The following is a 225,866-nucleotide window of genomic DNA, read 5'->3' on the forward strand; positions in this document are numbered from 1 at the left end:
CCACCGCGGCGGCCAACACGTCGAGGATCTTCAGCGAACCCTTGATCGCGGCCACCTCGGGCGCGTCCTCGGCGGTGACGTGCAGGCCGGGAACCAGGTCGCCGGGTGTCATGAACACCGCATCGGACTCGCCCAGCGAGGGCAGCACCCGGCCGATGTGGTGCAGGAACGCCTCGTTGGGCCCGACGACCAGAACGCCGTGACGTTCAATGCGCTCGCGGTGGGTGTAGAGCAGATAGGCAACGCGATGCAGCGCCACCACGGTCTTGCCGGTGCCCGGGCCGCCCTCGACCACGAGCACCCCGGTGTGCTCGTTGCGGATGACCTCGTCCTGTTCGGCCTGGATCGTCGCGACGATGTCGCGCATGCCCTCATCGCGCGGGGCGTTCACCGCCGCGAGCAGTGCGGCGTCGCCTTCGTCACCCTCGGTGGGCCGGCCCAGCACCTCGTCGGTGAAATCGAGCACGCGGCGCGCCAGCGTGCGGAACTGGCGGCGCCGGCGCATGTTCTCCGGGTTGGCCCCGGTCGCGGTGTAGAACGGCCGGGCCAACGGTGCCCGCCAGTCCAGCAGCAACGGTTCGTAGTCGTCGTCGCGGTCGAAGAGACCCAGGCGCCCGACGTAGAGACGCTCTCCGTCGACGGTGTCCAGCCGTCCGAAGCACAGGCCGTTGTCCGCTACGTCGAGCCGGTTTCCTTCCTTGGCCAGCGCCAGCACCTCGGCGTCGCGTTCCACCGCGGACCCGCCGTGCTCGCGCAGCGCGGTGCGGTACCGGTCACGCACGAGGTTGCGTTCGGCATCCAAGCGGGAGTAGAGCCCGTCGACATAGGTCTGTTCGGACTGCACTTCGACATCGTGATCGTCAGCTGGCACGTGCTCCTCGTTCATCCGTGGTCAGGTTCGGCCAGCGATTGTGCGCCATCACCGGGGCCTTGCGGCAAGGCCCCGGGGTCGCGATAACCTGGAAGAGGCACGGGGTCAGTCGATCGTGCCTATCCCATCCGGCCCGCATCCACGATACGCAACACCGCGGCACCGTCCTCGTCGCTCGCGGCCAGGTCGACTTCCACGTCGAAGCCCCAATCGTGATCTCCGGCAGGATCTTCGAGGATCTGTCGCACACGCCACACCTGCGGCTGCCGATCGAAGATCAGCAACGCCGGGCCACGTGCGTCGGCTCCGGTACCCACCTCGGCGTGCTCGTCGAAATACGCCTCACCCGCATCGGCCCAGCGCTCGGCCGCCCAGCCGGCTGCGGCATCGAGCGCCCCGAGCTCGTCCCAGCGGGACCGGGCGAACAGCTCCACCCGGCGGAACAACGCATTGCGCACCATCGCGGTGAACGCCCGCTCGTTGCCCGTCAGCGGGCGAGGCCGGGCGGGCACGGCCACCGGCGCGTCGTGAGGTTGGTCCGGGCTGGTCAGCTGCTCCCACTCGTCGAGCAGGCTGGAATCGACCTGGCGCACCAATTCGCCGAGCCACTCGACGATGTCGGCCAGCGCTTCGGTCCGCGCGGCCGTCGGCACTCCTGAGCGCAGCGCCTTGAACGCATCGGACAGGTAGCGCAGCACCGCCCCTTCGGAGCGGGTCAACCCATAGACGCTGATGTACTCGCGGAAGGTCAGGGCGCGCTCCCACATCTCACGCACCACAGACTTGGGGGACAGGTGCCCGTCGGCGGCCCACGGATTGGTCTGCCGGTACAGCTCGTAGGTGTGCTCCAGCAGTTCGGCCAGCGGCTTGGGATAGGTGACCTCGTCGAGCAGTTCGATGCGTTCGTCGTACTCGATCCCGTCGGCCTTCATCTGCGCCACGGCTTCGCCCCTGGCCTTGTTCAGTTGGGCGGCCAGGATCTGGCGGGGATCTTCCAGCGTGGCCTCGATCACCGAAACGACGTCCAGCGCATAACTTTCGGATTCGGGGTCCAGTACATCGACCGCGGCCAGCGCGAACGTCGACAGCGGTTGGTTGAGCGCGAAGTCCGGCGGGAGGTCGACCGTCAGCCGGTAGCGGCGGCCGTCTGCCTCGGGTTCGGCAAGCCGCTCGACCACACCGGCCTGCAGCAGCGAGCGGGCGATGCCGACCGCCTCCCGGATGTGCTTCAGTTGACGTTTGCGCGGTTCGTGATTGTCGGTGAGGAGGCGACGCATCGCCGCGAACGGGTCACCGGGGCGGTCGACGACATCGAGGATCATCGCTGTCGACACCCGCATATTGCTGGTCAACGCTTCGGGGGCCGCGTCGATCAGCCGGTTCATGGTGTTCTCACCCCACGGCACCATTCCCTCAGGGACCTTGCGCCGCACCAGCTTTCGACGCTTCTTCGGATCGTCGGCCACTTTGGCGAACTGTTTGAGGTTCTCCACCTCGTGGTCGGGCGCCTGCACCACCACGGTGCCCGCGGTGTCGTACCCGGCGCGCCCGGCCCGTCCGGCGATCTGGTGGAACTCGCGGGCGTTGAGTAACCGCATCCGGGTGCCGTCGTACTTGGACAGGGCGGAGAAGACGACGGTGCGGATCGGTACGTTGATGCCGACGCCGAGGGTGTCGGTACCGCAGATCACCTTGAGCAGTCCGGCCTGGGCCAGCTGTTCCACCAGCCGGCGGTACTTGGGCAGCATGCCGGCGTGGTGGACGCCGATGCCGTGCCGCACGAGCCGCGACAGCGTGGTGCCGAACGTCGTCGAGAACCGGAAGGCGCCGATCATCTCGGCGATCGCGGCCTTCTCCTCCTTGGTGCTGACGTTGACGCTCATCAGCGCCTGAGCCCGCTCCAGTGCCGAGGCCTGGGTGAAATGCACGACGTAGATCGGTGCCTGTTTTGTGTCGAGCAGGTCGGCGATGGTCTCGTGCATCGGCGTGGTGGCGTACGAGTAGAACAGCGGCACCGGCCGTTCGGCCCCGGCCACCAGCGCCGTCTCCCGCCCGGTGCGCCGGGTCAGGTCCTTGCGCAGGAACTCGACGTCACCCAGCGTCGCCGACATCAGCAGGAACTGCGCCTTGGGAAGCTCGAGCAGCGGCACCTGCCACGCCCAGCCGCGATCCGGGTCGCCATAGAAGTGGAACTCGTCCATGACCACCAAGCCGATATCGGCGTCGGCACCTTCACGCAGCGCGAGGTTGGCCAAGATCTCGGCGGTGCAGGCGATGATCGGCGCATCGGCGTTCACCGACGCATCCCCGGTGAGCATGCCGACGTTGTCGGCCCCGAACACATCGCACAGTGCGAAGAACTTTTCGCTCACGAGCGCCTTGATCGGGGCGGTGTAGAAGCTGACGCGGTCCGCGGCGAGCGCCGCATAGATCGCCCCGGTGGCCACCAGAGATTTGCCCGAGCCGGTCGGCGTCGCAAGGATCACGTTCGCCCCGCTGACCAGTTCGATCAGCGCCTCTTCCTGTGCCGGGTACAGCGTGGTGCCGTTGGCCTCGGCCCACACGGCGAAGTCGGTGAACAGCGTGTCGGCGTCGCCGCCCTTGGCTTGCAGTGCCGAGAGGTCGCTCGGATCGTCGAGCAGGGGAGTGGTCATGTTGGTAACCAGCGTGCCAGCTCGCCCGCATCCCCGATCGCCCAGGCACGGTCCACGTTCGTAACGCAGTGGCGAAAAACAGGCTGCTCGGCCGCCACTGCGTTACGAGCGCGAGAGCGCCGCTATCCGAACTGGCCCGGCTGGTAGTCGCCGGCGGGCATCTGAACGATCACGTTCAAGCGGTTGACGGTGTTCATGAAGGCGATCAGGCACACCAGCGCGCCCAGTTGGTTCTCGTCGTAATGCTTGACCGCATTGGCCCACACGTCGTCACTGACCCCGCCCGCCGCATCGGCGATCCGGGTGCCCTGCTCGGTCAATTCCAGGGCCGCGCGTTCGGCCTCGGTGAATACCGTTGCCTCCCGCCATGCCGCGACCAGGTGGAGGCGCTGCTGGGTCTCCCCGGCGAGCACCGCGTCCTTGGTGTGCATGTCGGTGCAGAAGGCGCAGCCATTGATCTGGCTGGCGCGCAGCGCCACCAATTGCTGCGTCGCCTCGGGGAGCGCCGAGTCCGTGATCACCTTGCCCGCCGAGGTGACGTACTTGAGCATCTTGACGGCGGTCGGGTTCTCGAACAGGTTCAAACGAGCATCCATGGTGCACTCCTGGTTGATGGGGATTACCCCCTCGAGACACCTCGACTCGACGAAATGTGACATGTGCGCCGGAGAACCGGTGTGCGGCGATAATCAGCGGGTGCCGATGCCGACCACGCTTGAGTCCGTCCTGTTGGTCGTTGTCGTCGTGCTGTTCGCGGCGTTCGTCACGTTCCTGGTGCTGTTCATCGTGAGCCGGCGGCAGCTGACGAACGCGCGGCGTGAGATCGAGCGCATGAAGCTCGAGGATGAGGACCGCAGGCGGAAGCGTCGTCGGGGTGTGGCGCCGTTGGCCATCAAGACGGTCTTTCAGACCGCGGACATGCTGATCAACAAGGGGCTGGGCGCAACGGTCCGCAACTCGATCGAGGATCTCGCCGGATGGGCGCAGGTGGAACGCCCGGATCTGGCGCGGCTGACCGCTGACGGACGCGTCGTCATCGTCTTCTCGGACATCGAGGGCTCGACCGAGTACAACGCCGCGATGGGTGACCGGGCCTGGGTGAAGCTGCTGGAGAAGCACAACAAGCTCGTCCAGGCGCGGGTCGACAATCACGGTGGACATGTCGTCAAGACGCAGGGCGACGGTTTCATGATCGCGTTCGCCGACCCTGAGAACGCGGTGCGGTTCGCCACCGATGTGCAGAGCGCGCTCGCGGAGAACGCCCAGCGGTGGCAGGCCATCCGGGTGCGGATCGGCGTGCACATGGGCACCTCGGTGCGCCGCGGTGACGACCTGTTCGGTCTCGACGTCGCGATGGCGGCCCGCGTGGCCGGTCAGGCTGAAGGCGGCGAGATCCTCGTCAGCGAGCCGGTCGGTGACGCGGTCAGGCATCTCGATGACATCGTCCTCGGTGTGGCCCGCGAAGTGGAACTGAAGGGCCTCCCGGGGAAGCACCGGCTCTATCCGGTCCTCAGCCTCGAGCAGCGGGCTTTGGAGGCGGCGGCTGGACGTGACTCGTGACCCATTGCGCGGCGAGCTTGATCAGGCCTGATTTCGGATAGGTGATGTGCGCGTTCCAGTCCCGGCCGGGCGAGCAGATGGGGTCGTTGGTGTTGCACAGGTCCGCGGTCCTGGCGCCGAAGTCGGGGCTCATGCGGGTCAGGGGCTGGCCGAGACGCGCCGACGGGTTACCGAAGACCACGACAGAGGCGACGCGCGGAACGACCGCGGCAGGCAGCGGGGCGGAGTAGCCGAGACCGGCGACCGGTGAGGTGGCCACGACGTCGACCACCGCCGCGCCCTGCGAGTAGCCGCCCATCACGATCTTGGTCTTGGGGCAGCGTGCCGCCGTGGCCTGGATCCGCTTGCTCATGTCGGTGGCTCCGGCCGCGGCCTTCATGAAGTCCCACGACGCGGGGTACTCCACTGCGTAGGTGTCGACCGTCGAGCCTTTGACCATGGGGCGCAGCGTGTCGACGAACGCCTTGCCGACATTGCCGATGCCGGCGGGTTCGTCGGTGCCGCGGGCGAACACGACCTCGATGTCGGGACACTTCGGCGCCGCCGACGACACGGGTGTCGCGATCGTGCACACGGCGGCGGCCGCAGTCACTGCTGCGATGCCCGCGAGGGCCGACACATCACCCACGAATCACTTCTACCACTCTTTCAACAGTGGTGCCCAGGCATGCCAGGTCTGCGTAACGGGTACTCGATGACGGTGACCAGTCCAGTTCTCGACGAACTCCTGCACATCGAACGGGCCGGGTGGGACTCGCTGTGCGAGTCTTCCGGCGCCGATTTCTACGGCGAACTGATGCTGCCCGACGCCGTCATGGTCCTCGCCAACGGCATGGTGATGGACCGGAACACCGTCGTCAGCGCGTTGGCGCAATCCCCGCCGTGGCGTGCGTATGAGATCAGCGGCGTCCGGTTGATCGCCCTCGACGACGACAACGCGGCTCTGGTCTACACGGGTACGGCCTACCGCGACGGCGACGAGCCCGCGTTCGTCGGCGCCATGTCCAGCGTCTACCACCGGGTCGACGGAGTGTGGAAGCTCACGCTGTATCAGCAGACCCGCAAGCCGGACCAGTAGGCGGCGTGGCCTCGCCGGTCGCGTCGAGGGCGTCCCGCATATGGTCGAGCGGTGACGATCGCCTATGACGAAGCCCTGCGGGAACGCATCGGTGCGCATCTGGCGGGGCACGAGCGCCGCGCCGTGACCGACCCGACGAAGCGGCACGCGGCCGTCGCGGTGGTCCTGGTCGACTCCGAACTCGGTGAGGACCGGGTGGATCCGGCTCCGGTCGACGAGTGGATCGGGGGTCGGCCGATGCCGGAGCCCGGACTCGACGGACGCATGGTCGACGTATCCGGCGGGGCCGCTTTCCTGTTGTGTCGCAGGACTTCTCGGCTGTCGTCGCATGCCGCGCAGTGGGCGCTACCCGGCGGGCGGCTGGATCCCGGGGAGTCGGCGATCGAGGCCGCGCTGCGGGAACTGGACGAGGAGGTCGGGGTGAGCCTGCCCGACTCGGCGGTGTTGGGCCTGCTCGACGACTACCCGACCCGCTCGGGATACGTCATCACCCCGGTGGTGGTCTGGGGCGGCGGACGGCTGGATCTGCGGCTGTCGCCCGACGAGGTGGTGGCGGCGTACCGGGTGGGGCTGCATCAGCTGCAGCGCGAGGATTCGCCGCGGTTCATCGCGATTCCGGAGAGCCCGCGCCCGGTGGTGCAGATTCCGTTGGGCAATGACCTGATCCACGCGCCGACCGGCGCGGTGCTGCTGCAGTTGCGCTGGCTGGCCCTGGAGGGGCGCACCGATCCGGTCGACGAACTCGAACAACCGGTCTTCGCCTGGAAGTAGGGCTCAGGACCGGGCCGGGTGTGCCCGCCACCCGGGATAGTGTCCAGTCGTAGCCGATTGAGTGGGTTCATTGAGTCGGGTCAATACGACGGAACGGAATGGCTGTGGCAGACGGGTTGTCTGCGCGTGAGGCGAAGCGCCTGCAGACGCGTGAGCGGTTGATGGGTGCGGCGATCGCAGAGTTCAAACGCGCGGGGATGGCCGAAGCGGACGTGGGCGCGATCGTGACCGCAGCGGGCGTGGCGCACGGCACGTTCTTCTTCCATTTCCCCACCAAGGAGCACGTGCTGCTGGAGCTGGAGCAGCGCGAAGAGGAGCGGATCGCCAAGCAGTACACCCAGTTCCTCAAGAAACCGCACAGCCTGGAGGACGGGCTGCGGGAAGCCATGCGCCTGGTCATCGGGCTGGAACGTAGGCTCGGCGGCGTCCTGTTCAAAGACTTTCTGGCCCTGCACTTCTCGCAGACCCGGCCACCCGCACCGGACAGCCAGGAGCATCCGGTGATCTCCGGGGTGGCCAGGGAGATTGAACTGGCCCAGCAGCAGGGCGCGGTCGCCGCCGACGTCAACCCGTGGAACAGCGCGGTGTTCTTCCTGCTCGGCTTCTACGCGCTGTTGATCACGACCAACGATTGGCCGACCCGCGACGCCCTGCTGGATGACTACGTCGTCAGGACCATACGGAGCCTCGCGCCCTAGACCTGGCGCTGCCCCTGCGGGCCCCTGTCCAGCCGCCGATTCGTTGACTATAGTCAGTCAACAGTTCGGGACCGGCTCGCAGGAGGACGCTTGAATCTGCCGACCATCAGGCCGCGCCGCACGGCCGCGGCAGGTGCGCCCGCGCGCCCGGTGGCCGACCACGACGAGCAGTCCAGAACCGCGCAGCGTCAGGCCGACAAGTGGCTGATCGCCGGTTCGCTACTGATCGGCAGTGCCGTCCTCGGCATCATCGGGCTGCCGATCTTCCTACGCGGTGTGTGGTTGCTGCGACGTGCCCAGCGGGACGGATTGTCGGTGCGTCCGATGATGGTCACGCTGATCGGCTACCTCGTCGTCATCGATGCGGCGATCAACGCGATGGGCTGGTCGCTGGACCTGATCGGCAACCACTCCTTGCTGGCCAGGGTCCTTCTGACGGGCTGGGGCAACATGTTTGACGCCGGTTACTTCTGGCATTTCAACGAGTTGTGGGTGGGCGGTGCAGGCGGCCCGGGGGAGAAGGCCTGGGAGGTCGCCCTCATCCTCACGGTGTTCACCATGCGCATCGCCGCGGGCATCGGGTTCCTGCAGATGAAACGCTGGGGACACCAGTGGATGATCGTCACCTGCTGGATGGGCGTGCTGATCTGGTGCGTCTACGTCTTCAACATGACGATGTTCGCCGACGTCCGCTACGCCGGGGTGATCTTCCCGGTGATCGGCTGGTGGCTCTACGACATCTTCTACATCACCCCGTTCCTGGCGATCCCGTACCTGCACACGGTCAACCGGGAGATCTTCACCGACTGACGCACTCAGATATTGACTGAAGTCAGAAATTCGATCGCGGAGGAGGGTGCAGTGTTCTGGGAAATCTGCCGCTACATCGGCGCGTGGGGCGGCACCGCCCTGATCATCTGGTTCTGGTACTGGATGTTCTCCAACATCGGCACGTTCTGAACTGATGGCCGACCACGACGCGCTCGCGGTCGAACGCAGCTGTGCCCTGACCGCCGTTGCGCTGAGCGGGGGCCGCCGTGACGGGGTGCGGCTGGTCACCGGAGAGCAGCGCGGTTTCGGGCTGAGCGCGCCGCTCGACATCGTGCTGGTTCCCCACCCGGCAGCCGTGCCCACCTGGACCCGACGCTCGTTGACCTGCGGGGTGGCGCTGCAGTGCGCCCCGTCGAAGGACCGGCTGGTGCACTACCGACTCAACGAGCTGTCCGGCCGTGAGCTGCAGGCCCTGACGCTGATCGAAGCCGGGGTGGCGCTGGGCTGGATCGCGACCCGTTGGCCCGGCCTGATCAGCGAAACCCGAAGACTTCTACCGGAACTGGGGCACGCCGACGGCGATCTGCCGGCCGCCGACATGCTGCAGCGGGCAGTGGAGCTGGCGCGCGGCCGCGGACAGCTCGATGTCGACCCGCTGCTGGGCCGGCTGCCCGTCGCCTGGACCGCGCCGGCCGGTCTGACCGACGGGTTGCGCCGCAGGTTCGGCCGGATGCCGTGGACCAGTACCCAAAAGCGGCTACCCAGGCCGTATTCCGTGCCGGTCGGCGGTGACGGCGGAGTGCGCAACCCTAATCTGCCGCCCCCGAGCCGGCCGCAGGACAACGACCTCGACGTCACCCCGCAGCACCGGCCGGGCATTCCCTACCCGGAGTGGAACGCGTGGACCGACAGTTTCCTGCGCGATCACGTCGCCGTCGTCGAGCACGCCAAACCGCCGCGCAGCCGCCAGTCTGCACCGGTATCAGCCGATCTGCGGGCTTGGTTCTCAGAACACACCCACCGTGCGATGACCGACGGCCTGGAGGACGGATCCGACCTGGATGTGGATTCCTATGTGCGCCACCACATCGACCTGGCTACCGGAGAGGCGGGCGAACCCAGGGTATTCCGGGAGTTGTTGCCCAGCAGCCGGGACGTGTCCACGGCGCTGTTGCTCGACGGCAGTTCGTCATTGGGGGTGCACGGCGGCCGGATCTTCCGGCTCGAGCTGGCCTGCGCCGACGCGTTGTCGCGGGCGATGACCCAGGCCCGCGAACGCCACGGCATCTTCGTGTTCTCCGGGAACACCCGGCACCGGGTGGAAGTGCAGTGCCTCAAGGACTTCGAGGACCGGCGGTTCGTCCCGCCGAGCGCGGCCGGCCTGGTCACCGGGGGATACACCCGCCTGGGCGCGCCCTTGCGACATCTGACCAGTCGCCTGCTCGCCCAACCGTCGGAGCGGCGGCTGCTCATCGTCATCGGCGACGGACTGATCTCCGACGAGGGCTATGAGGGGCGCTATGCCTGGGCGGACACCGCGCATGCGGTCGAGGAGGCCAACGACGCCGGAGTCGCCGTGTACTACGTCGGCGTCGGGCCGACCCGTGTCGATCCCCTGCCCGAGGTGTTCGGACCGCGGCGCTCCCAACGGATCCGCCGCGTCGAGGAGCTTCCGCGCGTGCTGGCACACGTACACCGCGAACTGGTCGCGGCCTGACTGGAGGGACGGAATTGAGTACTGACGTATATTTCGCCAACGGCAACGAGATTCAGCTGTTCGAGCAGGCCTACGCCCGCCGGATCCCGGTGATGCTGACCGGTCCGACCGGCTGCGGCAAGACCCGCCTGGTCGAGCACATGGGTTCGTTGTTGCAGCGCCCGGTGGTGACGATCAGCTGCCACGACGACCTGACCAGCTCGGATCTGGTGGGCCGGTTCATGGTCACCGGCGGCGACGTGGTGTGGACCGACGGGCCACTGACCCGCGCGGTCAAGGCCGGGGCCATCTGTTACCTCGACGAGGTGGTCGAGGCCCGGCACGACTCGCTGGCCATCCTGCATTCGCTCACCGACCATCGCCGCGCGCTGTACCTCGACCGGGCCGGGGAGGTGGTGCGGGCACCGGACGCCTTCATGCTGGTGTGCTCCTACAACCCGGCCTATCGCAGTTCGCTCAAGGAGCTCAAACCGTCCTTCCGGCAACGGTTTGCGACGCTGCCGATGACGTACCTGCCGCCCGAGCGCGAGGCCGGGGTGATCGTCGCGGAGACCGGAGTCGGTCACGACACCGCAGCGCGTCTGGTGGCCTGTGCCGTGGCGATCCGCAGCGCAGACGCCGCGTTCCATTTCGAGCCGCCCTCGACCCGCGTGCTGGTCACCGCGGCACAGCTCGTCGCGGAGGGCGCCACCGAATTCGACGCCGCCGAGGCCTGCGTGCTCGCGCCGCTGAGCACCGACGGGGCGATCAACGACGGGCTCCGTGAGGTCGCGGCAGCCGGCCTGCTCGACGGTGCGGCCCGAAACCGAGGAAAGGACGTCCGATGAACGAACAGGAGCGAAAGCGCAAGCGCGCGTTGATTGTTCTACAGGTTGTCGTCTACGGCTACCTGTTGACGATGTTCTGCATCCAGCTGTACATGTCCTTCGCCAGGGGCTGGTGGGACCTGTGAACCTGCCGCTGGCCCGGTCTGATTCGGTGACACTCGAGGATCACCACGAGCAGTCCCGGCTGGCTCAACGCCGGGCCGACAAGTGGATGATCGCCGGCGCCCTGCTGATGGGCATGTGGATTCCGGGTCTGATCGGGTTCCCGATCTTCATGCGTGGGGTGTGGTTACAGCGCCAGGCCCAGCGCGACGGCTTGTCGGTGCGGCCGATGATCGTCACGCTGATCGGCTACCTCGTGCTGATCGACGGTGCGCTCAACAGCCTGGGATGGGCGCTGGATCTGGTGGCCAACCACACCCTGATCAACCGGGTGCTGATGGTCGGCTGGGGCTACATGTTCGACGCCGGCTACTTCTGGCACTACAACGAACTCTGGATCGGCGGTTCGGCCGGGCCGGGTGAGAAGTCGATGGTCTTCGGCATGATCGTCACGGTTTTCGCGATGCGTTGCGCCGCGGCCATCGGGTTCCTGCAGATGAAACGCTGGGGACACCAGTGGATGATCGTCACCTGCTGGATGGGCGTGCTGATCTGGTGCGTCTACGTCTTCAACATGACGATGTTCGCCGACGTCCGCTACGCCGGGGTGATCTTCCCGGTGATCGGCTGGTGGCTCTACGACATCTTCTACATCACCCCGTTCCTGGCGATCCCGTACCTGCACACGGTCAACCGCGAAATCTTCACCGACTGAACATCTTTCAAGGAGCGCATGGTGTCGATAACTGACGAAACCGAAACAGACCCGGCACAGGATCTGCCGCCGGGTACCACGCCGTACTACGCGAACATGCACAAATGGATCAAACGGGCCGTGATGGTGTGCCTGGTCGCGCTGGTCGTGGAGGGCGCGTTCACGTTGCCCTTCATGGCCGTCTACTACGGGTATCCGACGCTCAGCCTGACTCAGATCTGCAGTGAGCTGCTCAAGGTCCGCTACTCCGATGACACGTTGGAGTGCAAGCATCCCTACCCGATGTTCGGCCCGCCGGAGGGCGCCGAAGGCAAGGACACCGCCCGCGACGAGTGGGGGATCCAGCCGACCCCGAAGTACGACCGGTTGGGCTTCCGCGAGTTGGTGCGCCGGTACGAGGAACGTCAGGCCCGCCAGGCCGCGGAACAGGGCAAGTAGATGCCCGATCTCGCCTCGGATCCCGAAGGCGCCGCGGTGTTCCACGGCAACTCCGTGACGCGTGGCTACCGACGGATCCCGGTCGTGTTCACCACGGGCGAGCGGTCGACTGTATTGCGGGGACCTAACGATTCGGTGGTCTCTCGGGGTTGACGCTCGTGCAAGTAGCAAAGCCGTGGTTCAGTGGTAATCGATGTCTGGTACCTGGTCCCCGCGTCGCTGTATCACCGCTGCGGTGACGGCGGGTATTGCGTTGCTCGCGGTGGGGATTCCTTCGGCCACGGCCGCCCCGGCCAGTGATGCCAGGGGATATGTCGATTCCACGGCGCGGTGCGACAGTGCGGACGCGACCGTGCTGTTCGGCAGCACCGACGCCTCGCGGGTGGCGATCTGTTCGGTGTCGGGCGGTAAGTACGAGTACCGCGGTGTGCGGTTGCGCGACGGCGCCAAGTTGGTCGTGCCGGCCTCGCGCAACGACGACGGCGCGTTCCGCGTGGAGAACGCCGGGATCGAATACCTGGTGACCTCGAAGTCGCTGGTGCTCAGCGTGGGGGAGAAGGTGATCCGCGAGGAGTCGATGATCGACTTCCATCGCCCGGGAGCGCCCGCGGCTCAGGACGTACCGAAGTCCCCGGGTACGGCCCCGGCTCCCGCGACAGCGGCGCCCACGCCGACGACTCCGCTGCCGCCGCCGCTTGCCGCCGAAGTCGGTGGAAGCGGCGCCCGTCGTTGAGTCGCTAACCCGCTGACCTGCGCCATCGCCGGTGCCGTTGAACGCAGGCAATGAAAATGATAATCATTAACGGTATGCGTGAGTGCTCGTCGCCCCTGCCGGCATCTGATCTGGACCGCCTGAGACCGGGAACGATCTGTCTGACGGTTCCGCTCGTCGACGAGGTCGTCCAGGTGGGTATCGGCGGCGAGTTTCCGACCACCGTCGTCGCGGTCTCGGTGACGCCGTCATCCGTGCGGGTGCGCCGGCTCGACGGCCGGCGGCTCCAGGCGCACATCGTCGAGGGCTGGGAGGGTGCAACCGAGCCCGGCGTGGCGACTCCGGTATTCGGCGAGCCGGTCGAGGCTTTGGTGCTCGAACGCCGCGGCGGGCGCTGGGTTCCGGGCCCGGGTCTGTGCCGTCGGATCGTCCACCTCGATCCGTTTGTCGGCACGCTCGCACGATTCGCCCTGGCCAAGCAGGCACGCACCGGCGATCAGGCAGTAGGTGCGGCGTAGGTCTGCAGGTACCGGGTCAACGCCCGTTCGCCCTCGGTGAGGATCGCGCGGTCTGTTTCCGGGCCGGCGTGGAAGGCCATCTCCAGCAGACGATCACCCATCTCCACCGCCACCATCGTCACCAGGGGATCGGTGCCTTCGCGCAGCAGGCCCCAATGCAGCAGCCCGGCGTGCAGGGCGTTGGCGAACTCGGCCCGGCGCGCCCGCGGGTCGGCGAGCAGGCCGCTGGCCAGGCTGGTGTAGTGCAGGTTGACCAGGTGCGGGTGGTTGCGCAAGTGCTCGTAGTGGAATTCGAAGATCCCGTGGGCGACCTCGGCCAGGCTGGTCGGGGCGAGCGCGGCCAGTATCGCCGCGCCTTCGGCGTCACGCCGGTCGAGGTGGTCGGAGACGATCTCCTGAAGGATCGCGTCGCGGTTGGGGAAGAACTGATAGACCGTCGCGACCGGGACCTCGGCCCGGTGAGCGATTGCCCGGGTCGTGACGGCGTCGACGCCCTGCGTTTCGAGTAGTTCCAGTGCTGCGGTCCGGATTCGTTCGACGCGTCGTCGGCTGCGCTCCTGCACAGGTTGTCGTCGCCGTAACGGCTTGTGGGTGACCACCTAGAAATCGTCGCACACGAAAAATGTGAACCCGATTCATGTTAACTATTGTCCCGGGCGTTTCGAGGGGGCCAAGGGCTGAGTGCTATGCCGCGGCGCACGGTTGCGACCTCGCGTGGTTGAACTCACAGGGTTGGGGCGGTGCGCCGGTACCGTGGGCAATCGTGTCGATACTGTCTACGCCCCTGGTGGCCGATTCCTTGGCCAGGTTGTTCTCCGCGACGGCGCGCCCGACGCCCATGCGCGGCGTCCGGTTCCCCGAAATCGCCGGCAGCACAACGCTGATCAAAATCCCGACCCGTCACGGTGAGGTGGCCGCGACGGCGTACCACCCGCCGTCGGGCGACGCGAAGCCCGCGGTGTACGTGAACGTGCACGGTGGGGGCTTCGTCGTCGGGCGCCGCGAACAGGACGACCCGTGGTGCCGTTTTCTCGCCGCCCACGCGGATGTCGTTGTGGTCAATGTCGATTACCTGTTGGCTCCGGGGCACCGGTTCCCCACACCGGTCGAACAGATCTATGACGTGCTCAGCTGGGCAGCGGCGCCCGAGCGGGACTGGGACGGCACTCGGCTGTGCGTCGGAGGCCAGAGCGCGGGTGGCAGCCTGTCCGCGGGGGCCGCCCGGCTGGCCTTCGAGAAGGGCGGGCCGCAGATCGCACTCCAGTTTCTGCACTACCCGCCGCTGGATCTCGTCACCGCCACAAGGGACAAGCACTCCCCGCGGGATGCCAAGGCGGTGTTGAAGCCGTGGATGGGCGACGTGTTCGACACCGCGTACGTCCCCGATCGCGCGCAGCGCACGGACCGTCTGGTGTCCCCGGTCTGGGGAGCCAACGCCGACGGACTCGAGGGGATCGCCCCGGCGCTGATCGTCACCGCCGAATACGACCGGCTGCGCGACGAGGCGTGGCAGTACGCGCAGAAGCTCGAGGCGGTGGGCGCCCTGGCCGAGTATCACGAAGTGCCCGACGTCGACCACGGCTACAACATCATGAGCAACGCAACCGAGGTCACCCGCAAGGTCTACGAGCTGATCGCCGGGCACGTCCGTCGCGCCACCGGCAGTTAGCCCAGCGAGCTGTGCAGGGCCAGGGTCGCTGCCACGGCGTTCGCCGCCTCAGCACCCTTCTTGACGAAATGCTTGGTGAAGTAGTCGATGTGCTCGTCGTGCTCGTGGAAATGGTGCGGAGTGAGCACGACCGAGAACACCGGAACGTCGGTGTCGAGTTGCACGCGCATCAGCCCGTCGATCACCGCGGTGGCCACGAAGTCGTGACGGTAGATGCCGCCGTCGACGACGAGGCCGGCCGCGACGATCGCCCGGTAACGCCCGGTGAGTGCCAGACGCTTTGCGGTGAGCGGAATTTCGAAGGCACCGGGCACCTCGAAGAATTCGAGGGCCGCGCCGTCGACGCCGTGGGTGCCGATCTGCTCGGTGAATCCCTCGCGCGCCTTGTCGACGATGTTGCGATGCCAGGTGGCTTGCACGAACGCGATCTGAGTGGCTGCGTCAGACATGTGGTGACGCTATCGCACGTCGAGGTAGGCATCGGCCCAGGCGCCGATGATCCGTCCGGCGCGTTTGGCCTGCCCGGGTCCGGTCAGCAGGTGTTCGGAGCCTTCCAGCGAGACGAAGCTGCGTGGATGGCGGGCGGCCCAGAAGATGTCGCTCGCATTCTTGATGCCGACGGTGTTGTCGGTCGGGGAGTGCAGGATGAGCAGCGGCAGTCTGAGGCCTTTGATCTTGTCGAGCAGCTCGGTGGCCCGGACATCCTCGATGAAGGCCCGCTTGAGTGTCAGCGTCTTCCCGCCGACCATCCACTCGCCGCTGCCCTCGGCGCAGACCTGGTCGATCACCGCGTCGTACTGCCGCTCGACGTGGGTGGGGTCGAACGGCGCGCCCACGGTCACCACGGCCCGCACGCCGGGGGATTGCCGGGCCGCGGCGATCACCGCCGCGCCGCCCCACGAATGCCCGATCAGGAGGTCGGCCGGGGTACCGCGCTCGGCCATGAACGTGCAGGCGGCGATCACGTCATTGGCCTTGGCGGTGAAGGAGCCGTCGCCCCAGTCTCCTTCCGAGTCGCCCAGGCCCAGCGCATCGAAGCGCAACATCCCGATGCCGTCGGCGGCCAGCTGCTTGCAGATGCGGGAGGCGGCCGGTGAGTCCTTGCCGAGGGTGAAACCGTGCGAGAAGACCCCCCAGCCCCGCACCGGCCCGTCGGGCCGATCGATCACACCGGCCAGCATCGGGCCCGTCGAGCTGGGGAAGGTGACGCGCTCAGCCATGAGGGTGGTTTACCACGTAGAGAGCGGTGCCGCGAGGAACGGAAGCGCAGCTCGGGCAGGAAGCGGCCCGGCACTCTAGTTAGCCTGGCGCCGTACTTTGCCTGAAATGCGGCGTTGGTGGGGAGGTACCTGCTTGGTTGCCAGCCTGGCTCCGTAGTCTGGAGGTCAACGTCTGCTGCTGGTCAGTGCCGCCCGGCATGCTGCGACTGAACGCAATGAGATGTGGAGCAAGTTCGTGCCCCTGAACACCATCGCGCTGGAACTGGTCCCGCCGAACCTCGAACGCGGCGTGCAGTACCCCATTGAAGAGGCACGGAAAGTGCTCGCGTTGGCGGCCGAGGCCGGCATCGAAGGGCGGATCCGGCACGTCATGATCCCCGGGATGATCGACGAGGACGACGACCGTCCGATCGAGATGAAGCCGCGGATGGATGTCCTGGAGTACTGGAACATCCTGCGGCCCGAACTTCCCGACATGCGCGGCTTGTGCACCCAGGTCACGTCGTTCCTGGACGAGGCCGCCCTGGGCGGGCGGCTGACCGAGCTGAGCGGGGCCGGTTTCGATGGCATCGCGTTCGTCGGCGTGCCCCGGACCATGAAGGACGGCGAGGGCGAGGGCGTCGCACCCACGGACGCCCTCTCGATCTATGAGCAGCTGGTTCCCAACCGGGGCGCCATCCTCATCCCAACCCGCGAGGGTGAGCAGGGCCGGTTCAAATTCAAGTGCGAGCGGGGCGCGACGTACGGCATGACACAGTTGCTGTACTCCGACGCCATCGTCGGTTTCCTCAAAGAGTTCGCCGAGACCACCGATCACCGGCCCGAGATCCTGCTGTCATTCGGCTTCGTGCCGAAGATGGAGTCCAGGGTCGGGCTGATCAACTGGCTGATCCAGGATCCGGGCAATGAGGCCGTGGCCGCCGAGCAGGAGTTCGTCAGCCAGCTGGCCGAACGCGACTCGGATGAGAAGCGCAAGCTGATGCTGGACCTGTACAAGCGGGTGATCGACGGGGTGGCCGATCTCGGCTTCCCGCTGAGCATCCACTTCGAGGCGGCCTACGGGGTGTCGAAGCCCGCATTCGAGACCTTCGCCGAGATGCTCGCCTACTGGGCGCCGGACCGGGTTTCCTAGCTCGTCTCCAGGTCCCCCTTGATACCGGCCTGCTCCAGGAATGCCTGTGCAGTTGCCGGGATCCGTTGTCGATGCCAGATCAAGACCAGGGGCCGCTCGGGGCGCGGCCGGCGCAATTCGATGGTCGCGATGTGGGGCCGGGCCCACTCGGCGGTCGACCGCGGCATGAGCGCGATCCCGAGCCCGGCCCCGACAAGTTCAGCGAGATCGGTGAGGTGGTCGGTCTCGGCCCTGACGTCCGGCGTGAACCCTACTTCTGCACAAGCTGTTTCGAGAACGGTGCGTAACCCTGTCCCATTGGTGAGGCATGCGAAGCGCTCGTCGCGCAGTGCGGATATCGCGACCGACGACTGTTCCGCGAGCGGGTGATCACGTGCCACCGCCACCACCAGGGGTTCGGTGACCAGGGCGGCCGCAGCGAGCGCGGCAGGTAGACGCTGCCTGGTCGGGCCGCCGAGAAGCCGCTCGCCGATCAGCCCGATGAGCGCGGTGTCGATGCGGCCGGCCAGGACGTCGGCGACGAGCGAGTCGGAATCGTTGACGCGCAACGTGATCCGCACCTCGTGGTGGCGATGCTGAAATATCCGCAGCGGGGTCAGAAGCTCCGCTGGTGGTGACGCCACGGTACCGATCGTCAAGCGACCGGCAAGAACGCCGTGTAGTGCAGCGACGGCGTGTCGCCCGGCCGCCACCGTGTCCAGAACGGCTCGGGCGTGCGGCAGGAACGCCTCGCCCTCGGCGGTGAGCCGGACCCGGCGCTCGGACCTGTCGAACAACCTGACACCCAGTTCCCGTTCAAGCTGGGCGATTTGCTGACTGATCGCTGGTTGCGCAACGTGTGCCCGCAACGCGGCGCGGGTGAATCCGCCCTCCTCCACCACCGCGAGCAGATACTCGAGCTGGCGCATTTCCATAAGTGAAGCTTATTCAGATCGATCGGAAACATGTATTCGACTTCTGGCAAAGGGGCGGGCAATGTTGAATTTGTGAACCCCGCAGACAACCGACTGATCGATCCGTACAACGCGGTCGGCCTGATCCCCAACTTCCAGCCCATCAGCGGTCGAGCTGACATCGCTGTCAACATCGACCATCTCGAACACCTGGCAGCGGGCGCGTTCTGGCTGTCGAATCTCGATATCCCGGTGCGGTTGCTGGCCATTCCAGAGGGGGCACTGCAGGGTTTCACCGACGAGATCCGTGATGCCGACCATGCCGAGTATGCGGCGACGTGTGCCATCGACATCCCGGGACCGGAAACCGACCGACTGGGGGAGATGGCGCGGCGCTGGAATGTGTTCGTCATGGGTCAGGCGAAGGCGCGGCATCCCGAGTGGAAGGACCTGTTCTTCAACGTCGGGTTTGTGATCGCCCCGTCCGGTGAGATAGTGCTACAGCACTACAAGCTGAACGCGCTTCTGCCGGTGGAGCGTTCGGTTTCGCCGCACGATCTGTTCGACTGGTGGGTAGAGCGGTACGGCAGGACCCTCGACGCGTTCTGGCCCGTGGCAGATACCGAGATCGGCCGGCTCGGCGTGATGATGGCCATGGAGGGCAACTTCCCGGAAAACGGTCGGGGCCTGGCGATGAACGGCGCCGAGGTGGTTTACCGGGCCTCGCTGCCGGCGGCATTCACCGAGAACGATGTCTTCGAAATCAGCAATCGTGCCCGGGCACTGGAGAACAACTTCTACGTCGTGGCACCGAACATCGGTGGCAGCATCGAGAACGGAGCACCACCGATCGATGCCGGCGGCGGACGGTCGATGATCGTCGACTACAAAGGCGGAATCGTCGGTAAACAGTTCGACACCAACGGCTCGACCTTTGTCGCGGGCACCGTCAACATCCAGGCGCTGCGGCACCACCGGGCCTCTGCGCAGGTGACGAACTGGCTCAAAGATGTCCGTACCGAGCTCGCGGAGATCATCTACGAACGCCCCATATACCCGAAAAACCGCTACCTACACCGAATCCCGGGAAACCACGCGGAGTTTCGGCGAGAAGTTATCGAGCGCCAGATCGAGCTACTTACCGAGCGCGACATCTGGCGACCGCCGTACCAGAATCCGACGGAATGATCAGCCCATCGCAGCGGTGACCGCTTGCGCGATGAACCGCACGGCGTCGTTGCGACTGACCGCGGCCATCAGTTGTGCGGCGGCTTGGGTCTCGGGACCCACCAGACACGTCGGTCCCTCGGTGAGGTTGGCGAACGCGGCCGTCACCACATCGTCGACGGCTGCGGCGCCCGGCGGTGTCTGTGCCGGAGAGTCGATCTGGCCCCGTTCGTGCTCGAGCTTGCGCAGTGCGGGAGTGTCCGTCTTGCCCAGGATCAACCCGAGCACATCGACACCCTTCCCGTGCAGCTCGGTCCACAACGCCTCGGCGAACACCATGTCGAAGGCTTTGCTCGCACCGTAGGCCACCATGTTCGGACCGCCGGCGAATCCGGCCCCGGACCCGAAGATGATGATGCCGCCGCGGCCCCGATCGACCATCGGTTGTGCGTAGTGGTGGCACAGCTGCATCGGCACCATGCAGTTGCGCTGCACCAGTGATTCCGCGTCCGCGAGCGGCCCGGACAGGAACGGTGCGAAGTTGGGATCGGCGCCCGCGCAGTACACCAGGAAGCCGATGTCCAGATCCGAGGTGGCTGAGATCACCTCAGCGGCAGCTGCAGGTGCGGCCAGATCAATTGCCAGCGTGCGGGTTTGCACTCCGGTCCGGGCTGCGATAACTGAGGCGACATCGTCGAGAACAGTTTGGCGCCGGGCCAGCAGTACCACGTTGAGGCCGCGGCGGGCCAGCTCTTCGGCCATCGCCGAACCGACTCCGTCGGAGGCCCCGGCCACGAGTGCCCACGGCCCGTACCTGTCTGCGAATTCCATCGATGACTCCTTAGACCGCAACGACTCGGACCGGGGTGAAGTGCCTGCGTGCGATGCGCCAACCGCCGGTGGAGCGCACCAGCTCGTCGTCGTAGAAGCCGACGGCGTTGACGCCGGAGTTGTTGTCTTGAGCCATGATCAGCGCGTCGACGTAGGTGCGGGCCGTTGCGGCGTCACCGTCGACGGCGATTGCGTGGTTACTCAACCGGTGCATGGTGTGTCCGGCCATCGCGTGGGTTTGATCCATGAACTCGGTGACCGCGTCCACTCCGTTCCAGGCACCGATCTCGCCGTAGTCGAGCACGCAGTCGTCGGTGAACACGGTCCGGAACAAGGGCCAGTCCCGCCGGTCGATGCCGGTCGCATAGCGGACCAGCACGTCGGCGATATCCAGGCGGTCTTCGTGGTAGGTCATGCGTGATCTCCGTTCGGATGCACAATGATTCGGGCGGGCCCTGCCGAACGGCGGGCCAGTTCGAGCGCGTCGGGAACCTCGTCGAGCGGCACCACCATGCCGATGCTGGGCGTCGGGTCCAGGTCTCCGGTGACGATGGCGTCCAGCGTCCCGTACCAGTCCTGCGGCCACGGTCCACCGCCGAACTGCAGGGTCACTCCCTGGCGGGTGGCAGTGGTGATGTCGAGGGTGTCGCCGGTGTACCACCCGCCGGCGCAGTAGATGCGGGTGCCCATGTCGGATTCCTCGACGATCTTCTGGATCAGTCCTGACGCACCGACGCATTCGAACACCACGGCCGCGCCCCACAGGTTGCGTTCGGTACGCACCTCGCGCCAGACCTCGATCGGTGAGCGTTCGGCCGGGTCGACGGCGATGTGGGCGCCGAACTCCTTGCAGGCCAGGGCACGTCGATCCGCCTGGTAGTCCGAGACGATGATCGGTTCGACGCTGCGGCGGCCCAGCGCCGCCACTGCGGACAGCCCGATCGCGCCCGCACCGATCACGATGGGGATCTCGCCGGGTTCGAGTCGAGCACTGCGGACGTAGAACTCGCCGACCGCGAAGGCGTCCGTGAGCGCGACGGCATCGTCAGAGGCGTCGCCCGTGACGGCACGGGCGATCGCTTCGGTGACCACCACCAGCTCGGCGAAACTTCCCGGCGAATCAGGGTGCTGACCGATGATGTGTGCGCCGTCGGCGCCGCCGTTGATCAGTTTGATGGGGATCGAGGTGACCCGGGTGCCGACGGGGAACTGGTCGCTGCAGCCGGGACCGTGCCCGATGACCTCGCCGACGAACTCGTGGCCCAGCACCACATCCTGTCCGGTGTCGTAGAGCGATCGGCCGGTCGGATCGTTGAGCCCGAGTTCCGGGTGGTCCATGAAATGGACATCGGACGCGCAGATCGCGGTACTCAGTACTCGCAACAGGAGCTCGCCCCGACCCGGTGCGGGATCGGCGATCTCACGCACCGTCAGTGTGCCCTCGCGTAAGACGACTGCGCGCATCGCACCTATCGATTCTCGAATAATCGAGATATTCTCTCGAATTGACAAGACCGACTGTAGGAACCGCCCAGAGGGGAGTCAAGGGTGCGCGGTGCAAGTTCGGCGCCGACGAGCCGGGTGCTGGATGTGATCGAGTTGCTGGCGAGTGCCGGCGACGTGCGGTTGCGGTTCTCCGACGTGGTCAGCGCACTGGACCTGACGCAGGCCACCGCACACGCGATCCTCAAGACCTTGTGCGACCGGGGCTGGCTGATCCGTGATCCCGTGGACAAGACGTTCGCGCTGGGACCCGGCCTGGCCGTGGTGGCTGCCCGAACCGAGGCGGCGCGACCGCTGGCACATGCGGCTCACATTGCCGCACAAGAACTTTCAGAGCAGTTCGGGCATGCCGCCTCTGTGGTCGAACGGGTCGCCGATGAACTGGTGATCACCGCGTTCGAGGGCGCCGGGCCGCGGCCGGCGGGCACGCCGGGGGATCGCATCCGGTACGCGCCGCCGTTCGGCGTCGCCTTCGCCGCCTGGGATTCGCCCGTTGAGCAGCGGGCCTGGATCGAGCGTGCACCCGCGGCAATCGCGGGGCGTCTGGAGCAGGTGCTGGCCCAGACCAGGGAGCAGGGTTTCGACGTTGACTGGACGACGCCGGATCTGACCCGGGCAGCGCAGATGGTCGGCTCACTGCCGAGTGACGGACTGCCCGACCACGTCCGCGGCATCACCGATCAATTGCTCGCCGAGTTCACCACCATCGGCTTGGCGCCGGCCGGCGACGCGGCCGGCAAGGCACAGCCGGTGGCCACGATCGCCGCACCGGTGTTCGACGCTCACGGCCGGGTCGCACTCATCCTGTCGGTACACCCGCTGCGGCCCATGACCGCCCGCCAGGTGGACACCGCAGGGCAGCGGGTCAGGCGGGCCGCCGATCGGCTGAGCCGACCGTGAAGCTGAACTCCGCAACTCCGTCGACACCACCGGAGACCACGTCGCCGGGTTGCATCGGACCGACCCCGGCCGGGGTTCCGCTGTAGATCAGGTCGCCCGGTGCCAGGTCGACGGCAGCCGAGATCGCGCTGATGACCTCCGGCACCGTCCAGATCAGGTCCTTGAGGTCACCGTGCTGCTTGAGCTCGCCGTTGACCCGCAGCCAGATCTCGCCGCTGTCGGGGTGACCGACTTCGGCGACCGGATGGATCGGCGTGCACGGGGCGGATGCGTCGAACCCCTTGGCCCAATCCCAGGGCCGGCTGAGCTTCTTGGCCTCGTCCTGCAGATCGCGCCGGGTCAGGTCGACGCCGACCCCGTAGCCCCAGACCAGGCTCAGCGCGTCGTCCGGTGCCACGTCGCGGCCCCCGGCACCCAGCGCCACCACGAGCTCGATCTCGTGGTGAAACGACGAGGTCAGCGACGGGTAGGGGACCGTGCCCGCCGCGTCGATCACGGCGTCGGCCGGCTTCATGAAGAAGAACGGCGGTTCCCGGTCGGGGTCCTTGCCCATCTCGCGCGCGTGGGCCGCGTAATTGCGTCCGACGCAGAACACCCGTCGCACCGGGAAGCGCTCAGGCCCGGTGCTCACCGGGAGCGACGCCTGCGGTGGGGCTGGGATCACGAAGTCGGCCATGGGAACCATCATCCGGGCATCGCCGTGGCGTGGCACGTCACGAACGTGGATCCTCTGCGAGTTTTCAGCTGTTTTTTCGCAGAGGATCCACGCTCGAGGTGTAGCGCGCAATCCGGCGTCAGAACGCGGCGTTGTCCAGGTGCATGACCTCGCCGTCGACCGACTCGACAACTTCGCGAACCGCCGTCAGCAGCGGCAACATGTTGTGCGCGAAGAACTTCGCCACCGCGACCTTGCCTTCGTAGAACGGCCGGTCGCGATCGGTCGCGGTTGCCAGCGCGGTCTGGGCGACCTGCGCGCCGACCAGCAGGCGCCAGCCGATGAGCAGATCGCCCACCGCCAGCAGGAACCGCACCGAACCGAGGCCGACCTTGTACAGCTGCTCGGGCTGTTCCTGAGCGGACATCAGGTAGCCGGTCAGCGTGGCCGCCATCGACTGCACATCGGCCAACGCAGTGGCCAGCCGCGCGATCTCGGGTTCCAGCCCGGCGCCCTCGGATTCGATCGTGGCCGAGATCTGCGCCGCCACATGCGCCAGCGCTCCACCCTGATCGCGGATGATCTTGCGGAAGAAGAAGTCCAGCGCCTGGATCGCGGTGGTGCCCTCGTAGAGCGAATCGATCTTGGCGTCGCGGATGTACTGCTCGATCGGGTAGTCCTGCAGGTAGCCGGATCCGCCGAGGGTCTGCAGCGATTCCGTCAGGATCTCGTAGGCCTTCTCGGAGCCGACGCCCTTCACGATCGGCAGCAGCAGGTCGTTGACGCGGTGCGCCAGGCCGGCGTCGGCGCCCGAGACATGTTGCGCCACCACAGAATCCTGGTGCGCCGCGGTGTACAGGTACACCGACCGCAGGCCCTCGGCGTAGGCCTTCTGCGTGAGCAGGCTGCGCCGCACGTCGGGGTGCTCGATGATCGCGACCCGCGGTGCGGTCTTGTCGGTCATCTTGAGCATGTCCGAGCCCTGGATGCGTTCCTTGGCGTAGGCCAGTGCATTGAGGTAGCCGGTGGACAGGGTGCCGGCCGACTTCACCCCGACGGTCATGCGCGCGTTCTCGATCACGCGGAACATCTGCGCGATGCCGTTGTGCACGTCGCCGACGAGATAGCCGACGGCCGGGGTGCCGTGCGCACCGAAGGTGAGCTCGCAGGTCGGTGACGACTTGATGCCCATCTTGTGCTCGAGACCGGTGACGAACACGCCGTTGCGCTCCCCGAGTTCGAGGGTCTCGGGGTCGAAGTGGAACTTCGGGACGTAGAACAGGCTCAGGCCCTTGGTGCCGGGCCCGGCGCCCTCGGGGCGGGCCAGCACGAGGTGGAAGACGTTCTCGGCGGTGTCGCCGACGTCACCACCGGAGATGAAACGCTTCACCCCGTCGATGTGCCAGGTGCCGTCGGGCTGCGCGATGGCCTTTGTGCGGCCCGCGCCCACGTCGGATCCGGCATCCGGCTCCGTCAGCACCATGGTGCCGGCCCAGCCCTTGTCCATGCTCATGCGCGCCCAGCGCTGCTGCTCCTCGGTGCCGACCTCGGCCAGGGTGTGCGCCATCGCCGGGCCGAGTCCGTAGAGGAACATTGCCGACGGGTTGGCGCCCATGATCATTTCCTGGATGGCCCACACCAACGATGCGGGCGCCGGTGTGCCGCCGGCGTTCTCGGCGAGGCCGATGCGCCACCACTCGGCGTCCTTGACTGCCTGCACCGTCTTGGCGAGGGGCCCGGGCATCGTGATCTCGTGGGTTGCCGGATCGAACTCGGGCGGGTTGCGGTCGCTGTCGACGAACGACTCTGCGACGACGCCTTCGGCAAAGCGGGCGACCTCGTCGAGCATGGTCTGTGCGGTCTCTGCGTCGAGGTCGCCGAATGCGCCCGAGTCGAGGACCGGACCCAAGGCGAGAACCTGGAAGAGATTGAATTCGATATCGCGGACATTGGCGATGTAGTGAGCCACGATCTGCAAGCGTTGCCGACGCCGGACGGGGTACGCAAGCGTAGGTGCAGCAACCTACGGCTACGGAACCGGAGGTTGCCAGCTCCGAGCGGGATGTGAGCTGCATCACATTTGATCATGCACCTATCCTTGACCGAGTGTCCGAACCGTCAGTCGCCGAGCTTCGCTCCCGCCTCGACGACTTGACCATCCGCGATGCGGATCGGTTGCGCCGCCGCCTGCGGAATCTGCGTGACGCGGAGCCGGCCAAGATCGAGAAGATCGCCGAACAGATCGCGGCCGCGGAAGGCCTCGTCCTCACCCGCCGGGCCGCCGTCCCGGCCATCACCTATCCCGATCTGCCGGTCAGTCAGCACCGCGATGAGCTGGCCAAAGCCATCAGCGAGAACCAGGTGGTGGTGGTCGCCGGCGCGACGGGCTCGGGCAAGACCACGCAGCTGCCCAAGATCTGCCTCGACCTCGGTCGCGGCATCCGCGGCACCATCGGTCACACCCAGCCCCGCCGGCTCGCCGCGCGCACGGTGGCCCAGCGCATCGCCGACGAACTCGGCACCCCGCTGGGCGACGCCGTCGGCTACACGGTGCGCTTCACCGACCAGGCCAGCGATTCGACCCTGATCAAGCTGATGACCGACGGCATTCTGCTCGCCGAGATTCAAAGAGACCGTCGGCTGCTGCGCTACGACACGCTGATCCTCGACGAGGCGCACGAGCGCAGCCTCAACATCGACTTCCTGCTCGGCTACCTGCGTGAGCTGTTGCCGCGACGGCCCGACCTCAAGGTCATCGTCACCTCGGCCACCATCGAGCCGGAGCGGTTCGCGGCGCACTTCAACGGTGCCCCGATCGTCGAGGTGTCCGGGCGGACCTATCCCGTCGAGATCCGGTACCGGCCTCTGGAAGTCACCGTCGGCGGCGCAGACGACGCCGATGATCCCGATGATCCCGACCACGAGATCGTGCGGACCGAACTCCGCGATCCGACCGAGGCCATCGTCGACGCGGTCCGCGAGCTGGAGTCCGAACCTCCGGGCGACGTGCTGGTGTTCCTGTCCGGTGAGCGTGAAATCCGAGACACTGCAGAAGCATTGAAGGACCTGCGCAACACCGAGGTGCTGCCGCTGTATGCCCGATTGCCCACCGCCGACCAGCAGAAGGTGTTCCAGCCCAGCCGCACCGGTCGGCGAATCGTGCTGGCCACCAACGTGGCCGAGACGTCGCTTACCGTGCCGGGCATCCGGTACGTCGTCGACCCCGGCACCGCGCGGATCTCCCGCTACAGCCGGCGCACCAAGGTGCAGCGGCTGCCGATCGAGCCGATCTCCCAGGCCTCGGCCGCCCAACGGGCCGGTCGCTCCGGACGTACCGCGCCCGGCGTCTGCATCCGGCTGTACTCGGAGGCGGACTTCGAATCACGGCCCCGGTACACCGATCCGGAGATCCTGCGGACCAACCTGGCCGCGGTGATCCTGCAGATGGCTGCCCTTCAGCTCGGCGACATCGCGGAGTTTCCCTTCTTGGATCCACCGGATGCCCGCAGCATCCGCGACGGCGTGCAATTGCTGCAGGAACTCGGCGCGTTCGATGCGGCGGGCGCGCTGACCGATGTCGGACGACGCCTGGCGAGGTTGCCGCTCGATCCGCGCGTCGGGCGGATGATCCTGCAGGCCGACACCGAGGGCTGCGTGCGTGAGGTGCTGGTGCTGGCGGCCGCGTTGTCGATCCCCGATCCGCGCGAGCGCCCGACTGACCGGGAGGAAGCGGCGCGCCAGAAGCACGCGCGGTTTGCCGACGAGCATTCGGACTTCATCTCGTATCTCAACCTGTGGAACTACCTGCGGGAGCAGCGAAACCAGCTTTCTGGCAATGCCTTCCGGCGGATGTGCCGCGAGGAGTTCCTGCACTATCTGCGGATCCGGGAGTGGCAGGACCTGACCGGGCAGCTGCGCAGCATCGCCCGCGACATCGGGATCCGCGAGAGTGACGAGCCTGCCGAGCCGGCCAGCATCCACGCCGCGCTGACCGCGGGCCTGCTGTCCCATGTCGGGCTGCGGGAGGGGGAGTCCCGCGACTATGCCGGCGCGCGCAACTCCAAGTTCGTGCTGGCGCCGGGTTCGGTGTTGACGAAGAAACCGCCGCGCTGGATCGTGGTGGCCGACCTGGTCGAGACGAGTCGGCTGTTCGGGCGGATCGCGGCCAAGGCCGAACCCGAGGCGATCGAGCGGGTCGCCGGACATCTGGTGCAACGCAACTACAGCGAACCGCACTGGGAGGCCAAACGCGGTGCGGTGGTGGCGTTCGAGCGGGTCACGCTCTACGGGCTGCCGCTGGTTCCGCGCCGGAAAATCGGATACACGCAGATCGACCCGGAGCTGTGCCGCGAGTTGTTCATCCGGCATGCACTGGTCGAGGGCGACTGGCAGACCCGGCACCACTTCTTCCGCGACAACGCGCGGCTGCGCACCGAACTCGAGGAGATCGAGGAGCGGGCTCGGCGGCGCGACCTTCTGGTCGGCGACGACGACATCTACGCGCTCTACGACGCCCGCATCCCGGCCGACGTCGTCTCCGCGCGCCACTTCGACGCCTGGTGGAAGAAGCAGCGGCACAAGACACCTGACCTCCTCACCTTCACGCGCGACGACCTGCTGCGTTCCGAGGACGGTGCGGACAATCCCGACACCTGGCAGACCGGCGATCTCGAACTGCCGCTGACCTACCGGTTCGAGCCCGGGGCCGCCGACGACGGAGTCACCGTGCACGTGCCGGTCGGTGTGCTGGCCCGGCTCGGCGGTGACGGCTTCGCCTGGCAGGTACCGGCTTTGCGGGAGGAACTCGTCACCGCGCTGATCAAGTCACTGCCCAAGGACCTGCGGCGCAACTTCGTCCCGGCTCCCGACACCGCGCGCGCCATCCTGGGTGACATCGATCCCTCCGCGGGGTCATTGCTGGACGAGATCCAGCGCGAACTGCGCAGGCGCAGCGGCATTCTGGTACCGATCGACGCGTTCGACCTGAGCAAGATCCCGGACCATCTGCGGATGACCTTCGCCGTGGAATCGGCCGACGGCAAAGAGGTGGCCCGCGGCAAGAACATCGACGCGCTGCGCGAGCAGTTGGCCGTCCCCGTCGCCCAGGCCGTGGCCGACGCGCTGGGCGGTGACCTGGAACGCACCGGGTTGCGGGCCTGGCCCGAGGATCTCGACGAGCTGCCGCGCACGGTGGAAAACGTGAGCGGCGGGCACACCGTCCGCGGATACCCGGCCTTCGTGGATACCGGAAAGGCCGTCGACATCAAGGTGTTCGCCAACCCGGCGGATCAGGCCGCAGCCATGCGGCCGGGACTGCGCAGGCTGTTGCGCCTGACCGTACCGTCACCGGTCAAGGCGATCGAGCGGGGCCTGAGCACCCGGACCCGACTGGCACTCAACGCCAATCCCGACGGCACTCTGGCCGCGCTGCTCGATGATTGCGCCGACGCGGCCGCGGATGTGTTGGTTCCCAAGCCGGTGTGGACGAAGGCCGAGTTCGCCGGCGTCCTGGCCCGGGCCGGCAAGGAACTCGGCCCCACCACGCAAGCCGGGGTGAGCCGGGTCGAGAAGGTGCTGGCCGCCGCGCACGAGGTGCAGGTCGCGCTGCCAGACAAGCCGTCAGCCGCCCAGGCCGATGCCGTCGCCGATATCCGGTCTCAACTGGATCGACTGTTGCCCAAGCGATTTGTCACCGTGACCGGCATCGCGCGGCTGAACGATCTGGCGCGATATGTCACCGCGATGGCCCGCCGGTTGGAGCGGTTGCCGCAGGCAGTAGGCGCCGATCGGGATCGGATGTCACAGGTGCATGCCGTCGAGGACGCCTATGACGAACTGGTTCAGGCGCTTTCGCCGGGCCGCGCCGCGGCCGCCGACATCCGAGACATCGCGTGGCAGATCGAGGAACTGCGGGTCAGCCTGTGGGCCCAGCAGCTCGGCACTCCGCGGCCGGTCAGCGAGCAGCGCATCTACAAGGCGATCGACGCCGTCACCCGATAGCCGCCGAAACGGTATTCCAGCAGGTGCCTTCTCGCACTATCTCTGCTGGAATACCGTTTCGGCGGGAGTCAGGCGATGGTGTGCTCGATGCGGCCGATGCCGTCCAGGGTCAGCGTGAGGGTGTCGCCGGGAAGTAGCCAGTGCCCGGTCTCCATGCCGCTTCCGCCGGGAAGTGTCCCGGTGCCGAAAAGCTCGCCGGGATAGAGCGGTTCGCTGCGTGACGCGTGTGCCAGCACCTCGCCCAGGCTGTGCTGCATCCCCGCGCTGCTGACAGTGCTGACCACCGCCCCGTTGAGCGCGACGGAACCGGTGAGGGAATTGATCCGCGGCAGGATCTCATCGGCGGTGACCGCGGTGTCCGACATCGAGCTGGCGAAGTGCTTGGACTTCTGCGGTCCGAAGCCGCTGAGCATCTCGGGGCGTTGCACATCGCGCGCGCTGAAGTCGTTGAGCACGACGAACGCGCCGATTGCCTCGGCCGCTTTCTCGGGTGTCGCGTTGAACAATGGTGCGGCGAGGACGAATCCGATCTCCAGTTCGAAGTCGAGCGCCTGCGAATAGTCCGGTATCGCAACCGGGGTGTCGGTCGGGACGAAGGTCTGCGCGTTGGACATGTAGTAGATCGGCTGCTGGTAGAACAGCGGCTTGGGTTTGAACTGCGGTACCGGACTGCCGGTCACGCGTTCGTACAGCGACGTCAGCCGGTACAGGCCGGGATGGAAGCGCCGGATCAGCCCACGCGCGGCGTCGATGTTGTGTTGTTCGTACAGCATGAAGTCGCGGAAGGACACCGGCTGGAACGGCAGCAGATGGTCGCTGTGCTGCAGCTGGCGATCGGCCGATGCGGCAAGCCAGGCATCGTCGAAAACGCGGCCGCCGATCGGGGTGAGATCGGGGTACGCAGCCCAATTGCCTTCGGAATCAAGCGCTTCCACGCTGAGTCCGGTGGCCGTGCGGATGCGACGCAGCTTCATCGGGCACATCCGAGTTGCCTGCGCAGGAACGCGGTGACGTGCCCGGCCACCACGTCGGGTTGTTCGAGCCAGGGCCAGTGGCCGGTCCCGGGCACCGGCTGAACCTCACAGTTCCGGAAGATCCGGCGGTACTCGTCGGTTTGTGCGAACGGCACGTAGCGGTCATCTGCACCCCACACCACCAGGACGTCGCCTCCGTATTCGGCGAGCCGATCGACATACGGGGCAAGGGCATTCGGACCGGTGGACCGGTACAGCTTCAACACCGCATCGGGTGTGCCACGGGCGAACATGTGCTCGGCGATCGATTCCAGCGCATCGGGCGGCAGCCCCGGGTCCCGCATCGCGAGCACGCGACGTAGAACAGCCGGGTTGCCGATCCGCGACAGTGCCTCGGCCAGCATGGGTGTCCGCCACAACTTGGCGGCGAAGTGGTTGATCACCACCGGGGCGTTGATCAACGTGATGCTGCCGACGGAATCGAGATGGTCGGCGGCCCACGCGAGTGCCCAGGGCCCGCCGAAGTCATGGGCGACCAGATGCGCGCGTTGGACGCCGAGTTGGTCCAGGATCGCGTCGAGGTGGGCCGCATAGGCGGCCACCGTGTACGGCCACTGGGCCGGCTTGTCGGCCGCGCCGAAACCCGGCATCTCCGGCGCGATCACCCGCGCGAAACCGGCGACCGGCGCCAGCAATCGATCCCACTTGGCCCCGGCGTTGTTGCCGTGCACGAACACCACTGCTTCTGGTGCTTGTTGCCGGTCCGCGCCTGATGGCCCGGCAACAAGCACCGGCGACCGCACCCCGTCGACAGCCAGCGTGCGGTGTTCGGCAGCGCTGTCCATCAGCGGGATTTTACGGTCGAGTAACGCTTGCCGCGCGTTTTCAACCGATCATTGCGTACCCGTCGCCACCCATGGCACGCGTTCGGCCTCTGCGTCGTCGAGCACCAGTTCGGCCACCCGCGACCGATGGGCCTCCGCACTGCCCAACAGCGCGGCGTCGGTGGTGGCCCGCTTGAAGTACAGGTGCGCCTGGTGTTCCCAGGTGAATCCGATCCCGCCGTGCACCTGGATGGTGTCGGCGGCAATCTTGGCGAACGCGGCCGACGCGGTGGCCTGCGCGATGCTGGTCGCCAGTGCCGGGTCGTCGGTGCCGTCGGTCAGTGCCCACGCCGCGTGATAGGTCGCCGAGCGGGCGTGCTCGAGATCCACCAGGCAATCCGCCAGCCGGTGCTTGACGGCCTGGAAGGAGCCGATCTGCCTGCCGAACTGCAGCCTGGATTTCGCGTATTCCACCGATAGGTCCAGCAGATGCTGTGCGGCGCCGATCTGTTCGGCGGCCAGCAGTGCCGAGGCCACCTGGAATGCGTGGGTGATGACGCGATCGGCCTCGCCGGTGCCGGCCACCAATTGCGCGGGGGCAGCGGTCAAGACGATCGTGGCCTGCGGCCGGGTGGGATCGAGCGTGACCAGTGCGGTGCGTTGCACTTCTGAGGCCGATGCGTCGACCGCGTACAGAGCCACGCCGTCGGGCCCCGTGGCGGCCACCAGCAGCACGTCGGCCGCGTCGCCATCGACGACGCGCTCGACGGTGCCGGTGAGCGTTCCGTCTTCGGCGGCAGTGACATTCACCGCGGTGGGATCGAATGCGCCCGCCTGATCCGGGACCGCGAACGCCGCGGTGCGCGTGCCTTCGGCGAGTGCGCCGAGCAGTTCGCCGCGTACCGGGCCGGCCGAGGAGGCGACGAGCGCCGGGATCGACAGCAACACGGTGCCGAACACCGGACCGCACGCCAATGCCGCGCCGAGTTCCTCGACCGCGATGGCCTGGTCGACGAGCGTGCCGCCGGCTCCGCCGTCGGCCTCGGGAACCGCCAGACCGAGCACACCGAGCTCGGTGCCCAACCGCGTCCACACCGACGGATCGAACCGGGGCTCGGACTCCATCAGGGTCCGCACGGTCTGTTCGTCGAAGTTCTCGGCACAGAACTTGCGGACCGCCGTCCGCAGCTGGGCCTGCTCGTCGGTGAACGTGAACTCAGCACTGTTCTCAACGTTCTCAGCCACGCGGGATCTCCTTCCACGGCATACCGGCATCGGCCCGCAGATCGCCGGGCAGCCCGAGGATCCGTTCGCCGAGAATGTTGCGCATCACCTCTGACGTGCCGCCTTCGATGGTGTTGGCCTTGCTGCGCAGGAAGCGCTGCTGGATCGGGCCGCGCCAGTCCTTGCCGCTCTCGTCGTCGTCGCGGTCGCCCGTCCCGTACCCGTGGTACAGGATCCCTTCGGGCCCAAGCAGATCCATGCACCACTGGTAGATGTGCTGATTGAGCTCGGCGCCGACGAGCTTTCCGATCGACCCTTCGGGACCCGGCCCGCCGACGGTGGCGGCAGCGCGGGAACGTTCTGCGGTCAGCCGCTGGGCCTCGGAGCGCAGCCAGAGCTGGGTCAGCCGATCCCGCAGCACCGGAGTGCGCAGATCCGGGCGTGATGCCCACAGCGCCACGGCATCCGAGATGGTCCCGGCTCCGCGACGGTTGCCGCTGCCGCCGAGCGCGCTGCGCTCGTTCATCAGCGTCGTCATCGCGACGTTCCAGCCGTTGCCGACCTCCCCGAGCCGATGCGCATCGGGGATACGGGCGTCGGTGATGTACACCTCGTTGAACTCGGCCTGGCCGGTCATCTGCCGCAGCGGCCTGGTCTCGACGCCCGGTCCGTGCATGTCCAGCACGAAGTACGTGAGCCCTTTGTGTTTGGGCACATCGGGATTCGAGCGGGCCAGCAGCAGGCCCCAACGGGCCCGGTGCGCCAGACTGGTCCACACCTTCTGACCGTTCAGCACCCACTCGTCGCCGTCGCGCACCGCGGAGGTGGCGAGCCCGGCCAGATCCGATCCCGCGCCGGGCTCGGAGAACAGCTGGCACCAGATGTGCTCGGTGCTGGCGAGCGGCCGCAGCCAGGAACGCTTGAGCTCGTCGGACTGAGCGTGTTCACACACCGTCGGTGCGGCCATGCCGTAACCCATGGGGTTGAGGCTCAGCGGTATGGGCCCGCCGGCGCCCTGCAGGATGCGGTCGGCCACGGCCTGCAGACCGCGGGATACCCCGAGACCGCCGAGGCCCTCCGGGAAGTGCACCCAGGACAGTCCCGCGTCGTAACAGGCGGCCAGGTACTCGGGGATCGGGACTTTCTTGGGGTCGTGGTCGGCCACGACCCGGCGGGCGAGGTCGGCGACCCGGTCCGCATCAGCGACGCTGCTCATCCAGCCACGATAGGGAAAGGCATTCAGTGGCTCGCGGGCGGGCGGTAGCGTCACGGTTCGTGGACCGTAAGCGCGTGGTGATCGCCGGGCTCGGTGACTCCGGGGTGCTCACCGCGATCCGGTTGGCGCGTCGGTTCGACGTCGTCGGCATCTCGGTGAAACCCGGCCTGGTCAGTGGCCAGGAGCTCGGCACGCGGCTGGCGCGGCCCGACGATTGGGCGCGCGATTACTGGATCGGCTTCGACCGGTTCCGCGAACTCGACCGGGTCCGCACCGTGCACGGCACGCTCACCGGGGCCGACCTGTCCGCACGCACGGTCAGCGTGCGTGAGGCCGACGGGAACGAGCGGGTGGAACCCTATGACGCGCTGGTCATCTCCACCGGTGTCACCAACGGCTTCTGGCGACAAGCCGTTCTGCAGTCGGCGGGGGAGGTCGATGCCGGGCTGCGGACCGCCCACGAGCGGGTGGGTTCGGCACGTTCGGTTGCCGTCATCGGGGGTGGCGCGGCGGCGGCCAGCAGTGCGGCCAATATCGCTCTCCGGTGGCCGGACATCCGGGTGGGGCTGTACTACCCGGGTGAACACCCTCTGCCGCAGCATCATTGGCGGTCCCGGCAACGGGTCGAAAGCCGGCTGACCGCGGCTGGGGTGACCTTGCATCCCGGACATCGAGCAGTGGTGCCCGAGGGTTTCGACTGCGCGGCCATCACCTCCGAACCCGTTCACTTCAGCGGCGGCCAGGCGCCGGTGCAGGCAGATGCCGTGTTGTGGGCCATCGGCCGGGTGCGGCCGAACACGGCCTGGCTGCCCGCGGACATCCTCGATGAGCGCGGGTTCGTGCGGGTGACGCCGGAACTGCGGGTGCCGGGGCACGACGGCGTGTTCGCCGTCGGCGATGTCGCGGCCACCGACCCGCTGCGCTCCTCGGCCCGCAACCGGGCCGACGGACTGCTGGCCCGAAACGTGGCCGCCTATTTCACCGGCGGCCGCATGCGCGGCTACCGTCCGCCGGCCAGCCGCTGGGGGTCGGTACTGGGTGTGCTGCCGGACGGGCTGGAAGTGTTCGCACCCAACGGGTTTGCCTTCCGATTCCCGTCCTGGTCGATCGAACGGGTGCTGCAGCCGTGGATCGTCCGCCGCGGCATCTACCGTGGTGTGCGGTCCGACGATCAGTACACGGTCACCAACGGTTGATCGACGGGCACCACGTAGGTGGACAGCATCAGCGTCCTCACCGTGCCGACGTTGTGCGCGTTGTGGACGACGCCGGCCGGGATGAGGAACGGGTCGCCCGAATGCAGGTGCTGGGTGGGCCGATCATCGAAGACCATGTCCACGTCTCCCTGGACGATGTAGCCCACTTCCGGCCCCGGATGACTGTGACGGCCGGACTCCTTGCCGACCGGGATCTCGAACCTGGTCTGGATGATCTCGAATCCCGGCGTGGGAGCGGCGGAACGCTGAAGCTCGGTGCGCGATACTCCCGCGGTCGGGTCGTCGGCGAGCGCGGCCAGAGCGAGACGTGTGCGTGTCATGGCTCCATGACACCCGGCTCAGCTCATCGAGTCCAACGATGCTTTTCGATGACAGTCATCTGCATTGGTGATAACCCGTTCACGTTTGTAGCGCCATGGCGGGAATTCGGCCGATTTTCCGCCATGGCGCTACGTACGCGGCTCGTTAGCGCGGCAGCGCCACGGGCACTGTCTGCAGGCCAGGTGCCACGGGTGCGACCGGCGCCGCGGCGACGCCTGGCACCCCGGCCACCCGCGGCACTGCGGCCACTCCCGGAACGCCGGCCGTACCCGGTAGTCCGGTCATCCCGGGCACCGCTGGAGCTGCGGGAGCTGCTGCGACGCCGGGGACCTGGCCGGGCACGGCCGGCATTGCGGGCGCTGCCGCGACACCGGGCACCTGGCCGGGCACAACCGGAGCCGCTGGTGGCGGCGGAGCAGCGGCTGCTGCCGCGTTCTGACTGAGCACCCGCAGCATGTCGGGCTTCATCTGCTGCAATTGCGATCCCCAGTAGTTCCAGTTGTGGGTGCCGTTCGGCGGGAAGTCGAACTTCGCATTCCGCCCGCCGGCAGCCACATACTTCTGCTGGAACTCCTTGTTGGAGTTGATCGTGATGTTTTCCAGGAACTGCGCGCTGTACAGCGTGCCGAAATTGCCGCCGGGGTCGTCGAGTTCGGAGGGAACGCCGTTGCCGCAGTACACCCAGATCGCGGTGTTGTTGGCCACCAGCCGGTTGATGTTGACCGTTGGGTCGTTGCGGCGCCAGGCCGGATCGTTGGAGATACCCCACATGTCGGTGGGGTTGTAGCCGCCGGCGTCCTTCATCGCGAAGCCGATCATGGTGGGCCACAGGCCTTGTGACGGATTCAGGAAGCCGGACAAGGCGCCCGCGAAGATGAACTGGGCGGGATGCCAGATCGCCAGGTTGAGGGCGGCCCCACCGGACATCGACAGCCCGACAACGGCATTGCCGGTTGGCGCGACGTCGCGTTTGGCGGCCAGGTAGGCCGGGAGTTCCTGGGTGAGGAAGGTTTCCCACTTGTAGGTGGTGGTGCCGGCACTGCCGGCCGCGGGGCGGTACCAGTCGGCGTAGAAGCTGGACTGTCCGCCGACGGGCATGACGACCGAGATGCCCGACTTGTAGAACCACTCGAACGCGGCGGTGTTGATATCCCAACCGTTGTTGTCGTCCTGGGCGCGCAACCCGTCGAGCAGGTACAACGCCTGCGGACCACCGCCCTGGAACTGCACGGTGATATCGCGGCCCATGGCTGCTGACGGGACCTGAAGGCGTTCCACCGGCAGGCCGTCGCGCGAATATGCCGCAGCGGTCGGTGCCGGCCCGGCCATCACCAGCGCCGGCAACATCAACCCTGCAATCGTCGTAGCCGCCACGCGGCGCGACATCCGACCGAACATTCTCAGTCTCACACCGGCACGCTAACAACGCCTGAGCTGGGCCTACCGGGGCCGCGCCTGGCGTAACCCCTCCGTTATCAAGGTGATTCGGTTCCGATGCCGGACCGGCGCCACTCGCGCGGTGACAGGCCGTGTGTCCGCCGGAACTGACGGCTGAAATAGCCAGGGTCGGCCATCCCCACCCGGGCGGCGACCTCGGCCACGGGCAGGTCCGTATCGCCGAGTAGTTGACGGGCTCGACTCATCCTGCGCTCGTTGATCCACTCGCCGACCGTGCGTCCGGTCCGCCGCCGGACCAACGTGGTGAGGTGACCCGCCGTCATTCCGACCTCGCTGGCGACGTCGCGCAACGACAGCGGCTCGGACAACCTGCGGTCGATCGACGAGAACACCTCGGCCAGCAACGGCTCGCCACTGCGTCGCAAGTCGCTGACCACATCGTCGGCGAGACGGGCCAGATCGATGAGCACCAGGGTCAGATGGGCCAGCGCGGCTTGACGATAACCCTCGCGCCGACCGGTCAGCTCCGCCTCGATCGATCGGATCGCGCTGTCCCAGAAAGGCTGTCGATCGGCGGGCACGTGCAACTGCAGTAATCCACGGGAGTTCCCGTGGATGAACGGGAACAGCAGGGGGTGGGCCTGCCAGGTGGGCCATGGCGAGCCGGCGTCGTACCCCAGCGCGGTGGGGTCGAAGTACACGCCGATCCCGTCGGAGTCGGCGGTCAGCGGTCGTGGGTCGATCACCTCGCCTGCTGCCACCACGTAGACGACCCCATCGGCCGGCACGTACCAGAGCACCGGGAAGTCGTGAATGTGCGGACGGTGTTCGGGGAGATCTGCGCGCCGGCCCCGGGTCACCGACACCGGCGGCGCATCGCCGTCCGCCCAGTACCGGTACACCGGGACGCCGTCGCGGTGGCGGACCAATCGAGACACATCGGCCATGACGCCAAAGATAATCCTGATACAGCCAATTTTCGCCCAACTCCCCAGGTGCTGCCAAATGGATCATGGAATGCATGACCGAACATCGTCCACATCTTCTGAAGAATCGGCATGACTACCTGCCTGCGGCCGGCCATGATGCGTTCCTGCCCGGTTACGACCTCCTGACGCGGGTCTTGGGGATGAACCCCGCATACCGTGACCTGGTTGCTCAGGCCGGACTCTCCGGCGGCCAGCGGGTCATCGAAATAGGTTGTGGAACCGGCAACCTCACCGTCCGCGCCAAGAAGGCATGTCCCGGCGCCGATATCGTCGGGACCGACCCTGACCCGCGGGCGCTGCGGCGGGCAGAGCGAAAGGCCAAGGGAATGACCGGTATCGGATTCACGCGGGCCTACGCCCAGGAACTGCCGTTCGACGACGGCGAGTTCGACCGGGCGCTGTCGTCGATGATGCTGCACCATCTCGACGAGGCGACCAAGATGGCCGCCGCCCGCGAGCTGTTCCGGGTCTTGCGCCCTGGCGGCAGGTTGGACGTCGTCGATGTGCACGGCGACGCCCTCCCGCGGCTGTTCGAGGACGCCGGATTCGATTGCTCGGTAGTGGGATCCGGGCACATCCGGCTGGCCGGAACCCTTACGTATCTCCGCGCGACTCGTCCGGCGTGAATGCTGCGGGGTCGGCCAACGGGATGAGCAGGCTCGACGGCGCGTCGCCGCCCTGACGGATCCGGTAGGTGCCGCCGGCCAGCGCCTGCCGGGCCGGGTGAGTGGGCACCAGGTGGGGGAAGTCGTAGGTGGTCAGGGTCAGCCGTAGGCGATGGCCCGGTTCGACCAGTGCCGCGGTGGGGAAGATCTCCAGGTCGTACCGGGTCAGCTCACCGGGCACGACCGGCGTGACGGCGGTGCGGGTACTGATGTGGTGCGGTCGCAGCACGGTCCCGTCCGGCAGGTGCCACGTCTTCTCCGGATCCAGCGCCCGGTGCGATCCGAGCAACGCGCCCTGGGTCAGCGGTCGGCTGGCGCCGTCCGGGGCGACGTCGTCGAGATGGGCCACCCACAGCGTCTCGGTGCTGTCGGCCGTCGCCTGCACGGTCAAAACGACTGGGCCGGCGATCAGTTGGGCCTCGGTGAACTCGGCCGTGGTGTAGGTCAGGGCCTCTCGCTGAAGCCGGCGGTTGTCCAGGTCGTAGCGGATGCGCCGACCCGCCTGGGCGGCCATGAAGCTGCCCATCCCCAGGGTCCACTGCTCCAGGCTGCGACCGGATATCGGACCACGCACCGCGTAGCGCAGGATGGCCTCGGTCTGCTCGGCGGCGGGTTCGGCGGCGAGGTGCCCGCCCTCGGCCAGATACAGCCGCGTCGGCGTGGCCTCGGGGAACGGATAGTCCTGGGCCTGGAACCATGCTTTGCTGCCGATGGCCTGGAAGCGGATCGGCGAACCTGTGACCGCGGCATCGGCGTCGTCCTTGAGCCAGCGGTCGAACCAGCGCAGCTGCAGCGCATGCAGATGCAGACCGTCCAGATCAGAGACGTGATACCAGGGCCCCATGATCAACTGCACCCGGTCCGTGAGCGGCTGCCCGGGCTCCATCGGAGCGTTGGTCGGCCGGCCCGTGTAGGCGTTCTGCAGCGCGGCGTAGTTGAGCGGGGCGCCGCGCTGGAAGGCGTCGTGCCAGCCTCCGACCAGGAAGACCGCGACCTTGTTCTCGGCGATGTCGGGCAGTACGTCCGAGGCCCGCATGGTGTCCCAGAACGGACCGTCGAAGGCGGTGTCCCCGCCGGCTGTGGCGTCGCCGATCATGGTGCGGAAGTACTGGCGCTGGTCGCGCCCGCGCTGGCGGACCGCGGCCAGGCCACCGACCCGGGGCCGCTCGTGAGCGCCGCGCTTGGCGAACTCCAGCGCCGGGTTGACCACGTTGAGCAGTGAGTAGACAGCGCCGTAGGCCCGCACCGTGCGCATGTGCGGTACCCCGCCCATGGTGACCACGTCGCGGTAGAAATCGTTGGCGGCCATCACCGGGAAGATCGCCTTCAGCGGTGAGTCGGGGCCGACCGCGGCGGCGGTGAGAAGCTGGTTGATGGCCAGGTAGGAGATTCCGAACATTCCGACCCGACCGTTGGAATTCGGCAGCCGCGCAGCCCAATTGACCAGATCGACACCGTCCTGGACCTGGACGGCGCCCAGCATCTCGAACGATCCGCCCGAGGCTCCGGTGCCCCGCACGTCGGCCATCACCTCGATGTAGCCGCGCCGGATCAGGTACGGGGTGGCCCCGCCGCCGATCTGGGCGGCCGGCGGCGGGGCCTTCTTGCCGTAGGGCGTGATGGACAGCAGCACCGGGAACGGTCCCACTGCCGGCGCGCCGGTCTCGGGGACCGTCGGATAGTGGATGTCGGCACGCAGCACCGTGCCGTCGGAGGCGCGGATCGCCACGTTGTGGTGGACTCCGACGCCGTAGCGGGCCGGCGGGGCCGTCCAGGCCGGTTCCAGCGGTGACGGGTTGCGTTTGCGAGCGCGTGCCGCCGATTGTCCGGCCACCTTGGTGCCGCGGTTACCTCGGACCGTCTGCCACTGGTTCGCCATCCGTCCTCCTTGACGTGTCGGCCTGGCTCCACCGTAATGACAGGCTGCGAGCCGACACCGACGGACTACCCGGCCATGAAGTCCGAGTAGGCCGAGGCCAGCTCGGGTGACAGTGCTGTCACGTTGCACGCGCGCTGCGTGTCACCGATGGGTGCCAGGATGCCGCGCAGGTCGTAGTACTCCTGCGGGTTGGCGGTGAAGTAACCGCGCAGGGTGGCCGCGGCCTGCGGACGCGGCTGGGTGAACGCGGTGGTCACGGCCTGGTTGGCGCCCGGGTGGCTGTCCAGATAGGCGCGCGCGGCGCCGGTGGTGCTGCTGACGGTTCCGGCCACGCCACTGGCGCTGCAGTCGGGTGCGGCGGACGCCGTCGGTGCGCCGATCATCGCTGCGGCCATCCCGCCGAGCAGGCCGGCGGCACATGCGCCGGCAATTCCACGGCGAGCGGTGATATCAGTGAATTTCATGATCATTTTCCTTCGGGATTCTGCTGTCCCCGACCCGAATTCGAAGGTAACCGCGACGCGGCCGAGCAAAACATCTGCGATGTGAAACAGCTGTGGCGGGTGTGGTGGTGTTACTACTGCCACCGTGAATTGCGCCTCAATGCCGACGAATTGCGGCCAATGATCTTGAAATGTCTCAGAGACCGGTAGCCATTCTTAATTGATCGTGATCTCCGGCGCCGGGCGTAGTGACCGAATTGTTATCCGGAGGCGGTTCAGCTAACGGATCTGGTCACCGCTTCAGGGTTAGCCCGGACAACGAGTTGGGTAGCCCGCCATCCCGGTAGATCTGCACGCCAGCCACGGCCAGCATGAGCGCGGCGGTTGCCATGTGCACGACGGCGTCGGTGATGTTGTTGGGGAAGGCGAATATGTAGGCCACCTGGTTGGAGAAAAACGCCCAGATTCCCGGCAGCGCTCCGGCCACCGCTGCCAGCAGGAGATACAGCACGGCCCAGGATTTTCGCCAGCACAACAGCAGGCCGGGGCCGAACAATGCCAGGCCGGCCACTGCATGCCAGCCGTTGTAGTCCATCCCGAGAATCGGTGTGGTCGGTGCATCCGGGCCGATGGCGAAACTCGGCTCGGCAATGAAACCGATGATTGCCTGCACCACATGGAACAGCGAGATGACCAGCAGTCCCCATTGAGCGAAACTCCACCGCCGCATGCCCGGACGTTACGTCTACTACAGCGTGTAGTCAACGGGTGGTCGTATGGTCGGGGCGTGGAAATCCGCACCGCCACGGTTGATGACATCGCCGAGATAGCACCGTTTTTCCGCGCGATCGTCGCCGACGGCGAAAGCTACACGTACCCCGATGACTTGACCGACCGGCAGATCCACGAGCTCTGGCTGGCTCCTGAACCCGGTCAGACTATCGTCGCGGTGGTCGACGGAGCCATCGTCGGCACCGCGCGGATGGGGCCGAACAAACCCGGCCGCGGTGACCATGTCGGCACCGCGAGTTTCATGGTCGATCCGGCCTCGTCCGCGCGCGGTATCGGGCGGGCCATGGGCCGGTGGGTGATCGACTGGCACCGCGAAAACGGTTACCGGGCAATCCAGTTCAACGCGGTGGTGGAGACGAACGCGCGGGCGGTGGCGCTCTGGCAGGACCTGGGCTTCCGGATCATCGGTACCGTCCCGAAGGCCTACCGGTCGCGGACCCAGGGCCTCGTCGGGCTGCACATCATGTACCTGGAGCTGTGAACGTCACCAGGTGTCGATGAACCGCGCACGGGGCGCGGGTCGTTCGTGCTCAGCGGCCGCGGCCAGCGTGGCGGCGATCAGCCCACGCGTTTCGGCCGGGTCGATGACGTCGTCGATCTCGAACAGTGAGGCGGAGTTGAGCGCCCGCGCGTTCTCCTCGGCCGCCGCGGTGGCGGCCCGCACGGCCTGCTCGCGCTCGTCGTCGTCGGCGATGGCCTCGAGCTCCTTGCGCAGGCCCAGGCGGACGGCTCCCTCCAGGCCCATCGGACCCAGATGTGCACCCGGCCAGGCCACCGTGAGCAGCGGCTCATGAAGGCTGCCTCCGCACATCGCCTGTGCCCCAAGGCCGTAACCGCGGCGCAAGATCACTGCGACCAGGGGCACCGTCAGCGCGGCACCGGCGACCAGCAGCCGCGAGCCGCGCCGCACCAGGGCTTCGGCCTCGGCAGCCGGGCCGACCATGTAGCCGGGGCAGTCCACCAGCGAGACGACCGGCAGGCCGAATGCGTTGCACAGCTGCAGGAACCGGGCGGCCTTGTCGGAGGCTGCGGCCGTGATGGCGCCGGCCATCACCATGGTGTTGTTGGCGATGACGCCCACCGGCCTACCGTCGATGCGCGCCAGGGCCGTCACCATTTCCGGGGCGAACTTCTCCCGCAGCACGGTGACCGAGCCGGCGTCGGCCAGTGACTCGATGATCGGTGCGACCGGGTAGGCGCGCCGGGCGCGTTCGGGAACCATTGTGCGCAGGTCGGTTTGGTCGGCAACCGGACCAGGTTCGGTCGTCCCGGTGAAGTACCCCATCAAGGTCCTGGTGGTCGCGACCGCCTCCGCCTCGTCCGCCACCACGACGTCGACGACGCCGTTGGCCGCCTGCACCGAGATCGGGCCGACGTCGTCAGGCGCGACATCCCCGAGGCCGCCGCCGGCGATCATCGCGGGCCCACCCATCCCGATGGAGCTGTCCTGCGTGGCGACGATCAGGTCGGCCGCACCGGCGATCACCGCATTGCCGGCGAAACACCTGCCCTTGACCACGGCGATGCGCGGTACCACGCCAGAAAGCCCCGCCCACAACGCGAATGCCCGGATCTCCAGGGACGAGACCGTCGGAATGTCGGTGTCACCGGGTCGTCCGCCGCCCCCTTCGGCGAAGAACACCGTCGGCAGCTTCAGCCGCTCGATGATCTCGAACAGCCGGTCCTTCTTGCGGTGGCCCAGAGCGCCCTGGGTGCCGGCCAGCACGGTGTAGTCGTAGGACAGCACCGCACATGCCGCGCCGCCGATGCGAGCGGTTCCGGCCAGCAGACCGTCTGCGGGCGTGCGTTCGATGAGGTCGTCGAGGGTGCGACGCTGCCGCTGGGCTGCGATCGTGAACCTTCCGTATTCGACGAAGGACCCGTCATCGACCAGGTCGGCGATGTTCTCCCGGGCGGTCCGGCCCCCGGTCGCGTGCCGGCGGGAGACGGCGTCGGGCCGGCCTGCGTCCTGCGTCAACGCCCTTCGGCGCAGCAGTTCGGCGAGATCGTCGCGGAGCGGTTCGTCAGGCATCGGCAGGCTCCTGGAATAGCGGGCGTGCGGTCGGAGGTTGCGCACACATGTGACCGCCACCTCATCTAACCCGTTCGATCCGCACGATCTACTGGCCGAGGCCCGGTTGGGCGTGTTGGCCACCATCAAGGCCTCCGGTGTCCCGCAACTGTCACCGGTGACACCGTTCTACGACCGGGCCGCCGGCGTCATCTACGTGTCGATGACCGAGGGGCGTGCCAAGACGGTCAACCTTCGTCGCGACCCACGTGCCGCGCTGGAGGTGACCAGTGCAGACGGCTGGGCCTGGGCCACCGCGGAAGGGCCGGTGACATTGACCGGCCCGGGCACCGATCCGCACGGCCCGGAGGTCGAGGCGCTGGTCGACTACTACCGCAGCGCCGCCGGGGAGCACCCCGACTGGGATGAATACCGGTCGGTGATGGTCTCCGATCGACGGGTGCTGATGAGGCTGACCGTCGATCGGGTGTACGGGGAGAAGCTGCGCTGATTCAGCGCACGAGTCTCAGCCGACCGGGATCTCGGCCGAGATCCGATCCAGCACAGCGGGATAGCGGTTCGCCTCCCAGTGCGCCCCGGGTTTGCCGCTACTGACGATCGCCGCCGACAGGCTGCGTTGCGGGTCGGCCCACACCGCGATGTCGACCAATCCGGTGTGCCCGAACGCCGACGGGGTGTGGCGGCCGAACGGCCCGAAGCGTTTCCCGCCGAGCATGTAGCCCGTGCCCCAGCGCATCGGCTTGAGGCCGGTCGCCACATCCGGGCGCATGCGCCGGCACGGCGTCGTCGCGGCCTGCAAAGTCTCCGGCTTCATGATCCGCACCCCGTCGAGTTCGCCTCCACGGCGCAGGATTTCGGCGAACCGCGACAGTTCGTCGGCGTTGGAGACGGTGGTCGACGACGGGATGACACTGGTGAGGAACAACGGGGTGTTGCTGAGCGGGATGATGCGGTCCAGTGTCCCGCCCACGGCGGCCCGGAACGCCGCGGCGATCGGCGCGGGCAACGGCTTGCCGGTGACGTGGCTTGGCGCCACCATCGGAACCTCTTCTGCGGCAACGCCGTAATTGGTCCACCGGAATCCCAGCGGGTTGAGAATCTCGTCGGCCAGGATGTCGCGGATGTTGCGGCCGGTCGCCGCCGAGACGATCTCGCGGACCAGCGGACCCCAGGTCAGCCCGTGATAGATGTGCACGAGCCCGGGCCGGTACACCGGTTTGAGCAGGGCCAGCTGCTCACGGGTGTACTCGCTGTCGTCCACGCGGGTGACGTCGGGACGCGGTCCGGTATGGATCGGCACGCCGGCGCTGTGGGTGATCACGTGCCGGATCGTGGTGCGGTCCTTGCCGTGGCTGGTGTAGTTGGGCAGGTAGTCGCAGACCCGGTCGTCGAGGGAGAAGTGCCCCTGCTCGACGAGCATGTGCACCACGGTCGTGCTGATCGCCTTGGCCGCCGAGTAGACGCAGAACGGAGTCCGGGTGGTGACCGGAATCTTCTCGGCGTCCGGGGCGTCTGTGGGGCCGTTGCCCCAGCCGTGGCCGATTGCGCGGTTCAACACGGTTTTTCCGTTGCGCCGCAAGCACACCTGGATCGCCGGGTGCAGGCCCGATCCGTACCAGTACCGGACTGATTCCCAGATCCGTTCCACGGCCTTCGGGTCGATCTCCGAATGGTCCTCTGCGCCGATGTCGGTGACGGCGTCCAGGTCGGAGGGGAGGGCGATCTTGCCGGTCGGTGCTTGTTGGCTCATTCGCTCTTCCTGGTCAGGGTCGCGGAAAGGTGGTGTTGCAGCGGCTGTCCGACAGCGCCCATCTGCAGGCTGTACGTCAGTTGGTCGCCGATGACCTGGACGGAACGCGACAGTGCCGCAACGTTTTTGGCCGATGCGGTCAGCCCGATGGTGGTCGCGGCCAGCTCCATCTCGATGCGCCCGTCGACGACACGCACCGTGCCCTCCTGGATCTCGGTGATGCCGGTCGGATGCGCCAGCACCCATTCCACCCGGCCGGGTGCCGGGACCCGGAGGTAGCCGGTCTCGGCGTGCAACGGCCGGCCGTCATCTTGGGCCTTGGTGCGCTGGCTGTAGGTGAGGAACGGTTTGCCGACGTGGCCGAAGGTGATCTCTTCGAGGTACTCGAACGACTCGATCGTCGGATACTCCCCGGCGCCGGGACCGGCCCAGGTGCCGAGCAGTGGAGCCAGCACGGTCAGGTTCGGGTGGAGGTCAGGCACAACGACAGGGTACGGCGATGGTGGGGCCGCACCCCATCGCGTGGCGTCGGCCCAGGTCAGCCTGCTGCGGTGTAGGCCTCAGCGGTGCGGTCCGCCGCGGCGCGGGCCTGTGCCGGATCCTCGCCGGCCGCCAGGTCCGCCTGGTACCAGAGTTCACTGGCCGAGGTCATGAAGCCGCGGCCCTCCTCGCCGGCCGCCCAGGCCGCACCCTCCTCCGGCGTGATGCGGCCGCCTGCACTGAGGTATCCGGCCAGGCCGAGAAGTGCGGAATCCCAACCGACTCCGACCGCTCCCGGCCCGAACTGCAGCCAGAACTCATCGTCGTCGCCGGAGTGCATGATGTGGTCCAGCGTGAAGGTGGCCCGATCCTCGCCCGCGGGAGTGATGGTGACCTCGACCCAGCTCGTCGCCCCCATGGCCTCCCACGTGGTCGTGAACGTGCGCGGCGGATCGCAGCTCAGCACCTCGCCGGACGCGTTACCTTCCAGCTGGAATCGGCCACCCAGCTGCAGGTCGCCGGTGACGGGCAGGAACCAGCGGGGGATCCGCTCGATGCTGGTGCAGGCGTCCCACAGGTCAGCGGCATCGGTGTCGTAGGTCTGGCTGACGCTCACGACGCGCGCCTCGCGGGCTTCGAACGTCTTGCGCCCCACACTGCGGCGGACGGCGTTGAGCTGGTATTGGACGTCGATCACTGGGAAGCCTCCTTGTTCGTGGTTCTTCTTCGTTCACGTTTGCCGCGCGCGATCTCGGTCGCCAGGGCATCCAGGTGCGGTGTCCAGTTGTGCCGGAACCGCTCGAGCCACTGGTCGACCTCGCGCAGTGGTGCGGTGTCGACGCTGTACAGACGACGGGTGCCTTCTGCCCGCACACTGGCGAAACCGTTGTCCCGCAACACCTTGAGGTGTTGTGAAACCGCAGGCTGGGTGATCGCGAACTCGGCTCGGATCACCTCGGTGATGGCGCCGGATGACATCTCACCCGCCTGGATGAGCTCGAGGATCCGCCTGCGCACCGGATCTCCGAGGATGTCGAAGGCGTGCACGTGCTCCAGAGTAAAAGTCTGTACTTATATAAGTCAAGACTGATTATTCGGAACCGCGAGCCTGCGTGTGTGCGCGATGACCATCGCCTGCGCGGTGGGTTCATCGAGCTGGACCTGACGCGCCCGTTTGGTTGTCGCGTACACGGTGAATCCGGACGCCTCCAGGGCGTCGCACACCACGGGGATGTCGTGTCGCAGGAACGTCAGCGCCACATCCCGGCCGAAGGCATGGTCGTAGACCGCGGTCTCACCGTCGGTCTGGAAACCCAGTAGCAGCCACCCCGGATCGGTCAGGACCCGGCGGAATCGGGTGAACAGCTCGGACAGTGCCTCGGCGGGCGTGTGGATGATCGAGTACCAGGCGCACACCGCGTCGAACGCTCCCGCCTCATACGGGAGGTCGAACATGTCCGCGGTCTGAAACCGCACCTGCGGCCACTGCTGAGTGGCGAGGGAAACCATCGCCGGGGAGCCGTCGATGCCCTCGGCGCGCAGTCCGCAGGAAGCAAGTTCGGCGGCGGCCTCACCGGGCCCACACCCCACGTCCAGCACCGTGCTGCCACCGGACCGCACCACATGGTCGGCGAAGGACCGTAATACCGCGCGATCGAACGGACGGTCATCGAACTCGCCGGCGAAGGCCCGGGTGTACTCGTTCGCGATCAGGTCGTACTGCTCATATGCCCGGCCATCCACGGCGCCAACTCTAGGTCCGGACGCCGGAAGCCCAGCTCAGGCCGCACGGTAAGGTTCCGCAGGTGAGCACGTCAGCCAAGCACGCCGCGCGCCTGCGCGGGGGTTTGGTCGGCGCGTGCTCGGCACTCACCGCAACGGTCGCGCACACCGCGGCCGGCGGCATGGCTCCGACGAGTAGCCCGCTGATCGTTCTGTTGCTGCTGTGCGCGGCGCTCGGAGCCGCCGTGGGCGGGCTGAACCCGCAGACGCGCTCGGCCCGGACGGGTGTGTTGGTCGCCGGGCTGGGCGCTGGTCAGCTCGTCGGTCACTTCGCACTGGCGATGTCCGGCGGGCATCATCACGCGGCATCACTTCTGACCGCACCCATGCTGGGTATGCATGTCGCCGCGGCGGTGGGTCTCGGCGTGGTGATCGGTATGGCCGAGTACCTGTTCGTGGTGTGCGTCTCGGTGCTTTGCTGGTTGCGGATCTTCGCCGCCGCCCGGCTCCGCCCGTTGGACCGTGCGCTCTGGTGGCCTTCGAATGTGGTTGTGGCGCGGCCTGTTCTGCTCCGCGCCGGTCTGGGAATGCGGGCGCCGCCGGCGGTGTCCGGTATGGGCTTCTGACGCCCACTACTTTCTTCTGAGCCCGTCGGACCGACGGGCTGTTACCCGTTTGTGCGCCCGCGCGCACCTTTCTGGTTCTCTCAAGTTCTTTTCCGCGAAGGCGTTTTCATGACCACCACCCCCGACGATCAACTACGCGAGGAATCCCCTCCTCCCGTCAAAACCCGCTCCATCCGTCCCCTTCTGGTGCGGCTGCACTTCTACGCCGGCGTGTTCGTCGGTCCGTTCATCCTGATCGCAGCCGTCACCGGCCTGCTCTACGCGCTGATCCCGCAGATCGACACGTTCGTCTACCGGCACGAGCTGACGGTCGCGCAGGTTGGGACCGAGCGGCTGCCGCTGGCCGACCAATTGGCCGCGGCGCGGCTCGCCCATCCCGAAGGCACGGTGGAGAGCATCCGCCCGCCGGCGGCCCCTGACGAGACCACCCAGATCAGCCTGCTGGTGGGTCCGGAATTCAAGGACGTTCCGCCGGACTACTCGCGCACGGTGTTCGTCGACCCTTACACGGGTGAGGTGCGCGGGGCGCTCACCACCTACGGGCAGTGGATGCCGATGCGGGCCTGGTTCGACGAGCTGCACCGCAACCTGCACCTCGGCGCATTCGGCCGCAACTACAGCGAGCTGGCTGCCAGCTGGATGTGGGTGATCGCCCTGGCCGGGCTCGCCCTGTGGATCATGCGCCGCCGGGAGAACCGCGCGATGCGCGACCTGATCCTGCCCGACCGGACCGCCTCGGGCCGTCGACGCACGCTGTCCTGGCACGGTGCGGTCGGCGTGTGGACGGTGGCGGTCCTGCTCGCGCTGTCGGTGACGGGCATTACCTGGTCCCGTTATGCGGGCGAGACGGTCAACAGCATCCAGGCCCGGCTGAACACCACGGCGCCTGCCGTGGACACCTCGTTGTCCGGGGCCCCGGCCGCTGCCGCGGCACACCACGGACAGCAGGGTGGCCAGTCCGAGCTGCGCGGTGCCGACACCGTGCTGCGGAGCGCAGAGCAGGCCGGGCTGCGCGGCCCGATGTGGATGCACCCGCCGGCCGAGGCCGGTCAGGCCTGGAAAGTTGCTGAGCGTAAACGTGATTGGCCAACCCGTGCTGACGCGGTCGCGGTCGATCCCGATACCGGGGCTGTGACCGATCGAGTGAACTTCGCGCAGTGGCCCTTGCTGGCCAAGCTCACGGACTGGACGATCGATGCCCATATGGGCCTGTTGTTCGGAATCGCCAACCAGATCGTGTTGGCGCTCACCATGGTTGGCCTGATCACCGTCATCGTGCGCGGCTACCGAATGTGGTGGCAGCGCAGACCCACGCGCGGTTCGGACTGGGCCGTGGGCCGGGCCCCGCTGCGCGGGGCGCTGCGTGATCTGCCGCCCTGGGGCAGCGTGGCGGTCGTCGCCGTCGCCGCCGTCATCGGGTGGTCCCTCCCGCTGTTCGGGTTGAGTCTGGTGGCTTTTCTGCTGGTCGATGTGGCTGTGGCGTGGTGGAAGGAAAGATCAAATGTCTAAGGTTGCAGCTGTTCTGACGGGGGCCGCATTGGCCTTGGCGGTAGGACTGGGCGCCTGCACACAGAGTCGTCACGACGAGACGATGGCCGAGACGGTCCAGGTGAGCGAGCAGTGGGCCAGTGCGGCCGACGCGGGGATGACCGCCGTCTTCGGCACCCTCACCAATGCCGGGCACCACGATGTGCGCATCGTCTCGGCGATCTCGCCCGCCGCCGGAATGGTGGAACTGCACGAGGTCGTCGGCGCAGGCGGGTCGAAAACCATGCGGCCCAAGGAAGGTGGGTTCGCCATTGCGGCCGGCGGTACCCATGAGCTGACCCCCGGTGGGGACCACCTGATGTTGATGGACCTCAAGGCGCCACTGCAGCCCGGTGCCGATGTTCCGGTGTCCTTGGTGTTCGAGGACGGTTCCTCACTCCCGGTCACAGCCCAGGTGCGGGACTTTGCCGGCGCCAACGAGAACTATCAGCCGCCGTCGCCGCACGGGCATGGCTGATCCGTCCCGCCTGTCGGTCAACCGGCGGCGCCTCCTCACCGGCGGCGCCGCCGCGCTGGCCGCCGGTGCGGTGCTGAACCAATCCGGCGCGGCCCATTCCGCCACCGTGCAAAAGGGTTTCGGTGTCGACGTGGAACCCTTCTACGGACCGCACCAGGGTGGGATCGCGACCGCGCCGCAGTCACACGGGCTGTTCGTGGCCTTCGATCTGAACCATCGCGGAAAGGCCGAGACCGGGCGCACCGAGCGGGAGACTGTCGCCGCAATCCTGCGGCTGTGGACGGCCGACGCGGCGCGGTTGACCCGCGGTGCGCCTGCGCTGGCCGATACGGAACCCGAACTCGCCACCCGACCAGCCAGATTGACCATCACGGTCGGCCTGGGAATCGGGCTGTTCGACCGGATCGGTCCGGCGGGACCCCGGCCCGCCTCGGCCCGTGAGCTGCCGGTCTTCGACGTGGACCGGCTCGAAGACAGGTGGTCCGGCGGTGATCTGTTGCTGCAGATCTGTGCCGACGATCCGGTGACGGTGGCCCACGCAAACCGGGTGCTGACCAAGAACATCCGGTCGATGGCGACCCCGCGCTGGCGGCAGGCCGGGTTCCGCAACGCCCGCGGCGCCGACGCGACCGGCACCACCATGCGCAACCTGATGGGACAGGTGGACGGCACCGCGAACCTCACGGCGGCCGACTTCGACGACCTGGTCTGGATGTCCGGTCCGGTCCACCCGGGGCTGGTCGGTGGCACGTTGATGGTCATCCGGCGCATCGCCATGCACCTGGACACCTGGGATGAACTGGACCGCGAGAGCAAGGAGTTCACCGTCGGCCGCACGTTGGATTCCGGGGCTCCACTGACCGGCACCCGTGAGACGGACGAACCGGATTTTGCGTTGATGCACAATGGAATTCCGGTGATTCCGCAGAACTCCCACGTTGCGCTGGCGCACCATCGCGGCACCACCGAACGATTCCTGCGCAGGCCCTACAACTACGACGATCCGCCAGAGCCCGGCCAGACGTCGAACACCGGGTTGATCTTTGCGACGTTCCAGCGCGACATCGACGAACAGTTCCTCCCGGTTCAGCGGCGCCTTGCCCGGTTCGATGCGCTCAACCAGTGGACCACCGCGATCGGCTCGTCGGTGTTCGTGGTGCCCGGCGGGGTGCGGGCACCCGACGACTACCTGGCGCAGGAGCTGGTGGGCTGAGCTCAGGTCACCGGATCCAGGGTGAGCAGCAGCCGCACCAGTTCCACCTGGCGGTGCGTGCCGGTCTTGTCGAACACCCGGTGCAGGTGGGTGCGCACGGTGGTGATCGAGACAGACAGATCCTCGGCGACGTGTTTGGGATCGGTTCCGTGGGCGACCCGCAGTGCGATGTCGGCCTCGGTGCGGGTCAGGTGGTACAGGCGTTGCAGGAGTGCCGCACTGGGTTCGGGCTCGTGGGCCGGATCGACCAGCACCACCAGCGCCCGTCGCCGGTCGGGCTGGTCGAGACGGTGCAGCGGCAGGATGTGGATGATGAACGGTCTTGTATCCGACGGTCTTTGGACTGTGAACGAGTAACCGCCGCGAATGTTGTCGGAGGTGCCGGTCAGCGCCGAGTGCAGGGCGCGGTTGAGGGTTCGGTTTGTCGAGGTGTTGGTCGCGGTGATGCGGCCGGAGACCACCTGGAGGCCGTCGCCGCCGCGCAGGATCGCTTCGGCGGCTGCGTTGAGGTTGAGCACCTGGCCGTTGGGCCCGGCGACGACGATGCCGTGGACCACCGAATCCAGCGCCGCGTGCAGGTCGGCGTCCTCGTGGGCGAAGTCGTCGAGTGCGCGCTGCGCCCGTAGTGCCTGCTGCAGGTGCGGGACCAGGCCGCTGAACTGCCGGACGCGGTCCCTCGTGCCGAACGGCTCGGACGTCACCGCGGAATGCAGGAGAAAGCACACGGGGCGGTGCCCCTGCGACAGGCGGACGAACAGTCCGTCCTCCAGTTCGTTGGGGTGCAGCCAGTCGGTGTAGAACTCGGAATTTCGGTACGGGATGACCAGTTCCGATCCGGTGCGGACGGTACCCACCGCGCCCTTCTCGACTGCGGCCATGGGGGAGTCGAGTCGGTGGTAGTACGCCGCGTAGCTGGCGGCGGCGCCGACCGGCAGGATCGAGTTCTGAATCGACCAGATCGACTTTTCGGCGGTGAGCAACGCTCCGCCGTTACCGCCGATTTCGCGATGGATGTCGCGGATCGTGGACTCCCAGTGCTGGGGAGCGATCGCGGCGGCGTAGATGCCGGCTACAAGGCGTGAGAATCCTTCGACCGTGACCATGTCACAGATCCCGATTCGTTCGTCGGCGTATGCATCTGACGTCAGACTAACCCCAGATCAATATCAATCGGATGGATGATGTGTCGCCGCGATCGGGATGGTTTTCTTCGGAGATGAACGGCGTGCCCGCCGCCGACATCGGGTCCGCCGACAACGGAGCCGGCGAAGGGGGCTTGCCATGTTCTCGATGACCCCGCTGCGACCCATGGTGGTTGCCCACAGCCCGTGGCATCAGCCGATCGACGGCCACGACCACGGCCGCCATCCGTTCGAGTGCGCATCGCGGTTGATCTATTTCGAGTGGTCGGAGATGGCGCGGGAAATGGACCGACTCTGAGCTGACGGTTGCTCTGCACACAGCGCGCACTGCTGATCTACGCTCGCGGTATGACCGATCACGACAAAGCCGCGGCCCGGCGCGAAATTGCCGACGCTCTGCTCAACGCACTCAATCGGCGCCACGAAGTGCTCGATGTGATCGTGGACGCCGATGATCGCCCGGCGGCCATCGACGCGGTTGCCGGCCTGCTCGGCACCTCGCACGCCGCGGCCGAAGCCGTGGTCGGGTTGTCGTTCGCGCAGATCACCAAGGATTCGCGTCGCGCCATCGCTGCCGAGCTCGATGATCTGAATTCCCAGCTCAGCTTCACGGTGTCGGAACGTCCGGCGGCCTCTGGTGAATCTCTGGATCTGCGGCCGTTCGCCGCCGAAACCGACCGCGACATCTTCATCGCCCGGACCACCGACGTCGGCGCCTCCGGTGACGGGTCGGGTGCGCCCGCGGCCGATGTCGACGACGAGATCCGCGCGGCCCTGGGCCGGGTGGACGCCGAAGAAGCCGCCTGGTTCGTGGCCTTGGAGGGTGACCAGAAGGTCGGCATGGTGTTCGGCGAACTGACCCACGGTGAGGTCAACGTCCGGATCTGGATCCACCCCGACTTCCGTAAGCGCGGCTACGGCACCGCCGCCCTGCGTAAGTGCCGCTCGGAGATGGCCACGTACTTTCCCGCCGTGCCGATGGTGGTGCGGGCGCCGGGGGCTGTTCCCGGGGCGTAGCGCGTCAGCTCTCAGCCGGCCTGGCCGCGCAGGCTCGCGACGATGATGCGGGCCAGGCCTTCGGCTCGCTGCCGGGAGTAGTCCCGTCCCTTGGACAGGATCGGATAGACCACGCCGCCGAGCAGGGCGTCGGCGGCGGCGGACGCCAGGTCGGCATCGACCTGTTCGGCCATCAGCCGGTTGCGCACGGAATCGACCAGCGGTCGGCTGAACCCTGCCCGCAGCCGTGCGGCGGTGTCCTCGTGTTCGAGTGAGGCTGCCGTCAGGATGCGCAGCATCGCGTTGCCGCGCTTCGTGGTCAGCGCCGAGGCCAGGGTTCCGGCCCAGGAGGCCAGGTCCGCGGTGACATCGTCGGTGTGCGGCATGGTGGCCAGGATCTTGTCGGCGTCCTCCAGCAGGACATCGGCGACCAGTGCGGGCCGGCTCGGCCACCAGCGGTAGATGGTCTGCTTGCCGACCCCGGCCCGTGCGGCGACGGCCTCGATGCTCAGCCCGTCGAAGCCCCGCTCCAGTAACAGTGCGCGGGTGGCCTCGATGATGGCCACCCGCGACTTCTCGCTGCGTCGCCGCGGCGGCGTCACCTCATCGGTAGTGGGGATCATCGGTACGTCCTCGTCGGTTCTCGGCACGGATCTTTACACGGCAAGCTACCCGCCGTAGTCTCCCACAAGACGAGACGTAGCGTCTCGTAAATATCGGAGAACGACGAACGCAAGGGCGCATGGCAACAAAGAAACTGGTCATCGGGGCCAGCGGATTCCTCGGTTCGCATGTCGCCAGGCGGCTGGTCGAGCGCGGCGAGGACGTACGGGTGCTCATCCGCAGCACCAGTTCCACCCGCGGCATCGACGACCTCGACGTGGAGCGGGTCTACGGCGACATCTTCGACCCCGACTCGGTGCGCGATGCGATGGACGACTGCGACGTCGTGTACTACTGCGTCGTCGACGCCCGGGCCTGGCTGAGTGACCCGGCGCCGCTGTGGCGGACCAATATCGAAGGGCTGCAAGAGGTCCTGGATGTGGCGGTCGAGGCGGGGCTGAGCAAGTTCGTCTTCACCAGCTCCATCGCCACTATCGGCATCGCCGAATCCGGCCCGGCCACTGAGGATCTGCCGCACAACTGGCTCGACGTGGGTGGCGACTATGTGCATACCAGGGTGCTCGCCGAACAGATGGTGCTGCGGTACGCCCGTGAGCACGGACTGCCCGCGGTGGCGATGTGTGTGTCCAACACCTATGGCCCTGGCGACTGGCTGCCGACCCCGCACGGGGGTCTGGTCGCCGCTGCGGTGCGGGGCAAGATGCCGTTCTACGTCAACGGAGCGGCCGCCGAGACCGTGGGCATCGCCGATGCCGCCGAGGCGCTGGTCCTGGCCGGTGAGCGGGGGCGGATCGGTGAGCGCTACATCGTGTCCGAATGTTTCATGTCTGCCGGGGAGATCTATCAAACCGCCTGTGCTGCTGTTGATGTCGAGCCGCCGCGGCGCGGGGTCCCGATCCGCCTGCTGGCAGCGGCGGGCGCGGTGGTCGATCCCTTGGCCCGGCTGCGCAAGAAGGACAACCAGCTCAGCCCGCTGACCGTGCGGTTGATGCACGTGATGTCGCCGATGGACCACAGCAAGGCGGTCCGCGAACTCGGCTGGCAACCGAGACCGACGACCGAGGCCATCGCCGAGGGCGCACGATTCTTCACTTCCGGTCTCTTCCGATCGAGGCGGCGCGCATGACCACCCACGTCTCCATCGCGCTGACACCCGAACAACAGCAGCTGAGCGAAGCCGTCGGGCAGTTCGCGGCCCGGCACGCACCCATCGACGCGACCCGGGCCGCGCTGGACGACCTGGCCGCGGGACGGTTGCCGTCATGGTGGGGCGCAATGGTGGAGAACGGCTTTCATGCCGTACACCTGCCCGAGGCGGTGGGCGGGCAGGGTGGCCGCCTGGAAGACATGGCCTGCGTGCTGGAGGCCGCGGGTGCGGCACTGCTGCCGGGCCCGCTGCTCACCACCGCGATCGCCGGGGCCGCACTGGCTTCGCAGCAGGGCCCCGGTGCCGAGACGCTGCTCAAGGAGATCGCCGAAGGTGCGACCGCCGTGGTGGTGTCCAGCGAGCAGTCCGACATCGCGGGCTGCCGCGACGGGGACGGCTGGCGGCTGACCGGTTCGACAGGCCTGACCTTGGGCCTGTGCTCGGCGCAGCGCGTCGTGGTGCCCTTTGCCGACGAGACCGGCGCCCTGCGCTGGGCAGCGCTGAATCCGGCTGAGGGTCAGGTCGAATCGCGCCGCGGCACCGACCTGACCACGGATCTGGGCCTCCTGCGGCTGAGCGATCACGCGGTGCCCGCCGCCGCGGTCCTGACCGGGGTGGACGCCGAGCTGGTCACCGACCTGACCGTGGCGTTCACCGCCTCGATGGCGGCCGGCATCACCCAGTGGTGTGTGGAAACCGTCACCGAACATCTACGGACCCGGGAACAGTTCGGCAAGCCGATCGGGACGTTCCAGGCGTTGCAGCACAAGGCGGCGATGCTGCTGGTGAACAGCGCGCTGGCGACGGCAGCGGCCTGGGATGCGGTGCGGGCGCTCGATGGATCCGTGGATACCGACCAGCACCGGCTGACCGCCTGCTCGGCCGCGGTGATGGCGGTCATGCCGGTTCCCGGTCTGGTGCTCGAGGCGCTCACCATGCTCGGAGCAATCGGATTCACCTGGGAACACGATCTGCACCTGTACTGGCGCCGGGCCACCAGCCTGGCCGCATCGATCGGTCCGGTGTCACGATGGACCCGCACCCTCGGCCGGCTGTCGGCCACCGCCACGCGGGACGTGACGGTCAACCTCGGCGAGTCCGACGCCGAATTCCGGGCCAGGGTCGGTGAAACCCTGGACCGTGCACTCACCCTGTCCGACAACGGTTTCGGACGACAAGGCGAGTACCCGGAGTTCACGATCGGGGCACGGCGTGACTTGCTGGCCGACGCGGGGTTGATCGCCCCGCACTGGCCCGCGCCGTGGGGATGCGACGCGACCGTACGTCAACAGCTCATCGTCGACGAGGAATTCGGTAAGCGCGCAGCCCTGGTGCGACCGTCGGTGGGCATCGCCGAGTGGATCCTGCCGAGCCTCATCGCGGCCGGAACCCCGGAACTGCAAGAGCGTTTCGTGCCCGGCTCGCTACGCGGGGACCTGTCCTGGTGTCAGCTGTTCAGTGAGCCGGGAGCAGGATCGGACCTGGCCTCGCTGAGTACCCGGGCCGTGCGGGTCGAGGGCGGGTGGCGGATCAACGGACACAAGATCTGGACCTCGTTGGCGCATCGAGCCGATTTCGGTGCGTTGCTGGCCCGTACCGATCCCGAGGCTCCCAAGCACCGCGGTATCGGCTACTTCATTCTCGACATGCGTTCACCCGGAGTGGAATTCCGCCAGATCACCCAATCCAGCGGGCGGGCCGAGTTCAACGAAGTGTTCCTCACCGACGTCTTCGTACCCGATGACATGCTGCTGGGCGATCCGGCGTCGGGCTGGCAGTTGGCCATCAGCACCATGGCCCACGAACGGGTGGCGATCAGCGGCTACGTCAACATCGACCGGATGGGGGCGCTACGCGAGCTCGTCGGGGTGAGCCCCGATCCGGATCCGGTGTTGCATGCCATCGGCGAGATCGACTCCTACACAAACGCTCTCAAGGCGCTCGGGGTGCGTGAGACGCTGCGTCTGCTCGACGGACAGCCCCCGGGGCCGGCGTCGAGCATCGCCAAGGTGGCCACCAACGTGATGCTGCGCCGCGCATCCGAACTCACCCTCGGACTCACCGGACCGCTTGCCCTGGAACAGGACAGCCAACCCGCGGTGGTGGCGCCCTACCTGGACCTTCCCGCCGAGCTGATCGGCGGCGGCACCACTGAGATCCAGCTCAACATCATTGCCCAGCTGATTCTGGGATTACCCCGCAAGTGAGGAGCGAGTATGGGAGCGCGTAGGGGACTACAGGGCGAAGCCGCGATCGTCGGCTACGTCGAGTTGCCGCCGGAGCGGATGAGCAAAGCCGCGCCGGCTCCGTTTACCTTGGAGCAGTGGGCCCTGCTGGCAGCGGCAGCCTTGGAGGATGCCGGCCTGTCGGCCGAGCAGGTCGACGGCATCGTCACCTCTCACCTGGGCGAGTCGGAGATCTTCGTGCCGTCGACCGTGGCCGAATATCTGGGCGTGCGAGCGAACTTCGCAGAGTTGCTCGACCTCGGCGGGGCCAGCGCCGCGGGCATGGTGTGGCGGGCGGCCGCCGCGATCGAGCTCGGCCTGTGTGACGTGGTGCTGTGCGCCCTACCGGCGCGTTACATCACCCCGAGCTCGGAGCTGAAACCGAAGACGTTGACCGACGCGGTGTTCTTCGGCTCGTCCAGCAACCAATTCGGCTCGCCGCAGGCCGAATTCGAGATTCCCTATGGCAACCTCGGCCAGAACGGGCCGTACGGTCAGGTGGCGCAGCGCTATGCCTATGAGTACGGCTACGACGAGCGGGCGATGGCCAAGATCGTGGTGGACCAGCGGGTCAACGCCAATCACACCGACGGCGCCATCTGGAAAGACACCCCGCTGAGCGTCGAGGACGTGCTGAACAGCCCGGTGATCGCCGACCCGTTGCACATGCTGGAGATCGTGATGCCGTGCGTCGGTGGCGCCGCTGTGGTCGTGGCGAGTGCCGAGGTCGCCGCCCGAGCCCGCAACCGGCCGGTGTGGGTCAAGGGTTTTGGCGAGCACGTGCCGTTCAAGACGCCCACGTACGCCGAGGATTTGCTCGACACACCGATCCGCAAGGCGGCCGACACGGCGTTCGGGATGACCGGGCTGACCCGCGACCAGATGGACATGGTGTCGATCTACGACTGCTACACCATCACGGTGCTGCTCAGCCTGGAGGACGCCGGGTTCTGCGAGAAGGGCAAGGGTATGTCCTTCGTGTCCGACCACGACCTGACCTTCCGCGGCGATTTCCCGCTGAACACCGCGGGCGGCCAACTCGGTTTCGGCCAGGCCGGATTAGCCGGCGGCATGCACCACGTTTGCGATGCCACCCGTCAGATCATGGGCCGAGCGGGGGCCGCCCAGGTCGCCGATTGCAATCGCGCATTCGTCTCCGGCAACGGCGGCATCCTGTCCGAGCAAACCACCCTGATCCTGGAAGGCGAGTGAAGACCGATGACCGGATTCGCCCGGCCCATGCCGGTGAAAACCCCTACCAGCACGCCGTTCTGGGACGCACTCGCGGAGCATCGCATCGTCATCCAGTACTCGCCGTCGACGCAGGCCTATGTGTTCTACCCCCGCGTGTTGGCGCCCCGCACGCTGGCCGATGATCTCGAGTGGCGGGAGATCTCGGGGATGGGCACGCTGTATTCGTTCACCGTGGCCCGGCGCCCGGTCGGCCCGCACTTCGCCGACGCCGTTCCGCAAATTTTGGGTATCGTGGAATGGGATGAGGGTCCGCGGTTCTCGACGGAAATCGTTGACGTCGCACCCGAGGAACTCAGTGTCGGAATGCGGCTCAAGCCTGTTTTCTGCGACTACCCGGACGCCCTTGCCGGAGCTGGTGTGACGCTGCTGCGCTACACGCGGGCTTGATCACACCACTTGGCAGGAGGCTCACAGGAGAGGAGTATGGAGTCATGCTAACCATACGAAAACTCATGGGATCAGTGTTCGTAGCGGGAGCCGCATTGGCGATTGCAGCAGGACCGACCGCCGCGCTTATGACTGACGCGCCCGCGACGACGATCAGTGCTCAACCCAGCGGCGGCGGTGACGCCGGCGGTGGCGGTGGCTGTGACAGCGGGCCCGGCTGGAACGGCTGTGGCGGTTGGAACCCGGTCCAGGGTGGCTTCGGCCATGGCTGCATCAACGGAATCTGCGGTGGCTGGGACGGCCAGCGCGGCTGGGGTAGCTGACCCCTACCGCTGACCCCGTCACCGACGGGGTCAGACGGCGGTCAGCTTGACCGGCAGCGATGAGTGCCGGCGGATGATGTTGTTGAGCGCCCAGACCGGGGTTGCCGTCAGTTCGATGCGGTCCACCCGCTCGACGAGTGCGCGCAGCATCGCCTGGGTCTCCAGACGCGCGAGCCCCTGCCCGGCGCAGGCGTGGGCGCCATTGCCGAAGCCGAGCTGACGGCCCGCGTCGTTGCGGATGTCGAACACGTCCGGGTCATCCCACTCGAGTTCGTCGCGGTTCGCGGACGCGTAGATCACCAGTACCCGGGCCCCGCCCGGCACGGTGGCGCCACCGACTTCGATGTCGTGGCGTGCCTTTCGGGTGAACGCGCGCAGCGGCGACGAGTACCGGATGATCTCGTTGACGGCATTCGGGATCAACTCGGGCTGACGCTTGAGCAACTCGAACTGTTCGGGGTGGGTGGCCAGCAGGTGTACCGCGTTGGCGATGGCGCTGATCGTGGTGTCCAGCGACGGGACGATGTAGTCGACCATCAGGGATGCGCAGTCGGCGTCGGAGAGCTCACCGTTGTCGGCAGCGAGCAGGAGGTCGTGCCCGAGGCTGCCGTCCAGGACAGCGCGTTTCTTGACGACGCCGCGAGCGAAGCGCAGCATCCGCGCGGAGTCAGGGATGGCTCGCGCAGCCCGCCGATTGAGCGGGCCGAGCAGGTCGAAAGTGGCTCCGCCCCAGGCCATCAGGTCGGCGCGCTGGTCCCGCGGCCAGCCGACCAGGTCGGGGACGATCGCCAGCGGTAGCGCCGACGCGATGTCGTCGATGCCGTCTACCGAACCCTTCGCGACGGCCCGGTCGACGATGTCGGCGGCCATTCGGTCGACGTCGTCGGCCATCGCGCGCAGCGCCCGCGGGAGTAGGCGGTGGGCGACGAGCTTGCGACGCGCGTCGTGTATCGCACCGTCGCTGGTGAGAGTGGTGCCCTTGGAGAGGGTATTCGGGATCGGGTTCAGCCCGACCCCCTCGCCGGAGATGAAGGTCTTGTCGTCGCGCAGGATCGACTTGCACTCGGCATAGCGCGGGATTGCGTAGGCCCGATGGCGGGAGAGTCGCACCACGGGGCCGAGTGCCCGCAACCGGGCGTAGTGCGGGTAGGGGTCGATGATCGCCGCGGTGGAGTAGATGTCCGAGCGGTAGGTGGGAATGGCGTTGCGTGTCAGCGTCATTGCGGTGGCGTCACTTTCCGGATGGTCCCGCTGCAGGACTTGGGCAGCGAGTCGAACAAGGCGTCCAGATCCCGTCCCGCGCGCATCACGGTGCGGTCGGGCCGGATGATGGCTGCGTCGGCGCGACCACGGCGCAGCCAGTTCGCGAGCTCGGAACCCGGCGCGGCGACGTGAATGACGGCGCCGCGCTCATCGGCGAGGGCGCGCCCGGCGGCACTCGGCGCGGTGCGGGTGATCACGGCGAAGCCGTCTGAAAGGTCGGAGTCGAGCCGTATGCCTTCCGCCACCAGCGGATTCGGACAGAGTCTGCCGGCCAGTTGCCGTGGCGCCCGGGACTTCTGGACCAGCGCCGAGCGATGCAACGCCGGCGTCTCGCTGTCGACGAGATTGGTGCTCAGTCCCGGCAACCAGTGCAGGCGTGGCACGAGTATCCGACGGATCAGGTTCCCGAACTCACCACCCGCGGTCATCGCCCGCCCGACCGCGAGGGCCAGCCGGATCATGTGCCGGGTATGTGGCTTCCGTTCCTGCTCATAGGTTTCCAGGACGTCGCCGGGCAAGGACCCGGCCAGCACGCCGGCGAGCTTCCAGGCCAGGTTCATCGCGTCGCGCAGTCCCGCGCCCATGCCTTGCCCGATGAACGGTGGGGTGAGATGGGCGGCGTCGCCGAGCAGGAAGATCCGGCCCCGCCGCCATTGATCGGCAAGCTGCGCGCGGAAGGTGTACTCGGTCACGCGCACCAGGTGCAACTCGGCGCTCGAAACCTGCTGGACCCAGGGGCGAATCAGCGGCTCGAGGGCGTCGAGGGTGGCGAAGTCAGCGGCGGTCTCGCAGTCGCGCAGCTGGAACTCCCACCGATAGCGCGTCTCGCCGATCCGCATGTACGTGCCGGCCCGGTCCGGGTCGCAGACCTGATCGACGCCCTCCCAGTTGGCGAGTTCGGCGGTGGTGCCGACATCGACGACGAGCCAGCGTTGCTCGAATCCGAGATCCTCCATGCGGGAGCCGATCCGGGACCGCACGATGCTGTTGGCTCCGTCGCAGCCCAGCACGTAGTCCGCCTCGACGACATGCTCGCCGCCGTCGGCGCGGTCGGCGTAGGTGACGCGAACCCGGCCACGTGCATCCTCGGCGACGTCGGTGACCTCGACGCCGCCGCGTAGTTCCGCATGCGACCGGCGGGCCAGGTTGGTCCGCAACACGGCCTCGAACTCGGGCTGGTCGAACATGTTGGCCTGGGGAAAACCGTTGCGGCCCAGCGCGGCATCACGTCTGAACTCGGCGAGCACATGCCTAGAGCTGTCGAGCAACCGAAGCCCCAGGGTGGGGCGCGAGATCGCGGCGAACTCGTCGGCGATGCCGAGGCGGGCCACGATGCGGAAGATCTCGTCGTCCAGGTGCACCGCCCGGGGTTGCGGATACACCTGCGCCCAGCGGTCCAGGACCAGGCAGTCGATGCCGTACTGCGCGAGCAGGGTGGCCGCCGTTACCCCGGTGGGCCCCGCCCCGATGACGACGACGGGGACGTGCGGCACCGCCGTCATGCGTAGCGGACCACCGCGCGCTGGGTGCCCAGGTCGATCGCCTTGTCGTCGGTCGCCACGCTGGTCTCGACGACGTCACCGTCGCGCAGGTACCTGGTGTTCTTGGCCTGGGCCTTGAAGAACGCCTTCCACTTCAGTGCCGGTGGCAGCAGCGCACCGATCATCTCGATCGGCTTGGGCGGTGCACTCAACGCGGTCCCGACTGGGGTGCCGGTCAGGAGCAGATCGCCGACGTCCATCCGCTGGAATCGCGTCAGTTCCTGAAGGGCGCGCAGCGGGAGGTAGATCATGTCGCCGGCCACCTTGGCGTCCTGACGAAGTTCGCCGTTGACCCGCAACTGGAGGCGCAGCTCGCCGAAGCGCTTGAGCTCATCGGCATCGAGCAGCACCAGCGCCGGTCCTACCGGCGTGAACGTCGGATACGACTTGGCTTCGTAGAACTGGGTTTTCGGCAACTGGACGTCGCGGGCCGACACGTCATTGGTGACCACCAGCCCGGCGATGTAGGTGGGCAGATCCGTTTCGGTCAGGTGGGTGCCGACCGGGAGCTCACGTCCGAAGACCAGGCCGATCTCCACCTCGTAGTCCAGGAGCCTGACGTGTTCGGGCTTGACGATGTCGTCGGTCGGACCGTTGATCGACCCGGAGGCCTTGCGGAAGAACGCCAGTGGGAGTGTCTCGGGATTCAGGCCCGCGTCCTTGGCGTGCGATGCGAAGTTGGCCATCTGGGCGACGACCCGGCACGGTGCGGTCACCGGTGAGACGAGGTCGAGGGTGTCGACCGGTACCGGGTCGGTGCCGGTGGTGGCTGTGTCGATGGCGGTCCGGTCGCCGAGCAGTTCGGCCGTGGTGGTGGCCGAGGTGTCGATCTTCACTGCGCCACGGTCGGTTTGGACGTACCAGGCGTCGGCGGTGCGGAGGACGGTGGTGGTCATGAACTGGCTACTTTCAGCAGGCCGCGCAGGCGGGTGAGGGTGAATTCGTTGTCGTGGTCTCGGATGGCGGCGAGCATCGAGCGCAGTTCGTCGATCGACTCTTGATTGGGGGCGATCCCGAGGAAGTCCTTGGTGACGGGCGGCCCCCACTGGGCCAGCCCGGACGCGGTGAACGGCGCCCACCCGGGTTCGAGGGTGTTGTCGAACATGTCGCCGTCGGCGAAGTGTTCGACGAGGAAGCCGTCTGGGTCGCGCCAGTAGTCGAACAGTTGGCTGCCCTGGACGTGGCGACCGATGCCCCACGATCGGTGGTAGCCGTGTTCGCGCAGGTATTCGCCGCCGGCGGCCAACGCATCGAGATCGGCCACCTGGTAGGCGGAGTGCACGTAGCGGTTGCGCGGGCCGAGTGTCATCGCCAGCGTGTGGTGATCGGTGGGTACCTCGCCGCGGTCGCAGCGGATGAAGCTCATCGTCGGACCGCGGTCGCGCTGGCCGGGGTAGTACTGGAAGTCGCTGACGATCATCCCGAGGTTGTCCAGATACCAGTTCAGCGTCTCGGTGTACTTGGTGCTTTGCAGCACGACGTGGCCCAGGCGTTGCACGGCGGCGGGAACCCGTGGCGGACGCTGGGTTGCGTTGGTGCGTCGCAGATCATGCCCGACGTTCAGGACCAGCGGGCTCTGCGACGGCAGGGGAGCCAAGTCGTGGGTGCCGGCGATGACGTGGACCGGGACACCGCTGGGGTCGATCAGGTCGACGGCGAGTCCGCCGATGCTCTCGGGCAGTGCGCGCGTCGGTGCACCCGTTGTCTCGGCCAGTCGACGCACGTCGCCTTCGTCGCGGGCGGCGAAGGCCACGCCGGCGAATCTCGACCGGGGACCCCGCCGCACGATCAGACACGGTGCGCCGGCATCAGTGCCACGCAGGTGCAGTTGGTCGGATGTCCTTGCCGCCGTGGCGAAGCCGAACGCCTGCGTGAAGGCCTCGGCGCGGACGAGGTCCGGCTTCTCGAACTCCAGCCAAGCGATGTCGCGCACCTTGATCACCGGATTGCGGGACCGGCCCGGGTGCTCGCCTCGGCGCGCGCCCTGGTCGCTGTGCAGGTCGTGATGGGTGCCTGCGGTATCCGCCATGGCCGCCTCCCGTTGATTCTGACGAAATCGTCACATGCGCCGCGATCGTCAGTCAAGGTGTTCTGACGAAATCCTCAGAATTGATGAGGCGGTTAGAATCAACGGAATCCCGGAAGGATCTGCGCGGGGAAGGGGGCCATCACGATGACGACGCAGCCGGCTGATGGGCCTGGCGATCAGCCGAACCGGTTGGCTCGGCGCAAACAGCGCACCCGCGCGGCCCTGCTCGCCGCGGCGCAATCCTTCATCGCGGCGGGCAAGCTCAACGTGCCGGTTCTGGAGATCACCCAGGCTGCCGACGTCGGCATGGGGTCGTTCTACAACCACTTCGACAGCAAGGAAGAGTTGTTCGAAGCCGCCCTCACCGAGGCGCTCGACGTGCACGCCGACCTGTTGGACGCGTACGCCAAGTCGCTCGGTGACCCGGCCGAGGCGTTCGCCTGCAGCTTTCGCCTGACCGGGCGGATGTTTCGTCGGCGACCTCAGGAAAGCCGGGTACTGCTGTCCAGTGGACTGTCCCTACTGTCCTCGGACAAGGGCCTGGCCCCGCGGGCCCGGCGCGATATCAGCGCCGCCGTCGAGGCCGGCCGATTCCACGTCACAGATCTCAACCTGGCTCTGGCCGTGGTCGGAGGGGCGCTGCTCGGGCTGGGGCAGCTACTTCACGACGAACCGGATCGCGATGACGCACAGGCCGCGGACACAGTGACGCAGAACCTGCTCATGCTGCTCGGCATGTCCGCCGAGGAAGCCGGCCGTCTCTGCAAGCAGCCGCTGCCCGATCTCAGCGCGATCGATCAATCGGGCCCGGCCTGATGGGCTAGACGGATTGCAGCGCTTGGACCGCCGGTCCGAACATGCCCTGCTTGATCGCACCCAGGGTGCCGGAATCCTTGCCGCCCAACGGACGCAGCAGATCAATGGCCGCCGTCGTCACCGAGCCCTCGGGTGCCGTGGCGTCGACGATCCCGTAGGCCTGGGCATCGACGCCGCCGAACCGGCGGCCGGTGGTCATGGACGCGACGGCCGCCTGCGGGGTCAGTTTGGCCTGGATCAGCGCGGCCATTCCCGGGGTGAATGGAATACGGATGTCCACCTCGGGGAAGCAGAAGAACCCGCGGTCGTCACGCATCACCCGGAAGTCGTGGGAGACGGCCAGCATCGCGCCGGCACCGAAGGCGTGCCCAACCACCGCGGCGGCCGTCGGGATCGGCAGCGTCAACACCCGCGCAAACAGGCCCTGTACCCGGCCGACGTACCAATCGCCCTGATCGCTGTGGGCGCCAAGCCAATCCAGATCCAGACCGTTGGAATAGAACTTGCTGTCGGCCGTCGTCACCAGGCCGTGTGCGCCCTTGGCCAGGACCGCGTCGAGGTGTGCGTCGACCGTATCGAGGAACTCGGGGGTGAACCGGTTCTCGTCGTCGCCCAGGTCGAGGATGGCGATCTCGCCGTCGTAATCCAGGGTGGGGGTCATGAGATTCCTTTCTTGAGGGGGAGTTTCGGCGTCTGCCTGGGGCCAGGTCCCACCGTCAGTACGGCGGCCACCGCCGCATTGAGATGATCGCGGGCAGTCGGATCGTCGAGGCGGTTGCGGTGTAGCAGGACAGCCGTGGGCAGGTCCACGATGCACGTCGTCACGGCGTCCACCGCGGCCCGGTCACGGCGGTCCCATGCGGCCGCAGCGAGTTCGATCATCAAGTCCACCAACTGCTTTTCCAACTCGCGCGCCTGCTCGGCCAGATCCGCCGGCAGATCGTGGCCGAGCACCTGCTCACGCCGGACCTGCAGGAGTAGCCGCGCCGACGCCGGGTGGCGCTCGGCGAAGACCGCCGGTGCGTAGGCGGCCGCGGCGATAGCGTCGACACCCGGTTGCGCAGCCTCGACCAGTTCCCGCTGCAGAGCCAGAAACCGTCGCCCGGCACGGAGCCAGACCTGGCCGAGCAGACCCGCCCGTGAGCCGAACGAGTGATACAGCGCGCCGTTGGACAGCCCGATCGCATCGCTGATCGCCCGGATCGTCACCGCTGCCGGTCCTGAGCGCACAGCCAGGGATTCCGTCGCATCGAGGACCGCATCCGGGTCGTAGACGCGAGGACGTGGCACCGCGACACCATAACAGAGCGAATGCTCCGTAACTCAGGGGGCGGTTGACGAGCACTAAGGCGACCCTTAGTTTGTGGGGGTAACTTTCCTGTGGAGGTGATCGTGGCCGGATCCGGGGTCCCGGCGCGGGTAGCGCGCATGGGTGGGCGCCCGCCGCTGATCGCGGTATCCGACATCGTCTCCGCGGGACGCGAGCTCGGCATGCGAAATCTGAGCATCAACGCCGTCGCCGCCCGGCTCGGCGTGTCAGCGACCGCGCTGTACCGCCACATCAGCGGCCGCTGGGAACTGGAACGGCTGGTCGGGGAGAGCCTGCTCGCCGAGCTCGAGTTCACCGATGATCCGGCCCGGTCCGTCGAAGACCACCTGCTGGCGTTCGGGGCGAACCTGCACCGCTACGCCCTGGCCAATCCCGGACTGGCCACCTACATGCAGGTGCTGTTCCCGCGCGGGGAGGCCGGCGCCAGGCTGCTGGCCGACGAGATCGCCGCATTGGGCCGCCGCGGCTACACCGCGGAGGCCGCGGCACTGTTGAGCAGTTCGGTGGCCGTACTGGCCATCGGGCTGGCCGCCCAACACGAACTCAAGGCCGAGGCCAGCGGCGGTGACGACGGATTCGTCCTGGAACGCGATGCCGCCGCCGAGCGGTTGGCCGGCGACGTCGCGCTGGGACCGGTCCACACCGCGGGCATGCAACTGCGTAGTCCGCAGTACCTGGAACTTCTGCTGAACGCGCTGATCCGGGGACTGTTGACGTCCGTCGTGCCCGGCAGGGCGATCACCGACATCGTGGCGGATCTGACCGCCAAGGGAGAGGACCGCTGATGGCACGCGGATTTCAGGGAGTGATGATGCGCGGCTTCGGCGCGCGTGATCACCAGGCGACCGTGGTCGAGACCACCTACCTGACGCCCAACATGGTGCGCCTGCGCATGGTGTCGCCGACGGTCTTTGAGGACGCCGTGGCCGAGCCGACGTCCTACCTGAGATTCTGGGTTCCGGACCCCGACGGCTCGAAAACCGAGTTCCAGCGCGGCTACACCATGTCCGAAATGGAGCCGGCCACCGGTCATTTCGCGGTCGACGTGGTGCTGCACGAACCGTCGGGCCCGGCGTCGAAGTGGGCTCGGGCCGCCAAGCCGGGCGACACCATCCCGGTGATGGCCCTGGGCTCGACGGGATTCACTGTGCCCGAGGATCTGCCCGCCGGATACCTGCTGATCGGTGATGCGGCAGCCACGCCGGCCATCAACGGCATCATCGGCGTTCTGCCGCATGACATTCCGATCGAGGTCTATCTCGAGCAGCATGACGAGAACGACCTGCTGATCCCGATCGCCGAGCACCCGCGGCTGCGGGTGCACTGGGTCAAGCGCCATGACGCGACGTCACTGGCCGCCGCGATCGAGACCCGGGACTGGTCGGACTGGTACTGCTGGGTGACGCCGGAGGCCGGCTCGCTCAAGCTCCTGCGCACGCGGTTGAAAGACGAGTTCGGCTTTCCCAAGTCCGAACTGCACGCCCAGGCCTATTGGACCGAGGGCCGGGCGATGGGCACCGATCGCACCGAAGCCGAGGCCGAAACCCGGGACGAGTCCGAAGCCGCTGTGGCCGAACCTGTTCCCGCACCGGCTGCCGCCACCCCCGCCCGCGGGACCTGGCGGGCGCAGGGCGCGGGACGGCTGCTGTCCCCGCTGAAAACCCCGCTGATCGTGTCGGGTGTGCTGCAGGCGATCATCACCCTGATCCAGCTGGCGCCGTTCGTGCTGCTGGTCGAGCTGGCACGGCTGTTGCTGGCCGGGGCCGAGGAATCCCGCTTGTGGACACTGGGTTTGACCGCGGTCTGGCTGTTGGGCCTGGGCGCGTTGTTGGGTGCCGGGCTCACCCTGTGGCTGCACCGCCTCGACGCACAGTTCGCCCGTCAGCTGCGGACTCGGCTGCTGACCAAGATGGCCCGATTGCCGCTGGGCTGGTTCACCGCGCGTGGGTCGGGCTCGATCAAGCAGCTGGTGCAGGACGACACCCTGTCGCTGCACTACCTGGTGACCCACGCGATACCGGATGCCGTGGCGGCGGTGGTCGCGCCGGTGGCCGTGCTGGTCTACCTGTTCACCGTCGATTGGCGGTTGGCCCTGGTGCTGTTCATCCCGGTGCTCACCTACCTGGTGCTGATGTCGGTGATGACCATCCAGTCCGGTGCCAAGATCGGTCAGGCGCAACGCTGGGCCGACCGGATGAGCGGGGAGGCCGGCGCCTATCTCGAGGGCCAGCCCGTCGTCCGGGTGTTCGGCGGTGCCGCGTCGTCGAGTTTCCGTCGTCGTCTCGATGAGTACATCGGCTTCCTGGTCGGCTGGCAGCGTCCCTTCACCGGCAAGAAGTCGTTGATGGACCTGGTGACCCGGCCCAGCACCTTCCTGTGGCTGATCGCCGCCGTCGGCACCCCGATGATCATCGGCGGCTCGATGGATCCGGTCGACTTGCTGCCGTTCCTGTTGCTGGGCACCACATTCGGCGTTCGGCTGCTGGGCGTGGGCTACGGGCTGGGCGGGATCCGCGGCGGCATGCTGGCCGCGCGTCGCATCCAGAACGCCCTCGACGAGGCGGACCTGGCGCTGCTCGAGCACCAGGGCGGGCCGGGTGACCCGGGTGCCGTGGTGTTCGACGGGGTGACCTTCGGCTACCGGCCGAGCGTGCCGGTGATCCAGGACGTGTCGTTGACGTTGCGCCCGGGCACCGTGACCGCACTGGTCGGCCCGTCGGGCTCGGGCAAGTCCACGCTCGCCGCGCTGCTCGCGCGCTTCCATGACGTCGACTCGGGATCGATCCGATTGGACGGCAGGGATATTCGATCATTGTCGGCCGACGAGCTGTACCGCCGAGTCGGCTTCGTGCTGCAGGAGACCCAGCTCGTGGCCGGTACGGTCGCCGAGAACATCGCGCTGGCCGACCCGGAGGCCGATCAGGCACGGATCGAGCAGGCCGCGCGCGACGCCCAGATCCACGAACGCATTCTGCGGCTATCCGACGGGTATCAGACCGTGCTTTCGGCGTCGTCGGCATTGTCCGGCGGGGAACGGCAGCGGCTCACCATCGCCAGGGCCATCCTGGCCGACACCCCGGTGCTGATCCTGGACGAGGCCACAGCCTTCGCCGATCCGGAATCGGAATACCTTGTGCAGCAGGCACTCAACCGGTTGACCAGGGACCGAACCGTTCTGGTGATCGCACACCGGCTGCACACCATCACCCACGCCGACCAGATCGTCGTCCTCGAAACCGGCCGCATCGCCGAAACCGGCACGCATGAGGAACTGCTGGCCGCAGGCGGGCGCTACCACCAACTCTGGCAGACCGGACAATCGCTGCGCCCCGGCGATGCCGTCACCGCAGGAGAGGCACGATGATCCGCACCCTGATCGCCCTCATCCCGGCCGACCGTCGCGGCAAGGTCGGCATCTATGCCGCGCTCACGTTGGTCTCAGTGGTGATCCGGGCGGCAGGCACGGTGCTGCTGATTCCCCTCGTGGCTGCGTTGTTCAGCGATGTGCCGCGCGACGCGCTGCCGTGGCTCGGCTGGCTCACCGCCGCGACGGTCATCGGCTGGATCGTCGACACCGCGACCTCGCGGCTCGGATTCGACCTCGGCTTCGCACTTCTCGACCACACCCAGCACGACGTGGCCGACCGACTGCCCGGCATCCGGATGGACTGGTTGGGCGGCGCCGGCGGCGCGAACACCGCCAATGCCCGCCAGGCGATCGCCGCCACCGGACCCGAACTGGTCGGCATGGTGGTCAACCTGCTGACGCCGTTGATCGGGGCGATCCTGCTGCCCGCGGCCATTGCGCTTGCGCTGCTGTTCATCTCGGTCCCGCTGGGGTTGGCTGCCCTGGCCGGCGTGGTGATTCTGCTGGGGGCGTTCTGGGCCTCGGGCCGGCTGAGCCGCAAGGCCGACGCGGTCGCCGACGAGACGAACCGGGCGTTCACCGAACGCATCATCGAGTTCGCCCGCACCCAGCAGGCGCTGCGCGCGGCCCGGCGGGTCGAGCCCGCCCGCAGCATGGTCGGCGACGCCCTGGCCGCGCAGCACGGCGCCAGCATGCGACTGCTGCTGATGCAGGTGCCGGGACAGCTGTTGTTCAGCCTGGCCAGCCAACTGGCCCTGCTGATCCTGGCCGGGATGGCCACCTTCCTGACCGTGCGCGGCACTCTCGGTGTGCCCGAGGCGATTGCGATGATCGTGGTCGCGGCGCGCTATCTCGAGCCGTTCACGTCATTGTCAGAGTTGGCCCCGGCGATCGAATCCACCCGGGCCACGCTGGGCCGGATCCGCGCCGTGCTCGACGCCCCGGTGATGGCCACCGGTACCGTCACGTTGACCACGGACGCCGCGCCCCGGATCGAATTCGAGGGCGTGACGTTCGGTTACGGAACCACCCCGGTGCTGCAGGATGTCAGCTTCGTCCTGGAGCCCGGCGGCACTACCGCGATCGTCGGGCCGTCCGGGTCGGGCAAGAGCACCATCCTGTCGCTCATCGCCGGGCTGCACCAACCCAGCGCCGGGCGGGTGTTGATCGACGGCGTCGACACCGCCCAGATGGACACCGAAACCCGCAGGGCAGCAACGAGTGTGGTGTTCCAGCATCCCTATCTGTTCGACGGGACGATCCGGGACAACATCCTGGTCGGCGACCCGGATGCCGATGCCGATCAACTGGCCGCCGCGGCGCGGCTGGCTCGCGTGGACGAGTTGACCGGGCGGTTGCCCGACGGTGACGGCACCAAGGTCGGTGAAGCCGGGACGGCCTTGTCGGGCGGTGAGCGGCAGCGGGTCAGTATCGCTCGCGCGCTGGTCAAGCCGGCGCCCGTGCTGCTGGTGGACGAGGCGACCAGCGCACTGGACACCGAGAACGAGGCCGCGGTGGTCGACGCCCTGACGGCCGATGAGCGTTCGCGGACCCGGGTGATCGTCGCGCACCGGCTGGCCAGCATCCGGCACGCGGACCGGGTGCTGTTCCTCGACGGCGGCCGGATCGTCGAGGACGGCAGCATCGATGAACTGCTGGCCGCGCGTGGTCGTTTCGACGAGTTCTGGAACCAGCAACGCGAGGCGGCCGACTGGCAGATCACGCACTAGCCGCCAAAATTCGTGACCGGCGTGCGGACGGCGCATTGCTAGGGTCGGTGGGTGGATGATTCCCAGCCTGGATTTCGCGAATGGCTGCACCAAATGCGCTGGTGGCACTGGCTTATCCTGGTTTTCGTCGCGGCCTGGTCCGCCGGGTTGGTGTGGCTCTTCACCAGTTTGGCCAGTGAGGACCCGACGCGGGAGCTGGCGCCGGTCAGCTATGCCGGCGACGTCGGGGTGCCCGGCCAGGTGTTGTTGCCGTCGCTGCGTCAGCAGCCGGTGCCGGGCTGGCGCATGAACCTCAAGACCGTGCTCGCTGATGTCACCCGGCCACGCGTTGAACACGTCGGTGATGTCGGCACGCGTGCCTATTTCACCGTGGCCGGTACGGAGCGGACCACCGGTGTGCGCCGCGCGTGGCTACTGGGTGTTGATGTGGCGCAAGGAGTCCCGTCATTCGCCCCGGTGCGGATCGACAACCCGGTAATGGTCACCTGCCTTCTCAACGGCGTCACCAGGGTGCTGTGTCTCAACAAGGACTACGGCGAGGCGCCGGGTGAGGCCTGGGTGCTGGACGCGCAGACCGGTGCTGTCCTCTCACGTACGGCGAGCACGCTGCAGTTCGACACCAGCAGTCTCGGTGACAAGGCCAGAGTCGTGCAGATCGGCTCCTACGCAGTGGCCTACGAACCGGAGACCGGCTGGCACGGTATCGACGATCAAGGTCGGTTCACCTGGACGGTCAAGGCAGTTGCAGGCGACATGACCATGTTGAAACGGCAGCCAGGTATGCCGCCGAGCGACATCGGAGTGGCCAAGATCGACAAGGACCGCAGTGCGGTGTTCTCGGCCGTCGACGGCAAGGTGCTCAGGAAGTCCGGCGGCAAGTTGCTGCCGGTGGTCGGTGGGTTCGCGGAGCAGGAACGTCAAAACAAGGCTGCCCGTCGTAGCCCGACGACGTTCGCGTTCTTCGATGACAGCGGGAATCGGGTGGGCCGCTATGACAACCAGACCGGCAGCCCCGAGCTGTTGAGTTCCGGCCTGCACGGTGCCGAGCTTCCGGTGTTGTCACTGTCACTGAGCGATCAGATGCTGGTGCTGGACAGTCGCGGTACACCGATGACGGCGGTACACGTCGACCAGGAAGTCACGCCGAATTCGATCGGGTTCCTCGGCGGCAGCATGTACCTCACCGACAACAACTGGAGCACCGGCGACAGATCGACAACATGGCAGAAGTTCGATCTGCGCAGCGGCAATCGGGTGTCGTCTTGTACCGGTCTTCCGGTGGAGGAGGACGGGTACGTCGGTTCCGATGGAACGGTCGTGGTCGCGCCGCAAGCGGGCGTCGACAAAGACGACGCGCCGACGGTCGCGGTCGATCTCGATACCTGCGCAGTGCTGTGGAAGATCCCCGAACCGGGACCGATGTGGGCAGTCGGGTCCACGTTGGTGCAGGCACTGCCCGCGTCCGGTGAACTGATCTCACTGGTGCCACCCGCACGCTAGCTGGGTACTAGCCGATCGGATAGTTGAAACGAACCTACTGTAACCATTACAGTTGGGCGTCCCGGAGTGATGAGCGGGGCAAGTTTGCCTATCCGGCGGGAGGCCATGTTGACGACGTCGCAGGTGGTTTTCGACTTATTCTCGGCGCGGGCAGCGCGATGAAGAGTGAAAAGGGCAGTGGCGCCGTGACATACCGCATGCACGTGATAGCCAGTGATGCCGCGGAACTGGCGGCGAACGCCGGGGGACTGATCGTCGACCGGATGATGAGCGGCTGGCGGGTCAGCGTGCAGCTCCTGCGGGAAGCCACGTCCGGGGCTGACCGGTCGGTGCAGATCCTGGGTGCCGAGTTGGTCGATGAGATGGAACCATCGGCCGGCGCCGACGGTGAGCAGTTCGTCCTGGTCATGGGTGCCGATTCGTACGACCGCGTGATCTCGGCTGACAGCCGGCAGTTCCCGGCCGGATTGGTCGAGGTTCTGGTCTGGGGTGAATCACCGGACGCCACTCAGATGTTCGGGCACACCCTGAGCGCGGCAGCACTGGCGTTCAAGACCCAGGCTGTTGCCGCGGTCCACCTCCCGGTCGGGGAGGTGGACATCGTTGAGGCATTCACGTCGGTGAACGCGAAGGCGCGGGCGGTCACCCGGCGCGCGTAAGCCCTCAACGACACATTGTCAGGCCTTCGTGAGCTGCTTCTGCTCGTACAGCCGCGCCCATTCGGCCCGTGGCCGGATCGAGGTGTCGACGTCGGTGGCCTTGGCGCGCAGTGCGCCGACGGAGGCCTGATCACGCGCGGTGTGCTGGAACGGATCCCAGCTGAAGAACCGCGCCGAGTTCTCCCAGGTGATCTTGTTGATGTCGGAATCGCTTGCGCCGGCGGCATTCAACTCCGCCAGCACCTGCTCGGGTGCGTCGGGCCAGAAGCAGTCCGAGTGCGGGTAATCGCACTCCCAGGCGATGTTGTCGATGCCGATCTCGTGGCGCAGCTTCAGCGAGGTCTTGTCGGTGACGTAGCAGGCCAGCGAGTGCTCGCGGAACACGTCGGAGGGCAGCTTGTCGCCGAAGTCGCGGCGCAGCCACTTCTGGTTGGTGTAGTGCCGGTCGCTGCGGTCCAGATAGAAAGGAATCCAACCGATTCCGCCTTCGGAGAAGGCGAACTTGAGGTCGGGGTAGTTGCGCATCGCCGGTCCCCACAGCAGGTCCTGGGCACACATCGCCGAGACCTGGGTGGCCAGGATGATCAGGTTGTCGATGGGGGCGTTGGGGGCCATGCTGATCGCGCCGAAACCCGTGCCGATGTGCAGGCACATCACCACGTTCTCCTCCGAGAGCGTCCGGAAGACCGGGCCCCAGTAGTCCTCGTCGTGGTAACTCGGCAGACCCTCGAGGTGTGGCAGTTCGGGCATCGTCACCGCGCGGCAGCCCTTGGCGGCCACGCGGCGGATCTCGGCGCACATCCCCTCGGGAGTCCACGTCGGCAGGATCGCGATCGGGATGAACCGATCCGGGTAACTGCCCGCCCACTCGTCGATGTGCCAGTCGTTGTAGGCCGACACCATCACCAGCGTGACGTCTTCACGGGTCATGTTGAGGTGCCGGGCGGAGAACCCGGTGAAGGTCGGGAAGCACATCGACGCCAGGATGCCGTTGCGGTTCATGTCGCGGACGCGCTCGTGCACGTCGTACACGCCGGGGCGCATCTCGGCGAACCCGGCCGGATCACGTCCCCACTCTTCGGCCGGCCAGGACACCACGGCATTCAGACCGGACACGCCCTGCGGCCGTCCCTGATACATCCACTGGTCGACGCCCTTGTCGTCGGTCACCACGATGGGTGCCTCCGGCTTGTACTTGGCCGGCACGTGGTTGAGGAACATGTCGGGCGGCTCGACGACGTGGTCGTCGATGCTGATCAGGATCAGGTCGTCGGTCTGCATATCTAACTAGTACCCTCGGGAGGCGTGACCGTCTCTGCACTTTCGGACAGAGGTTTGACTCAATCGGCCAACATGTCCAGGCCGGTCATCGAGTTGCGCCGGGGCGGTCATGCGCTGGCCGGCAGCTACCTCTACGAGGGCGATGGCCTGATCACCGGCTGGCACTCCCACGAGGTGCACCAGATCGAATACGCACTGCACGGCGTCGTCGAGGTGGAGACCGACGCCGCGCACTATCTGCTGCCGCCGCAGCAGGCCGCCTGGATTCCGGCCGGCCTGCAGCATCAGGCGGTGATGAACCCCGACGTCAAGACCGTCGCGGTGATGTTCGATACGCAGTTGATCGCCGATCCGGGGGACCGGGCCAGGATCATCGCGGTCTCGCCGCTGATCCGCGAGATGATGATCTACGGATTGCGCTGGCCGGTCGACCGTGCCCACGGCGACGACACGTCCGACACCTTCTTCCGGACCCTGGCCAACCTCGTCGCCGACGCGCTCGATCACGAGGCCCCGCTGAGCCTGCCGACCACCGAGCACCCGATCGTGGCGGCCGCACTGGCCTACACGAAGGACCACCTCGCCTCGGTGACGGCCGAGGACGTCAGCCGGGCCGTTGCGGTGTCGGAGCGGACGCTGCGGCGCCTGTTCACCGAGACCATCGGAATCTCTTGGCGGACATACCTTCTGCATGCCCGGATGCTGCGGGCCATGGCCTTGCTGGCCGGGCCGGATCAATCGGTGCAGGCCACCGCGACGGCGGTGGGATTCGAGAACCTCAGCTCGTTCACCCGGTGCTTCAGTCAGTTCTGCGGTGAGACTCCGTCGGCGTACCGGAATCGCGCCCGTGAGGAACACCTGGAGCAGCCAACCCGGCCCGCTCGACACTGAGCAGGCTCTCGGTGTGATGCTCGGCGCGGTACGCCGCACCGCCGCCGTTGATCCCGAAAAGCCGCTTGCTCCAGAGCAACCAGATCACCGCGGCGAGGTTGATCACCAGCGCACCGAGGCGCAGGACGGTCACCTTCTCGGTCAACTCGTAGATCTCCAGCGGTAGGAAGACGCCGGTGGCGATCACCGCGAAGTACTCGCCCCACCGTTTCATCAGCCACAGCCCGACGGCCTCGGTGAACTCGATGAGGGCATAGGCGGCCACCCCGACGGCGATCCACAGCAAGGTGGTGGACGACAACGTGAAGGCCTCACCGATGTGCCGCACGATCTTGGAATCATCGATGTTCCAACCGATTTGGTCGGCCAGCGGACGCATCAGCGGGATGTCCTTCTCGAATGCGTCCTGCAGCTGGCTGCGGGACGCACGGACCTTGAGGATGCCCACCGCCAGCAGCGTGAACACGATCCCGCGCACCGCCCGCTCGGTGGCCAGCAGTCGCATGATGGTGCGGTCGCGCAGCAGCCGCCCGCGCGGGATCTCCGGTGCGGTGTCAGCGGGCCCGTGACCGCGCGGCGAGCCGACGACGAACGTCTCGCAGCGCAGGCAGCGCCAGGCCTCCCCGACCGGGGTTTCTACCCGCAACCGCTCTCGTAGCTCCGGTTCATCGGGGGCGAATGTCGCATGCCCACGCAGCCCGCACGACCGCAGGGCGAAATCCACCATGTCAGCACCGTAGCCGTGCGATGTCCGCTAGGCGCGGCAGCTCAGCTCCATGCTGTCGCTGTCGCGCGCCAGGAAGTTGACGCTGACGTACCCGTTCGACGGATCGCGGACACGATCCAGATACGGCTGGGTGTCCGCCATCGACGTGTTGTCCGCGACCACCAGCGCACCCGTGGTCAGCTGGGGCTCCAGGAGTTGGAGCACCGGGAGATAAAGCTCCTTCCAACCGTCGAGAAGGACGAAACCGATGTCGCCGGTCACCGACTTCAGCGTCTCCAACGCATCACCTTCGAGCACGGTGATGACGTCGTCGAGGCCCGTCTCGGCGAACGTCCGCTTGGCCGCCGCGATCTTGGCGGCGCTGAGCTCGGTGGTGAAAACCCGCCCAGAACCGTTGTCGCGCACGGCGGATGCCAGGTGAAGGGCCGAGAGCCCGAAGGACATCCCGAACTCGACCACGATCGCCGGCTTGGTCGCCCGAACCAGGGAGTACAACAACCGGCCGGCCTCCCGCGTCACCGGCATGTAGATGTCACTGAGCGCATCCGCGCGTTCCTGCGCGGTGGCATCGGACAGATCAGCGAATCGACGAGAGCCGTCTTCGCGCAATTTCGCAAACTGTTGATCGGCCGCGGCGTACATCCGATCCAGCGCGCCGGCGACCCTGTCTTCGTTGAGGGTAGTCACGCTGACGAACCTACGCCCGAGGGTGGAATATGGCCGGTGTGCGAAAACTACGAGCGCTCCCGTTTCTGGCCGCAATCGTCCTTGTCCTCACCACGCTGTTGGCCCCGAGCGCGGCCGCGGGCGGGTACCGCTCCATCACGCTGACCTTCGTCCGGCACGCCCAGTCGGCGGGCAATGCCTCGGGGCTCGTCGACAGCTCAACGCCCGGTCCGTCGCTCACGGACCTGGGCCGGACACAGGCCGTCGCCAGCGCGCAACGCCTGGCGCCCAACCATTACGACGGCATCTTCGCCTCGACCATGATCCGGACCCAGCAGACCGCCCAACCCATGGCCGACACCCTCCACGAGCCGATCACCGTGCTGCCCGGGCTCCACGAGGTCGAGGCAGGCATCTACGAGGGCCAGCCCGAGGCGAGCGCGATGGACACCTACTTCTCCGCGCCCGAGCAGTGGCTGCGTGGCGACCGGAATGCCCGGATACCCGGATCGATCGACGGCAACGAGTTCGACACCCGGTTCGACGAGGCGGTGCAGCAGATCTACGACAGCGGCGACGACAACCCCGTCGCGTACTCGCACGGCGCCGCGATCATGTTGTGGGTCCAGATGAACGTCGCCAATCCCAACTCCCAACTGCTCATGCAACACCCGCTCGACAACACCGGATATGTCGTCATCAAGGGCAATCCGACCGACGGCTGGACCCTGACGGACTGGGACGGGGCGGGAAGCTAGCTGCCGATGTGATCCGCCGGCCATAAACTGCCGGAATGCGGCGCCGGTCACGTCTGGCTCGAACCACGGCCGGGCGCGGATACTGTGTGCCAAGCAATCGGAGATGGGAGCGGGGCTATGAGATTTCGGTTGTTGCCATACGTGACCGTCGAGGTCGACGACCGCGTACGGCTGCGGGCCCGCAGGGCCGGTGAGCGGCTGCGGGTCAACCTCAGGGCCTATCTGCGCAGTGCCGCCGATGAGGTCGAGACCGCCAGCGGCCGGGTCCGCGACCTGTGCGACAACGCGGTGAACCGCGTCGACCTGGCGGTGGCCAGCGTCAACGACAAGATCGCTCCCGCCCCGCCGGCCGATCCCGCGGACTCCTCCGACGAGCCACCGAAGCGGCATCTGCAGGTCGTCTGACCCCGGGCACAGCGCGACAACCGTCAGCGCTCTACGGTTGGAGGGCACTGGCCTTCTCCCCTCTCAGAGAGGGCCGACACACTGGCCCGAAAGGGGTTGACGAGGCTTGCTCGGCAACGGTCTTGCGGTGCTGTTCGCCCTGTGCGCAGCCGTTTTCGCAGCTGTCGGCATTGTGGTGCGGCAGCGCGCCACCATGGACGTCCCGCCCGAGAAGGGCGTCAGCACAGTCATGCTGCGCACGCTGCTGCGCCGCAGGCTGTGGTGGGCGGGCACCGCGTCCGCGGTCGCCGGGTACGCGTTCCAGGCGCTGGCGCTGGGTTTCGGCTCACTGCTGCTCGTCCAACCGGTGCTGGTGTCGGCGCTGCTGTTCGCGCTCCCGCTGAGCGCGCGGCTGGCCCACCGGAAAGTCAGCCGCGCGGAATGGGCCTGGGCCCTGCTGCTGACGGGGGCGTTGACCGTGTTCGTGGCGCTGGCCAGGGCCAGCACCGGAACGTATGGGGTATCCGTGGCCACCACGGTCACCGTCGTCGTGGTGTGCGCAGCGGCGGTCGGCCTGTGTGTCCTGGCCGCCACGCGGAGCACCAACTGGCGCCGCGCGGTCCTGCTGGCACTCGCCGTGGGCGTGATGTTCGGTGTGGTCGCCGTGCTGACGAAGATCGTGATGCACACGATCGCCGTGGACGGTGTGCTCGCTGTGCTGACCACGCCGGCCCTGTACCTGGTCGTGATCCTCGGGGTGGTCGCGACGCTGCTGCAGCAGTCGGCGTTCCACGCCGGATCGCTGCAGACCTCGGTGCCGACCATGCTGGTGCTCGAGCCGGTGGTGGCGGTGGTGCTCGGCTCGGTCGTCCTGGGCGAGCACCTGTCGATCACCGGTTGGGAACCGGTGGCCCTCTCGGTGGCGGTCGGCGCGATGGCCGCGGCCACGATTGCGCTGGGTCGTGACGAGGGCGCCTACGAAGAGACGCTCGAAGCCGAACTGGAAGTCAAGACGGCCGGACAGCCCATCCAGATAGCCGGCGAGGACCGCTAGGGGCAACCGCTACGGGTTGATCGTGTTCTCGCCGATCTGGCGGCCCCACACGTACTCGGTCATGAGAGGTTGGCCGAGTTCCAAGTGGTTGTACGGCGCGACCGACGCCCCGACGTCCAACACCAGATACGGAGCCGGCCACAGGTCCTTTGTGATCGGTTGCCAGCAGCCGGGCCGGCCCTCGGGCCCGCCGGTGGCGTTCACCCGGGGCAGGTTGTCCGGGTACACCCACGGGTTGCCCACGCCGACCACGAAGTTCTGCAGCTCGAACGCATAGCCGTTGCGAGTCTGCTGGGCGAACTTCGGTGAGGCCTCGGCGTAGTTGTGGATCATGCAGTACAGCGCGGGGCTGTTGCGGTCCAGCATCGCGCTGACCGGCACCAGATCCTGGGCGCCGCGGACCAGATACGGGCCGCCGCGCTCGAAGATGTCGCCGCCGGTGTTGCCGAAACCGACCGCGGCCACCAAGGCCTGGTCCAGATTTCCGCGCTGCTCGTTCAGGGTGCGGGCGGTGGTGACGGCGTTGGCCAGGCCGTCGAACAAATCCGGGGCCGCGTTGGCGTAGACCTCGCCCAGGTCGGCCAGTCCCGAGATGTCGCGGCGGATCTGGGGCATGCGCGGGTTCAGATCGGCCAGGATGTCGTTGCCGTTGACGATCGACTTGCCGAACTTGTCGCCCAGCCCGTCGAGGGCCTGGGCGGTGGCAGTCAGGGTTTCGTTGAGCTTGATCGGGTCGATCTGTTCGGAGATCGCGGTGATCGTCTCGAACAGGGTGTTGAACTCCGTCGTCACGCCCTTGGCGCGGATCGGCGTGCCCGGGGAGACCCGCTGCGGTGACGGATTGTCCGGTGCGACGAACGAGATGTACTTGTTGCCGAACACCGTGGTGGCCTTCAGCTCGGCGGTCACGTTCTCCGGGATCAGCTTCACGTATTGGGGCTTGACGTCCAGGGTCAGCTTGGCCTGCGGCTCGCCGTCGACCTCCGCCACGTCCACGGCGGTCAGCCGGCCGATGGGCACCCCGTTGAAGGTGACCTTCGAGCCCGGGTCCATCGACAGGCCCGAACGATTGGACAGCACGGTGAGCTGCGTCTTTTGCTCGAATGCACCCCGGAACTGCATCCACGTCAACGTCAGCACCGCGACCAGCAGAATGACCATCCCCGCGCACGCGGTCTTGTACGGCGGGTCGTACCGCCAGTGCTTGAACCGGTCCTGCCATGCCGCCGTGGATGAGGCCACGCGCAAACCTCCGAATTTATTGACGCAGCCAAAAACTCAAGTGAGCAAACCTTCCCAAACAACCAGAGACAAGTGCAACTAACAGGGCCCCGGTGCGGCGAATATCAAACCGCCGGTACCGGGTGAGCCCCGTCACAAGGGTAGGCCCTGATCAGGTATTTCGACCGCCGTTCACGCCCACGATCTGGCCGGTGATGTAGCCGGCTTCTTCTGAGATCAAGAATGAACACGTGGCAGCAATGTCCTCGGGCCTGCCCATTCGGCGCACCGGCGTGGCCTTGATGGTGTCGCGAATGTCGCCGAGCTCGCCCCGGGATTCGGCGGCACGGAGCATCGGGGTGTCGATGAAACCCGGCGGCACGGCGTTGACGGTGATCCCGGCCGGACCGAACTCCAGCGCCAAGGACTTGGTCAGGCCGTTGACGCCGGACTTGGCGGCCACGTAGTCGCACATGTACGGCACACCGGAGTGCGTGCTCGATGAGGAGATGTTGACGATGCGTCCCCAGCCGGCCTCGATCATGTCGGGCAGGGCGGCCTGCACGACGTGGAAGACGCCGTGGAGGTTGACGTCGATGACCTTCTGCCAACGTTCGAAGGTGAGCTCGGTGAACGGGGTGAAATCGCTGAGACCGGCTGAGTTGACCAGGATCGTGACGGGGCCCAGCTGCTCGCGGACCGCCTTGAAGACGGCGTCGACCTGGGACCGGTCGGTGACGTCGGCCGTGTAGGAGTGCTCGTTGTCAGTTGAGTTGAGGTCGAGGGTCGCCACCCGATACCCGTCGGCGGCGAGGCGGTCGGCGATCGCCTTGCCGATTCCGGATGCGCCTCCGGTCACCAATGCGGTTTTGACTGTCATGTCGATCCTTTCGGTAAAACACTTCGATTGCAACGCTTTTCGTCAGCGTCGGGGAGCGCGCAGGCCGAGTGTGCGGCGTGCCGCGTCGACCAGGTAGTGGGAGAGGTCCTCATCGGAGATGTCCGCGACGGCGACGCCCGCGCCCCCGGCGATGCCGGAGAACACCATGGCCGCCTTGACCGTCCCGGCCGGACCCGGATCGACATCGGCCAGCAGAGCCATCTGCCGGTTGATCACGCCGTCCCATTCCGGCCGGTTCCGCAGCGCCTCGTTCACGCTCGGATCGCTGGCCAGAACCGACACCAGGGCGCGGTTGTGGACCGCCAGGTCGGCGTAGCCGCGCACCATCTGATCCGCACGGGCGGACGCGCTGCGCTGGCGCTCGGCGTCTTCGATCACGGTCTGCAACCGGGCCAGGAACGGCTCGACGACCGCGCTCAACAACTGTTCGCGGGTGCGGAAGTGGTAGTAGATCGCGGCCTTGGTGAAACCCAGCTCGTCGGCGATCATCTGCAGCGATGTGCCGGCGAAGCCGTGCCGGGTGATCAGCCGGACGGCGGCTTCGACGAGCCGCTCGCGGGTGGCGCCAGTGCCTGCCGCGTCGTCGGCGTGGTCCATTCGGCCCTCACCTCCCGTGTGCATTCTTAGTGGATCTACTTTACGATCGTAAAGTACATTACTAGTCGATCGTAAAGCAGATCGACATGTTGGAAGGACTGTGCGGATGCTTACGCCGTTGCCGGCAGAGGATTGGGACGATCAGGCGCGCGGGGCGCTGGCCTCCACGGTGCCGCCGGAGCGGCGCAACCCCGACAACGCGGGCAATGCGCTCTCGACCCTGGTCCGCCATCCGGTCCTGGCCGGCGCGTTCCTGCCGTTCAACACCTACCTGCAGAAGGACTCCACGCTGCCCGAGCGGCTGCGTGAACTCGTGATCCTGCGTACCGCGTTCCACCACGGGTGCGTGTACGAGTGGGGACATCACAGCGCGATGGCCCTGCAGGCCGGACTGACCGAAGCTGATGTCGAGTCGACCCGAAGTGGTTCAGCAGCAGACGAATTCGACCAGGCCGTGCTCGATGCGGTGGACGAGTTGCACGCCACGTCGCGGATCTCCGCGCAGACCTGGGAGCGCCTTGGCCGGCGCCTCGACGACCGGCAGCGGATGGACCTGATGTTCACCTTCGGCGGTTACAGCACGCTGGCATTCGCCCTGAACACCTTCGACGTCCAACTCGAGGACGGCGCGGGCACCGACGAGTTCTACGCCTCATTGGGGAGCTGAGATGACTGATACCCGGGACTTTTTTCGCGACGAGAGCCTCGTACCGGACCCGTATCCATTCCTGGCCGGGCTGCGGGAGCGTTGTCCGGTGCAGCGGGAACCGCATCAGAACGTGGTGATGGTGACCGGTTACGACGAGGCCGTCGCGGTATGCGGCGACCCCGAGACCTTCTCCTCGGCCACCTCGGTGACCGGACCGTTTCCCGGATTCCCGGTCGCGTTGGAGGGACATTCCGATCAAGAGGTCAGCGACCTCATCGACCGGCACCGTGACGAACTGCCGATGAGCGACCAGATCACCACGTTCGACCCGCCCACCCACACCCAGCACCGCGCGCTGTTGATGGGGCTGATCACGCCGAAGCGCCTCAAGCAGAACGAGGACTTCATGTGGCGGCTGGCCGATCAGACGCTGGAGCCCTACCTGGCCCGCGGTGGCGGCGAGTTCATCTCCGAATTCGCCGGTCCGTTCACGCTTCTGGTGATCGCCGACCTGCTCGGTGTCCCAGAGGACGACCGCGACGAGTTCGCGGCCCGGATGGGTGGGCACGATCAGGCCGGCATCGGCAGCACCGCCGAGCAGTCCGTCCAACAGAATCCACTGGAGTACCTGTACGAGAAGTTCTCGGCCTACATCGCCGAGCGCCGGGCGAACCCGCGTGAGGACACCCTCACCGAGATGGCCGCCGCGAAGTTCCCGGACGGGTCGACCCCGGAGGTAATCGACGTGGTGCGGTTGGCCGCCAACCTCTATCTGGCCGGCCAGGAAACCACAGTGCGGCTGCTGAGTTCCGCGCTCAAACTGCTTGCCGAACGCCAGGAACTGCAGGATCTGCTGCGCGCCGAACCCGCCAGGATCCCGAACTTCATCGAGGAGGCGTTGCGGTGGGAGAGCCCTATCAAGGGCGACTTCCGGCTGGCACGCAGCGCCGCCACGATCGGCGGGGTCGACGTGCCGGCCGGGGCCACGCTGATGGTGTGCAACGGTGCGGCCAACCGGGACCCGCGCCAGTTCGAGAACCCGGACACCTTCGACGTCGACCGTCCGAATGCCCGCAGGCACATCGCCTTCGGCCGCGGCGTGCACTCCTGCCCGGGGGCGCCACTGGCCCGAGCCGAGGCCCGGGTGTGCCTGGAGCGAATCCTGGCCCGCACCACCCAGATCCGGCTGTCAGAAGCCGAACACGGCCCCGAGGGAGACCGCCGGTTCGACTACGTTCCGACATACATCCTGCGTGGCCTGACCGTGCTGCACCTCGAGGTCACCCCGCGATGAAGGTTCACGTCGACGACGACCGCTGCCGTGGGCACGGCGTCTGCGTGGCGGTGTGCCCGGACGTGTTCACCCTGACCGACGACGGTTATGCCGAGGCGCTGACGCCCGAGGTGGGTGACGAGTTGCGAGCTCCGGTCACCGAGGCGGTCGAAGGTTGCCCGGAGCACGCGATCACGCTTGATTAGACCGCCTTGCGCACCCGGGCGGCGGCTGCGTCGGGCATGGGCTCGTAACGGGCGAACGCGCGGGTGAACGCCCCTGCGCCGTGGGACAGCGACCTCAGGTCGATCGCATACCGGGTCAGCTCGACCTCGGGGATCTCCGCCTTCACCAGGGTTCGGTTCTCGTCGGCCTGGTCGGTACCCAGCACCCGACCACGCCGGCTGGCCAGATCGCTCATCACCGCGCCGACCAGATCGTCGGGTACCACCACGGTGACATCGTCGATCGGCTCGAGCAGGTTCACGCCGGCGGCCGCGGCGGCCTCCCGCAGCGCCAGGCCGCCGGCCATCTGGAACGCGAAATCCGACGAGTCGACGCTGTGCGCCTTGCCGTCGACCAGCGTCACGCGGATGTCGACGACGGGGTAGCCGGCCTCCCCGTGGTCACTGATCCCCTTCTCCATCTGGGCCCGCACGCCCTTCTCGACGCTCGGGATGAACTGGCGTGGCACAGCCCCGCCGACGACCTTGTCGACGAACTCGAATCCGCTGCCCTCGGGTAGCGGCTCAACCTCGATATCGCAGACCGCGTACTGACCGTGCCCACCGGACTGCTTGACGTGCCTGCCGTGTCCTTTTGCCTTGCTGCCGAGCGTCTCTCGGAGCGGGACTCGCAACTCGACGGTGTCCACCGACACCCCATAACGTCGCGACAGCGCATCGAGCACCACCCCGGCATGCGCCTCACCCATGCACCACAGCACGATCTGGTGGGTTTCCGGGTTCTGTTCGATCCGCAGGGTCGGATCCTCGGCGGCCAAGCGCTGCAACCCGACCGAGAGTTTGTCCTCGTCGGTCTTGGCGCGGGGCTGCACCGCGATGGGCAGCAGTGGATCGGGCATCGTCCACGGGCGCAGCACCAACGGATCGGCCTTGTCGCTGAGGGTGTCCCCGGTCTCGGCCCGGCTGAGCCGGCCGATCGCACAGATGTCCCCGGCCACCACCGCCGGGGCCGGGCGTTGCTGCTTGCCCAGCGGGAAGGACAGGGTGCCGATGCGCTCGTCCTCATCGTGGTCGGCGTGGCCGTGCGAGCCCTCGGCTGCCACCGAGTCGTCGAAGGCAGAAAAATGGCCCGACACATGCACGGTGGCGTCGGGCCTGATGGTGCCGGAGAACACCCGGACCAGGCTGACCCTGCCGACGTAGGGATCCGACGTCGTCTTCACCACCTCGGCCAGCAGCGGCCCGGACGGATCGCAGGCCATCGGCTTGCGGGCGGCGCCACTGGCGGCGAACACCTCGGGTAGGCGATGCTCGGGCGGTGACGGGAAGCCGCGCGTGGCGATCTCGAGTAGCTCCAGCGTGCCGACCCCGGATCCGCTGCACACCGGGATCACCGGGAAGAACGAGCCGCGGGCCACCGCCTTCTCCAGGTCGGCGATCAACACCGACTCATCGATCTCCTCGCCGCCGAGGTAACGCTCCATGAGCGACTCGTCCTCGGATTCCTCGATGATTCCCTCGATCAGGGAGCCGCGCAGTTCGGCGATCTGATCGTCGTAGGCGCCGTCGGGTGGCCGGGTGGTGCGGGTGCCGTCGTTGTAGCAGTAGTACGTCCGGGTGAGCAGCCCGATCACCCCATCGCCGGCCGGGAAGTACAGGGGCGCCACCTTGTCGCCGAAGGCCCGCTGGGCGCCGGCGAGTGCATTGGCGTAGTTGGCCCGGGCGTGGTCGAGCTTGGTGATGACGACGGCACGTGGCATGCCCACGGCCGCGCATTCCTGCCACAACGACTTCGTCGGCTCGTCGATGTTCTCGTTGGCCGCGATGACGAACAGTGCGCAGTCGGCGGCACGGAGCCCGGCGCGCAGCTCCCCGACGAAATCGGCGTATCCGGGGGTGTCGATCAGATTGACCTTGATCCCGTTGTGCTGCAACGGTGCCAGCGCCAGGCCGACAGAACGCTGCTGACTGATCTCGGCCTCGTCGAAATCGCACACCGTCGACCCGTCGACCACCGAACCCGCCCGGGTCAGCACGCCTGCGGCGACCAGGAGCGCCTCCACCAGGGTGGTCTTGCCCACACCCGACGGGCCGACGAGCGCCACGTTGCGAATGGCAGTGGGACTGTCCGCGGTGGGAACAGCCCCGTTGCCGGCTGAGTGTGTCTTGTCCGCCATGGCATTCCTCCTGGTGTCCCCGGGGCGCCCCGCTACGGCCCGCCGGACCTGCACTCCACCATTCCCTGATGTGACCTACGACACAAGATGTGCCCGATCGGGCTGCAGGTGAACATTCCGAGGAAGCGCACAGCACGCTGTCAGAATGAGGTCCATGACGCATACGCCGAGTCTCGAGACGACAGTGCCCTTGGAACTGGTCGGCACAGCTGCGGTGGTCGACCTTGAGGCGGCGTGTGAGCTGTACGGCCGTGACATGTTGCCGTATCCGCTGGGCCGTAGCCGGCCGGTTGGGTCGGTGTGGCTTCTCACCAGAGAAGTGGGAGCGATCGAAAATCGCCTCAACGGTGGCGATCTTGTTGGTGTCCGAGCGTGGGTGGAAGCCTTTGTGCGGGCTGATGATTGCGTGGGATGCCGGGTGAGCTTCTCCGCTGAGGGCGCCCCGGATCTTCGTGTGAGCGGGTTGCGGGCCGCCGAGTCGGGCTTTGTTGCGGTGCAGCACAGTGACTCTGATGGCATCGACGTTGTTGATCTCTACGCGGTATCACCAGCGGATTTGGCTGCAGCCACAGCTGATTCGGTCGGCTTGGTCGGCGCCGGCTCTCATGCGCGTATTGCGGTCGTAGGCTTGGAGGATCGGCTTCCGGCCCCGACCGAGTTGGCCGACGAGTACGACGACCTGGGTTTCCCGATTCCACGTGCTGAGCCGGATGGTCCGGCCGTGCACGTTGTGGATGGGAGTGATGTCGCAGCGATCGGGACAGTGCAGTCGCTCTCCGGCTCGACTCGGTACTGGGTGCAGGTCGACGGTGATGGCGACTATCTATATGCGCCCGATGATGCCGGCTATGCCGAACCGCTTGATGCCGAGACGCTAACCCGAGTGTGGCTGCGCCGATCCTCCAACCCGGCATCGCCAGCAGGGCCTGTTCAGACAAACTCAGCTCCGTAGCGGTGGGCAATTCGTTGCGCACCGGCTCGCCGTCAACAACACATCCGGGCGCCGTCAGCAGCACGAGCGCGGCAAGCGCCACCGCTGCCGGTCGAGACCGGGTACGCATCGCGGATTCATCAGACGGTGAACTTCTCGCCCTCAAGCCGCTGTAGGGCACGACCATCGGTCAGTTCGTCGCGGCAGTCGGGATGCAGCCAATAGAACCTCACCCACTCGCGGAGCGCGTCGCTGTTGGCGGTGATGGTGCCGGAGCCCAGCTTTGCGGTGCGTTTTTTGGGGAGGACGAAGACAATCAGTTCGGTGAATGATGTCTTGCCCTTGAGAGGGTGATCCAGGATCTGTTGAACATCTTCCCACGTTCCACGTGCGAATGAATTCCACTGACCGTCCCACACCTCGACCCCGTGCGGATACAGGTGTAGATGTTTCGCGCCCCGGTATTTGAAAATTCGATAGAGGACCGGCGCGCCGTAGATGACGTAGAAAATGAAACCGGCCGGCACTATCAGTCGGTTGGTGCTGGATGGAATGAAATCGACCATGTCGAATTGCGCGAAGATGAGAAATGCACCCGCAGACAAGACGCCGATCAGGAGGCCGATGCTGAATATCCGATCGGCATATCTCTGCGGACGGATTTTAGTGCCTTCAGGGCCGTACTCGCCCCTCGGATGGGCTCTCCCTGACAGTGGGTAGGAGAGGTGAAACAACAAGCTGAAGAGCAACCGCGATGCACCGAGGCAGAGGGCTGCCGTCAAATAGCTGCCGCGGATGAACCAGATGACAGCCCAGGCAGTGACGAAACCGCCGCCGCCTATCAATATTGCGAAGATGAACGCCAGCCGGAGGTAACCGGAGGTCGTCATCGAGGACAGAAGGTGTTGCCGATCCAGTTGCCGAGGGCTTCGCCGCCGAGTGCTGCGGCCAGGCCGATCGGGATGGCGGCCGGACCTGTCTCTGAGGCCGCGATGCCCGCGAGCGTACCGGCGGTAACCGAGGTGACACCCTCAGCTGTGGCGACGCATTTCTGGAAACTCGTCTCTGCCACAGCGATGTCCCACAAGGAGGTGGCAATACTCACGCCCGGCCCGAAGTATTTCCCGGTAGCGCCGAGCGGGCTCAAAATGGGATGGTCGATGAGATTGATGGGGACGTCTGCCTGACGACCATCCGGCGTACGGACGTAGGCGGTTTCCTTGCCGTCTGGCCACTTCGTCACTTCGGCAATAGTGCCGTTCGCGTATTGGGTAGTGCTGATGGTCTTTCCGGCCATACCGTACTGAGCCCAGTCCTCGAAAGTGACCGTCGTTGTCCGGGAAACCTCGTTGCCGTTCTTGTCGATATGCACGTCGGTGGTGAGCGGCCCTCGATCTGAGAAATTTGGTTTGGCATCGACAGTGTGGACGTGCTTGCTGCCGTCCATCATGTATCTGGTCGTGGTTGTCCCGACCGGCTCTCCGGTGGCGGGGTTGTACTGGGTCTCGACCTTCGTTTCCCGGACCGTTTGCGACATGTCGGTGTCGCGGAGGACGCCCTGCTGCAGCATTCCGACCGTTGACAGCGGGTTCGGCACCTCGTCCCCGGGCTTCTGAATTCCGGGAAACAGACTGCCCAGGCCGCCCGGGTTGGGGACCTCGAATCCATGCTGTTGCGCCGCGCTCGTCACTTTCCCGGCGACACTCTCGTCGGCCGCACCCACCTTCGCCAGCAGTAGGTTGACATTGACCTGCTCGGACTGAGCACGCTTCTCCAGCTCGGCAGCCTGTTCGACCGTCATCTGACCGCCGTGGATCAACACCACCCATTGATCGCTGACATGCAATTTGCCGGTTGCGTCGATCTCGTCGGCCTTGTTCAGCAGTGGGGTGCGGGCACCTCCGATGGTGCCAGCACCCTCTTTGAACGCATCGCCCACGGCGGTGGTGTATTTCGAGAAGTCGTCGGTCTGTTTCTTCGCCCGGTCGAACATCGACGTGGCCGCGTTGTGCGCATCACCTGACCATGCCTTGGTCTCCGGCATGGTCTTGAGGTTGGAGCTGATCCGGGATACGGCGTCACCGACGGCTGTACCGGAAGTCTTGATGGCTTCACCGGCGGGAGTCAGAGAGTCGGGATTCCAGCGTTCGAGACGGGGACGCGAGGGCAACACGGGTCAGAAGATCTTTCCGAAGCTGCCCGCCAGACCGCCGTCGGTGACCTCATAGCTGTTGCCCGCGCCGCGCACCGCGGTACCCATGTCGTTGACACTGGTGGCGATTTTCTCGGCCACCTGTTTGACGTGTGAGCCGACGAGCTGCGCTGCCCACTGCGTGGTCGATCCGTCCAAGCCGTCGGCCGCGGTGGAGACCTTGCTGCCGACGTCAGCCTCGCGGATCAGGCCCGACGCGATATCCACCTGACCGGCAAAGGCGCGCAGGACCTCGGGGTCAACTTCCATGACGGCCTCCGTTCAGCTGTTGCCTCGTTGCATCATCAATGATGTTAAGGCAGGTCGGGGACCCCGCTGAGCAGCAATTCGGCTGCTTGGCGCGCTGTCACACCTGCCAGGACGACCAGTGGGTGACCTCGACGGTGATCACCGGGCCGTTGAGCGCGATGCGCTCGTACTGTGGGTATTTCGCGCGTAAGAGCCCGTAACCGGTGGCCATCGCATCACCGCTGTGATGGACCGCGGCCCGCCCGTCGGCCCGTACCCACCACAGGTGCGCCCACTCGTCGGTGTAGTGGTCCACGAGCAGGCTGACCCTGGAATCCCGCTCGATGTTGGCCAGCCGGCGCAGGCGTTGAGTGGATTTCGGTTTGGCGTCGACGGCGCTGTAGATGGTGGCCGCGGCGTGCGCGTCGGCAGGCATGTGGACCGCGAACACCACCGGCACCAGGTGCGGCGCGCCGTCGGAACCCAGCGTCGCGAGCACCGCGCAGGGTGCCGTGGCGAATCGCGTTGCGGCATCGAGATCGGCCATCACTCCAGACTATGTGGATGACGTCGGCAACGCCTCAGGGCGGCGGTACGTCTCCGGGCAGCCCGCCGTCATCTGGGAGTGGTGGCAGCTTCATCAGCTCGTCGTAGGTCAGGTCGTCACCCTCACCCGGTGGTGAGGGCTGGCTTGGCATGACGATCGTCGGCCGGTAGTCCTCTGGCGGATTCTCTATGGGCGCGACGCAGCCCACGCCGTAGGTGGTGTTGGCAGGCACGCCGGCGTTATCGACGCAGCAGGTCGTGGCGACGGTGTCCAAGTTCTGGTCGGGACCGGGTGCCGTCATCGAGGTACACGCCTCGTATCCCTGCACGTCGAAGGCCGCCGAGGCGGGTGCGATCGCCGCCTGACCTGCGGCGCAGACGGCCACGAAGATGGCAGCTGTGGTGAGCGGACGCCGCCGACGTGTGAGGCTGGTGCGGATGGGCGTCATGAGCGCCAACCCTAATCAGCCGGTATCGCCACCGTCCACTGCCGGGCGGCCCGCGGTGCGATTCGGGTCCAACGGATTTCGATGAGTCTCGCGTTCGCTGAGGTCGCGATAGGGTGCCGGTGCGCGCGCTTGGTGGCCAATGGAGGGTTTCGTAATGATCACGTCCCGGATCGTGACAGCATCTGCGGCTCTGGCCGCATCGACACTCGTCGCGGTGGGTCTGGCGGCGTGCGCACCGCCGCAGAAGGGCGCAGCCGGTGGTGACACCGATACCGGGGTGAAGGTCGCCGAAGCCAGGTCGGCCGGCGACTTCGGCGGAATGGACAAGCTCATCGAGGCGGCCAAGGCCGAAGGTGAGCTCAATGTGATTGCGTTGCCCCCGGATTGGGCAAATTACGGCGCCATCATCAAGGCCTTCTCGGACAAGTACGGCATCGAGGTGCACTCGGCGCTGCCCGACGGCTCCAGTCAGGAAGAGATCAACGCCGCCAACCAGCAGAAGGGCAAGAGCACCGCGCCCGACGTGTTCGACCTGGGGCAGTCGGTAGCGCTGGCGAATACGTCGATGTTCGCTCCCTACAAGGTGGCCACGTTCGACGACATCCCGGAGAAGCTCAAGGATCCTGACGGCACCTGGGTCAACGACTACGGCGGCTTCATGTCGATCGGGTTCGATTCGACCAAGGTTCCGCCGATCACGGCCATCGACGACCTGCTCAAACCCGAGTACCACGGCATGGTCGCGCTCAACGGCGACCCGACCCAGGCCGGAGCCGCGTTCGCCGGGGTGCTGATGGCGGCGGTGTCCCAGGGCGGATCGGCCGATGACATAGCCCCCGGGGTCGAATTCTTCGCAAAGCTCAACGAGGTGGGCAACTTCCTGCCGCTGGACCCGACGCCGGCCACGATCGCATCGGGACAGACTCCCGTGGTGATCGACTGGAACTACCTCAACGGCACCGAAAGCCAGAAGGTCCCCGGCTGGCAGGTGATAGTTCCCCACGAGGCCCTGGTCGCCGGGTACTACTTCCAAGCGATCAACAAGGACGCGCCGCATCCGGCGGCGGCCCGGCTGTGGCAGGAATTCCTGTTCAGCGACGAGGGGCAGAACCTGTACGCCAAGGGCGGGGTGCGCCCGGTGCGTGCCGACAAGATGATCCTGGCCGGCACCGCCGACCGCGCGGCGTTCGGTCAGTTGCCCCCCATCGACGGCCCGGTGACCGTCGCGACCCAGGCCCAAACCGATACAGCCAACAAGTATCTGGCCGACAACTGGGCCAAGGCGATTGGCTGAGGTCGCCCATGCCGGTTAGGACTTCTCGCCGGGAACTGCGTGCGGACATCCGTGACGCCCTGCCATTGCTGCCGTTCGTGGCCGTGGTGACGGTGTTCCTGATCGTGCCCACGGTGACGGTGATCGTCATGGCGTTCTTCGCCGACGGATCGTTCTCGCTGGAGCGGATCGCCGCGCTGTTCTCCGGCACCGCGCTGGCGGCGCTGGCCAAGAGTATTGCGCTGTCCGCGAGTACGGCACTGATCGGCGCGGTACTCGGTGCGCTTCTGGCCTGGTTGATCTTCAGCAGCCCGCCGGAGTCGATGATTCGGCGTGGGGTCCTGGCGCTGTGCAGTGTGCTGGCTCAGTTCGGCGGCGTGGCACTGGCTTTCGCGTTCCTGGCCACCATCGGGCTCAACGGTGTGCTGACGTTGTGGGTCAAGGAACACCTCGGCTGGAACCTGGCCGGTTCCGGCTGGCTGTACGGACTGGCCGGGCTCATCCTGGTCTACACCTACTTCCAGATCCCGCTGATGGTGATCGTCTTCCTTCCCGCCCTCGAGGGATTGCGTGAACAGTGGCGCGAGGCCGCGGTGAGCCTCGGTGCGTCACAGTGGCAGTACCTGCGGGAGGTCGCCGTGCCGCTGCTGGCCCCGGCGTTCCTGGGATCGATGCTGTTGTTGTTCGCCAATGCTTTTGCCGCCTACGCCACCGCGGCCGCGCTGGTCAGCCAAGGTAGTCCGATCGTGCCGCTGCTGATCCGGGCCGCACTCACCAGCGAGGTCGTGCTGGGTCAGTCCGGCTTCGCCTATGCCCTGGCGTTGGAGATGATCGTGGTGGTGGCCCTGGTGATGTTCGCCTACAACGCGCTGGTGCGCCGGACGGCGAGGTGGCTCAAATGAACCGGGTGTATCGGCCGGTTCTGTGGGTGCTGTTCGGCCTGTTCTTCCTGTTCCCGCTGTATGCCATGGCCGATTTCTCCACCCGTAACCTGATCGCCGGCGGGCGCACCGCCGCGGCCTGGCGCAATCTGGTGGCCGACGAGGAGTTGTATCACGCCATCCTGATCTCGCTGCTGCTCGCGGTGTTCACCGTCATCGCGATGCTGGCGCTGCTGGTGCCGACGATGATCTGGGTGCGGCTGCGGGCCCGCTGGGCCGGGCGGTTCGTCGAGTTTCTCTGCCTACTGCCGCTGATCATCCCGGCCCTGGTGATCGTGGTGGGGCTGCGCAACGTGTACTTGTGGGTGACTTACCTTCTCGGCGAATCGGCGCTCACTCTGACATTCGTGTACGTGGTGCTGGTGCTGCCGTTCGCCTACCGGTCGATCGATTCCGCGCTGGCCGCCATCGACCTGCAGACGTTGTCGGAGGCCTCCAGATCATTGGGCGCGGGCTGGTGGTCGACGATCAGCCGGGTGATCGTGCCCAACATCTGGTCCGGGATCCTGTCCGCCGCGTTCATCTCCATCGCGGTGGTGCTCGGCGAGTACACCGTCGCCTCGCTCAGCGGCTTCCAGACGCTGCCGGTTCAGATCGTCGCGATCGGCAAGAGCGACGGCCCGACCTCGGTGGCGGCCTCGCTGGCCACCCTGCTGCTCGGATTCGCGTTGTTGGTGGTGTTGGCGGCCCTCACCCGTGGGCGCCGCAGAAGGTTAGGAGTCCAAGAGTGAGTGCGAGTGCCGGTGTGCGGGTTCAACTTCGTGAGCTCACGCGCACTTATGGCAACGTCAACGCGCTCGATGGGCTGAGCCTGACGATCGAGCCGGGCGAGTTGGTCGCGCTGCTCGGGCCATCGGGGTGCGGCAAGACCACGGCGATGCGGATCCTGGCCGGGTTGGAAGAGGCCACCTCCGGTGCCGTGCTGGTCGGCGGGCGGGACATCAGCTCGGTGCCGGCCAACAAGCGGGACATGGGCATGGTGTTCCAGGCCTACAGCCTGTTCCCGCACCTCACCGTGCTGGACAATGTCGCGTTCGGATTGAAGATGCGCGGAAAATCCAAGCGGGACAGGCTGTTCCGAGCAGCAGACATGCTCGATCTGGTAGGCCTGGCCGCGCACAAAGGCAAGTTCGCCAGCGAGTTGTCCGGCGGTGAACAGCAGCGGGTGGCGCTGGCCCGGGCCCTGGCGATCGAGCCGAGGGTGCTGCTGCTCGATGAGCCGCTGTCGGCACTCGATGCCAAGGTGCGTTCTCAACTGCGCGACGAGATCCGCCGGGTGCAGCTGGAAGTGGGGACCACGACACTGTTCGTCACCCACGACCAGGAGGAGGCCCTGGCCGTTGCGGATCGGGTCGGGGTGATGAGTCACGGCAAACTTGAGCAGCTCGCAACTCCGGCCGTGCTCTACGCCCGTCCGTCGACCCCGTTCGTCGCCGAGTTCGTCGGTCTGCACAACAAGGTCCGCGCGCGGGTGGCGGGTGGACGGGCCCGACTGCTGGGCGCAGAGTTGCCGACCCTGCCCGGGTCGATCAGTGCGGGTGCCGGTACCGCGATGCTGCGTCCGGAATCGATCAGGGTGCGCGCCGATCCGGACGGGCCGGCCGTGGTGGAATCCGTCGCGTTCCTGGGGCCGACGTCCCATGTGTACCTGAGCCTGCCGGACGGTTCACTGATCCACGCGCAGCTGCCCAGCTCGCGGGCGCGTGTCTTCAGGCCCGGCGTTGCGGTGAGCCTCGCGCTGGAGCGGGCCCCGGTGCTGGTGATCTAGCTCGTAACGTCACGGCGAAAAATCTCGCCTGAGACCGCCACAGCGTTACGAGCGTGACGCCACCGAAGTGTGACAGGGGTTCGTTTCCCGGCTCAGGCGTCGGCCCTAGACATCTTTGACCGGTTCGATGCCCAGATCGCGATAGGTGACCAGCGCCGCGAACGGCACGCCGCGCTTGGCGAACCGGCCCGTCGCGACGTCGCCGCGGTCGACCATCGGGATGACGCCGGTGACAACGGCCCCGACGGCGGTGACGCGTTCGTAGGCGATCTCGGTGGAGCCGCCGGTGCTGATCACGTCGTCGACCAGCAGTACGCGGGTGCCGGGCTCGAGCCGGGTGCCTTCGATCCACTGCTCGCGGCCGCGTGACTTCTGTTCCTTGCGCACCGAGAACCAGGCCTTGCCGGTCACCATCGCCACACCGTGGGCCAGTGGGTCGGCCCCCATGGTGAGCCCGCCCACGGCGTCGAACTCGATGCCGCTGGCCGCGGCCAGATCGGCGACCGCCCGGCTGACGATGGCCATCCGCTCGCCGGTGTCGATGGCGAACTTGCCGTCGATGTAGTCGTGGCTCATCTGCCCGCTGGCCAGACGGAACGGTTCCTCGCGGTGTTCGTACCCGCGGGTGCGGATCAGGTCGAAGGCGGCTTGCCAGGTCTCCGGGCGCTCAGGCATACCCGCGATCGTATTGCACGGGTCGGCGGGGTCTCAGCCCTGCCTGGCGCGCTGGGCCAACTCGACTGTGGCCGCCCGCAACTCGTTGTACGAGCTGATCGGTGCGGCGTAGCCGACCCGGATGTAGGCCATCCCGCGCTCGGTGGTGACCCGCAGATCCAGGCCGTAGCGGTCGGCGCCGGTGCACACTGCCGTGCTTGTGTCGGGATAGCCGCCGAGGGTGCGGGCCATATCGGCCAGCGAATCGGCGTGGTCGGCGTTGAGATGTTCGATCGCCGCTGCGGCGTGTGGCGAGACCGGATCGGGTTCGGCATGGGAGTAGGCCTCGCCGGTGGTCGAGTCCATCCGGCCGTATCCGCCGACCCAGCGCACCCGCTGCACGCGCAGTACCCAGAGGGAGAAGTCGCTGTAATCGATGTAATAGCGGGCGGCAGCCACCGCGTCCAGGTGGGCCTGGCGGGCCGCGGCGAGCTCGTCGCCGGTGGGCCGCTCGGCGACCCCGGCCAGTGTGATGCGGCTGCTGGCCAACGGATCCGACCCGGCGTCGGGGGCGACGATGGAGATGCTGGCCCGAGGATCGCCTGCGAGGTTGCGGCCGTGCTCGGCCATGTTCGACACACACAGCACCGGTGCACCGGCCAGGAGCCCGTAGGTGATGAAGGACGCCCAGGGGTCGCCGCTAGGGGTGAGCGAGGCCAGTGTGCCTGCGTTCGTCGACGCCGCGACCGTGCGGGCTTCCTCGGCCGCAGACGGACGTGCCCCCTCGATCACCTCCGTCAATGGGGGAGGAACCGAAGGGGCATCACCGGGGTCGCCATGATCGCGTGTCACGCAGCGACCCTATCGTTCGGGTGTCGGCCGGGTCAGCCGCCGAGGGCGGCGATCAGATCCTTGATCTGAGCGGTCTCGGCCTCGGTCGCGGGCTCCTCGGCCTCGACGGCCTCGATGAGGTCCTTGCGCAGGCCGACGCCATTGGCAGCTTCCTGAGTGGACAGCTTCGCGCGGCCACGCGCGACATAGAGACGCTGACCGAGCGTGGCGGCAGGGCCCTCGGACGCCGTCGTCATCAGCTCGTCGTAGCGGTGCCGCACACCGCTGAGCGCGACGATGACGGACGGGGTGACGCGGCTGCGTCCCGCCGCCTCCGACAGCGACGTCTGCAGCTTGCGCAGACCGCTGAGGACGACCGCGGCGCGGTCGGCGTACTCAGGGTCGCTGATCGGCGGTAGCGCGTCGATCGCTGCGATGTACATGTGCATCGCCGCATCAGACAGACCAACGATTACTGGTGCTTCACCGTCATTTGGTGCGGACTCACCCACAGGCCATCCCTCGTCGAATGTTCGTGATCGCCGGCCCATAGCCGACGAGGAGATCAAATGCGGGGAAAACGTAACCCGTCGCCGTCTCTTATTCAACCGTTAGTTTTTCCGCAAACATGCCCGCGCCGGCGAAAAACGTTGCTGCAGGATCGTTTCGGGGCGCCGTGGCCCGGCAGAGGTTCCGAGCGGGTGTCGAGGGCCGATGAAGTGGGTACCTTGGGAGGCTGATGGACAACGTTCAGGACGGCCACCAGGTGGTCGAGCATCCGACCGCCGAGGACTTCGGTCATGCCAGAACGCTGCCGACCGACCGGGACTGGTTCAAGAGGGCGGTGTTCTACGAGGTTCTGGTCCGTGCGTTCTATGACTCCAACGCCGACGGCGTGGGCGATCTGCAGGGCCTGACCCAACAGCTCGACTACCTGAAGTGGCTGGGCGTGGACTGCCTCTGGCTGCCGCCGTTCTACGATTCGCCGCTGCGCGACGGCGGCTATGACATCCGGGACTTCTACAAGGTCCTGCCCGAGTTCGGCACCGTGGACGACTTCGTCACGCTGCTCGACGGCGCCCACCGCAGGGGCATTCGCGTCATCACCGACCTGGTGATGAACCACACCTCCGATTCCCACGCGTGGTTCCAGGAGTCGCGGCACAACCCCGACGGTCCGTACGGCGACTTCTATGTCTGGAGCGACAGCAGCGACAAGTACGCCGACGCACGCATCATCTTCGTCGACACCGAGGAGTCGAACTGGACGTTCGATCCGGTGCGCCGGCAGTTCTACTGGCACCGGTTCTTCTCGCACCAGCCCGATCTGAACTACGACAACCCGGCCGTGCAGGAAGCGATGATCGACGTCCTGCGGTTCTGGCTGGATCTGGGCATCGACGGCTTCCGGCTCGACGCGGTGCCCTACCTGTTCGAGCGGGAGGGCACCAATTGCGAGAACCTGCCCGAGACCCACGCCTTCCTCAAACGCTGCCGCAAGGTGGTCGACGACGAGTTCCCCGGCCGGGTGCTGCTGGCCGAGGCCAACCAGTGGCCGGCCGACGTGGTGGAGTACTTCGGCGATCCGGACACCGGCGGCGACGAGTGCCACATGGCCTTCCACTTCCCGCTGATGCCGCGGATCTTCATGGCGGTGCGCCGGGAGTCGCGGTTCCCGATCTCGGAGATCCTGGCGCAGACGCCGGCGATCCCGGACATGGCGCACTGGGCGATCTTCCTGCGCAACCACGACGAGCTGACCCTGGAGATGGTCACCGACGACGAGCGTGACTACATGTACGCCGAGTACGCCAAGGATCCACGGATGAAGGCCAACGTCGGCATCCGGCGCCGGCTGGCCCCGCTCCTGGAGAACGACCGCAACCAGATCGAACTGTTCACCGCGCTGCTGCTGTCCCTGCCCGGGTCCCCGATGTTGTACTACGGAGACGAGATCGGGATGGGCGACATCATCTGGCTCGGCGATCGCGACAGTGTGCGCACGCCGATGCAATGGACGCCGGACCGCAACACCGGATTCTCCACGGCCAACCCGGGGCGGCTGTACCTGCCGCCGAACCAGGACGCGGTCTACGGGTACCAGTCGGTCAATGTCGAGGCCCAGCGGGACAGCTCGACGTCACTGCTGAACTGGACCCGAAGCATGCTGGCCATGCGGGGCCGCCACGAGGCATTCGCGGTCGGGGAGTTCCGCGAGCTCGGCGGTTCCAATCCGTCGGTGCTGGCGTATGTGCGGCAGATCGACGGGTCCGGGGATGCGGTGCTGTGCGTCAACAACCTGTCCAGGTTCCCGCAGCCCATCGAACTGAATCTGCAGGAGTGGAACGGGTATACACCTATCGAGATGTCCGGCTACGTGGAATTCCCCAGCATCGGCCAGCTGCCGTACCTGCTGACCCTGCCGGGGCACGGGTTCTACTGGTTCCAGCTCCGCGAGCCCGAGCATGACCCTGGAGCACAGCAATGAGTGTCGAATTCGGAGACTGGCTCGGCCAGCAACGGTGGTATGCCGGCCGCGGCCGCGAGTTGGTCTCCGCCGCACCGGGTTTGGTGGTCGAGCTCGGGCCCGACCTCGAACTCACGTTGCTGAAGGTGTCCTATGCCGACGGCGGCACCGAGCGGTACCAGGTGCTGGTGAAGTGGGATGCCGAACCGATGGAGGAATACAGCTCGGTGGCCACGATCGGTGGTGCCGGCGGGCGGACCGCCTATGACGCCCTCTATGACCAGGACGCGGCGCAGCATCTGCTGCAGCTGATCGACCGTTCGGCCACGGTGGACGGGCTCAGGTGCGGCAAGGAGTCGGGGGCGATCCTGCCGCTGGATGCCCCGCCCCGGGTGTCGGCGGCCGAACAGAGCAACACCAGCGTGGTGTTCGGGCAGGATGCCGTGCTGAAGGTGTTCCGCCGGATCACCCCGGGCGTCAACCCCGACATCGAACTCAACCGGGTACTGGCGAGGGCGGGCAACCCGCACGTGGCGACACTGCTCGGATCGATGGATATCGACTGGAACGGTGAGACTTTCGCGCTGGGGATGGTGACCGAATTCGCCGACAACTCCGCTGAGGGTTGGGATATGGCCACCGCGAGCACCCGGGATCTGTTCGCCGAGGGGGACCTGTATGCCGACGAGGTGGGTGGTGACTTCGCGGCCGAGTCCTACCGCCTGGGCGAGGCGGTCGCCTCCGTGCACGCCTGCCTGGCGGAGCAACTCGGCACCGAGTCGGTGCCGTTCCCGGCAGACCTCATGTCTGCCCGCCTGGCGTCCGCCGCGGAGGCGGTACCCGCACTGCGCCAGCATGTTTCATTGATCGAAGACCGCTACCGCAAGCTGGCCGACGAGCACGTGAGCGTGCAGCGGATCCACGGCGATCTGCATCTGGGCCAGGTGTTGCGGACCCCGGAGCGCTGGCTGCTGATCGACTTCGAAGGGGAGCCCGGCCAGCCGCTGCAGCTGCGCCGCAGCCCGGATTCCCCGATGCGCGACGTCGCGGGCATGGTGCGGTCGTTCGAATACGCGGCGTATGCGCGGCTGGTGGAGTTGGCCGCCGACGATGACCGGGCCCGGCAGGTGGCTGCCAGGGCGCGGGAATGGGCCGACCGCAACAGTGCGGCGTTCTGTGACGGGTATGCCGCGGTGGCCGGCGCCGATCCGCGCGAGCATGCCGCCCTGCTGGCGGCCTATGAACTGGACAAGGCGGTGTACGAGGCGGCCTATGAGGCCCGGTACCGGCCGAGTTGGTTGCCCATCCCGCTGGGGTCGGTGGCGCGCCTGCTCAGCTAGTCACCTATCTTCATTAGTATGCCTAATCAGCCCACGCGCCGATCGGCGTCCGGTGGGCTGCTGATCGCGGTGCTCGCGGCCGCGGGCATCAGCGTCTCGCTCATGCAGACCCTGATGATCCCGCTCATCCCGCAATTGCCCGCGCTGCTCGACACCAGCCCGGCCAACGCGTCGTGGGCGATCACCGCGACCCTGCTGACCGGTGCCGTCGCCACGCCCGTGCTGGGCCGGCTCGGAGACATGTACGGCCCCAAACGGATCCTGGTGCTGTGCGCCGCAATGCTGTTCGCCGGATCGGTCATCGCAGCCACCACCACGTCGCTCATCCCGTTGGTCATCGGGCGCGGCCTGCAGGGATTCGGCGCCCCGGTGATCCCGCTGGGCATCAGCGTGCTGCGCTCCGCCCTGCCCGCCGAGCGGGTGGCCTCGGCGATGGGTCTGATGAGCGCGTCGCTGGGCGTGGGCGGTGCGATGGGTCTGCCGCTGTCGGCGGTGATCGCCGAACACTTCAATTGGCATGCCCTGTTCTGGTGTTCGGCCTTTCTCGGCCTGGCCTCCGGAGTCCTGTTCGTCCTGCTGGTGCCCGACCTGGAGCCGGTGTCGTCGGATCACCGCTTCGATCCGATCGGTGCGCTGGCGCTGGGGGCCGGTCTGGTGATGCTGTTGCTGCCGATCTCCAAGGGCGGGATGTGGGGCTGGGGCAGTGTCACGACGCTGGGCCTGTTCGCGGCCGCGGCGGTGACGTTCGGGGTGTTCACCTGGTGGCAGTACCGCGCGCCGTCGCCGATCGTGGACATGCGGACCACGCTGAAACGCCCGGTGCTGCTGACGAATCTGTCGTCCATCGCGGTGGGCTTCGGCATGTTCGCGTTGTCGCTCGTCGGGCCTCAGCTGCTGGAGATGCCCCGGGAAACAGGATTCGGGTTGGGGCAGAGCATGATCGCCACCGGTCTGTGGATGGCGCCCGGCGGCCTGGCGATGATGGCGGCCGCACCCGTGGCCGCCCGGGTCGTGGCCGCGCGCGGACCGAAGATCGTGTTGGTGATCGGCAGCGCGATCATCGCCGCGGGCTACCTGGCCGGCACCGTCCTGCTCGGCACCCCGGTCGGGGTGATGGTGCTCGGCCTGATCGTCAGCTTCGGTGTCGGGTTCGCCTTCGCGGCCCTGCCCGCCCTGATCAATGCCGCGGTGCCCGTGTCGGAAACCGCGTCGGCCAACAGCATCAACTCACTGGCCCGCTCGCTGGGCACGTCGACGTCGAGTGCGGTGATGACCGCCGTGCTGGCCCAGATGACCGTCACGGTCGCCGGGCACGCGCTGCCGTCGTTGGGTGGATTCCGCGTCGCCCTGTTGATCGCCGCGGTCGCCGCGGCCGGTGCCGCCCTCATCGCCATGGCGATACCGAAGGGGCCCCGACCGGGTGAACCGGCAGGGGCCCCATCAGAACTGGCTTCAGAGGGTGGCGATCTCGTAGCTGTCGAGTTGACCCACCAGCGTCCGTAGCTGATCGGCCGACGAGCCCAGGGTGTGCTCGATCGCGGTCAGGCGGGCGGCGTAGTGGCCCACGGGGTACTCGGCGGTGACACCGATACCGCCGTGCAGCTGGATCGACTCCTGCGCGATGTGCCGGCCCGACCGCCCGATCTGCAGTTTGGCGCGTGCCGCGATCACCGGGTCGAGCTCACCATCGGCGATGGACATCGCCGCGTAGGTGCCCATGCTGCGGGCCAGCTCCAGCGACATGTACATGTCGGCAGCGCGCTGGGTCAGGGTCTGGAACTTGCTCAGCGTGACCCCGAACTGCTTGCGCTGCTTGAGGTAATCGGTGGTCAGGCGCAGCGACTCGTCCATCACGCCGACTGCCTCGGCGCACAGGCCCGCCGAGATCCGAACCAGTGCGTTGGTGATCGCGACGCCGGCATCGGCGGCCTCGCCGAGGGGCTCGGCGGGTGTGGAGTCCAGGGTGACCTGGGCGCCGCGCTGACCGTCGAAGGTGCGGTAGCCCTGACGCGTCACATTGGCGCCCTCGACCAGGAACAGTCCGGTGCCGCCGTCGGGCAGGGCCGCACTGACGATCAGCGTGTCGGCGACGTCGCCGGCCAGCACCGGGTTCTTGGTGCCGGACAGGGTCCACCCGTCGCCGCTGCGCGTCGCGGTGGTCGTCACACCGGCCGATCCGCGCACACCCGGTTCGGAGTGAGCGAAGGCCAGAATCCGCTGGCCGGAAGCGACTTCGTCGAGAAGGGCGCGCTGGGCGTCGGTGCCGGCCTCGGCGATGATCGCGCCGGGGCCGATCGCGCCGTGCAGTACCGGCTCGGGTGCCAGCCGGCGCCCGAGCTCGTTGAGCACCACCATGATCTCGATCTGGCCGCCGGAGTCCTCATCGAAACCCAGGCCCAGAACGCCGACCTCGGCGAGCTGTCCCCAGATCTGGCGGTCGTACCCGGGCTCGGACTCCACCACCTTGTTCCGCTTCTCGGTGTCGTAGCCCGACAACAGGTCGCGGGTGGTATCGGCCAGCAGGGTCTGTTCGTCAGTCAGCTGAAAGTCCATGGCTCAACTCACAATCCGAGAATGGTGGACGAGATGATGGTGCGCTGCACCTCGTTGCTACCGCCGTAGATCGAGGTCTTGCGGTAGTTGAGGTAGTGCGGGGCGGCGTTCTGGGCCCATTCGGGTGAGGCGATATCGCCGGCCTCATACGGCAGCGCGTCGGCGCCTGCGACCTCGACCAGCAGTTCGGTGGCGGTCTGCTGCAGCTGGCTGCCGCGCAGCTTCAGCACCGACGAGGCCGGGCTCGGCTTGCCGTCGGCAGAATCGGAGGTCACCCGCATCTGGGTGAGTTCCAGTGCCAGCACGTCGTTTTCGGCCTCGGCCAGCCGTGCGGCGAACAGCGGATCGGCCAGCAGGCCGTTGGCCGCGGCGCGTTCCTTGACCTCGGCGAGACGCACCTTGGTCCGGGCCACCTGGGCGATGCCGGTGCGCTCGTTGCCGAGCAGGAACTTGGCGTAGGTCCAGCCCTGGTTCTCCTCGCCGACGAGCTGGTCGGCGGGCACCCGGACGTCCTCGAAGAACACCTCGTTGACCTCGTAGCTGCCGTCGATCAGCTTGATCGGGCGCAGCGTGACACCGGGGGTGTCCATCTCGAACAGCAGGAATGAGATGCCGGCCTGCTTCTTGGGGGCCTGCGGATCGGTTCGGACCAGGCAGAAGATCCAGTCGGCGTGCTGCCCCAGCGTGGTCCAGGTCTTCTGGCCGTTGACCACGTAGCTGTCGCCGTCACGCACCGCGGTGGTGCGCAGCGAAGCCAGATCGGAACCGGCCTCGGGCTCGGAGAAGCCCTGGCACCACCAGATGTCCAGCGCCGCGGTCGGCGGCAGGAAGCGCTCCTTGACCGCCTGCGACCCGAACTCGGCGATCACCGGTCCGACCATCCGGGCGTTGAAGGTCAGCGGCTCGGGGACGCTGGCCAGCTGCATCTCGTCGAGCCAGATCTGGTGCTGGTTGGGGGTCCAGTCCTTGCCGCCCCACTCGACGGGCCAGTTGGGCACCGCAAGTCCGTGTTCATGGAGGATTTTGTGCGCCGTGACGATGCCCTCTTTGCCGATGGGCAACCCGAGCCGATTTCGTTCGCGAATCTCGGCGGGAATCTTCGTCGTGTAGAAGGTGCGCAGCTCATCGCGGAAAGCTGCTTCCTCCGGTGTGAGCGCCAGTTGCATGACCGTCTCCCTGTCGGTGGATCTGTCTGCACACTAAACCACCCGGTTGGTCGGGCGTATCGGGGCTGCTCCTAGCGAACCAGCCGGCGCAACAACGACGAGGCGACGGCCACGCCGACCACGGCGGCCGCGACCAACACACCGACGTCCAGCGCCCAATTGCTCGGAGTCCCGATCAACAACCCGCGCAACGCATTGACCTCATAACTGAGCGGGTTGACTGCGGACAGCCAGCGCAGCCAGGTCGGCATGATCTCGACGGGATAGAGCGCATTGGACGCGAAGAACAACGGCATGGTGATGGCCTGGCCGATTCCCATCAGCCGGTCCCGTTTGCGCACCAGCCCGGCCAGCGTCATCGACAGGCAGGCAAAAAACGCCGCACCCAGCGCCACCACGGCCATCGCGGCCAGGATGCGCAGCGGATTGACCGTCATCGCGATCCCCATCAGGTATGCCAGGAGCACGACGCCGAGGACCTGCACCACCGAGCGCACCCCGGCCGCGAACGCCTTGCCCGCCACCAGCGCCGACGCCGGAGCCGGGGTCACCATCAGCTTGGCCAGGATGCCGGCGTCGCGGTCCCAGATGATCTGGATGCCGTAGAAGATTGAGATGAACAGGGCCGACTGGGCGATGATGCCGGGCGCCAGAAAGGCCAGGTAAGGCACACCGCCGGTGTCGACCAGGTGCAACCGGCTGAACGTCTGGCCGAAGATCAACAGCCACAGCGCGGGCTGCACCATGCGGGTGAACAGCTCGGTCCGGTCGTGGCGCAGTTTCTGCAGTTCGACCAGGGCGAAGGCCGACATCCGCCGGGCCATGGCGCGGACCCGGGCCATTCCGCGCGGGGCCATGACCAGAACATCAGCTGACACGACGGGCCGTCCTGCGGGTCGCGCGCACCTCGCGCATGCCAGCGGGCCGTTGCCCGGCGTCGGTCAGGTCGGAACCGGCGTAATGGCGGAAGACGTCCTCCAGCGTGGCGTCCGCAGATGCGGTCGCCTTCAATACCCTGGCCTTCAGGTCGGCGGGCGTCCCGAGCGCCTGCAACCGGCCGTGGTGCATCAGGGCCACCCGGTCGCACAGCGCGTCGGCCTCACCCATGTAGTGCGTGGTGAGCAGCACGGTCATCCCGAACTCGGCCTGCATCCGGCCGACCTGGGTCCAGACGCTGTCGCGGGCGATGGGGTCCAGCCCGACCGTGGGCTCGTCGAGGATCAGCAGCAGTGGACGATTGACCAGTGCCTGGGCCAGCTCGAGGCGGCGCACCATGCCCCCGGAGTAGGTGCCGGCCACGGCGTCGGCGACGTCGAGCAGTTGCATCGATTCCAGCGCCTGGTTCACCCGATCTCTGCGTTCGGCGCGCGGCACGTCGTACAGGCGCGCGAACAACTCGACGTTCTGTCGGCCGGTCAGGGCGGCCTCGATCGAGAGTTGTTGTGGGACATAGCCGATGTTGTGCCGGATGTCCATGGTGTGCCGGCCGGTGTCGAGGCCGAAGATCCGCACCTCGCCCTGCTGCACCGGCGTCAGGGTGGTCAGCACCCGTACCGCGGTGGTCTTGCCGGCGCCGTTCGGGCCGAGCAGGCCCAGGGTCTCACCGCGATGGACTTGCAGGGTCAGATCGTCGACCGCGGTGAACGTGCCGTAGTGGTGGGTCAGGTGTCTGCAGTCGATGGCCGGGGTCTGCTCGGTCATGCTTCCCCCATTTCGTCCTCGTGGAGCAGCCGGGTCAGTTCGGTCATCACATCCAATCCGTTTGCCAGATCCGTGATCTGGCGGTCGTCGAGCTGTGTCAGCGCGGCCGCCAGCGCGGCCCGGCGGGCGGCCCGCGAGTCGTCGGCGATCGCCTGCGCGGGCGGGGTGAGCCGCAGGCGGACCACCCGGCGATCCGCGTCGTCGGTGGTCCGGGTCAGCAGTCCGTCGGCGACCAGACGTGACACAAGCGTGGACGCGGTGTTGGGCACCAGGCTTAGCTCGACGGCCGATTCCCGCACCGAGATGTCCGGCCTGCGCCCGACCAGGCGTAACAGTTCGCCCTGCGACTGGGTCAATCCGGTGGCGTCGAACCCGCCGCCGGTGGACCGGCGCAGCTGTCTGCGGAACCGGCCGACGACCGTGAAGAGCTCGCTGACGAGATCACGCTGGTCCTGCATGCTTCCGACAATACCTCTGTGACAGAGGTATTGCAGGAGAGTGACGGCCCCACGCGCGCTGAATGAATCAACGTGGTTGAGGTTGGAGGTACGGCGGCAAAGCCGTTCAGATGCCGCAGCCGTGGCCGCAGGGTAGTTGCCGCCGCTCTTCGGCTCGTACCCCCCAGCCCGCCCGGCCGGGGACATCGAAAAAAGCGCTCAATGTCTACTTAGGCGGCCACGGCTGCTACATGCTCAAGGTACCAGACTTCCTGGTTAGGGCAGGGACATCCGACCGATGAGCAACTCTTTGAATTGACGCTCAATCTGATTCTGATTGCAGCACCAGGACGGCGCGGGCGTCCACATTCACCGCGTCACCGGCAGCTGCCGCACCGCGTGTGGAGTTTGCCGAAGTGCTGATTGCCGGAACCCATCGGGCGCCGAATTGTGCCGGTGGTAAAACAAACTCGATCGGTTCGTAGTGCGCGTTGAAGCACAGCAGGAACGAGTCGTCCACCACGCGCTGGCCTCGGACATCGGGATCGGCGATGCCCTGTCCGTTCAAATACACGGCCACCGACTTGGCGTACCCGGTCTCCCAGTCCTCGGCCGTCATGTCGGAGCCGTCGGGTGCGAACCAGGCGATGTCGGGCGATCCGTCTGTGCCCGCCTCACGTACCGGCCGGCCGTCGAAGAACCTGCGACGCCGGAACACCGGGTGTGCCGCGCGCAGCGCCGATACCGAGCGGGTGAACTCGAGCAGATCGGAATCTGCGGTGGCCCAGTCGATCCAGGAGATGTCATTGTCCTGGCAGTACACGTTGTTGTTGCCGCGCTGCGTGCGTCCCAGCTCATCGCCGTGCGAGAGCATCGGAACGCCTTGGGAGAGCAGCAGAGTGGCCAGGAAGTTGCGCTGCTGGCGGGCGCGCAGCGTGTTGATCGCCGGATCGTCCGATGGACCTTCGGCGCCGCAGTTCCACGACTTGTTGTTGCTCTCCCCGTCGTGGTTGTCCTCGCCGTTGGCCTGATTGTGTTTTTCGTTGTAGGACACCAGGTCACGGAGCGTGAAGCCGTCATGGGCGGTGACGAAGTTGATCGAGGCGAACGGGCGACGGCCGGTCTGCTCATACAGATCGGCCGAGCCGGTCAGCCGATAGGCGAACTCGTCGAGGGTGGCCGGCTCGCCGCGCCAGTAGTCGCGCACGGTGTCGCGGAACTTGCCGTTCCACTCGGTCCACTGCGGCGGGAAGTTGCCCACCTGGTAGCCACCGGGCCCGACGTCCCACGGCTCGGCGATCAGCTTGACCTGGCTCACGATCGGATCCTGTTGCACCAGTTCGAAAAACGCGCTCAGCCGGTCGACGTCGTAGAACTCGCGGGCCAGCGTGGCGGCCAGGTCGAAGCGGAACCCGTCGACATGCATCTCGGTGACCCAGTACCGCAACGAGTCCATGATCAGTTGTAGTGAATGGGGATGGCCGACGTTGAGACTGTTGCCGGTGCCGGTGTAGTCCATGTAGTACTGCAAGTCGTCGTCGACCAGCCGGTAGTAGGCCGCGTTGTCGATACCGCGCATCGACAGCGTCGGCCCCAGGTGGTTGCCCTCGGCTGTGTGGTTGTAGACGACGTCGAGGATCACCTCGATGTCGTTGGCGTGCAGTTCGCGCACCATGGCCTTGAATTCCTGGACGTGACCGCCAGGGGTGCCGGCCGAACTGTAGCGGGGATCGGGTGCCAGGAACCCGATCGTGTTGTAGCCCCAGTAGTTCGACAAGCCCTTCTCGACGAGCGTGGAGTCATCCACGAAATGGTGCACCGGCATCAGCTCGATGGCGTTGACCCGCAGCGCTTTCAGATGGTCGATGATCACCGGGTGGGCGACGCCGGCGTAGGTTCCGCGCAACTGCTCGGGGATGTCCGGGTGGGTCTGGGTCAGTCCCTTGACGTGGGCCTCGTAGATCACGGTGTCGGCGTACTCGTGACTGGGCGGGTGGTCGACGCCCCAGTCGAAGTACGGGTTGATCACCACGGCCTTCGGCATGCCGGCCGCCGAATCGTCGTCGTTGCGGCTGTCCGGATCGGCGAAGTCGTAGGAGAACAGCGGCTGACCCCAGTCGAAGGTACCTTCGATGGCCTTGGCGTACGGGTCCAGCACGAGCTTGTTCGGGTTGCAGCGCTGACCGGACGCCGGGTCGTAGGGGCCGTGCACCCGGTAGCCGTAGCGCTGGCCGGGCTCGATTCCGGGAATGAAACCGTGCCAGACGAATCCGTCGACCTCGGGCAGCGTCACCCGGGTCTCCTGCAGTGCCCCGGATTCGTCCGGATCGAACAGGCACAGCTCGACCCGGTCGGCGACCTCACTGAACAACGCGAAGTTGGTGCCCGAGCCGTCGTAGGTGGCACCGAGCGGGTAGGCCTTGCCCCGCCACGTTTCCAAGGTCACAAATCGACCATACGGCGCTCAGGGGGCTGCGGCCGGGCGAACGGGCGGCGGTACGTTACCAGCTGTGACCACACGCTCTGAGCTGCCGGAGTACCGGACCCTGCGCGTCACAGTCGACAAGTCCGTTGCCATCATCACGTTGGACCGCCCGCAGCAACGCAATGCCTTCGGTGGTGGGATGCGCGAGGAACTGGCCGATGCCTACCTGCGGTGCGACGCCGACGACGCGATCCGGGTGATCGTGCTGACCGGTGCCCCGCCCGCGTTCTGCGCGGGCGCAGACCTGGGCGCGGGGGAGCAGACCTTCACCGAGCCCGGCAAGGAATTCAGCGCCGCGGGCCTGTCCGTGCCGGCGTGGACTCTCGGCAAGCCGGTGATCGCCGCGGTCAACGGACACGCCATCGGCATCGGCCTGACTCTCGCATTGCAGTGCGACATCCGGCTTTTCGCCGCGGGTGCGCGTTACGGCGTGGTGCAGGCCCGGCGCGGCATGGTCGGCGACGCGTACTCGCACTGGATCCTGCCCCGGCTGGTGGGTCTCGCCAACGCCGCGGAGATCCTGTTGACCGGAGCCACATTCGACGGGCACCGCGCCGTCGAACTCGGCCTGGGCAGCCGGGTGCTGCCGGCCGACCAGGTGCTGCCCGCCGCACTGGAACTCGCGCACGACATCGCGGTCAACACCGCGCCGATGTCGGTCGCGGCCAGCAAGCGGCTGCTGTGGGATTCGTATGACCTCGACCGGGCCGGTGTCGGCGCCCGGGAGACCGAGATCCACCTGCGCTTGATGGCGCACGACGATGCACGCGAAGGGGTGCGTGCCTACGTCGAGCGTCGGGAGCCGCGCTGGACAGGCCGGCCCGTCGACCCGACTAGCTGATTTCCACTCCGGCGCTGCGAAGTTCATCGATTGCCGCAGTGGAGCTCTCAGGTGCGACGCCGGCGGTCAGGCCGGTCAGCACGCGCGTGCGCAGCCCGGCCTTGACCGCGTCAGCAGCGGTGGCCGCGACACAGTAGTCGGTGGCGATGCCCACCACGTCCACAGCCTCGACGCCCCGCCGGCGCAGCCAGTCCGCAAGCGTCGTCCCGGAGTCGTCGACGCCCTCGAATCCGCTGTAGGCCGCCGAGTGGTGGCCCTTCTTGAACACCGCCTCGATCGCAGCCGGATCGAATTCGGGATGGAATGCCGCCCCCGGCGTATCGGCCACGCAGTGCCGCGGCCACGACGTCTTGTAGTCGGGGGTGTCGGAGAAATGCCCACCCGGGTCGATGTGGAAGTCCTTGGTGGCCACCACGTGGTCGTACCCGTGATCGGTGGCCAACAGAGCGGTGACGTCGCGCGCCACCGCAGCCCCACCGGCGACCGCCAGCGAGCCGCCTTCACAGAAGTCGCTCTGTACATCGACGACGATGAGTGCCCGAGTCTGCTTGGACATCTGCATGATCCCGACGCTACCCGCCGAACAGCAGGTACAACCCGGTGAAGGTGTAGCCGACCATCACCAGCATCGTCGCGAGCTGGCCGGTGAGCTGGTGTTGTTTCGGCAGCAGGAGCAGTGCCCGGTCGTGTGCCGCGATCACGCCGGCCACGTGACCGGCCAGCACGAATCCGACCTTCAGACTGGCCAAAAGCGTTGGGTGCACGGACAAGAAGTAGCTGACCCGCACATCCTGCAGTCCGAACAGCAGGATCACCGTCTGCTGGCCGCGCTCCACCAGATAGGACAGGTAGTGCGCGAACACGTAGCCGATGACGATGGGGATCAGCGAATGCGCCATCAGCCCGGGCAATTCGCGGCGCAGCCGGCGATCGACCCCGCCGGTGGTGCGGGTGGCGGCCCAGAATGTGACGGCCACCGTGGTGGCGAACACCAGTAGACCCGCGGTGCGGATCAGGCTAGAGCCCAGCGGGGATCCGGCGTGCGCGTCGACGAAGTTGCGCCACTGAGGCATGGCCGAGAAGCTGTCGAACGCCGTGGATCCCAACAGGACCGCCAGCACGGCGACGAGCCCAGGTCGCACCGGCATCGAGGGCAGGTGATCGAACGGATTGCCGAGCACGATCCGACCGTCATGGCGGCGCAACGGCGACAGTCTCGAAGCAACCGTGCTGTACACCTCGAACGGGTCGGCACTTTCCAGCCAGCGCTGCCCGCAGCACAATGCGCCGGCCAGAGTCACCGCCAGGTAGACCAACAGCCAGTTACGAATGGCCGCAACCGATCCCGAGTCCGGGCTGGCCAGTTCCAACCACACGAAGGCGAACAGCCCCGCGGCGGCCGGCCAGTAACCCAGCCGCTCGGGATAGCGCCACGGGGCCGCCTCGGGCAGGAACCGGTACAGCGCGCGGACAGGAGAGATCAGCCGCCACACCGGGCCCAACAACAGCGAGGCAGCGACGAGTCCCACCCACAGCAGGACATAGAAGACACCCGGCAGCGGATTGGCGCCCACCGGCCGGGTGACTGCGGTGTAGGCCACCCACCCGGTGAGGGCGAGTGAGAGCAGGCCCACCACCCAGCGCGTCACGGTGGAGTCGACGGCCGTCGTCACCCAGGACGGCAGTGGCAGGCCCGGCTTGTCCGGATCGAATCTGGGCCGTCGCCAGGCCAGTGCCACCACCGCGAAGGTGAACGTCAGCGTCCACGCCGCGCCGATCAGCGCGTAGGTGTAGGGGATCGGAAGATCGGTCGAACCGCCCAGACCATGAGCCAGTACCGCGGTCGACCGGGGCGTCACTGCTGCACTTGCACGCTGGCGATCGTGCGGTTCAGCTGATGCAACTCGATGTCGACGGTGCCGGGTACATCGACGGTGAACTGGAACTGCTGGCCGTTACGCGGCTCGATCTTGAAGCTGTGCTCGGGATTGGAGTGCACATGCAGCTCATCGGCGGCATCGCTGTTCACCCGCACCACGATGGGCTGGCCGACCTTGCCCTGCAGCGGCTGGTTGGTCGGGGTGACCTCGCCGCCCTTGATGGTGACGTCGATCAGCAGCCGGGTGGGCGCTTGCTGCTGGTTGGTCATGTCCGACGGATTGACCGTGGTGGCCGTGGGAGTGGCCGAACCGGCTGAGCCGTCGGTCTTCTGAGTCTCGTCGGAGCCGCCGCAACCGGCCGTCACCAGGGCGAGGGCGGACGCCAGGACGATGACACTGCTTTTGAGGTTGATCACGGTGAACCATCTTCGCCTGAGGAGTCCACCGATTCATCTCGAGGAGATTCGCTGCCCGCATTCTGCCGGCGGTCCCGCATGGCGACGTACACCACGACGCCCACCACGACGAGTGCCGGAGCGAAGGCCGGCAATGCCAGCAGCAACGTGTGGTCGGCCTGGTACTGGATCAGATACGTCATGGGAGCCCGGCGGGTTCACGTCCCGCGGCCAGCTCCCTGGCATTGATCCGCCCGGCACCCCAGGTCAACCCCGCGATCAGGATCAGCGTGCACACCAGGACCACCAGCGAAGCCACGTTGTACAGCCAGGACGGGTGGTTGAGGTTGCGTTCGCGCTGCAGGATCGTGATCTCCTGCACGAACTCACGGGTGCTCGTCGTCAGTGCCGGCGTCTCGCTGGCACCGATACCCGGATCGGCGGGCAGGAAGATCGGCACGCCGGCCATGGTGGTCCCGTCCTGCACGCGCAGCAGGGTCTTCCATTTTCCGGACACCGGGATGGGCTGCGTCGACCGGTAGTGACCCGGACCGACCTTCTCCAACGGGTTGACCACCAGACCGCGATCGTTGGCCAGACCGCCCTGCCACGCCAGGACCGACACCCACTCCGGGTTGTCGCTGACCAGGCCGGCCGGGGTGATCTGCACGTCCGCCGAGGTCATGCGCTGTCCGTCGTGAGCCGGGAGATCCGTCAAAGTGATGGTGGCGCTGGCATTTTGCGGAACCTCGGTGCGCAGCCCGTTGGCCACCGCACCGCCGATCACCAGCACGGTTGCCACCACGATGGAGATGCCCACCGCGGGCCGGGGGAGCGGCTGACCGGTGAGCACCAGCGCCAGCAGCGCGCCGCACAGGCCCATCGCGACGGCCACCGGGATCGCCATGGCCAGCGCCTCACCCCACATGCTCGTCGGCCACGGGTAGTGATAGACCGCACCGATCCACAACGATTCCAGCCACAGTCCGACGGTCGCCACGCCGAGACCGGCCACCGCGCCAAAAAGGATGGGCCGCTTGACAAGCGGGGTCAGTGCGATGAGTTCGACCACCAGTGCCGGGCCGAGGTAGAGCGCGAACCAGCTCGTCGGTGCACCGAGTACCGGGCCGACGATGAAGGCCACGGCCCCGCGCAGGGCTATCGCGAACCCGGCGGCGATCAAGGCCGCGCCCGGGCCGAGTACCAGCCGCGCCGCGACCGCGGCCAGCGCCGCCGCACCCGCGATCATCATCGGCTGCAGCACCAGCCGGAACTGCTCCACACCGAAGTCGTATTCGATCTGGAACACCGAGAGCCCGATGAACAGGCCGCCGAACGACAGGAAGTAGAGGAACTTGTTGAACTTGCTGTCCTCACCTACGCTGTCCGGGCCCATCGCGACCCGGCCCTCGTGCTCCAGCAGCAGCACGGCGATCAGTGACAACCCCGCACCGCCGATCAGCATCAAATGGGTTGGGCCCCAGAGGGTGACGTCCTGGCCGAAGATGCGGTGCCAGATGTCGTCGAGGGGGAACCCGATGAGGGCGTACAGCCCGCACAGCGCCATCAGGACTCCGCCGACAGGGGCGTACCAGGTGCGCGTGATCCGGATGGCGGCCGGGCCGGGCTTGTCGTAGGGCAGCACGATGGCCATCGAGCCGGCGATGAAAAGCAGGAACAGCCCGATCAGGATGAAGTAGTGCGCGGGGTTGGCCAGCGGTCCGGCGTCACGTCCCTTGCCGATGTGCAGGCTGACGTCCCAGATGAAACCGAACAGAGCGCAGATGATGGTCGCGGTGAACAGGAACACCTGCAACGCGACCCACGGTGGCCGGTGGAACTTGCGGCCCAGCCATTCGGCGAAGTTGTTCAGCCAGGTGATGCGCCGGTTGCGGTGCAGGTACCCGATCCACAGGAGTGCGACGGTGACGATCAGGGCGACCACCGACATGCCGATCACCTGATCGAGCGCGGCGCCACCGCCTTCAGTCCCGGCGGCCGCGGTGATCGTGACATCCGATGAGCCCATCATGACCTCCGGTCAACTGACAGTGCTGTCGGAGACAGATGTTGCCAGAACCGGGCGGCCCCAAACAGGGCTTCCGTCAGGACCAGGGGGTGACGGGACGATCCATGCGCTCACCGTCGACGAACACGTCGACCCGCTCGTCGAAGAAGCAGATGTGGTCGCGGACCTGCACCGCGTCGATCAACGGCTCGTGATAGGACCAGGCCAGATCGGCAGGACCACCGGGCAGTGAATAGTAGGTGGCCCGTCCCTTGTACGCGCAGTACGTGACGGTGTTGCTCACGTCGAGAACAGCGGTCAGATCTGCGCGCGGAAGATAGTGGCGGGTGGGCAGGCCGGTCTCGAATAACAGCATGGGACTGGAGGATTCGGCCAGCACCTGCCCGTCGAGCTCGATGCGGATGTGCCGTCGGCTGCGCCGGATGTCGATCCGGTGGAACGGATCGTGCGGGTGCGCGACGATCGGCTCGTCTTCCTCGCGCCATTCGAAGGTCGCGAAGTCCAGGATCAGGTAGTCGGCCAACTCCGGATCGTCTGGCCGGAACGCCGCGGCGGCGCCGGTTTCGTCACCGGCGATGACGTCGAAAGCCGTCCCCGGACACGTGTGCGCGGTGAACGGCACCGATGGGTCCAGGAACCCGGGGATCTCGTCGTCACCCACATCCCCGCCGGCCGGAACCAGTTGTGCCGTCAGTGCCGAACGCGGCACCGCATACGTCGGGACCACCCGCCGCGGCTCCCAGATCAGGACCGCCTCACCGGTGTCGGCGACCGGCTCGCCGCCCAGACAGATCCGAATTCGTTTGGCAGTGGGCTGGTATCGCAGGGCATCCAGCTTGCTGCCCAGCAGATCCTCCATTTTCACTGCCATCCGGTCATTATCGACTCCGATGGCAGTGCCTGTCTGCTACTTGACGTCGACGTACACCGTGCGTGTGGTGACGGCGCTCAGCGTGTCGGTGCGGCTGAAGTTCGGCCCGGGCCGTACGGCGACGACGGAAGCCTGATCCAGCGGTGACGATCCCAGGCGGTTGACGATCACGGTGTAGCCCTGGGACTGAAGTTGTCTGATCGTCTTCTCGGCATTGCTGGGGCCACTGGGTGCGGCCGCGGCGATGCCGGCCGATCCGATGACCACGGCCGCCAGACCACCGACGGCGGCGGCGATGATTCGTGACTTTCCGATCGTGTTTCGCACTGGAGCGTCCGTCCTGTTCTGGTTCGCGGCATTTCGACATGCTGCGGTATGTCCGGTAGAACCGGCAGCTCAGAAGCTTTAGTTCCGCTGGCAGAAATTGATCGACTCAATGACCGGATCTGGGTGAAGACAGCGAAATTGGCGGCCCTGCGGCTACTAATGTCGAGGCATGGCCCGGAAATACGCGACCGCCGAGACCGTGGGTATCGACGAACTCCTGGACTTCGTGCGCCCGAGACATCACATGGTGCTCACCACGTTCCGCGCCGACGGCTCGCTGCAGACCTCACCGGTGACGGGCGGGGTGGACGAGCGGGGTCGCATCGTGATCGCCAGCTATCCGCAGCGGGCGAAGGCCGTCAACCTCCGGCGCACGCCCCGGGCCAGCGTGACGGTGCTGTCCGAGGAGTTCAACGGCGCGTATGTGCAAGTCGACGGCGACGCCGAGGTGATCGGACTGCCCGACGCGGTGGAGCCGCTGGTCGATTACTTCCGCGCGGTCGCCGGTGAACACCCCGATTGGGATGAGTACCGGCAGGCGATGGTGGATCAGGGCAAGTGCCTGATCCGGATCACGCCGGTGCGTTGGGGTCCCGTTGCCACCGGGGGCTTCCCTCCGGCTTAGCCGCCGGCCGACGCGTTGCGTTGGCTAGCAGGTCAAACTATAGTCTGGACACATGTCCAGAGGGTTCGGAGTCGACGCGTGAGCGTGTATTCCCAGCTCAGCACGATTCCGGCCGTCGGGTGATCTGATTATGCGTATCGCGTTGCTGTCCTATCGGAGCAAGACTCATTGCGGTGGCCAGGGTGTCTACGTGCGCTATCTGAGCCGCGGGCTCGCTGAACTGGGCCACGACGTCGAGGTGTTCTCCGGCCAGCCGTATCCCGAAGGCCTGGACCCGCGGGTCAAGCTGACCAAGGTTCCGAGCCTGGACCTCTACCGTGAGCCGGACCCGTTCCGCGTGCCCAAGCCCAGCGAGATCCGCGACGGCATCGACGCCCTGGAACTGGCCACGATGTGGAGCGCCGGGTTCCCGGAGCCCCGGACGTTCACGATGCGCGTGGCCCGGATCCTGGCCGACCGCCGCGACGAGTTCGACGTGGTCCACGACAACCAGAGCCTGGGCTCGGCGCTGTTGAAGATCGCCCGCCTCGGCCTGCCGGTCGTGGCCACCGTGCACCACCCGATCACCCGCGACCGGGTGGTCGAGATCGCCGCTGCCACGTGGTGGCGCAAGCCGCTGGTGCGGCGCTGGTACGGGTTCGCCGAGATGCAGAAGAAGGTGGCTCGCAAGATCCCCGAGCTGCTCACCGTGTCGTCGTCCTCGGCCGCCGACATCGCCGAGGACTTCGGGGTGACACCGGATCAGCTGCACATCGTGCCGCTGGGCGTGGACACCGAACTGTTCAAGCCCGCCGAGCACCGGGTGAGCGGACGCATCATCGCGATCGCCAGTGCCGACGTTCCGCTCAAGGGCGTCAGCCATCTGCTCCATGCAGTGGCCCGGCTGCGGGTGGCACGTGACCTCGACGTGCAGTTGGTGTCCAAGCTCGAGCCGAACGGGCCGACCGAGAAACTCATTGCCGAGCTTGGCATTTCCGATATCGTGCACAGCTCCAGCGGGCTGAGCGACGAGGAACTCGCCGCGCTGCTGGCCTCCGCCGAGGTGGCGTGCATCCCGTCGCTGTACGAGGGGTTCTCACTGCCGGCCGTGGAAGCCATGGCCAGTGGCACCCCGATCGTGGCGAGTCGCGCGGGAGCACTGCCCGAGGTGGTCGGTGACGACGGCGCCTGCGCCCGGTTGGTGCGCCCGGCCGACGTCGACGAGTTGACCGCGGTGCTCGGCGAACTGCTCGACTCCCCGTCGGAGCGCCGCAAGCTCGGCGCCGCCGGGCGGCAGCGGGCGCTCGACGTGTTCAGTTGGGAATCGGTTGCCGCGCAGACGGTATCGGTGTACGAGATGGCCCGTGAGCGGGTAGGGAAGAAGGGGGCGTCATGCTGACCGTCGATTTCGACCGTCTCGGTGTCGGACCGGGCACCACGGTGATCGACGTCGGCTGCGGCGCGGGCCGGCACACGTTCGAGGCCTACCGGCGCGGAGCGAACGTCGTCGGCTTCGACCAGAGTGCGTCCGATCTCAACGATGTCGACACGATGCTGCAGGCCATGCGGGAAGCGGGCGAGGTTCCGCTGTCGGCCAAGGGCGAGGCCGTCAAGGGTGACGCGCTCGACCTTCCGTATCCCGACGCCAGCTTCGACTGCGTGATCGCCTCGGAGATCCTGGAGCACGTGCCGGAGGACGACCGGGCCATCGCCGAGTTGGTGCGTGTCCTCAAACCCGGTGGCGCGCTGGCCATCACGGTGCCTCGCTGGCTTCCGGAGAAGGTGTGCTGGCTGCTGTCGGACGAGTACCACGCCAACGAGGGCGGACACATCCGCATCTACAAAGCCGACGAGCTGCGCGACAAGGTCCTGGCGCACGGGCTCAGGCTCACGCATACGCACCACGAGCATGCGCTGCACTCGCCGTACTGGTGGCTCAAATGTCTTGTCGGCACCGAGAAGAACGACCACTTCGCGGTCAAGGCCTATCACCAGCTGCTGGTGTGGGACATGATGGGACGGCCCTGGCTCACCCGCACCACCGAGTCGCTGCTGAACCCGGTGATCGGCAAGAGCGTCGCGCTCTACTTCCGCAAGCCGGAATTCCGCGCGCCGGAAACGAACGGGTAGGCCCGGGCGGTGCTAGTGCCTGAGATCCCCGGTGTGCCCGGAGTTTTGACGCCGGACGACTGCCTGCAGACAGCGCGATCGATTGCCGCGACCCAGGAATCCTCGGGGGCGTTGCCGTGGTTCGACGGCGGCCACACCGACCCGTGGGATCACGTGGAAAACGCCATGGCGTTGACCGTGGCCGGGCTGATCGAACCGGCCCGCGCGGCATTCGACTGGTGCCGCACCGTGCAGCGCGCCGACGGGTCCTGGCCGATCCAGCTGCGCAACGGTGTCATCGAGGATGCCAACAGTGACAGCAACTTCTGCGCCTACGTGGCCACCGGCGTCTGGCACCACGTGCTGATCACCGGGGACCGGGCCTTCGCCGAGTTGATGTGGCCGGTGGTGACCCAGGCTCTCGACTTCGTACTGGGCCTGCAGGCCGCCGGCGGTGAGATCTACTGGGCAGCAAGCCCGTCCGGCCCGGTTGAAGAGGCGCTGCTGACCGGCTGCGCCAGCGTGTACCACAGCATCCGGTGCGGACTTGCGCTCGCCGACTACCTCGACGACCCCCAGCCGGAATGGGAGGTCGCTGTCGGGCGTCTCGGCCACGCGATCGCCGCTCACCCGGAGGCATTCTCCGCCAAGGACACCCACGCGATGGAGTGGTACTACCCGGTGCTCGGCGGCGCCCTGCGCGGGGCGGCCGCGCAAGCCCGGATCGACGACCGTTGGGACGACTTCGTGGTGCCCGGGCTGGGCATCCGGTGCGTGGACCACCGGCCCTGGGTTACCGGCGCGGAGACCTGCGAGCTGGTGATGGCCCTGGACACGATCGGTGACACCCGACGGGCCCGCGAGCAGTTCGCGGCCATGCAGCACCTGCGCGAGGACGACGGATCCTATTGGACCGGACTGGTTTTCGCCGACGGCAAACGCTGGCCCGAGGAACGCACCACCTGGACCGGCGCCGCCATGATCCTGGCCGCCGACGCGTTGTCCTCGACTACCGCGGCCAGCGGCATCTTCCGAGGCGTTGGACTGCCGCGCGGCCTGGAGGGCGAGTACGACTGCGAGTGTGTGGCGGGCCGCAACGCCGGCGACCGCTAGTCCAGCTGCCCTGGCTCGCCGGAGGTCCGCTGGAGCACCCGCATCGAACCCATCGCGGCGACCTCGTCGAAGGCGCCGGTCGCCAGAGCGCGCTGGTAGATGTGGAACGGCGCCTGGCCGCCGTCATCGGGATCGGGGAACACGTCGTGGATGATCAGCGCACCGCCCACCTCGACCCAGCGGGCCCAGCCGTCGAAGTCCCGCTGCGCGGCCTCCTCGGTATGGCCGCCGTCGATGAACAACAGCCGCAACGGCATTCGCCATCCACGGGCCACTACGGGTGACTTTCCGACCACGGCCACCACATGCTCGTCCAGGCCGGCGGCGTCCAGCGTGTGGCGCATCGTGGGCAGGGTGTCGAACAGTCCGGTCACCGGATCGACCATGGTGGTGTCGTGGTACTCCCAGCCGACCTGATGCTCCTCCGAGCCGTGGTGATGGTCGACGGTGTACAGCACTGAGTCCGTCTCCTGTGCGGCCGCGCCCAACATCACCGTCGACTTGCCGCAGTAGGTGCCGATCTCGACCCCGACCCCGCCGTTGAGGTAACGCACGCCCGCGTCATAGAGGGCGCGGCCCTCATCGGCCGGCATGAAGCCGGTGACCTGCTCGGCGAGGGCGAACAGGCGCTCGGCGCGGGGCGGCAGGGCGGTGTCAGCGGTGCTCATGAATGCACAACCTACCGTTGCTGGCGAATGGTTGTTGTAGTAGCGTCCGGACACGTGTCTGATGCCGCTCTGGAGTCGACGCGTCGCCGCCTGAGTGCCCGGCAGGCCGACACTGTGGAACGCCTGGGGCAGGCCGCGTTGCAGTTGATCATCCGGGACGGATTCGCCGGGCTGACCGTGCGCCGTGTGGCTGCCGAGGCCGGGGTCGGGGCGGCGACGGCCTACACCTACTTCTCCTCCAAGGAACACCTCGTGGCCGAGGTGTTCTGGCGCCGGCTCTCGGCTGCGCCGCCGGCCGCTCACGAGTCGGCCGACCCGGCTACCCGGGTGGTCGAGGTGTTGCAGCACATCGCATCTCTGGTGGCCGATGAACCCGAATTCGCCGGTGCGGTGACCAACGCGCTGCTCGGCAAGGATCCGGATGTCGAGGCGCTGCGACAGCGCATCGGCAGCGACATCCGCGGCCGGCTGGCCGCCGCGCTCGGGCCCGATGTGGACGCCGATGTCATCGAATCGCTGGAGATGTTGTACTCCGGTGCGCTGGTGCGCGCCGGTATGGGCTATCAGAAATATCCGGATATCGCTCGGCGACTGGAGAAGTCGGCCCGGCTCATCCTGCGCTGACGGTTGTCCCGCCCAGGATGGCCATCGACGCGGCCACGGCGGGACCGTAGATGTCGTGGATATCGCCGCCGTCCTCGACGATCAGCGCGGTCAATTCGCGAAGGCCGCCCAGCAGGATGATGGCCATCGGCTCGGTGAGCCGGGGCAGTCCGGCGCGCCGGAAGCCGGCGCTGCCGCTCAGTTCGATCAGCAGATCGGTCAGATCCCGCAGGGCTTCGCGCTGCAGCGGGCGGGCCCTGCTGCCCAGCGCGGGCAGTTCGCGGATCCAGCTCAGCGTGATCGCCGGGGCGGATGCGATGTGGTCGACATAGGCGCCGACGGCCTGTCCGATCTGATCGGGCCAGGTTGCCTCGGGGTCGACGGCGGCCTGGATGCCGTGGACAAGGACGGCATTGTTGGCGCGCAACAGCTCGAGAAAGCCGTCCTCCTTGGTCCCGAACTGGTCGTAGAACGTGCGCTTGGAGGTACGGGCGTGGCGGACGATGTCGGCCACCGTGGTCTCGCGATAGCCCTTGTCGTTGATCGCCGCAGCGAGCCCGTCGAGCAGTCGGAGCCGGTAGGTGTCGGCAGGGGATTCGGCATGGCTGAGTGCGGTCATCGTGGCTGACCCCCTTGCGTTGCCTGGTACCTGGGGGTACCGTACCCCATAACCGATGGTACCGCGCGGTACCAGTACTTGCTGGAGATGGTATGACCGAGCTCGTAGCTGCTGAGAAGGCCACCGACGACCCCACCGGGAGCGCCGCGCCGGGCCGGGTACCGCCACCCGCGCGCGTTCCGAAGCCCTTGCAGGCCATCGGCTTCGCACTGGCCAGACGCTGGGTGGTCAAGCAGGTCGCCCGCCGGCAGGGCGACGTGTTCAGCCTCAAGCTCCCGATCTTCGGTCCCACCGTGATGATCGCCGATGCCCAGCTGGCCAAGCAGCTCTTCGCCGCCAACACCGACGACGTCGGCAACATCCAGCCCAACCTGAGCCGAATCCTCGGCTCCGGATCGGTGTTCGCCCTCGACGGCACCGATCACCGTCGCCGTCGCAAGCTGCTCACCCCGCCGTTCCACGGCAAGAGCATCAGGAACTATGAGCAGATCTTCGAAGAGGAGACGCTGCGGGAAACGGCGAACTGGCCCGAGGGGCAGCAGTTCGAGACGCTCGAACCGATGATGCGGATCACGCTCAACGCGATCCTGCGCGCGGTGTTCGGCGCCGATGGCGAACAACTCGACGAGTTGCGCCGCATCATCCCGCCCTGGGTCACCCTGGGCTCGCGGCTGGTGGTAGTGCCGACCCCGAAGCGGACCTACGGCCGGTTCAGCCCGTGGGGCCGGCTCGCCTCGTACCGTCGACGCTACGACGCCGTCATCGACCGGCTGATCGACCGGGTCGAAGCCGACCCCGACTTCGACCAGCGCGACGACATCCTGGCGCTGCTGTTGCGCAGCACGTACGAGGACGGATCGGCCATGTCCCGCAAGGACATCGGTGACGAGCTGCTGACCCTGCTGGCCGCCGGCCACGAGACCACGGCCTCGACCCTGGGCTGGGCCTTCGAGCGGATCAGCCGTCATCCACAGGTGCTGTCCGACCTGGTGGCCGAGGCTGCCACCGACAACAACGAATACCGTCAAGCCACCATCCTGGAGGTGCAGCGCAACCGGACCGTCATCGACTTTGCCGGCCGTCGCGTCTACGCACCGTCAATCAGGCTGGGGGAGTGGGAGATTCCGCGTGGGCACTCGATCATTGTGGCCATCTCGCAGATCCAGGAGGCCGAAAAGGAGTTCACCGATCCGGACCGGTTCGACCCGCAGCGATTCGTGGGCAAACGGCCGGGCCTGGGCTGGCTGCCGTACGGCGGCGGCACCCGGCGCTGCGTCGGGGCGGTGTTCGCCAACGTAGAGATGGATGTGGTGCTGCGAACGGTGCTGCGCCACTTCGTCATCGAGACCACCACCGCGCCGGGCGAGAAGGTGCACTCCCGCGGGGTGGCCTACACCCCCGCGGCGGGCGGGCGCATCGTGGTGCGCCGCCGTGCCACGCCGCTGGGGGCCTGACCGTCCCTAGCCGGCGGTCTGCCGCTTGGGCAGCTTCCAGCCCGCGCGCGGGAAGTGGCAGGTGTACCCGTTCGGGTAATGCACCAGGTAGTCCTGGTGCTCGGGCTCGGCCTCCCAAAAATCGCTCGCCGCGGTCACCTCGGTGACCACCTTTCCCGGCCACAGTCCCGACGCGTCCACATCGGCGATGGTGTCCAGCGCGACGCGCTTCTGCTCGTCATCGAGGTAGAAGATCGCCGACCGGTAGCTGGTGCCGGCGTCATTGCCCTGCCGGTCCTTGGTGGACGGATCGTGGATCTGGAAGAAGAACTCCAGCAGCGCACGGAAGTCGGTCTGCGTCGGGTCGTAGACGATCTCGACGGCCTCCGCGTGGCCCGGATGATTGCGGTACGTCGGGTGGTCGTTGCGGCCACCGGTGTAACCCACCCGGGTGGAGATCACGCCGGGCTGCTTGCGGATGAGGTCCTGCATGCCCCAGAAGCAGCCGCCCGCCAGGATCGCTGTCGAATAGTTACCCATGTGCCCCATTGTGCTCCGTGATTACCGTGGTGGTCATGCGTGTAGTTGCAACCGCCGCGCTCGCCGGTTTACTCCTGCTGGCCGGATGCCCCACCGCGGCGGCCGAACCGGCTCAGGTCGCGGTGCCTGAGGTGCCACCCGATCCCGCGCGCACCCTGTTCACCGACAACCCCGCGATCGTTGATCCCCACCTGACTTCGATCGAATCCTTCAGCCGCGACCAGGACCGCCTGTCGGTCAACTTCACCGCCGGTACCCCGGATTGCTTCGGAGTCCACCTGGTCACGCAGGAGACCGCCGACACGGTCACGATCGAGCTTCGCGGCGGAACGCCACCGGAGTCCGTCGGCCGCATGTGTATCGCCCTAGCGGTGCGTGGCACCGCGGAGGTCGCCCTGCAGGCCCCGCTGGGTTCCCGGCGGGTGCTGGCAGTGCAGTGACAGGTCTCGACAAAGACCGGTAGAACGTGTTCTAGTTTTGGGGTGACGAGCAGCCCTTTCAGCCGCGAGGAACTCGCCGCTGCCTTCGAAACGTTCGAGCAGACCGTCGACCGGGCCGCGCAGACCAAGAACTGGGATGTGTGGGCCGACCATTACACCGTCGACGTCGACTACATCGAGCACGCCGTGGGCACAATGAAGGGCCGCGAGCAGGTGCGGCCGTGGATCTGGAAGACCATGACCACCTTCCCCGGCAGCTACATGACGTCGTTCCCGTCGCTGTGGTCGGTGATCGACGAGCCCACCGGACGCATCATCTGCGAACTGGACAACCCCATGCGTGACCCGGGTGACGGCACCATCATCACCGCCACCAACATCTCGATCCTGACCTACGCCGGCGACGGCCTGTGGTCCCGTCAGGAAGACGTCTACAACCCCCTGCGGTTCGCCTCCGCGGCCCGCAAGTGGTGCCGCAAGGCCGCCGAACTCGGCACCCTTACCGACGAGGCCGAGGCGTGGCTCAAGAAGTTCGGGGGCGGGTCGCAGTGAGCGCCAAACTGGTCATCGGGGCCAACGGATTCCTGGGCTCGCATGTGCTGCGGCAACTGGTCGCTGCTGATGACGGGTCCGAGATCCGGGCGATGGTGCGGCCGAACGCCAGCACCATCGGGATCGATGACCTGCCGGTCAAGCGAGTGCTCGGCGATGTCTTCGACACCGAGGCCCTGCGCGAGGCGATGGCCGGTTGCGACGTCGTCTACCACTGCGTCGTCGACGCCCGTGGTTGGTTGCGCGACCCGGCACCGCTGTTCCGTACCAACGTCGAGGGCACCCGCAATGTGCTCGACGTGGCTGCCGAGTTCCCTGAGCTGCGCAAGTTCGTCTACACCAGCAGCTACGTCACCGTCGGACGCAAGCGCGGCAAGCGCTCCACCGAAGCCGACATCGTCGACGTGTCGAAGGTGACGCCCTACGTGCGCTCGCGGGTGCAGGCCGAAGATCTGGTGCTGCAATACGCGCGTGAGCGTGGTGTGCCTGCCGTCGCGATGTGCGTGTCGACCACCTACGGCAGCGGCGACTGGGGCCGGACCCCGCACGGCGCGATCATCGCCGGCGCCGCGTTCGGCAAGCTGCCGTTCGTGATGAGCGGAATCGACCTGGAAGCCGTCGGTATCGACGATGCGGCCAAGGCCATGCTCCTGGCCGCCGACCGGGGCACCCCGGGAGAGCGTTACCTGATCTCGGAGAAGATGATCAGCAACGCCGACGTGGCGCGCCTGGCCGCCGAGGCCGCCGGTGTCGCGCCGCCGCAGCGGTCGATTCCGCTGCCGGTGTCCTATGCGCTGGCCGCGGCGGGCACTATCAAGGGCAAGCTGCGTGGCACCGATGAGCGTTTGTCACTGGAATCCCTGCGACTCATGCGGGCCGAAGCCGAGCTCGATCACTCCAAGGCGGTACGTGAACTCGGTTGGCAGCCAAGGCCTGTCGAGGAATCGATCGCCGAGGCTGCGAAGTTCTGGGTGGGCCTGCGCGCCGCCAAACGCGCGCGCAACGGCAGCTGAACACCACGCCGAAGGGTGTTAAGCCACTGGGCGGCAAGCGTATTGCGGCCTAACCTGGCGAATATGACCGACAAGCTGAAAGTCGACCTGTCCGGGGCACCCCAGACCATGTTGGCGACGTTCTACGCCAAGGCGCTCGACGCCGGCATGCCCAACCCGATCCTGGGCGATCGGATGGCGAAAGAGATCGCCGACCGCATCGACTACGACTGGAGCCGCACCTCGATCACCGAGGCGACGTCACCGTCGGTGACGACTCGCAGCGCGCACTTCGACCGCTGGACCCGCCAGTTCCTGGCCGTGCACCCCGAGGCCGTCGTGCTGCATCTGGGCTGCGGCCTGGACGGCCGGTTCTTCCGGCTGCAGCCGGGACCCGGTGTCGAGTGGTACGACATCGACTACCCCGAAGTCGCGCACCTGCGCGAGCAGCTCTACCCGTCGGCCGAGCACTATCACGTGGTGGCCGCCTCGGTGACCGACCCGGCCTGGCTGCGCGACATCCCGGCCGACCGGCCGACCCTGATGATCGGTGAGGGGCTGACGATGTACCTCACCGAACACGACGGGGTGGCGCTGCTGCGGCGCATCGTCGACGGGTTCCCTTCCGGGGAACTGCAATTCGATGCGTTCAACACCTTCGGCATCAAATCGCAGTGGAGCAACACCGTGGTGCGCCGATCCGGAGCCAAGCTGCATTGGGCCGTCGACAAGCCGGAGGACATCTTGCGCGCGGTACCGGGCACCCGGCTGTTGGCCTGGACCTCGCCCTTCGAAGACAAGGTGTTCAACACACTGCCCTGGTACTACCGGATGATGCTGGCCATCATGAGGCCGGTGCCGGTGCTGCGGTACATGGCGCAGTATCACCGCTACGCATTCTGAGCGTCAGGGAACCAGAACCGACGATCCGATGCTGCGGCCCGATTCGAGTTCGCGGTGTGCGTGCGCGGCCTCGCTGAGGGGATATCGCTGGTTGATCTTGACCGCGATCCGGCCACTGGCGACATGCCCGAAGAACTCTCCGGCAAGCTCTTCACGTTCGGCGGGGTCGGCGATGTAGTCGGCCAGGGCGGGGCGGGTGACGAACAGTGATCCCTTGGCGGCCAACTGCATTGCGTCGATCGGCGGAATCGGACCCGACGCGGTGCCGAAGCAGACGAGGAGGCCCCGCCGCGCGAGACAGTCGATGGAACTGTCGAAAGTGGCGGCGCCGACGCTGTCATAGACGACGGGTACGCCGCGCCCGTCGGTCAGCTCGCGTACCCGATCGACAAGGTTCTCCCGGGTGTGCACGATCACCTCGTCGCAGCCGTGCGCCCGGGCCACGGATGCCTTCTCGTCCGAAGACACACTGCCAATCACCTTGATACCCAACAGATGTGCCCACTGGCAGAACAACAGCCCGACACCGCCGGCCGCGGCATGGAGCAGAACGGTGTCGCCGGACCGAAGCGGATAGATGCGTCTCAGGAGGTACGCGGCGGTCAATCCGCGCATCGTCGATGCCGCGGCGGTGTCGAAATCGACGTCATCGGGTAGGGCGATCAGATGCTCAGCGGGCATCACGCGTTCGGTGCTGTAGGCGCCCAACGGGCTTCCGGTGTAGGTGACTCGGTCGCCGGGGACGACATCTTGGACGCCTGCGCCTACGGCTTCGACAACACCAGCGGCCTCGACTCCGATGCCTGATGGGAGTGCTGCCGGGTACAGGCCGGTCCGGAAATAGGTATCCGCGAAGTTCAGACCGACCGTCACGTGACGAATCTGTACCTGTCCGGGACCGGGGTCGCCGACAGCGACATTTTCCCAGCGCAGCACCTCTGGGCCACCCGTCTCAGTGAATCGCACACCGTACGCCACCAGCTAGAACCCTTCCGCCGCCGCGTCCTTCCCGCGCTCATCGCCGGCTGCCAGGTGCCGATCCAGCTTTGACGATAGACCGGGGGTGGGTGGTAATACTTATCCCCAAGAGACATCTTTCTGATCATTTGGAGTCGTCGGCATGGAGAATCGTGAGCCCCTCGCGCGGTACGCCGCGTTCAATGGGTTCCTGGACCTCGCCGGCGAGATCGGGGTGGATGTCGAAGAGCTGTTCGCGCGATCCGGGCTCGATCCGATGGGCATGAGTCAGCCGGACCGGTGGGTCTCGGCCAGGGCGGTCGCCGATGTGCTCGAAGATGTAGCGGCATCTTCGGAGAGCGACGACGTCGGATTGCGTCTGGCTGAGAACCGGCACCTGGCCAATCTCGGACCACTGAGCCTGGTGATCAGGGACGAACCGCTTCTGCGCGACGCGATGCAGACCCTCATCCGGTACAACCACATGTACAACGAAGCCCTCCAGATTCGAGTGATCGAGGCCGACGAGGTCACCACGATCCGCCTTGAGCTGAACGTCGGGACCGGAAGGCCGCCAAGGCAATCCATCGAATTGGTTGCCGGATCTTTGGTCGGGATACTGACGGATCTCGCGGGAGATCACTGGCGCCCGGTGGCCACCTGCTTCAGCCATCCCCGGCCGTCGGACACGGGGCGGCATCGCCGAATGCTCGGCGACAATGTGAGCTTCGACTGCGATTTCAACGGCATCGTCCTGCGTTCGGCCGACCTCGACACCAGGAACGTCCTGGCGGATCCGAAGTTTCTGCCCTACGCCCAGCAACTCCTCAATCCGAGGAGTGACCCGACGGACGCGGTCATCGTCTCTCGCACACGTGAAGTCATCGAGTTGCTGTTGCCTGCAGGACGGTGCTCGATCGACCACGTCGCACGAAGCCTCGGTACCAACCGCCGAACCCTGCATCGTCAACTCCAAAGCGCCGGAACGACATTCACCGAGCTGCTCGATACCACCCGCGTTGACCTCGTCAAACACCTCCTGACCAATCCCAACAACTCGCTCACCGACATCTCGGTCATGCTCATGTTCTCCACGCCGGGGAACTTCACCCGCTGGTTCCGGCAGCGCTTCGGCGTCGCGCCGCGTACCTGGCGGCAACAGCGGGCCGCCCTGAAGTGACGTTGGTGGGGTTCATCGAGTTTGCTGGGAACTGAGGTTGGAGCGAGCGATCGGCCCATAGGTCGGCGCCGGCCGCCGAGCGGCATCCGCCCAGATCTGGCGAGTCTTTCCGAAATCAATTTTCGCTGACATTTTCAGCCGCCTGACCTGCCAAGATGCGCAATGGCGTAGATCGCCTTTCTGGATCCAAGTGTTACCGACCGGTAACTAGGGAGTATGTTGTCCCGGTCACATCCCCCCTCGGTCGGCAAGGAGCCGCTCAATGTACGTAGCTGTTCGACCCAACAGTTCAGGTCAACGCAACTCCAAGGGCATCGCCCTGGTCGGCGCAACTGCTATCGCCGCAGCATCCATCGGGTTGATGCCGCAGGCGGCTCAGCTCCCTGATCCCGTCAAGATGAGCACCGCAGCCACACAGCTTGTGGCGCAGGTGAATCCGTTCGAGACCCTGGTCGAGGCGCTGCAGGTGACCGCTGCCAACGTGCAGACCGTCGCCAACAACTGGCAGGCCCGGCCGGCCCCGCTCGTGCAACAGGTTGCCGCCAACTGGCTGAACTACGCCCAGATCATCACCAAGTCGATGACCTCCGAGATCACCACCATTGACCGGATCGGTGGTCAGCTGACCGACCCCGCCTTCATTGACGCCCTCCTCAGCAACCTTCAGCAGGGCAATATCAAGGCGGCGTGGACCTCGATCTTCAGCAAGCTGGTCTCCGCCGGATTCCTGTTGGTCGCACCGCTGACGAACATCGCCAACATCCCGGCGTACATGCTCACGAACATGGCCGCGACGGTGAAAGTACTGGCCAGTAGCGGTTTGAGCGCGGTCGGCACTGCGGCGCTTTCCGCATTCCTCGGCGCTGGGACGGCGATTGCTGACGGACTGCAGGGTGCGGTCGACTCCGCCAAGGAGGGTGATGCACTGGGTGTTCTGGAAAATGTGGCAAACATTCCCGGCCTGATGGTGGGCGATGTGCTGAACAACCCGACCGGGGGGCTCATGAGCCCGACCGGACTTCTCGGCCAGCTCACCACCCGCATTCCTCAGCTGATCGCGGCAGGCATCGTGGCGCCCGGAGCGCAGAACATTTTCAAGGGTGGAACCTTGGACGCGGGGTTCGCCTCCCTGACGGATAGCGTCAACAAGCTTGTCGCCGCGATCGGTGCCGGACTGGGCGTTCCGGCCGGCGCAACGGCCACGCTGGACACCGTGTCGGCTCCCAAGGCCCTCACCGCCAAGGCTCCCGCTGCCAACGCACCGTCGGATCCGGCATCGGTGCCCTCACTGACAACGTCAGCGACCAATGCGGTGACGCTCAACGTCAAGGCCGATACCGCCACCGACGCCGCGCCGGGCGTTGTCGCCAAGCTCGCAGCGGACCCGACGGACGATGCTGTCACCGTCAAATCGCCTGTCGCGAAGGTTGATTCGCCGGTCTCCGGTGCGGTTCGGTCGGCGCTCAAGCCGAACGTCAGTGCGATGCCGTCCAGCAAGTTGGCGGCCAAGTTGAAGGACACGGTGACGGCCAAGCTGAAGGGCAAGGCTGGTGACCGTACCGACTCCCCGGCTTCGGGCGCGTCGAGCAAGAAGCCGGCCGGCGCGGGTCAGGCCTCCGGGTCGCACGACAGCAAGTAGTCCTTACTGCGTAAGGGCGCCAAATCTGGGGGGATGAAAAGCGAAGAGGGGCAGCCCGTTCCGGGCTGCCCCTCTTTGTCTGCCGGTGTCAGCGGACGCCGCTGTGGCGAACAGTGTTGTCCACCTTGGGAACCATCGGCTTGGGGTGGATCTGGTCGAGCCAATCCAGGTGGTCGACACCCGCTGAGACGGTGACGGTGCTGGGGGCCGCGACGTGGGCGGGCTCGGCGGCCAGTGCCGGTGCGGCCAAGCCCAGAACCCCTGCGCTCAATCCACTGGCGGCGATGACGGCGAATCCGAACTTCTTCATTTCCTGCTTCTTCCTGCCTCGTCCGGCTGTCGATTTCTGGTGCGCTCTGTGCCGGTATGACTGTCCAAACCGAGAGGTCAGCCGGACAATTTCCGATGGCAGAAATTGACCGCCTCATGGCAGAAAGAAGCATGTTCAGCAGAATCCATCGGTGCCCGCGCCCCCGAGGGAGCGCAAATGCACTGCTGCGATCTGACCGATGTTGTCGGTGGGTGGTGGCATAATCGAACGTATGTTCGATATCGATTCCGATGCGGAGCTGATCGACAGGATCAGTGGTGCGGCGCGGGCGGAGTCGGTGGCGATCGCGGCACGGTTGGCCGCGATCGGGGCGTTGGACAGCCTGCGGGAACAGGAGTTGGTCGAGAGCATTTTGTGGCGGACCGATCCGTTCGAAGAAGTCGCCGCGGAGGTCTCGGCGGCGTTGCGGATCAGTCGGGGGCGGGCGGCGACTCAGGTTCATCATGCTCGGGTGTTGCGAGACAAGCTGCCGTTGGTGGCGGCGCGGTTCGCTGTCGGGGATATCGATTATCGGGTGGTGTGCACGATCATTGCCCGCACCGGCATCGTGGATCCTGCAGTCTGGGCCGGGCTGGATGCCGAACTGGCGGCGCGGGCACACCGATGGATGCGGTTTTCGCAGCGGCAGTTGCGGGACCGGGTGGATCAGTGGATCGCCAAACTGGATCCGAATGGGGTGCGGGTACCCCCGGATGTGGCTGAGGAGCGGTTCGTGCAGGTCGAGGCGGGCAGCCCGGGCAAGGCGACGGTGTGGGCCAACCTGGATGCCGCCGACGGGACCGCCTTGGATCAACGCCTGAACGCGCTGGCGGCGACGGTGTGTGAGCATGATCCACGCACTCGTGAGCAGCGTCGCGCGGATGCGGTGGGCCCGTTGGCCCGGTTGGAATCCCAACTGGCCTGCCGGTGTGGTCGTGACGAGTGCCCCGCGGCGCGGAAGCGGGCCGCGGCCGATGCGGCGGTGGTTCATGTGCTGGCCGATCGGGCCACCGTCGACGGCAGCTCGGATGATCCGGGATACCTGCCGGGGCACGGGATCCTGCCCGCCGAGTCGGTGCGCGACCTGGCCGCCACCGCGAAGATCAAGCCGCTGCACGTGCCCAACCAACCTGCAGAACCCAGCGAGTCGCCTGACGCGGCTGAGCCCACCGAAGCCACCGAGCCACCCCAACCCGCCGACTCCGATGCCGGTGAGCCCGGGTATCGCCCATCGGTGGCGCTCTCGGAGTTCATCCGCTGGCGGGACCTCACCTGTCGGTTCCCGGGCTGTGACGCCCCCGTCGAGCGCTGCGACATCGACCACACGATGCCCTACCCGCTGGGTCCGACGCATCCCTCGAACAACAAGCTCTACTGCCGCGCCCACCACTTGGTCAAGACCTTCTGCGCGGGCTGGTCGGACCGCCAATTCCCCGATGGCACTGTCGAATTCACCGCACCGACGGGGCACACCTACACCACTGAACCGCACGGGGCCGGCATGTTCCCGATGCTGGCTGAGCCGACCGGGGAGCTGAACCTCCCCGAACCGCCGGCCCACCACCCGAACCGGGGCGCGAGGATGCCGACCCGCCGCCAAACCCGCGAACAAGACCGCCGAGACCGGATCAACGCCGAACGACGGCTACGCGCCGAACTCAACAACGACCTCGAATTCGAACGCGACTACCAAGCCTGGCTCGCCGAAGAATACGGACCACCGCCACCCTTCTGAGGTAGGCGGGGTGGACATCAAGCCTCGGCGCGCTCCTTGAGCCGCTGCAGGGTGAGCTGGATGTGCTCGGCATTGGCACCATCGCGGTCGGGGACCCCGGTGGCCAGACCCGCGACCTTCTTGAACCAGCCCGCGCGGCGATCCCAGGTGGACTCGGTCACCGTGCACCCGCCTTCGGCAGCGACGATGTCGTAGCGCCAGTGCGCGACCGGGAACACCAGGGACTTCACGTCGAAGGCGAATGTCTTGCCCGGTTCGGCATCGGTAACGGTGCAGGTGGTGCTCCAGGCTTTGGAGCCATTGCGGTTGTGCCCCTTGAAAACCGAACCAGGAGTGGCGGAAGTGCCCTTCTGCCACTCCATCGCATGCGCCTCCTCGGCGAGCGCGGCCAGGGTGGACAGGTCGGTGATCAGTGCATACACCGCTGCGGGGTCGGCAGCGATCGACACGGTGGCTTTCACAGGCGCGGTCATGGGCCGATCGTAGTCCCGGGCTACCGGTCGATCATCCGCATCTGAGCCTCGCTGTGATGGGCACCGGCAGCCGGGGCGAGGTTGTCCAGCCTGGACAACTGCTCGGCGCTGAGCGTCACGGAATCGGCGGCGACGTTCTCCTCCAACCGCTCGATACGTTTGGTTCCGGGGATCGGCACGATATCGGGGCCGCGGGACAGCAGCCAGGCGAGCGCGACCTGACCCGGCGTCGCACCCGAGGCTTCGGCGATTGCCCGCACCTCGTCGGCGAGGCGCAGATTCGCCGCGAAGTTCTCACCGGTGAATCGGGGATTGTCCCGGCGGGTGTCGTCAGCGGCCAGATCGTCGATGGACCGGATCTGCCCGGTGAGGAAACCACGTCCCAGCGGTGAGTACGCGACAAAGCCGATACCGTTCTCGCGCAGCACATCCAGGATCCCGTCCTCGGGATCGCGGGTGAACAACGAGTACTCCGACTGCAGTGCGGCGATCGGATGGACCGCATGGGCCCGCCGGATGGTCTCGACGCCCACCTCGGACAACCCGATATGGCCCACCTTCCCCTCGGCGACGAGTTCGGCGAGCGCACCGACGGTCTCCTCGATCGGGGTGTCTCGGTCCAGTCGGTGCTGGTAATAGAGATCGATGTGATCGGTGCCGAGCCGGCGCAACGACCCCTCCACCGCGGTGCGGATATTGGCCGGGCTGCTGTCCGCCCCGTCGCGGCCGGTGTGGGAGATCACCCCGAACTTGGTGGCGAGCACCACCTTGTCGCGTCGGCCCTGCAGTGCCTGGCCAACCAACTCTTCGTTGACGTACGGGCCGTAGACCTCGGCGGTATCGATGAGGGTGACGCCGAGGTCGATCGCCCGATGAATGGTGCGGATGGACTCGGCGTCGTCGCGGCCCGCGCTGCCGTACGCGAACGACATGCCCATCGTGCCCAGACCGATCCGGGCCACCTCGAGCTCACCCAACTGCGCGTTCTGCAATGTTCCCATCACCCCAGTGAACCCGGCTCCTGCTGGGCTCGCCAGGAAGCCTGGTGGGAATCGGTGGCGGCACCTCGACGTTGTCACGCATATGACCGAGCGCCAGGTGCTGCAGCCCAGCGCAGCCCACCCCATCGCCATCACCCCGACCGGACGTCGGGTCACCGTCACCATCGGCGGCGCGATCGTCGCGCAGACCGATGACGCCCTGACCCTGCAGGAGTCGACCTACCCGGCGGTGTATTACATCCCCCGCGCCGACGCGGTGTCCGAGACACTGACCCGCAGTGCCACCACCACCTACTGTCCATTCAAGGGCGAGGCGAACTATTACCACGTCGGCGGGGTCGAGGACGCGGTCTGGACATATGAGCAGCCGTATCCGGCCGTCGCTGAAATCGCCGGTCACCTGGCGTTCTACCCGGACAAAGCGGACATCGCCCTGGCCTAATCTGGTGCGGTGCCCTCAACCAGCGTCGTATTCGAGGGTCCGGCCAGCCCGGGCCTGACGCTGGCCCCGTGGCGGCGCGGCGGCGGTGACCCGTGCAACCGGGTCGGTGCCGACGGTGCGATCTGGCACACCAGTGCGATGAATACCGGTCCGGTCACGGTGCGGATCACCAAATCGGCCCCCGATACCGTCGACGGCGAGGCGTGGGGTGCCGGCAGCGCAGAGTTTCTGGATGGATTCGCGGCGCTGGTGGGTGCAGACGATGACGCCACCGGTTTTGCCCCCGTCGAGCCGACGATCGCCGAGGCCCACCGGCGGGTGCCGCATCTGCGTCTCGGCCGCAGCGGCCGGGTACTTGAAGCCTTGGTGCCCGCGATCATCGAGCAGCGGGTCTCGGGCATGGACGCCTGGCGGGCCTGGCGGTGGTTGGTGACAAAGTACGGCGCCCCGGCCCCGGGACCGGCGCCGGTCGGGATGCGGGTGCCGCCCACCCCGGAGGCATGGCGGCGCATCCCGTCGTGGGAATTTCACCGGGCCAACGTGGATCCGGGCCGGGCCCGCACGATCGTCGGGTGCGCGCAGCGCGCCGACGCCCTCGAGCGGCTCACCGCCGAACGGGCTGTCACGGCGCTGCGGTCACTGCCCGGCGTCGGCGAATGGACGGCAGCCGAAACCGTGCAACGTGCCTTCGGTGACGCCGATGCACTGTCGGTGGGGGACTATCACTTGGCGACGATGGTGGGGCGCACTCTCCTCGGCCACCCGATCGATGACGAAGCGATGGTGGAGCTGCTCGAACCACTGCGCCCGCATCGGCAGCGGGCGGTTCGACTGCTGGAAGCCAGCGGACTGGCGCACAATCCGCGTTTCGGTGCGCGTCAGGCGATTCCGAACCTGCGCACGCTGTAGCTTGACCTGAACCATGGTTGAGGTGCCAGTCTGGGGTCATGCCTACCTGGATTTGCACGGGATGTGGTGTGGAACATCAGGATTCCGACACCGAACCCGCGAGCAGCTGCATACTGACCTCCGAGACGGTTTCGATCGAAGAACGTGGCGACCTGCCGCCGCACGGCACCTGGACCACGCTGGATGAACTGGCGGCCCAGCCACACCACACCGAACACGTCGACCACGGCCGCGGAGTGCACAGCCTGCGCAGGGCGCCCAAGTTCGCCATCGGACACCGGTCGTTCCTGGTGCAGACCGCCCACGGAAACCTCCTGTGGGATTCGCCGAGCTATCTGGATGACGAGATCATCGGCCTCGTTCACGGCCTCGGCGGTGTTGACGCCGTCGCTGCCAGTCATCCCCACATGTTCGGCGCGCAACTCAGTTGGAGCAGCGCGTTCGGGGGAGTCCCGGTGTACGTGAATGCCCTTGACGCAGAGTGGCTTCCCACTCAGGATCCGCTGATTCAACTGTGGAACAAACAGTGCGAACCACTACCTGGACTGCGGCTGATACACGTCGGCGGCCACATGCGGGGGAGTTCGGTGGCGCTCGCGGCCGACGGCACCCTGCTGGTCGGGGACACCATCTCCGGTGGACTGGCGCGGAACTGGGTGTCGTTCCAACGGAACTTCCCCAAGCACGTCCCGCTGTCGGCCGCGGTGGTGCGGCGGATCGTGAACCGGCTCGACGAATACGACTATGACCGGCTCTACACCCTTGGCGGCGATGAGATAGACAGCGCCGCCAAGGATGTAGTGCACCGGTCAGCGGAGACTCATATTCGTTGGGTCAGTGGTGAATTCGACCACTTGACCTGATTTAGCGGTCGCGCGGGTGGTCCAAGGCGTCCTCGCGCACCGGCCGGTCGGCCAGTTCGTCGGCGACACCGAACAGGAACGAGTAGGCCAGCCCGGCGATGGCCGCACCGACCAGTGGGGCCAGCCAGAACGCCCACAGCTGCGCAGGCGCGCCGTTGCCGTTGAAGAAGGCGACCGCTGTGGAACGGGCCGGGTTGACCGAGGTGTTGGAGATCGGGATCGAGATCAGGTGGATCAGCGTCAGGGTGAGCCCGATCGCCAGTCCGGCAAAGCCCTTCGGCGCGCGGTCATCGGTAGAACCCAAGATGACCAGCAGGAAAATCGCGGTGAGGATCACCTCGGCGAGAAGGACCGCGGCCAGTGAATATCCGCCGGGGGAGTGCTCGCCGTAACCGTTGGCGGCCATGTTCCCGGTGGCGGACCAACCGTCCTTGCCGCTGGCGATCACGTAGATCACCAGGCCGGCCACCAGACCGCCGACAACCTGTGAAATCCAGTACGGCACAACGGCTGCCCACTCGACCCGGCGGGCCAGCGCGGCGCCCAGCGTGACCGCCGGATTGAAGTGCCCGCCCGAGATGGTGCCGAAGGCGTACACCCCGGTCAACACGGTCAGGCCGAACGCGAGGGCGACCCCGAGGAAACCGATCCCCACGGAGAAGCTGTCGGAGAGAAACTTCGCGGCGAACACCGCGCTACCGCAACCGCCCAGGACCAGCCAGAACGTCCCGATGAATTCGGCTGCCAATCGATGTGACATTGTTGGCGTACTCATGGCGAACTCCTCCGTAGATGTGGTTCATCCGGAGGGTTTCACGCCAGTGCGCAATGGCAGCATCGTTGTTGTGAAATTGATTGCAGAGTGAAATTTACGTTGCCGTGCCGAAATCAGCGATAAGCGGTCAGCCGGGCCACCAGGGCGACCGCGCCGTCGTCGCCGATGGCCTGCGCGTCGGCGACCCCGGAACTTCGACCGGTACGCAATGCCCGTGCCTCATAACGGGATTCGTTGCCGCCGCGGAACTGGCGCAGATAGTTGACCCGCAATGACGCGGTATGCCAGGGCGCACCGGTCCCGTCGCTGAGAGCGGCGGAGCCCACGAGTTCGAGTGCCGCCGCGGACACCCCGCCGTGCACGATGCCGATGCTGTTGTTGACAACGGGATCTGGCAGCTGCCGTAACGCCGCGGTCCGGCCGCCGGTCTCGGCGACCTCGACCGACATGCGGTCTTCCAGTGCGGCGGGCGGCGTTCCCTCCGTCGACTCGGAGGGCCACGCGACGACGTGCCCCGGGGCGTGGATGTGGAAGGACCGCACCGTTGCCGTCCCGATCAACTGGCCGCCATGCGTCAGCTCGGAGAGGCTCAACGAACCCGTGCCCTTCGGGCCGAACGGCCGCGCGGTCGCCACCACCGGCTCCTCGGGCGCTGCCGTGACGAGCTCAAGCGCGTGCGGGGTGAGCTCGATGGCCAGCTCGCTGGACACCGTCCACTCGTCGTCATCACGGCGGAGGTGGTTGACCAGGCCGCCGATGTGGTCGACGAGCATCGCCAGTGGGGCCAGCGTCGGTACGTGCGTCAGCGGATTGAGTAGACCGCCCACGGGTATGGAGGCCACGCAGCGGTTCGGGCTCTCCTCAAGGGTTTGTACGCCCATGCGGCCCAGCGGGGTGTTCAGCGGATAGTGCATCGCCGTCAACAGTTACGCCCATCACGGTAGCCAGATACCCCCTAGGGGTATACAGTGGCGACATGACCACGACCGAACACGCGATGCACGAGCACGAACACACCGGTCACACGGGGCATGCGGGCCACGGCGACCATGTCGCCCAGTTCCGGAGCCTGTTCTGGGTCATGACGGCCCTCGCCGTGCCGACGGTGGCGCTTTCGCCGATGTTCGCGATGCTCCTCGGCTACGACCTCCCGGACTTCCCCGGAGCGCGTTGGATCTCCCCGTTGCTCGGCACGGTCATGTACGTGTGGGGCGGCCGACCGTTCCTGACCGGCGCCGTCAGTGAAATACGTTCGCGCGCACCGGGAATGATGCTGTTGATCGGATTGGCGATCACGGTCGCCTTCGTCGCGTCGTGGGGTGCGAGCCTCGGCGTGCTGCACCACCAACTGGACTTCTGGTGGGAGCTCGCGCTGCTGATCGTGATCATGCTGCTGGGCCACTGGATCGAGATGCGGTCGCTGGCCCAGACCACCTCGGCACTCGACTCGCTGGCCGCGCTGCTGCCCGACGAGGCCGAGCGCGTCGAGAACGATGGCGATGCCGAGCAGGTGGTGACCGTGGCCCCGGCGGATCTACAGGTCGGCGACCTGGTGATCGTCCGGCCGGGCGGCAGTGTGCCCGTCGACGGCCGCATCGTCGACGGTGCCGCCGATATGGACGAGTCGATGGTCACCGGAGAGTCGCGGACCGTGCGCCGAGGCATGGGTGACGACGTCGTCGCGGGCACCGTCGCCACCGACTCCGGACTCCGGATCCGGGTGACGGCCGTCGGCGACGACACCGCGCTGGCCGGCATCCAACGGCTGGTCGGCGAGGCGATCAACTCCTCGTCGCGGGCGCAGCGCCTGGCCGACCGGGCCGCGGGCTGGCTGTTCTGGTTCGCGCTGGGATCAGCGTTGCTGACCGCGCTGGCGTGGACCTTGCTGGGCGAACCCGACCAGGCGGTGGTCCGCACGATCACGGTGCTGGTCATCGCGTGCCCCCATGCGCTCGGCTTGGCCATCCCGCTGGTGGTGTCCATCGCGACCGAGCGGGCCGCCCGGGGCGGCGTGCTGATCAAGGACCGTCTGGCGCTGGAAACCATGCGCACTGTCGGCGCGGTGCTGTTCGACAAGACCGGGACCCTCACCAAGGGTGAGCCGGCCGTCACCGCGGTGGCGGTCACGGACCGCCCGGAGAACGACGTGCTGGCGTTGGCCGCGGCCGCCGAGGCGGATTCCGAACACCCGCTGGCCCGCGCCATCGTCGCTGCGGCGCAGGACCGCGGCCTCGACGTCCCTACGGCAAGCGACTTCAGCTCCTCGCCGGCGGTCGGGGTCAGCGCACTGGTCGGTGGACAGCGGGTGCGGGTCGGCGGGCCGGCACTGCTCGAACAAGCCGGGCAAGCCGCCCTTGCGGGCACCGCACACTGGGCCGGCGCCACCGTGCTGCACGTACTGGTCGACGGGGAGCCGGTCGGTGCCCTGGCGCTGGCCGACGAGATCCGGCCGGAATCCCGGCAGGCCGTCGACGCCCTGCACGATCTGGGCATCGAAGTGGTGATGATCACTGGTGACGCCGCTCCAGTGGCCTCCGCGGTGGCCTCTGAGCTGGGTATCGACCGCGTATTCGCAGGTGTACGGCCTGAAGACAAGGCCGCCAAGGTCGCCGAACTCCAGCACGAAGGCTTGAAGGTGGCCATGGTCGGCGATGGCGTCAACGATGCACCCGCGTTGGCCGCGGCGGACGTCGGCATCGCCATCGGCGCGGGGACCGATGTCGCCATCGCCTCGGCGGGTGTCATTCTGGCGAGCTCGGATCCGCGATCGGTGCTCTCGGTGATCGAGCTGTCCCGGCAGTCCTACCGGAAGATGAAGCAAAACCTTTGGTGGGCAGCGGGTTACAACCTGATCTCGGTCCCGCTGGCGGCCGGCGTGGCCGCTCCGCTCGGTTTTGTAATGCCGATGTCCATCGGGGCGATATTGATGTCAGCGTCGACGGTTGTCGTGGCACTCAATGCGCAGTCGCTACGTCGCCTCGACCTGCGGCCCGAGGCCGGCGTGCGCAGCGTTGCGCGGGTCTCGGGACGTTGACGATGCAAATCTAAGAATCTGACTAAGCTTTCTCGCAAATTTCAATCGCACGTATAACAGCACTATAACGGCACATATATGAATATGTAGCAAACAAAATCGACGACTGAGGTAGTGGATGGCCCCAATGGGGGGTGGGGGTCCCTCTGGTGGGAATGCATGAAATATCAAGGGCTGCAGGATGATTCGCATTTTCTGCGGCGCATCTATCGTCAGGGGTAAAAGCCGCCGGCGGAGTATCGTTAGGCTTAGCTAAGTTGGCATCTGCCCCGGTAGTTGCCTTATCGTTTTCTCCACTTATGGCGTGTGGGACATAGCCGTCGTCCAGTGCTGCACGGAGGCCACCCACGCCGAGCCGGCTTCTTCGTAGAAGCGTGTTGAAGGGCAAGGTGGGAATGGCGCCCAACAAGGTCGGGCTGTACAACCCCGCATATGAACACGATGCGTGTGGTGTGGCAATGGTGGCAGACATCCATGGTCGCCGCAGCCGGGACATCGTGGACAAGGCGATCACAGCACTGGTGAATCTGGAGCACCGCGGTGCCCAGGGTGCAGAACCGAACACCGGCGACGGCGCAGGCATCCTGCTGCAGGTCCCGGATTCGTTCCTGCGCGAGGTGGTCGACTTCGAGCTCCCCGAGGCCGGCAGCTACGCCACCGGCATCGCCTTCCTGCCGCAGTCATCGCGCGATGCATCCGCGGCAGCCGAAGCCGTCGAGAAGATCGTCGAAGCCGAGGGCCTGCAGGTGCTGGGCTGGCGTGAGGTGCCCACCGACGACTCCTCGCTCGGCGCACTGGCGCGCGACGCCATGCCGACCTTCCGGCAGCTGTTCATCGGCGGAGCCTCCGACATGGACCTGGAGCGCAAGGCGTACGTCATCCGGAAGCGGGCCGAACACGAGCTTGGCACCAAGGGGCCGGGCCAGGACGGCCCCGGTCGCGAGACCGTGTACTTCCCGAGCCTTTCCGGTCAGACCTTCGTCTACAAGGGCATGCTGACCACCCCGCAGCTCAAGGCTTTCTACCTGGACCTGCAGGACGAGCGGATGACCAGCGCACTGGGCATCGTGCACTCCCGCTTTTCCACCAACACGTTCCCGTCCTGGCCGCTGGCCCACCCGTTCCGGCGGATCGCCCACAACGGCGAGATCAACACCGTCACCGGCAACGAGAACTGGATGCGCGCACGCGAGGCGCTCATCCGCACCGACGTGTTCGGCACCGACGGACTCGACAAGATCGTCCCGGTCTGTACCCCCGGCGCGTCGGACACCGCGCGCTTCGACGAGGTGCTCGAACTGCTGCACCTCGGTGGCCGCAGCCTGCCGCACGCCGTGCTGATGATGATCCCCGAGGCGTGGGAACGCCACGAGTCGATGGATCCCGCGCGCCGCGCCTTCTACGAATTCCACGACTCGCTGATGGAGCCCTGGGACGGACCGGCATCGGTCTGCTTCACCGACGGCACCGTCATCGGCGCCGTGCTGGACCGCAACGGCCTGCGCCCCTCCCGCATCTGGGTGACCGACGACGGTCTCGTCGTGATGGCGTCCGAAGCCGGCGTCCTGCCGCTCGACCCCTCCACGGTGGTCCAGAAGCTGCGCCTGCAGCCCGGCCGGATGTTCCTGGTGGACACCGCCCAGGGCCGCATCGTCTCCGACGAGGAGATCAAGGCTCAGTTGGCCAGTGAGCAGCCCTACCAGGAATGGATCGAGGCGGGCCTGTTCCCCCTCGACGAGCTGCCGCCGGGTGACTACGTCCGGATGCCGCACCACCGCGTGGTCCTGCGCCAGCAGATCTTCGGCTACACCTACGAGGAGCTGAACCTGCTGGTGGCGCCCATGGCGCGCACCGGTGCCGAGGCCCTGGGCTCCATGGGCACCGACACCCCGGTCGCCATCCTCTCGGCGCGGCCGCGGATGCTGTTCGACTACTTCCAGCAGCTGTTCGCCCAGGTCACCAACCCGCCGCTGGACGCCATCCGGGAAGAGGTGGTCACCAGCCTGCAGGGCGTGATCGGACCCGAAGGCGACCTGCTCAACCCCGGTCCGGAATCGTGCCGGCAGATCGTGCTGTCGCAGCCGATCCTGCGCAACGCCGACCTGTCCAAGCTGATCTGCGTCGATCCCGACCACGAGGTCCGGGGCCACAAGCACGGCATGCGGGCCGCGGTGATCCGCTGCCTGTACCCGGTCAACCGGGGCGGACAGGGACTCAAAGAAGCGCTGGACAACGTCCGCGCCAAGGTCTCGGAGGCGATCCGCGAGGGCGCCCGCATCATCGTGCTGTCGGACCGCGAATCCAACGAGACCATGGCGCCGATCCCGTCGCTGCTGTCCGTGGCCGCGGTGCACCACCACCTGGTCCGCGAGCGCACGCGCACCAAGGTCGGCCTGGTGGTCGAGGCCGGTGACGCCCGCGAGGTGCACCACATGGCGATGCTGTGCGGCTTCGGTGCCGCCGCGGTCAACCCGTACATGGCGTTCGAGTCGATCGAGGACATGGTCGACCGGGGCGTGATCGCCGGAATCAGCAGCGATAAAGCCAAGGCCAACTACGTCAAGGCCGCAGGCAAGGGCGTGCTCAAGGTGATGTCCAAGATGGGCATCTCCACCCTGGCCTCCTACACCGGTGCGCAGCTGTTCCAGGCCATCGGCATCTCCCAGGGCGTGCTCGACCAGTACTTCACCGGGCTGAGTTGCCCCGTGGGCGGTATCGACCTCGAGGACATCGCCGCCGACGTCGCCGCGCGTCACTCGCTGGCCTTCCTGGACCGTCCCGACGAGCGCGCCCACCGCGAGCTCGAGGTCGGCGGCGAGTACCAGTGGCGCCGTGAGGGCGAGTATCACCTGTTCAACCCGGACACGGTGTTCAAGCTCCAGCACTCCACCCGCACCGGTCAGTACTCGATCTTCAAGGAGTACACCGCGCTGGTCGACGACCAGAGTGAGCGGATGGCCTCGCTGCGCGGCCTGCTGAAGTTCCGTACCGGTGACGACGCCGTGCGCCAGCCGATCTCCATTGACGAGGTCGAGTCCGCCGCCGAGATCGTCAAGCGTTTCTCCACCGGTGCCATGAGCTACGGCTCGATCTCGGCCGAGGCACACGAGACCCTGGCCATCGCGATGAACCGCCTTGGCGCCCGGTCGAACTCGGGTGAGGGCGGCGAAAGCGTCAACCGCTTCGAGCCGGACGAGAACGGTGACTGGCGCCGCAGCGCCATCAAGCAGGTGGCCTCCGGCCGGTTCGGCGTGACCAGTCACTACCTGACCAACTGCTCCGATATTCAGATCAAGATGGCCCAGGGTGCGAAACCTGGTGAGGGCGGCCAGCTTCCGGGGCACAAGGTGTACCCGTGGGTGGCCGAGGTGCGGCACTCGACCCCGGGTGTCGGCCTGATCTCGCCGCCGCCGCACCACGACATCTACTCGATCGAGGATCTGGCGCAGCTGATCCACGACCTGAAGAACGCCAACCCGGCTGCGCGTGTGCATGTGAAGCTGGTTTCGGAGAACGGCGTCGGAACGGTCGCCGCGGGCGTCTCCAAGGCGCACGCCGACGTGGTGCTGATCTCCGGCCACGACGGCGGTACCGGTGCCACCCCGCTGACGTCGCAGAAGCACGCCGGTGCGCCGTGGGAGCTGGGCCTGGCCGAGACGCAGCAGACCCTGCTGCTCAACGGCCTGCGTGACCGCATCGTGGTCCAGGTCGACGGTCAGCTCAAGACCGGCCGCGACGTGGTGGTCGCCGCGCTGCTGGGCGCCGAGGAGTTCGGCTTCGCCACCGCTCCACTGGTGGTGGCGGGCTGCATCATGATGCGCGTCTGCCACCTCGACACCTGCCCGGTGGGTGTGGCCACCCAGAACCCGGTGCTGCGGCAGCGGTTCAACGCCAAGCCCGAGTTCGTCGAGAACTTCTTCATGTTCATCGCCGAAGAAGTCCGGGAACTCATGGCGCAGTTGGGCTTCCGCACCGTCAACGAGATGGTCGGCCAGGCCGGCGCGCTGGACACCACCAAGGCCGCCGAGCACTGGAAGGCTCACAAGCTGGACCTGACGCCGGTGCTGTACGAGCCCGAGTCGGCGTTCATGAACCAGGACCTGTACTGCAGCTCGCGTCAGGACCACGGCCTGGACAAGGCGCTGGATCAGCAGCTGATCACCCAGAGCCGCGAGGCCCTGGATTCCGCTTCGCCCGTCCGATTTTCAACAAAAATCACCAACGTCAACCGCACGGTGGGCACCATGCTCGGCCACGAGGTCACCAAGGCTTATGGCGGACAGGGGCTTCCGGACGGCACCATCGACATCACGTTCGACGGGTCGGCAGGCAACAGCTTCGGTGCGTTCGTGCCCAAGGGCATCACGCTGCGGGTCTACGGCGACGCCAACGACTACGTCGGCAAGGGCCTGTCGGGTGGTCGCATCGTGGTCCGCCCGGACGACGCAGCACCGGCCGATTTCGCCGCCGAGGACAACATCATCGCCGGCAACGTGGTCCTCTTCGGTGCCACCAGCGGCGAGGCGTTCCTGCGCGGCCAGGTCGGCGAGCGGTTCGCGGTCCGTAACTCCGGCGCCCACGCGGTCGTCGAGGGCGTCGGCGACCACGGCTGCGAGTACATGACCGGCGGCAAGGTCGTCATCCTCGGACCCACCGGCCGCAACTTCGCGGCGGGCATGTCCGGCGGTGTCGCCTACGTCTACGACCCGGCCGGCGTGCTGGGCGAGAACCTGAACACCGAGATGGTGGAGCTGGAAGCTTTGGAGGCCGCTGATGTCGAGTGGCTGCAGGGCATTCTCACCGCCCACGTCGATGCGACCGATTCGGCTGTGGGACAACGGGTCCTATCTGATTGGGATAACGAGTTGAAGCACTTTGTGAAGGTCATGCCGCGCGACTACAAGCGCGTGCTGGCCGCTATCGCCGAGGCCGAACAAGCCGGCGTGAATGTGGACGAGGCGATCATGGCGGCCGCCAATGGCTGATCCGCGCGGTTTCCTCAAGCACACCTCCAAAGAGCTTCCGTCCCGCCGGCCGGTTCCGCTGCGCCTGAAGGACTGGAAAGAGGTCTACGAGGACTTCTCCCACGAGACCCTGCAGGACCAGGCATCGCGATGCATGGACTGCGGTATCCCGTTCTGCCACAACGGTTGCCCGCTGGGGAACCTGATCCCCGAGTGGAACGACCTGGTGTACCGGGACCGGTGGCGCGACGCGATCGAGCGACTGCACGCCACCAACAACTTCCCGGAGTTCACCGGACGGCTGTGCCCCGCCCCGTGTGAGGCCTCCTGCGTCCTGGGCATCAATCAGGATCCGGTGACCATCAAGCAGGTCGAGGTCGAGATCATCGACAACGCCTTCGACCAGGGCTGGGTCGTTCCGAAGATGCCCGACGTGCAGACCGGCAAGAAGGTCGCCGTCGTCGGGTCCGGACCGGCCGGACTGGCCGCTGCCCAGCAGCTCACCCGGGCCGGCCACACCGTCACGGTGTTCGAGCGCGCCGACCGCATCGGTGGCCTGCTGCGCTACGGCATCCCCGAGTTCAAGATGGAAAAGCGCCACATCGACCGGCGTCTGGAGCAGATGGCGGCCGAAGGCACCCAGTTCCGTCCCGGCGTCAACGTCGGCGTCGACATCACGGTGGCCCAGCTGCGGCTGAACTACGACGCGGTCGTGCTGGCCGGCGGTGCCACCGCATGGCGCGATCTGCCGATCCCGGGCCGCGAGCTCGACGGCATCCACCAGGCCATGGAGTTCCTGCCCTGGGCCAACCGCGTTCAGTTCGGCGATGACGTCCTCGACGAGAACGGCCAGCCGCCGATCACCGCCAAGGACAAGCACGTCATCATCATCGGCGGCGGCGACACCGGCGCGGACTGCCTGGGGACCTCGCACCGTCAGGGCGCGGCCAACATCCACCAGTTCGAGATCATGCCGCGTCCCCCGGAGACCCGCGCGGATTCGACCCCGTGGCCGACCTACCCGCTGATGTTCCGGGTGTCCTCGGCTCACGAAGAGGGCGGCGACCGCGTGTTCTCGGTCAACACCGAGGAATTCACCGGTGCCGACGGTCACGTGACCGGCCTGCGCGCGCACGAGGTCAAGATGAACGCCGGCAAGTTCGAGAAGGTCGAAGGGACCGACTTCGAGCTCAAGGCCGACCTGGTGCTGCTCGCCATGGGCTTTATTGGTCCAGAAAAGGACGGACTCCTTACGGGGCTCGGTGTCGAGCTGACCGACCGCGGAAACGTCTCGCGCGACAACAACTTCCAGACCTCGGTACCCGGCGTGTTCGTGGCCGGTGACATGGGGCGCGGGCAGTCGCTGATCGTGTGGGCGATCGCCGAAGGCCGGGCCGCTGCCGCGGGCGTGGATCGCTACCTGATGGGCAAGACCGCCCTGCCGGTGCCGATCAAGCCCACTGCCGCGCCGCAGCGCTGAATTGGTGAATCGGCCTCCTGCGGAGGCCGATTACGATCTCCAGGTGTCGCTCGCTCGGATACCCCACGTGACCGGGGGTGAGTTGGTGCTGCGACGGCGTGTCGTCTCGATCGCACTGATCGGGGCAGTCCTGGCATTGCTGGTGCACAACCACCTCGTTCCATTCCAGACGCAGTTCTTCGGACTGACCGGGAACAACTTCGACCTGGATACGTATCGCGCCGCGGTGCACGCTTCCTGGGACGGCAGGAGCCTGTACGAGGAACCGGCGCTGCGCGGGGCCTGGTTCGTATATCCGCCGTTCGCGGCTTTCGTCCTTGCGCCGTTCGCCTGGCTCGGTTTCGACGTCGCCAAGTACCTTCTGCTGGCGCTGTCGATCTGCCTGCTGGCGCTCATCGCGTGGCGCATCCTGCGCCTGGCAGGTCTTCGCGCGGATCTTCGGCTGGGCGTGCTGAGCGCCGCGCTGGCGGTGATCGTCATCGATGTCGAGCCGGTACAGGCCACCTTGTGGTGGGGGCAGATCAACGTCCTGCTCATGGCGCTGGTGATGCTGGATCTGTTGCGGCCCACCGCGTCCCGGTGGCGGGGGATCGGGCTGGGGATCGCCGCCGGCATCAAGCTCACGCCGCTCGTGTTCCTCCCGTATCTGCTCTTAACCAGGCAGTGGCGCGCCTCGGCCGTGGCGGCACTGACTTTCGTCGCCACGGTGGTGCTCACCTGGCCGCTGCTACCGCGAGACAGCGCCTGGTTCTGGAGTCACCTCGGGGACACCTCGCACATCAGCTCCATCGATCATCTGGCCAACCAGTCGATCAACGGATTCCTCGCCCGGTACTTCGCCCCGAACCCGCGCCCGGAGTGGCTGTGGATTATGTTGAGCCTCTTGGTGCTTGCCGCCGGTCTCGCGGCGGCGACCTGGGCGTACCGGCGAGGAGAACGCGCGCTGGCGGTGGTCCTGGTGGGCTTGACCGGTTGCGCGGTATCGCCGTTCAGTTGGGCGGCGCACTGGGTGTGGTTCGCACCTGCGATCTTCTGGCTCGTCGCGAAAGCGTGCACGGCACAAGGCATGTGGGCTCGTGGCTGGATGTACCGGGCGGCGGGCCTGCTCGCGATGGTGTTCATGTGGACTCTGCACCGGCCAGGCCGTAATCACACCACCATGTACTTCACCGGCGTGTACTGGAACTTCCTGGATGTGCGGCGGTTCTGGGTCGGCCAGCTCGCGAGTGGTTGGTATCCGCTGGTGTTCGTGTGTTTCGGGATCGGTGCGGTGGGTTGGTTGCGTCTGAGCGCGACGCCGCGGGCCGACGAACCGGAGGTGTTCTCGCTGCCGGGCACGGGCATCGACGACTACCCGCCGGAGCTTCTCGATGAAGAGCTGGCGCGCGTCTGAACGGCCTGGCACGAAAGCGGTTACGGGCTGACGAGGGAAAAGAGCTGAGTGCCGTCGTCGGACAGGCGCACCAGGGTATCGCCCAGTCGGGTGACCCGGCCGAGTGGTCCGTTCCTCGGGATCGACCACACTCGTTCACACGTGGAGAGATCCCACGCATCGGCCAGCAGATCGGACTTCGGATTGACCGGAGCGCGCACCGCCACTGTGCCGTCTGATCCGAGATAGCCTGTGTCCAAGTTGAATTCGCACGCCTCGCCCTTGTCGCCCGTCCGCATGTCATATGGCCGATAGAGGGTAGATTGGGTGACCCTGTCGGTCTCACTGACCCACAGTGTGGTGCCGATCAGTTGGAGGTGGCCGCCATCGAGGTCGAGCAGTTTCATGCCTTGCAGGGTGTACACGCCGTAGTCGCCGGAGTCTCCGATGCCGATCAAGTTTCCGGTTATGGTGCCGACATTGCCGTCGAAGCGTTTGTCGACTGCGAGTTTTCCACTGTTGTCGAATAACTGGACGAAATCGTGGCCCGGCCTCTCGGTGAACTGCTGTGCAAAGCCGCCGTTGAAGAATGCGGTATTGAGCAACTCGGTGTTGTCTGGGAATTGCGGGTCTAGCACCTCACCGTCCTTGAGGGAGAACAGTATTGCGCCATCTTCTCGACCAGTGCCCTGGAAGGCGACGTCATTGTTGTGCTCGGCGACGAGGCCCGCTCCCGGTACGAACCATGTCGTCTGGGCTTGTGGTCCGAAGCCGTAGAGCCCCTGTTTCTCGGTTGCCGCGACCAGATAATTGCCAACCTGGGCGGCCTTGAGCTTCCCCGTCATCAAGCGCACTCCGGTCGGGCCCGTGAACGTCAGTTCCCCGGTGTGCTGGTCGATCACCCACGCAGTGGCTCGGTAATAGTCGTCTGCGATGCACACGACCGAAGGTCCGTTGATGAAGCAGCTCGGCGCTTTGTCGGTCATGTTCAGCGCGACTGGCGGAAACAACCTGTGCCCGTCGCTGGCATCGACACCGGTCAGCCACCACTGCGGAGTGGGTCCGGGGCTGTTAGCCAGGAGATACGCGCGAGACGTTCCCGTTCCGACGATGGGGCCGGAGGGGTCGTCACCGGCGGTGATCGTCGAGCCGGGCGGTAATCCCAGGGTAGCGATATCGGTTTTCCACCCTGCTTCCGGCGCTGTGCGCATCGACGCGAGGTAGTCCGATTCTGGAGGATTCCAGTGATGCCGCGCCCAGGCCTCGGAGCCGGCCGAGAACCACCACACGATGGTGCCGATAACGAGCACGACAATCGTCACAAGCGCGGCAAGAATGAACGGCCAGCGTGCGCGTCGTTTGGTCGGGAGTGATTGAGCCATCAGTCGTCTCCCTCATCTTGGTACCGGGTGGCGAAGATCTGGGCCTTCTCCGCGAGCACGGCTTCGACGGACGGTAGCCCGGCGTCGTGCTCCAAATGGTTGCGGATAGACGTTCGATCGACGCCCAGTCGCTCCAGGGCACTCGAAAGGATGAGGTTCTGGCCAGCCAGGGCCTGCTGCGCAGCGAGTCTCGCAATCACCAGGATCTCGTCGGTGAGTTGGCCTTCAGTCATATCGACGACGCGCGGCGAGAGGTCGATATATGCGGGTTGACCGCTCGCCAATGCACTGACCGACACTGTCCCTGGGGGATTCGTCACGGTGAAGAGTACGGCCAGCATGGCCTCATCGTCGGCATCAGGAGTCGGCACCGCTAATTCCGAGTTATCCCCGGACTGTTCGATCGGGTTGGTGAAGTCGAGCGCATCAAGCGACGACTGGTCTTCGGGATAGTCGGGTTCGTCGTCGTCCCAGGAGGAATCGTCCCAGCTACCGCTCACTCACACCCCACATGTGTTGATGTTGCCACCTTCAGCGGAGTCGGTGTTTTCGTAGTTGGCGGCCGCGGTGGTTAACTTCTCGGCGAGCTCTGTGGACACCTTCTCCATTTTTCCGCCGGCCGTCCGCCGCGCGGCCTCGACCGCAGCAACGGCGAGATTCGTTGCACCACAGACTAGTCCGTGGGTATCTAGGACATTCCGTGCCGGGTCGACAATCGACCGATTCGCTCCCGTGATCTGGTCGACCGCCGTGTGTTGCTTCTCGGAAAGGTGTTGGATGTGCTCGGTAAGGACCGTGAGGTTCTTCTCGTAATCGGTTGGCATTGAGGTTCTTTCGCAATAGTTCAGGATCGGGCGGTGGGCACGGGGGTTGCGCCATCGCCGCGAACACCTGGACCGACGGGCGCGCGTTGGCCGGCATGAGTGGCGGGTGCAGCCGCTGCCGGGACCTTGGGTGGCGGGGCGGCAGGTGGCGGCACCGCAGCCGCGGGGGCTTTGGGTGTCATGGGCGGGGGAGCGCTCGGTGCAGCCGGACTTGCGGGTGCTGGATTCCTGTAAGGCGTAGCCGGTGGGCCATAGACGATGGGTTCCTCGGGGCTCGGGACCGTGTACGGCTCTTTGGGGTCCAATCGCGATGGTGCCTTGGTCGGCGCATGCAGGTCCGGTAGCGCCGTCTCCTTCTTGGGGCGAGGAAGGGTTTCGTCGGGCTTATCCGGATCACCCTGCTCCGGCACTGCGAAGACTTCGCACCCTCCCATGGGCTTACCTGACGTGTCTTTTGCAGCGCCTTCGTACCCGTCGAGATGGTCACGGATGCGCAAGGCGTTCTGCACGCTGTTCGCGAGCAGCTTGCCGATCGCGTCACCCGCGATTCCCGTTGCTGTGGCGGCGGCGGCGGTGTCCAGGAGGACCTTGAGTGCAGCACTGACTGGATGGGCATTCATCGCCATCGTCGCGTAGTCGTAGGCCTTGAGCCAGTCGATCTGGTCGTCGAGAGTTTCTCGGGTATGGCCCACCTGTTCGGCCTCGATGTCGAGGATGTTTGCAACTTCGAGGTCTGCATTCTGTACCTCGAAAGTGACGCGTCGATGCGATGCGTTCACCGCGTTGTAGACCTGCGAGGCCGTTCCGTCCCACCGATCAGTGTGTGGCTCCGCGGCAATGAGAGTTGCCACCGCTGTGCCGAGGCGTTCGCTCGAGCCGCGGAACTCGTCGCCGTTGGTGGGGTTTCCCGATCCGGTCGTCAACTTCATGCCGTCGATCGCCATTTGCGCGAGCCATAGGATCTTGGACTCGGCCGGCACGAGGCTCTTCATCGATTTGAACGCCGTCGGTAGTGGCCCTACCCCAAATCCGAGGCTTGCGAGGCCCTCGGTGATGTCTCCGATGTCGTCCGCAATCTTCAGGCCATCCTGAAGGGCGCCCCCCCATGTCCCTGTCGAGTATGTTGTCGACGAAACTTGCGCCGTCTTTGGCACCGTTTACGACGCCACTGACGAGTTTGAGCGGGCCCTCGGCGAAATCGGTCAGGCCATCGACGAAACCCACGAGCCCCCCTTTATTCGGCTAGAAGTCTATCGGCGCGATGAGCGGCTCCGGCGCGGCAATTTCCGTGTTCGCGCATCTGAGCTTCACCGTGCACCTTCGGCAACGAAGGCAAGGTTGAGAGTTTTCTTAATTAACTGATGTGGCCTGCATCACAACTCTTGATGATGTGAAAAAGTGATCCAGATCCTCTTTGGGGCCCCTCGATGTCACATCCACCTCATTGGTAACACGGGAAACATCAGATTTTTGTGCGGCGTGGCTCACACTGTTTGCCGGATGTCAGGTATCTAATGACGTGGTGAGAGTGCTGCGGTAACGTGGAACTACGGGTACAGCTACCAGTAAGTCGCAGGAGTGATCACCGTGTACATCAGTCCGATAAGTCGGTCACGGATGGGTCGTATTGCCTGGTCATTGTTCCGTCATCCGATGAAGAGCCGTGAGTTTCCGGCCAAGAACGAACGCCTGGCCACTGCCGACGAGCTACTTCGCTTCGGCTGGTGACGAGTATCCGTCACGCCCCGGACCGACGCCTTAACGCCGACCCGAGGGCGTAGCCGTATCGGTCAGCGGGTCAGCTGGCCGGAATCTCTGATCGCCTCGGCCAACGGTTCCAACACAGCCGGATCGTAGGGCGGCGGCAGGTAGATGATCGCCAGATCCAATCCCTCGGCACCGAGTGCGGCGGCCTCGTCGACCACCTTCTCGTAGTCGAGGTCCGCACCCAGTCGCACGTGCGCCGACAGGGTGATCTCCTTGGGGTCACGGCCGAGATCGGCGCAGTGCGCGGCCAGCACATCGCGCTTGCGGGCGAACTCCTCGGGCGGGCCGCCGACGAAGTTCCAGTGATCGGCGTACTTCGCGGTGATCCGCAGGGTGCGCTTCTCGCCGCTGCCGCCGATACAGAACGGTGGATGCGGCTGCTGTGGGCCCTTGGGCTCGTTGCGCGCGTCCTTCAGTTGGTAGAACTTGCCGTCGAACGTCGTCGTGTCCTGCGTCAGTAGCCCTTTGAGAACCTCGCAGGCCTCCTCGAACCGGTCGAAGCGTTCCTTGATCGAACCGAGTTCGATGCCGTAGGCACCGGACTCCTCCTCGTTCCAGCCGGCGCCGATGCCGAGCTCCAGGCGCCCGTTGGAGACGATGTCCAGTGCGGAGGCCATGTTCGCCAGCACGGCGGGATGGCGGTAGTGGATACCGGTGACGAGCACCCCGACGCGCAACCGCTCAGTGGCCTGCGCCAGGGCGGTCAGCGTCGTCCAGCCCTCGAGGCAGGGGCCGGACGAGTCGGAGAAGATCGGATAGAAGTGGTCGAACGTCCAGCCGGATTCGAAGACGTCGATCGTGTCGGCAGCTTTCCAGATGGCGAGCATGTCGGCCCAGGTCGTGTTCTGCGGGGAGGTTTTGAAGGCGAAGCGCACGTCATCACAAACTAGTCGCGCGCCGGCATTCATTCCTGGACTCGCGCAACTGCCAGGAGCTTTTCAGGCGCGCTACGGATCCATGGTGCTGATTCCGTATCTTCGGTGCCATTTTGGCGTCGCAATCGGTAGTCTCGGGCAGGGAAATATACGAAATCCCCCGATCTGACCCGTCTTGGAGTGAACATGAGCGTGTACGCAGTCACCGATCCGGCGACCGCCGAGGTGGTCGCCACTTACCCGACCTCGACCGACGCCGAGGTCCAGGCTGCGATCGACGCCGCAGCCAAGGCCGGCCGGAGCTGGGCCCGCACCACCACGGTGGCCGAGCGGGCCGCGCTCATCACCAAGGTCGCCGCCCTGTACGAGCAGCGCCGCGAACAGCTGGCCGACGTCATCGTCCGAGAGATGGGCAAGCCGCGCGATCAGGCGCTGGGCGAGGTCGACTTCACCGCCGCCATCTACCAGTACTACGCCGACAACGCCGAACAGTTCCTGGCCGACGAGCCGATCTCGCTTCTCGATGGTGATGGCACCGCGGTGGTCAAGCGAGGCCCGGTCGGGGTTCTGCTCGGCATCATGCCGTGGAACTACCCCTACTACCAGGTGGCCCGGTTCGCCGGACCAAACCTGATCGTGGGCAACACGATTCTGCTCAAGCACGCCCCGCAGTGCCCCGAATCCGCCGAGCTGATGCAGCTGATCTTCCTGGAGGCCGGCTTCCCGCAGGGCGCCTACGTGGACATCCGCGCCACCAACGAGCAGATTGCCGACGTCATCGCCGACCCACGGGTGGCCGCCGTATCGCTGACAGGTTCTGAACGGGCGGGTGCCGCAGTCGCCGAGATCGCCGGCCGCAATCTCAAGAAGTGCGTACTGGAACTCGGTGGCTCCGATCCGTTCATCCTGCTGTCCACCGATGACCTCGACGCCACCGTGCAGGCAGCTGTCGACGCCCGCATGGAGAACACCGGACAGTGCTGTAACGGCGCCAAGCGCTTCATCGTCACCGAGAACCTCTACGACGACTTCCTGGCCAAGTTCACCGAGAAGCTGCTCGCCGCGGCCGACGGAATCGCCCCGCTGTCCTCGGAGCTGGCCGCCGACCGGCTTGAGCAGCAGGTGTCACAGGCTGTCGAGCAGGGCGCCACACTGGCCACGACAGGCGAGCGTCGTGGCGCCTTCTTCCCGCCGGCCGTGCTGACGGGTGTGACCGAGGACAACGACGCCTACCACCAGGAGCTGTTCGGCCCGGTGGCGATCGTGTACAAGGTCGGTTCCGAAGACGAGGCCGTTGCCCTCGCCAACGACACCCCGTTCGGACTTGGGTCCTACGTGTTCACCACCGACGCGGACCAGGCCGCCCGGGTCGCCGACAAGATCGACGCGGGAATGGTTTTCGTCAATCTCGTCGGCGCTGACAGTGCGGAACTGCCGTTCGGCGGGATCAAGCGGTCCGGTTTCGGACGCGAGCTCGGCAGGTACGGCATGGACGAGTTCGTGAACAAGAAGCTCATCCGCATCGGCGGCTGACGCTGACGGCGCAGGTCAATGCGGGCCACGCGCGACATGCAGTCGCGCGTGGCCGATCGCATCGTCGAGCGAATCGAGCAGATGGTTCTCGTGCCGGAGTGAGTCGAAGACGCCGACGTTGGCGAGCAACTCGGAGTGCTCCGGGCGTACGCCCTTGATGATCACCGTGATACCCCGTGACTCCAGTTCGGTGGCGATCTCCGCGAGCGTGTGTGCGCCGGTGGCGTCGAGCATCCCGAGTTGCGACATCCGGATGATGACGACGGAAGTCTGCGGGTGCTCGGCGTCCGTGATCGCACTCGAAATGCGTTCGGCTGCACCGAAGAACATCGCACCATCGAGGCGCAGCAGCGCGATCTGATCATCCCCGGGATGCGATGGACCCGGGAGCTCTTCACGAACGACGCTGCTGCGCCGTGCTACGGAACGCAACGCGAAGAACGCGGCGGCGACGACGCCGATCTCGACGGCCTCGATCAGGTCGAAGCACACGGTGACCGCGGCGGTCAGCGCAAACGTCAACGCATCGGATCGGGTGGAGCGCAGGATCTTCCGGATCGTGGCCGCCGAGATCATCCGGAACGACGTCACCATCAGCACGCCGGCCAGTGCGGCGAGCGGAATGGTGGACACCGGACCGGTGGCCAGATACACCACGCCCAGCAGGACGAGCGAGTGCACGATCGCCGCCACCCGCGTCCGGGCGCCGGACCGGACGTTGACGGCGGTGCGGGCGATCGCGCCGGTGGCGGGCATGCCACCGAAAACTCCGGAGGCGACAGAGGCCAGACCCTGCCCCACCAGCTCACGATCAGGGTCGTACGGTCCGGTCGGCGACATGGTCGCGGCGACCCGCGCCGACAGCAGCGATTCGATGGCCGCGAGCGCGGCGATGGCCAGCGCGGCACCCAGCAGAGTGCGCAAGGCGCCGAGGTCGGCGTGCGGCAGCACCGGGGTGGGCAGGTGGGACGGCAGTTCGCCGATCGCGGCGACCGGAACGTGGAGCGCGGAAACCAAGACGGTAACCACGATCACCGCCGTCAGCGATTCCGGGATGGACCGGTGCAGTCGGGGCAGGGCGACCATGAGGAGCGCGACGACAGCCACCACCCCAAGGGTTTTCGCTGCGGCGGTCCAATCGGCCTGGACGATTGCCGTGATCGCGGCGGGCAGTGTGCGCTCACCGGCCGGGGCCTGCTGGGCGAAGGCGGCGGGAACCTGTTGCAGGAAGATGATCGCCGCGATGCCCAGGGTGAACCCCTCGATCACCGGCCACGGAATGAATGTCACGGCCCGGCCGAGACCGGTTGCCCCGGCGGCCAGCACCAGCAGGCCTGCCGCAACGGTCACCAATGCGATGCTGCCGAGCCCGTGTTGCGCGACGATCGGCGCCAGGACCACCGCCATCGCCCCCGTCGGGCCGGACACCTGCACATGAGAACCGCCGAACACTGCCGCGACCAGGCCGGCCACCACGGCCGTGACCAGCCCTGCGGCGGCTCCCACGCCTGAACTGATCCCGAATGCCAACGCCAACGGCAATGCCACCACCCCGACGGTCACACCCGCGAGAACGTCGCGGCGCCACGAGTGTGGAAATTCGGTGTAGTCGTCGCGATGGGGCAGCAGCCGTCGGAAGGTGCCGGCCGCGGTTCTGATCAAAGTACTGCCTGACGAATTGATGGATTGAGCGATTTCGCAATCCACTGTACGGCATCGCAAATGCTGGGCACACTGAAGGTATGAGCGGCGTCCTGTACTTCGACGGCAACTGCGGCATGTGCACCCGCAGCGCCAACTCCTTGATGCGGCGACAACGCACCGGAGAGGTGCACATCGAGCCGTTCCAACGGCCCGGCACGCCGGAGCTCCTCGGCGTCTCGAACGGTGAGATGCTCGAAGCTGCGTGGTGGAAGGACTCGTCGGGGGACGTGTACCGCGGCGCCGAAGCGATCAACGCGGCGCTGTCGGCCGGGATGGGCAGCCGGATTCCGTTGGGGCTGTACCGCATTCCCGGTGTGCGTCAGGTGCAGAATGCGGCCTACCGCTGGGTGGCGAGCCATCGATACCGGTTCCCGGGCACCACGCCGCACTGCGCGGCGCGCCCAGGGGACTGCTGAGCAGTGCCGATGGATCCGGTGACCGCACTGCGCCAGATCGCGTACTACAAGGACCGCGCGCGCGAAGATTCGCGACGGGTGATGGCCTACCGCAACGCGGCCGACGTCGTCGAAGCATTGAGCGACGAACAGCGTGAGCGCCTGGGTGCGTCGAACAGCTGGCAATCGTTGCCGGGGGTGGGGCCCAAGACCGCGAAGGTGATCGCCCAGGCCTGGGCCGGCCGTGAGCCCGACACGCTCATCGAATTACGTTCGGCGGCTGAGGACTTCGGGGGTGGCGCGGTGCGCGCCGCGCTTCGGGGCGACCTGCATGTGCACTCCAACTGGTCGGACGGATCCGCCCCGATCGAGGAGATGATGCTGGCCGCGCGCGACCTCGGCCACGAGTACTGTGCGCTGACCGACCACTCACCGCGCCTGCGGGTGGCCAACGGGCTGTCACCGGAACGGTTGCGCGACCAGCTCGACGTCATCGAGGGGCTCCGCGAACTCGTGGCCCCGATGCGCATCCTCACCGGGATCGAGGTCGACATCCTCGAAGACGGGTCGCTCGACCAGGAGCCCGAACTGCTGGAACGCCTCGACGTGGTGGTGGCCAGCGTCCACTCCAAACTCGCCATGGACTCGGCGGCCATGACCCGGCGCATGGTCAAAGCGGTATCGAATCCGCACACCGATGTTCTCGGGCACTGCACCGGACGCCTGGTCACCGGTGGACGCGGAGTGCGGCCCGAGTCCAAGTTCGACGCCGGGAAGGTGTTCACGGCCTGCTTCGACCACGGCACCGCCGTCGAGATCAACTCGCGGCCCGAGCGGCGCGACCCACCGACCCGGCTGCTGAACCTGGCATTGGAGATCGGTTGTCTTTTCACCATCGACACCGATTCCCACGCTCCCGGCCAGCTCGAGTTCCTCGGCTACGGAGCCCAGCGGGCCCTGGACGCCGAGGTGCCGATCGAGCGCATCGTCAACACCTGGCCGGCCGAGCAGCTGTTCGCGTGGACCGCCGGCTGAGGTTCACGCTCCCGAAGTGAACGGATCATGCTCGGCGAGCAGCCTTTCCATGCGGGCCTCGTCCAGCCGGACCCGGACGGTGGCCGCCTCCTGCTGATCACGGATCACCTTGGCCAGGGTGAAGGCGCTGGTGACGAGGAACAGGACCGACATACCGAGGAACATCCGCTGCCAGATGTCGATCGGGAGGAAGAAGACCCCGCCGAGCACGCCGAGGAAGCTCACCCCGAACGCGATGGTCGCCTGAAGGGAGAACGCGGCGGTGACTTTCGAGCTGTCGTTGAGTGCGATCATGCTCCGAGCCTGGCGTAGAACACGATTCGCCGGATGCGTGAGACTACTCAAAACACCTCGGTCTAAGCTCACGCGATGCACGCCGAACTCGGTATCGACACCGTCATCACCCTGCTGGCCGCCGGGCTGATCTTCCTGCTGGCACTGGTGCTCGGAGTGTGGAAATACCGACAGATGGCCACCAGTGAGAATCACCTGGCCCACCCGTACGTCGACATCGCCCACCGGGCCGCCCTGCTGTATTCCTTCGCCACGCTGCTGGTCGCGGTGTTCGTCGAACTCAGTGCCTGGCCCACCTGGGTGAACCTCACCGCGGCGATGGTGCTCGTGCTGTTCTTCGTCGTCGCCATCATCAGCTACATCGAGCACGGCGCCAGGCGGGACACCACCAACCAGTTCGAGCGGCCCAGCGTCGGTCTGCATGCCGGGATGGTCGCGCTCATCGTCGGCGAGATCGGCGGATTTGCCGTGCTGCTCGCGGGATTCATTGCCGCGCAACTGTTCTAGGGGTAGCCCGTCAGTCGGGCAGCGTCGGCATCTCCAGGCCGGGATCGCGCCCGACCAGCACCCCGCGGGTCAACATCGCGTTGCCGAACCGTTGACGCACCTCGTCGATGGCGCCGTCGATCGCCACCGGATCGGGCTGCGAGTCGAACGGCAACTCCAGCTGCTGACTGCCTTCGTGATCGATGTTGGACACCGCGAACCCGATCAGGGTCAGCCCGCGCTCGGCGATCACCGGCGCGGCGGCCGTCACCAAGGCACGGGCGGCGGCCAGGACCGCCTCGGTCGAGGCGGTGGCCCGGGGCAGGGTGTGCGACCGCGTCGCCCGGCCGAAATCGTCGAAGCGCAAACGTAATACGACGGTGCGACCGGTGCGTCCGGCACCCCGCATGCGGCGGGTGATGCGGTCGACGAGGTTGACCACGACAACGTCCACCTCCGCGGCCGACATCGTGTTGCCGCGCCGCCCGAGTGCGCGTTGGGCACCGACCGAACTGCGCCGCACACCCGTCGTCACCCGGCGTCGATCGATGTTGCGCGACAACGCATACAGCTGCCGCGCCATCGCGCCGCCGACCATGGTGCCCAACGCCGACTCGGACAACTCGGCCACATCAGCGACTGTCTCGATGCCGTGGACGTGCAGCTTCTCGGCGGTCTTGGCGCCGACACCCCACAACCGGCGCACCGGCAACGGATGCAGGAACGCCAACTCGCGGTCGGGCGGGACCAGCAGCAGGCCGTCCGGTTTGGCCACCTGGCTGGCCACCTTGGCCAGGAACTTCGTGCGTGCGATGCCGACGGTGATGGGCAGGCCCACCTGCTCGCTGACCTGCTCGCGCAGTCGGCGGGCGATCTCTACCGGGGTGCCGGACACCCGGCCCAAACCCGACACATCGAGAAACGCCTCGTCCACCGACAGCGGCTCGACCACCGGCGTGGTGTCGTGGAAGACCTCGAACACGTGCCGGCTGGCTTCCGAATAGGCCGACATGCGCGGCGGCACCACCACCGCCCGCGGGCACAGCGCACGCGCCTGGCCACCGCTCATCGCCGTGCGTACCCCGAATGCCTTGGCCTCGTAACTGGCCGCCAGCACCACACCGCCGCCGACGATCACCGGGCGGCCGCGCAGCGCCGGATCGTCACGCTGCTCGACCGATGCGTAGAACGAGTCGAGATCAGCGTGCAGGATGGCCGCCTGCGGAGCTGCGGTTGGTGTGCCCGACACGAACATATGTTCGCATAGATGGCGGACGGGTCAGCGGGCCTCGCCGTAGATGCTGGTCATCCAGATGTGGGCGAGGGTATCGACCACGTTGTCGAAGGCGACCGCGGGTTGTTCGGCGCTCAGGGCCGCCATCATGGTCCGCTCGTTCATCAGGTTGAGCGAGGTTGCGAGGTCCATGGCGGGGATGGTCTCCGGGGCGGCGCCGCGTTGGCGCTCGGCGGTGATCAGCGCGGCGGTCAGGGCGATCCATTTCTGCATCAGCCCGGACCAGAGCGTGCGGAACTCCGGGCTGCTGTTGAGTGCCTCGGTGCCGGCGCGTGCCGTGGCCGGATCCGACCCGAACGAGCTGAAGAAGATCTCGATGCCGCGGCGGATCGCCCGCTTGGGATCCGCGGGCATGGCCTCCAGTGCGCTGTCGAAACCGGTGTCCGCGCGCTTGATCAGCGGATCGAGCAACGACAGCACAACCGCTTCCTTCGACGGGAAGTAGAAGTAGAACGTCGGCCGGGAGATCCCGGCGCCTTTGGCCAGGTCATCCACCGATATGTCGGCGAATTTCTTGGTCTCGAGCAGCTGCCTGGCCGTCGCGAGGATCGCCGCTTCGCGGTCGTCGCCCGAAGGGCGGGCGGCACGGCGGCCGCGCGGGGCGCGCGTCGTGCTGGAGCTGGTCACAATGAAGCAGCCTAACATCGCGTTGAGTTTCTCAACACACCGTTGACCGACTCAACACCCTGTTGATACCGTCGGTCCCATGACCGAACATTTCGATGTTGTGATCGTCGGTGCCGGCATTTCCGGCATCAGCACGGCCTGGCACCTGCAGGACCGTTGCCCGACCAAGAGCTACGTGATCCTCGAACGCCGGGAGAACATCGGCGGCACCTGGGACCTGTTCAAATACCCGGGCATCCGCTCCGACTCCGACATGTTCACCCTCGGATTCCGGTTCAAGCCGTGGGAGTCGGCCAAGTCGATCGCCGATGGCGAGTCGATCTGGAACTACATCAACGAGGCCGCCGACGAGAACGGCATCCGCAACCACATCCGCACCGGTCACCGCGTGCTCTCGGTGGACTGGTCGGACGCTGACAACCGCTGGACCGTCGACGTCGAGCTCAACGGCGAAGCCAAGCAGATCACCGCGTCGTTCCTGTCGGTGTGCAGCGGCTACTACAACTACGACGAGGGCTACTCGCCCGAGTTCCCAGGGGCCGAGAACTTCAAGGGCCAGATCATCCACCCGCAGCACTGGCCCGAGAACCTGGACTACACGGGCAAGAACGTCGTCGTGATCGGCTCCGGTGCCACCGCCATCACGCTCATCCCGTCGCTGGTCGACGGCGGCGTCGGGCACGTCACGATGCTGCAGCGTTCACCCACCTACGTCGGATCCCTGCCACTGGTCGATCCGTTCGCGGTGAAGACCAACAAATACCTGCCGAAGAACCTCGCGCATTTCGCGAACCGGTGGAAGCAGATCGGTTACAGCACCGGCCAGTACCAGGTCGCACGCCGCTTCCCGTCGATCTTCAAGCAGTTCTTGCGCAAGATGGGGACCCGCCGCCTGCCCCAGGACTTCGACTACGACAAGCACTTCAGCCCGCGCTACGCCCCGTGGGACGAGCGAGTCTGCCTGGCCCCCAACGGGGATCTGTTCAAGGCCATCCGCTCGGGCAAGGCCGGCGTCGTCACCGACACCATCGAGACCTTCACCGAAACCGGGATCAAGTTGGCCTCCGGTGAGGAATTGCAGGCCGACATCATCGTCACCGCAACGGGTCTGAACATGCAGTTGTTCGGTGGTGCAGTCGCCCACCGCAACGGCGAGCCGATCGACCTGACTGAGTCCATGACCTACAAGGGCCTGATGCTTTCGGGCGTGCCGAACATGGCGATCACCTTCGGGTACACCAACGCATCGTGGACGCTGAAGGCCGACCTGGTGTCCGAGTTCATCTGCCGCGTGCTGAATTACATGGACGCGAACGGTTTCGACCGGGTCGAGCCTCAGCACCCCGGCGGCAGTGTCGACGAGCTGCCGTTCATGGACTTCACCCCGGGCTACTTCCGGCGGGCCATGGACACCCTGCCCAAGTCGGGTTCGGAAGCGCCGTGGAAGCTCAAGCAGAACTACTTCTTCGACATGCGGACCATCCGGTACGGCAAGGTCGACGAAGAGTCGCTGATGTTCACCAAACACCGTGCCGCAGTGACGGTTTAACTGGGCAAAGCGTGAAAAAGCCCCCCACGTCAACGTGGGGGGCTTTTTTCGTCCGGTGCTACCGAGCCACCACCACGATGCCGTCCTCGTCGCAGTAGGCGATCTCGCCCGGGACGAAGGTCACGCCGCCGAACTCCACGGGCACGTCACGTTCGCCCTCGCCGGTCTTGGTGCCCTTGCGCGGGTTGGTGCCCAGCGCCTTGATCCCGACGTCGATGGTGCGCAGCGTCGCGGCGTCCCGCACCGGTCCGTTGACGACCACGCCAGACCAGCCGTTGTCGGCGGCCAGCCCGGCGATGATGTCGCCAACCAGCGCGGTGTGCAACGACCCACCGCCGTCGACCACCAGCACCCCGCCGTTGCCCGGGGTGGACAGGATCGACTTGAGCAGTGCGTTGTCCTGAAAGCAGCGCACTGTGGTGATCGGCCCGGCGAACATCGTCTTGCCGCCGTAGTTCTGCAACTGCAGATCGCAGCTACGGACGTCGGGGTAGATCTCGTCGACCAGATCAGCGGTGGCGCGCGGTTCGATACTCACCCAGCGATTATCGCAGCCGGCTAGCCGGCGACGCTTTGCACGATGATGTCGTGCACGAACTGGGCCAGGCCCGGTTCGACGTCGTCGTAGTAGCGGGTGAACCGCTCATCCGCCAGATACATCTCTGCCAAGCAGACGTGCATGTCGTCGCTGCAGCCGTAGAACCGCTCGATACCGGCCCGATGGCGGGCCGCCAGCTGGCCGGCCGCAGCTGAACCCGGGCTGACCCCGCCCCGTTTGGCGGCAGCCAGATCAGCCAACAGCGCGTCGCCCTCGGCCTTGATCTCGAGCCAGTCTCCTTTGGTGAGCTTGGCTGCGCGCTCCTGTGACTGCCGCCATTCGTCGGTGTCGCCCCAGCGGTCGCGGACCTCGTCGGCGTGCTCGTCGTACACGGCACTGCCGAAGATCTCCGCCTGCTCCTCGGCGGTCAGCTGGATTCCCCGGTTGTGGGCGCTCATCAATTCCTCCACTGCCTTGATGGTCTGCTGCAGCTGCTCGGCCTGATCGCACAACAGGCTGTGCTGACGTCGCAGGTGGGCGAGCACGTCGGAATCGTCGTCGATCAGGGACCGGATCTCGTCCAGAGCCAGGCCGACCGAGCGGTACACCAGGACCAGGTGCAGCCGCTCGATGTCGGCATCGGTGTAGCCGCGGTAACCGGCCGCGGTACGCACGCCGGGCACCACCAGACCGATGTGGTCGTAGTGATGCAGCGTGCGCACCGAGACCCCCGTCAGCGCGGCGACCGCACCGACGGATCTCGCCTCTGAATTCGCGTGCATGAGGCCACTATCGACCCTGACGTCGCGTCAGGGTCAAGCCCGGATCAGTCCTCGTCGGAATGACGGCGGCTGAGCAACACCAAGAGCACCGCCAAAAGACCGACGGCAACCGCCGCGGCCAGCGGCAGCTTGGACGACGGACTCTCGCTCATCGGGACCAGCGCTGGACCGGACACCGGGTTGGCGGCCGAGGTGACAGTTGACTTGGCTTGTGCCGCAGCCTCTTTAGCGGCCTTGGCGACATCCGGCAAGGGAGTGACGGGAGCCGGGGCCGCCTTGGCCGGGGGCGGGGTGGCCGGCGGGGCAGGTTGAGCCTTCTTGGCCGGGGCCTTCTTCGCCGGAGCCTTCTTGGCGGCCTTGGCGGGAGCCTTCTTCGCCGCTGCTTTCTTGGCCGGGGTCTTCTTCGCGGGGGCCTTCTTGCCCGGCGGAGGACCGGGTTTGGGAGCCGGGGTCGGAGGGGCCGGAATGGGCGGAGCAGGATCCGCGCCGGCCGCTGATGCGTCGACCGCAGCCGGCTCGGCTGCGGTGGCGGGTTTCTCGGCGGGTTGATCCTGCTGCTCTGCCATCTGGCTGCTCCTTTGCAGTTTCTGGTGCTCCGCGCCATCGCGGAGGGTGGGGCCGGCAGTGTTTCCCATCATGCCAGGCGCCGCAGCGGTCAACCCGTGACGGCCAGAGCCGCGGCAAGCGTGACCGCAACAGCCATCATGCCCAATTCCATCAACGAGCGGTTCTGCGACAACGCCGCACTACTGCGGTGAGCCCGCGCCGCCGGCAGCCAATGAGACCGGTTTCGCCAGGCCAGAGCCAGCAGAGCCACCGTCACGACCAGTTTGGCGGTCAAAATCCGGCCATAACCGGTGGCCCACAACTCGGCGGGCGAGTTCAACTTGATCGCCGCCCCGACCACACCGGCGACCAGCAGCACACCCACGCACGACAGCGACAACTGCGAGAACCGGGGCAGCACCCTGGCCCACTGGCCGCGGTGCGTCACGGTCAGCACCAGCGCCGCCAGCACCCCGCACCACACCGCGGCGGCCAGGGCATGCAGCGCCACGGCCATCCCACCGATCGGACTCTCCGAGAGATGTCCGGCCAGAGTCCTGGCGGCCATGCCGACCGCCGCGACCCCGACCGTCATGGCCGTGGTGGTGGCACCGCGCGGGACGAGGATCGCCACCACGCCGACGATCAGCGCCGCCGCGACGCCGACCAGCCCCGAACGGCCGACTGTGGTGTGCAGACCGAAGTCGGTCAAGGTGTGCACGCGGATCTGCCAGAACCCGACACCCGCGGTCTGCGCGGCCTCCACGGTCAGCCGCACGATCTCGGCCAGTAGCCAGAGTGCCGCAGCCAACGCGAGTGGCGTGGCCGCCCTCCGGCTCAACTCGGCGCGGTAGCGGTCGGACTCGAGCAGCGGCACCGCCGCCAGGCCGAGAGCGACGATGGCGGCGCCGTCAGCCAGCGCCCGGATCAACGCACCGATCACCGCTGACGTCGGACCGCCCACCAGGCTCCGCCGCCGATGAGCACGACGGCGACCAAAACGAACGGCCACACCACGATGCCGCCGTCGGACTGCGCGGGCGACGAGGCGGCGGGCCCCGGAGTGCCCGCACCGGCGACGGTCAGGTCGAACGACCAGGAACCCGAGACCACGTGCCCGTCGGCCGAGGTCACCCGGTAGTTCACCGTGTACGTACCGGCCGGGCCGAGTGGGCGGACCCCGACGCTGAGCACCGCACCGGCGACCTTCGGGTCACCCTCGGACCACAGGTTGTTGTCCGGACCGACGACCGTCATGTTGGCGAAGGCCGGCTGCAGCGCCTCGTTGAACGTGGCGCTCACCCGTGGCGGTGCGGCGCTGAGCGCCGAATGCTCTGCCGGGTCCGCCGCGACCCGGGCCGCGTGCGCCGACGCGGCCGGCGCCCCGACCAATGCAGAGGCGGCCAGGATGAGCCCGGTCAGGGCCGTGGCCAGCAGCCGGCTCATGACCGGCGCCGGTTCAGCAGACTTGCGACCACCGCGGCGGCCGCGACGATCAGCGCTCCGCCTGCCAGCCAGCGGGCCGAATTGTCGACGGTGCCTGCGGGTTGTGCGGCAGCAGGCGCGGGCTGACCGGCCGCCGGGGCCGTCTCGGTGCCGTGTTCGGCAGTTCCTGCTGCAGGCGGGGTTCCGGTCAGCGTCAGTTGCGGAGCCGGGTGCTCGGGCTCGCTGCCGTCGGGCAGCGGGGCCTGATCCCACCGGACCACCGAGCCGTCCGAATAGGTCTGGGTGACGGGGAAGCTCGCCGTCGGCGCATCGGGCAGTTTGACCGACACCCGGAACAGCGCGAACTGCTCGGGTGAGATGCCCACTCCGGGTGCCGCGGTCCAGGTGACCGTCCGGACCGTTCCCGCGGAGGTGTCACGGTCGAGCTTTGTGGTCCAACCCGGCATCACCTCGGTGCGCGCCGAGGCCACGTTGGGCAGGTCAACCTTCAATTGTGTTGTCAGCGCGCCGGAATCGGACTCGCCGGGAACTCGGAAGGTGAGTACCGAGGTGGATCCCGGTGTCGGATCGTCGGCGTCGACGTGGACATGCGCCCACGCCGGTGCGGCGGTGAGCAGACCGGCGACGGCTACCGCCGCGGTCGTGAGCAGGGCGCGCGAGGACGCCCCGGTGAGGGGTTGCATTCGTGGTGTCTTTCTGGAGTTGGTCGGGTCGGACGGTCAGGCGCAGGCGCCGACCGGCGGGCCCCGATGCGACACCGAAGCGGCCAGGAAGAGAGCCGAGTGCAACGGCTGATCCGTGCCACGCGCCAAGACACCGACCGTCGTAACCGGCACCGGCCGCCCTTGGGGCGCCATCGTGCGCACCGCCCGCGATACCGCTGCCGACAGCCGGGCACCGCAGGCGATCAGGCCTGCGCCGAGCGATACCGCGGCCAGGTGCGCGCCGAACATCACCAAGCCGGGCCGGGTGCCGTGCGAGTGACCCGCCGTCGCCAACAACGCGTGGGCCAGCAGCTGGCCGGTACCGAGCAGGCCCCACAACACCGCGGTGCGGTTCGCGCCGCGCACGGTCGCGGCCACCGTGCCGAGGGTGGCCGCCAGCACGACGAGCTGGGCGGCCACCGCGCCTCCGGGCAGACCACCGCCGCCGACGCCGTGCGCCGCGACGGCCAGTGCGGCCGTGAGGGAGCCGACGGCCGTACCGCGCAGCGGGGCTGCGTAGTCGATACGGGCGCCGGTCATGGAATTGGGCTCAGACCAGTCCCAGCCGAGCCATCAGATCGGCATCGATGCCGTCGAGTTGGGCGGCGATCGCCGCGTGGGCGCCGCGGCGCCGTGCGGTCGGCATGTTCTCGGCGGCGGTCACCGCCGCGGCCAGGTCGGTGAGCCGTTCGTTGATCGCCGTTGCGAACTGTTTGGTCTCGGCATCCTTGGGCTTCTTCTCGGCCACCTGCCGCAGCGTCTGCTCGGCCCCGGAGATCCGTGCGGACAACTCGGCGCCGTGTCCCGAGAACTGACCGAGCTGGGCCAGCGGGACACCGAGGCGATCGGCACGACGTTCGTCCAGAGCGCCCCGGGCGGCCGTGGCGGCACGGTAGATCAAGGGCACGAGGACCGGCGCCAGCAAACGTGTGACGGTGAGCAGACGACGAATCCTGGCAGGGGCGAGCAGACGTCCTTCACGGGCCGCCTTCAACTCGGTCTCGGCCACTTTGAGGGCGTTGCGGTCGCTGTCCCGCTGCGTCTTGACCTGAGCTTTGAGGGCCCGCTGTGCAGATTTCTGATCGGACTTGATGCGACGAGTCTCGTTCTTTGCGGTGAGCCGGGCTTCCAGCTTGGCCTTGGCCTTGATGGCGCGGGCTTCGGCGCGGCGGGTGGCGCGGCTTTTTCGTCGCGTGAACAGGCCCATTCCGGTTGCCTCCCGGTCAATTCGTCGTGTGTTTGTGGTCACCGCAGAAGTGCTGCAGACCCACAGTATCGTCCGGTGGATTTGCTCCGCCGCGGCTCCCCGCGATCAAGGCGGTAAATCGCCTCAGCTAGCAAATTCGGACTGCTTGTTTGTGCGAGAATTGAATTCGTCAACGAAAGCTTGCAGGCGGTGCGCGAAAGGGTGGTGACAACGTGCGTTCGCGGTTGCGCGTCGCCGCCTCGACCGGTCTGGTGCTTATAGGCCTGATCATTGCCGGTGTCGGGGGCGCATTGGCGTTTGCCGATCCGGATCGAGGCCGGCCCGACAGCGGTCAGGGCTCGTCGAATACTGCCGGCAACGGGCAGGACGGGCACGGGGGCAAGGACCACGAGCCGGGCCAGAATCAGGGCGGCGATTCCCAGGGCGAAGACGGGGATGGCAGCGGCTCGCCGGGCACCCGTACGACCCACAAGCCCACCAAGACGAGCGGCAAGCCGACCAAGACGACGGGCAAACCGACCCAGACCGACGAACCCAGCGGGCCGTCGCAACCGTCCGGTACCCGGACGCCTCCGCAAACTGGAACCGACACCAACACCCCGACCAAGACCGACACGGCGACCCCGACGAAGAGCGACACGGCGACCCCGACGAAGAGCGACACGGCGACCCCGACCAAGACCGACACTGCGACTCCCAGCACGAAGCCGTCGGAGTCGGAGACACCCACGACATCTGCCAGCGAGACAGTGTCGACCACGCCCTCGACGACGGCTGTCACGACGACCGCGACCACCACGCGCACGACCGAGACGACCGCGACCACCACGAAGACGACCGAGTCGTCGACGACCGAGACCACCAAGTCGACCTCCGAGACCACCGAGACGACCAAGTCGACGTCGGAGACCACCTCCGCGACATCGGAGACCACCCAGACCACCACAACTCTGATCGGCGGCGCTGCCGGCGGTGGAGGCGGTGGCGGCGTCCCCGCGCCGTTCAACTTCCCGCGCCCGCCGGTGATGCAATTGCCGGCACCGCCGGCACCGGCGGCCGATGTGGCTGTGCCACCCCCGCCCGGCCTGGCCGCGGCGGCCGGGGTGCCGCCGATCGCCGTTCCGGTCGTCGTGCTGCCCGTCATCGTGCCGCCGCTCGCGGCGCCGTTGGGTGGTCCGGGCTCGGACCACGGACCGAGGTCGGGACCTGAGATGCAACCCTCGACCAAGATGCGGACCGAGACGAGGCCTCCCGCCGCCGTCGGATTGAACGCGGGCCTCCCGCCGGCGTCCTACCGGGCCGGCTACGCGGACTACCTGCGTACGGCGAACACGATGGAGATCGCGGCGATGGCGCTGCCCGGGGTAACCGGGATGATGGCTCTGACCGGCCTGGGCGGGCTCGTGGGCTACCGGCAGGCCAAAGCCGGCCGTACCGTCAGAATCGACGCCAGTCGGTTCATGCGTTAGGAACGACCTGGGAGAATCCAGGTAAGGGGACTTGTCCGGGCGTGCTACGAAAGGGTGGAAAGGGGGATCATGTCCGCCAGTCGAAGCGTTACGCGCGCTGTCAACGAGGTTCTCGATCTGGCCCCGCGACAGGGCGAAGTCACATTGACCCGCCTGGTCGACGCGGTGAGCGCAGACCGCGGTAGGCCGATCGAGCTGACCATGGCAGAACTTCCGCCCGGGGTCTGCGGGCAGTGGCGGCAATACACCGACCGCGATGTGTTCCTCATCCAGCAGGGCCTGCCGGCCTGGGACCGCACCCTGGCTCACGAGCTCGGCCACCTGGTGCTGGGCCACGAGGGCATCTCGATCGTCGATGCGGCCGCTGCCACCGCTGAGGTGGCCACCTCGGATCTGATCAGCTACATGCTCAACCAACGGACCGGCTGCATGGGGCCCAACGGCGAGGACATCGAGCAGGAGGCCGAGGACTTCGCCGCGCTGCTGCTGTACCGGCTCGGCCGGCTGCCCTCCGACCGGTCATCGATTGTGCAGGTTCGCCTCGGAGAGGCGTTTGGTTGATCGTCTGGGTGATTGCCGGCCTACTCGGCCTGGCGACCGGCCTGCGCATCGGTTGGGCACTGGTCAACAAACAATCCCTGGTGAGCTCGGCGATGATCCTGTCGTTGGGCAGCCTTGGCGTCGTCGCAGCACTGAACTGGCAGCCGCTCGCCCTGCTGATCGACACGGTGGTGCACTGGCCCAACATCGCGGTCGGACTGAGCCAGGTTGCGCTGATCGCCTGCGCAGCCGGTAGTTGCGTGATGATCACGACGGCGTCATCGAGCCATTCGGCGACTCTCACCCGACGCATCGCACTGGTCCAGTACGGCATTGCCGGACTCGTGACAGTCATCAGCCTGGTGATCTTCTTCCGCGCCGGTCGACAGCCGGAGATGTCGCCGTCGGAGTACCTCAAGCGGGATCTCGTCTCGAACGGCACCTCATGGCTGCTGCCGTTGCTCTACGTGTTCCTCGCCCTCACCCTGGTGGCGTGGGCGGGCCTGCGCTACTCGAACCGCAGCCGGCGTGGGCGGGCGCTGTTCCTGTTCACGGTCGGGATGGTGCTGATCGTGGCTACCAGCGGCTTCGTCCTGCTCCGCGCCGCGGGGCGCACCGAGCCTGTCGGTGTCGGCGCCGCGGCGACCATGCTCGGGTGCGCGATGGTGATCGTCGCCGCCGGATCGCTGTTGCCCAGCGTCGAAGACTGGTTCGGTGCACAACACGAACTGCGGACCATCAAACCGCTGCTGAATGAGTTGGCCCGGCGTCAGCCCGACGTGGGTATCGGCGTGCGTCCGCGCGGACCGCTGGTGTTCCGCGTCGCCGAACGGATGTCGCTGATCTCCGACGCGCTGTACCTGGAAGCGACCGCGGCCGACGCGCGTCAGCACGAGACCGCCGGGCCCCGCGGATCAGCCGGATCAAGTGACGCAACACAATTCGGCGATACCGAGCGACCTCAAGTGTCACCCCGGGATCAGGCGCGGGCCATCGCCCAGTGGATCTACGACACTCGCGAGGGGGATGAAGATTCAGCGTTTCCGGGGCTGGCCTGGCTCAGCCAGCCGGAATCGTTTTCGGACCGGGAATGGATTCTGGCGATTGCCGAGCAGTACCGGAAATTGGACCGCGGGGCTGCGCGCAGCTGAAACCCGCGCGAGTGGAAACCACCTAAATGGTCCCACTGACGTGGGTTTCAGCGCGCGAGGATGCCGGCAGAACTCGACGAATCAGTCGTCGAGGTGTTCCCGGCGGCGCAGCTCATCGACCTTCTGGACCAGATCCTGTTGGGCTTCGGTGGACAGCCCGACGGTGCGGGCAGCGATCCGGCGGATCCCTTCGTCACGCATGCTGGCCAGCCAGGTCAGCTCCTTGTCGAGCTTCTCGTAGTACTCGTCGTCGGTGAAGTAAGCCGGCTTGATACGGAAGAAGTTGGCAAGTGCGGCCATAGTTGCCGCCGACGGGTTCGTCCGGTTGCCCGAACGGAGCTGCGACAGATACGGAGCCGACATGGTGACGCCCTCGGACTTCAGTGCGGCGATCACCTCGGCAGACGTGTGGGGTCCGCGCCCGGGTGGATAAACCGTATCGAACAGGCGGTTTAGGCGGGCGGCGAACGTCTTGCTCATCGATTTGACCTCCACATGCTTCACGAGCGGTACGAATAGGCGGCGTATTTGCTGACTATGGTAGCGAGTGTTGTGACGACAACCAAGTGCAAACGCCACAAAAGTTAACCTGGCTTTGCGTTTTGACTGTCCGCGCCACGGATAACGAGTCCTTCGCCATGGAGGCGGGGCGGGATTGCGCCGTCTGGCAATGCAAAAGGTGACGGTTGCGTTGTATTGGGCGCGGTGAGCTGCGCTCACAGGCGCGCTCGATCATGATCAACTTCTGGGCCGGCAACCGTCGCAGCGCCGTGACTAGGGGAAACAGATATTTGCTGTAGCGTGGGCCCCAGGTCGCGTCAGATTGCGCGCAACGCCGTTGTCGAACGACGTGGAACACGTTACAGGTTGGGCGATGGAATGCGCATCAGCCCCCTTGCGTGCGATAGCCAGACGGCCCCGGGGGGATTCCGGCGTCGATTCCAGGCAGGGTTGCGATGTGGAAACAGGCGGCGGTTTGCGTCGTCAAGGGACAATCGATGGCACAAATGCGGCCGCCGGCACGGTTGCGGCGGCTCGCCTCGGCTATCTGGGGGTCGCGATGGGTAGCCGAGTACGGCGACCCTGCTGCTGACGCCGGCGCTGACGCCTGCGGCTGCGGACATGGCGACCTTTCGACACACCGCCGGTCTGTGCCGCTTGCGCGGCGCACTTACATACGGTCGAAGGTCTCACTCACCGCATCACCATTTGTCGGCCGGGCCTGACGCCTGCGTGTCGACGCGACGATTGCGGGCTGCTGCCCTTCGCTGATCTTGAGGACCCTAGCTGTTGTCGGCCGAACCCGCTACGTTTCCTGTCGTTTTCGGGTAGCCAGATTCTCCTGATTAGAGAGGATGTCCCCCCACTGGTGGCGTCACGCGGCCAGGAGCATCGCCAGGATTGCGGTGTCGGGGTGGCTGATCGGATCGACTCCGACCCGGCTGACCACCGATGTCACCGTGCCATCTGACTCGGCTTCCACCCAGGCGGCTCTGTGTTCCAGCCCGAGATACGGAAGTCCTGGTAGGAGTACGCATCCCGACGCCGCACCGGTGCATTCCGGAAGCGACGGCGTTGTCTCCGAAGGAGGATGCAGCATCAGCAGTGCCGGCGGCTGATGCTCGGCGAAATACCCGGGCGGAACCGCGGATTCGCCGACCACCGGGCCTTCGGCGATGACCAGGCCGACGGTGCCCGGGCGGGGCTGCTCGGGCAACTCTTCGCGGACTCCGAAAATCGTTGTGGTGGAGAGCAATCCGGGCAGTGATGCGATCCGGACCGTGACCATGAGAAGCTGCGCCCACTCTTTGGTGGAGTCAGGCCATCGGCCCGAGACCACGAAACCTTTGAGAGCACCGCCGGAATGAAAGGGGGCGATCTCGATCGCCCTGCCGGACCCCGTCGTATCCATATCGCCTCCGGGACATCGGTGTTGGGCCACCGGTTCACCGGTGCTCCGACACGTCTGTGGGTCGATGAGACCAGAATGCGGCAGCAGTCGCAGCTGTGCAAGACGACACGGGGCCCGGACCGGTAACGAGTCGGCCAAGAACGAGCCGGCCCGGAAACGAGGGCGGGGCGTCACGCTGTCGCGCGACGCCCCTTGGTGAGAGATCAGAAAACTGATCCAGCCCTCGATCGGACCGAATCGGAACTAGCCGAAGATCAGGCCGTTGGTCTTGGAGGTGGCTGCCGCGTAGCGGTTCTGCACGTCCTCCCAGTTCACGACATTCCAGAACGCCTTCACGTAGTCGGCCTTGACGTTCTTGTACTGCAGGTAGAAGGCGTGCTCCCACATGTCGACCTGCAGCAGCGGGATGATGCCGAGCGGCACGTTGGCCTGCTGGTCGTAGAGCTGGAAGGTCAGCAGCCGGTCGCCGAGGCTGTCATAGCCGAGCACGGCCCAGCCCGAACCCTGCAGCCCGTTGGCGGCCGCGGTGAACTGCGCCTGGAACTTGTCGAACGAGCCGAACTGGTCGTCGATCGCCGCGGCGAGATCGCCGGTCGGCTTGTCGCCACCGTTGGGGGACAGGTTCTTCCACCAGATCGAGTGGTTCACGTGGCCGCCGAGGTGGAAGGCCAGGTTCTTCTCGTTGAGGAAGATCGCCGCGTGGTCACCGTTGGCCCGCGCCTCGTCGAGCTTGCCGACGGCGTCGTTGACGCCCTTCACATAGGCCGCGTGGTGCTTGCTGTGGTGGAGCTCGTTGATCTGCCCGGAGATGTGGGGCTCCAGCGCTCCGTAGTCGTAATCCAGGTCCGGCAAAGTGTATTCAGCCACGAGATTCCTTCCTCATTTTCGATCGATGGAGCCAGGCGTCCTCAACGATCCTGACGTTCGACACTCAAGATCGTTGCCAACATTGCTCCATCGCAGGGCGCACCGCAAGGACGCGCATGCCGTCCTCACGTATACCCGATGGGGCGACGGTCAGAGCAAGACCATCACGGCGAGCACGCCGAGCAACAGCAGCGCGATCACGCTGGCCCGGAGGAAGATCATCAGCTGGTTACGGGTGTGCAGATGACCGGATGAATGCCATTCGGGCTGCGGAAAGGCTGATCCCGATCCCATCGGATGTGACGCCATCAAACACTCCTGACCTGCACGATCAATGTTTGCCCCCCAGTGAGTTCTGTCACAACAGCTGGTGTGACGCTGATCATAGACCCTGTAATGGCCAGGGGAAAATCGGCTACCGCGTAAGTCGATACGGCCCGCTCGGCCACTGGAATCAGGCTGATCCCAACCGATCCGGGCCCCTGTTCGTGACCGCGTTTAGCCGAGTGCTTAATTTCGCTCCGCGCCCGCGGGGGTTGTTGATCGCCGCCGCGGATACCCCAGGTTTATCCACAGTCCTGGACAGCTACCGCACAGTAATCCCCATATCGCAGGCTTTTCCGCTGGTGCCGGGCTGTGGATGAACCTGTGGAAACTGTGGATAGCCTCCCGTTGCTAACGCCGCAGCGAGGCATAAGGGTCGGGTGCGCTCTGGCTCGCAGGCATGCGAGCATTGAGGGCATGGACGATGTGGAAGTCGGGAAGGCAGATATCGCTGCGGTACCCACCACGTTCGAAGGGTCTGTCGTGCTGCTCGACGTCCGTGAGGACGACGAATGGCAACGCGGACACGTCGCGGGCGCGCAGCACATCCCGATGGGCGACGTCCCGACGCGGATCGCCGAGATCGACCCCGATGCCGAGCTGTACGTGGTCTGCCATGCCGGCGGACGCTCCCTGCGCGTGGCGAACTACCTGGCCCGTAACGGCTACACCCCGATCAATGTCGAGGGCGGAATGCTGGCCTGGGCCGGGGCCGGACGTCCGGTCATCACGGATGCCGGCGGCCCCGGCAGCGTCTGACCGCAAGGAACTCCGGGAGATCGTGGCTAGGCTGGTCGGATGATCCAGGTGTGTTCGCAGTGCGGGACGCGCTGGAACGTGCGTGACCGGCAGCGGTCGTGGTGTCCCCGGTGCGGTGGCTCGTTGTTGGCGCCCTCTGCGCCGTCGTCACCTCAGTCCCAGTGGAGGCCCCCTGCCCAGCCTTCCGCATCGTCCGCGCAGGCACCGTCACCGACGGCAAAACGCACGCCACAACTCTCGCCCGGCTATCGCTGGATCGCGCTGCGCCCGGGCGCCCCGCCACGCCAGCGGCGCGGGCGTCGCGCGCTCGGGCCGACACCGCGCTACCGCACGATTCCGAGCTGGGGACTGCACCAGTACTTCGACGTCGACGAGCAGCCGGAGAAACCCGCTGACGAGTCCGGCGTCGGCACGGTCCGCCTCATGCTCGTGGCGGCCATGGTGGTGTTGGGTGTCGCGGCCTTCGCCCACGTGGTTCGGTATGCGCTGCTGCTGATCAACCGCAGTGTGTTGCTGCATCCGCTAATCGCCATCGGCGGGGTGCTGATCGGTCTGCTCGCCAGCGTGGCAGCGATGCTCGTCGTGGTCATCACGGTGGTGGCACTGGTGCGCTGGCTGATCGCGCGTCGGGCCGCCGGGTACGCCGAGCACGGCGAGGAGGATCCGCGCAGCACCACGACACTGTGGGTCTGTTGTCTGCTGCCGGGGGTGAACCTGGTGATGGCGCCGGTGTTCGTGTGGGAACTGGCGGCCCTCGAAGGTCGTCTCTCGCATCTGCGGCGACCGATCGTGGTGTGGTGGATCGTGTGGATCCTCAGCGCGCTGGTCGCGACGTGGTCGATGGCAAGCACCGTGTACGTGACCTTCTTCAACAACACCCCGCAGAACATCGCCGACAACACGGTGGCCACGATCGTCGGGTACCTGCTGGCGCTTGCGGCCTTCCTGCTGACGGCCAAGGTGTTCGCCGGTTTCGAGGGCACCGGTACCGCGGCGGCCGAGCGCAGCGTCCGACGCTGGGTGGTGGTCGAGCCCGAGGGTTCCGAGCCTTCGCAGAATCGTGAGGATTCAGCTGAATCCGCCGTTCCGGTTGAGTCCCAAGGGCAGAACCCGGCAGCATAGTCCGTATGGAAACGGGCGACGGCGGAGCCGCTGGGCAGGCGGCCCCGGGGCCTGGCCATCCGTTCGTGGTGGCACATCGGGGAGCATCCGCCGCCAAGCCCGAGCACACGCTTGCCGCGTACGACCTGGCATTGCGTGAGGGTGCCGACGGCGTGGAATGCGATGTGCGGCTGACCCGCGACGGGCACCTGGTGTGTGTGCACGACCGACGGGTGGACCGGACCTCCACCGGTACGGGCCTGGTCAGTGAGATGACACTCGCCGAGTTACGCAGGCTGGACTACGGGTCCTGGCATGCCGGCGGACGTTCCGGCGATGACACCGACGGAGACGGTGTCATCGAAGGCGCCGTCGGGGAGACCGGGCTCCTGACCCTCGACGATCTCGTATCGCTGGTGCTGGACTGGAACCGGCCGGTCAAGCTGTTCATCGAGACCAAACATCCCGTGCGCTACGGCGCGCTGGTGGAGAACAAGGTGCTGGCCCTGTTGCACCGGTACGGCATCGCCGCGCCCGCCTCGGCCGATCTGTCCCGCGCGGTGGTGATGTCGTTCTCGGCGTCGGCGGTGTGGCGGATCCGCCGGGCCGCCCCGATGCTGCCGACGGTGCTGCTCGGTGAGACGTCGCGATACCTGGGCGGCAGCGCGGCCACGACGGTCGGGGCCACCGCCGTCGGCCCGTCCATCGCGACCCTGCGCGAGCATCCGGAACTGGTCGACCGGGCCGCCGCCCAGGGGCGCGCGCTGTACTGCTGGACCGTGGACCATTACGAGGACGTCCGGTTCTGCCGCGACATCGGGGTGGCGTGGGTGGCCACGAATCATCCCGGCCGCACCAAGAGTTGGCTACAGAACGGCCTGACCGGTGCGGGCCGGGACTGAGGGCTGACAGAAGGCCGGTGGCCTCAGATCAGAGATTGCCGCCGGCAGCCTTCGGGGCAGCCGGATCCGCTCCGGCGCCGCCGGTGAGTTCCCGGGCGACGAAGTCCTCGATGTGGAACAGGTTGGCACCCGCGCGGTCGGCGATGCGCACCAAGGTCGCCATCGACGCGACCTCTTCGATCTGCTCCTTGAGGAACCACTGCATGAACTGCTCGCCGAGGTAGTCACCCTCCTCGCGGGCGACGCTCGCGAGCCGGCTGATCTGCTCGGTGACGGTGCGCTCCTGGCTCAGTGCCAACGCGAGCGCGTCACGCGGCGCGTCGAAGCGGTTGCACACCGCGTCGACACCGGGGATCTCGACGTCGATATCCCGGTCGAGCAGATACTGGACCAGCATCATGGCGTGGTTGCGCTCTTCGACTGCCTGCGCATAGAAGTGCTTGGCGAGCTGCGGAAGGTCGGCGCCGTCGAAATAAACCGCAATTGCGATGTATTGCTGTGACGCGGTGAACTCGCTGCGAATCTGGTCGGAGACAAGCGCGTGGAATTTCGAGTCGAGTTCGCTGGTCGTCGTCATGATCGCGAGGATATAGCAGGTCAGAGCATGTTGTCATCGAAGGTTGACCTCATTGAGGTCAGCTTTACCTTAGTGGTGTGGCGCGCATTACATTTGCTGTGGAGAATTTGCTGATCGCGAATTTAGCGTTGCCTATGCTTACGGTTGGGGCTTTTCGATGACATCAGCGGGGACGGCCGAATCGTTGGCCAGTGCGGTGAACAGTCGGCCGGCCGCGTCACTGTCCCACACCACCACCGCGCCCGAATCACTGCCGGTGAACTCACCGATCGGCACGGTCGTGGTGACCATGTCGTCACCGTGCATCGCCCAGGCCAGCCGGGCCAGGTCCCAGACATGTGCGTCCTCGTCGACCGCCACGGAGTTGGTGGCGGCCCGGGCCATCGGCTGCCACCGTAGCGGGTTGAGCAGTACCTCCGGGCTGGTGGTCCGGTGTAGCAGGGCAGACATGAAGGCCCTCTGGTGGATCATGCGATCCAGGTCGGCTCGCGGCGTGGCGCGGGTGCGGACGTAGCCGAGGGCGCTGCGGCCGTCGAGTTCCTGGCAGCCCGCCGGTAGGTCGATCCCGGCCAGCGGGTCGCTGATCGGTTCGGCCGGGCACATCGTCACCCCGCCGACGGCATCGACGAGTCCGGCGAAACCGTCGAACCCGATCTCGGCGTAGTGGTCGAGGTGCAGGCCGGTCGCCAGTTCGACGGTCTGCGCCAGCAGCTGCGCCCCGCCCAGGGCGAACGCCGCGTTGACCTTGTCCTCGCCGTAGCCGGGAATCGGCAGGTAGGAGTCCCGGGGGATCGACACCATGGTGGTCGGGGTACCCGAGCCGATCCCGGGGATGTGCACCAACAGGATGGTGTCGGTGCGGCCGTTGCCGATGTCGCCGCCGGTGGCCAGCTCGGCCTGCTGTTCGGGGGTCAGGTTCTGGCGACTGTCCGATCCGACCAGCAGCCAGGTGGTGCCCTGGGCTGCGGCGGGGCGTTCGGGGTAGTCGGCGAGAGCCGGGATGCGGTGCAGCGACGAGTTGATCCAGAAGCCGCCGCCGACCACCGCCAGCACAACCGCCAGTACGAAGATCAGGGGCACCGCCACAACCAGCCGGCCCCAATGCCGCCTGCGCCTGGGCTTGCGTGAAGGCGTGGGTGCGGGCGGCCGGGCGGCGGAGGGTCGTGGCGCGCCGGGCTGAGGTCGCCGCGGCGGGGGTGGTGGGGGTGGTGGGGGAGCCGATCGAGGCGGGGGTTGCCTGGTGGGTTGTCTGGGTGGCTGCTGCCTCGGGGGTTGCCGCGACGGCGGCGGTGGCGTGCGCGGCGGTGTGGGTGGATTCGGCGGCCAGGCCGGGCGGTGGTTCGGGTCGCGCCGGATCACCTGGGACGGCTCGGCGTCACGACGGCGTGGTCCCGGACGCCGCGAGCGCGGGTCGGGAGGTCCCCCTGAAGCGGTGAAGTCGGCCACAGCAGAAATGTACGTGCCGGATGCGCTATCGCAGCCAGCCCAGACGATCCGCCACCAGCGCGTAGCCGACGAATGCCACCGCATCGATCAGGGTGTGGGCGATGATCAGCGGCCAGAGGCGCCCGGTGCGCTGCCACGCGTAGCCGAACACCAGGCCCATCACCACATTGCCCAGACCGGCGCTGTAGCCCTGGTACAGGTGATACGCGCCGCGGAGCAGGCTGGAGATGATCAGCGCCCGCCCCGGGCTCACGTCGAGCTGACGCAACCGGGTCAGCAGGAACCCCACGACGATGATCTCTTCGGCCCAGCCGTTGGCGAACGCCACACCGAGCAGCATCGGGATGCGCCACCACGTGTCGTACAGCTCGGCGGGCTCGACGTCGGCGCTCAGCCCCAACACCCGGGCCAGCACGTAGAACCCGAGCCCCGGCAAGCCGATGAGCAGGGCCAGGCCGAGGCCTCCCAGCCCGTCGGCACGCCATTGTGGGCGCGACAATCCGATCGCCGACGGTCCGAAGCCGCTGCGCCACAGCAGGTACAGGGCCAGTGCGCCCCAGGCCAGAAGCTGCAGTACCACGGCCAGGTGCAGGCCGAGGTCGATCAGGTCGAACGGGGAGCGCTTCGGGTTGAGCGCGACCGTCTGCCCGGACAGGCCGAGCAGTATCGCTTCGACCAGGCGCAGGCCCGCGGTGTACGCGCTGAGCCCGAAGGTCACCGCCAGTACGACGGCGATCTCGATTTTGAGCGTGCGGCGCTGCGGCTCGAGCTGCTCGTCGGGCCCGGTCGCCGAAGTCGTCACCGGAGCTACGGTAGCGGCGCCCGGGCCACGGGGCGGATCGCGCGGGTCAGATCCGGCGCGCGCGCAGGCCGTTGAGGAACGGGCAGCCCATCAGTACCCGGATGGCCTGGCTCAGCCCGGTCACGTCGTCGACCGGCTTCGGGAACGGCAGCCGCACGTCGTGGTCCCCGTGTTCGTTCTCCACCCGCAGTTGCACGCCGTAGCGGTCGAGGCCCAGCGGGCGGACCCGGCCCTGGCGCAGGGTCATCGGCAGCCGGGTGGCCAGGCGCTCCACGACGTCGCGGTGAGAGGACTCCATGTGTTGCAGCCAGCCGGATTCCATCGCGCAGAACGGATCGGGGCGAGCCTGCAGCAGGGCCCCGAGGCCGACCGACTCGGCGCCGGTGGAGTCGGCCACCACCACGGACTCGATCTCCAGGCGCATCAGCGTGTAGTTGTCGTCATCCTGTTCGGCGCCCGACCGGGCCCTGGAGTTCACCTGCAGCAGGGCCGGATTCGGGTTCTCCGCGGCGACCAGATCGAGCAGAACGGCGACCTCCGCCGACGGCACATGGTGCAGGCGGCCGCGGATCCACACCAGGGAACGCACCGGTTCGCGCAGCGGCAGCGGGGCGTAGTCGGTCATCTCCAGCACGGCCTGGACCCCGGCCGAGCCGGCTGACATCGCCACGCCCGCCAGCGGGCCGGTTTCGGGGACCGTGATCGCGAAGGACCCGTCGTCGAGCAGGTGGTGAACGGGTGAGGCGACCGGTTCGATGCCCTCGACCGCGAGCATGGCGCCGCCGCCTCGTGCGCATGCACTGCGGATCCGCTCGGCTGTCGTCGGTGTCGCTATGGCCATCTCGCCGCCTTCGAAACTAGGTGAGGTGATTAAGTGAGGTAAGCCTAACTTAACTGGACGCTACGGTGCGGGCAAGGGCTCCGGTGAAACACCGGCGGGGCCGTCATCAACCGATCGCACCCGCGCCGACCCGATAGGGTTGGGATGTGCCGCGCATCGCCTACCTCGGGCCGGAGGGAACCTTTACCGAAGTGGCGTTATTGCAGATGGTGGCCCACGAGATGGTGCCCGGTCTGCAGGCGGCCGCCGGTGACGGAAAAGCCGGCTTCACCCCCGTGCTGACCGACAGCACCCCGGGCGCGCTGGCCGCGGTCCGGGACGGCCGCGCCGACTACGCCTGTGTTCCGATCGAGAATTCGATCGAAGGGTCGGTGCTGCCGACGCTGGACAGCCTGGCGGTGGGGGAACCGCTCCAGATCTACGCCGAACTGACCCTCGACGTGGCCTTCACCATCGTGACCCGCCCCGGGCACAGCGGGCCGGTGCAGACCGTGGCCGCCTTCCCGGTGGCGCTCGCCCAAGTGCGGCGGTGGCTGGCCGCCAACCTGCCCGACGCCGAAATCGTGCCGGCAACCTCCAACGCCGCGGCCGCCCACCAGGTCGCCGAGGGCAACGCCGACGCCGGGGTGAGCACCCGACTGGCCGCTGAGCGCTGCGGGCTGGACATCCTGGCCGCCGACGTCGTCGACGAGGCCAACGCTCGAACCCGCTTCGTCCTGGTCGGTGCGCCCGGCGTACCGCCGTCGGCCACCGGTGCCGACCGCACCTCGGTGGTGCTGCGCCTGGACAACGTCCCAGGCGCGCTGGTCACCGCGATGACCGAATTCTCGATCCGCGACATCGACCTCACCCGGATCGAAAGCCGGCCCACCAGAACCGAGCTGGGCACGTACATGTTCTTCCTCGACTGTGTCGGACACATCGATGACGATTCGGTGGCCGAGGCACTCAAAGCGCTGCACCGACGTTGTACCAATGTGCGATATCTGGGTTCCTGGCCGACCGGAGCGAGCGCGGGTGCGCCCCCGCCGCGTCTGGACGAGGCCACACGGTGGTTGACGGGTTTACGTGACGGGACGGGCGGCTCATGAGCGGACGGCTGATACTCGTCCGGCACGGGCAGTCCCACGGCAACGTCGCGCGGCGTCTGGACACCCGGCCGCCCGGTGCCGAGCTGACCGACCTCGGGCACGACCAGGCCCGGCGGTTCGCCGGAACGCTCAGTGCGCGTCCGTCGATCCTGGCCCACTCGGTGGCTCGGCGCGCAGCGCAGACGGCGGCCGGTATCGGCACCGAAACCGGTCTCGTCCCATTCGAATTCGAAGGGGTCCACGAAGTTCAGGTCGGTGAGCTGGAGGACCGCAGCGACGACGACGCCGTCGCCGAGTTCAACCGGATCTACGAACGCTGGCATCGGGGCGAACTGGACGTGCCGATGCCGGGCGGCGAGAGCGCCGAGGCGGTACTGGCCCGGTACGTGCCGGTGCTCACCGAACTGCGGCTGCGCTACCTCGACGACCACGACTTCCACAGCGACATCGTGCTGGTGAGTCACGGCGCGGCGATCCGGTTGGTGGCCGCCGTGCTGGCCGGCGTCGACAGCGGCTTCGCCCTCGACCATCATCTGGCCAACACCGAATCGATCGTGCTGGCACCGATCACCGACGGGCGCTGGAGTTGTGTGCAGTGGGCGGCGGTGACACCGCCGTTCTACCCGGAGCTCGACGCCACACCGGTCAGCGACGCGGTGACGTCCGAGGCCGACCCGATGGGCTAGGCGTACCGCCGGCTCGCAAGTGCGCTCTCATCGGCACACGTGCAGCCCACCGCCGCACAGTCGAGGCTGAACGTATGTGCTGCTTCCGGGGTGGTGCAGGTGTCGTCGGTGCATTCCGCGCGGTACCGGACGTGGTGGATCACGGTGCCGTGGCAATGCTCCAGACCGGCTGCGCACTCCCGGCACTGGATGGTCATAGCCCGTTGATAGCACCGCGGGCCGACAAAACGCGGTTGCCGCGCCTAGCCGCTTAGCCCCAACCCAGTTCGTGGAGCCGATCGTCGTCAATCCCGAAATGGTGCGCGATCTCGTGGATCACCGTGATCGCCACCTCGTCGACCACGTCGGCCTCGCTGTCACAGAAATCCAGCAGGGCTTCGCGGTAGATGGTGATGGTGTCCGGCAAAGATCCGGCGTACCAGGAATCCCGCTCGGTCAGCGCGACTCCCCGGTACAGGCCCAGGATCTCGGGCTCCTCGGGATCGCGATCTTCGACCAGGATCACGACGTTGTCGATCGCGGCGGCCAACCGCGGCGGGATCAGGTCGAGTGCGTCGGACACCAACTCGTCGAACCGCTGCGAGCTCATCCGCACCGGCACGGGTTACGGCCCCGGCGGTACGGGCGCCGGCTCACCCGGCGGCGGCCCGGCGGGCGGGGCCGCACCCTCGGGCGCGGGTGCCGGAGCCTGCTCGGGCGCGGGGGCCGCGGCCTGCTCGGGCGGCGGCGGGTTGAACGTGTTGGCCTGCGTGGGGGCGGGCGCCGCAGTGGTCGCGGATTGCGGCAGGTGCTGGCCGCTCGACGACGAGCCCGATGACCCCGAGGACCCGGACGAACCCGACCCGGACGAACCCGATGAGCCCGATCCTGACGATCCGGACGAGGACGACCCGGACGAAGACGACGACCCGGACGAACTCGACGACGACGGCTCGTCGACATCCGGCATCGGGATGGGCTCCATGTTGAGCCGCTCCTCCGGGATGTCGGGCGGCGCGACCGGGGGCTGCCCGTTGATCATCAGCGGGCCCTTGGCGCTGTTGATCAACGTCGACCACCCGCCGTTGCCCAGCGTGGCGCCGATGCTGCACGACACCTGGTGGCTGCCGGCCGACCAGCTGGGCAGCGAGATCGTGCTGTAGCTCAGGGCCAGCGTGGTGGTGCGCAACTGGACCGGGGCCAGGTAGGCATCGGTCTGCGCGGTGCACGTGTCCTTGATGAAGTTGTCCTGATCGCCTTCCGAAGGCAGCCCGCCGGGGAACTTCTCCCCGAGGTTGACCGCGCCGGTGACCTCCATGGCGTGCGGCGCCGCGCAATCGACCGGGACGTCGGTGGGCTGGTTGGTGGCGGCGTCGATGCCGAGGCAGGTGCCTGCGGCCCACACCTTCGACTGGTCGACGTCGGACACGTTGCCCGCGGACTCCAACTGGCTGTCGCCAGGACCGAGCAACTGCAGGCCGCACAGCATGCGCCGCTCGCCGGACTGCTTCCAGGCCTTCTCGCCCGACCACAGCAGGCCGATCGTGTACTTGCCGTTGGGGTCGTATTTCGGACCGAGGTAGCCGCGCACCGACGGGGTGCACTGCTCCTGGCTGATCTGCTTGATCCGGTCCACCGTCGGTGGCGGGGAGCCGGGCCCGTACTCGCTGCCGGGGAACGTGCGCATGTCGACGGACTGGGCGACCTCGAAGCGATGGTTGTCCTTGCAGTCGACGATGCGTGCGGCGTCGGGGTTGCGGCCGGGCCAGTTCAGGCAGTCGCCACGCTTGACGTGATTGAACGTGTCGTTGCCGCGGGGGCCCAGGGCGATCGCCCCCGGTCCGGAGTTGGACCCCTCACTCCGGGGCAACGCGGTGATCAGGCCGGCGATGAGCAGTGCGCCGAGCGCCGTCAACAGCAGCGCACGTCGCGTCGACGCGGCTGCCAGGCTCTGCCACCAGTGGTCCCTTGCGGGATGTTCTTCCGGCAGAGGTTCGGCGAGCAGGACCCCGCTCTCGGGCTGCTCGGGGTGCTCGGGTGCTTCCAACATTGCCCTCCATTGTGACAGGCGTGTCAGGCCCTGTGACAACTGATGCGGTTGTAATGTTGCGAGGTTGTGGCCGGCGGCCGCCGCCCTCGGGTGGGGTCACGTCATCGACCACCTCAGATGTACGTCGCCGCACTTCAAAAAGTAGGGTTGCGCCCGTGATCGACCTCAAGCTGCTGCGCGACAATCCCGACACCGTCCGTGCGTCGCAACGGGCCCGCGGAGAGGACCCGGCGCGCGTCGACGCGCTGCTGCAGGCCGATACGGCGCGGCGGGCCGCGATCTCGACGGCCGACAACCTGCGCGCCGACCAGAAGGCCGCCAGCAAGCTGGTGGGCAAGGCGACACCCGAGGAGCGTCCGGCCCTGCTGCAGCAGGCGAAGGACCTGGCCGAGCAGGTCAAGGCCGCCGAAGCCGCTCAGGCCGAGGCCGAGACTGCCTTCACCGCAGCCCATATGGCGATCGGCAACGTGATCATCGACGGGGTGCCGGCCGGCGGCGAGGACGACTTCGTGGTGCTCGACACCGTCGGCGAGCCGCGGGCGATCGAGAACCCCAAGGACCATCTGGAGCTGGGCGAGTCGCTCGGGCTGATCGACATGGAACGCGGCGCGAAGGTGTCGGGTTCGCGGTTCTACTTCCTCACCGGGCACGGTGCGCTGCTGCAACTGGGCCTGCTGCAGCTGGCCACCCAGGTGGCCGTGCAGAACGGTTTCACGCTGATGATCCCGCCGGTGCTGGTGCGCCCGGAAGTCATGGCGGGCACCGGATTCCTCGGCACACACGCCGACGAGATCTACCGGTTGGAGGCCGACGACCTGTACCTGGTCGGCACCTCGGAGGTGCCGCTGGCGGGCTATCACTCGGGCGAGATCCTGGACCTGTCGGCGGGCCCGAAGCGATATGCCGGCTGGTCGTCGTGCTTCCGGCGCGAGGCGGGCAGCTACGGCAAGGACACCCGCGGCATCATCCGGGTGCATCAGTTCGACAAGGTCGAGGGCTTCATCTACTGCAAGCCCGAGGACGCCGTGGCCGAGCACCAGAAGCTGCTGGGCTGGCAGCGGCAGATGCTGGCGGCCATCGAGGTGCCCTACCGGGTGATCGACGTCGCCGCAGGCGATCTCGGCTCTTCGGCGGCGCGCAAGTACGACTGCGAGGCGTGGGTACCCACCCAGCAGACCTACCGGGAGCTCACGTCCACCTCGAACTGCACGACGTTCCAGGCCAGACGGTTGGCCACGCGCTACCGCGACGAGAACGGCAAGCCGCAGACCGCCGCGACCCTCAACGGCACGCTCGCCACCACCCGCTGGCTGGTGGCGATCCTGGAAAACCACCAGCAACCCGACGGCAGCGTGCGCGTCCCCGACGCGCTGGTGCCGTTCGTCGGCACCGCAGTGCTGGAGCCCGGTAAGTAACCACACAGCCCGGGGGGATGACTGTGGAGGACCCGGTACGGGTAAGGGTGCTCGGCCCGGTGCAGGCCTGGATCGGTGAGGATCCGGCGGATCTGGGGGCGCGGCTGCAACGAGCCCTGCTCGCGAGGTTGGTGGCCGCACACGGCCACACGGTGTCCGTCGACCGGCTCATCGACGATCTGTGGGAGGGCGAGCCGCCACCCAAGGCGTTGTCGGCCCTGCAGGTCTACGTCTCGCATCTGCGCCGGGCTCTCGAGCCCGGGCGGCAGCGTCGGGCACCGGCCCGCATCCTGGTCAGCGCCGCACCGGGATACTGCCTGCGACTGCCCGTCGACGCCGTCGACTCCTGGCTGTTCGAGGCCAAAGCCACTGCGGCGTATGAGGAAACGGATCCGCAGAAGCGGGTTCGGCTGCTTGACGAGGCGCTGGCAGGCTGGTCGGGAGATCCGTTCGCGGGGGTCGGCGACGCGCTGTGGGCCGCGCCCGAAGTGGCCCGCCTGACCGAGCTCCGGCTGGCCGTGGTGGAAGCCCAGGCCGCGGCGCAGGTCGAACTCGGCCGGTACGGCACCGCGGTGGCGGCGCTGGAACGGCACGTCCGCGAGCGTCCCGGCCGGGAAGGCGCCGCTGCCGTGCTGGCGACGGCGCTGTATCGGACCGGACGCCAGACCGACGCGCTGGACGTGTTGCGGCGCACCCGCGACCACCTGGTCGACGAGCTCGGTTTGGAGCTGGGCCGGGCATTGCGCGACCTCGAGCGCGACATCCTGCGTCAGGCCGACCACCTGGAGCCGTCCCGACCGCTTCTGCAGCCGGCGGCACCGGAGGTCGCGGCGCCCGATCGGATCGAGGCGGCCGCCTACGGCCGGGCCGAGGAATTCGCCGAGATCGACAACGCCGCGCGTGCCGTCGTCGCCGGTGGCAGCACGGTGCTGTGGATCGCCGGAGAGGCGGGCTCCGGCAAGACCACCCTGGCCGGCGTCGCGACGGGCCGGTTGCGCGCTGCGGGCTGGCGGACCGTGCACGGGCGTTGTCCGGAGGTCCACGGCGCGCCGGCCGGGTGGGCGTGGACCGAGGTGCTGCGCGAACTGATCGAACCAGGACCCCCGGCGGACGACAGCAGGCAGGCGCTGACCCCGCTTCTGCACGACGGCGCCGCGGTCGAGGCGGGCACGTTCTGGTTGGGACAGGCGGTCGCCGACGTGTTGAGCGCGGTGGCCGAATCCCAGCCCCTGGCAGTCGTGCTCGATGACCTGCACCGCACCGACGGCCTGACGTTGGAGCTGCTGCGGCTGGTGGCCGACCGGATCAAGGATCTTCCGGTGCTGATCATCGGTACCTATCGCCCGTCGGAGGACCGTGGCGAACTGGAGGTCGCCCGGGCCGCGCTGGCGGTCCACACCGCGGCGCACCTGAATCTCGGCGGGCTGGACGCGGCGGCCACCGCCGCTCTGGCCGCCGACTGCGGGATGACCGCTGCCAGTGGAGAGGCCCTGCGGTTGCTGCGGGAGCGGACCGGCGGCAATCCGCTGTTCGTCCGGGAACTGGCCCGGCTGATGGCCGCCGAAGGGCCGGACGCGGTATGGGCGTCAGTGCCGGTCGGGGTCCGTGATGTGTTGCGGCGCAGGCTGGCCCGGCTGCCGGGCCCGACCGTCACGGCATTGCGCCAGGCCGCCGTGCTGGGCCGTGACATCGATGTCGATCTGCTTTCCGAACTGGGCCGCAGCGACCCGGACGACCTGCTCGACGCGCTGGAGCCGGCCGTCCTGCTGGGCCTGCTCGACGAGCCCGAGCCCGGTCGGCTGCGGTTCGCCCACGCGCTGGTCCGCGACACCCTCTACGAGGACACCTCGAAGCTGCGCCGGTCCCGGTTGCATGCCGCTGCGCTGGAGCTGCTCCGCGCGCCGGGGCGGTCGGTCGATCCGGCTGCCCTGGCACACCACGCCGTCGCCGCGGCGACGGCCGAAACATCCGTCGCCGCTGCGGCTTTCGCGACGGAGGCGGCTCGCGAGGCGGACTCGGTCGGAGCCCATACCGAAGCTGCCCGGCAGTGGCGTGCCGCCGTGCAGATGCTGGAGCTGGCCGCCGGCCGCCGGTTGCTGCCCCGCACCGACGGTCTGGAGGGCGAGATCGACGCCCGGTGCGGGCTGATCTCCGCGCTGGCCCAGTCCGGCGACGCCGTCGCGGCGCGCATCGAGATGAAGGCCGCGCTGCAACTGTTGAGTGGGAAGTCGCGGGACGACCTGACGGTCCGGGTGCTCACCGCGTGGGACACCCCGTTGGTGTGGCGGGACCGCGAATACGACGGGTCCGACGCGCAGATGATCGGGCTGCTGCGTCAAGTGCTGGCCGGTAGCGGAAGCGGAGAGCCCACTGAACTCTCAGTGGCCGACCGGATCCGGCTGCTCAAGGCGCTTTACGTGGAACTGGAGGGCACCGATCCGGACGGGGCACTGGCCACCAGCACGGAACTGCTTGAGCTGGCGCGAAAGGCCTACGCCGAGGACCCGGCAGCGTCGGGCCGGCTGCTGTGCACCGCGCTCAATGTCCGGGCCTACTGCGCATTGGGGCCCGACCTCGATGCCGAACGTGACTCGACCGCCGCTGAACTCTTGCGGACCGCGGAAGCCACCGAGCAGGCCGACTATCAAGCGGTGGCGCACTGGCTGCTGTCGCTGGCGGCCGGCCATCGCTCCGATCTGGCGACGGCGAAACGACACGTCGACATCGCGGTGGCCCGGGCCGGCACCGGGCAGCTCGTCCACCTCCTCGGCGTGCTCGGCCTGTTCCGGGCCCGGATGCACCTGCTGGCGGGGCGCCTGGACGACGCGGTGAGTGCGTACACCGACCTGGCGGCGCGCATGGTGGAGAACGGTGCCGCCAACGGGGCCAAGCTGGCGATGGTGGGCCGGGTGACCGGCGAGTTCTGCCTCGGGGATCTGGGCCTGCTGGCCGACGAACTGGTTTTCTTCTACAAGGAGGTGTCGGTTGCCGCACTGGACGCCGCGGTGCTCGCGCTGATCGCACGCGGCCGCGACACCGAGGCTCGTGAGCTGTGGCGGGATCGCCGGCCGATCGAGCGGGCGTACTTCTGGCTTCCGTTCACCGTGCTGCGCGTCAACGCCGCGGTGGCGCTCGGCGACCTCGACGAGGCCCGGGACCGGGCGGGTGACCTCGGCTCGTATTCCGGCCGGATCGCCGGGCTCGGCGTCGACGGCCTGATGGTCGGCCCGGTCGACGAGGCGCTCGCCGCCGCTGCCGACGCCCTGGGCCGCCCCGACGAAGCACGTGGTTACCGTGAGGCCGCCTCGACGCTGCGGGACCGGCTGGCCGCGGAGGCCCGGGGCTTCATCGACTGACGTCGGGCGCTTCGTCGCACTCTTCCTCCAGCGCTTCCCCCAGCACCTCGATCTCGCGGGGGATTCGCGTTCCGAAGACCGCCCGCTCCAACCGCCGGTAGCGCTGCCCGACGACGGCGAGGACGATCCGCAGACCGATCCCCACCTGCCCGATCAGTTGTGCGCGTTCGTCATCCGTCATCGCGGCCAGCGAACGCGGACCCTCGAACCACAGCCGGCCGCCCGAGCGGGCGGCGGCCTCCACGGCCGTCCAGTCCGCCACCGACACGTGCTCGGTGATGAGCGGGAACACGTCGCGTTCCTCTTCTTCGATGTGCTCGGTGAGCAGTGCCGACAGCTCGGCCAGCTCGATGACCATCAGGCTGGCGACCTGGCGGTCGCCCATCGACAGTCGCAAGGATGCGGCCCGGGCCCGTAACTGGTCCAACCGCGGGTCCAGGGCGGCGTGATCGTCGGTCAGTTCGCTCAGGTCGAGATGGCTGCCCCCACTGGCCTGGATCACGGGCCACAGGACAGCGTCCTCGGTCGTGTGGTGGTGATGGATCGAGTCACACAGCAGCTCTGTGTACCGGGAGATGGCGCGGACCCGGCGCGGCGTGCAGATCACGTCCCGGTCGCGTACCGCGATCGCCAGATCGGTCAGGCGGCGCAGGTCGGCCAGCATGGCGCGGTGCGCCACGGTGATGCCGAGCAGGTCCGGTTCGGGATCGCCTGCGCGACGGGGTTCGACGGTGGGTGCGTCAGTGGTTGCGGTCGACACGGCGGTGCTCCTCGGTTTCGACGGATCCCCGGCTGGTGGATCGCAAGTCTTGAGAGCACAGCCTGCAGGCGGGGACTTAAGTGCGACTTGTATCCGGCTTGTCGCGGCCACAGTAGGGTTGCAGCCATGATCGACATCGACCTTGGCGAGGTGCGTAACTGGTTCGGCTTCGGTGTGGCCGGCAACTTCGCCGGCCATCTCGAGCAGGCAGGGGAGGCCGGGGATTTCGTCAAGGTCGTGACCGAAGGGTATGCGCCGAAAGGCATCTTCCCGTGGTACGCGCCCGGCCGGGACGACTTCCTGGGCGAGTTTCCGCTGTCCAGCGATGCCATCCTGCTGCCGGAGCCCGGTGCGGTTGACGGCCCGCTGAACCTGCAGATCGAGCCCGAGGTCGGGGTGGCCTGCCACGTGGTGTGGAACGGCGACACCGTGGTGCGGCTGGAGCCGTTCGCCCTCGGCGCTTTCAACGACTGCTCGATCCGCCGGCCCGGCGCACCGAAGATCAGCTACAAGAAGAACTGGGGGCCGGCCTCCAAAGGTGTTGCGCCGCAATTCTTCGAGATCAGCGACCTCACCCCGGACGGGCCGACCGCCACGATGCGGCTGGTCTGCTACCTGAGCGAGGACGACGGCCAGCAGCACGCCTACGGGGTGGATTCACCGCTGGTCGGCTACTCGTATTACGGCGAGGTCCTGCTGGACTGGATCGTCGAACGGCTGGCCAATCAGAAGGGTTCGGCCGATACGCCGTTGGAGGACGTCGGTGCCCTCATGGTGGCCAGCGGGCACCCCGAGAACGTGCTGATCGGTATCGGTGCCACCCGCTACACACCACTGGGCGAATCCACCTACCTCAAACCGGGGGACGAGGCCATCGTTCGGGTGTACGACAGCGCCTCCAGCGCGGCTTCCGAACTGCGGCAGGTCGTCTCGGCGCGCTAACCGCCGAGCAATTCCTCCAGGCGGGCGACGAACTCGTCAGGGCGGGCGGGGGTGAACGCGGGCTTCGGGTAAGTGCCCGGCACGTCGAGCGTTATCAGTGTCGAGCGCAGCGGCCGGTGCACATCCAGCGGTAGCCAGCGGCGCAGGTCGGTGCTGCCCCACAGCCGGAAGCGCTGCATCCACAATCCCAGTGGAGTGGCCTGGTAGCCGGTGATCGACCGAAGCGGAATCACTTTCGACGTTCCCGACGGGAAGTGATAGCGCCGCAAGGTGATCGCCTCGCGATCCAGCTGGACCAGGCCGTCGTCGTAGTACTGGCGCGGCGCGGCGGTCATTGCTTACTGCACCTCAACTCGTGCCCCTTGGTCGTCAGGCACTTGCCGTTCTCCAGGTTCCACTGCCAGCCGTGCAGATTGCAGGTGAGGGTATTGCCTTCCACCACGCCGAATTTCGAAAGATCGGCCTTCAGGTGCGGGCACCGGCGCTGGATTTCCCAGCCGTCCAGGGTGATCGATGAGGAATCGTCATGGGCCTCGGCGAACCAGCCGTCGGCGTAGGCGATGCGCTCATCGGTCAGGCACTTGAAGAACGTGTACAGATACTCGTTGTAGCCGCCCACTCGCCACGCCGTGAACCGGGTGGACAGGAAGATGGTGTTCACCCAGTCGGGCTCGTTGTCGCGCAGCACCGTGCGCACCAGTTCGGGCGGGATGGCGAATCCGTAACGGAACTTCTCGTCGGCGATAGGTTCGCGCACAAGACGTTTCGGGAAATCCAGGACCACCGTCTCGCTGTGCTCGGGGCCGGACAGCTGCAGCTCCACCGGATAGCCGATGCCGTCACAGATCTGATCGGTCTGGCTCATGATCGGCTCGAACAGCGCCCGCAGCCCGGGCAGCAGGGGCTCGCCGGCCGCGGGTGCCCATGAGGCTTTCTCGGCAGCCAGCACCGGGGCCATGCGCTGGGCGAAGTCCTCGATGTAGGCGGCCTTGCCGGTGGTGAAGATGGTCTCCGGATCCTCCACCGGGTGGGTCAGTGAATCCAGTTGCGAGCCCGTGAAATCCGCGGTGCTACCGGGGATCATCAGCAGGCCGCCGTCGTGGCCGTGGCGCCGCATCTGATCCAGGAACACCACCTGGTCGGGGAAGATGTTCGCCGGATCGCCGTGGTCGTCGTTGAGATCGCGCAACTCGGGGTCCAGGAAGCAGGGCGGCCCGGCCGACGGGATCACCCAGGTGGCGCCGACCTGTGCGATGTACTGGCGGCACCGGTCCATCTGGCGTTGGCGCTTCTGGACGCCGAAGGACTCCTTGGCGCGGGCGGGCATGTCGTAGACCATCGGGTACCAGATGGCCCCTGAGTACTGCAGCATGTGCACGTCGACCTGACCGAAGTCGGTGTGCACCATGTCAAGATCCACCGGGCGCGCGTCGTTCATGTTGAAGGCGACGGTCTCGCCGTCGTCGACCACCAGGCCCGAGTCGCCGATCGGGCCGTCGGCCGGCGCGCGCAGCGCGACGATCATCACGTCGAGGTCGCCCTTGGGGCCGGTGACGGTGTGTTTGACCGAGTCGGTGGTCTCGAAGAACCGATGAAAGCCCAGCTTCTGCAGTTCGCGTTGCAGGTCGGGTACCGGGAAGTCGGGCAGCAGCACGACGGCGTCTTTGTTGACGTGGCGGCGCAGGTTCTCCGGGTCGAAGTGGTCCTTGTGCAGGTGCGACACGTACAGGTAGTCGACGTTGCCGAGCGTGTCCCAGTCGAGCCCGGTGTTATCGGGGAACGGGAACCATGAGGCGAAGTAGGCGGGGTTGACCCAGGGGTCGCACAAAATGCTGCCAGCCTTGGTCTCGATCAGGAAGCCGGCATGCCCGACGCTGGTGACCTGCACAAACAGCCTTTCGATGGAGTCCTTTGATGCCCGCCCAGCCTAGCCCGAGTTGGGTGATGCGCCGATCCGGGCTGGGATTAGGCTGGCCACGTGGAACCGGTGTACGGGACTGTCATACAACTCGCTCGGGCTGCCTGGCGTCTGCAGGGGCTGAAGTTCAACGTGACCGGGGTGGAGAACATCCCGGTCACCGGCGGTGCGGTGGTGGCCATCAACCACACCAGCTACTTCGACTTCACCTTCGCCGGCTTGCCTGCCTATCTGCAGAAGCGCGGCCGCAAGGTCCGGTTCATGGCGAAGAAGGAAGTCTTCGACAACAAGATCACCGGGCCGATCATGCGCAGCCTGCGCCACATCGAGGTGGATCGCGACAGCGGGGCCGCCTCGTTCGAGGCCGCCGTCGACTACCTCAAGGCCGGTGAGCTGGTCGGGGTGTATCCGGAAGCGACGATCAGCCGCAGCTTCGAGATCAAGGACTTCAAGTCCGGCGCGGCGCGGATGGCGATCGAGGCCGGGGTGCCGATCGTGCCGCACATCGTGTGGGGTGCACAGCGCATCTGGACCAAGGGCCGCCCGAAGAATCTGTACCGGCCCAAGGTGCCGATCTCCATTGCGGTGGGTGAGCCGATCCAGCCGACGCTGCCCGCCGCCGAACTCACCGCTCTGCTGCATTCACGCATGCAGCACCTGCTGGCCCAGGTGCAGGACGCCTACGGGCCGTATCCGCCCGGCGAGTTCTGGGTGCCGCACCGGCTCGGCGGCTCGGCGCCGACGCTGGCCGAGGCCAACCGGATGGATGCCGACGAGGCGGCCGCGAAGGCGGCCAGGAGAGCCGAGGCCGGACCCGAACCCACCGGGGCCCCGGGGTAAGCCCGCGTATGGAACCGGTTTTCCGAAGCTTGGAGATCGCCGCCGGGCTCGCAGTGCGGGCCACCGGAACCCGGATCACCTTTCGCGGGGTGGGCAATCTGCCCGCCACCGGCGGTGCTGTCATCGCCATCAACCACACCAGCTACGTGGACTTCCTGCCTGCCGCCATGGCCGCGACCGAACGCGGCCGCCGGATGCGGTTCATGATCAAGGCCGAGATGGAACAGGTGCAGCCTGTGGGCTACCTGATCAAACACACCGGCACGATCCCGGTGGACCGCAGAGCAGGCGCGGGCGCCTACGCGGAGGCGGTAGACGCGTTGCGCCGCGGCGAGCTGGTCGGGGTGTATCCGGAGGCCACGATCAGTCGCGCCTTCGAGCTCAAGGACTTCAAGACCGGTGCGGCGCGCATGGCCCTGGAGGCCGGTGTGCCGATCATTCCGCTGATCGTCTGGGGCGCGCAGCGCATCTGGACCAAGGACCACCCGAAGTCGCTGGGGCGCAAGAAAATTCCGGTGAGTGTGGTGGTGGGCGAGCCGATCACGGCGACGGGTCCGGTGGCCCAGATCGATGACACCCTGCGGGCCGGGATGTCGGCACTCCTGGACCTGGCTCAGCGGGACTATCCCGCGCCGGCGGGGGCATACTGGGTTCCCCACCGACTCGGTGGCAGTGCGCCGACACTGGCTGAGGCCAAGCGGCTGGACGAGGCCGAGTTGGCCGACCGCGCGCGCAAGCGTGCCGAGCGTGAAGCGACGGGAAAAAAGTGACAGGTGCCGAGCGGGCGCCGGGGCTGATCGCCACCGACGTGGACGGAACGCTGCTCGACGAGGACGAGAAGGTCACGCCGCGCACCCGTGCGGCGGTCCAGGCGGCGGTCGAGGCGGGCGCGACGTTCGTCCTGGCCACCGGACGGCCGCCCCGGTGGGTGGCGCCGGTGGTCGACGGACTGGGCCTGGCCCCGATGGCGGTGTGCGCCAACGGTGCCGTGATCTACGACCCGGCCACGGACCGCATCGTGTCGGCGCGCACGCTCTCGTCCGACGTGCTCGGTGAGCTCGCCGAGATCGCCACCCGGGTGATTCCGGGAGCGGGTCTGGCGGTGGAGCGGGTGGGCGCCTCCGCGCATGACGCGGCGACTCCGCAGTTCGTCAGCTCACCGGGGTACGAGCACGCCTGGCTCAATCCCGACAACACCGAGGTGTCGGTCGACGATCTGCTCAGTGCTCCCGCGGTCAAGCTGCTGATCCGAAAGGCCGGCGCGCGGAGTGCTGACATGGCTGCCGAGCTGCTCAAACACGTTGGTCGAATAGGTGATATCACCTATTCGACCAACAACGGTCTGATCGAGGTGCTGCCGCTGGGGATCAGCAAGGCCACCGGTGTCGAGGAGTTGGCCGCTCCGCTGGGGCTCACCGCCGCCGATGTCGTGACCTTCGGCGACATGCCCAATGACATACCGATGCTGCGCTGGGCCGGGCGCGGTGTGGCGATGGGCAATGCCCACCCTGAGGCGGTGGACGCGGCCGACGAGGTCACCGTGACCAACGCCGAGGACGGGGTGGCCCGGGTGCTGGAACGCTGGTGGTCCTGACGCGCCGAGCGCTCAGGTGATCGGGGTGAAGCGCTCCAGCTGCACCGGCTGCTGATCGGGTGGCGGCGGCGGCAGTTCCACCGGGACACCGTCGACCACACGGGTGACCGTGCCCTTCTCGCGGTCGAAGTTCAGCGTGCCGTGCTGGAAGTTCTGCACGATCCACTGGGGTTCGGGGATCTCGGAACTGGTCGGCAGGCCCAGCGCGCCGCGCTCGAAGCCGAGCGAGCCCCATGCCTCGTAGATGGCGCCGGTCACCGGTTCGGCGCCGCTCTCCGGTGACCAGTACACGGCGCCGTGCTCGAAGGTCGCGTAGCGGGCGGCACCGGCACCGGCGGACTCCGGCGAGGTCGGGTTGCCCAGCAGTCCGTTCGCACCGCCTTCGGCCTGCCACCGGGCGTAGATCGCGCCGCCGCGCATCTGTTCGGCCAGGTCCGCGGGGCCGGGTGGCTGGTTGAACCGGGCGGCGATGTCGCGGATGTGGTCCATCTGGGCGTAGGCGGCATTGCCGGGGCAGTCGGTGATACCGACGTCGCGGTGGGTGAAGATCGTCGGCAGGGTGGGGGTCGCTCCGCGCGGGAAGTGGGTGAAAGATCCGCCCGCGGAGGTGAGTACGACGGTGCCGCGCGGGTCGATGTGATCGAGGCCGAGTCGCCAGCCCAACAGCCGGCCGGTGTTGCGCACCTGGATCTCGGTGGGTGGCACGACGTCGAAATCGCCCAGCATCGCCACACCCCAGGTGTCGATGTTGAAGCCGCCGGTATGCGAACCCTCGACCGGCTTGTCCATGCCGCCGGCGCGGCCTTCGAACACCTGCCCGTACTTGTCGACCATGGCGTTGTAGGCGATGTCGCACCAGCCGAGCTCGCGGGTGTGGTACTCGTAGATCGACCGGATGATGCCTGCTGAATCCTCGGGGGCGTAGTCGTTGCTGCCCGCCGTGTGGTGCACGATGCCGGCCCGGATGCCCTTGTCGTACACCGTGTTTCCGCATCGCATCGACTCATCGGCACCCCACTGGGCCCGGCTGATGATGGTCGGCGGTTGGCCGGGGTTGATGGCGGCGATCGGTAGTGGTCCGACGTCGACGGGGGACTGGGGCGGGCTGATCAGCACCGCGGTGACGTTCTGGCCGATGGGCGCTTCGACGTTGGCGGGCACATAGCCGAGGGCCGGCTTGGCCGGCCGGGGCTTTCCGGGCGGCGGGGTGGGGGCCTGCGGTGCGCGGGTGACGGAGATCTGCACGGTGTTGGTGCGCCCGACGAACACCGGTTCGGTGCCCCGTGGGCCCGGGGTGTCGGCGCCGACGCCGTCGAGGTTCTCGGCCTGGTACCAGGGGCCCCAGGTGCCGTCGTCCTTGCGGGCCCGGACCCGGGCGGAGGTTCCGCGCAGGTCCGGTGAGGTGAGCGCGACCATCGAGAACGGGGTGTCCTGATGGATCTCGCGGACACTCTCGCCGACCGCGAGATTGTCGAGCGGTTGCTGTGTGAGTTGTGGTGCAGCGTCAGATGGATTGGGCTGTTTGCCATGTTCGGATCCGGCGATCGCCCAGGGCACGATCACGACCGTCGCCGCAAGTGCGGTGAAGAGAATCGACGGCGCGGAACGGCGGGACTGCACGGACTGATGTTACGTATGAGTCAGATGTTGCGAATGTTTCGACACGGTCCCCGCGTGTCTTTCACAGGCAACGGCACCGCAGAGCCGATGGCTTCTGCGGTGCCGTTCTTCCAGTAGGGCCTTTGTTACGGGACCGGCGCGGGGGCCGGGGCCGGCGGCGGCACCGCGGCGGCCGGGGCCTTCATCGCCGAGGTGATCGCCGGCATGACCATGCCCTTGAGCAGGTCGATGGCCTGGCCGGCGCCGAGCTGGTTGGCAGCGCTGGACAGGTCGCCGAACAGGCCGCCACCGCCGCCGCCGGTGGCGGGCATCGCGGCCAGCGACGGATCGGCGCCCAGCAGCGGGTAGGTCCCCGCACTGGGATCCAGCCCGATCGGAGCCGAGATCGGCACCTCGCCCGGGGCGCCCAGGCCGCCGAGGCCGCCGGAGAGCGACGGGTCGAGGCCCGTCGGCGAGGTCAGGCCCCCACCGCCCAGTCCAGCGGGGGTGGTGGTCAGCCCGCCCGGCACGGCGCCCGCCGGCGTCAGTGCCGGGTTGGTCAGCGAGCCGGTCGGCGCGGTGAGCGCCGGGTTGGTCAGCCCACCCGGTGCGGCCGGAAGGCCGGCCGTCGGCGAGGTCAAGCTCGGCGACAGACCGTTGGGGCTGATCAGCGAGGCGTCAGGCGAGGTCAGGCCGGGGGAGGTCAGCCCCGGTGACGTGAGCCCCGGTGACGTGAGTCCGGGCGAGGTGAGCCCGGGGTCGGTCAGGCCCGGTGCGGTGAGCCCCGGCGACGTCAGGCCCGGGGACGCCAGACCGGGTGACGTCAGCGTCGGCGAGCCGAGGGTCGGCGTCGGCGACGAGCCGGTCAGCAGGCTGTTCGGCATCGGCGGCAGGTTGATGCCGAACTGGGACAGGCCCTGCGACAGTGCGGACATCAGTTCACCGGGAAGGTCGGTGACCAGTGCGGCCTGGGTGAACTCGCGCTCCTGTGGCGCGGGGGAAAGCTGCGACATGGCAACTAGGGCGACTGGACTTGCGACTGCCACTGCGGCGACTGCGCTCATGGCTGTCGAGAGCTTGCGTCGACGGCGGTTCGGCACGGAAGTCTCCTCAATTTGTTGCTGCTAGGACGTGCACTTCACATAGCGGGGTGGTGCATTTCCTCTTGCTCCGTCGGCATTCCGGACCAGATGGTGTGAAGCCCATGAGTGCCAACGAGATCGATGTTAAGGCTGTGACTCATGGGTCTGAAGTGACGATATTGAATCGTGAGCGAATTGCGACCTGGGCCCTTCGTTGAATTCGGGGCACAGGGGCGTGGTCGGATACCCTGGCTGCCGATGACGTCCTTATCTCCCCGGGTCGCTACAGACCAGTCCAGCGGCCATTTCGACTTATTCGTCGTCGGCTCCGGGTTCTTCGGTCTGACGATCGCCGAGCGCGTGGCGACGCAACTGGGCAAGCGTGTCCTTGTTATCGAACGCCGTCCGCATATCGGCGGTAACGCCTACTCGGAAGCCGAACCGCAGACCGGTATCGAGGTCCACAAGTACGGGGCCCACCTGTTCCACACGTCCAACCAACGGGTGTGGGACTACGTGCGGCAGTTCACCGACTTCACCGGCTATCAGCACCGGGTCTTCGCGATGCACGACGGCCAGGCCTACCAGTTCCCGATGGGGCTTGGCCTGGTCTCCCAGTTCTTCGGGCGCTACTTCACCCCGGACGAGGCCCGGGCGCTGATCAAGGAGCAGGCGAGCGAGATCGCCGGGCACGAGGCGGCCAACTTCGAGGAGAAGGCCATCTCGCTGATCGGCCGCCCGCTCTACGAAGCGTTCATGAAGCACTACACCGCCAAGCAGTGGCAGACCGACCCACGCGAGCTGCCGGCGGCCAACATCACCCGGCTGCCGGTGCGCTACACGTTCGACAACCGCTACTTCAACGACACGTACGAGGGCCTGCCGGTCGACGGATACACCGCCTGGCTGGAGAACATGGCCACCGACGACCGCATCGAGGTGCGGTTGGACACCGACTGGTTCGACGTCCGCGACGAACTCCGCACGGCCAACCCGGACGCTCCGGTGGTCTACACCGGTCCGCTGGACCGCTACTTCGACTATTCCGAGGGCCGGCTCGGCTGGCGCACACTGGATTTCGATCTTGAGGTGCTCGACACCGGAGATTTCCAGGGCACGCCCGTGATGAACTACAACGACGCCGATGTGGACTACACCCGCATCCACGAGTTCCGCCATTTCCACCCCGAGCGGGACTACCCGGCCGACAAGACGGTGATCATGCGGGAGTTCTCGCGATTCGCCGAAGAAGCCGACGAGCCGTACTACCCGATCAACACCGAGGCCGATCGTGCTCTGCTGGCCGCCTACCGGACCCGCGCCAAGAACGAGACCGCGTCGGCGAAGGTGCTCTTCGGTGGCCGGCTGGGCACCTACCAGTACCTCGACATGCACATGGCCATCGCCAGTGCGCTGAGCATGTACGACAACACCCTGGCACCGCACCTGGCTGACGGTGCGCCGCTGGTCACCGAAACCGAGAAGGAAAGCAGCAAAGCATGAGTGACATCCCATCCGGCGCGCTCGACGCCGGGGAATCGCGGGCCGTCAGTCTGCTGGCCCGCGTCATCCTGCCGCGACCGGGCGAGCCGCTGGACGTCCGTCAGCTCTACATCAAGGAATCGGACACCAATGCCCGTCGGGCACATGCGCCGACCCGCACCGCCCTTGAGATCGGCACCGAATCCGAGGTCTCGTTCGCCACGTACTTCAACGCCTTCCCGGCCAGCTACTGGCGGCGCTGGTCCAGCCTGAAATCGGTGGTGCTGCGCGTCGAGCTGACCGGCAGCGCCCGCGTCGACGTCTACCGGTCCAAGGCCACCGGCGCGCGGATCACCGTCGGCGGCGCCCCGGTGTCCAGTGGCGAGTCCACCGAACCCGCAGTGGTGGAATTCGAGATCGACCTGGCGCCCTTCGAGGACGGCGGCTGGATCTGGTTCGACATCACCACCAACTCCGCGGTGCGGGTGCATAGTGCCGGTTGGTACGCGCCCTCACCCGCGCCGGGCCGGGCCAACATCGCCGTCGGCATCCCGACCTTCAACCGGCCCTCGGACTGCGTCAATGCTCTGGCCGCCCTCACCTCGGATCCGTTGGTGGACGAGGTGGTCGGTGCGGTCATCGTGTCCGATCAGGGCACCAGCAAAGCCAAGGACCACCCCGGTTTCGAGCCCGCCGCGGCCGCGCTGGGCAACCGGCTCACGATCCACAACCAGCCCAATCTCGGCGGGTCCGGCGGCTACAGCCGGGTGATGTACGAGGCGCTGAAGAACACCGACTGTGAGCAGATCCTGTTCATGGACGACGACATCCGCATCGAACCCGATTCGATATTGCGTGCCCTGGCCATGAACCGGTTCGCCAAGGAGCCGATTCTGGTCGGCGGTCAGATGCTCAACCTGCAGGAGCCCTCGCACCTGCACATCATGGGCGAGATGGTGGACCGGGCGAACTTCATGTGGTCGGCGGCGCCGAACGCCGAGTACGACCACGATTTCGCCAAGCATGCGCTCGACGACGTCGAGTCCGACCGCAGCAAGCTGCTGCACCGCCGAGTCGACGTCGACTTCAACGGCTGGTGGATGTGCATGATCCCGCGGCAGGTCGCGGAGGAGCTCGGCCAGCCGGTGCCGTTGTTCATCAAGTGGGACGACGTCGAGTACGGCCTGCGCGCCGCCGAGCACGGCTACCGCACCGTCACCCTGCCGGGTGCGGCGATCTGGCACATGGCCTGGAGCGACAAGGACGACGCGATCGACTGGCAGGCCTACTTCCACCTGCGCAACCGGCTCGTGGTGTCGGCCATGCACTGGGACGGCGACGTCCGCGGGCTGATGGCAAGCCATCTCAAGGCGACGTTCAAACACCTTCTGTGCCTTGAATATTCGACTGTCGCCATTCAGAACCGGGCCATGGAGGATTTCCTGGCCGGCCCGGAGCACGTCTTCTCCATCCTGGAGTCGGCCCTGCCCGACATCCGCGCGATGCGCCAGCAGTTCCCTGATGCCGTCGTGCTGGCCGGGGCCACCGAACTGCCGCCGGCCTCGGATCTCAAGCGCAGGAAGATCAGCATCCCGGTGTCCAAGCCGGCGATCGTGGTGAACCTGGCCCGCGGTGTGGTGCACCAAATGCGCCGCCATGATCCGGAAACCCATGTCCGGCCGCAGATCAACGTGGCCACCCAGGACGCCCGCTGGTTCTCACTGTGTCGCGCCGACGGGGTCACCGTCACGACCGCCGATGGCCGCGGTGTGGTGTACCGGCAGCGCGACCGAGCCAAGATGTTCGCGTTGCTGCGCGCCTCGGTGCGTCAGCAGTTACGTGTGGTCCGTCAGTTCGACCGGATGCGCAAGGTCTATCGTGAGGCGCTGCCGGTGCTGACCAGCACCCAGAAGTGGGAGACGGTGTTGCTGAGCGAGTCGGCGGAGAAAAACTGACATGACCGATGCCCCGCGCGGCGAGGACGCCGTGTTGGTCGCCGTGCAGTCCGCCCTGGCCACCCGGCCGGGCGTGCTGGCCGGCGCCCGTGCGCTGTCGCATTTCGGTGAGCACAGCCTGGGTTGGCTCGGGCTCGCGGCCGTCGGTGCCCTGGCCCAGCCCGCCAAGCGCAAGTCATGGATCGCTGTGGGCGTCGGCGCCTTTGCCGCCCATGCCGCCGCGGTCCTGATCAAGCGGGTGGTGCGCCGGGAGCGGCCGCACCACCCCGACATCGCCGTGAACGTCGGGACACCGAGCCGGTTGAGTTTCCCGTCGGCACATGCCACCTCGACCGCCGCGGCGGCCGTTCTGCTGGCCCGGACCACGGGCCTGCCGGTGCGGGCGCTGCTGGTCGTGCCGATGGCGCTGTCGCGCCTGGTGTTGGGCGTGCACTATCCCACCGACGTACTGACCGGCGTGGCTGTCGGGACGGTCGTGGGTTCTGTGGTCGGAAAAACTGCCGGTGTCGGGCAGAAGGAGACTGTGGCCAAATGAGTGAGGAAGCGCAGCCGGAGGCCGGTCCGCCCAAGAATCTGGCGACCGGCCTGATCAAGGCGCTGCGGCCACGGCAGTGGATCAAGAACCTGCTGGTGCTGGCGGCGCCGCTGGCCGCCGTCGGCAGCGGAATCGAGTACGACTACGCCGACCTCGCCTACAAGGTGTCGATCGCGTTCGTGGTGTTCTGTCTGGCCGCGTCGTCGATCTACCTGATCAACGACGCGCGTGACGTCGAGGCCGACCGGGCCCATCCCACGAAACGGTTCCGGCCGATCGCCGCGGGCGTGGTGCCGCAGTGGCTGGCCTACACGCTGGCGATCGTGCTCGCGCTGGCCTCGCTGGGTATCTCGTGGCTGCTGACACCGGATCTGGCACTGGTGATGGCGGTGTACATCGCGATCCAGTTGGCGTACTGCTTCGGGCTCAAGCACCAGGCGGTGCTCGACATCTGCATCGTGTCCTCGGGGTTCCTGCTCCGTGCGATCGCCGGTGGTGTGGCCGCCGACATCCCGCTGTCGCAGTGGTTCCTGTTGGTCATGGCCTTCGGCTCGCTGTTCATGGCGGCCGGAAAGCGTTATGCCGAGCTGCAACTGGCCGAGCGCACCGGTGCCAAGATCCGCAAGTCGCTGGAGAGTTACACCAGCAGCTACCTGCGTTTCGTGTGGACGTTGTCGGCCACCGCGATGGTGGTCTGCTACGGCCTGTGGGCGTTCGGGCGCGACAGTGCGAATGATGCGTTGGGCCTCGATGGCCAGGATGCTTCGTGGTACGCGATCACGATGGTTCCGTTCACGATCGCGATCCTGCGTTATGCGGTTGACATTGATGGTGGCATCGCCGGTGAGCCAGAGGAGATCGCGCTGAAAGACCGAGTGCTGCAGGTCCTGTTCCTGGCGTGGATCGGAACCATCGGTGCTGCCATCTACTTCAGCTGACCGAATTACTCTGCGCCGCCTGGCGGGCGGCGTGGGTGACCGGTTGGCGCGCTGGCCGGTGTTTCCGTACGACATCACGGTGCGGATCAGCTTGTGGGTGAGTGTGGTCGTGGTCGCCGGCCTGTTCGGCTGGGGTGCCTGGCAGCGCCGCTGGATCGCCGACGACGGCCTGATCGTGCTGCGCACGGTGCGAAACCTGTTGGCGGGCAACGGCCCGGTCTTCAACGCGGGTGAGCGGATCGAGGCCAACACCTCCACGGTGTGGACCTACCTGGTGACGCTGGGCGCATGGCTCGGCGGCCCGGTCCGGATGGAGTACGTGGCCCTGGCGTTCGCGCTGACGCTGAGCGTGCTCGGCGTCGTACTGGCGATGCTCGGAACCGGCCGGTTGTATGCCCCGAGCCTGCAGGGCCGCCGCGCACTGCTGCTGCCCGCTGGTGCACTGGTCTACATCGCGGTCCCGCCCGCCCGCGACTTCGCCACCTCGGGGCTCGAAAATGGTTTGGTGCTGGCCTATTTGGGTCTGCTGTGGTGGATGATGGTGTGCTGGTCGCAGGCTCTGCGCGCGGCTCCCAAAACGGTCGGTCGTGGCAGCCCGAAGGCTGCGCCCGATCCGGTCTCGAGCCGGTACTTCGAGGGGGCACTGGCCACCGTCGCCGGGCTGAGCGTGCTGATCCGCCCCGAGCTGGCGCTGATCGGCGGTGGCGCGCTGGTCATGATGCTGATCGCGGCGCGCGGTTGGCGTCGCCGGGTCCTGATCGTGGTGGCCGGCGGACTGCTGCCGGTCGCATACCAGATCTTCCGGATGGGTTACTACGGGCTGATGGTGCCGGGCACCGCGGTCGCCAAGGACGCGTCGGGATCCAAGTGGTCCCAGGGCCTGACCTATCTGACCAATTTCAACCAGCCGTACCTCCTGTGGGTACCGGTGATGCTGCTGGCCGCGCTCAGCGCCGTCCTGCTGACCACCAGGACCCGGCCGTGGTGGGTGCGCCATCAGGTGCCCCGCGGCTACGGCTGGCTGGCCCGGACCGTTCAAAGTCCGGCTGCCGTGGTGCTTTTCATGTTCCTCAGCGGGCTGCTGCAGGCGATCTACTGGGTGCGCCAGGGCGGCGACTTCATGCACGGCCGGGTGTTGCTGACGCCGCTGTTCTGCATGCTGATGCCCGTCGCGGTGATCCCCGTCGTGCTGCCCGACGGCACCAAGTTCACCAGGGAGACGGGTTACCTGCTCGCCGCGGCCACGAGCGTGCTGTGGGCCGCGGTGGTGGGCTGGTCGATCTGGGCGGCCAACTCGTCCGGCCTGGGCGCCGACGGTACGCGGGTCACCTACACCGGCATCGTCGACGAGCGCCGGTTCTACTCGCAGGCCACCGGTCACGCGCACCCGTTGACCGCTGCCGATTACCTGGACTACCCGCGCATGCGTGCGGTGCTGACGGCCATCAACAACACCCCCGACGGGGCACTGTTGTTGCCGTCGGGCAATTACGACGTGTGGGACGTCGTCCCGGCCTATCCGCCCCCGCCCGATCTCTCCCCGGCGGAACGGCGGGCGTTGGCCACCCCGCACACCGTGTTCTTCACCAACATGGGCATGCTGGGCATGAACGTCGGGCTCGACGTGCGGGTCATCGACCAGATCGGCCTGACGAACCCGCTGGCGATGCACACCCAACGGTTGACCGACGGCCGTATCGGCCACGACAAGAACCTGTTCCCGGACTGGGCGGTGGCCGAGGGGCCGTTCCTCAAGACCAGGCCCTACATCCCGGCTTATCTGGACGAGGAATGGATCGCCCAGGCCGAGGCGGCGCTGGCCTGCCCGGCCACCGAGTCGATGCTCAGCTCGGTGCGCGGCGAGATGACCCCGCGGCGGTTCCTGTCCAACCTGGCGCACGCTTACGAGTTCACGAAGTACCGGATCGACCGGGTGCCGCTCTATGACCTGAAGCGCTGCGGTCTACCGGTTCCCGAGCCCAAGAAGCCGCCGTACACGGGGATGCCGGCCACGGGGCCGTAAGGCTGTCTGAACTGAATCTGTGTGGTTGGTAACGCTGGGCGTGCTAGCGCCGATACCCAGACGAGCCTGTGCACAGATCTTGAATGGACGGTACGAAAAAACCGATGCTGACCTCTGGTGTCTCCGTCACGCGTCGATGGGGCCGGCGCCTTCTGACGGCTACCGCCGCGATCGCGATGCTGCCCGCTGTCGGGGCGCTCGCCGCTGCGCCGCCTGCCGGGGCGTTCTCCCGCGAGGGGCTGCCCGTCGAGTACCTCGACGTGTATTCGCCGTCGATGGGGCGCAGCATCCGCGTGCAGTTCCAGGGTCCGGCATCAGCGCCCGCCCCGGCGGGCACCACAGAGGGGGCGCCGGCCCAGCCCGCCCCGGCGACTTCGCCCAGCGGGCCGAGCAAGGCGGTCTACCTGCTGGACGGCATGCGCGCGCAGGATGACCTCAGCGGCTGGGACATCAACACCCCCGCGTTCGAGTGGTTCTACGGTTCCGGCCTCTCGACGGTGATGCCCGTCGGCGGGCAGTCCAGCTTCTACAGCGACTGGTATTCGCCGTCGACTCTGAACAAGCAGACCTATACCTATAAATGGGAGACGTTCCTCACACAGGAGCTACCGGCCTATCTGGCCGCCAACAAGCAGGTGTCCGCGACGGGCAACGCCGTGGTCGGGTTGTCCATGTCGGGCAGTGCCGCGTTGATCCTGTCGGCCTATCACCCAGGTCAGTTCAGTTACGCCGCGTCGCTGTCGGGATTCCTCAACCCGTCGTCACTGCTCATGCAGCAGGCGATCCGTGTGGCCATGCTCGACGCGGGTCGCTACAACGTCGACAACATGTGGGGTCTGCCCTGGGACGGCGCCTGGAAGCGCAACGACCCCGTCAAGCAGGTGGCCAAGATCGTGGCCAACGGCACGCGGCTGTGGGTGTACTGCGCACCCGGCGGCGCCACCGGGCTCGACGAGGGCTCCGACCCGAACCTCGCGATGAGCGCCAGCAGTCTGGAGACGCTGGCGATCAAGAGCAACAAGGACTTTCAGGAGGCCTACACCAAGGCGGGCGGCGGCAATGCGAGCTTCCATTTCCCGTCGGCGGGTAACCATGCCTGGCCGTACTGGGCGGCTCAGTTGCAGGCCCTGAAACCAGACCTGATCGCGACCATCAACGGCTGAGGGGCGACCAGGGACGACAACTGCTGAAGAGAAGCATCACGCATTCGTGTGGTTGACTACACGGGCACGTGAGCCGCTTACGTCGGTCCTGACATCGATGTGCGGAATACGAAGAAGAGATTCAGATAGGGAGCGGTATGAAGTTCGTTGGGAAGATGCGCGGCTTGTCGCGTCGGCTGACGGTCGCGGCAGCGGCAGCGGCCGTGCTGCCTGGCCTGGTTGGCGTCGTGGGCGGCTCGGCGACCGCCGGGGCCTGGTCTCGACCTGGCCTACCGGTCGAGTACCTCGAAGTTCCGTCGGCAGCGATGGGGCGTGACATCAAGGTCGAGTTCCAGAGCGGTGGAGCGGGTGCACCTGCGCTGTACCTGCTCGACGGTATGCGCGCTCGCGAAGACCAGAACGGGTGGGACATCGAACTCCCGACGTTCGAGTGGTTCCTGAACTCGGGCATCTCGGTTGTCATGCCGGTCGGTGGCCAGTCCAGCTTCTACACCGACTGGTACAAGCCGGCGTGTGGCAGCAAGGACGGCGGCTGCAAGACCTACAAGTGGGAGACCTTCCTGACCCAGGAGCTCCCGGCGTACCTGGCGGCCAACAAGGACGTGAAGTCGACCGGTAGTGCTGTGGTCGGTCTGTCGATGGCCGGTTCGTCGGCGCTCATGCTGTCGGCTCGCCACCCGGATCAGTTCATCTACGCGTCCTCGCTGTCGGGCACGTTGAACCCGTCTGAGGGCTGGTGGCCGATGCTGATCGGTGTCTCGATGGGTGACGCCGGTGGCTACAAGGCCGATGACATGTGGGGTTCGACGGGCGACCCGAACAACGCCTGGAAGGCCAACGACCCGACGGAGAACGTCGCGACCCTGGCCAACAACGGCACCCGTCTCTGGGTGTACTGCGGTAACGGCAAGCCGGGCGAGCTGGGCGGCGCCGACATGCCCGCGAAGTTCCTCGAGGGCTTCGTCTGCCGGACGAACTCCACCTTCCAGGAGAAGTACATCGCGGCCGGTGGCAAGAACGCCGTGTTCAACTTCCCGCAGAGCGGTACGCACAACTGGGCCTACTGGGGCCAGCAGCTGCAGGCCATGAAGCCTGACCTGCAGCGCGTCCTGGGCGCCACCCCGACCGCCTGAGCGGCCGGATAGATATACGGACGACGGCGGCGATCCTCACGGATCGCCGCCGTCGGCCGTTTCTGGGCCCCTGCTGTGGTTGCGATGTGGTTCACTACAACGCGGGTTACGTGTGCGGGGGCACTTTCGAACGACCGGCAGCATGAGAGGTTGATGATGAGACGTGCGTTGAGTCTGATGCGGGCGATGCTGCTGGCCCTGTTGGCCCCGGTGCTCGGTACTGCCCTCTGGGCCGTGTCGGCGACGACGAGCGCCCCGGCCCGGGCTGACGGTGTCGAATACCTGATGGTCCCGTCGGCCGCGATGGGCCGCGACATCCCGGTGGCATTCCAGGGTGGCGGGCCGCACGCGGTGTTCCTGCTCGACGCGTTCAACGCGGCCCCTGACGTGAGCAACTGGGTCAACGCCGGCCATGCGATGTCGACTCTGGCCGGCCGCGGCATCTCGGTGGCGGCCCCGGCCGGCGGAGCCTGGAGCCTCTACACCAACTGGGAGCAGGACGGCAGCAAGCAGTGGGAGACCTTCCTGTCCGCCGAGCTGCCCGACTGGCTGGCCGCCAACAAGGGTCTGGCCCCGAACGGGCACGGGATCGTCGGCGCCTCGCAGGGCGGTACCGCGGCGGTGACGCTGGCCGCATTCCACCCCGACCGGTTCCGCTTCGCCGGATCGCTCTCGGGTTTCCTGACCCCCTCGGCCACCACCGTCAACGGTGCGATCACCGACGGGATGGCGAAGTTCGGCGGCGTGGACAGCTACGGGATGTGGGGAGCCCCACAGCTCGGCCGCTGGAAGTGGCATGACCCCGACGTTCACGTGCAGTTGCTGGCCGACGCCAACACCCGGCTGTGGGTGTACAGCCCGGCCGCGCTGACATGCAGCGACCCGGCCGCGATGATCGGCGTGTGCGATCTGGCGCAGGGCAGCAACCGGTCGTTCTACCAGCATTACCGTTCCGTCGGCGGCAGCAACGGGCACTTCGACATGCCCGCCGGCGGCCAGCACGACTGGGGCAGCTGGGCCCCGCAGCTGGCGCAGATGTCGGGCGAACTGGTCGCGACCATCAAGTAGAAGGTCGCTGGAACTGCGAATCAGCTGCGCCGGGACACTTTTCACCAGCCGGTACGGTGGAAGCGTGCAGCACTCGGTACGGTCGGCCACCCTGGTGGTAGCGGTGTCCGCTGCGTCGTTGCTCACGGCATGCGATGCGGGCGGTGACATCATGGCGCCGCTGGCTCTGCCCACCTCACAGATCAACGGCGCGCAGCCGCAGGCGGTGTCTGCGCAGCCTCTCCCACACCGCAGCGGTGATCTGGCCGTCACTTCGCAGCAGCGCACCTACCTCGACGAGCTCAAGGCCGCCGGGATCACCCCGTCCAGTGAGCTGCTGGCGTTGTCGATCGGGTCGTACGTGTGCCAGGGCCGCGCCGCCAAGCAGGATGACCAGGCAGTGCGAGAATTCGTCCTGCCGCTGGTGCGCAGCGATGTCCGGGCGGCCCATTCCGGTCAGGAAAGCCCGACACCTGGCGAGATCGACACCGCCGCCACCGACTACATCCGAACCGCCACCGAACATCTCTGCTGAGAAGCAGATCACCGCACCGCACGCGAGGAGCCCCAGTAACCCATGGCCAAAAATGCCAGCCGCCGGAAGCGTCACCGCATCCTGGCCCTGATCGCTGCCGCGGTGATGGCTCTCGTCGTGGTGCTCGTGGTGACGATGGTCGTGATCTACATGCGTCGTCCCGAAACCCCGTCGGTGCCGCCGTCAGCCCAGCCCCCGGCCGGGGTGCCGGGTCCGTCGGCGACGCGTAAGCCGCGCCCGGAGTTCCAGTCCGCCGACTGCCCAGACGTGATGCTGGTCTCGATTCCAGGCACCTGGGAGTCCTCGCCGCAGGACGACCCGTTCAACCCGACGCAGTTCCCGCTGTCGCTCATGAGCAACGTGAGCCGGCCGATGGCCGAGCAGTTCGGGACGGACCGCCTCGAGGTCTACACGGTTCCCTACACCGCGCAGTTCCATAACCCGTTCGCCGCCGACAAGCAGATGTCGTACAACGACAGCCGGGCTGAGGGAAAGCGCACCGCGGTCAAGGCGATGACGGATATGAACGACCGCTGCCCGCTGACCAGCTACGTGATCGCCGGCTTCTCGCAGGGCGCGGTGATCGGCGGTGACCTGGCCAGCGACATCGGCAACGGCCGCGGCCCGGTCGACGAGGACCTCGTGCTGGGTGTGACGCTGATCGCCGACGGCCGCCGTGAACTCGGCGTCGGGCAGGACGTCGGCCCCAATCCGCCGGGGCAGGGTGCCGAGATCACGCTGCACGAACTGCCGGTGCTGTCCGAGATGGGCCTGACGATGACGGGCCCGCGGCAGGGCGGATTCGGTGCGCTGAACAACCGGACCAACCAGATCTGCGGCAAGGGCGATCTGATCTGCTCGGCGCCTGAGGAGGCGTTCTCGATCTTCAACCTGCCCAAGACCCTGGAGACACTGACCGGCAGTGCGGCCGGGCCGGTGCATGCCCTGTACAACACCCCGCAGTTCTGGGTGGAGAACGGGCAGACCGCCACGCAGTGGACGCTGAGCTGGGCCAAAGACATGGTGGACAACGCGCCGCATCCCAAGCACGGTTGACACCGAACACGCCCGGGTCACGACTCGCGCGGCGGATTTGGTCGGGACCATCACGGTCCCTTAACATTAAGAGAAAAATAAGAGCATCGCGCGTGAGTAGTGGGTTTGATAGAGCCGTCAGCTGATTCGTGGGCGCGGATCGGCAGCCCGGTACGATCGTCCGGGTTTGGGTACGTACCGGCCGCCGAGTGGCTGCGACGCACCGCCAGTGACGTGCGCCAACGCGACGAGTACCGCTCTGACAGGAGAGTTATATGCCGTTCATCAATCCGTTCATCAAGGACGGTCAGATCAAGTTCCCTGACGGCGCCAGCATCGTCGAGCACGTCGAGCGTTGGGCCAGGGTTCGTGCTGACAAGCTGGCATACCGCTTCCTGGACTTCTCGACCGAACGTGACGGCGTCGCCCGCGACCTGACCTGGGCCCAGTTCAGCGCCCGGAACAAGGCAGTGGCCGCCCGGCTTCAGCAGGTCACCCAGCCCGGTGACCGCGTCGCCATTCTGTGCCCGCAGAATCTCGACTACCTCGTCGCCTTCTTCGGCGCGCTCTACGCCGGCCGCGTCGCGGTGCCGCTGTTCGACCCGTCCGAGCCCGGACACGTCGGCCGCCTACATGCGGTGCTGGACGACTGCCACCCGTCGGCGATCCTGACCACCACCGATGCCGCCGAGGGCGTCCGCAAGTTCTTCCGCAGCCGGCCGGCCAACCAGCGTCCCCGGGTCATCGCCGTCGACGCCGTGCCCGATGACGTCGCCGCCACCTGGGTCCACTTCAAGGACGTCGACGAGAGCACCATCGCCTACCTCCAGTACACCTCCGGATCGACCCGGATCCCGACCGGTGTGCAGATCACCCACCTGAACATGGCCACCAACGTGGTGCAGATCGTCGAGGCGCTCGAAGGTGAGGAGGGCGATCGCGGCCTGTCCTGGCTGCCGTTCTTCCACGACATGGGTCTGGTCACCGGGCTGATCGCCCCGATGATCGGCCACTACTTCACCTTCATGACCCCGGCCGCCTTCGTGCGCCGGCCCGAGCGCTGGATCCGGGAGATGGCCCGCAAGGAAGGCGACACCGGCGGTGTCATCTCGGTGGCCCCGAACTTCGCGTTCGACCACGCCGCGGCCCGCGGTGTCCCCAAGGATGGCGCGCCGCTCGACCTGTCCAATGTGAAGGCTGTGCTCAACGGCAGCGAGCCGATCTCGGCGGCCACGGTGCGCCGGTTCAACGAGGCGTTCAGCCCGTTCGGCTTCCCGGCCAAGGCCATCAAACCGTCCTATGGTCTGGCCGAGGCAACGTTGATGGTGTCGACCACACCGGCCGCCGAAGAGCCGAAGATCATCTCCGTCGACCGCGACGAGCTCAACAGCGGCCGCATCGTCGAGGTGGACGGCGATTCGATCAAGGCGGTTGCCCAGGCATCGGCCGGCAGGGTCGGCGTCTCGGAGTGGGCCGTCATCGTGGACGCCGAGAGCGCGACGGAGCTGCCCGACGGACAGGTCGGCGAGATCTGGATGAGCGGCCAGAACATGGGCACCGGGTATTGGGGCAAGCCCGAAGAATCGATCGAGGTTTTCCAGAACACCCTCAAATCGCGGACCAGCCCGTCACACGCCGAGGGTGCTGAAGACGACGCCACCTGGGTCCGCACCGGCGATTTCGGTGCCTTCTACGACGGTGACCTCTACATCACCGGCCGCGTGAAGGATCTGGTGATCATCGACGGCCGCAACCACTACCCGCAGGACCTGGAGTACTCGGCGCAGGAGGCCAGCAAGGCGCTGCGCACCGGATATGTCGCGGCCTTCTCGGTGCCGGCCAACCAGCTGCCCGACGAGGTGTTCGAGAACGCGCACGCGGGGCTGCACCGCGACGCCGACGACAGCTCCGAGCAGCTGGTCATCGTCGCCGAGCGGGCGCCCGGCTCCCACAAGCTCGAAGTCGGCCCGATCACCGACGACATCCGCGCGGCGATCGCCGTGCGCCACGGTGTCACCGTGCGCGACGTGCTGCTGACCGCGGCGGGCGCCATCCCGCGTACCTCCAGCGGCAAGATCGGCCGCCGGGCCTGCCGCTCCGCATACCTGGACGGCAGCCTGCGCACCGGGAAGATCGCGAACGCGTTCCCCGACGAGACGGACTAACCGAACCTCTAAGCCAACGACACGTGGCCGACCAGCCCGTTCTGATGCAAGGTGACCTGAATATGGATGAAACACAAAGCAATTCGAATCTTCCAGAGGGCACCGAGCCCGCCGGGGCACCGGCGTCGCGCCCCGACCTGACCGTCGCGGAGATGCGTGAGTGGCTGCGCAAGGCGGTGGCCACCGCCACGAGTCAGTCGCCTGACGTGATCGACGAGACCACGCCGCTGATCGAGCTGGGCCTGTCCTCGCGCGACGCGGTGGCCATGGCCAGCGACATCGAGGACCTCACCGGCGTCACGCTGACGGCCACGGTGCTCTTCCGGCACCCGACCATCGAGTCGCTGGCCACCGTGATCATCGAGGGTGAGCCCGAGCCCGAGAACACCGATGATGCGGACTGGACGCGTGCCGCCGATGTCGAGGACATCGCGATTGTCGGCGTCGCAACCCGTTTCCCGGGGGACATGAACTCCCCCGACGAGATGTGGGAGGCGCTGCTCGCCGGCAAGGACGCCATCACGGACCTGCCCGAGGGCCGCTGGGAGGAATTCCTCGCCGAGCCGCGGATCGCCGAGCGCGTCAGCAAGGCCAGCATTCGCGGCGGCTATCTCTCGGATATCAAGGGTTTCGACTCCGAGTTCTTCGCGCTGTCGAAGATGGAGGCCGACAACATCGATCCGCAGCAGCGGATGGCGCTCGAACTGACCTGGCAGGCCCTCGAGCATGCCCGCATCCCGGCGTCGAGCCTGCGCGGTACCAATGTGGCTGTGTACGTGGGTAGTTCCAACAACGACTACCAGTTCCTCGCCCTGATGGACCCCACTGCCGCGCACCCCTACGCGATCACCGGTACCGCGACCTCGATCATCGCCAACCGGGTGTCCTACTTCTACGATTTCCGCGGACCGTCGGTGTCGGTCGACACCGCCTGCTCCAGCTCGCTGGTCGCCGCGCACCAGGGTGTGCAGGCGCTGCGCTCCGGCGAGGCCGACGTGGCCATCGTCGGCGGCGTCAACGCCATGATCACCCCGATCGTCACGATCGGTTTCGACGAGGTCGGCGGAGTGCTGGCCCCGGACGGCCGGATCAAGTCGTTCTCCTCCGACGCCAACGGATATGCCCGCTCCGAGGGCGGCGGCATGCTGGTGTTCAAGCGGGTTTCCGATGCCCGCCGCGACGGAGACACCATCCTCGCCGTGATCGCCGGCAGCGCGGTCAACCATGACGGCCGGTCCAACGGCATGCTCGCGCCGAACCCCGACGCGCAGGAAGACGTGCTGCGCAAGGCCTACAAGGACGCTGGGATCAACCCGCGCGACGTCGACTACATCGAGGCGCACGGCACCGGCACCATCCTGGGTGACCCGATCGAGGCCGACGCACTGGGCCGGGTGGTCGGCCGCGGTCGCGACGCCGACAAGCCCGCCCTGCTGGGTGCCGTGAAATCCAATGTGGGGCACCTGGAGTCGGCTGCCGGCGCGGCCAGCCTGGCGAAGATGACCCTCTCGCTGCAGCACGACAAGCTGCCCCCGTCGATCAACTACGCGGGCCCCAACCCGTACATCGACTTCGACAAGGAACACCTCAAGGTCAACGACACCGTCTCGGAGTGGCCGCGCTACAGCGGGCATGCCATCACCGGTGTCTCGGGCTTCGGCTTCGGTGGCGCCAACGCCCACCTGGTGCTGCGCGAGGTGCTGCCGTCGGATCTGGTCGAGCCGCAGCCGGAACCCGAAGCGGTCGAGGACAAGTCGGCTGCTGATGACGCCAACGCCGTGCACGTCGGTGGCGTGCGGATGGACGAGTACGGCGAGTTCATCCACGATGAGCCCGAGGTCGACGAATACCCGGCCTACGACGAGGTAGCCCATGAGCTGCCCGGCCTGACCGACGAGGCGCTGCGCCTGCTGGATGCGGCCCGTGCGGAGCTGGCGGCGGCGGAAGCTGCCGAGCCCACCAAGAAGGTTGTCCCGCTTGCTGTTTCGGCGTTCCTGAGCTCACGCAAGAAGGTCGCCGCGGCTGAGCTGGCGGACTGGATCGACAGCGAAGAAGGCCGCGCGTCGTCGCTCGAGTCCATCGGACGCTCGCTGTCACGCCGCAGCCACGGCCGTTCCCGCGCCGTGGTGCTGGCCCATGACCACGACGAGGCGATCAAGGGCCTGCGGGCGATCGCCGAGGGCAAGCAGCATCCGACTGTGATCTCGGCCGACGGCCCGGTGACCAACGGGCCGGTGTGGGTGCTCGCCGGTTTCGGTGCGCAGCACCGCAAGATGGGCAAGAGCCTGTACCTGCGGGAGCCGGTCTTCGCCGAGTGGATCAACAAGGTCGACGCTCACATCCAGGATGAGCGCGGGTACTCGATCGTCGAGCTGATTCTCGATGACGCGATCGACTACACCAATGAGACCTGCGAATACCCCATCGAAGTGGTCCAGACGGTGATCTTCGCCCTCCAGATCGCGCTCGGTGAGTTCCTCAAGGCTCACGGAGCGAAACCCGGTGCGGTGGTGGGACAGTCGCTCGGTGAAGCGGCCGCCGCGTACTTCGCGGGCGGCCTGTCACTGGCCGACGCCACCCGGACCATCTGCTCGCGCGCGCACCTGATGGGTGAGGGCGAGGCGATGCTGTTCGGCGAGTACATCCGGCTGATGGCGCTGGTCGAGTACTCGGCTGACGAGATCAAGACCGTCTTCGCCGATTACCCGGGCCTGGAGGTGTGTGTCTACGCCGCCCCGACCCAGACCGTCATCGGCGGCCCGCCGGAGCAGATCGACGCGATCATCGCCCGGGCCGAATCGGAGGGCAAGTTCGCCCGCAAGCTCCAGACCAAGGGCGCCAGCCACACCCAGCAGATGGACCCGCTGCTCGGTGAGCTTTCCGCCGAAATCCAAGGCATCGAACCGCATCCGCTGACCACGGGCTACTTCTCGACCGTGCACGAGGGCAAGTTCATCCGGGCCGGCGCCGAGCCGATCCACGACGTGGACTACTGGAAGAAGGGCCTGCGGCACAGCGTCTACTTCACCCACGGCATCCGCAACGCGGTGGACAACGGTCACACCACGTTCCTTGAGCTGGCGCCGAACCCGGTGGCCCTCATGCAGGTTGGGCTGACCACCGCATCGGCCGGCTTGCACGACGCGCAGTTGGTGGCGACCCTGGCCCGTAAGCAGGACGAGGTCGAGTCGATGGTCACCGCCATGGCCCACCTGTTCGTGCACGGCCATGAGCTGGACTTCCGGACCCTGTTCCCGCGCAAGTCCACCGGTTTGGCCGGTGCCCTGGACTTCGCCAACATCCCGCCCACCCGGTTCAAGCGCAAGCAGCACTGGCTGGACGCGCAGTTCACCGCGGACAGCTCGGCAGTGATGCCCGGCAACCACGTCGCGACACCCGACGGCAAGCACGTCTGGGAGTTCGTGTCGAAGGGCGCCGCCGACCTCGCCGCACTGGTGAAAGCGGCTGCCGCGCAGGTGCTTCCGGACGCCAAGCTGACCGCTTCCGAGCAGCGCGCGGTGCCCGCCGAGGGCTCCCGCCTGGTCACCACGCTGACCCGGCACCCGGGCGGCGCCTCGGTGCAGGTGCACGCGCGCATCGACGAATCGTTCACGTTGGTCTACGACGCGATCGTGACCCGTGGCGGCGCCGCGGCAGCGCTGCCGACCGCCGTGGGCGCCGGTGTTGTCGCCGAGCAGGTTTCGGCTACCCCAGAAGCGGTGGCTGAGCCCGAGGTCGAGGACGATGCGGCGATTCTGTCCGACAACCTGACCAAGGGCGCCAATCTCGGTGCGGGCTTTGCCAAGTGGTCACCGGATTCGGGCGAGACCATCGCACAGCGACTCGGCACCATCGTCGGCGGTGCCATGGGCTACGAGCCCGAGGACCTGCCGTGGGAGGTGCCGCTGATCGAGCTGGGCCTGGATTCCCTGATGGCGGTGCGAATCAAGAACCGGGTCGAGTACGACTTCGACCTGCCGCCGATCCAGCTGACCGCGGTGCGCGACGCCAACCTGTACAACGTCGAGGAGCTCATCAAGTACGCGATCGAGCACCGCGACGAGGTCGATCAGATCGCCGAATCCCAGAAGGGCAAGACGGCCGACGAGATCGCCGCCGAGCAGTCCGAACTCCTGGGCGGCGCCTCCACGGTCGCCGAGCTCGAGGCCAAGCTGGCCGAGGCCGGACACCCGTTGGCGGAGACGGACTCCGACGACAGCGCTGAAGCTGCCGAAGCCGCACCCGCACTGGACATTCCGGCCCCGCCGAGCGATCCGTCGGGCCCGTCGATCCCGGCTCCGCCGTCGAATCCGTCCGGACCGAGCAAGGCCACCGCGGCCGCGGCCGCGGCCAAGGTGCTCACCCAGGAAGCGGTCACCGAGGCGCTGGGCGCCGACGTGCCCCCGCGTGACGCAGCTGAGCGCGTCACCTTCGCCACGTGGGCGATCGTCACCGGCAAGTCGCCGGTCGGCATCTTCAACGAGCTGCCCTTCGTCGATGTCGAGACCGCGACGAAGCTGTCCGAGCGGCTCTCCGAGCGTGCCGAGGGCACAGTGACGGTCGAGCAGGTGCGCTCGGCGAAGACCATCGAAGAGCTGTCGACGATCGTGCGTGATCAGCTCGAAGAAGGTGTTGTCGACGGATTCGTCCGCACTCTGCGACCGGGCAAAGAGGGCACCTCGCACGTGCCGCTGTTCGTGTTCCACCCGGCCGGCGGATCGACCGTCGTCTACGAGCCGTTGATGAAGCGGCTTCCGGCCGACACCCCGGTGTACGGCATCGAGCGCGTCGAGGGCGCGATCGAGGAGCGTGCCGCCGAGTACGTGCCCAAGCTGCTGGAGATGCACAAGGGGCCGTTCATCCTGGCCGGCTGGTCGCTGGGCGGGGCGCTGGCCTACGCGTGCGCGATCGGCCTGAAGCAGGCAGGTGCCGATGTCCGGTTCGTCGGGCTGATCGACCTCGCGCTTCCGGGCGAGCCGATCGACCAGAGCAAGGAGGGGATGCGGGCCCGTTGGGATCGCTACGCCCTGTTCGCCCAGCGCACGTTCAATGTCGAGATCCCGGCGATCCCGTACGAGGAGCTGGAGCAGCTCGACGACGAGGGCCAGGTGAAGTTCGTTCTGGACGCGATCAAGGACAGCGGTGTGCAGATCCCGGGCGGGATCATCGAGCATCAGCGCACGTCGTATCTGGATCAGCGTGCCCTGGCCACCATCGAGGTCCAGTCCTACGACGGCCACGTCACGCTGTACCTGGCCGACCGCTACCACGATGACGCCATCGTCTTCGAGCCCGCGTACGCGACCCGCAAGCCCGACGGCGGCTGGGGGGAGTACGTCAAGGATCTCGAGGTGGTGCCCATCGGGGGCGAGCACATCCAGGCCATCGACGAGCCGTACATTGCCAAAGTCGGTGCTCACATGAGCGAGGCGATCAACCGTATCGAAGCGGAGAGCGAGAGCAAGTGACCAACAAGACCACGGCTGAACTGCTTGCCGAGCTCCGCGAGAAGCTGCAACAGGCTGCCGATCCGGGCGACGAGAAGGCCAAGGCCCGCCGGGACAAGAAGGGAATTCCGTCCGCACGGGCCAGGATTCACGCCCTGGTCGATCCGGGCAGCTTCCTCGAGATCGGTGCGTTGGCGCGCACTCCGGGTGACCCCAACGCGCTCTACGGCGACGGCGTCGTCACCGGCCACGGGACCATCAACGGCCGCCCGGTCGGTGTGTTCAGCCACGACCAGACGGTGTTCCAGGGTTCGGTCGGTGAGATGTTCGGCCGCAAGGTGGCCAAGCTGATGGAGTGGGTGGCCATGGTCGGCTGCCCGATCATCGGTATCAACGACTCGGCCGGCGCCCGCATCCAGGACGCGGTGACCTCGCTGGCCTGGTACGCCGAGCTGGGCCGCAGACACGAAATGCTGCGCGGCCTGGTGCCGGAGATCTCGATCATCCTGGGTAAATGCGCCGGCGGCGCGGTGTACTCGCCGATCCAGACCGATCTGCTGGTGGCGGTGCGCGATCAGGGCTACATGTTCATCACCGGACCGGACGTGATCAAGGACGTCACCGGCGAGGACGTGACGTTCGACGAACTCGGCGGCGCCGACGTACAGGCCCAGCGCGGCAACATCCACAAGGTTGTCGAGGACGAGGCGGCGGCGTTCCAGTACGTCCGCGACTACCTTTCGTTCCTGCCCGCCAACCATTTCGACGACGCGCCGATCGTGAATCCGGGTCTGGAACCCGAGATCACCCCGCACGATCTGGAGTTGGACGCGATCGTCCCGGATGCCGACAACACGTCCTACGACATGCACGAGATCCTGCTGCGGATCTTCGACGACGGTGACATCTTCGAGATCGCTGAGCAGCGTGGCCCGGCCATGATCACCGCGTTCGCCCGGGTGGACGGTCGCCCGGTCGGTGTGATCGCCAATCAGCCCATGCACCTGTCCGGCGTGGTGGACACCGATGCCTCCGACAAGGCCGCCAGCTTCATCCGGTTCTGCGACTCCTTCAACCTGCCTTTGGTTTTCGTCGTGGACACCCCCGGCGCCATGCCGGGCTTCGCCGAGGAGGAGAAGGGGATCATCAAGCGCGGCGGCCGGTTCTTCAACGCGATCGTCGAGGCCGATGTGCCGAAGGTGACCATCATCGTCCGCAAGGCCTACGGCGGCGGGTATGCGGTGATGGGTTCCAAGCAGCTGTCGGCCGACCTGAACTTCGCCTGGCCGACCGCGCGTATCGCGGTGATCGGTGCCGAGGGTGCGGCGCAGCTGTTGGTGAAGCGGTTCCCGGATCCGACCGCGCCTGAGGTGCAGAAGATCCGCGCCGACTTCATCGAGGGCTACAACCTCAACCTGGCCACGCCGTGGATCGCGGCCGAGCGCGGTTACATCGACGGCGTGATCCAGCCGCACGAGACCCGGCTGCTCCTGCGTAAGTCCCTGCACCTGCTGCGGGACAAGCAGAACATGCCCAAGGTCCAGCGTAAGCACGGTCTGACCCCGATCTGATCGTCAGCGAGGGTCAGGGACCGGACAGCACCGCGGTGCCGTACCGCTCACACAGCAGCAGGGCCAGTTCGACGTCGAGCCGATCGTCGTCGACGGGCCTGCCGCGGCGCTCCTCGGCACGGCCGACGCGGTACTTGACCGAGTTGAAATGCAGGTTGAGTTTCTCGCCCGCCGATTTGTAGCTGGCGCCGCCGTGCAGGTACACCCGCAGGGTTTCCCGCAGCCGGGCGTCGTTGGCGGTGTCCGATGCCAGGGCGCCTAATGTCTGGGAAACGAATTCCTTTGCATCGTCCAGGTTTTCACCGATTAGCGCCGCAGCGGCAAGTCCTGGGTCACCGGCGGCGGTGACCCCGCCGGTGCCGGCGGCGAGCGCGACGCGGCGTGCTCGCAGCGCCTGGTGGTGTGATCTGCGGAAGCCGTCGACGCCGTACAACGGTGTGCCGAGCGCAGCTGCAGGGCCGGTGTGCCGTGCGCCCATGTGAGAGCGGACAACCTCGACCGCGGTCGTCGCTGCAGAGGCCGACAGCGGTATCCACCCCCAGCCGGTGTTGCGATCAGCGGCGATGAACAACGGACTACTTTGTGCCCCAACAGCTTCTGCCGAGTCCCGGAGTGCTGACTCCAGCCGGCCGAGCCCGTCGTCCAGTTCGGAGTCGGCCGGCCACCACATCGCGACGGCAAGATGTGTCCGCTGCATCGGGTACCGCAGCGTGGCGGTGAGGGTATCGGGGTCGGACACCGAGACCGACAGTGGCGTCGCGAGCAGCTCACGCACCCGCAGCGCCCTGGCGCTGTTCCGGTTGGCCAGCCACCGGTCGCGTTCGGCTTCGTAGACCACCACCACCTGCTGGCTGATCCAGTCGATGTAGCGGAACGACACCGAGGTGATCCGCTCGAACACCGCCAACCCGATCCGGGCCTGAAGTCCGGCGGCGTTGACCTCCTCGGCCGCGGCGTCGATCACCAGGGCGTGCCCCAACCGATATGCGCGCACCAGCGCCTCCATCGGCACACCGCGCTGGGCCACGCGCCGGGCGTACTCCAGGGCGGCGGTCGGCGGTTCGATGTTGCCCAGCGATATGTCGTGGCGAAGCGCATGGAAGATGGTCTCGACATTGCCCGCGACACTGGATCCCAGTAGTTGCACCAACTCGGGATCGCCACGCAACTCCGTAATGTCGCTGGCCAGGGCCTGTTGTACGGAATGGCTCACCGCTACTTGACGTGCCATCAACCGATCCATCACCACGGCGGATGCGGCCGCGACATCGGTGTCCATGTGTTGACCCTAGATCGCAAATTTGTCTCCAGGCGACAAACCGCCGGGTCGACTTCATCGCCGCGAGATGATGTGAGGCACATCACCGGCTATCTACCGTCGTGACATGTTCCTCACGACCCTGCCAGATCACCGCGCCGCCCGGGCCCCGCATGCTTCGGCCGTCGCCGACGACGCCCTCGACCTGGACAACGCCGCATTCCTCGACGCCGTGACGCGGGCCGCGGCCGCGCTGCGTTCCGCGGGTGTGGGGCCCGGCGATGTCGTCGCACTCAAGCTGCCCAACCGCGCCGAATTCGTCGTGGTGCTCTTCGCGGCCTGGCGCCTGGGTGCCGCGGTCACCCCGATCAGCCCGACCCTGGTGGCGGCCGAGATGGCCTACCAGGTCGCCGATGCCAGGTCCAAGGTGCTCGTCGTAGACGACGATACGGCGGCTCAGGTGCCGGTCCTGACGCTCGATGATCTGGCCGCCGGATCGGCGGAGCCGGTCGCACCCGTCGAGATCTCGGACGACGCGCTGGCCCTGCTGATCTACACCAGCGGCACCACCGGCAGGCCCAAGGGCGTCATGCTCGACCACGCCAATGTCAATGCCATGTGCGACATGGTCATCCAGGGGTTCGAGCTCACCGAGGCGGACCACAGCCTGCTGATTCTGCCGCTGTTCCACGTCAACGCCATCGTGGTCAGCACCCTGTCCCCGCTGATCGCCGGCGGCCGGACCACGATCGCCGGCCGGTTCAACCCGGCCACGTTCTTCGAGCGCATCGAAACTACCCGCGCCACATACTTTTCCGCAGTACCCACCATCTACACGATGCTCGCCGGACTGCCCGCCGAGGTGCAGCCCGATGCCAGCTCGGTGCGGTTCGCGGTGTGTGGCGCCGCGCCGGCCAGCGTCGAACTTCTCGATCGGTTCGAGCGTCGCTACGGCATCGGACTCATCGAGGGTTACGGACTGTCCGAGGGATCCTGCGCCAGCACGGGCAATCCGCTGCATGGCAAGCGCAAGCCGGGAACCGTCGGCATCCCGTTGCCGGGTCAGGAGATTCGCATCGTCGACGGCTCCGGTGCGACGCTCCCGCAAGGAGAGGTCGGCGAAGTCGTCATCAAAGGCCCCAACGTCATGCGCGGCTATCTCAACCGCCCGGAGGAGACCGCCGAGACCCTGGTCGACGGCTGGCTGCACACCGGCGATGTGGGCCGGTTCGACGAGGACGGATACCTGGTGCTCGTGGACCGGGCCAAGGACATGATCATCCGCGGCGGGGAGAACATCTACCCCAAGGAGATCGAGACGGTTGTCCACCAGCTGCCCGAGATCGCCGAGGCCGCCGTCGTCGGGCGCGCGAATCCGGTCTACGGCGAGGAGCCGGTCCTGTTCGTGTCACTGAACCCGGGCGCCGAGCTCGGCGAGGACCGGATCCGCGAACATCTCACCGGATCGCTGTCGAAATACAAACTGCCCGTGGACATCACAATTCTGCCCGGCCTGCCGGTGAATCCCGTCGGCAAGATCGACAAGCCCACGCTGCGTAAGACACTGACCACCGCGGTTGCGCGGTCCTAGCCCGGCCCGAAAAAGGAGCTCGTCATGGGATTCGTCAAGCCAACCCTGCCTGAGGTCGACCTTCAGGAGTTTCTGCGCCTGCCGCTGCAGGAGCGCCTCCGGATCATGAGCCTCAAGTGGGTGGACCACGGCCTCGGTGCCCCCCGCATGATCCATGTGCTCTACATCGTCAAGCTGACGCTCTTCTATGCGCTCGGCGGGGTTGTCATCGCGACTGCGACGTCTCATCTGCCCGCCTTCTGGCATGTGGCCGATTGGTGGAATCAGCCGATCGTGTATCAGAAGCTGATCCTGTGGACCATCCTGCTGGAGCTCCTCGGGCTGGCCGGATCGTGGGGCCCACTTGCCGGCAAGACGAAGCCGATGACGGGCGGTTACCGATTCTGGGCCAAGGTCAACACGATTCGGCTGCGGCCGTGGAAGGCGGTGCCGTTCACCGACGGTGACCGTCGCACCCGGTTCGACGTGTTCGTGTACCTGGCGCTGATCGCCGCCGTGGTGGTGGCGCTGGTGGCACCCGGTGTGCACAGCGATTCGCTGAGCGCGGTGTTGCCACAGAACACCTCGGGCCTGGTGAACCCGGCGCTGCTGATCATGCCGATGGTGCTGCTGGTCGTGATCGGCTTGCGGGACAAGACGATCTTCCTGGCTGCCCGCGGCGAGCAGTACCTGCCCGCGCTGCTGTTCTTCACGACATTGCCGTTCGTCGACATGATCATCGCGGGCAAGCTCTTGATCGGCACGGTGTGGATCTGGGCCGGTATCTCCAAGTTCGGTCTGCACTTCACCAACGTCATCCCGCCGATGGTGAGTAACAGCCCGACGCTTCCGTTCAAGTGGCTCAAGCGCGCGCACTACCGCAACTTCCCGCACGATCTTCGTCCCTCGCACCTGGCGACCTTCATGGCGCACGGGCCGGGCAGCTTCGTGGAGATCGTCGCACCGCTGGCGCTGCTGCTGTCACCGTGGCCCTGGCTCACGTTCGGCGCGGCCGCGGTGATGGTGTGCTTCCACCTGTTCATCATCTCGACGTTCCCGCTGGCGGTTCCGGTGGAATGGAACGTGCTGTTCGCCTACATCACCGTCTTCCTGTTTCTCGGCTTCCCGAACTGGGACGGCTACGCCATCGCGGACATGTCCTCGCCTTGGCTGACTGTGGTGCTGCTGATCGGGCTGTGCTTCTTCCCGGTGCTGGGTAACTTCCGGCCGGACCTGGTGTCGTTCCTGCCGGCCATGCGTCAGTACGCGGGCAACTGGGCTTCGGCGGTGTGGACCTTCACCCCGGGCGCCGAGCAGAAGCTGAACCGGGTCACCCGGTCCGCGCCGAACACGGTGGATCAGTACATCAACTTCGGTTGGGACCCGGTGGTGGCCGAGGTGTTCACCCAGCAGGTCACCGCGTGGCGCGCACTGCACAGCCAGGGCCGCGGACTGTATTCGGTTCTGTTGAAATCCCTCCCGGACATCGACAGCCGCACCGTGCGCGAGGGGGAGATGTCGTGCAACACGATCATCGGTTTCAATTTCGGTGACGGACACCTGCACAATGAAGATCTCATCGCCGCGATCCAGTCCGAGGCACAGTTCGAACCGGGCGAGTTCGTGGTGGCATGGGTGGAATCGCAGCCGATCCATCGCAAGACCCAGGAGTACAAGGTGATTGACGCGGCCCTCGGGGTGATCGAGCGGGGCACCTGGAATGTGTCCGACCTGGTCGACGAGCAGCCCTGGCTGCCGAACGGGCCGATCCCGTTGAATGTGATGTGGCGGCGGGCCGGGATTCCGGCATGAGCACGGCAGTTGTGGTCGGTGCGGGGCCCAACGGGCTCGCGGCCGCGATCACGCTGGCTTCGGCTGGGGTGGACGTCACCGTGCTGGAGGCCGCCGACGAGATCGGCGGCGGGGTGCGCTCGTCGAGCGAGGGCCTCGCGGAGGGTTTCCCCGAGGGCCTCGTCCGCGACCACTGCGCAGCGATCCATCCGATGGCGGTCGGCTCGGCCTTCCTGAACGGTCTTGGGTTGGAGCGTCACGGGCTGCAGTGGAAATGGCCAGAGATCGATTGTGCGCATCCGCTCGACAGTGGTGATGCCGGCCTGCTGTACCGCAGCGTGGATACCACCGCGGCGGCGCTCGGCGGGGATGGCGGTCGGTGGCGGCGGGCTTTCGGCGGGCCGTCATCGAATTTCGACATGCTCTCGCAGGACATCATGGGGCCGCTGCTACGGGTGCCGAAGCATCCGCTTGCGCTGGCTCGTTTCGGCGCGCCAACGGTGCTGCCCGCGGCGGCGTTCGCCCGGCTGTTCCGTACCGAACGCGCGCGGGCATTGTTCGGCGGTGTCGCCGCACACACCTTCCGGCCCTTACACTTTCCGCTGACCTCGGCCATCGGCCTTGGCATCATCACCGCCGGGCACCGGCACGGTTGGGCGGTGGCACAGGGCGGTTCGCAGGCCATCACCGATGCTCTGGCCGCGGTGCTCGCGGAGTTGGACGTCAAGGTGGAAACGGGTATCCGCGTCACGTCCGGTGCGCAGCTGCCGTCCGCCGACGTGACGATGTTCGATCTCGCACCGACAGCGGTGGTCGACATCATGGGGGACCGCCTGCCCAGGCGGGTGGCCCGTGGCTTGGGTGGATTCCGGTACGGTCCTGGAGCATTCAAGGTCGACTTCGCGGTCGAGGGTCCGGTGCCTTGGACGAATCCGGAGGTCGGCGGCGCGGGGACGGTGCACCTGGGCGGTGACTTCGCCGAGATCGCGGCGACCGAGCGGGAGATCCACGCCGGCCGGATGCCGCAGCGGCCGTTTGTGCTCGTCGGGCAGCAGTATGTGGCCGATCCGGGCCGCTCGGTCGGCGGCATCAATCCGGTGTATTCGTATGCCCATGTGCCACACGGCTATACGGGTGACGCAACAGAGGCGATCATCGGCCAGTTCGAGCGGTTCGCCCCCGGGTTCCGCGACCGGATCGTCGGGATGGCGGTGCGGTCGACGACGGAGATGTCGGTCTACAACGCCAACTACGTCGGCGGTGACATCTGTACGGGGGCCAAGGACATCCGGCAGTTGGTGTTCGGCCCGCGGACTACGCTGCAGCCCTACCGAATTGGTGTTCCCGGCATGTACCTGTGCTCGGCGGCCACCCCGCCGGGGCCCGGGGCGCACGGCATGTGCGGCGCCAACGCGGCCGCGGTGGCCCTGGCTTCTCTCGCGCGGTGAGTGGCGGTGGGTTTGCGGTGGGCCGGCAATGCACATTCCTACTCACAAGCGTGTAATTCAAAAACATGCCCTGTGATTAGCGATGACATCGGGCTCGTCGAAAACCATCCACAAGTTATCCACAGGCCGCTCTGGTTGGCTGTGCGAGCCGTCGATGCGCGGCGAAGATCGTTGCAGGACATCGGGTTGGGCAGTCGCGTGGTCTGGGCGCGGGTGTAGCCCGTTTCCGGTGCGACCCGACCGTGTGCGCGCTTTGATGGGTACATGTCGAACCACTTCACCGGGCTGAGTCTCGGGCCACCGCTGGGCGACCAGCGTCTCGATCTATGCGATCTATATGCCTTCCAGTCACCGGCCGATCCCACGCGGACCGTGCTGATCCTCAACGCCAATCCCAACGCGGACGCTCTGCATCCGGATGCCATCTACCGGCTGGCCATCGACAACGACGGTGACCTGCGCGACGACATCGCGTTCAGCTACGTGTTCTCCGAGCCGGTCGACGGCCGCCAGACCGTGGACGTGTATCTGGCCGCCGACGAGGACGCGGAATCGCCCGAGGCAGTCGGAGAACGGATCTTCACCGGCGTCGAGGTGTCGTTCGGGCGGGAGTCGGTGATCGCCCAGACCAACGCCTACACATTCTTCGCCGGTGCCCGCAGTGACGCTTTCTTCTTCGACTTCGACGGTGTCAAGAACCTGTTCGACACCTCCGGAGGCCGGAACTTCACCGCGCTCCATCTCAGCGGTCAATATCCTTGGACCGGCGTGGATTCCAACACCCAGGCCAATGTGTGCTCGATGGTCATGGAGCTGCCGACTGTGCAGCTGGGCGCCGACCCCGACATCCGGATCTGGGGCCGGTGCAGCCTGCACCGCGACGGCGAGCTGTTGCACGTGGACCGGGCCGGGCATCCGTCGGTGAGCAGTTTCTTCAACACCGACGACACCAAGCTGGAGTACAACGCCGGCGTGCCGATCCATGACCGGGAGCGCTGGATGGGCCAGTTCATCCATCTGCTGGGGCACACCGGTGGCTACTCGCACGACGAGGCGATCGCTGCCATCGACGAAGAGGGGATCCTGCCCGACATGTTGACGTTCAACCCGTCGAAGCCGGCCAAGTACCCGAATGGCCGGGTGTTCGCCGACGACGTGATCGACTACCGGCTGGCGTCGCTGACCAAGGGTGACTGTCCGCCGTCGGGCCTGAGCCCGCACACCGACACCCTCGACGTGTTCCCGTACCTGGGCCCGCCACACTGAGGCCGCGCTGCAGGACTTTCCTGACTTAGAGCCGCAGGCCCGCGATGAAGATCGCGAGCAGCCGGCTCACGGTCGACTCGAAGTCGGTCACCATCGAGGTGCCCACCGCTGAATCCGGTGTGCTCCATGCCCAGGCCGTGCCGGTGAACGCGTGGACGGCTGCCGTCAGCGAGCGGAGCTGATCATGGGACAACGGCAGCGACGGCTGTAGCGCGGCGCCGAGCCGCTGTTGGGCATCCTGCGCCTGGGCCGCCAGGACGCGGAAATCGTCCGGGGCGAGGCGGCTGATGAGCACGGGCGAGGCCGCGATGAGATCGCACAGGACCGGTCGAGCGGCCAGCGTGTGGGCCAGTGCGGCTGCCGGAGTGGCGGTGCGGAGTTCGACCGTGAGCGCATCGATCCAACCCACGTGCTCGTCGTACATCACCCGCAGCAGCAGTGCCTCGCGGGAGCCGACGTACCGCAGGATGCCCGACTTCGCCAGGCCCGCAGCGGCGGCCACGTCGCCCAGCGTCAACGTCGCCGCGCGCGTCTGCGCCAGGCACTCCCGCGTCGCTGTCACCAGCCCCGACAACCGGTCCTGGCGCTGCGCCTCGCTGCGTGCGCGGGTGAAAGGTGGAGCGGATTCCGGCATTTCCACATAATAGAACATTGTTCTGTTAAAGTCGCGAGCCATGAACCGCCGCTATGAATGTGTTGTCCGCCGGCACACCACGGCACCGCCGCGGACCCTGTTCGCCATCGTGTCCGACGGATCTCGCTGGTCCGCTTGGGCCTCGCCCCTGATTCCCTACTCGGCCTGGGAATCCCGCGGCCCGGCCGGCGACGGTGGGGTCGGGGCGATCCGGGCCGTGGGCACCCGGAAGAAGCCGACCCGCGAGATGACCACGATCCACGAACCGGACCACCGGCACGGCTACACCATGCTCACCGACGGTCCGATCCGCGACTATCAGGCCGAGGTGACGTTCACCGAGGTCGCCGACGGGACGCGGGTGACGTGGCGGGGTAACTACGAGACCCGTTGGCGCGTGGTCGGATTGGCCTACTGGCTTGTCCTGCGCGTGGTGCTCGGGACGTTGTCACGCAAGCTCGTCACCGCCGCGGAAAAGGGCATCGTCTAACGCCGAGTGGCCAGTTATGACACGGTTTTTCGTTGTCCGCGTGTCACAACTGGCCACTCGACGCCCTACCCCGGTCCGGGCTACGGCTTGATGCGGATCCGGCCCGGCTTGTAGAGCCCGGAATGCGTCGCTGTCCCGAGCTCGACCTCCGCCGGAACCGCGTCGACGATGGTGTCGAACTTGCGCAGCGAACCCCAGTCGCGGCCCCAGTCCTTGTTCAGGTAGGTGGCCATCACGTGCTGGCGCAGCAGCAGGTCACTGATGCCCAGGAGACCGCCGTTGATGCCGTCCTCCCAGGTGTCGGTGTCCTTCATCTTGGCGTTGTAGTCCGGGGTGATCCGGAACTTCGGCACCTCGGTGACACCGTTGGCGTGCAGCATCGGCTGCTGGCACGGGAAGGCCAGGCCCACAGCCCAGTCCATCAGTACCGGCTGTTGTGAGCCGATGTACTCCTGCACGGTCTTGACCTCGGGAACCCGGGGCGGGGTGACAGCGATCCAGTCGCCGAGGCTCAGCGACTCGTCCTCGGCGATGACCCGGACGAACGTGGCGTCCGCCGGAATCTCGCTGCGGTCGAAGCGCAGGTTGCGCCATGACGGGATCGGCCCGAGGTCGTAGGGCGCCACCCGGCCGGCCGGTACCGCGGCCCCGTCGGGGCCTGGCCGTCCGTACTCGAGCTCAACCGTCTGGCCCTCGGTGCGGCCGTTGAAAATGCTGTTGCCGGTGATGGTTCCGGCCGCGGTGACGACGACCAGCGGGTGGGCGGCGTCGGGTGCGGGCAGTTGGTACCAGGCCGAGGCCAGCTTGCTCACCTGCTGTGCCGGGCCCTCGGTGTAGCTGCCGGCCAGCGGAACTCGGGCCGGATCCAGCCCGTAGGGCAGCGGAACGGTCGACCCGTTGATGCCCGGGGTGGTCAGCTTGGCGTCGGCGTTCCAGTCGGCGTCGATGCCCGGCATCGGAACGGTCAACCGAATCGCTTCGGCGACAATATGGTCCGGCACACCGTTCGGGGTGAACCCGGTCGGTGCGGTGCCGCCCAGCGGCCCCAGCGGGCCGTACTCGCCCGGCGCGGGGGTCAGGAACCC

Annotated in this window: 221 protein-coding genes (2 of these 221 cut by a window edge); 111 read left to right on the top strand and 110 right to left on the bottom strand. The window is 67.0% G+C overall.

The features are described from left to right. The 3 genes from helR to ACZYZ7_RS14605 form a co-directional block, all read right to left on the bottom strand. Nucleotides 1–871, bottom strand: the 5' portion of a protein-coding gene (gene helR / locus ACZYZ7_RS14595) for an RNA polymerase recycling motor ATPase HelR (protein WP_463741218.1). The gene continues 1,295 nt to the left of window position 1, outside the view; only the first 871 of its 2,166 coding nucleotides appear in the window; the start codon lies at nt 869–871; its stop codon lies beyond the left edge, outside the window. A 119-nt stretch (nt 872–990) separates the two neighbouring features. Continuing rightward, a complete protein-coding gene (locus ACZYZ7_RS14600; protein WP_463741219.1) occupies nt 991–3,525 on the bottom strand; it encodes a DEAD/DEAH box helicase in 2,535 nt (844 codons plus the stop codon). A 122-nt stretch (nt 3,526–3,647) separates the two neighbouring features. Beyond that, complete coding sequence (locus ACZYZ7_RS14605) at nt 3,648–4,121, bottom strand: carboxymuconolactone decarboxylase family protein (protein ID WP_450071586.1); 474 nt, start codon at nt 4,119–4,121, stop codon at nt 3,648–3,650. Between the two features lie 106 nt (nt 4,122–4,227). Between ACZYZ7_RS14605 and ACZYZ7_RS14610 the strand changes: the two genes are divergently transcribed. Continuing rightward, entirely contained in the window at nt 4,228–5,085 is an 858-nt protein-coding gene (locus ACZYZ7_RS14610; protein WP_463741220.1) for an adenylate/guanylate cyclase domain-containing protein, read from the top strand. Here the strand turns inward: ACZYZ7_RS14610 and ACZYZ7_RS14615 are convergent. Beyond that, nucleotides 5,036–5,704, bottom strand: coding sequence for a cutinase family protein (locus tag ACZYZ7_RS14615; protein ID WP_450071600.1), 669 nt, complete (start codon nt 5,702–5,704; stop codon nt 5,036–5,038). The two genes, ACZYZ7_RS14610 and ACZYZ7_RS14615, sit on opposite strands and share 50 nt — an antisense overlap. A 48-nt stretch (nt 5,705–5,752) precedes the next feature. Here ACZYZ7_RS14615 and ACZYZ7_RS14620 point away from each other — a divergent pair, with 48 nt between their 5' ends. The 11 genes from ACZYZ7_RS14620 (at nt 5,753) to ACZYZ7_RS14670 (ending at nt 13,432) form a co-directional block, all read left to right on the top strand. Further along, on the top strand, nt 5,753–6,163 hold the full coding sequence (locus ACZYZ7_RS14620; protein WP_450071585.1) for a nuclear transport factor 2 family protein: 411 nt from the start codon (nt 5,753–5,755) through the stop codon (nt 6,161–6,163). A gap of 51 nt (nt 6,164–6,214) precedes the next feature. Beyond that, nucleotides 6,215–6,934, top strand: coding sequence for an NUDIX hydrolase (locus ACZYZ7_RS14625; protein WP_135459599.1), 720 nt, complete (start codon nt 6,215–6,217; stop codon nt 6,932–6,934). Nucleotides 6,935–7,032: 98 nt separating this feature from the next. Beyond that, on the top strand, nt 7,033–7,632 hold the full coding sequence (locus ACZYZ7_RS14630; protein WP_463741221.1) for a TetR/AcrR family transcriptional regulator: 600 nt from the start codon (nt 7,033–7,035) through the stop codon (nt 7,630–7,632). 150 nt (nt 7,633–7,782) lie between these two features. Then, a complete protein-coding gene (locus tag ACZYZ7_RS14635; RefSeq protein ID WP_463741417.1) occupies nt 7,783–8,442 on the top strand; it encodes a hypothetical protein in 660 nt (219 codons plus the stop codon). 154 nt (nt 8,443–8,596) lie between these two features. After that, nucleotides 8,597–10,120, top strand: coding sequence for a nitric oxide reductase activation protein NorD (locus ACZYZ7_RS14640; RefSeq protein ID WP_463741222.1), 1,524 nt, complete (start codon nt 8,597–8,599; stop codon nt 10,118–10,120). A 14-nt stretch (nt 10,121–10,134) separates the two neighbouring features. Next, nucleotides 10,135–10,947 carry an AAA family ATPase gene (locus ACZYZ7_RS14645; protein ID WP_463741223.1) on the top strand — a complete coding sequence of 271 codons (813 nt, stop codon included), beginning with the start codon at nt 10,135–10,137 and terminating at the stop codon, nt 10,945–10,947. Further along, nucleotides 10,944–11,072 carry a hypothetical protein gene (locus ACZYZ7_RS14650; protein WP_463741224.1) on the top strand — a complete coding sequence of 43 codons (129 nt, stop codon included), beginning with the start codon at nt 10,944–10,946 and terminating at the stop codon, nt 11,070–11,072. Before ACZYZ7_RS14645 ends, ACZYZ7_RS14650 begins: the two co-directional genes overlap by 4 nt. Then, nucleotides 11,069–11,764 (top strand): hypothetical protein, encoded by a 696-nt coding sequence (locus tag ACZYZ7_RS14655; RefSeq protein ID WP_450071582.1) that lies wholly within the window; start codon nt 11,069–11,071, stop codon nt 11,762–11,764. Before ACZYZ7_RS14650 ends, ACZYZ7_RS14655 begins: the two co-directional genes overlap by 4 nt. 96 nt (nt 11,765–11,860) lie before the next feature. Then, nucleotides 11,861–12,202 carry a hypothetical protein gene (locus ACZYZ7_RS14660; protein ID WP_450071598.1) on the top strand — a complete coding sequence of 114 codons (342 nt, stop codon included), beginning with the start codon at nt 11,861–11,863 and terminating at the stop codon, nt 12,200–12,202. A 193-nt stretch (nt 12,203–12,395) separates the two neighbouring features. After that, nucleotides 12,396–12,935, top strand: a complete 540-nt coding sequence (locus ACZYZ7_RS14665; protein WP_450071581.1) for a hypothetical protein — start codon at nt 12,396–12,398, stop codon at nt 12,933–12,935. A gap of 74 nt (nt 12,936–13,009) precedes the next feature. Further along, a complete protein-coding gene (locus ACZYZ7_RS14670; RefSeq protein WP_463741225.1) occupies nt 13,010–13,432 on the top strand; it encodes a hypothetical protein in 423 nt (140 codons plus the stop codon). Here ACZYZ7_RS14670 and ACZYZ7_RS14675 read toward each other — a convergent pair. Further along, the gene (locus ACZYZ7_RS14675; protein ID WP_450071579.1) at nt 13,411–14,031 is read right to left on the bottom strand and encodes a TetR/AcrR family transcriptional regulator; all 621 of its coding nucleotides are present in this window, start codon (nt 14,029–14,031) and stop codon (nt 13,411–13,413) included. The genes ACZYZ7_RS14670 and ACZYZ7_RS14675 overlap by 22 nt on opposite strands. A 164-nt stretch (nt 14,032–14,195) precedes the next feature. Here ACZYZ7_RS14675 and ACZYZ7_RS14680 point away from each other — a divergent pair, with 164 nt between their 5' ends. Further along, complete coding sequence (locus tag ACZYZ7_RS14680) at nt 14,196–15,101, top strand: alpha/beta hydrolase (RefSeq protein ID WP_463741226.1); 906 nt, start codon at nt 14,196–14,198, stop codon at nt 15,099–15,101. Here ACZYZ7_RS14680 and ACZYZ7_RS14685 read toward each other — a convergent pair. Together ACZYZ7_RS14685 and ACZYZ7_RS14690 are read right to left on the bottom strand one after the other, a co-directional pair. Continuing rightward, the gene (locus tag ACZYZ7_RS14685) at nt 15,098–15,550 is read right to left on the bottom strand and encodes a 6,7-dimethyl-8-ribityllumazine synthase (RefSeq protein WP_135459585.1); all 453 of its coding nucleotides are present in this window, start codon (nt 15,548–15,550) and stop codon (nt 15,098–15,100) included. The two genes, ACZYZ7_RS14680 and ACZYZ7_RS14685, sit on opposite strands and share 4 nt — an antisense overlap. Nucleotides 15,551–15,559: 9 nt before the next feature. Next, entirely contained in the window at nt 15,560–16,321 is a 762-nt protein-coding gene (locus ACZYZ7_RS14690) for an alpha/beta hydrolase family protein (RefSeq protein WP_450071577.1), read from the bottom strand. Between the two features lie 235 nt (nt 16,322–16,556). Between ACZYZ7_RS14690 and ACZYZ7_RS14695 the strand changes: the two genes are divergently transcribed. Continuing rightward, nucleotides 16,557–17,453 carry a mycobacterial-type methylenetetrahydrofolate reductase gene (locus tag ACZYZ7_RS14695; protein ID WP_463741227.1) on the top strand — a complete coding sequence of 299 codons (897 nt, stop codon included), beginning with the start codon at nt 16,557–16,559 and terminating at the stop codon, nt 17,451–17,453. On the opposite strand, the gene ACZYZ7_RS14700 is transcribed toward ACZYZ7_RS14695, so the two are convergent. After that, entirely contained in the window at nt 17,450–18,361 is a 912-nt protein-coding gene (locus tag ACZYZ7_RS14700) for a LysR family transcriptional regulator (protein ID WP_167858041.1), read from the bottom strand. The two genes, ACZYZ7_RS14695 and ACZYZ7_RS14700, sit on opposite strands and share 4 nt — an antisense overlap. 78 nt (nt 18,362–18,439) lie before the next feature. On the opposite strand from ACZYZ7_RS14700, the gene ACZYZ7_RS14705 reads away from it, so the two are divergent. Continuing rightward, complete coding sequence (locus tag ACZYZ7_RS14705) at nt 18,440–19,534, top strand: nitrilase-related carbon-nitrogen hydrolase (RefSeq protein WP_450071575.1); 1,095 nt, start codon at nt 18,440–18,442, stop codon at nt 19,532–19,534. Here the strand turns inward: ACZYZ7_RS14705 and ACZYZ7_RS14710 are convergent, their stop codons facing one another. Genes ACZYZ7_RS14710 through ACZYZ7_RS14720 form a run of 3 tightly spaced genes read right to left on the bottom strand, consistent with a single transcriptional unit; the run spans nt 19,535 to nt 21,808 of the window. Continuing rightward, nucleotides 19,535–20,344, bottom strand: a complete 810-nt coding sequence (locus ACZYZ7_RS14710) for an SDR family NAD(P)-dependent oxidoreductase (protein WP_463741228.1) — start codon at nt 20,342–20,344, stop codon at nt 19,535–19,537. Nucleotides 20,345–20,354: 10 nt separating this feature from the next. Next, a complete protein-coding gene (locus tag ACZYZ7_RS14715) occupies nt 20,355–20,759 on the bottom strand; it encodes a nuclear transport factor 2 family protein (RefSeq protein WP_463741229.1) in 405 nt (134 codons plus the stop codon). After that, nucleotides 20,756–21,808 carry an alcohol dehydrogenase catalytic domain-containing protein gene (locus ACZYZ7_RS14720; RefSeq protein WP_463741230.1) on the bottom strand — a complete coding sequence of 351 codons (1,053 nt, stop codon included), beginning with the start codon at nt 21,806–21,808 and terminating at the stop codon, nt 20,756–20,758. The genes ACZYZ7_RS14715 and ACZYZ7_RS14720 overlap by 4 nt, the downstream gene beginning before the upstream one ends. A gap of 117 nt (nt 21,809–21,925) precedes the next feature. On the opposite strand from ACZYZ7_RS14720, the gene ACZYZ7_RS14725 reads away from it, so the two are divergent. Then, nucleotides 21,926–22,747 (top strand): IclR family transcriptional regulator, encoded by an 822-nt coding sequence (locus tag ACZYZ7_RS14725; RefSeq protein WP_450071597.1) that lies wholly within the window; start codon nt 21,926–21,928, stop codon nt 22,745–22,747. Here ACZYZ7_RS14725 and ACZYZ7_RS14730 read toward each other — a convergent pair. Further along, complete coding sequence (locus ACZYZ7_RS14730) at nt 22,713–23,423, bottom strand: fumarylacetoacetate hydrolase family protein (protein WP_463741231.1); 711 nt, start codon at nt 23,421–23,423, stop codon at nt 22,713–22,715. The two genes, ACZYZ7_RS14725 and ACZYZ7_RS14730, sit on opposite strands and share 35 nt — an antisense overlap. 118 nt (nt 23,424–23,541) lie before the next feature. Next, nucleotides 23,542–25,371 carry an acyl-CoA dehydrogenase gene (locus ACZYZ7_RS14735; protein WP_450071570.1) on the bottom strand — a complete coding sequence of 610 codons (1,830 nt, stop codon included), beginning with the start codon at nt 25,369–25,371 and terminating at the stop codon, nt 23,542–23,544. Nucleotides 25,372–25,508: 137 nt separating this feature from the next. Between ACZYZ7_RS14735 and hrpA the strand changes: the two genes are divergently transcribed. After that, nucleotides 25,509–29,402, top strand: coding sequence for an ATP-dependent RNA helicase HrpA (gene hrpA / locus ACZYZ7_RS14740; protein WP_463741232.1), 3,894 nt, complete (start codon nt 25,509–25,511; stop codon nt 29,400–29,402). A gap of 68 nt (nt 29,403–29,470) precedes the next feature. On the opposite strand, the gene ACZYZ7_RS14745 is transcribed toward hrpA, so the two are convergent. Genes ACZYZ7_RS14745 through ACZYZ7_RS14760 form a run of 4 tightly spaced genes read right to left on the bottom strand, consistent with a single transcriptional unit; the run spans nt 29,471 to nt 33,640 of the window. Next, nucleotides 29,471–30,376, bottom strand: a complete 906-nt coding sequence (locus tag ACZYZ7_RS14745; protein WP_463741233.1) for a fumarylacetoacetate hydrolase family protein — start codon at nt 30,374–30,376, stop codon at nt 29,471–29,473. Further along, nucleotides 30,373–31,221, bottom strand: coding sequence for an alpha/beta fold hydrolase (locus tag ACZYZ7_RS14750; protein ID WP_463741234.1), 849 nt, complete (start codon nt 31,219–31,221; stop codon nt 30,373–30,375). The genes ACZYZ7_RS14745 and ACZYZ7_RS14750 overlap by 4 nt, the downstream gene beginning before the upstream one ends. Nucleotides 31,222–31,269: 48 nt before the next feature. Next, nucleotides 31,270–32,445, bottom strand: coding sequence for an acyl-CoA dehydrogenase family protein (locus ACZYZ7_RS14755; protein ID WP_463741235.1), 1,176 nt, complete (start codon nt 32,443–32,445; stop codon nt 31,270–31,272). Next, complete coding sequence (locus tag ACZYZ7_RS14760; RefSeq protein WP_463741236.1) at nt 32,438–33,640, bottom strand: acyl-CoA dehydrogenase family protein; 1,203 nt, start codon at nt 33,638–33,640, stop codon at nt 32,438–32,440. Before ACZYZ7_RS14760 ends, ACZYZ7_RS14755 begins: the two co-directional genes overlap by 8 nt. Before the next feature lie 59 nt (nt 33,641–33,699). Here ACZYZ7_RS14760 and ACZYZ7_RS14765 point away from each other — a divergent pair, with 59 nt between their 5' ends. Then, entirely contained in the window at nt 33,700–34,836 is a 1,137-nt protein-coding gene (locus ACZYZ7_RS14765) for an FAD-dependent oxidoreductase (protein WP_167858040.1), read from the top strand. Here ACZYZ7_RS14765 and ACZYZ7_RS14770 read toward each other — a convergent pair. From ACZYZ7_RS14770 to ACZYZ7_RS14780, 3 genes are all read right to left on the bottom strand, one after another. After that, a complete protein-coding gene (locus ACZYZ7_RS14770; RefSeq protein WP_463741237.1) occupies nt 34,812–35,177 on the bottom strand; it encodes a cupin domain-containing protein in 366 nt (121 codons plus the stop codon). The genes ACZYZ7_RS14765 and ACZYZ7_RS14770 overlap by 25 nt on opposite strands. A 145-nt stretch (nt 35,178–35,322) precedes the next feature. Continuing rightward, nucleotides 35,323–36,564 (bottom strand): esterase family protein, encoded by a 1,242-nt coding sequence (locus ACZYZ7_RS14775; protein ID WP_450071596.1) that lies wholly within the window; start codon nt 36,562–36,564, stop codon nt 35,323–35,325. Between the two features lie 89 nt (nt 36,565–36,653). Further along, nucleotides 36,654–37,523, bottom strand: coding sequence for a helix-turn-helix domain-containing protein (locus ACZYZ7_RS14780; RefSeq protein WP_450071565.1), 870 nt, complete (start codon nt 37,521–37,523; stop codon nt 36,654–36,656). 74 nt (nt 37,524–37,597) lie between these two features. Between ACZYZ7_RS14780 and ACZYZ7_RS14785 the strand changes: the two genes are divergently transcribed. Beyond that, nucleotides 37,598–38,191, top strand: a complete 594-nt coding sequence (locus tag ACZYZ7_RS14785; RefSeq protein ID WP_450071564.1) for a class I SAM-dependent methyltransferase — start codon at nt 37,598–37,600, stop codon at nt 38,189–38,191. Here the strand turns inward: ACZYZ7_RS14785 and ACZYZ7_RS14790 are convergent. The 3 genes from ACZYZ7_RS14790 to ACZYZ7_RS14800 all read right to left on the bottom strand — a co-directional run bounded on the left by ACZYZ7_RS14790 (nt 38,160) and on the right by ACZYZ7_RS14800 (nt 41,282). After that, nucleotides 38,160–40,109 carry a CocE/NonD family hydrolase gene (locus ACZYZ7_RS14790; protein ID WP_450071563.1) on the bottom strand — a complete coding sequence of 650 codons (1,950 nt, stop codon included), beginning with the start codon at nt 40,107–40,109 and terminating at the stop codon, nt 38,160–38,162. The two genes, ACZYZ7_RS14785 and ACZYZ7_RS14790, sit on opposite strands and share 32 nt — an antisense overlap. Before the next feature lie 65 nt (nt 40,110–40,174). Then, nucleotides 40,175–40,573 (bottom strand): heme-binding protein, encoded by a 399-nt coding sequence (locus ACZYZ7_RS14795; RefSeq protein WP_450071562.1) that lies wholly within the window; start codon nt 40,571–40,573, stop codon nt 40,175–40,177. Nucleotides 40,574–40,844: 271 nt separating this feature from the next. Then, nucleotides 40,845–41,282, bottom strand: a complete 438-nt coding sequence (locus tag ACZYZ7_RS14800; RefSeq protein WP_450071561.1) for a DUF4383 domain-containing protein — start codon at nt 41,280–41,282, stop codon at nt 40,845–40,847. A 57-nt stretch (nt 41,283–41,339) separates the two neighbouring features. On the opposite strand from ACZYZ7_RS14800, the gene ACZYZ7_RS14805 reads away from it, so the two are divergent. Further along, a complete protein-coding gene (locus tag ACZYZ7_RS14805) occupies nt 41,340–41,825 on the top strand; it encodes a GNAT family N-acetyltransferase (RefSeq protein ID WP_450071560.1) in 486 nt (161 codons plus the stop codon). Nucleotides 41,826–41,828: 3 nt separating this feature from the next. Here the strand turns inward: ACZYZ7_RS14805 and ACZYZ7_RS14810 are convergent, their stop codons facing one another. Next, entirely contained in the window at nt 41,829–43,376 is a 1,548-nt protein-coding gene (locus ACZYZ7_RS14810) for an acyl-CoA carboxylase subunit beta (RefSeq protein WP_450071559.1), read from the bottom strand. A 49-nt stretch (nt 43,377–43,425) separates the two neighbouring features. Here ACZYZ7_RS14810 and ACZYZ7_RS14815 point away from each other — a divergent pair, with 49 nt between their 5' ends. After that, complete coding sequence (locus ACZYZ7_RS14815) at nt 43,426–43,866, top strand: PPOX class F420-dependent oxidoreductase (RefSeq protein ID WP_135459566.1); 441 nt, start codon at nt 43,426–43,428, stop codon at nt 43,864–43,866. A gap of 15 nt (nt 43,867–43,881) precedes the next feature. Here the strand turns inward: ACZYZ7_RS14815 and lipE are convergent, their stop codons facing one another. Genes lipE through ACZYZ7_RS14840 form a run of 5 tightly spaced genes read right to left on the bottom strand, consistent with a single transcriptional unit; the run spans nt 43,882 to nt 47,349 of the window. Continuing rightward, nucleotides 43,882–45,126 carry a lipase LipE gene (lipE, locus tag ACZYZ7_RS14820; protein ID WP_135459565.1) on the bottom strand — a complete coding sequence of 415 codons (1,245 nt, stop codon included), beginning with the start codon at nt 45,124–45,126 and terminating at the stop codon, nt 43,882–43,884. Next, nucleotides 45,123–45,608, bottom strand: coding sequence for a peroxynitrite isomerase (locus ACZYZ7_RS14825; protein ID WP_135459564.1), 486 nt, complete (start codon nt 45,606–45,608; stop codon nt 45,123–45,125). The genes lipE and ACZYZ7_RS14825 overlap by 4 nt, the downstream gene beginning before the upstream one ends. Nucleotides 45,609–45,664: 56 nt before the next feature. Beyond that, the gene (locus tag ACZYZ7_RS14830) at nt 45,665–46,303 is read right to left on the bottom strand and encodes an SRPBCC family protein (protein WP_450071558.1); all 639 of its coding nucleotides are present in this window, start codon (nt 46,301–46,303) and stop codon (nt 45,665–45,667) included. Next, nucleotides 46,300–46,653, bottom strand: a complete 354-nt coding sequence (locus ACZYZ7_RS14835; RefSeq protein WP_135459562.1) for an ArsR/SmtB family transcription factor — start codon at nt 46,651–46,653, stop codon at nt 46,300–46,302. The genes ACZYZ7_RS14830 and ACZYZ7_RS14835 overlap by 4 nt, the downstream gene beginning before the upstream one ends. 33 nt (nt 46,654–46,686) lie before the next feature. Beyond that, nucleotides 46,687–47,349 carry a class I SAM-dependent methyltransferase gene (locus ACZYZ7_RS14840; protein WP_450071557.1) on the bottom strand — a complete coding sequence of 221 codons (663 nt, stop codon included), beginning with the start codon at nt 47,347–47,349 and terminating at the stop codon, nt 46,687–46,689. Nucleotides 47,350–47,411: 62 nt separating this feature from the next. Here ACZYZ7_RS14840 and ACZYZ7_RS14845 point away from each other — a divergent pair, with 62 nt between their 5' ends. From ACZYZ7_RS14845 to ACZYZ7_RS14860, 4 genes are all read left to right on the top strand, one after another. Further along, a complete protein-coding gene (locus ACZYZ7_RS14845; protein ID WP_450071556.1) occupies nt 47,412–47,954 on the top strand; it encodes a hypothetical protein in 543 nt (180 codons plus the stop codon). Between the two features lie 108 nt (nt 47,955–48,062). Next, nucleotides 48,063–49,463, top strand: coding sequence for a PepSY-associated TM helix domain-containing protein (locus tag ACZYZ7_RS14850; RefSeq protein WP_450071555.1), 1,401 nt, complete (start codon nt 48,063–48,065; stop codon nt 49,461–49,463). Continuing rightward, a complete protein-coding gene (locus ACZYZ7_RS14855; protein ID WP_450071554.1) occupies nt 49,456–49,959 on the top strand; it encodes a copper chaperone PCu(A)C in 504 nt (167 codons plus the stop codon). The genes ACZYZ7_RS14850 and ACZYZ7_RS14855 overlap by 8 nt, the downstream gene beginning before the upstream one ends. Beyond that, nucleotides 49,952–51,172, top strand: coding sequence for a Dyp-type peroxidase (locus ACZYZ7_RS14860; protein ID WP_450071553.1), 1,221 nt, complete (start codon nt 49,952–49,954; stop codon nt 51,170–51,172). The genes ACZYZ7_RS14855 and ACZYZ7_RS14860 overlap by 8 nt, the downstream gene beginning before the upstream one ends. Nucleotides 51,173–51,174: 2 nt before the next feature. On the opposite strand, the gene ACZYZ7_RS14865 is transcribed toward ACZYZ7_RS14860, so the two are convergent. Further along, nucleotides 51,175–52,275, bottom strand: coding sequence for a helix-turn-helix transcriptional regulator (locus ACZYZ7_RS14865; RefSeq protein WP_450071552.1), 1,101 nt, complete (start codon nt 52,273–52,275; stop codon nt 51,175–51,177). Nucleotides 52,276–52,462: 187 nt separating this feature from the next. Here ACZYZ7_RS14865 and ACZYZ7_RS14870 point away from each other — a divergent pair, with 187 nt between their 5' ends. Both ACZYZ7_RS14870 and ACZYZ7_RS14875 read left to right on the top strand, forming a co-directional pair. Next, on the top strand, nt 52,463–52,612 hold the full coding sequence (locus tag ACZYZ7_RS14870) for a hypothetical protein (RefSeq protein ID WP_167857650.1): 150 nt from the start codon (nt 52,463–52,465) through the stop codon (nt 52,610–52,612). Between the two features lie 50 nt (nt 52,613–52,662). Next, nucleotides 52,663–53,331, top strand: coding sequence for a GNAT family N-acetyltransferase (locus ACZYZ7_RS14875; protein ID WP_450071551.1), 669 nt, complete (start codon nt 52,663–52,665; stop codon nt 53,329–53,331). A gap of 11 nt (nt 53,332–53,342) precedes the next feature. Here the strand turns inward: ACZYZ7_RS14875 and ACZYZ7_RS14880 are convergent, their stop codons facing one another. Beyond that, nucleotides 53,343–53,933, bottom strand: coding sequence for a TetR/AcrR family transcriptional regulator (locus tag ACZYZ7_RS14880; RefSeq protein ID WP_463741238.1), 591 nt, complete (start codon nt 53,931–53,933; stop codon nt 53,343–53,345). A 119-nt stretch (nt 53,934–54,052) separates the two neighbouring features. On the opposite strand from ACZYZ7_RS14880, the gene ACZYZ7_RS14885 reads away from it, so the two are divergent. Genes ACZYZ7_RS14885 through ACZYZ7_RS14905 form a run of 5 tightly spaced genes read left to right on the top strand, consistent with a single transcriptional unit; the run spans nt 54,053 to nt 59,270 of the window. Next, nucleotides 54,053–55,060: an NAD-dependent epimerase/dehydratase family protein gene (locus tag ACZYZ7_RS14885; protein ID WP_450071549.1), complete on the top strand. Its 1,008-nt coding sequence runs from the start codon at nt 54,053–54,055 to the stop codon at nt 55,058–55,060. Continuing rightward, complete coding sequence (locus ACZYZ7_RS14890; protein WP_450071548.1) at nt 55,057–57,288, top strand: acyl-CoA dehydrogenase; 2,232 nt, start codon at nt 55,057–55,059, stop codon at nt 57,286–57,288. Before ACZYZ7_RS14885 ends, ACZYZ7_RS14890 begins: the two co-directional genes overlap by 4 nt. 9 nt (nt 57,289–57,297) lie before the next feature. Next, complete coding sequence (locus tag ACZYZ7_RS14895) at nt 57,298–58,518, top strand: thiolase family protein (RefSeq protein WP_135459551.1); 1,221 nt, start codon at nt 57,298–57,300, stop codon at nt 58,516–58,518. A gap of 6 nt (nt 58,519–58,524) precedes the next feature. Then, nucleotides 58,525–58,947: a Zn-ribbon domain-containing OB-fold protein gene (locus tag ACZYZ7_RS14900; RefSeq protein ID WP_450071547.1), complete on the top strand. Its 423-nt coding sequence runs from the start codon at nt 58,525–58,527 to the stop codon at nt 58,945–58,947. A 44-nt stretch (nt 58,948–58,991) separates the two neighbouring features. Then, on the top strand, nt 58,992–59,270 hold the full coding sequence (locus ACZYZ7_RS14905; RefSeq protein ID WP_450071546.1) for a hypothetical protein: 279 nt from the start codon (nt 58,992–58,994) through the stop codon (nt 59,268–59,270). A 30-nt stretch (nt 59,271–59,300) separates the two neighbouring features. Here the strand turns inward: ACZYZ7_RS14905 and ACZYZ7_RS14910 are convergent, their stop codons facing one another. The 4 genes from ACZYZ7_RS14910 to ACZYZ7_RS14925 are packed head-to-tail and all read right to left on the bottom strand — an operon-like array spanning nt 59,301 to nt 64,103. After that, nucleotides 59,301–60,491 carry a cytochrome P450 gene (locus ACZYZ7_RS14910; RefSeq protein ID WP_450071545.1) on the bottom strand — a complete coding sequence of 397 codons (1,191 nt, stop codon included), beginning with the start codon at nt 60,489–60,491 and terminating at the stop codon, nt 59,301–59,303. Further along, a complete protein-coding gene (mhpA, locus tag ACZYZ7_RS14915) occupies nt 60,488–62,035 on the bottom strand; it encodes a bifunctional 3-(3-hydroxy-phenyl)propionate/3-hydroxycinnamic acid hydroxylase MhpA (RefSeq protein WP_450071544.1) in 1,548 nt (515 codons plus the stop codon). The genes ACZYZ7_RS14910 and mhpA overlap by 4 nt, the downstream gene beginning before the upstream one ends. Further along, a complete protein-coding gene (locus tag ACZYZ7_RS14920) occupies nt 62,032–62,970 on the bottom strand; it encodes a fumarylacetoacetate hydrolase family protein (protein ID WP_450071543.1) in 939 nt (312 codons plus the stop codon). Before ACZYZ7_RS14920 ends, mhpA begins: the two co-directional genes overlap by 4 nt. Beyond that, nucleotides 62,967–64,103 (bottom strand): VOC family protein, encoded by a 1,137-nt coding sequence (locus ACZYZ7_RS14925; protein ID WP_450071542.1) that lies wholly within the window; start codon nt 64,101–64,103, stop codon nt 62,967–62,969. Before ACZYZ7_RS14925 ends, ACZYZ7_RS14920 begins: the two co-directional genes overlap by 4 nt. 144 nt (nt 64,104–64,247) lie before the next feature. Here ACZYZ7_RS14925 and ACZYZ7_RS14930 point away from each other — a divergent pair, with 144 nt between their 5' ends. Continuing rightward, nucleotides 64,248–64,919 carry a TetR/AcrR family transcriptional regulator gene (locus ACZYZ7_RS14930; protein WP_450071541.1) on the top strand — a complete coding sequence of 224 codons (672 nt, stop codon included), beginning with the start codon at nt 64,248–64,250 and terminating at the stop codon, nt 64,917–64,919. Nucleotides 64,920–64,923: 4 nt separating this feature from the next. Here the strand turns inward: ACZYZ7_RS14930 and ACZYZ7_RS14935 are convergent, their stop codons facing one another. Beyond that, nucleotides 64,924–65,580, bottom strand: coding sequence for an enoyl-CoA hydratase-related protein (locus ACZYZ7_RS14935; protein ID WP_135459543.1), 657 nt, complete (start codon nt 65,578–65,580; stop codon nt 64,924–64,926). Then, the gene (locus ACZYZ7_RS14940) at nt 65,577–66,209 is read right to left on the bottom strand and encodes a TetR/AcrR family transcriptional regulator (protein WP_450071540.1); all 633 of its coding nucleotides are present in this window, start codon (nt 66,207–66,209) and stop codon (nt 65,577–65,579) included. The genes ACZYZ7_RS14935 and ACZYZ7_RS14940 overlap by 4 nt, the downstream gene beginning before the upstream one ends. 102 nt (nt 66,210–66,311) lie before the next feature. Between ACZYZ7_RS14940 and ACZYZ7_RS14945 the strand changes: the two genes are divergently transcribed. The 5 genes from ACZYZ7_RS14945 to ACZYZ7_RS14965 all read left to right on the top strand — a co-directional run bounded on the left by ACZYZ7_RS14945 (nt 66,312) and on the right by ACZYZ7_RS14965 (nt 73,505). Further along, on the top strand, nt 66,312–67,034 hold the full coding sequence (locus tag ACZYZ7_RS14945; RefSeq protein ID WP_450071539.1) for a TetR/AcrR family transcriptional regulator: 723 nt from the start codon (nt 66,312–66,314) through the stop codon (nt 67,032–67,034). Next, nucleotides 67,034–69,613 (top strand): ABC transporter ATP-binding protein/permease, encoded by a 2,580-nt coding sequence (locus ACZYZ7_RS14950; protein ID WP_450071538.1) that lies wholly within the window; start codon nt 67,034–67,036, stop codon nt 69,611–69,613. The genes ACZYZ7_RS14945 and ACZYZ7_RS14950 overlap by 1 nt, the downstream gene beginning before the upstream one ends. Beyond that, nucleotides 69,610–71,346 (top strand): ABC transporter ATP-binding protein, encoded by a 1,737-nt coding sequence (locus ACZYZ7_RS14955; RefSeq protein ID WP_450071537.1) that lies wholly within the window; start codon nt 69,610–69,612, stop codon nt 71,344–71,346. Before ACZYZ7_RS14950 ends, ACZYZ7_RS14955 begins: the two co-directional genes overlap by 4 nt. Before the next feature lie 51 nt (nt 71,347–71,397). Next, on the top strand, nt 71,398–72,846 hold the full coding sequence (locus tag ACZYZ7_RS14960) for a hypothetical protein (protein WP_450071536.1): 1,449 nt from the start codon (nt 71,398–71,400) through the stop codon (nt 72,844–72,846). A 158-nt stretch (nt 72,847–73,004) separates the two neighbouring features. Continuing rightward, nucleotides 73,005–73,505: a hypothetical protein gene (locus tag ACZYZ7_RS14965; protein WP_450071535.1), complete on the top strand. Its 501-nt coding sequence runs from the start codon at nt 73,005–73,007 to the stop codon at nt 73,503–73,505. 18 nt (nt 73,506–73,523) lie between these two features. Here the strand turns inward: ACZYZ7_RS14965 and ACZYZ7_RS14970 are convergent, their stop codons facing one another. After that, complete coding sequence (locus tag ACZYZ7_RS14970; protein ID WP_450071534.1) at nt 73,524–74,786, bottom strand: amidohydrolase family protein; 1,263 nt, start codon at nt 74,784–74,786, stop codon at nt 73,524–73,526. 72 nt (nt 74,787–74,858) lie between these two features. Between ACZYZ7_RS14970 and ACZYZ7_RS14975 the strand changes: the two genes are divergently transcribed. Further along, entirely contained in the window at nt 74,859–75,677 is an 819-nt protein-coding gene (locus tag ACZYZ7_RS14975) for an AraC family transcriptional regulator (RefSeq protein ID WP_450071533.1), read from the top strand. On the opposite strand, the gene ACZYZ7_RS14980 is transcribed toward ACZYZ7_RS14975, so the two are convergent. Together ACZYZ7_RS14980 and ACZYZ7_RS14985 are read right to left on the bottom strand one after the other, a co-directional pair. After that, a complete protein-coding gene (locus ACZYZ7_RS14980; protein ID WP_450071532.1) occupies nt 75,586–76,404 on the bottom strand; it encodes a DUF2127 domain-containing protein in 819 nt (272 codons plus the stop codon). The two genes, ACZYZ7_RS14975 and ACZYZ7_RS14980, sit on opposite strands and share 92 nt — an antisense overlap. Nucleotides 76,405–76,431: 27 nt before the next feature. Continuing rightward, nucleotides 76,432–77,046: an O-methyltransferase gene (locus tag ACZYZ7_RS14985; protein ID WP_450071595.1), complete on the bottom strand. Its 615-nt coding sequence runs from the start codon at nt 77,044–77,046 to the stop codon at nt 76,432–76,434. A gap of 74 nt (nt 77,047–77,120) precedes the next feature. Between ACZYZ7_RS14985 and ACZYZ7_RS14990 the strand changes: the two genes are divergently transcribed. The 3 genes from ACZYZ7_RS14990 (at nt 77,121) to ACZYZ7_RS15000 (ending at nt 79,266) form a co-directional block, all read left to right on the top strand. Further along, entirely contained in the window at nt 77,121–77,828 is a 708-nt protein-coding gene (locus tag ACZYZ7_RS14990) for a histidine phosphatase family protein (protein WP_135459534.1), read from the top strand. A 117-nt stretch (nt 77,829–77,945) separates the two neighbouring features. After that, entirely contained in the window at nt 77,946–78,233 is a 288-nt protein-coding gene (locus tag ACZYZ7_RS14995; RefSeq protein WP_450071531.1) for a hypothetical protein, read from the top strand. 106 nt (nt 78,234–78,339) lie between these two features. Continuing rightward, nucleotides 78,340–79,266: a DMT family transporter gene (locus tag ACZYZ7_RS15000; protein WP_450071530.1), complete on the top strand. Its 927-nt coding sequence runs from the start codon at nt 78,340–78,342 to the stop codon at nt 79,264–79,266. Between the two features lie 9 nt (nt 79,267–79,275). On the opposite strand, the gene ACZYZ7_RS15005 is transcribed toward ACZYZ7_RS15000, so the two are convergent. From ACZYZ7_RS15005 to ACZYZ7_RS15015, 3 genes are all read right to left on the bottom strand, one after another. Then, nucleotides 79,276–80,427: an MCE family protein gene (locus ACZYZ7_RS15005; protein ID WP_135460346.1), complete on the bottom strand. Its 1,152-nt coding sequence runs from the start codon at nt 80,425–80,427 to the stop codon at nt 79,276–79,278. Nucleotides 80,428–80,659: 232 nt separating this feature from the next. Beyond that, complete coding sequence (locus ACZYZ7_RS15010) at nt 80,660–81,367, bottom strand: SDR family NAD(P)-dependent oxidoreductase (protein ID WP_450071529.1); 708 nt, start codon at nt 81,365–81,367, stop codon at nt 80,660–80,662. A 42-nt stretch (nt 81,368–81,409) separates the two neighbouring features. Then, nucleotides 81,410–81,985 (bottom strand): TetR/AcrR family transcriptional regulator, encoded by a 576-nt coding sequence (locus ACZYZ7_RS15015; protein ID WP_450071528.1) that lies wholly within the window; start codon nt 81,983–81,985, stop codon nt 81,410–81,412. A 106-nt stretch (nt 81,986–82,091) separates the two neighbouring features. Here ACZYZ7_RS15015 and ACZYZ7_RS15020 point away from each other — a divergent pair, with 106 nt between their 5' ends. The 3 genes from ACZYZ7_RS15020 to ACZYZ7_RS15030 are packed head-to-tail and all read left to right on the top strand — an operon-like array spanning nt 82,092 to nt 84,113. After that, complete coding sequence (locus tag ACZYZ7_RS15020) at nt 82,092–82,652, top strand: carboxymuconolactone decarboxylase family protein (protein ID WP_450071527.1); 561 nt, start codon at nt 82,092–82,094, stop codon at nt 82,650–82,652. Between the two features lies 1 nt (nt 82,653). Beyond that, nucleotides 82,654–83,928, top strand: a complete 1,275-nt coding sequence (locus ACZYZ7_RS15025; RefSeq protein WP_450071526.1) for a cytochrome P450 — start codon at nt 82,654–82,656, stop codon at nt 83,926–83,928. Continuing rightward, nucleotides 83,925–84,113 carry a ferredoxin gene (locus ACZYZ7_RS15030; RefSeq protein ID WP_450071525.1) on the top strand — a complete coding sequence of 63 codons (189 nt, stop codon included), beginning with the start codon at nt 83,925–83,927 and terminating at the stop codon, nt 84,111–84,113. The genes ACZYZ7_RS15025 and ACZYZ7_RS15030 overlap by 4 nt, the downstream gene beginning before the upstream one ends. Here the strand turns inward: ACZYZ7_RS15030 and ACZYZ7_RS15035 are convergent. Then, complete coding sequence (locus tag ACZYZ7_RS15035; RefSeq protein WP_463741239.1) at nt 84,110–86,269, bottom strand: elongation factor G-like protein EF-G2; 2,160 nt, start codon at nt 86,267–86,269, stop codon at nt 84,110–84,112. The genes ACZYZ7_RS15030 and ACZYZ7_RS15035 overlap by 4 nt on opposite strands. A gap of 184 nt (nt 86,270–86,453) precedes the next feature. On the opposite strand from ACZYZ7_RS15035, the gene ACZYZ7_RS15040 reads away from it, so the two are divergent. Continuing rightward, nucleotides 86,454–87,221, top strand: a complete 768-nt coding sequence (locus tag ACZYZ7_RS15040) for a hypothetical protein (protein WP_463741418.1) — start codon at nt 86,454–86,456, stop codon at nt 87,219–87,221. 119 nt (nt 87,222–87,340) lie between these two features. On the opposite strand, the gene ACZYZ7_RS15045 is transcribed toward ACZYZ7_RS15040, so the two are convergent. The 5 genes from ACZYZ7_RS15045 to ACZYZ7_RS15065 form a co-directional block, all read right to left on the bottom strand. Then, nucleotides 87,341–88,090, bottom strand: coding sequence for a hypothetical protein (locus tag ACZYZ7_RS15045; protein WP_463741240.1), 750 nt, complete (start codon nt 88,088–88,090; stop codon nt 87,341–87,343). Next, nucleotides 88,087–89,244, bottom strand: coding sequence for a hypothetical protein (locus tag ACZYZ7_RS15050; protein ID WP_463741241.1), 1,158 nt, complete (start codon nt 89,242–89,244; stop codon nt 88,087–88,089). The genes ACZYZ7_RS15045 and ACZYZ7_RS15050 overlap by 4 nt, the downstream gene beginning before the upstream one ends. Before the next feature lie 132 nt (nt 89,245–89,376). Then, nucleotides 89,377–89,661: a WXG100 family type VII secretion target gene (locus tag ACZYZ7_RS15055; RefSeq protein ID WP_463741242.1), complete on the bottom strand. Its 285-nt coding sequence runs from the start codon at nt 89,659–89,661 to the stop codon at nt 89,377–89,379. 97 nt (nt 89,662–89,758) lie between these two features. Further along, on the bottom strand, nt 89,759–90,187 hold the full coding sequence (locus ACZYZ7_RS15060) for a TIGR03668 family PPOX class F420-dependent oxidoreductase (RefSeq protein ID WP_135459522.1): 429 nt from the start codon (nt 90,185–90,187) through the stop codon (nt 89,759–89,761). 34 nt (nt 90,188–90,221) lie between these two features. Further along, complete coding sequence (locus tag ACZYZ7_RS15065) at nt 90,222–90,635, bottom strand: hypothetical protein (protein ID WP_463741243.1); 414 nt, start codon at nt 90,633–90,635, stop codon at nt 90,222–90,224. 154 nt (nt 90,636–90,789) lie between these two features. Here ACZYZ7_RS15065 and ACZYZ7_RS15070 point away from each other — a divergent pair, with 154 nt between their 5' ends. The 4 genes from ACZYZ7_RS15070 to ACZYZ7_RS15085 are packed head-to-tail and all read left to right on the top strand — an operon-like array spanning nt 90,790 to nt 94,617. Continuing rightward, nucleotides 90,790–91,929, top strand: coding sequence for an ABC transporter substrate-binding protein (locus ACZYZ7_RS15070; protein WP_135459520.1), 1,140 nt, complete (start codon nt 90,790–90,792; stop codon nt 91,927–91,929). 8 nt (nt 91,930–91,937) lie between these two features. Further along, nucleotides 91,938–92,810, top strand: coding sequence for an ABC transporter permease (locus ACZYZ7_RS15075; protein WP_135459519.1), 873 nt, complete (start codon nt 91,938–91,940; stop codon nt 92,808–92,810). Then, nucleotides 92,807–93,580, top strand: coding sequence for an ABC transporter permease (locus ACZYZ7_RS15080; protein WP_135459518.1), 774 nt, complete (start codon nt 92,807–92,809; stop codon nt 93,578–93,580). Before ACZYZ7_RS15075 ends, ACZYZ7_RS15080 begins: the two co-directional genes overlap by 4 nt. Then, a complete protein-coding gene (locus ACZYZ7_RS15085) occupies nt 93,577–94,617 on the top strand; it encodes an ABC transporter ATP-binding protein (RefSeq protein ID WP_135459517.1) in 1,041 nt (346 codons plus the stop codon). Before ACZYZ7_RS15080 ends, ACZYZ7_RS15085 begins: the two co-directional genes overlap by 4 nt. 105 nt (nt 94,618–94,722) lie before the next feature. Here ACZYZ7_RS15085 and pyrE read toward each other — a convergent pair whose 3' ends face one another. Genes pyrE through ACZYZ7_RS15100 form a run of 3 tightly spaced genes read right to left on the bottom strand, consistent with a single transcriptional unit; the run spans nt 94,723 to nt 96,545 of the window. Beyond that, nucleotides 94,723–95,292 carry an orotate phosphoribosyltransferase gene (gene pyrE, locus ACZYZ7_RS15090; RefSeq protein ID WP_135459516.1) on the bottom strand — a complete coding sequence of 190 codons (570 nt, stop codon included), beginning with the start codon at nt 95,290–95,292 and terminating at the stop codon, nt 94,723–94,725. A gap of 33 nt (nt 95,293–95,325) precedes the next feature. After that, entirely contained in the window at nt 95,326–96,123 is a 798-nt protein-coding gene (locus ACZYZ7_RS15095; protein ID WP_463741244.1) for a HugZ family pyridoxamine 5'-phosphate oxidase, read from the bottom strand. A gap of 32 nt (nt 96,124–96,155) precedes the next feature. Next, a complete protein-coding gene (locus ACZYZ7_RS15100; RefSeq protein ID WP_135460345.1) occupies nt 96,156–96,545 on the bottom strand; it encodes a hypothetical protein in 390 nt (129 codons plus the stop codon). 296 nt (nt 96,546–96,841) lie between these two features. On the opposite strand from ACZYZ7_RS15100, the gene treS reads away from it, so the two are divergent. The 3 genes from treS to ACZYZ7_RS15115 are packed head-to-tail and all read left to right on the top strand — an operon-like array spanning nt 96,842 to nt 101,412. After that, entirely contained in the window at nt 96,842–98,590 is a 1,749-nt protein-coding gene (gene treS, locus ACZYZ7_RS15105; RefSeq protein WP_135459514.1) for a maltose alpha-D-glucosyltransferase, read from the top strand. Further along, nucleotides 98,587–99,909, top strand: a complete 1,323-nt coding sequence (locus tag ACZYZ7_RS15110) for a maltokinase N-terminal cap-like domain-containing protein (RefSeq protein ID WP_463741245.1) — start codon at nt 98,587–98,589, stop codon at nt 99,907–99,909. The genes treS and ACZYZ7_RS15110 overlap by 4 nt, the downstream gene beginning before the upstream one ends. A gap of 18 nt (nt 99,910–99,927) precedes the next feature. Beyond that, nucleotides 99,928–101,412, top strand: coding sequence for an MFS transporter (locus tag ACZYZ7_RS15115; protein ID WP_135459512.1), 1,485 nt, complete (start codon nt 99,928–99,930; stop codon nt 101,410–101,412). Here ACZYZ7_RS15115 and ACZYZ7_RS15120 read toward each other — a convergent pair. The 6 genes from ACZYZ7_RS15120 to glgX form a co-directional block, all read right to left on the bottom strand. After that, nucleotides 101,362–102,462, bottom strand: a complete 1,101-nt coding sequence (locus tag ACZYZ7_RS15120) for an acyl-CoA dehydrogenase family protein (RefSeq protein WP_450071516.1) — start codon at nt 102,460–102,462, stop codon at nt 101,362–101,364. The two genes, ACZYZ7_RS15115 and ACZYZ7_RS15120, sit on opposite strands and share 51 nt — an antisense overlap. Before the next feature lie 8 nt (nt 102,463–102,470). Next, a complete protein-coding gene (locus ACZYZ7_RS15125) occupies nt 102,471–103,628 on the bottom strand; it encodes an acyl-CoA dehydrogenase family protein (protein WP_135459510.1) in 1,158 nt (385 codons plus the stop codon). A 71-nt stretch (nt 103,629–103,699) separates the two neighbouring features. After that, nucleotides 103,700–104,485 carry an ABC transporter permease gene (locus tag ACZYZ7_RS15130; protein ID WP_450071593.1) on the bottom strand — a complete coding sequence of 262 codons (786 nt, stop codon included), beginning with the start codon at nt 104,483–104,485 and terminating at the stop codon, nt 103,700–103,702. 10 nt (nt 104,486–104,495) lie between these two features. Further along, nucleotides 104,496–105,329, bottom strand: coding sequence for an ATP-binding cassette domain-containing protein (locus tag ACZYZ7_RS15135; protein ID WP_450071515.1), 834 nt, complete (start codon nt 105,327–105,329; stop codon nt 104,496–104,498). After that, entirely contained in the window at nt 105,326–105,787 is a 462-nt protein-coding gene (locus tag ACZYZ7_RS15140) for a MarR family winged helix-turn-helix transcriptional regulator (protein ID WP_450071514.1), read from the bottom strand. Before ACZYZ7_RS15140 ends, ACZYZ7_RS15135 begins: the two co-directional genes overlap by 4 nt. Nucleotides 105,788–106,088: 301 nt before the next feature. Continuing rightward, nucleotides 106,089–108,206 carry a glycogen debranching protein GlgX gene (gene glgX / locus ACZYZ7_RS15145; RefSeq protein ID WP_450071592.1) on the bottom strand — a complete coding sequence of 706 codons (2,118 nt, stop codon included), beginning with the start codon at nt 108,204–108,206 and terminating at the stop codon, nt 106,089–106,091. Nucleotides 108,207–108,276: 70 nt separating this feature from the next. On the opposite strand from glgX, the gene ACZYZ7_RS15150 reads away from it, so the two are divergent. Continuing rightward, nucleotides 108,277–109,092, top strand: a complete 816-nt coding sequence (locus tag ACZYZ7_RS15150; RefSeq protein WP_450071513.1) for an enoyl-CoA hydratase/isomerase family protein — start codon at nt 108,277–108,279, stop codon at nt 109,090–109,092. Here the strand turns inward: ACZYZ7_RS15150 and ACZYZ7_RS15155 are convergent. From ACZYZ7_RS15155 to ACZYZ7_RS15185, 7 genes are all read right to left on the bottom strand, one after another. Then, on the bottom strand, nt 109,085–109,654 hold the full coding sequence (locus ACZYZ7_RS15155) for an isochorismatase family protein (protein ID WP_286175213.1): 570 nt from the start codon (nt 109,652–109,654) through the stop codon (nt 109,085–109,087). The two genes, ACZYZ7_RS15150 and ACZYZ7_RS15155, sit on opposite strands and share 8 nt — an antisense overlap. Nucleotides 109,655–109,664: 10 nt before the next feature. Then, nucleotides 109,665–110,951: a hypothetical protein gene (locus ACZYZ7_RS15160; protein ID WP_450071512.1), complete on the bottom strand. Its 1,287-nt coding sequence runs from the start codon at nt 110,949–110,951 to the stop codon at nt 109,665–109,667. Continuing rightward, the gene (locus ACZYZ7_RS15165; protein WP_450071511.1) at nt 110,948–111,388 is read right to left on the bottom strand and encodes a hypothetical protein; all 441 of its coding nucleotides are present in this window, start codon (nt 111,386–111,388) and stop codon (nt 110,948–110,950) included. Before ACZYZ7_RS15165 ends, ACZYZ7_RS15160 begins: the two co-directional genes overlap by 4 nt. Continuing rightward, complete coding sequence (locus tag ACZYZ7_RS15170; RefSeq protein WP_135459504.1) at nt 111,385–111,570, bottom strand: hypothetical protein; 186 nt, start codon at nt 111,568–111,570, stop codon at nt 111,385–111,387. Before ACZYZ7_RS15170 ends, ACZYZ7_RS15165 begins: the two co-directional genes overlap by 4 nt. After that, entirely contained in the window at nt 111,567–113,396 is a 1,830-nt protein-coding gene (locus ACZYZ7_RS15175) for a hypothetical protein (RefSeq protein ID WP_450071510.1), read from the bottom strand. Before ACZYZ7_RS15175 ends, ACZYZ7_RS15170 begins: the two co-directional genes overlap by 4 nt. Before the next feature lie 76 nt (nt 113,397–113,472). Further along, the gene (locus tag ACZYZ7_RS15180) at nt 113,473–114,267 is read right to left on the bottom strand and encodes a DUF427 domain-containing protein (protein ID WP_450071509.1); all 795 of its coding nucleotides are present in this window, start codon (nt 114,265–114,267) and stop codon (nt 113,473–113,475) included. A 36-nt stretch (nt 114,268–114,303) separates the two neighbouring features. Beyond that, nucleotides 114,304–114,582, bottom strand: coding sequence for a hypothetical protein (locus ACZYZ7_RS15185; protein WP_450071591.1), 279 nt, complete (start codon nt 114,580–114,582; stop codon nt 114,304–114,306). A 181-nt stretch (nt 114,583–114,763) separates the two neighbouring features. Between ACZYZ7_RS15185 and ACZYZ7_RS15190 the strand changes: the two genes are divergently transcribed. The 4 genes from ACZYZ7_RS15190 to ACZYZ7_RS15205 all read left to right on the top strand — a co-directional run bounded on the left by ACZYZ7_RS15190 (nt 114,764) and on the right by ACZYZ7_RS15205 (nt 118,420). After that, nucleotides 114,764–115,219 carry a PPOX class F420-dependent oxidoreductase gene (locus ACZYZ7_RS15190; RefSeq protein ID WP_135459501.1) on the top strand — a complete coding sequence of 152 codons (456 nt, stop codon included), beginning with the start codon at nt 114,764–114,766 and terminating at the stop codon, nt 115,217–115,219. Nucleotides 115,220–115,349: 130 nt separating this feature from the next. Beyond that, a complete protein-coding gene (locus tag ACZYZ7_RS15195) occupies nt 115,350–116,597 on the top strand; it encodes a glycosyltransferase family 4 protein (protein ID WP_450071508.1) in 1,248 nt (415 codons plus the stop codon). After that, complete coding sequence (locus tag ACZYZ7_RS15200; RefSeq protein ID WP_450071507.1) at nt 116,591–117,328, top strand: class I SAM-dependent methyltransferase; 738 nt, start codon at nt 116,591–116,593, stop codon at nt 117,326–117,328. Before ACZYZ7_RS15195 ends, ACZYZ7_RS15200 begins: the two co-directional genes overlap by 7 nt. A gap of 15 nt (nt 117,329–117,343) precedes the next feature. Then, nucleotides 117,344–118,420, top strand: a complete 1,077-nt coding sequence (locus tag ACZYZ7_RS15205; protein WP_463741246.1) for a prenyltransferase — start codon at nt 117,344–117,346, stop codon at nt 118,418–118,420. Here ACZYZ7_RS15205 and ACZYZ7_RS15210 read toward each other — a convergent pair. Then, entirely contained in the window at nt 118,417–119,088 is a 672-nt protein-coding gene (locus tag ACZYZ7_RS15210; protein ID WP_450071505.1) for a class I SAM-dependent methyltransferase, read from the bottom strand. The genes ACZYZ7_RS15205 and ACZYZ7_RS15210 overlap by 4 nt on opposite strands. Before the next feature lie 54 nt (nt 119,089–119,142). Between ACZYZ7_RS15210 and ACZYZ7_RS15215 the strand changes: the two genes are divergently transcribed. Further along, nucleotides 119,143–119,712 carry a TetR/AcrR family transcriptional regulator gene (locus ACZYZ7_RS15215; protein WP_450071504.1) on the top strand — a complete coding sequence of 190 codons (570 nt, stop codon included), beginning with the start codon at nt 119,143–119,145 and terminating at the stop codon, nt 119,710–119,712. On the opposite strand, the gene ACZYZ7_RS15220 is transcribed toward ACZYZ7_RS15215, so the two are convergent. After that, entirely contained in the window at nt 119,699–120,310 is a 612-nt protein-coding gene (locus tag ACZYZ7_RS15220; protein ID WP_450071503.1) for a TetR/AcrR family transcriptional regulator, read from the bottom strand. The two genes, ACZYZ7_RS15215 and ACZYZ7_RS15220, sit on opposite strands and share 14 nt — an antisense overlap. A 92-nt stretch (nt 120,311–120,402) precedes the next feature. Here ACZYZ7_RS15220 and ACZYZ7_RS15225 point away from each other — a divergent pair, with 92 nt between their 5' ends. Further along, entirely contained in the window at nt 120,403–121,764 is a 1,362-nt protein-coding gene (locus ACZYZ7_RS15225; RefSeq protein WP_450071502.1) for a cytochrome P450, read from the top strand. 6 nt (nt 121,765–121,770) lie between these two features. On the opposite strand, the gene msrA is transcribed toward ACZYZ7_RS15225, so the two are convergent. After that, on the bottom strand, nt 121,771–122,283 hold the full coding sequence (gene msrA / locus ACZYZ7_RS15230) for a peptide-methionine (S)-S-oxide reductase MsrA (protein WP_450071501.1): 513 nt from the start codon (nt 122,281–122,283) through the stop codon (nt 121,771–121,773). A gap of 35 nt (nt 122,284–122,318) precedes the next feature. Between msrA and ACZYZ7_RS15235 the strand changes: the two genes are divergently transcribed. From ACZYZ7_RS15235 to ACZYZ7_RS15250, 4 genes are all read left to right on the top strand, one after another. Continuing rightward, the gene (locus ACZYZ7_RS15235; protein WP_450071500.1) at nt 122,319–122,723 is read left to right on the top strand and encodes a hypothetical protein; all 405 of its coding nucleotides are present in this window, start codon (nt 122,319–122,321) and stop codon (nt 122,721–122,723) included. Between the two features lie 42 nt (nt 122,724–122,765). Then, nucleotides 122,766–123,275 carry a nuclear transport factor 2-like protein gene (locus ACZYZ7_RS15240; protein WP_450071499.1) on the top strand — a complete coding sequence of 170 codons (510 nt, stop codon included), beginning with the start codon at nt 122,766–122,768 and terminating at the stop codon, nt 123,273–123,275. Beyond that, on the top strand, nt 123,272–124,288 hold the full coding sequence (locus ACZYZ7_RS15245) for an NAD-dependent epimerase/dehydratase family protein (protein ID WP_450071498.1): 1,017 nt from the start codon (nt 123,272–123,274) through the stop codon (nt 124,286–124,288). Before ACZYZ7_RS15240 ends, ACZYZ7_RS15245 begins: the two co-directional genes overlap by 4 nt. Nucleotides 124,289–124,351: 63 nt before the next feature. Then, nucleotides 124,352–125,170, top strand: a complete 819-nt coding sequence (locus ACZYZ7_RS15250) for a class I SAM-dependent methyltransferase (RefSeq protein ID WP_135459491.1) — start codon at nt 124,352–124,354, stop codon at nt 125,168–125,170. A gap of 3 nt (nt 125,171–125,173) precedes the next feature. On the opposite strand, the gene ACZYZ7_RS15255 is transcribed toward ACZYZ7_RS15250, so the two are convergent. Further along, a complete protein-coding gene (locus tag ACZYZ7_RS15255) occupies nt 125,174–126,148 on the bottom strand; it encodes a quinone oxidoreductase family protein (RefSeq protein WP_450071497.1) in 975 nt (324 codons plus the stop codon). A 142-nt stretch (nt 126,149–126,290) separates the two neighbouring features. Here ACZYZ7_RS15255 and ACZYZ7_RS15260 point away from each other — a divergent pair, with 142 nt between their 5' ends. Next, nucleotides 126,291–127,307: an AraC family transcriptional regulator gene (locus ACZYZ7_RS15260; RefSeq protein ID WP_450071496.1), complete on the top strand. Its 1,017-nt coding sequence runs from the start codon at nt 126,291–126,293 to the stop codon at nt 127,305–127,307. A 262-nt stretch (nt 127,308–127,569) separates the two neighbouring features. Continuing rightward, nucleotides 127,570–128,946 (top strand): hypothetical protein, encoded by a 1,377-nt coding sequence (locus ACZYZ7_RS15265; RefSeq protein ID WP_450071495.1) that lies wholly within the window; start codon nt 127,570–127,572, stop codon nt 128,944–128,946. Nucleotides 128,947–129,034: 88 nt separating this feature from the next. Here ACZYZ7_RS15265 and ACZYZ7_RS15270 read toward each other — a convergent pair whose 3' ends face one another. After that, nucleotides 129,035–129,256 carry a hypothetical protein gene (locus ACZYZ7_RS15270; RefSeq protein WP_450071494.1) on the bottom strand — a complete coding sequence of 74 codons (222 nt, stop codon included), beginning with the start codon at nt 129,254–129,256 and terminating at the stop codon, nt 129,035–129,037. Between the two features lie 232 nt (nt 129,257–129,488). On the opposite strand from ACZYZ7_RS15270, the gene ACZYZ7_RS15275 reads away from it, so the two are divergent. After that, complete coding sequence (locus ACZYZ7_RS15275; RefSeq protein ID WP_450071493.1) at nt 129,489–130,991, top strand: HNH endonuclease signature motif containing protein; 1,503 nt, start codon at nt 129,489–129,491, stop codon at nt 130,989–130,991. Nucleotides 130,992–131,008: 17 nt separating this feature from the next. Here ACZYZ7_RS15275 and ACZYZ7_RS15280 read toward each other — a convergent pair whose 3' ends face one another. After that, nucleotides 131,009–131,464 (bottom strand): SRPBCC family protein, encoded by a 456-nt coding sequence (locus ACZYZ7_RS15280; protein WP_135459486.1) that lies wholly within the window; start codon nt 131,462–131,464, stop codon nt 131,009–131,011. A gap of 20 nt (nt 131,465–131,484) precedes the next feature. Continuing rightward, nucleotides 131,485–132,456: an aldo/keto reductase gene (locus ACZYZ7_RS15285; protein ID WP_450071590.1), complete on the bottom strand. Its 972-nt coding sequence runs from the start codon at nt 132,454–132,456 to the stop codon at nt 131,485–131,487. A 91-nt stretch (nt 132,457–132,547) separates the two neighbouring features. Here ACZYZ7_RS15285 and ACZYZ7_RS15290 point away from each other — a divergent pair, with 91 nt between their 5' ends. From ACZYZ7_RS15290 to ACZYZ7_RS15300, 3 genes are read left to right on the top strand one after another with little or no spacing between them, the layout of a single operon-like run. Next, nucleotides 132,548–132,907 (top strand): DUF427 domain-containing protein, encoded by a 360-nt coding sequence (locus ACZYZ7_RS15290; protein ID WP_450071492.1) that lies wholly within the window; start codon nt 132,548–132,550, stop codon nt 132,905–132,907. Between the two features lie 9 nt (nt 132,908–132,916). Next, nucleotides 132,917–133,816: a DNA-3-methyladenine glycosylase family protein gene (locus ACZYZ7_RS15295; RefSeq protein ID WP_450071491.1), complete on the top strand. Its 900-nt coding sequence runs from the start codon at nt 132,917–132,919 to the stop codon at nt 133,814–133,816. 38 nt (nt 133,817–133,854) lie between these two features. Continuing rightward, a complete protein-coding gene (locus ACZYZ7_RS15300) occupies nt 133,855–134,679 on the top strand; it encodes an MBL fold metallo-hydrolase (RefSeq protein ID WP_450071490.1) in 825 nt (274 codons plus the stop codon). Between the two features lies 1 nt (nt 134,680). Here ACZYZ7_RS15300 and aqpZ read toward each other — a convergent pair whose 3' ends face one another. Beyond that, nucleotides 134,681–135,454 (bottom strand): aquaporin Z, encoded by a 774-nt coding sequence (gene aqpZ / locus ACZYZ7_RS15305; RefSeq protein ID WP_450071489.1) that lies wholly within the window; start codon nt 135,452–135,454, stop codon nt 134,681–134,683. Between the two features lie 113 nt (nt 135,455–135,567). Then, nucleotides 135,568–136,368, bottom strand: a complete 801-nt coding sequence (locus tag ACZYZ7_RS15310; protein ID WP_450071488.1) for a PaaI family thioesterase — start codon at nt 136,366–136,368, stop codon at nt 135,568–135,570. A gap of 62 nt (nt 136,369–136,430) precedes the next feature. On the opposite strand from ACZYZ7_RS15310, the gene ACZYZ7_RS15315 reads away from it, so the two are divergent. From ACZYZ7_RS15315 to ACZYZ7_RS15330, 4 genes are all read left to right on the top strand, one after another. Next, the gene (locus tag ACZYZ7_RS15315; protein WP_450071487.1) at nt 136,431–138,488 is read left to right on the top strand and encodes a heavy metal translocating P-type ATPase; all 2,058 of its coding nucleotides are present in this window, start codon (nt 136,431–136,433) and stop codon (nt 138,486–138,488) included. A gap of 395 nt (nt 138,489–138,883) precedes the next feature. Next, nucleotides 138,884–143,473 carry a glutamate synthase large subunit gene (gene gltB, locus ACZYZ7_RS15320; RefSeq protein WP_450071486.1) on the top strand — a complete coding sequence of 1,530 codons (4,590 nt, stop codon included), beginning with the start codon at nt 138,884–138,886 and terminating at the stop codon, nt 143,471–143,473. Next, complete coding sequence (locus ACZYZ7_RS15325; RefSeq protein WP_450071485.1) at nt 143,466–144,932, top strand: glutamate synthase subunit beta; 1,467 nt, start codon at nt 143,466–143,468, stop codon at nt 144,930–144,932. The genes gltB and ACZYZ7_RS15325 overlap by 8 nt, the downstream gene beginning before the upstream one ends. A 58-nt stretch (nt 144,933–144,990) precedes the next feature. Beyond that, the gene (locus ACZYZ7_RS15330; protein WP_450071589.1) at nt 144,991–146,325 is read left to right on the top strand and encodes a glycosyltransferase 87 family protein; all 1,335 of its coding nucleotides are present in this window, start codon (nt 144,991–144,993) and stop codon (nt 146,323–146,325) included. A 20-nt stretch (nt 146,326–146,345) separates the two neighbouring features. On the opposite strand, the gene ACZYZ7_RS15335 is transcribed toward ACZYZ7_RS15330, so the two are convergent. The 5 genes from ACZYZ7_RS15335 to ACZYZ7_RS15355 all read right to left on the bottom strand — a co-directional run bounded on the left by ACZYZ7_RS15335 (nt 146,346) and on the right by ACZYZ7_RS15355 (nt 151,152). Further along, nucleotides 146,346–147,686, bottom strand: a complete 1,341-nt coding sequence (locus tag ACZYZ7_RS15335; protein ID WP_450071484.1) for a hypothetical protein — start codon at nt 147,684–147,686, stop codon at nt 146,346–146,348. Further along, nucleotides 147,686–148,186 (bottom strand): YbaB/EbfC family DNA-binding protein, encoded by a 501-nt coding sequence (locus ACZYZ7_RS15340; protein WP_450071483.1) that lies wholly within the window; start codon nt 148,184–148,186, stop codon nt 147,686–147,688. Before ACZYZ7_RS15340 ends, ACZYZ7_RS15335 begins: the two co-directional genes overlap by 1 nt. Beyond that, complete coding sequence (locus tag ACZYZ7_RS15345; RefSeq protein WP_070945863.1) at nt 148,187–148,510, bottom strand: ESX-1 secretion-associated protein; 324 nt, start codon at nt 148,508–148,510, stop codon at nt 148,187–148,189. A 20-nt stretch (nt 148,511–148,530) separates the two neighbouring features. Beyond that, the gene (locus tag ACZYZ7_RS15350; RefSeq protein ID WP_463741247.1) at nt 148,531–149,490 is read right to left on the bottom strand and encodes an EspA/EspE family type VII secretion system effector; all 960 of its coding nucleotides are present in this window, start codon (nt 149,488–149,490) and stop codon (nt 148,531–148,533) included. A gap of 810 nt (nt 149,491–150,300) precedes the next feature. After that, on the bottom strand, nt 150,301–151,152 hold the full coding sequence (locus ACZYZ7_RS15355) for an LLM class F420-dependent oxidoreductase (RefSeq protein WP_450071481.1): 852 nt from the start codon (nt 151,150–151,152) through the stop codon (nt 150,301–150,303). Nucleotides 151,153–151,338: 186 nt separating this feature from the next. Here ACZYZ7_RS15355 and ACZYZ7_RS15360 point away from each other — a divergent pair, with 186 nt between their 5' ends. Further along, nucleotides 151,339–152,685 (top strand): NAD-dependent succinate-semialdehyde dehydrogenase, encoded by a 1,347-nt coding sequence (locus ACZYZ7_RS15360; protein WP_450071480.1) that lies wholly within the window; start codon nt 151,339–151,341, stop codon nt 152,683–152,685. Nucleotides 152,686–152,700: 15 nt separating this feature from the next. Here ACZYZ7_RS15360 and ACZYZ7_RS15365 read toward each other — a convergent pair whose 3' ends face one another. Continuing rightward, complete coding sequence (locus ACZYZ7_RS15365; RefSeq protein WP_463741248.1) at nt 152,701–154,347, bottom strand: SulP family inorganic anion transporter; 1,647 nt, start codon at nt 154,345–154,347, stop codon at nt 152,701–152,703. 80 nt (nt 154,348–154,427) lie between these two features. On the opposite strand from ACZYZ7_RS15365, the gene ACZYZ7_RS15370 reads away from it, so the two are divergent. Together ACZYZ7_RS15370 and ACZYZ7_RS15375 are read left to right on the top strand one after the other, a co-directional pair. Then, on the top strand, nt 154,428–154,805 hold the full coding sequence (locus ACZYZ7_RS15370) for a thiol-disulfide oxidoreductase DCC family protein (protein WP_463741249.1): 378 nt from the start codon (nt 154,428–154,430) through the stop codon (nt 154,803–154,805). A 9-nt stretch (nt 154,806–154,814) separates the two neighbouring features. Continuing rightward, entirely contained in the window at nt 154,815–155,819 is a 1,005-nt protein-coding gene (locus ACZYZ7_RS15375; protein WP_463741250.1) for a PHP domain-containing protein, read from the top strand. A 3-nt stretch (nt 155,820–155,822) separates the two neighbouring features. On the opposite strand, the gene ACZYZ7_RS15380 is transcribed toward ACZYZ7_RS15375, so the two are convergent. Continuing rightward, complete coding sequence (locus ACZYZ7_RS15380; RefSeq protein ID WP_450071476.1) at nt 155,823–156,113, bottom strand: YiaA/YiaB family inner membrane protein; 291 nt, start codon at nt 156,111–156,113, stop codon at nt 155,823–155,825. Between the two features lie 75 nt (nt 156,114–156,188). Here ACZYZ7_RS15380 and ACZYZ7_RS15385 point away from each other — a divergent pair, with 75 nt between their 5' ends. Further along, on the top strand, nt 156,189–156,620 hold the full coding sequence (locus ACZYZ7_RS15385) for a hypothetical protein (protein WP_463741251.1): 432 nt from the start codon (nt 156,189–156,191) through the stop codon (nt 156,618–156,620). A gap of 10 nt (nt 156,621–156,630) precedes the next feature. Here the strand turns inward: ACZYZ7_RS15385 and dinB are convergent, their stop codons facing one another. Both dinB and ACZYZ7_RS15395 read right to left on the bottom strand, forming a co-directional pair. Next, a complete protein-coding gene (gene dinB / locus ACZYZ7_RS15390; protein WP_463741252.1) occupies nt 156,631–157,854 on the bottom strand; it encodes a DNA polymerase IV in 1,224 nt (407 codons plus the stop codon). Nucleotides 157,855–157,878: 24 nt separating this feature from the next. Further along, complete coding sequence (locus ACZYZ7_RS15395; RefSeq protein ID WP_135459472.1) at nt 157,879–158,520, bottom strand: TetR/AcrR family transcriptional regulator; 642 nt, start codon at nt 158,518–158,520, stop codon at nt 157,879–157,881. Between the two features lie 79 nt (nt 158,521–158,599). Here ACZYZ7_RS15395 and ACZYZ7_RS15400 point away from each other — a divergent pair, with 79 nt between their 5' ends. Then, nucleotides 158,600–160,069 carry a flavin-containing monooxygenase gene (locus tag ACZYZ7_RS15400; RefSeq protein ID WP_463741253.1) on the top strand — a complete coding sequence of 490 codons (1,470 nt, stop codon included), beginning with the start codon at nt 158,600–158,602 and terminating at the stop codon, nt 160,067–160,069. Between the two features lie 58 nt (nt 160,070–160,127). On the opposite strand, the gene rraA is transcribed toward ACZYZ7_RS15400, so the two are convergent. The 8 genes from rraA to ACZYZ7_RS15440 form a co-directional block, all read right to left on the bottom strand. Then, complete coding sequence (rraA, locus tag ACZYZ7_RS15405; RefSeq protein ID WP_450071473.1) at nt 160,128–160,607, bottom strand: ribonuclease E activity regulator RraA; 480 nt, start codon at nt 160,605–160,607, stop codon at nt 160,128–160,130. Between the two features lie 20 nt (nt 160,608–160,627). After that, nucleotides 160,628–161,389 carry a MerR family transcriptional regulator gene (locus ACZYZ7_RS15410; RefSeq protein WP_463741254.1) on the bottom strand — a complete coding sequence of 254 codons (762 nt, stop codon included), beginning with the start codon at nt 161,387–161,389 and terminating at the stop codon, nt 160,628–160,630. A 44-nt stretch (nt 161,390–161,433) separates the two neighbouring features. Further along, nucleotides 161,434–161,955 carry a hypothetical protein gene (locus tag ACZYZ7_RS15415; RefSeq protein WP_463741255.1) on the bottom strand — a complete coding sequence of 174 codons (522 nt, stop codon included), beginning with the start codon at nt 161,953–161,955 and terminating at the stop codon, nt 161,434–161,436. Nucleotides 161,956–162,044: 89 nt separating this feature from the next. After that, entirely contained in the window at nt 162,045–162,899 is an 855-nt protein-coding gene (locus ACZYZ7_RS15420) for a CopD family protein (RefSeq protein WP_286175204.1), read from the bottom strand. Then, nucleotides 162,875–163,381 carry a copper resistance CopC family protein gene (locus ACZYZ7_RS15425; RefSeq protein ID WP_463741256.1) on the bottom strand — a complete coding sequence of 169 codons (507 nt, stop codon included), beginning with the start codon at nt 163,379–163,381 and terminating at the stop codon, nt 162,875–162,877. Before ACZYZ7_RS15425 ends, ACZYZ7_RS15420 begins: the two co-directional genes overlap by 25 nt. Continuing rightward, on the bottom strand, nt 163,378–164,064 hold the full coding sequence (locus tag ACZYZ7_RS15430; RefSeq protein ID WP_463741257.1) for a YcnI family copper-binding membrane protein: 687 nt from the start codon (nt 164,062–164,064) through the stop codon (nt 163,378–163,380). Before ACZYZ7_RS15430 ends, ACZYZ7_RS15425 begins: the two co-directional genes overlap by 4 nt. A gap of 36 nt (nt 164,065–164,100) precedes the next feature. After that, nucleotides 164,101–164,625 (bottom strand): hypothetical protein, encoded by a 525-nt coding sequence (locus ACZYZ7_RS15435; protein ID WP_450071467.1) that lies wholly within the window; start codon nt 164,623–164,625, stop codon nt 164,101–164,103. Between the two features lie 10 nt (nt 164,626–164,635). Beyond that, nucleotides 164,636–165,292, bottom strand: coding sequence for a DUF6474 family protein (locus ACZYZ7_RS15440; protein WP_450071466.1), 657 nt, complete (start codon nt 165,290–165,292; stop codon nt 164,636–164,638). 212 nt (nt 165,293–165,504) lie between these two features. Between ACZYZ7_RS15440 and ACZYZ7_RS15445 the strand changes: the two genes are divergently transcribed. The 3 genes from ACZYZ7_RS15445 (at nt 165,505) to ACZYZ7_RS15455 (ending at nt 168,452) form a co-directional block, all read left to right on the top strand. Beyond that, a complete protein-coding gene (locus tag ACZYZ7_RS15445) occupies nt 165,505–166,761 on the top strand; it encodes a hypothetical protein (protein ID WP_463741258.1) in 1,257 nt (418 codons plus the stop codon). Nucleotides 166,762–166,830: 69 nt separating this feature from the next. Then, nucleotides 166,831–167,322 (top strand): ImmA/IrrE family metallo-endopeptidase, encoded by a 492-nt coding sequence (locus tag ACZYZ7_RS15450; protein WP_463741259.1) that lies wholly within the window; start codon nt 166,831–166,833, stop codon nt 167,320–167,322. Beyond that, nucleotides 167,319–168,452 carry a hypothetical protein gene (locus ACZYZ7_RS15455; RefSeq protein ID WP_463741260.1) on the top strand — a complete coding sequence of 378 codons (1,134 nt, stop codon included), beginning with the start codon at nt 167,319–167,321 and terminating at the stop codon, nt 168,450–168,452. Before ACZYZ7_RS15450 ends, ACZYZ7_RS15455 begins: the two co-directional genes overlap by 4 nt. Nucleotides 168,453–168,533: 81 nt before the next feature. Here ACZYZ7_RS15455 and ACZYZ7_RS15460 read toward each other — a convergent pair whose 3' ends face one another. The 4 genes from ACZYZ7_RS15460 to ACZYZ7_RS15475 form a co-directional block, all read right to left on the bottom strand. Beyond that, nucleotides 168,534–168,932, bottom strand: coding sequence for a secretion protein EspR (locus ACZYZ7_RS15460; protein WP_029109017.1), 399 nt, complete (start codon nt 168,930–168,932; stop codon nt 168,534–168,536). 895 nt (nt 168,933–169,827) lie between these two features. Continuing rightward, nucleotides 169,828–170,364 (bottom strand): peptidase, encoded by a 537-nt coding sequence (locus ACZYZ7_RS15465; protein WP_135459460.1) that lies wholly within the window; start codon nt 170,362–170,364, stop codon nt 169,828–169,830. A 243-nt stretch (nt 170,365–170,607) separates the two neighbouring features. After that, a complete protein-coding gene (locus ACZYZ7_RS15470) occupies nt 170,608–171,231 on the bottom strand; it encodes a superoxide dismutase (protein ID WP_135459459.1) in 624 nt (207 codons plus the stop codon). A 150-nt stretch (nt 171,232–171,381) separates the two neighbouring features. Beyond that, a complete protein-coding gene (locus ACZYZ7_RS15475) occupies nt 171,382–171,540 on the bottom strand; it encodes a hypothetical protein (protein WP_167857649.1) in 159 nt (52 codons plus the stop codon). 432 nt (nt 171,541–171,972) lie between these two features. On the opposite strand from ACZYZ7_RS15475, the gene ACZYZ7_RS15480 reads away from it, so the two are divergent. From ACZYZ7_RS15480 to ACZYZ7_RS15490, 3 genes are read left to right on the top strand one after another with little or no spacing between them, the layout of a single operon-like run. After that, entirely contained in the window at nt 171,973–172,314 is a 342-nt protein-coding gene (locus ACZYZ7_RS15480) for a rhodanese-like domain-containing protein (protein ID WP_135459458.1), read from the top strand. A 39-nt stretch (nt 172,315–172,353) separates the two neighbouring features. After that, complete coding sequence (locus ACZYZ7_RS15485) at nt 172,354–173,436, top strand: DUF4328 domain-containing protein (RefSeq protein ID WP_450071461.1); 1,083 nt, start codon at nt 172,354–172,356, stop codon at nt 173,434–173,436. A gap of 5 nt (nt 173,437–173,441) precedes the next feature. Then, the gene (locus ACZYZ7_RS15490; protein ID WP_135459456.1) at nt 173,442–174,317 is read left to right on the top strand and encodes a glycerophosphodiester phosphodiesterase; all 876 of its coding nucleotides are present in this window, start codon (nt 173,442–173,444) and stop codon (nt 174,315–174,317) included. Between the two features lie 28 nt (nt 174,318–174,345). Here ACZYZ7_RS15490 and ACZYZ7_RS15495 read toward each other — a convergent pair whose 3' ends face one another. From ACZYZ7_RS15495 to ACZYZ7_RS15510, 4 genes are all read right to left on the bottom strand, one after another. Further along, nucleotides 174,346–174,894: a ferritin gene (locus ACZYZ7_RS15495; RefSeq protein WP_135459455.1), complete on the bottom strand. Its 549-nt coding sequence runs from the start codon at nt 174,892–174,894 to the stop codon at nt 174,346–174,348. 138 nt (nt 174,895–175,032) lie between these two features. Further along, entirely contained in the window at nt 175,033–176,250 is a 1,218-nt protein-coding gene (locus ACZYZ7_RS15500; RefSeq protein ID WP_463741419.1) for an LCP family protein, read from the bottom strand. A 115-nt stretch (nt 176,251–176,365) separates the two neighbouring features. Next, nucleotides 176,366–177,142 carry a CPBP family intramembrane glutamic endopeptidase gene (locus tag ACZYZ7_RS15505; RefSeq protein WP_450071460.1) on the bottom strand — a complete coding sequence of 259 codons (777 nt, stop codon included), beginning with the start codon at nt 177,140–177,142 and terminating at the stop codon, nt 176,366–176,368. Between the two features lie 46 nt (nt 177,143–177,188). Further along, complete coding sequence (locus ACZYZ7_RS15510; RefSeq protein ID WP_463741261.1) at nt 177,189–177,983, bottom strand: DUF2470 domain-containing protein; 795 nt, start codon at nt 177,981–177,983, stop codon at nt 177,189–177,191. 146 nt (nt 177,984–178,129) lie between these two features. Here ACZYZ7_RS15510 and pheA point away from each other — a divergent pair, with 146 nt between their 5' ends. Then, nucleotides 178,130–179,074 (top strand): prephenate dehydratase, encoded by a 945-nt coding sequence (gene pheA / locus ACZYZ7_RS15515; RefSeq protein ID WP_135459452.1) that lies wholly within the window; start codon nt 178,130–178,132, stop codon nt 179,072–179,074. Continuing rightward, entirely contained in the window at nt 179,071–179,760 is a 690-nt protein-coding gene (locus tag ACZYZ7_RS15520; RefSeq protein ID WP_450071458.1) for a histidine phosphatase family protein, read from the top strand. Before pheA ends, ACZYZ7_RS15520 begins: the two co-directional genes overlap by 4 nt. Here the strand turns inward: ACZYZ7_RS15520 and ACZYZ7_RS15525 are convergent. The 3 genes from ACZYZ7_RS15525 to ACZYZ7_RS15535 are packed head-to-tail and all read right to left on the bottom strand — an operon-like array spanning nt 179,757 to nt 181,789. Continuing rightward, on the bottom strand, nt 179,757–179,957 hold the full coding sequence (locus ACZYZ7_RS15525; protein ID WP_450071457.1) for a hypothetical protein: 201 nt from the start codon (nt 179,955–179,957) through the stop codon (nt 179,757–179,759). The genes ACZYZ7_RS15520 and ACZYZ7_RS15525 overlap by 4 nt on opposite strands. 53 nt (nt 179,958–180,010) lie before the next feature. Then, the gene (locus ACZYZ7_RS15530) at nt 180,011–180,361 is read right to left on the bottom strand and encodes a metallopeptidase family protein (protein ID WP_463741262.1); all 351 of its coding nucleotides are present in this window, start codon (nt 180,359–180,361) and stop codon (nt 180,011–180,013) included. Nucleotides 180,362–180,364: 3 nt separating this feature from the next. Further along, the gene (locus ACZYZ7_RS15535) at nt 180,365–181,789 is read right to left on the bottom strand and encodes a septum formation family protein (protein WP_463741263.1); all 1,425 of its coding nucleotides are present in this window, start codon (nt 181,787–181,789) and stop codon (nt 180,365–180,367) included. A 155-nt stretch (nt 181,790–181,944) separates the two neighbouring features. Here ACZYZ7_RS15535 and serS point away from each other — a divergent pair, with 155 nt between their 5' ends. Next, entirely contained in the window at nt 181,945–183,204 is a 1,260-nt protein-coding gene (serS, locus tag ACZYZ7_RS15540) for a serine--tRNA ligase (protein WP_463741264.1), read from the top strand. Between the two features lie 17 nt (nt 183,205–183,221). After that, nucleotides 183,222–186,560: a BTAD domain-containing putative transcriptional regulator gene (locus tag ACZYZ7_RS15545; RefSeq protein WP_463741265.1), complete on the top strand. Its 3,339-nt coding sequence runs from the start codon at nt 183,222–183,224 to the stop codon at nt 186,558–186,560. Here ACZYZ7_RS15545 and ACZYZ7_RS15550 read toward each other — a convergent pair. Beyond that, nucleotides 186,550–187,320: a hemerythrin domain-containing protein gene (locus ACZYZ7_RS15550; protein WP_286175199.1), complete on the bottom strand. Its 771-nt coding sequence runs from the start codon at nt 187,318–187,320 to the stop codon at nt 186,550–186,552. The two genes, ACZYZ7_RS15545 and ACZYZ7_RS15550, sit on opposite strands and share 11 nt — an antisense overlap. Nucleotides 187,321–187,446: 126 nt before the next feature. On the opposite strand from ACZYZ7_RS15550, the gene ACZYZ7_RS15555 reads away from it, so the two are divergent. Then, nucleotides 187,447–188,262 carry a DUF5718 family protein gene (locus ACZYZ7_RS15555; protein WP_135459445.1) on the top strand — a complete coding sequence of 272 codons (816 nt, stop codon included), beginning with the start codon at nt 187,447–187,449 and terminating at the stop codon, nt 188,260–188,262. Here the strand turns inward: ACZYZ7_RS15555 and ACZYZ7_RS15560 are convergent. Together ACZYZ7_RS15560 and ACZYZ7_RS15565 are read right to left on the bottom strand one after the other, a co-directional pair. After that, nucleotides 188,259–188,597, bottom strand: a complete 339-nt coding sequence (locus ACZYZ7_RS15560) for a hypothetical protein (RefSeq protein WP_135459444.1) — start codon at nt 188,595–188,597, stop codon at nt 188,259–188,261. The two genes, ACZYZ7_RS15555 and ACZYZ7_RS15560, sit on opposite strands and share 4 nt — an antisense overlap. After that, on the bottom strand, nt 188,594–190,150 hold the full coding sequence (locus ACZYZ7_RS15565; RefSeq protein ID WP_463741266.1) for a Rieske 2Fe-2S domain-containing protein: 1,557 nt from the start codon (nt 190,148–190,150) through the stop codon (nt 188,594–188,596). Before ACZYZ7_RS15565 ends, ACZYZ7_RS15560 begins: the two co-directional genes overlap by 4 nt. A gap of 90 nt (nt 190,151–190,240) precedes the next feature. Between ACZYZ7_RS15565 and ACZYZ7_RS15570 the strand changes: the two genes are divergently transcribed. From ACZYZ7_RS15570 to ACZYZ7_RS15580, 3 genes are read left to right on the top strand one after another with little or no spacing between them, the layout of a single operon-like run. After that, nucleotides 190,241–191,020, top strand: coding sequence for a lysophospholipid acyltransferase family protein (locus ACZYZ7_RS15570; RefSeq protein WP_450071450.1), 780 nt, complete (start codon nt 190,241–190,243; stop codon nt 191,018–191,020). 8 nt (nt 191,021–191,028) lie between these two features. After that, nucleotides 191,029–191,790, top strand: coding sequence for a lysophospholipid acyltransferase family protein (locus ACZYZ7_RS15575; RefSeq protein ID WP_463741267.1), 762 nt, complete (start codon nt 191,029–191,031; stop codon nt 191,788–191,790). Continuing rightward, nucleotides 191,787–192,614 carry an HAD family hydrolase gene (locus ACZYZ7_RS15580; RefSeq protein ID WP_463741268.1) on the top strand — a complete coding sequence of 276 codons (828 nt, stop codon included), beginning with the start codon at nt 191,787–191,789 and terminating at the stop codon, nt 192,612–192,614. The genes ACZYZ7_RS15575 and ACZYZ7_RS15580 overlap by 4 nt, the downstream gene beginning before the upstream one ends. Before the next feature lie 12 nt (nt 192,615–192,626). Here the strand turns inward: ACZYZ7_RS15580 and ACZYZ7_RS15585 are convergent, their stop codons facing one another. Continuing rightward, nucleotides 192,627–194,234, bottom strand: coding sequence for an N-acetylmuramoyl-L-alanine amidase (locus tag ACZYZ7_RS15585; RefSeq protein WP_463741269.1), 1,608 nt, complete (start codon nt 194,232–194,234; stop codon nt 192,627–192,629). Between the two features lie 125 nt (nt 194,235–194,359). Continuing rightward, nucleotides 194,360–195,313, bottom strand: a complete 954-nt coding sequence (locus tag ACZYZ7_RS15590; RefSeq protein ID WP_135459438.1) for a hypothetical protein — start codon at nt 195,311–195,313, stop codon at nt 194,360–194,362. 240 nt (nt 195,314–195,553) lie between these two features. On the opposite strand from ACZYZ7_RS15590, the gene glf reads away from it, so the two are divergent. The 13 genes from glf (at nt 195,554) to ACZYZ7_RS15655 (ending at nt 216,324) form a co-directional block, all read left to right on the top strand. After that, entirely contained in the window at nt 195,554–196,798 is a 1,245-nt protein-coding gene (gene glf, locus ACZYZ7_RS15595) for a UDP-galactopyranose mutase (protein ID WP_463741270.1), read from the top strand. Beyond that, nucleotides 196,795–198,732 (top strand): glycosyltransferase, encoded by a 1,938-nt coding sequence (locus ACZYZ7_RS15600; protein ID WP_463741271.1) that lies wholly within the window; start codon nt 196,795–196,797, stop codon nt 198,730–198,732. Before glf ends, ACZYZ7_RS15600 begins: the two co-directional genes overlap by 4 nt. A gap of 1 nt (nt 198,733) precedes the next feature. Beyond that, nucleotides 198,734–199,267 (top strand): phosphatase PAP2 family protein, encoded by a 534-nt coding sequence (locus tag ACZYZ7_RS15605; RefSeq protein ID WP_463741272.1) that lies wholly within the window; start codon nt 198,734–198,736, stop codon nt 199,265–199,267. Next, nucleotides 199,264–200,205: a decaprenyl-phosphate phosphoribosyltransferase gene (locus ACZYZ7_RS15610; RefSeq protein WP_463741273.1), complete on the top strand. Its 942-nt coding sequence runs from the start codon at nt 199,264–199,266 to the stop codon at nt 200,203–200,205. The genes ACZYZ7_RS15605 and ACZYZ7_RS15610 overlap by 4 nt, the downstream gene beginning before the upstream one ends. Next, a complete protein-coding gene (gene zomB, locus ACZYZ7_RS15615; protein WP_463741420.1) occupies nt 200,186–202,228 on the top strand; it encodes a flagellar motor control protein ZomB in 2,043 nt (680 codons plus the stop codon). The genes ACZYZ7_RS15610 and zomB overlap by 20 nt, the downstream gene beginning before the upstream one ends. 104 nt (nt 202,229–202,332) lie before the next feature. Then, complete coding sequence (locus tag ACZYZ7_RS15620; RefSeq protein ID WP_463741274.1) at nt 202,333–203,391, top strand: esterase family protein; 1,059 nt, start codon at nt 202,333–202,335, stop codon at nt 203,389–203,391. Nucleotides 203,392–203,528: 137 nt separating this feature from the next. Then, nucleotides 203,529–204,524 (top strand): esterase family protein, encoded by a 996-nt coding sequence (locus ACZYZ7_RS15625; RefSeq protein WP_135459432.1) that lies wholly within the window; start codon nt 203,529–203,531, stop codon nt 204,522–204,524. A 156-nt stretch (nt 204,525–204,680) separates the two neighbouring features. Beyond that, the gene (locus ACZYZ7_RS15630) at nt 204,681–205,592 is read left to right on the top strand and encodes an alpha/beta hydrolase-fold protein (RefSeq protein ID WP_450071444.1); all 912 of its coding nucleotides are present in this window, start codon (nt 204,681–204,683) and stop codon (nt 205,590–205,592) included. A gap of 64 nt (nt 205,593–205,656) precedes the next feature. Continuing rightward, on the top strand, nt 205,657–206,106 hold the full coding sequence (locus tag ACZYZ7_RS15635) for a hypothetical protein (RefSeq protein ID WP_135459430.1): 450 nt from the start codon (nt 205,657–205,659) through the stop codon (nt 206,104–206,106). Between the two features lie 42 nt (nt 206,107–206,148). Further along, nucleotides 206,149–207,162, top strand: coding sequence for a carboxylesterase Culp6 (culp6, locus tag ACZYZ7_RS15640; protein ID WP_463741275.1), 1,014 nt, complete (start codon nt 206,149–206,151; stop codon nt 207,160–207,162). Between the two features lie 254 nt (nt 207,163–207,416). Then, nucleotides 207,417–209,306 (top strand): long-chain-fatty-acid--AMP ligase FadD32, encoded by a 1,890-nt coding sequence (fadD32, locus tag ACZYZ7_RS15645; protein WP_135459428.1) that lies wholly within the window; start codon nt 207,417–207,419, stop codon nt 209,304–209,306. Between the two features lie 62 nt (nt 209,307–209,368). Continuing rightward, the gene (gene pks13 / locus ACZYZ7_RS15650; protein WP_463741276.1) at nt 209,369–214,774 is read left to right on the top strand and encodes a polyketide synthase Pks13; all 5,406 of its coding nucleotides are present in this window, start codon (nt 209,369–209,371) and stop codon (nt 214,772–214,774) included. Further along, nucleotides 214,771–216,324 (top strand): acyl-CoA carboxylase subunit beta, encoded by a 1,554-nt coding sequence (locus ACZYZ7_RS15655; protein WP_135459427.1) that lies wholly within the window; start codon nt 214,771–214,773, stop codon nt 216,322–216,324. The genes pks13 and ACZYZ7_RS15655 overlap by 4 nt, the downstream gene beginning before the upstream one ends. A 13-nt stretch (nt 216,325–216,337) precedes the next feature. Here the strand turns inward: ACZYZ7_RS15655 and ACZYZ7_RS15660 are convergent, their stop codons facing one another. Then, a complete protein-coding gene (locus ACZYZ7_RS15660; RefSeq protein ID WP_463741277.1) occupies nt 216,338–217,603 on the bottom strand; it encodes a PucR family transcriptional regulator in 1,266 nt (421 codons plus the stop codon). A gap of 106 nt (nt 217,604–217,709) precedes the next feature. Here ACZYZ7_RS15660 and ACZYZ7_RS15665 point away from each other — a divergent pair, with 106 nt between their 5' ends. The 4 genes from ACZYZ7_RS15665 (at nt 217,710) to ACZYZ7_RS15680 (ending at nt 223,657) form a co-directional block, all read left to right on the top strand. Continuing rightward, the gene (locus tag ACZYZ7_RS15665; RefSeq protein ID WP_463741278.1) at nt 217,710–219,173 is read left to right on the top strand and encodes a class I adenylate-forming enzyme family protein; all 1,464 of its coding nucleotides are present in this window, start codon (nt 217,710–217,712) and stop codon (nt 219,171–219,173) included. Between the two features lie 24 nt (nt 219,174–219,197). Next, complete coding sequence (locus ACZYZ7_RS15670) at nt 219,198–220,964, top strand: DUF3556 domain-containing protein (protein WP_463741279.1); 1,767 nt, start codon at nt 219,198–219,200, stop codon at nt 220,962–220,964. Next, nucleotides 220,961–222,391: a phytoene desaturase family protein gene (locus ACZYZ7_RS15675; RefSeq protein ID WP_463741280.1), complete on the top strand. Its 1,431-nt coding sequence runs from the start codon at nt 220,961–220,963 to the stop codon at nt 222,389–222,391. Before ACZYZ7_RS15670 ends, ACZYZ7_RS15675 begins: the two co-directional genes overlap by 4 nt. A 264-nt stretch (nt 222,392–222,655) precedes the next feature. Next, on the top strand, nt 222,656–223,657 hold the full coding sequence (locus ACZYZ7_RS15680) for a DUF4331 family protein (RefSeq protein WP_463741281.1): 1,002 nt from the start codon (nt 222,656–222,658) through the stop codon (nt 223,655–223,657). Nucleotides 223,658–223,682: 25 nt separating this feature from the next. Here the strand turns inward: ACZYZ7_RS15680 and ACZYZ7_RS15685 are convergent, their stop codons facing one another. Continuing rightward, nucleotides 223,683–224,291, bottom strand: coding sequence for a TetR/AcrR family transcriptional regulator (locus ACZYZ7_RS15685; RefSeq protein WP_463741282.1), 609 nt, complete (start codon nt 224,289–224,291; stop codon nt 223,683–223,685). Nucleotides 224,292–224,331: 40 nt separating this feature from the next. On the opposite strand from ACZYZ7_RS15685, the gene ACZYZ7_RS15690 reads away from it, so the two are divergent. Then, entirely contained in the window at nt 224,332–224,781 is a 450-nt protein-coding gene (locus ACZYZ7_RS15690) for an SRPBCC family protein (protein WP_463741283.1), read from the top strand. A gap of 80 nt (nt 224,782–224,861) precedes the next feature. On the opposite strand, the gene ACZYZ7_RS15695 is transcribed toward ACZYZ7_RS15690, so the two are convergent. Beyond that, nucleotides 224,862–225,866 carry the end of an arabinosyltransferase domain-containing protein gene (locus tag ACZYZ7_RS15695; RefSeq protein ID WP_450071433.1) on the bottom strand. It continues 2,196 nt past the right edge of the window, so 1,005 of the gene's 3,201 nt are visible here — the last part of the coding sequence; its start codon lies beyond the right edge, outside the window — the gene reads right to left on this strand; its stop codon occupies nt 224,862–224,864.

The organism is Mycobacterium sp. IDUB_17, assembly GCF_055419465.1.

Coding starts and splice junctions, on each gene's coding strand:
- ACZYZ7_RS15275 (WP_450071493.1), top strand. CDS start 129,489: ATGTTCGATATCGATTCCGATGCGGAGCTGATCGACAGGATCAGTGGT.
- ACZYZ7_RS15680 (WP_463741281.1), top strand. CDS start 222,656: ATGTCGAACCACTTCACCGGGCTGAGTCTCGGGCCACCGCTGGGCGAC.
- treS (WP_135459514.1), top strand. CDS start 96,842: ATGGACAACGTTCAGGACGGCCACCAGGTGGTCGAGCATCCGACCGCC.
- ACZYZ7_RS14880 (WP_463741238.1), bottom strand. CDS start 53,933: ATGATCCCCACTACCGATGAGGTGACGCCGCCGCGGCGACGCAGCGAG.
- ACZYZ7_RS15325 (WP_450071485.1), top strand. CDS start 143,466: ATGGCTGATCCGCGCGGTTTCCTCAAGCACACCTCCAAAGAGCTTCCG.
- ACZYZ7_RS15605 (WP_463741272.1), top strand. CDS start 198,734: ATGACCGATGCCCCGCGCGGCGAGGACGCCGTGTTGGTCGCCGTGCAG.
- ACZYZ7_RS15190 (WP_135459501.1), top strand. CDS start 114,764: ATGGCCCGGAAATACGCGACCGCCGAGACCGTGGGTATCGACGAACTC.
- ACZYZ7_RS14750 (WP_463741234.1), bottom strand. CDS start 31,221: ATGGACAGCGCTGCCGAACACCGCACGCTGGCTGTCGACGGGGTGCGG.
- ACZYZ7_RS15250 (WP_135459491.1), top strand. CDS start 124,352: ATGACCGACAAGCTGAAAGTCGACCTGTCCGGGGCACCCCAGACCATG.
- ACZYZ7_RS14770 (WP_463741237.1), bottom strand. CDS start 35,177: ATGACACGCACACGTCTCGCTCTGGCCGCGCTCGCCGACGACCCGACC.
- ACZYZ7_RS15005 (WP_135460346.1), bottom strand. CDS start 80,427: ATGGTCATTCTGCTGGTCGCGGTGCTGACGTTGACGTGGATGCAGTTC.
- ACZYZ7_RS14970 (WP_450071534.1), bottom strand. CDS start 74,786: ATGCAGACCGACGACCTGATCCTGATCAGCATCGACGACCACGTCGTC.
- ACZYZ7_RS14720 (WP_463741230.1), bottom strand. CDS start 21,808: ATGCGCGCAGTCGTCTTACGCGAGGGCACACTGACGGTGCGTGAGATC.
- ACZYZ7_RS15225 (WP_450071502.1), top strand. CDS start 120,403: ATGACCGAGCTCGTAGCTGCTGAGAAGGCCACCGACGACCCCACCGGG.
- ACZYZ7_RS15370 (WP_463741249.1), top strand. CDS start 154,428: ATGAGCGGCGTCCTGTACTTCGACGGCAACTGCGGCATGTGCACCCGC.
- ACZYZ7_RS14875 (WP_450071551.1), top strand. CDS start 52,663: ATGACCGATCACGACAAAGCCGCGGCCCGGCGCGAAATTGCCGACGCT.
- ACZYZ7_RS15135 (WP_450071515.1), bottom strand. CDS start 105,329: ATGACCGAGCAGACCCCGGCCATCGACTGCAGACACCTGACCCACCAC.
- ACZYZ7_RS14745 (WP_463741233.1), bottom strand. CDS start 30,376: ATGAAGCTGCGTCGCATCCGCACGGCCACCGGACTCAGCGTGGAAGCG.
- ACZYZ7_RS14935 (WP_135459543.1), bottom strand. CDS start 65,580: ATGACCCCCACCCTGGATTACGACGGCGAGATCGCCATCCTCGACCTG.
- ACZYZ7_RS15460 (WP_029109017.1), bottom strand. CDS start 168,932: ATGAGCAAGACGTTCGCCGCCCGCCTAAACCGCCTGTTCGATACGGTT.
- ACZYZ7_RS14775 (WP_450071596.1), bottom strand. CDS start 36,564: ATGTCGCGCCGCGTGGCGGCTACGACGATTGCAGGGTTGATGTTGCCG.
- lipE (WP_135459565.1), bottom strand. CDS start 45,126: ATGAGCCAACAAGCACCGACCGGCAAGATCGCCCTCCCCTCCGACCTG.
- ACZYZ7_RS14605 (WP_450071586.1), bottom strand. CDS start 4,121: ATGGATGCTCGTTTGAACCTGTTCGAGAACCCGACCGCCGTCAAGATG.
- pyrE (WP_135459516.1), bottom strand. CDS start 95,292: ATGCCTGAGCGCCCGGAGACCTGGCAAGCCGCCTTCGACCTGATCCGC.
- ACZYZ7_RS15385 (WP_463741251.1), top strand. CDS start 156,189: ATGCACGCCGAACTCGGTATCGACACCGTCATCACCCTGCTGGCCGCC.
- ACZYZ7_RS15555 (WP_135459445.1), top strand. CDS start 187,447: ATGATCGACATCGACCTTGGCGAGGTGCGTAACTGGTTCGGCTTCGGT.
- ACZYZ7_RS14760 (WP_463741236.1), bottom strand. CDS start 33,640: ATGAGCAGCGTCGCTGATGCGGACCGGGTCGCCGACCTCGCCCGCCGG.
- ACZYZ7_RS15440 (WP_450071466.1), bottom strand. CDS start 165,292: ATGGGCCTGTTCACGCGACGAAAAAGCCGCGCCACCCGCCGCGCCGAA.
- ACZYZ7_RS15195 (WP_450071508.1), top strand. CDS start 115,350: ATGCGTATCGCGTTGCTGTCCTATCGGAGCAAGACTCATTGCGGTGGC.
- ACZYZ7_RS15610 (WP_463741273.1), top strand. CDS start 199,264: ATGAGTGAGGAAGCGCAGCCGGAGGCCGGTCCGCCCAAGAATCTGGCG.
- ACZYZ7_RS14885 (WP_450071549.1), top strand. CDS start 54,053: ATGGCAACAAAGAAACTGGTCATCGGGGCCAGCGGATTCCTCGGTTCG.
- ACZYZ7_RS15690 (WP_463741283.1), top strand. CDS start 224,332: ATGAACCGCCGCTATGAATGTGTTGTCCGCCGGCACACCACGGCACCG.
- ACZYZ7_RS14810 (WP_450071559.1), bottom strand. CDS start 43,376: ATGCCTGACGAACCGCTCCGCGACGATCTCGCCGAACTGCTGCGCCGA.
- ACZYZ7_RS15180 (WP_450071509.1), bottom strand. CDS start 114,267: ATGGCAGTGAAAATGGAGGATCTGCTGGGCAGCAAGCTGGATGCCCTG.
- pks13 (WP_463741276.1), top strand. CDS start 209,369: ATGGATGAAACACAAAGCAATTCGAATCTTCCAGAGGGCACCGAGCCC.
- ACZYZ7_RS14700 (WP_167858041.1), bottom strand. CDS start 18,361: ATGCGCCAGCTCGAGTATCTGCTCGCGGTGGTGGAGGAGGGCGGATTC.
- ACZYZ7_RS14900 (WP_450071547.1), top strand. CDS start 58,525: ATGACCGGATTCGCCCGGCCCATGCCGGTGAAAACCCCTACCAGCACG.
- ACZYZ7_RS15115 (WP_135459512.1), top strand. CDS start 99,928: ATGCCTAATCAGCCCACGCGCCGATCGGCGTCCGGTGGGCTGCTGATC.
- ACZYZ7_RS14630 (WP_463741221.1), top strand. CDS start 7,033: ATGGCTGTGGCAGACGGGTTGTCTGCGCGTGAGGCGAAGCGCCTGCAG.
- ACZYZ7_RS15235 (WP_450071500.1), top strand. CDS start 122,319: ATGCGTGTAGTTGCAACCGCCGCGCTCGCCGGTTTACTCCTGCTGGCC.
- ACZYZ7_RS14715 (WP_463741229.1), bottom strand. CDS start 20,759: ATGACCTACCACGAAGACCGCCTGGATATCGCCGACGTGCTGGTCCGC.
- dinB (WP_463741252.1), bottom strand. CDS start 157,854: ATGTTCGTGTCGGGCACACCAACCGCAGCTCCGCAGGCGGCCATCCTG.
- ACZYZ7_RS14710 (WP_463741228.1), bottom strand. CDS start 20,344: ATGGAATTCGCAGACAGGTACGGGCCGTGGGCACTCGTGGCCGGGGCC.
- ACZYZ7_RS14975 (WP_450071533.1), top strand. CDS start 74,859: ATGTCCAGGCCGGTCATCGAGTTGCGCCGGGGCGGTCATGCGCTGGCC.
- ACZYZ7_RS15510 (WP_463741261.1), bottom strand. CDS start 177,983: ATGGCCATAGCGACACCGACGACAGCCGAGCGGATCCGCAGTGCATGC.
- ACZYZ7_RS14800 (WP_450071561.1), bottom strand. CDS start 41,282: ATGCGGCGGTGGAGTTTCGCTCAATGGGGACTGCTGGTCATCTCGCTG.
- ACZYZ7_RS15130 (WP_450071593.1), bottom strand. CDS start 104,485: ATGGCCCCGCGCGGAATGGCCCGGGTCCGCGCCATGGCCCGGCGGATG.
- ACZYZ7_RS14690 (WP_450071577.1), bottom strand. CDS start 16,321: ATGGCTGAGCGCGTCACCTTCCCCAGCTCGACGGGCCCGATGCTGGCC.
- ACZYZ7_RS14620 (WP_450071585.1), top strand. CDS start 5,753: ATGCCAGGTCTGCGTAACGGGTACTCGATGACGGTGACCAGTCCAGTT.
- ACZYZ7_RS14850 (WP_450071555.1), top strand. CDS start 48,063: ATGACCACCACCCCCGACGATCAACTACGCGAGGAATCCCCTCCTCCC.
- ACZYZ7_RS15125 (WP_135459510.1), bottom strand. CDS start 103,628: ATGCAACTGGCGCTCACACCGGAGGAAGCAGCTTTCCGCGATGAGCTG.
- ACZYZ7_RS14865 (WP_450071552.1), bottom strand. CDS start 52,275: ATGGTCACGGTCGAAGGATTCTCACGCCTTGTAGCCGGCATCTACGCC.
- ACZYZ7_RS15380 (WP_450071476.1), bottom strand. CDS start 156,113: ATGATCGCACTCAACGACAGCTCGAAAGTCACCGCCGCGTTCTCCCTT.
- ACZYZ7_RS15300 (WP_450071490.1), top strand. CDS start 133,855: ATGCCTACCTGGATTTGCACGGGATGTGGTGTGGAACATCAGGATTCC.
- culp6 (WP_463741275.1), top strand. CDS start 206,149: ATGGCCAAAAATGCCAGCCGCCGGAAGCGTCACCGCATCCTGGCCCTG.
- ACZYZ7_RS15660 (WP_463741277.1), bottom strand. CDS start 217,603: ATGGACACCGATGTCGCGGCCGCATCCGCCGTGGTGATGGATCGGTTG.
- ACZYZ7_RS15435 (WP_450071467.1), bottom strand. CDS start 164,625: ATGACCGGCGCCCGTATCGACTACGCAGCCCCGCTGCGCGGTACGGCC.
- ACZYZ7_RS15475 (WP_167857649.1), bottom strand. CDS start 171,540: ATGGCGTCACATCCGATGGGATCGGGATCAGCCTTTCCGCAGCCCGAA.
- ACZYZ7_RS14980 (WP_450071532.1), bottom strand. CDS start 76,404: ATGGTGGATTTCGCCCTGCGGTCGTGCGGGCTGCGTGGGCATGCGACA.
- ACZYZ7_RS15345 (WP_070945863.1), bottom strand. CDS start 148,510: ATGCCAACCGATTACGAGAAGAACCTCACGGTCCTTACCGAGCACATC.
- ACZYZ7_RS14640 (WP_463741222.1), top strand. CDS start 8,597: ATGGCCGACCACGACGCGCTCGCGGTCGAACGCAGCTGTGCCCTGACC.
- ACZYZ7_RS14660 (WP_450071598.1), top strand. CDS start 11,861: ATGCACAAATGGATCAAACGGGCCGTGATGGTGTGCCTGGTCGCGCTG.
- ACZYZ7_RS14985 (WP_450071595.1), bottom strand. CDS start 77,046: ATGTACGCCGCGGCCGATCAACAGTTTGCGAAATTGCGCGAAGACGGC.
- ACZYZ7_RS15290 (WP_450071492.1), top strand. CDS start 132,548: ATGACCGAGCGCCAGGTGCTGCAGCCCAGCGCAGCCCACCCCATCGCC.
- ACZYZ7_RS15630 (WP_450071444.1), top strand. CDS start 204,681: ATGAGACGTGCGTTGAGTCTGATGCGGGCGATGCTGCTGGCCCTGTTG.
- ACZYZ7_RS15315 (WP_450071487.1), top strand. CDS start 136,431: ATGACCACGACCGAACACGCGATGCACGAGCACGAACACACCGGTCAC.
- ACZYZ7_RS15015 (WP_450071528.1), bottom strand. CDS start 81,985: ATGGACCACGCCGACGACGCGGCAGGCACTGGCGCCACCCGCGAGCGG.
- ACZYZ7_RS15025 (WP_450071526.1), top strand. CDS start 82,654: ATGACTGATACCCGGGACTTTTTTCGCGACGAGAGCCTCGTACCGGAC.
- ACZYZ7_RS15575 (WP_463741267.1), top strand. CDS start 191,029: ATGGAACCGGTTTTCCGAAGCTTGGAGATCGCCGCCGGGCTCGCAGTG.
- ACZYZ7_RS15425 (WP_463741256.1), bottom strand. CDS start 163,381: ATGAGCCGGCTGCTGGCCACGGCCCTGACCGGGCTCATCCTGGCCGCC.
- ACZYZ7_RS15535 (WP_463741263.1), bottom strand. CDS start 181,789: ATGTTGGAAGCACCCGAGCACCCCGAGCAGCCCGAGAGCGGGGTCCTG.
- ACZYZ7_RS15375 (WP_463741250.1), top strand. CDS start 154,815: ATGGATCCGGTGACCGCACTGCGCCAGATCGCGTACTACAAGGACCGC.
- ACZYZ7_RS15045 (WP_463741240.1), bottom strand. CDS start 88,090: ATGACGACCTCCGGTTACCTCCGGCTGGCGTTCATCTTCGCAATATTG.
- ACZYZ7_RS15280 (WP_135459486.1), bottom strand. CDS start 131,464: ATGACCGCGCCTGTGAAAGCCACCGTGTCGATCGCTGCCGACCCCGCA.
- ACZYZ7_RS15410 (WP_463741254.1), bottom strand. CDS start 161,389: ATGCACGCGAATTCAGAGGCGAGATCCGTCGGTGCGGTCGCCGCGCTG.
- ACZYZ7_RS15220 (WP_450071503.1), bottom strand. CDS start 120,310: ATGACCGCACTCAGCCATGCCGAATCCCCTGCCGACACCTACCGGCTC.
- ACZYZ7_RS14785 (WP_450071564.1), top strand. CDS start 37,598: ATGACCGAACATCGTCCACATCTTCTGAAGAATCGGCATGACTACCTG.
- ACZYZ7_RS15545 (WP_463741265.1), top strand. CDS start 183,222: ATGACTGTGGAGGACCCGGTACGGGTAAGGGTGCTCGGCCCGGTGCAG.
- ACZYZ7_RS14965 (WP_450071535.1), top strand. CDS start 73,005: ATGAAGAGTGAAAAGGGCAGTGGCGCCGTGACATACCGCATGCACGTG.
- ACZYZ7_RS14895 (WP_135459551.1), top strand. CDS start 57,298: ATGGGAGCGCGTAGGGGACTACAGGGCGAAGCCGCGATCGTCGGCTAC.
- ACZYZ7_RS15430 (WP_463741257.1), bottom strand. CDS start 164,064: ATGCAACCCCTCACCGGGGCGTCCTCGCGCGCCCTGCTCACGACCGCG.
- ACZYZ7_RS14795 (WP_450071562.1), bottom strand. CDS start 40,573: ATGAAATTCACTGATATCACCGCTCGCCGTGGAATTGCCGGCGCATGT.
- ACZYZ7_RS15415 (WP_463741255.1), bottom strand. CDS start 161,955: ATGGCAGAGCAGCAGGATCAACCCGCCGAGAAACCCGCCACCGCAGCC.
- mhpA (WP_450071544.1), bottom strand. CDS start 62,035: ATGACGGCGGTGCCGCACGTCCCCGTCGTCGTCATCGGGGCGGGGCCC.
- ACZYZ7_RS15670 (WP_463741279.1), top strand. CDS start 219,198: ATGGGATTCGTCAAGCCAACCCTGCCTGAGGTCGACCTTCAGGAGTTT.
- ACZYZ7_RS14905 (WP_450071546.1), top strand. CDS start 58,992: ATGCTAACCATACGAAAACTCATGGGATCAGTGTTCGTAGCGGGAGCC.
- aqpZ (WP_450071489.1), bottom strand. CDS start 135,454: ATGAGTACGCCAACAATGTCACATCGATTGGCAGCCGAATTCATCGGG.
- ACZYZ7_RS14670 (WP_463741225.1), top strand. CDS start 13,010: ATGCGTGAGTGCTCGTCGCCCCTGCCGGCATCTGATCTGGACCGCCTG.
- msrA (WP_450071501.1), bottom strand. CDS start 122,283: ATGGGTAACTATTCGACAGCGATCCTGGCGGGCGGCTGCTTCTGGGGC.
- ACZYZ7_RS15270 (WP_450071494.1), bottom strand. CDS start 129,256: ATGAAGAAGTTCGGATTCGCCGTCATCGCCGCCAGTGGATTGAGCGCA.
- ACZYZ7_RS15450 (WP_463741259.1), top strand. CDS start 166,831: ATGTCCGCCAGTCGAAGCGTTACGCGCGCTGTCAACGAGGTTCTCGAT.
- ACZYZ7_RS14685 (WP_135459585.1), bottom strand. CDS start 15,550: ATGTCTGACGCAGCCACTCAGATCGCGTTCGTGCAAGCCACCTGGCAT.
- ACZYZ7_RS14650 (WP_463741224.1), top strand. CDS start 10,944: ATGAACGAACAGGAGCGAAAGCGCAAGCGCGCGTTGATTGTTCTACAG.
- ACZYZ7_RS15675 (WP_463741280.1), top strand. CDS start 220,961: ATGAGCACGGCAGTTGTGGTCGGTGCGGGGCCCAACGGGCTCGCGGCC.
- ACZYZ7_RS15065 (WP_463741243.1), bottom strand. CDS start 90,635: ATGACGCCCATCCGCACCAGCCTCACACGTCGGCGGCGTCCGCTCACC.
- ACZYZ7_RS15060 (WP_135459522.1), bottom strand. CDS start 90,187: ATGGCCGATCTCGATGCCGCAACGCGATTCGCCACGGCACCCTGCGCG.
- ACZYZ7_RS15155 (WP_286175213.1), bottom strand. CDS start 109,654: ATGCAGATGTCCAAGCAGACTCGGGCACTCATCGTCGTCGATGTACAG.
- ACZYZ7_RS14890 (WP_450071548.1), top strand. CDS start 55,057: ATGACCACCCACGTCTCCATCGCGCTGACACCCGAACAACAGCAGCTG.
- ACZYZ7_RS14925 (WP_450071542.1), bottom strand. CDS start 64,103: ATGGCGGATACCGCAGGCACCCATCACGACCTGCACAGCGACCAGGGC.
- ACZYZ7_RS15035 (WP_463741239.1), bottom strand. CDS start 86,269: ATGGCGGACAAGACACACTCAGCCGGCAACGGGGCTGTTCCCACCGCG.
- ACZYZ7_RS14855 (WP_450071554.1), top strand. CDS start 49,456: ATGTCTAAGGTTGCAGCTGTTCTGACGGGGGCCGCATTGGCCTTGGCG.
- ACZYZ7_RS15080 (WP_135459518.1), top strand. CDS start 92,807: ATGAACCGGGTGTATCGGCCGGTTCTGTGGGTGCTGTTCGGCCTGTTC.
- ACZYZ7_RS14600 (WP_463741219.1), bottom strand. CDS start 3,525: ATGACCACTCCCCTGCTCGACGATCCGAGCGACCTCTCGGCACTGCAA.
- ACZYZ7_RS15665 (WP_463741278.1), top strand. CDS start 217,710: ATGTTCCTCACGACCCTGCCAGATCACCGCGCCGCCCGGGCCCCGCAT.
- ACZYZ7_RS14950 (WP_450071538.1), top strand. CDS start 67,034: ATGGCACGCGGATTTCAGGGAGTGATGATGCGCGGCTTCGGCGCGCGT.
- ACZYZ7_RS15480 (WP_135459458.1), top strand. CDS start 171,973: ATGGACGATGTGGAAGTCGGGAAGGCAGATATCGCTGCGGTACCCACC.
- ACZYZ7_RS15075 (WP_135459519.1), top strand. CDS start 91,938: ATGCCGGTTAGGACTTCTCGCCGGGAACTGCGTGCGGACATCCGTGAC.
- ACZYZ7_RS15100 (WP_135460345.1), bottom strand. CDS start 96,545: ATGTACATCGCAGCGATCGACGCGCTACCGCCGATCAGCGACCCTGAG.
- ACZYZ7_RS15050 (WP_463741241.1), bottom strand. CDS start 89,244: ATGCCGGAGACCAAGGCATGGTCAGGTGATGCGCACAACGCGGCCACG.
- gltB (WP_450071486.1), top strand. CDS start 138,884: ATGGCGCCCAACAAGGTCGGGCTGTACAACCCCGCATATGAACACGAT.
- ACZYZ7_RS15265 (WP_450071495.1), top strand. CDS start 127,570: ATGTACGTAGCTGTTCGACCCAACAGTTCAGGTCAACGCAACTCCAAG.
- ACZYZ7_RS15170 (WP_135459504.1), bottom strand. CDS start 111,570: ATGACGTATCTGATCCAGTACCAGGCCGACCACACGTTGCTGCTGGCA.
- ACZYZ7_RS14610 (WP_463741220.1), top strand. CDS start 4,228: ATGCCGACCACGCTTGAGTCCGTCCTGTTGGTCGTTGTCGTCGTGCTG.
- ACZYZ7_RS15485 (WP_450071461.1), top strand. CDS start 172,354: ATGATCCAGGTGTGTTCGCAGTGCGGGACGCGCTGGAACGTGCGTGAC.
- ACZYZ7_RS15140 (WP_450071514.1), bottom strand. CDS start 105,787: ATGCAGGACCAGCGTGATCTCGTCAGCGAGCTCTTCACGGTCGTCGGC.
- ACZYZ7_RS14870 (WP_167857650.1), top strand. CDS start 52,463: ATGACCCCGCTGCGACCCATGGTGGTTGCCCACAGCCCGTGGCATCAG.
- ACZYZ7_RS15620 (WP_463741274.1), top strand. CDS start 202,333: ATGCTGACCTCTGGTGTCTCCGTCACGCGTCGATGGGGCCGGCGCCTT.
- ACZYZ7_RS14920 (WP_450071543.1), bottom strand. CDS start 62,970: ATGACCACCACCGTCCTCCGCACCGCCGACGCCTGGTACGTCCAAACC.
- ACZYZ7_RS15010 (WP_450071529.1), bottom strand. CDS start 81,367: ATGACAGTCAAAACCGCATTGGTGACCGGAGGCGCATCCGGAATCGGC.
- ACZYZ7_RS15490 (WP_135459456.1), top strand. CDS start 173,442: ATGGAAACGGGCGACGGCGGAGCCGCTGGGCAGGCGGCCCCGGGGCCT.
- ACZYZ7_RS15600 (WP_463741271.1), top strand. CDS start 196,795: ATGAGTGACATCCCATCCGGCGCGCTCGACGCCGGGGAATCGCGGGCC.
- ACZYZ7_RS15020 (WP_450071527.1), top strand. CDS start 82,092: ATGCTTACGCCGTTGCCGGCAGAGGATTGGGACGATCAGGCGCGCGGG.
- ACZYZ7_RS15400 (WP_463741253.1), top strand. CDS start 158,600: ATGACCGAACATTTCGATGTTGTGATCGTCGGTGCCGGCATTTCCGGC.
- ACZYZ7_RS15310 (WP_450071488.1), bottom strand. CDS start 136,368: ATGCACTATCCGCTGAACACCCCGCTGGGCCGCATGGGCGTACAAACC.
- ACZYZ7_RS15360 (WP_450071480.1), top strand. CDS start 151,339: ATGAGCGTGTACGCAGTCACCGATCCGGCGACCGCCGAGGTGGTCGCC.
- ACZYZ7_RS14730 (WP_463741231.1), bottom strand. CDS start 23,423: ATGGCCGACTTCGTGATCCCAGCCCCACCGCAGGCGTCGCTCCCGGTG.
- ACZYZ7_RS15200 (WP_450071507.1), top strand. CDS start 116,591: ATGCTGACCGTCGATTTCGACCGTCTCGGTGTCGGACCGGGCACCACG.
- ACZYZ7_RS15520 (WP_450071458.1), top strand. CDS start 179,071: ATGAGCGGACGGCTGATACTCGTCCGGCACGGGCAGTCCCACGGCAAC.
- ACZYZ7_RS15525 (WP_450071457.1), bottom strand. CDS start 179,957: ATGACCATCCAGTGCCGGGAGTGCGCAGCCGGTCTGGAGCATTGCCAC.
- ACZYZ7_RS14995 (WP_450071531.1), top strand. CDS start 77,946: ATGAGATTTCGGTTGTTGCCATACGTGACCGTCGAGGTCGACGACCGC.
- ACZYZ7_RS14860 (WP_450071553.1), top strand. CDS start 49,952: ATGGCTGATCCGTCCCGCCTGTCGGTCAACCGGCGGCGCCTCCTCACC.
- ACZYZ7_RS14955 (WP_450071537.1), top strand. CDS start 69,610: ATGATCCGCACCCTGATCGCCCTCATCCCGGCCGACCGTCGCGGCAAG.
- ACZYZ7_RS15495 (WP_135459455.1), bottom strand. CDS start 174,894: ATGACGACGACCAGCGAACTCGACTCGAAATTCCACGCGCTTGTCTCC.
- ACZYZ7_RS15210 (WP_450071505.1), bottom strand. CDS start 119,088: ATGAGCACCGCTGACACCGCCCTGCCGCCCCGCGCCGAGCGCCTGTTC.
- ACZYZ7_RS15030 (WP_450071525.1), top strand. CDS start 83,925: ATGAAGGTTCACGTCGACGACGACCGCTGCCGTGGGCACGGCGTCTGC.
- ACZYZ7_RS15465 (WP_135459460.1), bottom strand. CDS start 170,364: ATGGATACGACGGGGTCCGGCAGGGCGATCGAGATCGCCCCCTTTCAT.
- ACZYZ7_RS15175 (WP_450071510.1), bottom strand. CDS start 113,396: ATGGGCTCATCGGATGTCACGATCACCGCGGCCGCCGGGACTGAAGGC.
- ACZYZ7_RS15685 (WP_463741282.1), bottom strand. CDS start 224,291: ATGCCGGAATCCGCTCCACCTTTCACCCGCGCACGCAGCGAGGCGCAG.
- ACZYZ7_RS14990 (WP_135459534.1), top strand. CDS start 77,121: ATGGCCGGTGTGCGAAAACTACGAGCGCTCCCGTTTCTGGCCGCAATC.
- ACZYZ7_RS14910 (WP_450071545.1), bottom strand. CDS start 60,491: ATGACGCTGACACGCAACGCCATTCCCACCTACCGCTCGGACATCTAC.
- ACZYZ7_RS15625 (WP_135459432.1), top strand. CDS start 203,529: ATGAAGTTCGTTGGGAAGATGCGCGGCTTGTCGCGTCGGCTGACGGTC.
- ACZYZ7_RS15070 (WP_135459520.1), top strand. CDS start 90,790: ATGATCACGTCCCGGATCGTGACAGCATCTGCGGCTCTGGCCGCATCG.
- ACZYZ7_RS15055 (WP_463741242.1), bottom strand. CDS start 89,661: ATGGAAGTTGACCCCGAGGTCCTGCGCGCCTTTGCCGGTCAGGTGGAT.
- ACZYZ7_RS15335 (WP_450071484.1), bottom strand. CDS start 147,686: ATGGCTCAATCACTCCCGACCAAACGACGCGCACGCTGGCCGTTCATT.
- ACZYZ7_RS14790 (WP_450071563.1), bottom strand. CDS start 40,109: ATGGCGAACCAGTGGCAGACGGTCCGAGGTAACCGCGGCACCAAGGTG.
- ACZYZ7_RS15110 (WP_463741245.1), top strand. CDS start 98,587: ATGAGTGTCGAATTCGGAGACTGGCTCGGCCAGCAACGGTGGTATGCC.
- fadD32 (WP_135459428.1), top strand. CDS start 207,417: ATGCCGTTCATCAATCCGTTCATCAAGGACGGTCAGATCAAGTTCCCT.
- ACZYZ7_RS15120 (WP_450071516.1), bottom strand. CDS start 102,462: ATGGACTTTCAGCTGACTGACGAACAGACCCTGCTGGCCGATACCACC.
- ACZYZ7_RS15260 (WP_450071496.1), top strand. CDS start 126,291: ATGGAGAATCGTGAGCCCCTCGCGCGGTACGCCGCGTTCAATGGGTTC.
- glf (WP_463741270.1), top strand. CDS start 195,554: ATGACGTCCTTATCTCCCCGGGTCGCTACAGACCAGTCCAGCGGCCAT.
- ACZYZ7_RS14930 (WP_450071541.1), top strand. CDS start 64,248: ATGACGACGCAGCCGGCTGATGGGCCTGGCGATCAGCCGAACCGGTTG.
- ACZYZ7_RS14665 (WP_450071581.1), top strand. CDS start 12,396: ATGTCTGGTACCTGGTCCCCGCGTCGCTGTATCACCGCTGCGGTGACG.
- ACZYZ7_RS15560 (WP_135459444.1), bottom strand. CDS start 188,597: ATGACCGCCGCGCCGCGCCAGTACTACGACGACGGCCTGGTCCAGCTG.
- ACZYZ7_RS14780 (WP_450071565.1), bottom strand. CDS start 37,523: ATGGCCGATGTGTCTCGATTGGTCCGCCACCGCGACGGCGTCCCGGTG.